The organism is Providencia sp. PROV200 (assembly GCF_049901995.1).
Classification (GTDB): Bacteria; Pseudomonadota; Gammaproteobacteria; order Enterobacterales; family Enterobacteriaceae; genus Providencia; species Providencia rettgeri_E.
Genome location: NZ_CP096307.1, coordinates 403700 through 634385 on the forward strand (window position 1 = coordinate 403700; position 230686 = coordinate 634385).

At 41.3% G+C, this 230686-nt stretch carries 174 protein-coding genes, 1 tRNA gene, 3 rRNA genes and 1 riboswitch (1 of these 179 only partly in view); of the genes, 113 read left to right on the plus strand and 65 right to left on the minus strand.

Features of this window, described 5'->3' with window-relative positions:
* From rpoB to M1E86_RS01830, 3 genes are all read left to right on the plus strand, one after another.
* Positions 1 to 2194 carry the 3' portion of a DNA-directed RNA polymerase subunit beta gene (gene rpoB / locus M1E86_RS01820; RefSeq protein ID WP_125895087.1) on the plus strand. Its footprint begins 1835 nt before the window's first position, so only the last 2194 of its 4029 coding nucleotides appear in the window; the start codon falls outside the window, past its left edge; it ends in the stop codon at positions 2192 to 2194.
* Between the two features lie 108 nt (positions 2195 to 2302).
* Positions 2303 to 6526 (plus strand): DNA-directed RNA polymerase subunit beta', encoded by a 4224-nt coding sequence (gene rpoC, locus M1E86_RS01825; RefSeq protein ID WP_125895089.1) that lies wholly within the window; start codon positions 2303 to 2305, stop codon positions 6524 to 6526.
* Positions 6527 to 6916: 390 nt separating this feature from the next.
* Positions 6917 to 7777, plus strand: coding sequence for a VWA domain-containing protein (locus M1E86_RS01830; RefSeq protein ID WP_248467458.1), 861 nt, complete (start codon positions 6917 to 6919; stop codon positions 7775 to 7777).
* 72 nt (positions 7778 to 7849) lie between these two features.
* Here the strand turns inward: M1E86_RS01830 and dcuC (M1E86_RS01835) are convergent, their stop codons facing one another.
* Both dcuC (M1E86_RS01835) and pepT read right to left on the minus strand, forming a co-directional pair.
* The gene (gene dcuC, locus M1E86_RS01835) at positions 7850 to 9223 is read right to left on the minus strand and encodes a C4-dicarboxylate transporter DcuC (protein WP_102140200.1); all 1374 of its coding nucleotides are present in this window, start codon (positions 9221 to 9223) and stop codon (positions 7850 to 7852) included.
* Positions 9220 to 10473, minus strand: a complete 1254-nt coding sequence (gene pepT, locus M1E86_RS01840; RefSeq protein WP_125895093.1) for a peptidase T — start codon at positions 10471 to 10473, stop codon at positions 9220 to 9222. Before pepT ends, dcuC (M1E86_RS01835) begins: the two co-directional genes overlap by 4 nt.
* 727 nt (positions 10474 to 11200) lie before the next feature.
* Here pepT and M1E86_RS01845 point away from each other — a divergent pair.
* The 3 genes from M1E86_RS01845 (at position 11201) to M1E86_RS01855 (ending at position 13130) form a co-directional block, all read left to right on the plus strand.
* Entirely contained in the window at positions 11201 to 12502 is a 1302-nt protein-coding gene (locus M1E86_RS01845; protein ID WP_213914520.1) for a uracil/xanthine transporter, read from the plus strand.
* 105 nt (positions 12503 to 12607) lie between these two features.
* A complete protein-coding gene (locus M1E86_RS01850; protein ID WP_213914521.1) occupies positions 12608 to 12859 on the plus strand; it encodes a type II toxin-antitoxin system Phd/YefM family antitoxin in 252 nt (83 codons plus the stop codon).
* Positions 12849 to 13130, plus strand: a complete 282-nt coding sequence (locus M1E86_RS01855) for a type II toxin-antitoxin system RelE family toxin (protein WP_213914522.1) — start codon at positions 12849 to 12851, stop codon at positions 13128 to 13130. Before M1E86_RS01850 ends, M1E86_RS01855 begins: the two co-directional genes overlap by 11 nt.
* Positions 13131 to 13194: 64 nt before the next feature.
* Here the strand turns inward: M1E86_RS01855 and thiH are convergent, their stop codons facing one another.
* From thiH to M1E86_RS01915, 12 genes are all read right to left on the minus strand, one after another.
* Positions 13195 to 14316 carry a 2-iminoacetate synthase ThiH gene (gene thiH, locus M1E86_RS01860; protein WP_426099236.1) on the minus strand — a complete coding sequence of 374 codons (1122 nt, stop codon included), beginning with the start codon at positions 14314 to 14316 and terminating at the stop codon, positions 13195 to 13197.
* Complete coding sequence (locus tag M1E86_RS01865; protein WP_213914524.1) at positions 14313 to 15083, minus strand: thiazole synthase; 771 nt, start codon at positions 15081 to 15083, stop codon at positions 14313 to 14315. Before M1E86_RS01865 ends, thiH begins: the two co-directional genes overlap by 4 nt.
* A gap of 2 nt (positions 15084 to 15085) precedes the next feature.
* A complete protein-coding gene (gene thiS / locus M1E86_RS01870) occupies positions 15086 to 15286 on the minus strand; it encodes a sulfur carrier protein ThiS (RefSeq protein ID WP_004264499.1) in 201 nt (66 codons plus the stop codon).
* Positions 15274 to 16032 carry a HesA/MoeB/ThiF family protein gene (locus M1E86_RS01875; RefSeq protein ID WP_125895107.1) on the minus strand — a complete coding sequence of 253 codons (759 nt, stop codon included), beginning with the start codon at positions 16030 to 16032 and terminating at the stop codon, positions 15274 to 15276. Before M1E86_RS01875 ends, thiS begins: the two co-directional genes overlap by 13 nt.
* 76 nt (positions 16033 to 16108) lie before the next feature.
* The gene (thiE, locus tag M1E86_RS01880) at positions 16109 to 16774 is read right to left on the minus strand and encodes a thiamine phosphate synthase (RefSeq protein ID WP_213914525.1); all 666 of its coding nucleotides are present in this window, start codon (positions 16772 to 16774) and stop codon (positions 16109 to 16111) included.
* Entirely contained in the window at positions 16758 to 18731 is a 1974-nt protein-coding gene (gene thiC, locus M1E86_RS01885; RefSeq protein WP_213914526.1) for a phosphomethylpyrimidine synthase ThiC, read from the minus strand. Before thiC ends, thiE begins: the two co-directional genes overlap by 17 nt.
* A 143-nt stretch (positions 18732 to 18874) precedes the next feature.
* Positions 18875 to 18986: riboswitch (TPP riboswitch) on the minus strand.
* A gap of 507 nt (positions 18987 to 19493) precedes the next feature.
* Entirely contained in the window at positions 19494 to 20156 is a 663-nt protein-coding gene (locus tag M1E86_RS01890; protein ID WP_213914527.1) for an HAD family hydrolase, read from the minus strand.
* Positions 20157 to 20174: 18 nt separating this feature from the next.
* A complete protein-coding gene (locus M1E86_RS01895) occupies positions 20175 to 21191 on the minus strand; it encodes an ABC transporter ATP-binding protein (protein ID WP_125895135.1) in 1017 nt (338 codons plus the stop codon).
* Entirely contained in the window at positions 21191 to 22021 is an 831-nt protein-coding gene (locus tag M1E86_RS01900; RefSeq protein WP_125895114.1) for an ABC transporter permease, read from the minus strand. The genes M1E86_RS01895 and M1E86_RS01900 overlap by 1 nt, the downstream gene beginning before the upstream one ends.
* A complete protein-coding gene (locus M1E86_RS01905) occupies positions 22011 to 22913 on the minus strand; it encodes an ABC transporter permease (RefSeq protein WP_125895116.1) in 903 nt (300 codons plus the stop codon). The genes M1E86_RS01900 and M1E86_RS01905 overlap by 11 nt, the downstream gene beginning before the upstream one ends.
* Positions 22913 to 23728: an alkaline phosphatase family protein gene (locus M1E86_RS01910; protein WP_125895119.1), complete on the minus strand. Its 816-nt coding sequence runs from the start codon at positions 23726 to 23728 to the stop codon at positions 22913 to 22915. The genes M1E86_RS01905 and M1E86_RS01910 overlap by 1 nt, the downstream gene beginning before the upstream one ends.
* A gap of 28 nt (positions 23729 to 23756) precedes the next feature.
* On the minus strand, positions 23757 to 24809 hold the full coding sequence (locus tag M1E86_RS01915) for an ABC transporter substrate-binding protein (protein WP_125895121.1): 1053 nt from the start codon (positions 24807 to 24809) through the stop codon (positions 23757 to 23759).
* Between the two features lie 249 nt (positions 24810 to 25058).
* Here M1E86_RS01915 and nudC point away from each other — a divergent pair, with 249 nt between their 5' ends.
* The 6 genes from nudC to M1E86_RS01945 all read left to right on the plus strand — a co-directional run bounded on the left by nudC (position 25059) and on the right by M1E86_RS01945 (position 29638).
* Positions 25059 to 25850: an NAD(+) diphosphatase gene (nudC, locus tag M1E86_RS01920; RefSeq protein ID WP_213914528.1), complete on the plus strand. Its 792-nt coding sequence runs from the start codon at positions 25059 to 25061 to the stop codon at positions 25848 to 25850.
* Positions 25851 to 25942: 92 nt separating this feature from the next.
* On the plus strand, positions 25943 to 27007 hold the full coding sequence (gene hemE / locus M1E86_RS01925; RefSeq protein WP_125895123.1) for a uroporphyrinogen decarboxylase: 1065 nt from the start codon (positions 25943 to 25945) through the stop codon (positions 27005 to 27007).
* Positions 27008 to 27116: 109 nt separating this feature from the next.
* Positions 27117 to 27788: a deoxyribonuclease V gene (gene nfi, locus M1E86_RS01930; RefSeq protein WP_125895137.1), complete on the plus strand. Its 672-nt coding sequence runs from the start codon at positions 27117 to 27119 to the stop codon at positions 27786 to 27788.
* A 74-nt stretch (positions 27789 to 27862) separates the two neighbouring features.
* On the plus strand, positions 27863 to 28450 hold the full coding sequence (locus tag M1E86_RS01935) for a YjaG family protein (protein WP_102140164.1): 588 nt from the start codon (positions 27863 to 27865) through the stop codon (positions 28448 to 28450).
* A gap of 199 nt (positions 28451 to 28649) precedes the next feature.
* Positions 28650 to 28922 (plus strand): HU family DNA-binding protein, encoded by a 273-nt coding sequence (locus M1E86_RS01940; protein WP_004264522.1) that lies wholly within the window; start codon positions 28650 to 28652, stop codon positions 28920 to 28922.
* Positions 28923 to 29011: 89 nt separating this feature from the next.
* Positions 29012 to 29638, plus strand: coding sequence for a DUF1481 domain-containing protein (locus tag M1E86_RS01945; RefSeq protein WP_213914529.1), 627 nt, complete (start codon positions 29012 to 29014; stop codon positions 29636 to 29638).
* 235 nt (positions 29639 to 29873) lie between these two features.
* Here M1E86_RS01945 and purD read toward each other — a convergent pair whose 3' ends face one another.
* Both purD and purH read right to left on the minus strand, forming a co-directional pair.
* Positions 29874 to 31157: a phosphoribosylamine--glycine ligase gene (purD, locus tag M1E86_RS01950; protein ID WP_213914530.1), complete on the minus strand. Its 1284-nt coding sequence runs from the start codon at positions 31155 to 31157 to the stop codon at positions 29874 to 29876.
* A 17-nt stretch (positions 31158 to 31174) separates the two neighbouring features.
* Positions 31175 to 32764, minus strand: a complete 1590-nt coding sequence (gene purH / locus M1E86_RS01955; protein ID WP_213914531.1) for a bifunctional phosphoribosylaminoimidazolecarboxamide formyltransferase/IMP cyclohydrolase — start codon at positions 32762 to 32764, stop codon at positions 31175 to 31177.
* Positions 32765 to 33065: 301 nt separating this feature from the next.
* Between purH and M1E86_RS01960 the strand changes: the two genes are divergently transcribed.
* From M1E86_RS01960 to aceK, 9 genes are all read left to right on the plus strand, one after another.
* On the plus strand, positions 33066 to 33224 hold the full coding sequence (locus M1E86_RS01960) for a hypothetical protein (protein WP_426099237.1): 159 nt from the start codon (positions 33066 to 33068) through the stop codon (positions 33222 to 33224).
* 258 nt (positions 33225 to 33482) lie between these two features.
* A 16S ribosomal RNA gene (locus M1E86_RS01965) occupies positions 33483 to 35022 on the plus strand.
* Positions 35023 to 35154: 132 nt separating this feature from the next.
* Positions 35155 to 35230: transfer RNA gene (locus M1E86_RS01970), tRNA-Glu, on the plus strand.
* 337 nt (positions 35231 to 35567) lie between these two features.
* Positions 35568 to 38476 (plus strand): 23S ribosomal RNA (locus M1E86_RS01975).
* Between the two features lie 144 nt (positions 38477 to 38620).
* Positions 38621 to 38736 (plus strand): 5S ribosomal RNA (gene rrf / locus M1E86_RS01980).
* The 16S, 23S and 5S rRNA genes sit together here with 1 tRNA gene alongside, the layout of an rRNA operon.
* A 916-nt stretch (positions 38737 to 39652) precedes the next feature.
* Positions 39653 to 40582: a homoserine O-acetyltransferase MetA gene (metA, locus tag M1E86_RS01985; protein WP_125894990.1), complete on the plus strand. Its 930-nt coding sequence runs from the start codon at positions 39653 to 39655 to the stop codon at positions 40580 to 40582.
* A gap of 365 nt (positions 40583 to 40947) precedes the next feature.
* Complete coding sequence (gene aceB / locus M1E86_RS01990) at positions 40948 to 42546, plus strand: malate synthase A (RefSeq protein ID WP_426099238.1); 1599 nt, start codon at positions 40948 to 40950, stop codon at positions 42544 to 42546.
* 55 nt (positions 42547 to 42601) lie between these two features.
* The gene (aceA, locus tag M1E86_RS01995; protein ID WP_213914515.1) at positions 42602 to 43909 is read left to right on the plus strand and encodes an isocitrate lyase; all 1308 of its coding nucleotides are present in this window, start codon (positions 42602 to 42604) and stop codon (positions 43907 to 43909) included.
* Between the two features lie 127 nt (positions 43910 to 44036).
* Positions 44037 to 45770, plus strand: coding sequence for a bifunctional isocitrate dehydrogenase kinase/phosphatase (aceK, locus tag M1E86_RS02000; protein WP_213914514.1), 1734 nt, complete (start codon positions 44037 to 44039; stop codon positions 45768 to 45770).
* 66 nt (positions 45771 to 45836) lie between these two features.
* Here aceK and M1E86_RS02005 read toward each other — a convergent pair whose 3' ends face one another.
* Positions 45837 to 46478, minus strand: coding sequence for a bifunctional 4-hydroxy-2-oxoglutarate aldolase/2-dehydro-3-deoxy-phosphogluconate aldolase (locus M1E86_RS02005; RefSeq protein ID WP_125894925.1), 642 nt, complete (start codon positions 46476 to 46478; stop codon positions 45837 to 45839).
* A gap of 27 nt (positions 46479 to 46505) precedes the next feature.
* Positions 46506 to 48350: a phosphogluconate dehydratase gene (edd, locus tag M1E86_RS02010; protein ID WP_416367474.1), complete on the minus strand. Its 1845-nt coding sequence runs from the start codon at positions 48348 to 48350 to the stop codon at positions 46506 to 46508.
* A 318-nt stretch (positions 48351 to 48668) separates the two neighbouring features.
* Here edd and M1E86_RS02015 point away from each other — a divergent pair, with 318 nt between their 5' ends.
* The 3 genes from M1E86_RS02015 to M1E86_RS02025 all read left to right on the plus strand — a co-directional run bounded on the left by M1E86_RS02015 (position 48669) and on the right by M1E86_RS02025 (position 51534).
* On the plus strand, positions 48669 to 49460 hold the full coding sequence (locus M1E86_RS02015) for an N-acetylmuramoyl-L-alanine amidase-like domain-containing protein (protein WP_213914513.1): 792 nt from the start codon (positions 48669 to 48671) through the stop codon (positions 49458 to 49460).
* A 399-nt stretch (positions 49461 to 49859) separates the two neighbouring features.
* Complete coding sequence (locus M1E86_RS02020; protein WP_248467483.1) at positions 49860 to 50117, plus strand: helix-turn-helix domain-containing protein; 258 nt, start codon at positions 49860 to 49862, stop codon at positions 50115 to 50117.
* A gap of 529 nt (positions 50118 to 50646) precedes the next feature.
* Positions 50647 to 51534 (plus strand): N-acetylmuramoyl-L-alanine amidase, encoded by an 888-nt coding sequence (locus tag M1E86_RS02025; protein WP_125894929.1) that lies wholly within the window; start codon positions 50647 to 50649, stop codon positions 51532 to 51534.
* 68 nt (positions 51535 to 51602) lie between these two features.
* Here M1E86_RS02025 and iclR read toward each other — a convergent pair whose 3' ends face one another.
* Positions 51603 to 52433, minus strand: a complete 831-nt coding sequence (gene iclR, locus M1E86_RS02030; protein WP_036958355.1) for a glyoxylate bypass operon transcriptional repressor IclR — start codon at positions 52431 to 52433, stop codon at positions 51603 to 51605.
* Positions 52434 to 52636: 203 nt separating this feature from the next.
* Between iclR and metH the strand changes: the two genes are divergently transcribed.
* The 3 genes from metH (at position 52637) to M1E86_RS02045 (ending at position 58618) form a co-directional block, all read left to right on the plus strand.
* Complete coding sequence (metH, locus tag M1E86_RS02035; RefSeq protein WP_213914512.1) at positions 52637 to 56320, plus strand: methionine synthase; 3684 nt, start codon at positions 52637 to 52639, stop codon at positions 56318 to 56320.
* Positions 56321 to 56389: 69 nt separating this feature from the next.
* The gene (locus M1E86_RS02040) at positions 56390 to 56980 is read left to right on the plus strand and encodes a hypothetical protein (RefSeq protein WP_185746961.1); all 591 of its coding nucleotides are present in this window, start codon (positions 56390 to 56392) and stop codon (positions 56978 to 56980) included.
* Positions 56981 to 57142: 162 nt separating this feature from the next.
* On the plus strand, positions 57143 to 58618 hold the full coding sequence (locus M1E86_RS02045) for an SEL1-like repeat protein (protein WP_248467485.1): 1476 nt from the start codon (positions 57143 to 57145) through the stop codon (positions 58616 to 58618).
* A gap of 61 nt (positions 58619 to 58679) precedes the next feature.
* On the opposite strand, the gene lysC is transcribed toward M1E86_RS02045, so the two are convergent.
* Positions 58680 to 60056 (minus strand): lysine-sensitive aspartokinase 3, encoded by a 1377-nt coding sequence (gene lysC, locus M1E86_RS02050; protein WP_213914510.1) that lies wholly within the window; start codon positions 60054 to 60056, stop codon positions 58680 to 58682.
* A gap of 384 nt (positions 60057 to 60440) precedes the next feature.
* Here lysC and pgi point away from each other — a divergent pair, with 384 nt between their 5' ends.
* The 3 genes from pgi to ubiA all read left to right on the plus strand — a co-directional run bounded on the left by pgi (position 60441) and on the right by ubiA (position 63924).
* Positions 60441 to 62087, plus strand: coding sequence for a glucose-6-phosphate isomerase (gene pgi, locus M1E86_RS02055; protein WP_125894937.1), 1647 nt, complete (start codon positions 60441 to 60443; stop codon positions 62085 to 62087).
* A 318-nt stretch (positions 62088 to 62405) separates the two neighbouring features.
* A complete protein-coding gene (gene ubiC / locus M1E86_RS02060) occupies positions 62406 to 62918 on the plus strand; it encodes a chorismate lyase (RefSeq protein WP_213914509.1) in 513 nt (170 codons plus the stop codon).
* Between the two features lie 151 nt (positions 62919 to 63069).
* Positions 63070 to 63924: a 4-hydroxybenzoate octaprenyltransferase gene (gene ubiA, locus M1E86_RS02065; RefSeq protein ID WP_213914508.1), complete on the plus strand. Its 855-nt coding sequence runs from the start codon at positions 63070 to 63072 to the stop codon at positions 63922 to 63924.
* Between the two features lie 81 nt (positions 63925 to 64005).
* Here the strand turns inward: ubiA and plsB are convergent, their stop codons facing one another.
* Positions 64006 to 66495, minus strand: coding sequence for a glycerol-3-phosphate 1-O-acyltransferase PlsB (plsB, locus tag M1E86_RS02070; RefSeq protein ID WP_125894941.1), 2490 nt, complete (start codon positions 66493 to 66495; stop codon positions 64006 to 64008).
* A gap of 126 nt (positions 66496 to 66621) precedes the next feature.
* Between plsB and M1E86_RS02075 the strand changes: the two genes are divergently transcribed.
* Positions 66622 to 66996: a diacylglycerol kinase gene (locus M1E86_RS02075; RefSeq protein WP_125894943.1), complete on the plus strand. Its 375-nt coding sequence runs from the start codon at positions 66622 to 66624 to the stop codon at positions 66994 to 66996.
* Between the two features lie 135 nt (positions 66997 to 67131).
* Positions 67132 to 67749, plus strand: coding sequence for a transcriptional repressor LexA (gene lexA, locus M1E86_RS02080; protein WP_004915217.1), 618 nt, complete (start codon positions 67132 to 67134; stop codon positions 67747 to 67749).
* A 157-nt stretch (positions 67750 to 67906) separates the two neighbouring features.
* On the opposite strand, the gene zur is transcribed toward lexA, so the two are convergent.
* Positions 67907 to 68422, minus strand: a complete 516-nt coding sequence (gene zur, locus M1E86_RS02085; protein WP_125894945.1) for a zinc uptake transcriptional repressor Zur — start codon at positions 68420 to 68422, stop codon at positions 67907 to 67909.
* A 951-nt stretch (positions 68423 to 69373) separates the two neighbouring features.
* Here zur and M1E86_RS02090 point away from each other — a divergent pair.
* From M1E86_RS02090 to M1E86_RS02120, 7 genes are all read left to right on the plus strand, one after another.
* Entirely contained in the window at positions 69374 to 69967 is a 594-nt protein-coding gene (locus tag M1E86_RS02090; protein ID WP_125894947.1) for a fimbrial protein, read from the plus strand.
* Positions 69968 to 70064: 97 nt separating this feature from the next.
* Entirely contained in the window at positions 70065 to 72554 is a 2490-nt protein-coding gene (locus M1E86_RS02095; protein ID WP_213914507.1) for a fimbria/pilus outer membrane usher protein, read from the plus strand.
* A 33-nt stretch (positions 72555 to 72587) separates the two neighbouring features.
* Complete coding sequence (locus M1E86_RS02100; RefSeq protein WP_213914506.1) at positions 72588 to 73325, plus strand: fimbria/pilus periplasmic chaperone; 738 nt, start codon at positions 72588 to 72590, stop codon at positions 73323 to 73325.
* A gap of 11 nt (positions 73326 to 73336) precedes the next feature.
* Entirely contained in the window at positions 73337 to 73828 is a 492-nt protein-coding gene (locus tag M1E86_RS02105) for a fimbrial protein (protein ID WP_213914505.1), read from the plus strand.
* A gap of 11 nt (positions 73829 to 73839) precedes the next feature.
* Positions 73840 to 74334, plus strand: coding sequence for a fimbrial protein (locus M1E86_RS02110; protein ID WP_125894954.1), 495 nt, complete (start codon positions 73840 to 73842; stop codon positions 74332 to 74334).
* On the plus strand, positions 74334 to 74888 hold the full coding sequence (locus M1E86_RS02115) for a fimbrial protein (protein WP_213914504.1): 555 nt from the start codon (positions 74334 to 74336) through the stop codon (positions 74886 to 74888). The genes M1E86_RS02110 and M1E86_RS02115 overlap by 1 nt, the downstream gene beginning before the upstream one ends.
* Positions 74889 to 74954: 66 nt before the next feature.
* Positions 74955 to 75818 carry a hypothetical protein gene (locus tag M1E86_RS02120; RefSeq protein ID WP_125894956.1) on the plus strand — a complete coding sequence of 288 codons (864 nt, stop codon included), beginning with the start codon at positions 74955 to 74957 and terminating at the stop codon, positions 75816 to 75818.
* 81 nt (positions 75819 to 75899) lie between these two features.
* Here M1E86_RS02120 and M1E86_RS02125 read toward each other — a convergent pair whose 3' ends face one another.
* The 8 genes from M1E86_RS02125 to M1E86_RS02160 form a co-directional block, all read right to left on the minus strand.
* Positions 75900 to 76376 carry a FidL-like protein gene (locus M1E86_RS02125; protein ID WP_213914503.1) on the minus strand — a complete coding sequence of 159 codons (477 nt, stop codon included), beginning with the start codon at positions 76374 to 76376 and terminating at the stop codon, positions 75900 to 75902.
* Entirely contained in the window at positions 76377 to 77345 is a 969-nt protein-coding gene (locus M1E86_RS02130) for a winged helix-turn-helix domain-containing protein (protein WP_213914502.1), read from the minus strand.
* Between the two features lie 423 nt (positions 77346 to 77768).
* On the minus strand, positions 77769 to 79763 hold the full coding sequence (locus M1E86_RS02135) for a TonB-dependent receptor plug domain-containing protein (RefSeq protein WP_213914501.1): 1995 nt from the start codon (positions 79761 to 79763) through the stop codon (positions 77769 to 77771).
* Positions 79764 to 79895: 132 nt separating this feature from the next.
* Positions 79896 to 80741 (minus strand): ModD protein, encoded by an 846-nt coding sequence (modD, locus tag M1E86_RS02140; protein WP_248467487.1) that lies wholly within the window; start codon positions 80739 to 80741, stop codon positions 79896 to 79898.
* The gene (locus M1E86_RS02145; RefSeq protein WP_333987855.1) at positions 80738 to 81556 is read right to left on the minus strand and encodes a class I SAM-dependent methyltransferase; all 819 of its coding nucleotides are present in this window, start codon (positions 81554 to 81556) and stop codon (positions 80738 to 80740) included. The genes modD and M1E86_RS02145 overlap by 4 nt, the downstream gene beginning before the upstream one ends.
* An 11-nt stretch (positions 81557 to 81567) precedes the next feature.
* Positions 81568 to 82335, minus strand: a complete 768-nt coding sequence (locus M1E86_RS02150; RefSeq protein ID WP_213914425.1) for an ABC transporter ATP-binding protein — start codon at positions 82333 to 82335, stop codon at positions 81568 to 81570.
* Positions 82332 to 83300 (minus strand): FecCD family ABC transporter permease, encoded by a 969-nt coding sequence (locus M1E86_RS02155; RefSeq protein WP_416367475.1) that lies wholly within the window; start codon positions 83298 to 83300, stop codon positions 82332 to 82334. The genes M1E86_RS02150 and M1E86_RS02155 overlap by 4 nt, the downstream gene beginning before the upstream one ends.
* 44 nt (positions 83301 to 83344) lie before the next feature.
* The gene (locus tag M1E86_RS02160) at positions 83345 to 84382 is read right to left on the minus strand and encodes an ABC transporter substrate-binding protein (RefSeq protein WP_213914424.1); all 1038 of its coding nucleotides are present in this window, start codon (positions 84380 to 84382) and stop codon (positions 83345 to 83347) included.
* A 200-nt stretch (positions 84383 to 84582) separates the two neighbouring features.
* Here M1E86_RS02160 and gntR point away from each other — a divergent pair, with 200 nt between their 5' ends.
* The 3 genes from gntR to gntU all read left to right on the plus strand — a co-directional run bounded on the left by gntR (position 84583) and on the right by gntU (position 87868).
* Positions 84583 to 85578 (plus strand): gluconate operon transcriptional repressor GntR, encoded by a 996-nt coding sequence (gntR, locus tag M1E86_RS02165; RefSeq protein ID WP_213914423.1) that lies wholly within the window; start codon positions 84583 to 84585, stop codon positions 85576 to 85578.
* Positions 85579 to 85973: 395 nt separating this feature from the next.
* Complete coding sequence (gene gntK, locus M1E86_RS02170; RefSeq protein WP_125894974.1) at positions 85974 to 86513, plus strand: gluconokinase; 540 nt, start codon at positions 85974 to 85976, stop codon at positions 86511 to 86513.
* Entirely contained in the window at positions 86513 to 87868 is a 1356-nt protein-coding gene (gene gntU, locus M1E86_RS02175; protein WP_125894976.1) for a gluconate transporter, read from the plus strand. Before gntK ends, gntU begins: the two co-directional genes overlap by 1 nt.
* Positions 87869 to 87924: 56 nt before the next feature.
* Here gntU and M1E86_RS02180 read toward each other — a convergent pair whose 3' ends face one another.
* From M1E86_RS02180 to M1E86_RS02205, 6 genes are all read right to left on the minus strand, one after another.
* Complete coding sequence (locus tag M1E86_RS02180; RefSeq protein ID WP_254879819.1) at positions 87925 to 89256, minus strand: ATP-binding cassette domain-containing protein; 1332 nt, start codon at positions 89254 to 89256, stop codon at positions 87925 to 87927.
* A gap of 640 nt (positions 89257 to 89896) precedes the next feature.
* Positions 89897 to 90343 carry a hypothetical protein gene (locus M1E86_RS02185; protein WP_213914421.1) on the minus strand — a complete coding sequence of 149 codons (447 nt, stop codon included), beginning with the start codon at positions 90341 to 90343 and terminating at the stop codon, positions 89897 to 89899.
* 3 nt (positions 90344 to 90346) lie between these two features.
* The gene (locus tag M1E86_RS02190; protein WP_213914420.1) at positions 90347 to 91597 is read right to left on the minus strand and encodes an HlyD family efflux transporter periplasmic adaptor subunit; all 1251 of its coding nucleotides are present in this window, start codon (positions 91595 to 91597) and stop codon (positions 90347 to 90349) included.
* Entirely contained in the window at positions 91578 to 92804 is a 1227-nt protein-coding gene (locus M1E86_RS02195; protein ID WP_213914419.1) for a TolC family protein, read from the minus strand. The genes M1E86_RS02190 and M1E86_RS02195 overlap by 20 nt, the downstream gene beginning before the upstream one ends.
* Before the next feature lie 4 nt (positions 92805 to 92808).
* A complete protein-coding gene (locus M1E86_RS02200; RefSeq protein WP_213914418.1) occupies positions 92809 to 93678 on the minus strand; it encodes a hypothetical protein in 870 nt (289 codons plus the stop codon).
* Between the two features lies 1 nt (position 93679).
* A complete protein-coding gene (locus tag M1E86_RS02205) occupies positions 93680 to 94135 on the minus strand; it encodes a hypothetical protein (protein WP_125894988.1) in 456 nt (151 codons plus the stop codon).
* Between the two features lie 223 nt (positions 94136 to 94358).
* Here M1E86_RS02205 and M1E86_RS02210 point away from each other — a divergent pair, with 223 nt between their 5' ends.
* Entirely contained in the window at positions 94359 to 101861 is a 7503-nt protein-coding gene (locus tag M1E86_RS02210) for an Ig-like domain-containing protein (RefSeq protein ID WP_213914417.1), read from the plus strand.
* 72 nt (positions 101862 to 101933) lie between these two features.
* Here M1E86_RS02210 and M1E86_RS02215 read toward each other — a convergent pair whose 3' ends face one another.
* From M1E86_RS02215 to M1E86_RS02255, 9 genes are all read right to left on the minus strand, one after another.
* Positions 101934 to 102752, minus strand: coding sequence for a helix-turn-helix domain-containing protein (locus tag M1E86_RS02215; protein WP_213914416.1), 819 nt, complete (start codon positions 102750 to 102752; stop codon positions 101934 to 101936).
* A gap of 497 nt (positions 102753 to 103249) precedes the next feature.
* Positions 103250 to 104476, minus strand: coding sequence for an SGNH/GDSL hydrolase family protein (locus M1E86_RS02220; RefSeq protein WP_125895237.1), 1227 nt, complete (start codon positions 104474 to 104476; stop codon positions 103250 to 103252).
* Complete coding sequence (locus M1E86_RS02225; RefSeq protein WP_213914415.1) at positions 104448 to 105617, minus strand: SGNH/GDSL hydrolase family protein; 1170 nt, start codon at positions 105615 to 105617, stop codon at positions 104448 to 104450. The genes M1E86_RS02220 and M1E86_RS02225 overlap by 29 nt, the downstream gene beginning before the upstream one ends.
* The gene (locus M1E86_RS02230; RefSeq protein WP_213914414.1) at positions 105604 to 107022 is read right to left on the minus strand and encodes an MBOAT family O-acyltransferase; all 1419 of its coding nucleotides are present in this window, start codon (positions 107020 to 107022) and stop codon (positions 105604 to 105606) included. Before M1E86_RS02230 ends, M1E86_RS02225 begins: the two co-directional genes overlap by 14 nt.
* A 341-nt stretch (positions 107023 to 107363) precedes the next feature.
* Entirely contained in the window at positions 107364 to 108173 is an 810-nt protein-coding gene (locus tag M1E86_RS02235) for a protein bax (RefSeq protein ID WP_125895244.1), read from the minus strand.
* Positions 108174 to 108665: 492 nt separating this feature from the next.
* Complete coding sequence (locus M1E86_RS02240; protein WP_213914413.1) at positions 108666 to 109811, minus strand: DUF4056 domain-containing protein; 1146 nt, start codon at positions 109809 to 109811, stop codon at positions 108666 to 108668.
* Positions 109811 to 110956: a BamA/TamA family outer membrane protein gene (locus tag M1E86_RS02245; RefSeq protein WP_213914412.1), complete on the minus strand. Its 1146-nt coding sequence runs from the start codon at positions 110954 to 110956 to the stop codon at positions 109811 to 109813. Before M1E86_RS02245 ends, M1E86_RS02240 begins: the two co-directional genes overlap by 1 nt.
* Positions 110956 to 111957 carry a hypothetical protein gene (locus tag M1E86_RS02250; RefSeq protein ID WP_213914411.1) on the minus strand — a complete coding sequence of 334 codons (1002 nt, stop codon included), beginning with the start codon at positions 111955 to 111957 and terminating at the stop codon, positions 110956 to 110958. Before M1E86_RS02250 ends, M1E86_RS02245 begins: the two co-directional genes overlap by 1 nt.
* Before the next feature lie 236 nt (positions 111958 to 112193).
* Positions 112194 to 112376 carry a hypothetical protein gene (locus M1E86_RS02255; RefSeq protein ID WP_102139173.1) on the minus strand — a complete coding sequence of 61 codons (183 nt, stop codon included), beginning with the start codon at positions 112374 to 112376 and terminating at the stop codon, positions 112194 to 112196.
* A gap of 253 nt (positions 112377 to 112629) precedes the next feature.
* Here M1E86_RS02255 and M1E86_RS02260 point away from each other — a divergent pair, with 253 nt between their 5' ends.
* The 6 genes from M1E86_RS02260 (at position 112630) to arnT (ending at position 121779) form a co-directional block, all read left to right on the plus strand.
* Positions 112630 to 114087 carry a DUF4026 domain-containing protein gene (locus tag M1E86_RS02260; protein ID WP_213914410.1) on the plus strand — a complete coding sequence of 486 codons (1458 nt, stop codon included), beginning with the start codon at positions 112630 to 112632 and terminating at the stop codon, positions 114085 to 114087.
* Between the two features lie 520 nt (positions 114088 to 114607).
* Positions 114608 to 115063, plus strand: coding sequence for a regulatory protein RecX (locus M1E86_RS02265; protein ID WP_125895254.1), 456 nt, complete (start codon positions 114608 to 114610; stop codon positions 115061 to 115063).
* Positions 115064 to 115314: 251 nt separating this feature from the next.
* Positions 115315 to 116673 carry an anaerobic C4-dicarboxylate transporter DcuC gene (gene dcuC / locus M1E86_RS02270; protein ID WP_102139170.1) on the plus strand — a complete coding sequence of 453 codons (1359 nt, stop codon included), beginning with the start codon at positions 115315 to 115317 and terminating at the stop codon, positions 116671 to 116673.
* 276 nt (positions 116674 to 116949) lie between these two features.
* Positions 116950 to 118209 (plus strand): aromatic amino acid transport family protein, encoded by a 1260-nt coding sequence (locus M1E86_RS02275; RefSeq protein ID WP_125892970.1) that lies wholly within the window; start codon positions 116950 to 116952, stop codon positions 118207 to 118209.
* Positions 118210 to 118495: 286 nt separating this feature from the next.
* On the plus strand, positions 118496 to 119770 hold the full coding sequence (locus M1E86_RS02280) for a bifunctional O-acetylhomoserine aminocarboxypropyltransferase/cysteine synthase (protein WP_140172597.1): 1275 nt from the start codon (positions 118496 to 118498) through the stop codon (positions 119768 to 119770).
* 362 nt (positions 119771 to 120132) lie between these two features.
* Positions 120133 to 121779 (plus strand): lipid IV(A) 4-amino-4-deoxy-L-arabinosyltransferase, encoded by a 1647-nt coding sequence (gene arnT, locus M1E86_RS02285; RefSeq protein ID WP_213914407.1) that lies wholly within the window; start codon positions 120133 to 120135, stop codon positions 121777 to 121779.
* Between the two features lie 66 nt (positions 121780 to 121845).
* On the opposite strand, the gene M1E86_RS02290 is transcribed toward arnT, so the two are convergent.
* From M1E86_RS02290 to M1E86_RS02305, 4 genes are read right to left on the minus strand one after another with little or no spacing between them, the layout of a single operon-like run.
* Positions 121846 to 122022: a hypothetical protein gene (locus M1E86_RS02290; protein ID WP_213914406.1), complete on the minus strand. Its 177-nt coding sequence runs from the start codon at positions 122020 to 122022 to the stop codon at positions 121846 to 121848.
* The gene (locus M1E86_RS02295) at positions 122019 to 125123 is read right to left on the minus strand and encodes a MexW/MexI family multidrug efflux RND transporter permease subunit (RefSeq protein ID WP_213914405.1); all 3105 of its coding nucleotides are present in this window, start codon (positions 125121 to 125123) and stop codon (positions 122019 to 122021) included. Before M1E86_RS02295 ends, M1E86_RS02290 begins: the two co-directional genes overlap by 4 nt.
* A gap of 10 nt (positions 125124 to 125133) precedes the next feature.
* Positions 125134 to 126243: an efflux RND transporter periplasmic adaptor subunit gene (locus M1E86_RS02300; RefSeq protein WP_125892964.1), complete on the minus strand. Its 1110-nt coding sequence runs from the start codon at positions 126241 to 126243 to the stop codon at positions 125134 to 125136.
* Between the two features lie 12 nt (positions 126244 to 126255).
* Positions 126256 to 126684: a DoxX family protein gene (locus tag M1E86_RS02305; protein WP_213914404.1), complete on the minus strand. Its 429-nt coding sequence runs from the start codon at positions 126682 to 126684 to the stop codon at positions 126256 to 126258.
* Between the two features lie 99 nt (positions 126685 to 126783).
* Here M1E86_RS02305 and soxR point away from each other — a divergent pair, with 99 nt between their 5' ends.
* The 11 genes from soxR (at position 126784) to M1E86_RS02360 (ending at position 138925) form a co-directional block, all read left to right on the plus strand.
* Positions 126784 to 127281 (plus strand): redox-sensitive transcriptional activator SoxR, encoded by a 498-nt coding sequence (soxR, locus tag M1E86_RS02310; protein WP_125892960.1) that lies wholly within the window; start codon positions 126784 to 126786, stop codon positions 127279 to 127281.
* A gap of 232 nt (positions 127282 to 127513) precedes the next feature.
* The gene (locus M1E86_RS02315; protein WP_125892958.1) at positions 127514 to 128299 is read left to right on the plus strand and encodes an SDR family oxidoreductase; all 786 of its coding nucleotides are present in this window, start codon (positions 127514 to 127516) and stop codon (positions 128297 to 128299) included.
* Positions 128300 to 128334: 35 nt separating this feature from the next.
* Positions 128335 to 129579 carry a styrene monooxygenase/indole monooxygenase family protein gene (locus M1E86_RS02320; RefSeq protein WP_333987918.1) on the plus strand — a complete coding sequence of 415 codons (1245 nt, stop codon included), beginning with the start codon at positions 128335 to 128337 and terminating at the stop codon, positions 129577 to 129579.
* A 14-nt stretch (positions 129580 to 129593) separates the two neighbouring features.
* Positions 129594 to 130130, plus strand: a complete 537-nt coding sequence (locus M1E86_RS02325; protein ID WP_227528888.1) for a flavin reductase family protein — start codon at positions 129594 to 129596, stop codon at positions 130128 to 130130.
* Between the two features lie 14 nt (positions 130131 to 130144).
* Positions 130145 to 130927, plus strand: coding sequence for a cyclase family protein (locus M1E86_RS02330; RefSeq protein WP_213914402.1), 783 nt, complete (start codon positions 130145 to 130147; stop codon positions 130925 to 130927).
* A 3-nt stretch (positions 130928 to 130930) separates the two neighbouring features.
* Entirely contained in the window at positions 130931 to 132544 is a 1614-nt protein-coding gene (locus M1E86_RS02335) for a phytoene desaturase family protein (protein WP_213914401.1), read from the plus strand.
* A gap of 74 nt (positions 132545 to 132618) precedes the next feature.
* The gene (locus M1E86_RS02340; protein ID WP_333987925.1) at positions 132619 to 133512 is read left to right on the plus strand and encodes a SphA family protein; all 894 of its coding nucleotides are present in this window, start codon (positions 132619 to 132621) and stop codon (positions 133510 to 133512) included.
* A gap of 534 nt (positions 133513 to 134046) precedes the next feature.
* Positions 134047 to 134673, plus strand: coding sequence for a fimbrial protein (locus tag M1E86_RS02345; RefSeq protein WP_125892948.1), 627 nt, complete (start codon positions 134047 to 134049; stop codon positions 134671 to 134673).
* A 59-nt stretch (positions 134674 to 134732) separates the two neighbouring features.
* Positions 134733 to 135437 (plus strand): fimbrial biogenesis chaperone, encoded by a 705-nt coding sequence (locus M1E86_RS02350; RefSeq protein ID WP_213914399.1) that lies wholly within the window; start codon positions 134733 to 134735, stop codon positions 135435 to 135437.
* Positions 135438 to 135455: 18 nt separating this feature from the next.
* Positions 135456 to 137939: a fimbria/pilus outer membrane usher protein gene (locus M1E86_RS02355; protein ID WP_333987929.1), complete on the plus strand. Its 2484-nt coding sequence runs from the start codon at positions 135456 to 135458 to the stop codon at positions 137937 to 137939.
* On the plus strand, positions 137930 to 138925 hold the full coding sequence (locus tag M1E86_RS02360) for a fimbrial protein (RefSeq protein WP_213914397.1): 996 nt from the start codon (positions 137930 to 137932) through the stop codon (positions 138923 to 138925). The genes M1E86_RS02355 and M1E86_RS02360 overlap by 10 nt, the downstream gene beginning before the upstream one ends.
* A gap of 903 nt (positions 138926 to 139828) precedes the next feature.
* On the opposite strand, the gene M1E86_RS02365 is transcribed toward M1E86_RS02360, so the two are convergent.
* Entirely contained in the window at positions 139829 to 140836 is a 1008-nt protein-coding gene (locus M1E86_RS02365; RefSeq protein ID WP_125892939.1) for an AraC family transcriptional regulator, read from the minus strand.
* 748 nt (positions 140837 to 141584) lie between these two features.
* On the opposite strand from M1E86_RS02365, the gene M1E86_RS02370 reads away from it, so the two are divergent.
* From M1E86_RS02370 to M1E86_RS02420, 11 genes are all read left to right on the plus strand, one after another.
* Positions 141585 to 143783, plus strand: coding sequence for an indolepyruvate ferredoxin oxidoreductase subunit alpha (locus M1E86_RS02370; RefSeq protein ID WP_213914066.1), 2199 nt, complete (start codon positions 141585 to 141587; stop codon positions 143781 to 143783).
* 9 nt (positions 143784 to 143792) lie between these two features.
* Entirely contained in the window at positions 143793 to 145322 is a 1530-nt protein-coding gene (locus M1E86_RS02375) for an indolepyruvate oxidoreductase subunit beta family protein (RefSeq protein WP_213914065.1), read from the plus strand.
* Positions 145323 to 145332: 10 nt separating this feature from the next.
* Positions 145333 to 145755 carry an acyl-CoA thioesterase gene (locus M1E86_RS02380; RefSeq protein WP_213914064.1) on the plus strand — a complete coding sequence of 141 codons (423 nt, stop codon included), beginning with the start codon at positions 145333 to 145335 and terminating at the stop codon, positions 145753 to 145755.
* 16 nt (positions 145756 to 145771) lie between these two features.
* Positions 145772 to 148069 carry a bifunctional salicylyl-CoA 5-hydroxylase/oxidoreductase gene (locus tag M1E86_RS02385; protein WP_213914063.1) on the plus strand — a complete coding sequence of 766 codons (2298 nt, stop codon included), beginning with the start codon at positions 145772 to 145774 and terminating at the stop codon, positions 148067 to 148069.
* A 29-nt stretch (positions 148070 to 148098) separates the two neighbouring features.
* Positions 148099 to 149226, plus strand: a complete 1128-nt coding sequence (locus M1E86_RS02390; RefSeq protein WP_213914062.1) for a cupin domain-containing protein — start codon at positions 148099 to 148101, stop codon at positions 149224 to 149226.
* A 99-nt stretch (positions 149227 to 149325) separates the two neighbouring features.
* Complete coding sequence (locus M1E86_RS02395) at positions 149326 to 150237, plus strand: fumarylacetoacetate hydrolase family protein (protein ID WP_213914061.1); 912 nt, start codon at positions 149326 to 149328, stop codon at positions 150235 to 150237.
* A 9-nt stretch (positions 150238 to 150246) separates the two neighbouring features.
* Positions 150247 to 151278 carry a carbon-nitrogen hydrolase family protein gene (locus M1E86_RS02400; protein WP_213914060.1) on the plus strand — a complete coding sequence of 344 codons (1032 nt, stop codon included), beginning with the start codon at positions 150247 to 150249 and terminating at the stop codon, positions 151276 to 151278.
* Positions 151275 to 152030, plus strand: a complete 756-nt coding sequence (locus tag M1E86_RS02405) for a maleate cis-trans isomerase family protein (RefSeq protein ID WP_285316300.1) — start codon at positions 151275 to 151277, stop codon at positions 152028 to 152030. Before M1E86_RS02400 ends, M1E86_RS02405 begins: the two co-directional genes overlap by 4 nt.
* 79 nt (positions 152031 to 152109) lie before the next feature.
* A complete protein-coding gene (locus M1E86_RS02410) occupies positions 152110 to 152658 on the plus strand; it encodes a MarR family winged helix-turn-helix transcriptional regulator (protein ID WP_213914059.1) in 549 nt (182 codons plus the stop codon).
* 267 nt (positions 152659 to 152925) lie between these two features.
* Complete coding sequence (locus M1E86_RS02415) at positions 152926 to 154572, plus strand: Na+/H+ antiporter (RefSeq protein ID WP_125892919.1); 1647 nt, start codon at positions 152926 to 152928, stop codon at positions 154570 to 154572.
* 251 nt (positions 154573 to 154823) lie between these two features.
* On the plus strand, positions 154824 to 155336 hold the full coding sequence (locus M1E86_RS02420; protein WP_213914058.1) for an AAA family ATPase: 513 nt from the start codon (positions 154824 to 154826) through the stop codon (positions 155334 to 155336).
* 56 nt (positions 155337 to 155392) lie between these two features.
* Here the strand turns inward: M1E86_RS02420 and M1E86_RS02425 are convergent, their stop codons facing one another.
* Entirely contained in the window at positions 155393 to 156013 is a 621-nt protein-coding gene (locus M1E86_RS02425) for a flavin reductase family protein (protein WP_125892915.1), read from the minus strand.
* A gap of 625 nt (positions 156014 to 156638) precedes the next feature.
* Here M1E86_RS02425 and M1E86_RS02430 point away from each other — a divergent pair.
* The 9 genes from M1E86_RS02430 (at position 156639) to M1E86_RS02470 (ending at position 164417) form a co-directional block, all read left to right on the plus strand.
* On the plus strand, positions 156639 to 156968 hold the full coding sequence (locus M1E86_RS02430; protein WP_248467529.1) for a helix-turn-helix domain-containing protein: 330 nt from the start codon (positions 156639 to 156641) through the stop codon (positions 156966 to 156968).
* A 230-nt stretch (positions 156969 to 157198) separates the two neighbouring features.
* Positions 157199 to 157714, plus strand: coding sequence for a fimbrial protein (locus M1E86_RS02435; protein WP_125892978.1), 516 nt, complete (start codon positions 157199 to 157201; stop codon positions 157712 to 157714).
* A gap of 37 nt (positions 157715 to 157751) precedes the next feature.
* Positions 157752 to 158354 carry a fimbrial protein gene (locus M1E86_RS02440; protein ID WP_254879812.1) on the plus strand — a complete coding sequence of 201 codons (603 nt, stop codon included), beginning with the start codon at positions 157752 to 157754 and terminating at the stop codon, positions 158352 to 158354.
* 88 nt (positions 158355 to 158442) lie between these two features.
* Positions 158443 to 160995, plus strand: coding sequence for a fimbria/pilus outer membrane usher protein (locus M1E86_RS02445; protein WP_213914057.1), 2553 nt, complete (start codon positions 158443 to 158445; stop codon positions 160993 to 160995).
* Between the two features lie 47 nt (positions 160996 to 161042).
* A complete protein-coding gene (locus tag M1E86_RS02450) occupies positions 161043 to 161747 on the plus strand; it encodes a molecular chaperone (RefSeq protein ID WP_333987524.1) in 705 nt (234 codons plus the stop codon).
* Positions 161748 to 161794: 47 nt separating this feature from the next.
* On the plus strand, positions 161795 to 162205 hold the full coding sequence (locus M1E86_RS02455) for a fimbrial protein (protein WP_125892908.1): 411 nt from the start codon (positions 161795 to 161797) through the stop codon (positions 162203 to 162205).
* Positions 162198 to 162713 carry a fimbrial protein gene (locus M1E86_RS02460; RefSeq protein ID WP_125892906.1) on the plus strand — a complete coding sequence of 172 codons (516 nt, stop codon included), beginning with the start codon at positions 162198 to 162200 and terminating at the stop codon, positions 162711 to 162713. The genes M1E86_RS02455 and M1E86_RS02460 overlap by 8 nt, the downstream gene beginning before the upstream one ends.
* Positions 162713 to 163246, plus strand: a complete 534-nt coding sequence (locus M1E86_RS02465; RefSeq protein WP_213914053.1) for a fimbrial protein — start codon at positions 162713 to 162715, stop codon at positions 163244 to 163246. Before M1E86_RS02460 ends, M1E86_RS02465 begins: the two co-directional genes overlap by 1 nt.
* 160 nt (positions 163247 to 163406) lie before the next feature.
* Positions 163407 to 164417, plus strand: coding sequence for an adhesin (locus M1E86_RS02470; protein WP_285316305.1), 1011 nt, complete (start codon positions 163407 to 163409; stop codon positions 164415 to 164417).
* 24 nt (positions 164418 to 164441) lie between these two features.
* On the opposite strand, the gene M1E86_RS02475 is transcribed toward M1E86_RS02470, so the two are convergent.
* Positions 164442 to 165215 (minus strand): AraC family transcriptional regulator, encoded by a 774-nt coding sequence (locus tag M1E86_RS02475; RefSeq protein WP_213914050.1) that lies wholly within the window; start codon positions 165213 to 165215, stop codon positions 164442 to 164444.
* 191 nt (positions 165216 to 165406) lie between these two features.
* Between M1E86_RS02475 and M1E86_RS02480 the strand changes: the two genes are divergently transcribed.
* The 7 genes from M1E86_RS02480 (at position 165407) to M1E86_RS02510 (ending at position 171334) form a co-directional block, all read left to right on the plus strand.
* Positions 165407 to 167824: a DMSO/selenate family reductase complex A subunit gene (locus tag M1E86_RS02480; RefSeq protein ID WP_213914048.1), complete on the plus strand. Its 2418-nt coding sequence runs from the start codon at positions 165407 to 165409 to the stop codon at positions 167822 to 167824.
* Positions 167821 to 168459 (plus strand): DMSO/selenate family reductase complex B subunit, encoded by a 639-nt coding sequence (locus M1E86_RS02485; RefSeq protein WP_213914046.1) that lies wholly within the window; start codon positions 167821 to 167823, stop codon positions 168457 to 168459. The genes M1E86_RS02480 and M1E86_RS02485 overlap by 4 nt, the downstream gene beginning before the upstream one ends.
* Positions 168456 to 169352 carry a dimethyl sulfoxide reductase anchor subunit family protein gene (locus M1E86_RS02490; RefSeq protein WP_213914045.1) on the plus strand — a complete coding sequence of 299 codons (897 nt, stop codon included), beginning with the start codon at positions 168456 to 168458 and terminating at the stop codon, positions 169350 to 169352. Before M1E86_RS02485 ends, M1E86_RS02490 begins: the two co-directional genes overlap by 4 nt.
* 37 nt (positions 169353 to 169389) lie before the next feature.
* Complete coding sequence (locus M1E86_RS02495; protein WP_125892892.1) at positions 169390 to 169962, plus strand: molecular chaperone TorD family protein; 573 nt, start codon at positions 169390 to 169392, stop codon at positions 169960 to 169962.
* Between the two features lie 203 nt (positions 169963 to 170165).
* Positions 170166 to 170588, plus strand: coding sequence for a DoxX family protein (locus M1E86_RS02500; protein ID WP_125892890.1), 423 nt, complete (start codon positions 170166 to 170168; stop codon positions 170586 to 170588).
* Positions 170589 to 170768: 180 nt separating this feature from the next.
* Positions 170769 to 171038: a type II toxin-antitoxin system Phd/YefM family antitoxin gene (locus M1E86_RS02505; RefSeq protein WP_125892888.1), complete on the plus strand. Its 270-nt coding sequence runs from the start codon at positions 170769 to 170771 to the stop codon at positions 171036 to 171038.
* Between the two features lie 2 nt (positions 171039 to 171040).
* Complete coding sequence (locus tag M1E86_RS02510; RefSeq protein WP_213914038.1) at positions 171041 to 171334, plus strand: type II toxin-antitoxin system RelE/ParE family toxin; 294 nt, start codon at positions 171041 to 171043, stop codon at positions 171332 to 171334.
* Between the two features lie 101 nt (positions 171335 to 171435).
* Here M1E86_RS02510 and M1E86_RS02515 read toward each other — a convergent pair whose 3' ends face one another.
* Genes M1E86_RS02515 through M1E86_RS02525 form a run of 3 tightly spaced genes read right to left on the minus strand, consistent with a single transcriptional unit; the run spans position 171436 to position 174603 of the window.
* Entirely contained in the window at positions 171436 to 172230 is a 795-nt protein-coding gene (locus tag M1E86_RS02515; protein ID WP_125892884.1) for a nucleotidyltransferase domain-containing protein, read from the minus strand.
* 24 nt (positions 172231 to 172254) lie between these two features.
* Entirely contained in the window at positions 172255 to 173481 is a 1227-nt protein-coding gene (locus M1E86_RS02520; RefSeq protein ID WP_213914037.1) for an RtcB family protein, read from the minus strand.
* 3 nt (positions 173482 to 173484) lie between these two features.
* Positions 173485 to 174603, minus strand: a complete 1119-nt coding sequence (locus tag M1E86_RS02525; protein ID WP_213914035.1) for a slipin family protein — start codon at positions 174601 to 174603, stop codon at positions 173485 to 173487.
* Between the two features lie 497 nt (positions 174604 to 175100).
* Here M1E86_RS02525 and rtcR point away from each other — a divergent pair, with 497 nt between their 5' ends.
* On the plus strand, positions 175101 to 176690 hold the full coding sequence (gene rtcR / locus M1E86_RS02530; protein ID WP_426099239.1) for an RNA repair transcriptional activator RtcR: 1590 nt from the start codon (positions 175101 to 175103) through the stop codon (positions 176688 to 176690).
* 66 nt (positions 176691 to 176756) lie between these two features.
* Here rtcR and M1E86_RS02535 read toward each other — a convergent pair whose 3' ends face one another.
* Together M1E86_RS02535 and M1E86_RS02540 are read right to left on the minus strand one after the other, a co-directional pair.
* Positions 176757 to 190712, minus strand: a complete 13956-nt coding sequence (locus M1E86_RS02535; protein ID WP_213914031.1) for an invasin domain 3-containing protein — start codon at positions 190710 to 190712, stop codon at positions 176757 to 176759.
* Between the two features lie 281 nt (positions 190713 to 190993).
* The gene (locus M1E86_RS02540) at positions 190994 to 193174 is read right to left on the minus strand and encodes an inverse autotransporter beta domain-containing protein (RefSeq protein ID WP_426099240.1); all 2181 of its coding nucleotides are present in this window, start codon (positions 193172 to 193174) and stop codon (positions 190994 to 190996) included.
* A gap of 234 nt (positions 193175 to 193408) precedes the next feature.
* Between M1E86_RS02540 and rnz the strand changes: the two genes are divergently transcribed.
* Positions 193409 to 194323 carry a ribonuclease Z gene (rnz, locus tag M1E86_RS02545; RefSeq protein WP_213914028.1) on the plus strand — a complete coding sequence of 305 codons (915 nt, stop codon included), beginning with the start codon at positions 193409 to 193411 and terminating at the stop codon, positions 194321 to 194323.
* 42 nt (positions 194324 to 194365) lie between these two features.
* Here the strand turns inward: rnz and deoR are convergent, their stop codons facing one another.
* The gene (deoR, locus tag M1E86_RS02550; RefSeq protein WP_125892869.1) at positions 194366 to 195145 is read right to left on the minus strand and encodes a DNA-binding transcriptional repressor DeoR; all 780 of its coding nucleotides are present in this window, start codon (positions 195143 to 195145) and stop codon (positions 194366 to 194368) included.
* Positions 195146 to 195200: 55 nt separating this feature from the next.
* Entirely contained in the window at positions 195201 to 195869 is a 669-nt protein-coding gene (gene deoC / locus M1E86_RS02555) for a deoxyribose-phosphate aldolase (RefSeq protein WP_140172627.1), read from the minus strand.
* Between the two features lie 168 nt (positions 195870 to 196037).
* Between deoC and rbsK the strand changes: the two genes are divergently transcribed.
* From rbsK to M1E86_RS02570, 3 genes are all read left to right on the plus strand, one after another.
* Entirely contained in the window at positions 196038 to 196967 is a 930-nt protein-coding gene (gene rbsK, locus M1E86_RS02560) for a ribokinase (protein WP_102139120.1), read from the plus strand.
* Positions 196968 to 197075: 108 nt separating this feature from the next.
* Entirely contained in the window at positions 197076 to 198383 is a 1308-nt protein-coding gene (gene fucP / locus M1E86_RS02565) for an L-fucose:H+ symporter permease (RefSeq protein WP_213914026.1), read from the plus strand.
* A gap of 63 nt (positions 198384 to 198446) precedes the next feature.
* A complete protein-coding gene (locus M1E86_RS02570; RefSeq protein ID WP_213914025.1) occupies positions 198447 to 199463 on the plus strand; it encodes a DUF4432 family protein in 1017 nt (338 codons plus the stop codon).
* Positions 199464 to 199495: 32 nt separating this feature from the next.
* On the opposite strand, the gene M1E86_RS02575 is transcribed toward M1E86_RS02570, so the two are convergent.
* Positions 199496 to 199903 (minus strand): DUF2750 domain-containing protein, encoded by a 408-nt coding sequence (locus M1E86_RS02575; protein ID WP_213914024.1) that lies wholly within the window; start codon positions 199901 to 199903, stop codon positions 199496 to 199498.
* A 143-nt stretch (positions 199904 to 200046) separates the two neighbouring features.
* Here M1E86_RS02575 and M1E86_RS02580 point away from each other — a divergent pair, with 143 nt between their 5' ends.
* The 5 genes from M1E86_RS02580 to M1E86_RS02600 all read left to right on the plus strand — a co-directional run bounded on the left by M1E86_RS02580 (position 200047) and on the right by M1E86_RS02600 (position 205900).
* Positions 200047 to 201066 carry a mechanosensitive ion channel family protein gene (locus tag M1E86_RS02580; protein ID WP_426099241.1) on the plus strand — a complete coding sequence of 340 codons (1020 nt, stop codon included), beginning with the start codon at positions 200047 to 200049 and terminating at the stop codon, positions 201064 to 201066.
* Positions 201067 to 201338: 272 nt separating this feature from the next.
* A complete protein-coding gene (locus M1E86_RS02585) occupies positions 201339 to 203498 on the plus strand; it encodes an ornithine decarboxylase (protein ID WP_213914022.1) in 2160 nt (719 codons plus the stop codon).
* A 97-nt stretch (positions 203499 to 203595) separates the two neighbouring features.
* Complete coding sequence (locus M1E86_RS02590) at positions 203596 to 204531, plus strand: nucleoside hydrolase (protein WP_213914021.1); 936 nt, start codon at positions 203596 to 203598, stop codon at positions 204529 to 204531.
* Positions 204532 to 204534: 3 nt separating this feature from the next.
* The gene (locus tag M1E86_RS02595; protein ID WP_213914019.1) at positions 204535 to 205008 is read left to right on the plus strand and encodes a DUF6882 domain-containing protein; all 474 of its coding nucleotides are present in this window, start codon (positions 204535 to 204537) and stop codon (positions 205006 to 205008) included.
* A 97-nt stretch (positions 205009 to 205105) separates the two neighbouring features.
* The gene (locus M1E86_RS02600; RefSeq protein WP_213914017.1) at positions 205106 to 205900 is read left to right on the plus strand and encodes an inositol monophosphatase family protein; all 795 of its coding nucleotides are present in this window, start codon (positions 205106 to 205108) and stop codon (positions 205898 to 205900) included.
* Between the two features lie 49 nt (positions 205901 to 205949).
* Here M1E86_RS02600 and cbrC read toward each other — a convergent pair whose 3' ends face one another.
* A complete protein-coding gene (gene cbrC, locus M1E86_RS02605; RefSeq protein ID WP_213914015.1) occupies positions 205950 to 206537 on the minus strand; it encodes a PF03691 family colicin E2 tolerance protein CbrC in 588 nt (195 codons plus the stop codon).
* A gap of 243 nt (positions 206538 to 206780) precedes the next feature.
* Here cbrC and M1E86_RS02610 point away from each other — a divergent pair, with 243 nt between their 5' ends.
* From M1E86_RS02610 to M1E86_RS02630, 5 genes are all read left to right on the plus strand, one after another.
* Positions 206781 to 206990, plus strand: coding sequence for a YdgH/BhsA/McbA-like domain containing protein (locus M1E86_RS02610; protein WP_125892847.1), 210 nt, complete (start codon positions 206781 to 206783; stop codon positions 206988 to 206990).
* 264 nt (positions 206991 to 207254) lie between these two features.
* Positions 207255 to 208256 carry a tRNA dihydrouridine(20/20a) synthase DusA gene (gene dusA, locus M1E86_RS02615; RefSeq protein WP_213914013.1) on the plus strand — a complete coding sequence of 334 codons (1002 nt, stop codon included), beginning with the start codon at positions 207255 to 207257 and terminating at the stop codon, positions 208254 to 208256.
* A gap of 629 nt (positions 208257 to 208885) precedes the next feature.
* Positions 208886 to 209149 (plus strand): hypothetical protein, encoded by a 264-nt coding sequence (locus M1E86_RS02620; RefSeq protein ID WP_004260915.1) that lies wholly within the window; start codon positions 208886 to 208888, stop codon positions 209147 to 209149.
* A gap of 50 nt (positions 209150 to 209199) precedes the next feature.
* Positions 209200 to 210492 (plus strand): dTDP-4-dehydrorhamnose 3,5-epimerase family protein, encoded by a 1293-nt coding sequence (locus tag M1E86_RS02625; RefSeq protein ID WP_248467557.1) that lies wholly within the window; start codon positions 209200 to 209202, stop codon positions 210490 to 210492.
* Between the two features lie 11 nt (positions 210493 to 210503).
* The gene (locus M1E86_RS02630; protein ID WP_213914009.1) at positions 210504 to 211685 is read left to right on the plus strand and encodes an MFS transporter; all 1182 of its coding nucleotides are present in this window, start codon (positions 210504 to 210506) and stop codon (positions 211683 to 211685) included.
* Between the two features lie 77 nt (positions 211686 to 211762).
* Here the strand turns inward: M1E86_RS02630 and M1E86_RS02635 are convergent, their stop codons facing one another.
* The gene (locus tag M1E86_RS02635; RefSeq protein ID WP_213914007.1) at positions 211763 to 212746 is read right to left on the minus strand and encodes a quinone oxidoreductase; all 984 of its coding nucleotides are present in this window, start codon (positions 212744 to 212746) and stop codon (positions 211763 to 211765) included.
* Between the two features lie 212 nt (positions 212747 to 212958).
* Between M1E86_RS02635 and dnaB the strand changes: the two genes are divergently transcribed.
* From dnaB to M1E86_RS02685, 10 genes are all read left to right on the plus strand, one after another.
* Positions 212959 to 214371 carry a replicative DNA helicase gene (gene dnaB, locus M1E86_RS02640; RefSeq protein ID WP_004260904.1) on the plus strand — a complete coding sequence of 471 codons (1413 nt, stop codon included), beginning with the start codon at positions 212959 to 212961 and terminating at the stop codon, positions 214369 to 214371.
* Between the two features lie 549 nt (positions 214372 to 214920).
* On the plus strand, positions 214921 to 216003 hold the full coding sequence (alr, locus tag M1E86_RS02645; protein ID WP_213914005.1) for an alanine racemase: 1083 nt from the start codon (positions 214921 to 214923) through the stop codon (positions 216001 to 216003).
* Positions 216004 to 216105: 102 nt separating this feature from the next.
* Complete coding sequence (locus M1E86_RS02650; protein ID WP_213914004.1) at positions 216106 to 217302, plus strand: aromatic amino acid transaminase; 1197 nt, start codon at positions 216106 to 216108, stop codon at positions 217300 to 217302.
* A gap of 426 nt (positions 217303 to 217728) precedes the next feature.
* Positions 217729 to 218289 (plus strand): fimbrial protein, encoded by a 561-nt coding sequence (locus M1E86_RS02655; protein WP_213914002.1) that lies wholly within the window; start codon positions 217729 to 217731, stop codon positions 218287 to 218289.
* 94 nt (positions 218290 to 218383) lie between these two features.
* Positions 218384 to 219094, plus strand: a complete 711-nt coding sequence (locus M1E86_RS02660) for a fimbrial biogenesis chaperone (protein WP_213914000.1) — start codon at positions 218384 to 218386, stop codon at positions 219092 to 219094.
* Positions 219069 to 219647 (plus strand): fimbrial protein, encoded by a 579-nt coding sequence (locus tag M1E86_RS02665; RefSeq protein WP_213913999.1) that lies wholly within the window; start codon positions 219069 to 219071, stop codon positions 219645 to 219647. Before M1E86_RS02660 ends, M1E86_RS02665 begins: the two co-directional genes overlap by 26 nt.
* 8 nt (positions 219648 to 219655) lie before the next feature.
* On the plus strand, positions 219656 to 220189 hold the full coding sequence (locus M1E86_RS02670; RefSeq protein WP_213913997.1) for a fimbrial protein: 534 nt from the start codon (positions 219656 to 219658) through the stop codon (positions 220187 to 220189).
* 10 nt (positions 220190 to 220199) lie between these two features.
* Positions 220200 to 220910, plus strand: a complete 711-nt coding sequence (locus tag M1E86_RS02675) for a fimbrial biogenesis chaperone (RefSeq protein ID WP_213913995.1) — start codon at positions 220200 to 220202, stop codon at positions 220908 to 220910.
* A 1-nt stretch (position 220911) separates the two neighbouring features.
* Positions 220912 to 221676, plus strand: a complete 765-nt coding sequence (locus M1E86_RS02680) for a fimbrial biogenesis chaperone (protein WP_282561414.1) — start codon at positions 220912 to 220914, stop codon at positions 221674 to 221676.
* Between the two features lie 57 nt (positions 221677 to 221733).
* The gene (locus tag M1E86_RS02685) at positions 221734 to 224295 is read left to right on the plus strand and encodes a fimbria/pilus outer membrane usher protein (RefSeq protein WP_213913992.1); all 2562 of its coding nucleotides are present in this window, start codon (positions 221734 to 221736) and stop codon (positions 224293 to 224295) included.
* Positions 224296 to 224383: 88 nt separating this feature from the next.
* Here the strand turns inward: M1E86_RS02685 and M1E86_RS02690 are convergent, their stop codons facing one another.
* Positions 224384 to 225565: a hypothetical protein gene (locus tag M1E86_RS02690; RefSeq protein ID WP_213913990.1), complete on the minus strand. Its 1182-nt coding sequence runs from the start codon at positions 225563 to 225565 to the stop codon at positions 224384 to 224386.
* A gap of 333 nt (positions 225566 to 225898) precedes the next feature.
* On the minus strand, positions 225899 to 228733 hold the full coding sequence (gene uvrA, locus M1E86_RS02695) for an excinuclease ABC subunit UvrA (RefSeq protein WP_213913988.1): 2835 nt from the start codon (positions 228731 to 228733) through the stop codon (positions 225899 to 225901).
* Positions 228734 to 229309: 576 nt separating this feature from the next.
* On the opposite strand from uvrA, the gene M1E86_RS02700 reads away from it, so the two are divergent.
* Positions 229310 to 229831: a single-stranded DNA-binding protein gene (locus M1E86_RS02700; protein WP_125892829.1), complete on the plus strand. Its 522-nt coding sequence runs from the start codon at positions 229310 to 229312 to the stop codon at positions 229829 to 229831.
* A 284-nt stretch (positions 229832 to 230115) separates the two neighbouring features.
* On the opposite strand, the gene M1E86_RS02705 is transcribed toward M1E86_RS02700, so the two are convergent.
* A complete protein-coding gene (locus M1E86_RS02705) occupies positions 230116 to 230523 on the minus strand; it encodes a helix-turn-helix domain-containing protein (RefSeq protein ID WP_102139104.1) in 408 nt (135 codons plus the stop codon).
* Between the last annotated feature and the right edge of the window lie 163 nt (positions 230524 to 230686).

Here is a 230686-nt window from a genome sequence, read left to right on the forward strand (position 1 = left end):
TAACTTCATAATTGCTCAGGCAAACACCGTTTTAGGTGATGATGGTAGCTTCGTTGAAGAACTGATTACTTGCCGTAACAAAGGTGAATCAAGCTTATTCAGCCGTGAACAGGTTGAATATATGGACGTTTCGACTCAACAGGTTGTTTCTGTTGGTGCGTCTCTGATCCCATTCCTTGAACACGATGACGCCAACCGTGCATTGATGGGTGCGAACATGCAACGTCAAGCGGTTCCTACTTTACGTGCTGACAAACCATTAGTGGGTACAGGTATGGAACGTGCAGTAGCGGTTGACTCCGGTGTTACTGCTGTTGCAAGACGTGGTGGTTCAGTTCAGTACGTTGATGCGTCTCGTATCGTTATCAAAGTTAACGAAGATGAGATGTACCCAGGCGAAGCTGGAATCGATATTTATAACCTGACTAAATATACCCGTTCTAACCAGAACACCTGTATTAGCCAGATGCCTTGCGTATCTTTAGGTGAACCTGTTGAACGTGGTGACGTGTTAGCAGATGGTCCGTCAACAGACCTCGGTGAATTGGCACTTGGCCAAAACATGCGTGTGGCATTCATGCCATGGAATGGTTATAACTTCGAAGACTCCATCTTAGTTTCTGAGCGTGTTGTTCAAGAAGACCGTTTCACAACTATTCACATTCAAGAGCTCTCTTGTGTGTCTCGTGACACTAAATTAGGGCCTGAAGAAATCACTGCAGATATTCCAAACGTCGGTGAAGCTGCTCTGTCTAAACTTGACGAATCCGGTATCGTGTATATTGGTGCGGAAGTGAAAGGCGGCGACATTCTGGTTGGTAAAGTAACACCTAAAGGTGAAACTCAGCTGACGCCAGAAGAGAAACTGTTACGTGCTATCTTCGGTGAAAAAGCATCGGACGTTAAAGACTCTTCTTTACGTGTTCCTAACGGTGTATCTGGTACGGTTATTGACGTACAAGTATTTACCCGTGACGGTGTAGAGAAAGACAAACGTGCATTGGAGATCGAAGAAACTCAGTTACGCGATGCGAAGAAAGACTTAACAGAAGAGCTGCGTATTTTCGAAGCTGGCCTGTTTGCTCGTATCCGTTCTGTACTGGTTAACGGCGGAATTGAAGCTGAAAAACTGGACAAACTGCCTCGCGATCGTTGGTTAGAGTTATCTTTAGCAGACGAAGAGAAGCAAAACCAGTTAGAGCAATTAGCCGAACAGTATGACGAACTGAAATCTGAGTTCGAGAAAAAACTCGATGCAAAACGTCGTAAAATTACTCAAGGTGATGACTTAGCACCGGGTGTACTGAAAATTGTTAAGGTTTATCTGGCGGTTAAACGTCAAATTCAACCGGGTGATAAAATGGCGGGTCGCCATGGTAACAAAGGTGTTATCTCAAAAATCAACCCAGTCGAAGACATGCCTTACGATGAAAACGGTAACCCAGTTGACATCGTTCTGAACCCGCTGGGCGTACCATCACGTATGAACATCGGTCAGATTTTGGAAACCCACTTAGGGATGGCAGCGAAAGGTATTGGTGAGAAAATCAATGCTATGCTTAAACAGCAAGAAGAAGTTGCCAAACTGCGTGAGTTTATCCAAAAAGCGTACGATTTAGGTGATGATCCACGCCAGAAAGTTGACTTGAATACTTTCTCTGACGAAGAAGTTATGCGTTTGGCTGAGAACCTGAAAAAAGGTATGCCAATTGCAACACCAGTATTCGATGGTGCGAAAGAGAAAGAAATCAAAGAACTGCTGAAATTGGGTGGTCTGCCAACTTCAGGTCAGATTACATTATTCGATGGTCGTACTGGCGAGAAATTTGAGCGTCAAGTTACCGTTGGTTATATGTACATGCTGAAACTGAACCACTTGGTTGACGATAAGATGCATGCCCGTTCAACAGGTTCTTATAGCTTGGTTACTCAGCAACCGCTGGGTGGTAAAGCGCAGTTCGGTGGTCAGCGTTTCGGGGAGATGGAAGTGTGGGCACTGGAAGCATACGGTGCAGCCTATACTCTTCAAGAAATGCTTACAGTTAAATCGGATGACGTTAACGGCCGTACGAAGATGTATAAAAACATCGTCGATGGCAGCCATCAGATGGAACCTGGTATGCCGGAATCTTTCAACGTATTGCTGAAAGAGATCCGTTCACTGGGTATCAACATCGAGCTGGAAGACGAGTAATTCGTTTTATGCCGGAAGGTTCGCCTTCCGGCACATGTAAGCACTGGGATTTGGGGAGAGTGTCTTTGAACACTCACCTGACAGGTCTAACTCCGACAGGAGCATTTTGTGAAAGACTTAATAAAGTTTCTGAAAGCGCAAACCAAGACCGAAGAGTTTGATGCTATCAAGATTGCTCTGGCATCACCTGATATGATCCGTTCATGGTCATTCGGTGAAGTTAAAAAGCCAGAAACCATTAACTACCGTACGTTCAAGCCTGAGCGTGACGGTCTTTTCTGTGCGCGTATTTTCGGGCCAGTAAAAGACTACGAATGTCTGTGCGGTAAGTACAAGCGTTTAAAACACCGTGGTGTGATTTGTGAGAAGTGTGGCGTTGAAGTTACACAGACCAAAGTCCGTCGTGAGCGCATGGGTCACATTGAACTTGCCTCTCCGACTGCACACATTTGGTTCTTAAAATCACTGCCATCCCGTATCGGTTTGCTGCTTGATATGCCACTGCGTGATATCGAACGCGTTCTGTACTTTGAATCATATGTGGTTGTTGAAGGCGGTATGACTAGCCTTGAGCGTGCACAGATTCTGACAGAAGAGCAATACTTAGATGCGCTGGAAGAGTTCGGTGACGAATTTGATGCGAAAATGGGTGCGGAAGCAATCCAAGGCCTGCTGAAAAACCTCGATCTTGAGAACGAGTGTGAAACGCTGCGCGAAGAGTTAAACGAAACTAACTCTGAAACTAAGCGTAAGAAGCTGACCAAGCGTATCAAACTGCTGGAAGCCTTCATTCAATCTGGTAACAAACCAGAGTGGATGATCTTAAACGTGCTGCCAGTATTACCACCGGATCTGCGTCCATTAGTTCCACTCGATGGTGGTCGTTTCGCAACATCGGATCTGAACGATCTGTATCGTCGCGTAATCAACCGTAATAACCGTCTGAAACGTCTTCTGGATCTGGCTGCGCCAGACATCATCGTACGTAACGAAAAACGTATGTTGCAAGAAGCGGTTGACGCCCTGTTAGATAACGGTCGTCGTGGTCGCGCAATCACAGGTTCTAACAAACGCCCTCTGAAATCTTTGGCAGATATGATCAAAGGTAAACAAGGTCGTTTCCGTCAGAACTTACTTGGTAAGCGTGTTGACTACTCAGGTCGTTCTGTTATCACTGTAGGTCCATACCTGCGTCTGCATCAGTGCGGTCTGCCGAAGAAAATGGCTCTTGAATTATTCAAACCATTCATCTACGGCAAATTAGAATTACGTGGTCTGGCAACAACCATTAAAGCTGCGAAGAAAATGGTTGAGCGCGAAGAAGCGGTTGTTTGGGATATCTTGGATGAAGTTATCCGTGAACACCCAGTCATGCTGAACCGTGCACCAACACTTCACCGTCTGGGTATCCAAGCTTTCGAACCTATTCTGATCGAAGGTAAAGCTATCCAATTGCACCCACTCGTTTGTGCGGCATATAACGCCGACTTCGATGGAGACCAAATGGCGGTACACGTTCCTCTGACTTTGGAAGCTCAGTTAGAAGCACGTGCGTTGATGATGTCAACCAACAACATCCTGTCACCTGCAAGTGGTGAGCCTATTATCGTTCCTTCACAGGACGTTGTATTAGGTCTTTACTACATGACACGTGACTGCGTAAACGCGAAAGGCGAGGGCATGGTATTAGCCGGTCCTAAAGAAGCTGAGCGTGTTTACCGTTCAGGTCATGCTTCATTGCATGCCCGCGTTAAAGTCCGTATCACTGAAGAAGTGAAAGATTCGGAAGGTAACATCACTATCAATACTGGTTTAGTTGACACCACTGTTGGTCGTGCAATTTTATGGATGATCGTACCAAAAGGTCTGCCGTTTGCGCTAGTTAACCAAGCGTTAGGTAAGAAAGCGATCTCCAAAATGCTGAACACTTGTTACCGTGTTCTGGGCCTGAAGCCTACGGTTATTTTTGCTGACCAAATCATGTATACCGGTTTTGCCTATGCAGCACGCTCTGGTGCATCAGTTGGTATCGACGATATGGTTATTCCAGAGAAAAAAGCTGGGATCATCGCCGAAGCAGAAGCGGAAGTCGCAGAAATTCAGGAACAGTTCCAGTCTGGTCTGGTTACAGCAGGCGAACGTTACAACAAAGTTATCGATATCTGGGCAGCGGCAAACGAACGTGTTGCTAAAGCGATGATGGAAAACTTGTCGACTGAAGCGGTTATTAACCGTGATGGTGTTGAAGAGCAACAAGTTTCTTTCAACAGTATCTTTATGATGGCCGACTCCGGTGCTCGTGGTTCCGCCGCTCAGATCCGTCAGTTAGCGGGTATGCGTGGTCTGATGGCTAAGCCAGATGGCTCCATTATCGAAACACCAATCACGGCAAACTTCCGTGAAGGTCTGAACGTTCTCCAGTACTTTATTTCTACGCATGGTGCGCGTAAAGGTCTTGCCGATACCGCATTAAAAACAGCAAACTCTGGTTATCTGACTCGTCGTTTAGTTGACGTTGCACAGGACTTGGTTGTGACTGAAGACGACTGTGGAACTCACGAAGGTATCCTGATGACTCCGGTTATCGAGGGTGGTGACGTTAAAGAACCACTGCGTGAGCGTGTACTGGGTCGTGTGACTGCAGAAGATATCCTGATCCCAGGAACGGCAGACATTCTGGTTCCACGTAATACATTACTGCACGAAAAACTGTGTGACCTGTTAGAAGCTAACTCAGTCGACAGCGTTAAAGTTCGTTCAGTTGTAAGTTGTGAAACTGACTTCGGTGTGTGTGCTCACTGTTATGGTCGTGACCTTGCTCGTGGTCATATCATCAACAAAGGTGAAGCTATCGGGGTTATCGCGGCACAGTCAATCGGTGAGCCGGGTACACAGTTAACGATGCGTACGTTCCACATCGGGGGTGCGGCATCTCGTGCGGCGGCAGAATCTAGTATTCAAGTCCGTAACACAGGTACTCTGAAACTGGTTAACGCGAAATACGTAACGAACTCAGAAGGCAAACTGGTTATTACTTCACGTAATACAGAATTGCGTCTGATTGATGAATTCGGTCGTACGAAAGAAAGCTATAAAGTCCCTTACGGTGCGCACTTGACGAAAGGCGATGGCGATGCAGTAACGGGCGGTGAAACTGTTGCGAACTGGGATCCACATACCATGCCAGTCGTCAGTGAAGTATCGGGTATTATCAGCTTCTCTGACATGCTTGATGGTCAAACAATGACGCGTCAGACCGACGAATTAACCGGTCTGTCTTCAATCGTTGTTCTGGATACTGCGGAACGTACCAGTGGTGGTAAAGACCTGCGTCCTGCTCTGCGTGTTATTGACGCAAATGGTAACGATGTTCTTATCCCTAACACAGACATGCCTGCTCAGTACTTCTTACCGGGTAAAGCAATTGTTCAGTTAGATGATGGCATCGCTATTAACGTCGGTGATACCTTAGCACGTATTCCACAAGAATCTGTGGGTACTAAAGATATCACGGGTGGTCTACCACGCGTAGCTGACTTGTTCGAAGCGCGTCGTCCGAAAGAGCCTGCAATCTTGGCTGAAATCAGCGGTATTATCTCGTTTGGTAAAGAAACCAAAGGGAAGCGTCGTCTGGTTATTACGCCATTAGATGGCAGCGATCCTTACGAAGAGATGATCCCTAAATGGCGTCAGCTCAACGTGTTCGAAGGTGAGATTGTTGAACGCGGTGACGTAGTTTCCGATGGTCCAGAATCTCCACACGATATTCTGCGTCTGCGTGGTGTCCATGCTGTTACGCGTTATATCACGAACGAGGTTCAGGAAGTTTACCGCTTACAAGGCGTTAAGATTAACGATAAACACATCGAAGTTATCGTTCGTCAGATGCTGCGTAAAGTGACTATCGCGGATGCAGGAAGCTCTGAATTCCTCGAAGGTGAACAAGTCGAGTACTCACGTGTTAAAGTTTCGAATCGTAAACTGGAAACTGAAGGTAAAATTCCAGCTAACTTTGCTCGTGATCTGTTGGGTATTACTAAGGCATCTCTGGCAACAGAATCCTTTATCTCAGCAGCATCGTTCCAAGAAACAACACGCGTACTGACTGAAGCTGCCGTTGCTGGTAAACGTGATGAATTACGTGGTCTGAAAGAAAACGTTATTGTTGGACGTCTGATCCCAGCAGGTACTGGTTTTGCGTATCACCAAGACCGTATCCGTCGCCGTCATCTGAACGATGTTGTGGAAGCTCCACAAGTGAGTGCAGATGAAGCAACAGCGAATTTAGCTGAGCTATTAAACGCAGGTTTTAGCAGCGACAATCAGAACTAATTTCTGATTTCACTGTAAAATTTCTGATTGAAGCCAGTGCCGAAAAGGTACTGGCTTTTTTTATATCTAATAATTTTATAAATTTAATTTTTTCCAGTTAGCACCAGCCAACTCACCCATAAAGTCTTTTTATGTCGCACATTTATCTGAATATGTAATACGTATTTCTACTTTTGAAATATATCGAACACTAAAAAGAAGTAATAATAAATTAGTTCGACTAAAGATAAATAGTAATAAAAACAATGATAAAAATTTATTTTTAAACTATTTAATTGAAATAAATAAAAGGAATATGCGATGGATAAAAAAAAGACAAATGAACAGACTGATACAAATCAAACCAACCTTTCGGATTATTATGGATTACTATCAAATTCAGTAGGAGTAATGAATACATCTCAGATCGTTACAGGGAGTGGGCAAATTGCATTAGATTTAGTTGTGGTTATCGATACGAGTGGCTCAATGTCTGATGAAGCAGGGGATTTGAGCAAACAGATTGATGCGACGATTGAAGCTGCATCAGCAAAGTGTCCATCCCACCTTCGGGCGACATTTTTAGGTATCGAAGGGACTTGGGCAAACACAAAGTTTGACCAATCTGCCAGTGAATATTTAATCAAAATAGGTGCGAACGAAAGGGACCTACAAGCTAGATTACCGTTTAAAGAATCCGATGGGCGAGATCATGCTGGAAATAAAGAGGATTTATGTCGGGCAGTTATTGATATTAGTAAGCATTTTGACTGGCGAGATGATGCGCGTAGGGCTATTTTTGTCTTGGGTGATGAAGGAATGGAGGGGGGCGGTGGAATTCTCACGCGTGCTGCCATCGCAAAAAATAATGAAGCGATATCCGTTGCTCAAGAAAGAGGTATTAAGGTGTATACCTACCAAGGCACACCGGATGATAACCCAAGCAATCTAGATCGCTTTCCGACCTTGGTGGATAGAGATAACGTGACGCGAGAATATGAACGCCTAGCTAAAGAAACTGACGGTCGAGCGTATATTTATACCACTGGGATTGCAAACTTCTCGTTGGTTTTACAGGAAATACTGTGTGATAGTTTAACACCGCCAGTAAAACCGGATAGAAGACTTTCAGAATGCGACTCTGTTTGTGAAAACTTGCCACTCATTATAAATACCGTGAATACGTTGTCTGATATTATAAAAAAGACAATAGATTCTTGCTGCCCGGATCCCAAACATGATGACCCCTCAGACTGCCAGTGTAAACATTAGAATTGGTTAGCTAGAAAAAGTAAAAAGCGGGAATATGTCCCGCTTTAATTATGTGAATGGTAAATATAGTAATTAGTAAAAAATACCAATAATCGCACAGTGAGCCACAAAACCTACCATCAACGGCACGGCGGTTCGTTTTACTACGTCAAACGGCTGCAGTTTTGCGCCACTGGATACGGCAATAATAACCCCCGCAACAGGCGACATACCTCGACCCATGTGTGAGGCTTGTTGCATAGGTAAAATCATCGCGATCGGGTTAACGCCCATACTATGTGCAATTTGTGGAATTAACTCCACAAATGCCAAGAACGGTGCATTACCTGACCCCATGATGATTGCTGCAGCTAAAGTGACTAAGGCGAACACAATCGCCATGGCAAATGGTGGTAAGCCGACGGATTCAGCACCTAAAATCAGTTGGTCAATTGCTCCACTGACTTTAATACCATGAGCGAACACTCCAGCGGCAACCAATAAGCCAACCACATTACTAAATGCATGACCCATACCATTTAGAAATGTTTGGAACCCATTACAAACCAGTTTGAAGTTACGTACACGAAGAGTTTCAATCACCATACAGATTGCCATTGCAATCAGTACGATAGTCACGACATCTAAGTGAATACCTGAAAAAAATAAATTGGATGTTCCGACCGCCATAATAATGGGTAACATAGGAAGAAGTGCATAATACCCAGGAACTGACTTGGTCACTTTTTCTTTTTCATGAGACTGGATGGCTTTACCTATCTCAGGTACAAAGCCTTGCTTACGGTCACAGTGACGTTGCCAGAAAATATGGGTAATACCGACCACTAATACCGTCGCTAACGCTGCAGGCCCTTGGTAGTAAAGTACGTATTCAACGACAGACATATCGACCGCTTTCGCACCACGGATAGCATCAATCGCAGTTGGTGTGTAGGCTACCCCAAGAGATGTTGCGATAACCCCAGCAGCCGAAGCGGGCGATAGACCCAAACCTATCATAATTGGGAACATGGTTCCCATTAACAGTACGGCTAAGCCTGTCGCTGATGGAATGGCTAATTGCAAGATACTCGCCAGCAAGAAAGAGAAAAATAGCAATACATAAGGTGAACGCATATTTTTCAGGGGTTTTGTTGCGACACGTACCACTGCTTCATTGGCACCGATATGGTCCATATAGTGCGCAAAGCCCATCAATGCCATGATCATTAAACCGAGATCCGCTGCACGGCTACTGAATAAATCTCTCATGACTTCAAAGGGGTCGAGCCAAGTGATACCGGTGGTGGCGACATTTTTAGGGAGGATAGGTCCCCAGCCAAGGGCTAGGGTGAATATCATCAATACTAAGCCAGCGATTAATAATACTGGTTCAGCTTTGTATCCCTTCAAAATAAACCGCGCAACCAAAACAACGATAATCAGAACCGTTAGAATTGGGATCATGCTTTAGCTCCTGGTTTGAAGCGTTCTGCGGTGATTTGTACCACTTGTTTTAGTACATCGCTGGCGGCGTAAAGGGATTTCACTGGCAGGTATTCATAGATTGAATGGAAATTATGCGCTCCGGTGAAGATGTTAGGGCAAGGTAAACCATTTTGCGATAATGCAGCTCCGTCATAGCCACCACGCATTGGGATGACTTTTGGCGTAATGCCACAAGCTTGATAGGCATCAACAGCGATATCGATTGGATAACGATTGTCACCTTGTAAGCTGTTATAAACGTTAGAGTAGCGATCGGATAATTTACAAACGACACTCTCTTTACCCCATAAGCCTTCACAACTTTCAGCTAGTTGCTTCAGGAAAGCCATACGTTTGCGATAGCCGTCTTCGGTAAAATCACGCACATCCATTTTTAAAACAGTACGGGCGCTGTTACCTGACATTTGTTTCACCCAATAATAACCTTCACGGCCTTCAGTATATTCAGGCGCTTCTCCGCCCGGAAGCATGGCAATGAATTTCTGGGCCATTAGTAACGAGTTGATCAGCTTACCTTTTGCGGACATTGGGTGTGCGGATTTACCCGTAAAGATGATTTCGGCATCACCTGCGTTCCAGTTTTCATAAACTAATTCACCAATACCACAGCAGTCGAGGGTATAGGCAAAATCAGCACCGAATTCTTTAACATCGAAAACTTTAGCGCCACGTAGCCCTTGCTCTTCATCCGGCACAAAACCAATTTTAATTGTGCCGTGTTTAATCTCTGGGTTCTGCTTAAAGTATTGCAGCATATCCATGATAGAAGCAATAGCGGCTTTATCGTCAGCACCTAATAAGCTGGTTCCATCAGTGACAATGATGTCATCACCGATATAATTCACCAGTTCAGGGAACTCACTCTTGCGTAGATAAATATTAAGCTCTTTATTCATACACAAATCTTCACCGGTATATGGCAAGATTTGTGCTTTAGTGTCATTGGTTTGTTCTGCACTGGTGTCTAAGTGGCCAAAGAAAGCAACCGTCGGCACATCATAATCAAGGTTAGATGGCAACGTTGCGGTGACAATGGCTGTGTCACGCAGCTTAATATCTTCAACGCCGAGAGCTTCTAGCTCTTGAACCAGCTGCTTTGCAAGGACGCGTTGTCCTTCTGAGGAAGGCATAATTCCAGCCGCGCCCTTTTCCCTATCAGTGGTGGTGTTAATTTTGGTGTAAGAAATAAACCGCTCAACAATATTCATTCTTTTATTCCCCAGCATCTTATAGAATGCGTTTTACATTAGTTATATCTGTGGTTGTAATTTCATTTCACAGTATTATTCTTTTATCACAATTAAATATATTCTGAATATCAGACCTGAGCCATTTTTCTAAGAAATGCTAGTGAGAATATAAAATTGATAATTAATAGTGGCATTATTTGAATAATGGATTAGAATGAACGTTGTTGTTCTCTTCAGTTTTTTTGTTGTTAATTTATTGATATTAAAGATGAAAAATGTTTTATTTTAGTTAGAAACATTTTTCCCTCCTTATCTTAGATCTATTTATAAATACATGGTTTATAGCTCAGTGATATTATTTTAAATAATATTTTCATTCTTTATATTTTTTATTTTATCAATATATATAAAATTCAGAATGGTGTTTAATAGTGCATATTGTTGTTTTTATAAGGTAAGTGACCATTCACTGGTGTTTTTATTATCAAATATGAGAGGTTTTTGTTGTTTTGGTTTTGAAGTATGTTGTTGTTTTTATGGGAGTTTAACTATAGATATATAAATTGGATTAATGAATGAAAAATATCGTAAATTTCATATTTGTAAAATAAGCGGTGTTTTAATGGTATACAAGTGATTTTTTTGTCATGATAAAATTAACAATACCATTTATTTTGCATAGTTTGATAAAAAATCAAATTTAAAACATGCAAATGTATACATAAATATGAAGCAAGGAACCAATATGCCTAATTTTACGATAAGTAAAAATAACATTATCTCAGGTTTTCAATGGTTCTTTTTTATCTTTTGTAATACGGTTGTTATTCCTCCGACGTTACAGTCCGCTTTTCATTTATCACCACAAACCACATTTGTTATTACCCAATATGCTTTCTTATTAACAGCTCTGGCTTGTTTATTGCAAGCATTCTTAGGGCACAAGCGCTCAGTAATGGAAGGGCCGACAGGGTTGTGGTGGGCAACAATTTTGACTGTCACATTATCAGAATCGATGCAAGGAACTTCTCTTGGCACTATCGGCTGGAGTTTAGCTATTGGTATTTTCTTGTCTGGGGTCGTGACTATTCTTATTGGTTTGAGTGGATTGGGCGGTTGGTTGGCGCGTTTGTTTAAACCGGGTGTTTTAGTCGTATTCATGTTTTTGCTTGGCGCCCAGTTAGTAACTATTTTCTTAAAAGGAATGCTAGGACTACCATTTGGTGTTGGCAGTGAAAATATTACAGTCAATTACCCTGTCTTCTTTTTAGCGCTCGCAATACTGATATTTGTCATCGGGATGATCATTTATTTACCTATGAGTATCAGTAAATATGCATTATTGATTGGAACAATTACCGGATGGCTTGCTTATAGTGGGTTATTTGGTAGCACAATATCATCAGTTTCATCAGGGGAATGGGTGCTATTTCCATTAGGTCGCTCCGATGAAGTCAATATGAGTATTGTATTGACGGCTATTTTGGCGGGGATATTAAACACATCCAATACGTTTGGAGCGATGCGAGGAACTGATGTGTTTTACCCCAATTCATTGCCGACGAAGTCTCTATATCGACGCAGTTTTATGATGTCAGGGTTCGTCACAATATTAGCCGCGCCAATAGGGGTGGTGCCTTTTTCACCGTTTGTTTCATCCATTGGCTTAATTACTCAAACAAAAGATAGTTCACGTATCTCTTTTAGTATTGGTAGCCTTATTTTCTTATGTGTGGGGGGCGTTGCGGTATTAACTCAATTTTTTCGCTCTTTACCGTTAGCCATTGGTAGTGCAGTCATGTTGGCGACTTATCTGCCCCTGTTATTTTCTTCATTTTCATTTCTGGCAGATATGAAGCTGAATGCACGTAATATTTATCGTCTCGCATTACCTATTTTTATTGGCATCTTTTTGATGTCAGCACCTGCTGCGGTATTAAATTCTTTGCCAACAATGTTTAGTTCTTTATTGGGCAATGGGTTACTCATGGGCATTATCTTGGCACTTATTTTAGAAAATACGATCAAGTGGGACAGAATTGCTTAGATAAGTAGTATTGCATGTCAACATTTTAAGTTGAATTAAAAGCACCTTTAAAGGTGCTTTTAATGGTGTTATTATGAGTGTGAGATTTTTGTTAGAGGATAAAATATGACTTATCAAATTTTGAGTGATACCGCTGCAAGCATCACTGATTTGAAAAAAAATCCAATGGGTATTATTGCTGAAGGTGAAGGCAACCCTGTTGCTATTCTTAATCGAAATGAACCTGCTTTTTATTGTGTGCCGCCTGAGTTATTCGCGTGGTTTATGGAACTTGCGGAAGATGCTGAGCTCAATAAAATTGCAGATGAGCGTGTACAATCACTCGATACCGTTAGTGTCAATCTCGATGACTTATAAACTCGAATTTGATAAACGTGCATTAAAGGAATGGCAGAAATTAGCGCCTCCAATTAAGAATCAATTTAAAAAAAAATTAGCGGAACGCCTTGAAAATCCTTTTGTACCATCAGCTCAACTTAGTGGTAAACATAATCGTTATAAAATAAAGTTACGTTCATTAGGTTACCGTTTAGTTTATGAAGTGATTGATGACAAAATTGTTTTACTGGTTATTGCTATTGGAAAAAGAGAGGGAAATGTCGTTTACTTTTCTTCTAATGAACGGTAACACAAAAAGTTTTTTAAAGTACTGGCAATAATTAGAGGGCTAACATCGCGTTAGCCCGTAAAATTTAACGGCCTAAATAGCTATCCCAATCTTTCCAAACGGGCTGTAAACCAGCTTGCGCAAGGGCATGTGCGACTTGTGTAGCACTGCGGTTATCATTTGGGGAAAACTGTTCTAACTCTTCTTTGGTATCTGCATATCCACCCGGCTGGGTTTTTGAGCCGGCACTGACGTTGTTAATTGCCAATGGTACCACGTGATCACGGAAATAAGGTGATTCGCGGGTTGAGAGGGAAAGCTCAACATTCGGCGCCAGTAGGCGAAAAGCACAAATCAATTGCACTAATTCGGCTTCATTCATCAGTGATGCTGGTTCAACGCCACCCGCACAAGGGCGCAAGCGAGGGAATGAGATAGAATAACGACTTTGCCAGTAGTATTGCTGTAGGTACAACAAATGTTCTGCAACCATATAGCAATCGGTACGCCAACTGTTTGATAAACCAATTAACGCACCAAGGCCGATTTTATCTATACCTGCTTCCCCTAAACGCTCTGGAGTGGCTAGGCGCCAGTGAAAATCCTGCTTTTTGCCTTTGAGATGATGTAGCTGATAGGTGGGCTCATGGTAGGTTTCTTGATAGACCATCACACCGTCTAACCCCAACGTTTTCAACTCTTTATATTCCTCTGTGCTTAATGGCTGCACTTCCATCATTAAGGAACTGAAATAAGGGCGAATGATGGGGAGTGTGTGGCGAAAGTAGTCCATACCCACTTTACTTTGGTGTTCTCCGGTGACCAGCAATAAGCTATCAAAACCAATTTTGCGAATGGTTTCGCACTCATTAATGATTTCGTCGTCATTTAGGGTTTTACGTTTGATTTTATTACTCATCGAAAAACCGCAATAAGTACAATCATTTGCGCATAAGTTCGATAAATAAAGTGGCACGTAAAATCCAACGGCATGGCCAAAGCGCTGGCGGGTGAGCTTCTGAGCCTTTTGTGCCATTAGTTCAATATAGGGACGGGCAGCAGGGGAAAGCAGTGCCATAAAATCATCGAGTGTGAGTATGTCTGCCGCCAAAGCGTGTTCCACATCGACAGCGGTTTTACTGTTTATCCGCAGTGTCGTATCGTCCCAATCCAGCGATTGTAAGCGTTCTTGGAAACTTGGGATCATGATAAGGCCCCTAAGAAACTGGTTAACGGACTGGATGCTTGCGCCTGTTGCTTCGGTGCAGCTAACCCACTTTGATAGGCCAATTCAGCTGCTTCGACAGCCAATTTAAACGCTTTTGCCATAAGTACAGGTTGCTTCGCTACCGCGATTGCAGTATTAACTAAAACGGCATCCGCCCCCATTTCAATCGCTTCTGCCGCATGGCTTGGAGCACCGATTCCCGCATCGACGACGACTGGCACAGAAGCTTGTTCAATAATGATACGAAGCATTTCTTTAGTTGCTAAGCCTTTGTTTGTGCCAATCGGTGCGCCTAATGGCATAACAGCAGCACAGCCAACCTCTTCTAAACGACGGCATAACACCGGGTCTGCGCTGCAATAAGGCAATACAACAAATCCCTCTTTAACGAGCTGCTCTGCGGCGAGTAATGTCTCAATGGGATCCGGTAGCAAATAACGCATATCTGGATGAATTTCGAGTTTGACCCAATGAGTACCGAGGGCTTCTCGAGCTAGGCGCGCAGCAAACACCGCCTCTTGGGCATTTTTCGCCCCTGACGTATTCGGTAATAGTTTCACACCCAGTTCTTGCAGAGGTTGTAGAATGCCATCATCTTGCCCACGCAAGTCAATACGTTTCATTGCCATTGTCACCAATTGACTGCCTGAGGCCTCAATGGCGTCTTGCATTAAGTTGGCACTGGCAAATTTACCTGTTCCAGTAAACAGGCGTGAGTGAAAAGTTAAATCTGCGATCTTTAACATCATTAGCCCCCAGCGATAGCTTGAAATAACAAGATATTGTCTTGGTCATTAATGAGATGTGAATCCCACTGACTTTTAGGAATGATCACTTGGTTGATAGCAAGTGCGGTTCCCACTATAGGGCGGTTGAGAGTGGAAAATAATTGATTAACCGTCAGTGGGGCGTCGAATTCCATGGGTTGGTCGTTAATTATGATATGCATGTTTCTTCCCGACAGATTGGACATTGCAATGATGGCGTTAATTGCAATGTATTCCATTGTTGCTGCTTACCATCGAATAAACGCAGTTTACCGCTCAGTGAAGAGGGAAGGCCGACGAGTAATTTGATGGCTTCCAGTGATTGTAAAGTCCCGATCACCCCGACGACGGGGCCAAGTACACCAGCCGTTCGGCAATTGCGTTCGGGTTCATTTTGGTCGGGGTATAAGCAGGCGTAGCAACCCGTACTAAATGGCGGCTCTAACACCATTAATTGGCCACCAAACCCAACCGCACTACCGCTAACTAAGGGGGTATTGGTCATGACACAAGCGGCATTGACCGCGTGACGGGTGGCCATGTTATCGCAGCAATCAAGGACTAAATCGACTTGTTCAGCTAAGGGAATTAACGTCTCAACATCCAACTTCTGTGCGACAACATGGGTTTTTACCAACGGATTGAGTTGATGCAGTCTATCTGCGGCAAGCTGTGCTTTAGATTGGGAAATGTTGTCTGTATCGTAAAGAACTTGTCGTTGTAAATTAGAAACATGTAAATCATCGTGGTCAGCTAACCACAATTCGCCGACACCAGCACCAGTTAAATAAAGGGAAGCGGGTGAGCCTAAACCCCCTAAGCCGACAATGAGGACTTTGCTATTTTTCAGTTTTTGTTGCCCCTCGGGGCTGATGTCTTCAAGTAATAGCTGGCGGCTGTAACGCATGAATTCTTGGTCACTTAACATGATTGAATTCCTCAAATCATCACTAACCCTGTTTTTATGATGATAAAACAGGGCTAATTTTGTGATTAAAAATCGACTAGTTGGCGTAATTTTGCTCAATTAAATTCAGCAAGGTTTCTGTTGCAGCGCGCCAATCATCGGCTTTGGTGATCGCACTGACCAGCGCGACGCTGCCCACTCCAGTTGCTAGCACTGCGGGGACTTTCTCAATGGAAATCCCCCCAATGGCGACCGTTGGGTAATCAGGCGTGGCTTCCACCATGGCTTTAAGTGTTTCCAAGCCCTGAGGTGAAGATGGCATCTCTTTGGTTTGTGTTGGAAAGATATGCCCCATCGCAATGTAAGAAGGACGCACAGATTTTGCGATAGCCAGTTCATGCTCATCGTGCGTTGATATTCCTAACCGTAGCCCAGCTTGGTGTATTGCCAGTAAGTCGGTCGTTTCTAAATCTTCTTGGCCTAAATGTACGCCATAGGCGCCGAACTCAACGGCTAAGCGCCAGTAGTCATTGATAAATAACCGCGCGTTATGCTTTTTACCCAAAGCGATGGCTTTTTGAATATCATCACGCACATCGGCATCTGCTTTGTCTTTGATGCGCAATTGGATTGTGGAAACACCTGCATTAAGCAGGCGTTCAATCCATTCAACGGAATCAACGACAGGGTAAAGCCCAAGGCGTTGTTCGGTCTCTGGAAAAGGTGACGTTGGCGTGATAATAGCGTTAGGCGATTTTTTCATTATCAGTGACCTCTGTATTCACAATCTCTGCGCCATGGTACAGTTCGCTGCCGTGAGCACGAAAGGCCTCTGACATCTGTTCCATACCCGCTTCTTTTTGGGCCGCGTAATCACGGACTTCTTGGGAAATCTTCATCGAACAGAATTTCGGTCCGCACATTGAGCAGAAATGGGCAATTTTTCCAGAAGCTTGTGGCAAGGTTTCATCGTGATATTTGCGAGCAGTTTCAGGGTCTAATGCCAAGTTAAATTGGTCTTCCCAACGGAACTCAAAACGTGCCTTGGACATGGCATTATCACGAATTTGCGCACCAGGATGGCCTTTGGCAAGGTCAGCGGCGTGGGCTGCGATCTTATAAGTGATTAGCCCTTGTTTAACATCGTCTTTGTTTGGTAAACCCAAATGCTCTTTCGGGGTGACGTAGCACAGCATTGCACAACCAAACCAGCCGATCATGGCCGCACCAATCCCAGAGGTAAAATGGTCATAACCCGGTGCGATGTCTGTCGTTAGAGGCCCTAAGGTATAGAATGGCGCTTCGTGGCAGTGCTCCAACTCTTCCGTCATATTACGGCGGATCATCTGCATTGGCACGTGACCAGGGCCTTCGATCATCACTTGAACATCATATTCCCACGCAATTTTGGTTAACTCACCAAGGGTATGTAATTCGGCAAATTGTGCTTCATCGTTGGCGTCTTGGATTGAACCTGGGCGCAGGCCATCCCCTAATGATAAGGAAACGTCGTAAGCGGCACAAATTTCACAAATTTCGCGGAAGTTTTCATATAAAAAGTTTTCTTGGTGATGAGATAAACACCATTTAGCCATGATAGAACCACCACGAGAAACAATCCCCGTTAGGCGTTTAGCGGTCATTGGCACATAGCGTAGCAATACGCCAGCATGGATAGTGAAGTAATCGACCCCTTGCTCGGCTTGCTCTAATAATGTGTCACGGAACATTTCCCATGTGAGATTTTCGGCGACACCGTTCACTTTTTCGAGTGCTTGGTAGATAGGTACTGTACCAATCGGCACAGGGCTATTACGTAAAATCCATTCGCGAGTTTCGTGAATATAACGGCCAGTGGATAAATCCATGACCGTATCTGCGCCCCAACGCGTCGACCAAATCAGTTTTTCCACTTCCTCTTCAATGGAGGAAGTGACCGAGGAGTTACCAATGTTGGCATTCACTTTAACCAAGAAATTACGGCCAATGATCATCGGTTCTGATTCGGGATGGTTAATATTAGCAGGGATGATGGCGCGGCCGGCTGCCACTTCTTGGCGAACAAATTCAGGGGTAATATTTTCCGGTAAATTTGCGCCAAAGCTTTGGCCTGGGTGTTGTTGTAATAAAACTTCGCCACGAATGCGTTCACGGCCCATATTTTCACGGATGGCAATAAACTCCATTTCAGGGGTTACGATACCTTTTCGTGCATAGTGTAATTGGGTAACACATTTGTTAGGTTGGGCTTTTAATGGGTGGGGGCGGTTGTTAAAGCGCAGATGGTCAAGGCCTGCATCAGCAAGACGTTGTTGGGTAAAATCGGAGCTTAAATTTTCGACAGGTACGGTATCAGCACGTTCACTTATCCATGGCGCACGAATTTTTTTAAGGCCTTTATGGACATTTAATTCAGAGACTGGGTCGCCGTAAGGGCCAGATGTATCATAGATAGGAACAGGTTCGTTATCTTCAAATTGTGGGTTGTCTTTATCGCCCCCGATCAAGGTTTGAGAGAGTTGGATTTCTCGCATCGGGACTTGGATATCGTCTCTAGAACCTTGTAAATAAATGCGCTGTGAATTAGGAAACGAAACGCCAGAAACGGTATTAATAAAATTTTCAGCGGCATCACGTTGAGCTTTACGGGTGCGAGCGGGTGCAGCTTGTGGCGATAAATCAGCAGTAGGGATGATATTTTGTTCTGTATTATTGGACATAGCAATTTCCTGACATTGTCACGGCTATCACAGTTTAGTGTGTAGCGGGTTTATCGAAAGAAAGTTGCTTGTCAGGAGTTCGGAGGAGTAATAAAAAGGCTTGCGCTGAATTTTTCACCAAATCTAATGGGGTGAAATGACGCTGAGTGATTACTCTTGTTCCCTTCGCGGGTATTAACCCGATCAGGTTCCGCGGATCCCGAATTAACGGTCTCAGCCTGATGCATTGCATACTAGGCACTCCGACAAGAGGTTTCAGTATAAGCTTTCCTCGTTATTCTTCAAGCGATAAGTGCGTTGGCTGCACTCGGCTCCCCAAGTCACATACTTATGTATGCTCCTTGGGATATCCTTGTTTGCCGCCTTCTTCTCACTTGAATAATTTAGAGGAAAGAGGAAATCAAAGTGGAATAAGACTATTTCCTCGTCATGTTTCGCGCGATAAGTGCGTTGGCTGCACTCGGCTCCCCAAGTCACAGACTTATGTATGCTCCTTGGGATATCCTTGTTTGCCGCCTTCTTCTCACTTGAATAATTTAGAGGAAAGAGGAAATCAAAGTGGAATAAGACTATTTCCTCGTCATGCTTCGCGCGATAAGTGCGTTGGCTGTACTCGGCTTCCCAAGTCACAGACTTATGTATGCTTATCGGGATAATTCTATTCATCTCCTTCCTCTAGCACGAATAATTTAGAGGAACCTTTGAAAGGCAAGTTAGTTAAAACCTAAAAAATTGAAATCAAGGCTGAGATAAAAATAAGATTTATAAATTCCACTGATATTGCGGCCAGTTGTTTTCATTGGCGGCTTGGAGGAGGCGAGGGTCACCGTTGACGATAAAGGTTTCGTCAGCAAATTGACACATAGGTAAGTCATTAGCAGAGTCAGTATAAAAATAAACATAGGCATCAGTGATTGGCTGGTAGCGTATCCAGCCTAATAGGCGTTTGACTTTGCCTTCTTTAAAGGTTGGTATACCGTCGATTTCTGTGGTGTAGCAGCCATCTTGTTGCTTGATATCGATCCCCATGGCGACGTCTGCACCCAGTTGATCCGCAATCTTTTTCACAATAAATGAAACCGTTGCGGAGATCACAATAATGGGGATCCCTTTGGCTCGATAATGTGCGATCGTTCTAATCGCTTCAGGGTAGACTCGCGGTAAAATCACACTTTGTACAAAATCATCCAACCAGATATCCACTTGATCAGCTTTCACATTGGCGAGAGTCTGCAGGTTAAAACGTAAGTAAGTCGGCATATCTAATGTGCCTGCATTATATTGCGCCATCATGGCTTTATCCGCTTCCACAAACTGTGGGTCACTGATAATTTGCCTGTCCCACAGATATTGTGTCCACAATACGCTACTATCACCTTGAATTAACGTATCATCTAAATCAAAAATGGCCAGTTGGTTTTGCATTATATTCCTATTCACTGATTAACTAAGTGTGCGAATTTCATTTTTATTAAACATAAGTTCAAGGTGAGTTCCTGGTTCAAATAAACGCTCAGATGAGCGGTTAAGTAAATCCACGGTCATGTCACCTGCGGGGGTATTCACACTATAACGAATGATATTGCCGAGCAACTGATGATCCAATATCACGGCATCAACAGGGTGAGAAATATGGCTACCATACTGTCGGCCAGCTTCTTTGACATATATAGACTCAGGACGGATAGCCAATGTGCCTTGCAAATCAAGGCCTAGCATTGTATTGGCTTTTTCTGAATCAACAAGGTTGTAATGCCCCATAAACCGAGCAACAAACTCTGTTGCTGGTTGGGTATAAATATTCTCAGCTGTACCACTTTGTACTATCTGGCCTTTATTCATAAGAAAAATACGATCAGACATAATCATCGCTTCATCTTGATCATGAGTAACAAAAATTGTGGTTAAGCCTAACTCACGTTGAATTTGGCGGATTTGCTGGCGCAAGTGCTTGCGAATGCGTGCATCAAGAGCGGAAAGCGGCTCATCAAGTAACAAAATTTGCGGTTTCATCACCAATGCTCTTGCTAGCGCAACGCGTTGGCGCTGCCCCCCTGACAGTTGATGGGGAAATTGTTGTTCTTTGCCTTGCAATTCAACTAATTCAATCACTTCAGCGACTGCTTTAGATCTCGCTTGGCTATCAATTTTACGCATTTTTAAACCAAACGCGATATTGTCAACCACAGTCATATTGGGAAATAAAGCATAACTTTGGAACACCATACCCACTCCGCGTTGTTGCGCGGCTTGGTGGGTTACATTCTGGCGATTAATATAAAGTTCACCATGATTAAGTTGTTCAAGCCCTGCAATACAGCGTAATAAGGTAGACTTTCCGCAACCACTTGGCCCTAGTAGGGTAATAAATTCACCTTTTTCGATAGTAAATTGAATATCAGCAAATACCTGATTAGTGCCAAAAGATTTGGCTAAATTTTCTGCAATAACATAACTCATCATTCATCTCCTGAACGATTTAATCGCATTGCTAACCACGTCAGCAATAAGGTAAATAGAAAATAAGACATCACCAGGGCAGAAGTGAAGTGTCCGCTGGTTTGTCGCATATTGAAAAGATAGATTTGCAAAGTTTCATAACGTGTTCCCACAAGGATATTGGCAAACACAAATTCACCCATTAAAAATGAAAATGAAATTAATAATGAAACCAACATACCTTTGCGAATATTCGGTAACACAATCATCATGAAGGCTTGGAATGTACTGGCACCGAGTAAATGTGCAGCATCCATTAAGTCTTGCAAATTAATGCCTTGGAAGCTATTCGCAAGCGCACGATACATAAAAGGTAACGTGATGGTGAAATAGGTACCAATCAGGATCCAAGGTGTGCCAACTAACATGAATGGTTCATCAGCAAATATTTGCAACAAACCTACCGATGAGACCACCGGTGGGATCGCAAAGGGTAAAATAATCAGTAAATCCATTATCCCTTTGAGTTTGGGGAACCGATAAAATACGGCAAACGTCATCGGTAAAATAATTAATGTGCTAACCAGTAATGTACCAAAGCAAATAATCAATGAACGACCAAACGCCATAAGAAAACGCGGGTCTTGCCATAATTGTAGATACCATTTGATGGACAAGGCGTCAGGTAGCACTGTGGCCCCCCAAGAGCTTGCGATGGAATACAAAAATGTGGCGATAATCGGTAGCGCTAATAAGCTAGCAACACAGATTAGTACTAATTTATGAAGCCATAACCCAGAGGATTTATTGCCATTGGTTATGGCTGGGCTAATCGCATTATTATTTTGCATGGTAGCTCCGCTTGATTAACCAATGATGGATGGCAGTTATAAAAGCTAAGATAGCGATAAGTAGCATTGATAACGCAGCAGCCATATTCGGCTCGAGAAATAAATCACCGGAAACTAAACTGGCAATTCGGATAGTCACAAGGTTGTAATTACCACTCGTTAACGCATAAGTACTGGCGTATGCGCCCATTGCATTCGCAATTAGGATAATAAAAGTGCCAAGTAAAGCAGGAGAAAGCACTGGAATAGCGACTTTCAACCAATAGGTTAGCTTACTTGCACCCATCGTTTTCGCTGCGTCTTCCCACTCCGGTTTTAGTGCGTCAAAGGCGGGGTAGAGCAACAACACACCTAATGGGATCTGAAAATACACATACAACAGCATCAAGCCACTTGCGCTGTATATATTAAAATCTTCGATAATTCCCCATGATTTGAGTTGTAAGGTAATCGCCCCATTGAAGCCCAAAATAATAATGAATGCGAAAGCAAGGGGAACCCCGCTGAAATTGCTGGCCATGGTGGTGAAGGAAATCATTATTCGGCGAATTTTCCCTTGCATTTTATAAATGGAAAATGCCGTGATACTGGAAATCAATAAGCCAATCACACTACAAATAACGGAAAGCCATAACGTGTTTTCAAACGCTTGCAAGTAAAAATCATTATTGAATACTTCAAGATAGTTACCGAATGACCATGTTTCTTCGTAGATAAAGCTATTAATGAGCACCCAAATCATTGGGGCGATTTGGAATAGACTAAACAACACAAAGAATGGCAAAAGTAGCAGTGCGGCTCGCCAGTGAAAACGAGCAAAACATTTTTTCAACATGGCAGTTTTTCCCTGTTGTTGGTATGTCTGTTCACAGGGAGCAGGGATATCAGCCATTACAAATCTCCTCGTAACAGCGCATCACAAACTGGTTTATCGAGAGAGTTGGCACCAAGTAAGTGACAAATGGTTCCGCAAATTGCAGTTTGCTCAATATTGCAGGGTTGATGAGAAAACTGCGAGCCGATCACAAACAATGGTACTAAGCACTCTTCGGGGAGCGTTCCACCATGGCTACGATCATTGTTCATCCCATGGTCACTCGTGATCAGAATTTGATAACCTTGCTCAACCCATGTAGGAATATAATTCGACAGGATAATATCTGCATGGCGTGCTGCATTACGGTATTGTGGGGAATCAAAGCCAAACTTATGCCCTGTATCATCTATGTTCATAGGGTGGATCAATAAAAAATCAGGGTTAAATTGAGTCCGTAAATATTCCGCATCGACAAATAAATGGTCATCAGGGTAATGGTCTGCTTGATAAAAGCAGCCGTGTTGGATAGCGAGTGAATCATCGTGGGTGAAACGGTCTCGTAAGGCAACAAAAGGTGCCCGGTTATACAGTTCACTCACCCAATAATAAGCAGCGGCAGCGGTCGTTTTGCCGGCAAGGCGCGCGAGAGAAAATATGCTGTCAAAATGGGATAAACGGACAATTTGGTTATTCACAATACCGCTTTTGACCGGAGGAACGCCTGTTAGTATGCATTCATATAAAGGACGAGACATCGAAGGAAGCTCACACTCTAATTGGTAACATGTTGCGCTGTCGGCTTTGACTAAGCCGTTGAGATAGCCCATACAATGATGGGCTACTGAATAACTTAAACCGTCTAGGACAACAAGTATGACTTTTTCAGACATTAATTTTTCCTAAAATAAATTCATTAAATTACTGCTGGTGGATCAAAACTTGCTGTTGCCACATTTTAGGGAGATTACGAGACGACTTTTCCCAACCTTCAGCATTTTTAATTGGCTGAACATTTTTATACTGTTCTTCAGGTAATAATTTGGCTTTAATATCATCAGGTAACGTTAAATATTGTGCACGAATTGGTCGTGCATAACCTTCAGCAAGGTTAATTTGCCCTTTATCACTGAAAATAAACTCACGAGCTAGCTTCGCTGCGTTAGGGTTTTTGGCAAATTTATTGATGATCGTGGTGTAACCTGAAATTACAGAGCCATCAGATGGGATCACAACCGTAAAGCGATCGCGATTGATCTGATCACGGTAATTCAGTGCGTTAAAGTCCCATAAGATACCAACTTCCACTTCACCTTTTTCGATATTTGCGACAGTTGGGTCATTAACGGATAGGCGTTTTTGTTTAGCGAGTTCAGCAAAAAATTCAATGGCAGGCTTTAGGTTGTTTTCATCCCCACCACGCGCAAATGCAGCAGCCAGTACAGCGTTATTCGCTTGTGCAGCGATGCCAACATCCCCAACGGTGACTTTATATTTCCCTTTGAGTAGGTCATCCCAGCTTTTCGGTGCATCTTTTACTAAATCATTATTGATCATAAAAGCGATAGACCCCGTATAGGCTAAAGCCCAATGACCGTCTTTATCTTTTGCCCAATCAGGAATTTGTGACCAAGTTGTTGGTTTATAAGGCTGAGTTACTCCTTTTAGCACGGCAACAGGCCCAAAAGAAGCACCGACATCACCAATATCTGCTGTCGCATTATTTTTTTCAGCAGCAAATTTGGCAATTTCTTGGGCGGAACTCATATCGGTATCTTGATGCTTCAAGCCATATTGTGTTGCTAAGTCTTGCCAAGTTCCTTTCCAGTTCGCCCAAGTATCAGGCATCCCAACGCTGTAAACTTGTCCTTCTTTTTTCGCTGCATTGATTAATTCTGTTAAATTAGTCTCGGCAGCTAATGTCACACTGGATGCGGTCAATGATAGTAAAATCGCAGGAACGATAGTTTTCATTATTTTCTCACTTTTGAAGAACGGTGAACCGTATTGGTTACTTAGCATCCTAATTTTAAGACGTGACAGTTAGTTGATCCTTTTATGACAGTTTTTAGACATTTTATGGAATGGAACGTCTAAAAAGTGTCAAAATTGCTAAAGAAAAACAATGAAACAAACGTTTGAATGACTTTGTGTCAAAAAAGTATATTGTGTCATTAATAGATTTATTTTACCGACAATAAAAACTGACAAAAGACGTGAAAAATGAATAAGTTAAAATTATCAGGAACAGAAAGTGGTTGGTGGTTTATCTGTTTTTCCGGGCGTTTGTGGTTACCTCATGGAGACATTCCTCGAGGTATGGCAAAGGACTATTTGTTAGAAGGAAAAACAGCAACACCCATTGGTGAGTGGCAAGGGGAAATCGTCTGGTTGATAGCCGACAAAATGCCATCAGATATGGCTTCTCCCCGTATTGTTGCTGCGCAAGATGAAGGCTTATTTCGCCTCGCTGGGCGAGGTGTGCAATTAGCAGAATTCTATCGCTCTCACCGCTATTGTGGCTATTGCGGTACCGCAATGCGCCATAGTGAAACAGAGTGGGCATGTTTGTGTGATCATTGTCATGAGCGTTATTACCCGCAGATCGCCCCTTGCATTATCGTGGGGATCCGCCGTGATGACCATATTCTATTAGCTCAGCACCGACGCCATTCGCAAAACCCGTTATTTACGGTTCTTGCTGGTTTTGTCGAGGTTGGCGAAACGTTAGAAGAAGCAGTCATGCGCGAAGTCATGGAAGAGAGCCATATTAAAGTAAAAAATATCCGCTATGTTTCTTCACAGCCTTGGCCTTTTCCTCATTCCTTAATGATGGGGTTTCTTGCGGACTATGAGAGTGGTGATATTAAAGTCGACCCGAAGGAACTGGTGAGTGCAAATTGGTATCATTACGATGATTTACCGTTGATCCCACCGGCAGATACAATAGCTAGGCGTTTGATTGAAGATACGGTCGCATTGTGTCGTCAAAGTGAGTATGAAACGAGGGAATAGCACAGCGCTGATATTGTTATCATTAACATGATACAATAATAAACCTCGCTCTTAGCCATTTGCGGCGGCCACTTATAATAATGGAGTAAATAATGACTGAGTTAAAAAATGACCGCTATCTACGTGCTTTGCTACGTCAGCCTGTAGATGTGACCCCTGTATGGATGATGCGTCAAGCAGGGCGTTACCTGCCTGAATATAAAGCAACACGCGCGGAAGCTGGTGATTTTATTGCTCTGTGCAAAAACACCGAATTGGCTTGTGAAGTAACATTGCAGCCATTACGTCGTTTTCCATTAGACGCTGCAATTTTATTTTCTGATATTCTTACCATCCCTGATGCAATGGGGCTTGGGCTATATTTTGAAACGGGAGAAGGCCCGCGTTTCCATAAACCGATTATGAGCGCAACGGATGTAAAAAATATCCCTATCCCTGATCCTGAAATGGAACTTGGTTATGTGATGGACGCCGTTCGTGCCATACGCAAAGCCCTTAACGGTAATGTGCCACTCATTGGTTTCTCTGGTAGTCCGTGGACTCTGGCGACTTATATGGTGGAAGGCGGTAGCAGCAAAGCCTTCACTAAAATCAAAAAGATGATGTACGAAGATCCGAATTCATTGCATTTGTTATTGGATAAACTGGCAGATAGCGTCATTTTATACTTGAATGCGCAAATTCGTGCTGGTGCACAGTCTGTGATGATTTTTGATACATGGGGTGGCGTATTAACTAAGCGTGATTATTTACAGTTTTCACTGAATTATATGCATAAAATTATTGATGGCTTAATTCGTGAAAATGATGGTCGCCGTGTGCCTGTGACCTTATTCACTAAAGGTGGCGGTCAGTGGTTAGAAGAAATGGCAGCAACGGGTTGTGATGCATTAGGCCTTGATTGGACGACTGAAATTGCCGATGCTCGTCGTCGTGTTGGTGATAAAGTTGCCCTGCAAGGAAATATGGACCCATCCATGTTGTACGCACCACCTGCGCGTATAGAAGAAGAAGTACAAAATATTCTGTCGGGCTTCGGTCAAGGTGAAGGGCATGTATTCAATTTAGGCCATGGTATCCATCAGGATGTTCCACCTGAGCATGCAGGTGCATTTGTGGATGCTGTTCACCGTTTATCCCGCCAATATCATCAATAATTATCATTTATTGATGTTCTTGATTTATGGTGTATTTATAGGATCTTGTAAGTACACCATTATCATCTATGATTAAGAATAATTAAATCTCATAAGCAATGGACGCATGATGGTTTTAGATACCCAACGGTTACGAACAGAACAAACTAGCCAAGCCTCAAAAATCATTTTGCATGATGAATTTCCTCCCCTCAAACTGATTGGTGGGGCGGATGTGGGCTTTGAGCAGCAAGGTGCGATTACGCGTGCTGTGGTGGCTGTACTCTCTTGGCCACAGCTAGAACTTGTTGAGTATCAAATAGCAAGAATACCGACGCAATTGCCTTATATACCGGGGTTACTTTCTTTTCGCGAAGTACCTGGCCTAATGGCCGCGTGGGAAAAAATACAAAATAAACCTGAATTAGTGCTTGTGGATGGACAAGGGATTGCACACCCTCGACGGTTTGGTGTTGCCTGCCATTTTGGGTTACAAGCGAACATTGCCACAATTGGTGTAGCAAAAAGCCGTTTATGTGGTGATGCCGATGAGTTAAATGAAGACCCCGAAAGTGTTCAGCCGTTAATGGCAGGTGAAAATCAACTTGGTTGGGTGCTGCGGAGCAAAAAACGCTGCAAACCATTATATGTTTCTCCGGGACATAAAGTCGGTTTTTCGTCTTCCTTAGAATGGGTTAGGCAGTGTCTAAAAGGGTATAGGTTGCCTGAGCCAACACGTTTTGCTGACGGAATTGCATCAAATCGAACGTTTTTTAAGCGAATGAATGAGAAAATCAGCTAATTATCAGCAAAATATGTGGCATTGACAGATTTTCAGGTAAACTGCGAAGTATTAAGATTGATGAGTCAGAAATTATGTTAAGAAATCCCATTCATTTGAGGTTGGAAAAATTAGAAAGCTGGCAACACACGACTTTCATGGCAAGCTTATGTGAAAGAATGTATCCCAACTTTCAGATGTTTTGTCTGCAAACTGAATTTGCCGATGCAAAAGTTTATCGTTCCATCCTTGATTTAGTTTGGGAAACTTTGGTCATTAAAGATAGCAAAGTCAATTTCGACAGTCAGTTAGAAAAATTAGAAGAAATTATCCCATCAGCGGATGATTTCGATATGTATGGTGTGTATCCAGCTATTGATGCCTGTATTGCATTGGGTGAAATTATTCATTCGAAATTGAGTGGTGAAACCCTCGAACACGCAATATTGGTTAGCGAAGCATCCATTCGTACAGTTGCCATGCTCGAAATGACTCAAGCAGGGCGGGAAATGACAGAAGAAGAACTCAAAGAAATCCCGGCCGTTGAAGAAGAGTGGGATATCCAGTGGGACATTTTCCGTTTACTGGCAGCTTGTGAAGAGCGCGACTTAGAGTTAATTAAAGGATTAAAATCTGACCTCCGCGAAGCGGGGGTGAGCAACATAGGTATTACTTTAAGCTGATTTTTGCATTTTCATTATCGAAAACGTGACTTGACGCAGTAATGCTGAGTACTAAGACTTCACATTTGCCCCTACTCTGGTCTACATTTAGGGGCGAGAAGAAGTGGCTATCGGGGGCGTGTATCAGGGGCTGTCAATTTGGCATATCCGACGCACTCGATGCTTTGCAAACGATAAACACACTGTGTAAGGATAATTTATGAATAAGACTGAATTAGTTGATGCTATCGCAGAATCAGCGGACCTGACCAAAGTTCAGGCAAAAGCAGCATTAGAATCTACTCTGAATGCTATTTCTGAAACGCTGAAAAAAGGCGAGCAAGTCCAACTGGTCGGTTTCGGTACTTTTAAAGTTAGCCATCGTGCTGCACGTACTGGTCGTAACCCACAAACTAAAGCAGAAATCCAAATTCCTGCTACAACAGTACCTGCTTTCTCTGCCGGTAAAGCACTGAAAGAAGCTGTAAAATAAGAACATTGTACAGACGAATTACCAGAGGGGGTAAAAAACTCCCCCTTTTGTTTATTCAAAAAGGGTTGCTGGTATTGGGAGTCATCTCAATGCTAAGCGCCTGTTCTTCTAATACACCAAAGCTGCCTGAGTTTAGTGCAAGTGGTTTTATTGCTGATGATGGCGTCATTCGTATGTGGCGGCTGAATAATGCACAAAGCCAACCACTCGTCTTAATGGTGGTTTATAGCCCCTATAAAGGCACAGACACTTCCGTTAATTTCTTCGAATACCGCTCCGGTAAACTCTGGCAAATTCGCAGCCAAATCTTGAACCAAAAAAATGGTGATATCACCGAACAATTACGCTTCGATAAAAACAATGACGTTGTTTTTATGCAGCGCGCCCAAGATGGCCATAAAACATCGCTTTCAACAGATGACATCACGCGTTGGCGCTTTGAAGCTGAACGAGTACTTGAGACAAACACTGCGCTTATTGTTGGTGGCGTCAAACTCTATCAAGGTCGCTGGCAACAAGGTAAAGTGACCACCTGTGAAGGTGATGTGCGAGAAATAACCTTCGAGCCCTATGCTGAAAATTGGTTACAGAGCCGTGCGAAAGTGTGGCATTCGCAGTTAAATTTAGCGTGGTTGGAGTCTTCAGAGGGAAATCAGCTTTTGATGGTAGCTGATACCGATTTTTGCCGCTGGCAACCTTCTAAAGATAGCTTATAAATAATCGCTCGTCGTCTTTCGAACCACAGCTATATTGCTACGTTCGCTCACTCTAGTCACATACTTATGTATGCTCCTAGAGATTCTCTCTCTTGCAGTTTTGCTGTGATTCGAAATACTTAGAGCCATTGTCTGTGTGAATGGTCAAAGGCAAAAACAAATTCAAAAAATAGAAAATAAAAAAGCTGATAAAAGTTTCCTCTTATCAGCTCAGGGAATGGTTTAGTACTTTGTATTATTTTATACGAGCGATAGCACGGTAGCCGATATCGTTGCGGTAGAAGCTATCATCCCAGTGAATGGTTTTTGCCACTTCATAAGCTTTTGCTTGGGCTTTAGCGATATCATTACCTAATGCTGTTACGCATAGGACGCGACCACCGGCAGTCACGACTTCTCCATCTTTCATGCGAGTACCCGCATGGAAAACTTTACTATCAGCCGCTTCAGTAGTTGGTAAACCCGAAATTATATCGCCATTGTGGTAGTCGCCTGGGTAACCACCTGCAGCAATTACTACCCCTAAAGCAGGGCGCTCATCCCATAATGAATCTTTACCTGCCAGCTCACCTTTTGCCCCCGCTAAACATAAAGCGACTAAGTCCGATTGCAAACGCATCATAATAGGTTGAGTTTCAGGGTCGCCAAAACGGCAGTTGAATTCGATAACTTTTGGGTTACCTGCTTTATCAATCATTAATCCAGCGTATAAGAAGCCTTGATAGCGGTTTCCTTCCTGATCCATACCTTTAACCGTTGGATAAATAACTTGTTCCATCACGCGTTGGTGTATTTCATCTGTGACAACAGGAGCTGGGGAGTAAGCGCCCATTCCACCTGTATTTAAACCTGTATCACCATCACCGACACGTTTATGATCTTGGCTAGTTGCCATTGGAATGACATTTTCACCATCTACCATAACGATGAAACTCGCTTCTTCACCATCAAGAAACTCTTCGATAACAATACGATGCCCTGCATCACCAAAGGCATTTCCCGCTAACATATCGTGAACAGCTTCTTTTGCTTCTTGTAGGGTCATGGCAACGATAACGCCTTTCCCCGCGGCAAGGCCGTCAGCCTTAATTACAATAGGCGCACCGACTTTATCTAAGTAAGCCAAAGCGGGCTCTATTTCAGTAAAATTTTCATAAGCGGCAGTTGGAATATTGTGACGAGCTAAAAAATCTTTGGTAAATGCTTTTGAACCCTCAAGCTGTGCAGCACCTTGGGTTGGGCCAAAAATAGTTAAACCAGCGGCTTTAAATGCATCTACAACACCAATAACTAATGGTGCTTCAGGGCCGACAATCGTTAAATCAATTTGTTTTTCTTTAGCGAATTGGAGCAGCCCATCAATATCTGTTGCCGAAATATTCACGTTTTCGAGTGTAGGTTCTAATGCTGTTCCTGCATTACCTGGGGCAACATAGACTTTTTCCGCTAAAGGTGATTGCGCAGCTTTCCATGCCAATGCATGTTCACGACCACCACCACCAATAATTAAAATATTCATGACTAGGCTCCTAATAATTAGTGACGGAAATGACGCATATTAGTGAAAAGCATGGCAATACCATGTTCATTTGCGGCTGCAATCACTTCATCATCGCGAATAGAACCGCCAGGTTGGATAACACAAGTTACGCCAACAGCTGCCGCGGCATCAATACCATCACGGAATGGGAAAAAGGCATCTGAGGCCATCGCACAGCCAGCGACTTCTAGACCTTCATCTGCGGCTTTAATACCTGCGATTTTTGCAGAATACACACGGCTCATTTGCCCTGCGCCAATACCGATAGTCATATCATTTTTGGCATAAACGATTGCATTGGATTTTACAAATTTCGCGACTTTCCAACAGAATAACGCATCTTTTAGCTCGCGTTCAGTGGGTTGGCGCTTAGTTACAACGCGAAGTTCTTCTTTTTCAACCATTCCTAAGTCACGGTCTTGCACTAATAAACCGCCATTTACGCGTTTAAAGTCTAAACCTGCAACGGGTTTGCTCCATTCGCCACATTCAAGTACGCGGACGTTTTGTTTAGTTTCAAGAATAGGCAATGCATCTTTAGCAACAGAAGGCGCAATAATGACTTCCACAAACTGACGTTCAATAATCGCTTGAGTGGTTTCTTTATCTAATTGACGGTTAAAAGCAATAATGCCACCAAAAGCCGAAGTTGGGTCAGTTTTGAATGCATTATCATAAGCTGTATGAATAGAATCTCCGATAGCAACACCACAAGGGTTTGCATGTTTGACAATTACACAAGCAGGTTCTTTGAATGATTTAACACATTCAAGAGCTGCATCGGTATCAGCGATATTATTATAAGACAGGGCTTTACCTTGGATCTGCTGCGCAGTTGCAATAGACGCTTCTTTTGGATTTTCTTCTATATAGAAAGCCGCATCTTGATGGCTGTTTTCTCCATAACGCATATCTTGTTTTTTTATAAAGTTTAAATTCAAAGTGCGAGGGAAGCGGCCGGAAGGCTGAGTCGTATCACCGTAATAAGGGGCAACTAATTCACCAAAGTAATTCGCAATCATGCTGTCATAAGCTGCAGTGTGTTCAAAAGCTTTAATTGCGAGGTCAAACCGAGTCGACCAATTTAGTGAGTTCTCGTGGTTATCCATCTCATCAATGATGGTTTGATAGTCATTACTATTTACCACAATTGCGACATCTTTATGATTTTTAGCCGCGGAGCGCACCATGGTTGGGCCGCCAATGTCAATATTCTCTACAGCATCTTCAAGGGTGCAATTTGGTTTTGCCACGGTTTGGGCAAATGGGTATAGATTAACAACGACCATATCGATAGGCGCGATGTCATGTTGTTGCATGATGGCATCATCTGTACCGCGACGCCCTAAAATTCCGCCATGCACTTTTGGGTGCAATGTTTTCACTCGGCCATCCATCATTTCAGGAAACCCTGTGTAATCTGAAACTTCAGTTACGTTTAATCCTGACTCAGCGAGTAACTTTGCAGTACCGCCAGTAGATAGAAGCTCAACACCACGTTGAGATAACGCCTTAGCGAATTCAACAACCCCTGTTTTATCAGACACACTAAGCAGGGCACGACGAATAGGACGAAGCAGTTGCATGAGATAGATCCCTTGGATTTGAATAAATAAGGCAATAACGAATATCAGTCAGTAAAAACTCAAAGAGCTTTTCTTATATACCTATTATATCTATTGATGAAAGCCAAGCGGAATTAGCCCGCTTTCCCTATAACAATATATAAGTCACTAACAATTTCAGAACATAAAAACAAAATCAATGCTGAAATTTCGAGCCAATTGTAACGCAAACGTTTGCGTAATGCGCGGTAATTTTTAAATTATTTTCATGTTGTGGATAACTTGGTGTATAAGTCGGTATAAGTGGGGGTTTTGCTGTGGAATGCAGCAGTTGAACAAAATAATGCAAAAAAGGGGTTGCCAGATTTTTCTGACTCCCTATAATGCGCATCAACTGACCGGGAACAAGACAACGCAAAGCGCGATGAACACTGAAACGGCAGCGAGAGATTCTGAAAAGAAAAAGCAAAAAATTGCTTGACTCTCACGGAGGAAAACGTAATATACGCCTCCTCGCGACAACGACCTCGAAGTCGAAAATCGAAAGATTAGTCGCAACGCTCTTTAACAATTTATCAGACAATCTGTGTGGGCACTCACAGGACACTATCAAAAAAATATTTGATTTTAAGTCTTGAAGAGTGACTAACACGTTAATTCATATATATGAACTAATAGGTAATTTGGTTTCTTCGGAAATCAAACGACAGTAAACATTCTTTGAGCATCAGACTACTTTTAATTGAAGAGTTTGATCATGGCTCAGATTGAACGCTGGCGGCAGGCCTAACACATGCAAGTCGAGCGGTAACAGGGGAAGCTTGCTTCTCGCTGACGAGCGGCGGACGGGTGAGTAATGTATGGGGATCTGCCCGATAGAGGGGGATAACCACTGGAAACGGTGGCTAATACCGCATAATCTCTTAGGAGCAAAGCAGGGGAACTTCGGTCCTTGCGCTATCGGATGAACCCATATGGGATTAGCTAGTAGGTGGGGTAATGGCTCACCTAGGCGACGATCCCTAGCTGGTCTGAGAGGATGATCAGCCACACTGGGACTGAGACACGGCCCAGACTCCTACGGGAGGCAGCAGTGGGGAATATTGCACAATGGGCGCAAGCCTGATGCAGCCATGCCGCGTGTATGAAGAAGGCCCTAGGGTTGTAAAGTACTTTCAGTCGGGAGGAAGGCGTTGTTGCTAATATCAACAACGATTGACGTTACCGACAGAAGAAGCACCGGCTAACTCCGTGCCAGCAGCCGCGGTAATACGGAGGGTGCAAGCGTTAATCGGAATTACTGGGCGTAAAGCGCACGCAGGCGGTTGATTAAGTTAGATGTGAAATCCCCGGGCTTAACCTGGGAATGGCATCTAAGACTGGTCAGCTAGAGTCTTGTAGAGGGGGGTAGAATTCCATGTGTAGCGGTGAAATGCGTAGAGATGTGGAGGAATACCGGTGGCGAAGGCGGCCCCCTGGACAAAGACTGACGCTCAGGTGCGAAAGCGTGGGGAGCAAACAGGATTAGATACCCTGGTAGTCCACGCTGTAAACGATGTCGATTTGAAGGTTGTTCCCTTGAGGAGTGGCTTTCGGAGCTAACGCGTTAAATCGACCGCCTGGGGAGTACGGCCGCAAGGTTAAAACTCAAATGAATTGACGGGGGCCCGCACAAGCGGTGGAGCATGTGGTTTAATTCGATGCAACGCGAAGAACCTTACCTACTCTTGACATCCAGAGAACTTAGCAGAGATGCTTTGGTGCCTTCGGGAACTCTGAGACAGGTGCTGCATGGCTGTCGTCAGCTCGTGTTGTGAAATGTTGGGTTAAGTCCCGCAACGAGCGCAACCCTTATCCTTTGTTGCCAGCGATTCGGTCGGGAACTCAAAGGAGACTGCCGGTGATAAACCGGAGGAAGGTGGGGATGACGTCAAGTCATCATGGCCCTTACGAGTAGGGCTACACACGTGCTACAATGGCGTATACAAAGAGAAGCGACCTCGCGAGAGCAAGCGGAACTCATAAAGTACGTCGTAGTCCGGATTGGAGTCTGCAACTCGACTCCATGAAGTCGGAATCGCTAGTAATCGTAGATCAGAATGCTACGGTGAATACGTTCCCGGGCCTTGTACACACCGCCCGTCACACCATGGGAGTGGGTTGCAAAAGAAGTAGGTAGCTTAACCTTCGGGAGGGCGCTTACCACTTTGTGATTCATGACTGGGGTGAAGTCGTAACAAGGTAACCGTAGGGGAACCTGCGGTTGGATCACCTCCTTACCATTGAAGTGTTTTTGTGAAGTGCTCACACAGATTGTCTGATAGAAAGTAGAGCAATAGGCTATACGTGGGAGACTTATTCGAAAGAATAGGGCTTACATGAGATACCGCGCAGTAAGTGCAATATCTTGTGTCCCCTTCGTCTAGAGGCCTAGGACACCGCCCTTTCACGGCGGTAACAGGGGTTCGAATCCCCTAGGGGACGCCAATTGCGCCGATATCGAGTGAAAGACGATGTCCCCAATAATGATTAAGCCAATTATTTTAATAGTTGGTTTAACAATTATGCTCTTTAACAATCTGGAACAAGCTGAAAATTGAAAACAACGCACATTGTTTATCGCTTAAACAATGTGAGAGTCTCTCAAAAATCTCAACTTGAATAGTGTACTTTGAACTATCGAGTCGACGAGCGAAATGAGTTCAAGGCAGCCCGCGCACAGCAAGCGCAGCGTACTTAAAGTACGTGAGCATTGCGCGCACGGACTAACGCCGAAATCATGAAGCACAGTCACTCGTTGTAAGAAGACACCTTCGGGTTGTGAGGTTAAGCGACTAAGCGTACACGGTGGATGCCTAGGCAATCAGAGGCGATGAAGGACGTGCTAATCTGCGATAAGCGTCGGTAAGGTGATATGAACCGTTACAACCGACGATTTCCGAATGGGGAAACCCAGTGCAATTCGTTGCACTATCGTTTGATGAATACATAGTCAAACGAAGCGAACCGGGGGAACTGAAACATCTCAGTACCCCGAGGAAAAGAAATCAACCGAGATTCCCCTAGTAGCGGCGAGCGAACGGGGAGCAGCCCAGAGTCTTAATCAGCATTAGCATCAGGAGAACGGTCTGGAAAGGCCGGCAGTAAAGGGTGATAGCCCCGTATCCGAAGGTGTTAGTGTTGTGAACTCGACGAGTAGGGCGGGACACGTGTTATCCTGTCTGAATATGGGGGGACCATCCTCCAAGGCTAAATACTCCTGATTGACCGATAGTGAACCAGTACCGTGAGGGAAAGGCGAAAAGAACCCCGGCGAGGGGAGTGAAATAGAACCTGAAACCGTGTACGTACAAGCAGTGGGAGCCTTGATTTATCAGGGTGACTGCGTACCTTTTGTATAATGGGTCAGCGACTTATATTCTGTAGCAAGGTTAACCGTATAGGGGAGCCGTAGGGAAACCGAGTCTTAACTGGGCGAATGAGTTGCAGGGTATAGACCCGAAACCCGGTGATCTAGCCATGGGCAGGTTGAAGGTTGGGTAACACTAACTGGAGGACCGAACCGACTAATGTTGAAAAATTAGCGGATGACTTGTGGCTGGGGGTGAAAGGCCAATCAAACCGGGAGATAGCTGGTTCTCCCCGAAAGCTATTTAGGTAGCGCCTCGTGAACTCATCTTCGGGGGTAGAGCACTGTTTCGACTAGGGGGTCATCCCGACTTACCAACTCGATGCAAACTACGAATACCGAAGAATGTTATCACGGGAGACACACGGCGGGTGCTAACGTTCGTCGTGAAGAGGGAAACAACCCAGACCGCCAGCTAAGGTCCCAAAGTCATAGTTAAGTGGGAAACGAAGTGGGAAGGCTCAGACAGCCAGGATGTTGGCTTAGAAGCAGCCATCATTTAAAGAAAGCGTAATAGCTCACTGGTCGAGTCGGCCTGCGCGGAAGATGTAACGGGGCTAAACTATGCACCGAAGCTGCGGCAGCGATATGTAAATATTGTTGGGTAGGGGAGCGTTCTGTAAGCCTGTGAAGGTGTACTGTGAGGTATGCTGGAGGTATCAGAAGTGCGAATGCTGACATAAGTAACGATAATGCGGGTGAAAAACCCGCACGCCGGAAGACCAAGGGTTCCTGTCCAACGTTAATCGGGGCAGGGTGAGTCGACCCCTAAGGCGAGGCAGAAATGCGTAGTCGATGGGAAACGGGTTAATATTCCCGTACTGGTGATAATTGCGATGGGGGGACGGAGAAGGCTAGGCTATCCGGGCGACGGTTGTCCCGGTTTAAGAATGTAGGCAGGTGAATTAGGCAAATCCGGTTCACTATATGCTGAGGTTCGATGACGAGTCACTACGGTGATGAAGTAGCTCATGCCCCGCTTCCAGGAAAAGCCTCTAAGCTCTAGATTATCATTAATCGTACCCCAAACCGACACAGGTGGTCAGGTAGAGAATACTCAGGCGCTTGAGAGAACTCGGGTGAAGGAACTAGGCAAAATGGTGCCGTAACTTCGGGAGAAGGCACGCTGGCGCTAGGTGAAGTCCCTTGCGGATGGAGCTGAAGCCAGTCGCAGATACCAGCTGGCTGCAACTGTTTATTAAAAACACAGCACTGTGCAAACACGAAAGTGGACGTATACGGTGTGACGCCTGCCCGGTGCTGGAAGGTTAATTGATGGGGTTATCCGTAAGGAGAAGCTCTTGATCGAAGCCCCAGTAAACGGCGGCCGTAACTATAACGGTCCTAAGGTAGCGAAATTCCTTGTCGGGTAAGTTCCGACCTGCACGAATGGCGTAATGATGGCCAGGCTGTCTCCACCCGAGACTCAGTGAAATTGAACTCGCTGTGAAGATGCAGTGTACCCGCGGCAAGACGGAAAGACCCCGTGAACCTTTACTATAGCTTGACACTGAACATTGAGCCTTGATGTGTAGGATAGGTGGGAGGCTTTGAAGCGTGGACGCCAGTCTGCGTGGAGCCAACCTTGAAATACCACCCTTTAATGTTTGATGTTCTAACGTTGCCCCATTATCTGGGGTGCGGACAGTGTCTGGTGGGTAGTTTGACTGGGGCGGTCTCCTCCCAAAGAGTAACGGAGGAGCACGAAGGTTGGCTAAGCATGGTCGGACATCATGCGGTTAGTGCAAAGGCATAAGCCAGCTTGACTGCGAGAGTGACGGCTCGAGCAGGTACGAAAGTAGGTCTTAGTGATCCGGTGGTTCTGAATGGAAGGGCCATCGCTCAACGGATAAAAGGTACTCCGGGGATAACAGGCTGATACCGCCCAAGAGTTCATATCGACGGCGGTGTTTGGCACCTCGATGTCGGCTCATCACATCCTGGGGCTGAAGTAGGTCCCAAGGGTACGGCTGTTCGCCGTTTAAAGTGGTACGCGAGCTGGGTTTAGAACGTCGTGAGACAGTTCGGTCCCTATCTGCCGTGGGCGTTGGAAGATTGAAAGGGGCTGCTCCTAGTACGAGAGGACCGGAGTGGACGCACCACTGGTGTTCGGGTTGTCATGCCAATGGCATTGCCCGGTAGCTAAGTGCGGAAGAGATAACCGCTGAAAGCATCTAAGCGGGAAACTTGCCTTGAGATGAGTCTTCCCTGACCCTTTAAGGGTCCTAAAGGAACGTTTAAGACTAAGACGTTGATAGGTTGGGTGTGTAAGCATAGCGATATGTTGAGCTAACCAATACTAATGAACCGTGAGGCTTAACCTGACAACACCGAAGGTGTTTTAGAGAGATTGGGTTGTTTTTGATAGCGAGTGAGAAGCCGAGAGGTGAAGGACACACAGCTTGTTTGAGATTGATGTTTTGGTTTAGTGCATAAAAGTGACATTAAACGGGAACAAACAGAATTTGTCTGGCGGCAATAGCGCGGTGGTCCCACCTGACCCCATGCCGAACTCAGCAGTGAAACGCCGTAGCGCCGATGGTAGTGTGGGGTCTCCCCATGTGAGAGTAGGGAACTGCCAGACATTAAATTAGTGAAGAAGCCACCCATTGGGTGGCTTTTTTGCGTTTAGGGGTAACGAACTAATTGTTGATGTTAGAAGTGAAGTTCCTTAATATCCCAACTCCCAACTCCCAACTCCCACTTCTTTCTTTTAACGGCTCACTTAATTTAATCCTTCTACGCAGGGCGATTAGTCATGAATATAACCATCGTAATCATGAATATAACAGTCGCAAATGGAAGTTCATGATACAAAGTAGTGAGTAACAGCTCACTTGTTTCTTAATTAGTCGAGTGCAATAAAATTAACTATATCACTACAATATGGTGTGGTAGTGATTATCTACTAGCGCCATGAATGGAAGGTCTGGAACTAAAGTAGTGAGTAACAGCTCACTTATTATTTAATTAGTCATTTTTAATTTTAATAAAACCAACTGGATATGGTGTGGTGGTTATCTATTACTACTGTGAATGGAAGGTCTGGAACCAAAGTAGTGAGTAACAGCTCACGTATTATTGATTTAATCGTAGTTAATTCCAGTAAAATTAACTGGATATAATTATCTGGTGATTATCTATTATTGAAGCCGATATAAGGGTTTGTACCAAAGTTGTGAGTAACAACTTACTGGTATTACAGAATGAGTTAACTAATTGAGATAGTGGAGATTGTGGATTTTAAAGCTAATTATTGAGTATAAATTATGTAAAAGCCTTCTTATTATTTGTAGATAATAAAAATGAGTCACTCTCAATATAAAATATGGGAAATCAATAAGTTGATTGTCGGATATACTGGTTGAGAATGAGTAATAAGTTCTAGTGCTTGAAATTATTTCATTTAACCTTGAAACACTCGACAAGACGAATAACATTAGTTAGATTATTTGGCATTCTAGAAGTCTAAACGTATAAACGGAAGAGGGAGATGAATGATGCCTATTCGTTTACCAGATGAACTACCGGCAGTTAATTTCTTGAGAGAAGAAAATGTTTTTGTTATGACAACAACAAGAGCTAGTCATCAAGAGATCCGTCCCTTGAAAGTATTGATACTCAATTTGATGCCGAAAAAGATAGAAACTGAAAATCAGTTTCTTCGTTTACTGTCAAACACACCATTACAGGTTGATATTCAACTATTACGAATTGATCAACGAGAGTCAAAAAATACTCCAACAGAGCACTTAAATACCTTTTATTGTGATTTTGAAGACATACAGGATCAGAATTTTGATGGCTTAATTGTAACGGGTGCTCCACTAGGACTGGTAGAGTTTAATGACGTGCTATACTGGCAGCAAATAGAAAAGGTAATAGCTTGGGCGAAGGAACATGTCACATCAACCCTTTTTGTTTGTTGGGCTGTGCAAGCGGCTTTAAAGGTGTTGTATGACTTACCTAAATGGACCAGAGAAGAAAAACTATCAGGTATATACCAACATGATACGTTAGAGCCATATGCTTTACTGACAAGAGGGTTTGATGGGTCATTTTATGCGCCTCACTCTCGTTATGCCGATTTTCCTGAAGATCTTATTCGTCAGCATACTGATCTGGAGATTTTAGCAAGCTCACAGGAGGCAGGTGCTTATTTGTTTGGGTCAAAAGACAAACGGTTAGCATTTGTGACAGGTCATCCCGAATATGATGGAGATACGCTAGCACAAGAATATTGGCGTGATATAGATGCTGGAATTTCGCCTCAGATCCCATGCAATTATTTCAAAAATGATGATCCCAATAACCCTCCAATGGTGAATTGGCGTAGCCATGGGCATTTATTGTTTTCAAATTGGTTGAATTATTATGTGTATCAGATCACACCTTTTGATCTTACTAATATGGAACCAACACTAGATTAAAAAAAGAAATATAAATTTAGTAATGACAATAAAATAAGTGTTTTTGCTGGTTGTACCAGTTTAAATTAGGCTTATATCGTAAAAACAGGTGTCAAAGCTAGTCTGAAAGCAGCTATTTATTAGCTGCTTTTTTTATTTCCAACGAAAAATTTCAAAAGTACAGCTTCTTATAATTAGTTGATTTAACGGCTATTTAACATTTTATTTAAAGCAAAGGAATGGGTAGTCAATTTATTTATTATTCAAAAGCACATTATTATCAATGGCTTATTTGTTTATTAAAATAAAATGGAAATCGTTTTTGATTTATTTTTGTTTTGATCTTATGCTTAATTCATAGTCAACGATGAATGAGGGTTTGGTCGATGGAGCAGCAACTACCTATATCGGAATTAACATTCACAAAGAATATTGAACAGCTAGAAAATCAAGTTTTATCTATTGATTCTATTGTGTTTCTTTCTAAATTAGTTGAAGAGTTTCTTCCTCGTAGAGAGAAATTATTAAAAGATAGGGTGCTCAGGCAGCAAAAGATCGATGCTGGCTCTTTGCCTGATTTTATTTCGGAATTTGATTCCATAAAAAAATCAAATTGGAAGATTCAAGGTATCCCAGCAGATTTGCAAGATCGCCGTGTCGAAATTACTGGGCCGGTCGAACGTAAAATGGTTATTAATGCTTTAAATGCTAACGTAAAAGTATTTATGGCGGACTTTGAGGATTCTCTGTCTCCTTCATGGGAAAGATTGATCGATGGTCAAGTCAACTTAAGGGATGCGATTCGTGGTGATATTTCTTATACCAATGAAAGTGGAAAGGTCTACCAATTAAAATCTAATCCTGCTGTTTTGATTGCTCGTGTTCGTGGCCTTCATTTAGATGAAAAACACGTTTTATCAGGAGAGAAGCCGATCCCTGGTGGCCTATTTGATTTCGCTATTTACTTCTTTAATAACTATGAAGCGTTATTAAAAAAAGGAAGTGGCCCTTATTTTTACATCCCAAAACTTGAATCTTGGGAGGAAGCAAAATGGTGGAGCGATGTCTTTAGTATGGCTGAAGATTTGGTGGGGATACCTCGGGGTACGATTAAAGCAACCGTACTAATTGAAACATTACCCGCAGTATTTCAAATGGATGAAATCTTATACCACATGCGCCACCACATCGTGGGGCTGAATTGTGGGCGCTGGGACTACATATTCAGTTATATCAAAACACTGAAAGAGCATGCAGACCGAGTATTACCTGACCGCCAAGTTGTCACAATGACACAACCATTTTTAAGTGCTTATTCGCGCTTATTAATTAAAACGTGCCATCGCCGTGGCGCATTTGCGATGGGAGGAATGTCTGCTTTTATACCGAGCAAAGATCCTCAAGAAAATGAAACTATTTTAGCGAAAGTAAAAGCGGACAAAGAATTAGAAGCGAAAAATGGGCACGATGGCTCTTGGGTTGCACATCCGGGCTTAGCGGATACTGTTATGAGCGTGTTTAATCAAGCTCTTGGTGATCAGCAAAACCAGCTACATGTATCCCGTGATTTTGACGAAGAAATCACGGCTGGCCAGCTATTAGAGCCTTGTGCCGGTGAGCGAACAGAAGCAGGCATGCGAGCTAACATTCGTGTTGCGGTTCAATATATCGAAGCATGGATCTCAGGGAATGGTTGTGTACCCATCTATGGTTTGATGGAAGATGCTGCGACAGCAGAAATTTCACGGACTTCAATTTGGCAGTGGATCCGTCACGGTAAAACACTGTCCACCGGTGAGAAAGTGACTAAGACCTTATTTGAAGAAATGCTGGATGAGGAATTACAAGTTATTCAAAAAGAACTTGGTGACCAGCGTTTTCAAAGTGGTCGTTTTCGTGAAGCTGCGGAACTGATGAGGCGGATTACAACACAGGATGAACTTATTGAGTTCTTAACTATCCCCGGATACCAATTATTAGACTAGCTATAGCAAAGAAAAAATTCGATAACCCTACATATTCTTATAAAGGAAGTGGATCATGACAACATCGCGCTTAGAACAAATTGCCCAATTAGAAAATGAATGGAAAAAACCACGTTGGAAAGGTATTACTCGCCCATATACAGCCGAAGAAGTGGTGAAATTACGTGGTTCTGTGAATATTGAACACTCTTTAGCACGCAAAGGTGCAGAGCGTTTTTGGGATCAATTACATGGTGGTTCAAAGAAAGGTTATGTAAATGCACTGGGCGCTTTAACGGGTGGGCAAGCGCTACAGCAAGCGAAAGCAGGTATTGAAGCTATTTATTTATCAGGTTGGCAGGTTGCTGCGGATGCAAATACGTCATCGAGTATGTATCCAGACCAATCACTTTACCCTGTTGATTCAGTGCCATCAGTAGTTAAGAAAATTAATAATACATTTCGTCGTGCAGACCAAATTCAGTGGGCGAATGGTATTGGCCCTGACAATAAAGAGTATATTGATTATTTTTTACCGATTATCGCGGATGCGGAAGCGGGCTTTGGTGGCGTATTAAATGCCTTCGAACTAATGAAAAATATGATAGAAGCGGGGGCTGCAGCCGTCCATTTTGAAGACCAATTAGCCGCAGTTAAAAAATGTGGCCATATGGGGGGGAAAGTTCTTGTGCCTACCCAGGAAGCAATTCAAAAACTGGTTGCAGCTCGTTTAGCTGCGGATGTTTCAGGTGTACCAACTATCTTGGTTGCTAGAACGGATGCGGATGCTGCGGATCTTCTCACATCTGACTGCGATGCTTATGATGCAGAATTTGTTACAGGAGAACGCACCTCTGAAGGCTTTTTCCGTACCAAAGCAGGAATTGAGCAAGCGATTAGCCGCGGGCTAGCTTATGCACCTTATGCAGACCTAGTTTGGTGTGAAACGTCGAAGCCTGACCTTGAGGCAGCAAGACAGTTCGCTGAGGCTATTCATGCTAAATATCCAGGTAAGTTATTGGCTTATAACTGTTCTCCATCATTCAATTGGAAAAAGAATTTAGATGACAGCACAATCGCCCGCTTCCAAGACGAACTTTCAGCGATGGGTTATCGTTTCCAATTCATTACGTTAGCCGGTATTCACAGCATGTGGTTCAACATGTTTGATTTGGCTCATTCCTACGCACAAGGTGAGGGCATGAAACATTATGTTGAAAAAGTTCAAGAGTGTGAGTTTGCAGCAATGAATAAAGGCTATACCTTCTCTTCACATCAGCAAGAGGTAGGAACCGGCTATTTTGATAAAGTGACAACCGTTATTCAAGGAGGGGCTTCATCAGTGACGGCTTTAACTGGCTCAACTGAAGAAGAGCAATTCTAGTTAGATTATTTTCCTTTCAATCGGTGTTTCTGGTGTCTTTATTGGTTAGCTATATCTGTTAATTTTTCAGGCACGTTTAGTGCCTGTTTTTTATTCAATGCGAGTCTGTATTCCTATAGGAGTGGTTATGATATTGACGACAGAACAGATAATAGCGCAGACCATTTTACAGGGTTTTGATGCGCAATATGGTCGCTTCCTTGAAATAACCTCAGGTGCACAAGAAAGGTTTGAACAGGCAGATTGGCATGCTATTCAGCATGCGATGAAAAGACGAATTCAATTGTATGATCATCATGTTGGCTTAGTCGTCGCTCAGCTACAGTTTATGGGCTTAGTACAATCATTAACACCCGATAAACTGGCACAGATAAAAAATATTTATAAAACTTTACTACCAGATTACCCAAGGTTTGAAATAGCAGAAAGCTTTTTTAATTCCGTTTATTGTCGGCTATTTCAGCATCGAGAGCTGACACAAGATAACCTATTTATTTTTACGTCTCAGCCTGCGAGGCGCTTTTCTATTTCGCCTAGGCCGTTATCTCGCGAATATGTTGTTAATAATAATTTAGAGGGATTATTGTTTACAATGTTAAGTGGATTACCTCTCAGGCTAAAGTGGCGGAATCTGGATTTCGATATTCATTGCATTATCAATGTATTGAAAACAAGATTTCCCGATATTGAAAACCAAAAAGTCAGCTTCCATATCGCAAATGAGCTATTTTATCGTAATAAGGCAGCTTGGTTGGTTGGTAAAATTTATATTAATGATGAGGTTTACCCATTCTTACTCCCTATCCATCATGATGATGGTCAGTATATTTATATCGATACCTGTTTAACTGAGTTTGATGAAGCCAGTATTGTGTTTGGTTTTGCTCGGTCCTATTTTATGGTGTATGCCCCTTTTCCAGCAGCTCTGGTTTTTTGGTTGAGGGAGATTTTACCGAGCAAGTCAATTGCGGAATTATATATGGCAATTGGCTGTCAAAAGCATGGAAAAACAGAGTACTACAGAGAGTATCTCGCCTATATTAATTTTTCACGAGAGCAATTTACTGTCGCTCCAGGTGTGAAAGGAATGGTGATGTTAGTCTTTACATCGCCTTCATTTGACCGTGTTTTTAAAATTATTAAAGACCAATTTGCACCACAAAAGCAGGTAACACGAGAACGGGTTTTAGAATGCTATCGTTTGGTTAAAGAGCACGATAGAGTTGGCCGGATGGCTGATACCCAAGAGTTTGAAAATTTTGTGATTAGCAAATCTTCTATCAGCGATGAATTGATGGCGGAGTTACTGAAAGAGGCTCCATCTCAAATTGAAGATCTAGGTGATAACATATTGATTCGTCATCTGTACATGGAAAGAAAGATGATCCCATTGAATATCTATATGGATAATGCTACTGACGCACAATTACATAATGCATTAAATGAATATGGCTGGGCGATTAAGCAATTAGCGGCCGCAAATATTTTCCCCGGGGATATGTTGTTTAAAAATTTTGGCGTAACGCGTCATGGCCGTGTTGTTTTTTATGATTATGATGAAATCTGTTATATGACAGAGGTGAATTTTCGTAAAATTCCTGAGCCATTATACCCTGAGCAAGAGTTATCGAGTGAGCCATGGTATAGCATTGGTGAACAAGATGTTTTTCCTGAAGAGTTTGCTTCTTTTATTTGCCAAAATGAGAAAATTCGTCATTATTTGCAGCAAGATCATGCAGATTTATTTGCAGCGGATTATTGGAAAAAACTACAAAATAGGATTTTAGCCGGGCACGTAGAAGATGTTTATGCCTACCGTGAAGAATTACGTTTTTGTCAGAAACCCAATGAGGTTGCATAATTACAATAGTATTAATTAAAGGGAGTTAAAAACGACCCAGTAAGTGACTGAGCCGTTTTTTGGCCGCTATTTTTTTGCGCCTTGTACCGCTTCTTGTGCAAGTTGGGTAATTTTTTCGTAATTACCTGAATTCAGTGCATCTTCAGGAACGAGCCAAGAACCACCAATGCACAGAACGCTATCTAATTCTAAATAACTGAGGTAATTAGCTAGCGATATTCCACCCGTTGGGCAAAATTTGACTTGTGAGAAAGGGCCGGCAATGGCTTTTAACGCTTTAACCCCACCGTTGGCTTCTGCTGGAAAAAATTTAAACGCTTTTAAGCCATATTGCATACCAAGCATAAGTTCAGAAACGGTTGAAATACCTGGAATTAAAGGAATATTCCCTTTAGTGGCGGCATTGAGCAACTCATCCGTTAAGCCGGGGCTGATTGCAAACTGTGCTCCAGCTTCAGTGACTTCAGTAAGTTGTTTTGCATTGATAACAGTGCCTGCGCCAATAATCGCTTCAGGTACTTCTTTTGCAATAAGACGAATAGCATCAATAGCACATTCAGTGCGTAACGTGACTTCTAAAACGTTAACACCACCTTTGACTAATGCTTTTGCAAGAGGAACCGCTTGTTCTAATTTTTTAATAACAATAACAGGGACGACAGGGCCTTGTTTTAATACGCTTTCAGCGGTCATTTTCCAATTATTCATTTTCTATTCCTATTCAATGAAAATAGATTAAAAATCAATGCTACAAGCGCCTTCTTCGGCACCTGATAAGTGTCTTCTTAATGCCCCGAAAAGCTCTCTGCCACAGCCACTACGCTCAGCGGTTAAATCAGCCTCAAAGGGTTGGCGTTTATTGAGTTCTTCTTCATCAACCCGTAATTGCAATTCTCCCGTCAATGCATTTACCCTAATAATATCGCCATTTTTTACTTTTGCTAACAGTCCACCATTGTAAGCCTCAGGCGTGACATGAATTGCGGATGGCACTTTGCCAGATGCTCCAGATAACCGACCATCAGTAACGAGCGCGACTTTGTAGCCTTTATCCATAAGAACACCTAGTGGCGGCATTAACTTATGCAGTTCTGGCATGCCATTTGCGGATGGCCCTTGGAAGCGAACAACGATGATGCAATCTTTATTGAGTTCACCGGCTTCAAAGTGTGCAGCAATCTCATTTTGATTGTTAAATACGACCGCAGGCGCTTCGATAATCTGATTCTCTTCAGGAACCGCTGATGTTTTCATCACAGCGCGACCTAAATTACCAGACAGTAATTTTGTGCCTCCATGAGGAGAGAAAGGGCGGTCTATATCAGCAATAACATCCAGATTGAATGAGGACTCTGGTCCTTCTCGCCATGCAAGTTGGCCATTGTTTAACCAAGGTTCCAAGGTGTAATTTGTTAGTCCAAATCCTGCGACAGTATGGACATCGTTATGCAATAAACCTTTTTGTAATAGCTGGCGGATAAGCAAAGCTACGCCACCCGCAGCTTGGAATTGGTTGATATCTGCTTGGCCATTAGGATAGATACGGCAAATAAGTGGAACAATGGCAGAAATATCAGAAAAATCATCCCAATTGATAATGATCCCTGCGGCTCTTGCTATAGCCACAAGATGCATGGTTAAGTTAGTTGAGCCTCCCGTCGCGAGTAATGCGACGATACCGTTAACAATCACTTTTTCGTCAACCAATTGACCAATAGGTAAATACTGACCTGACTGCTCAGTTAAACGTGTAATTTGTCGTGCGGCGGCTTCTGTTAATGCATCTCGTAGTGGTGAATCGGGGGATACAAATGATGCACCGGGTAGATGCAACCCCATCACTTCCATCATCATTTGATTCGAGTTAGCCGTACCATAGAAAGTACAGGTGCCTATCCCATGGTAAGACGCTGCCTCAGCCTCTAATAAAGCGAGTCTATCAACCTTGCCTTCAGCATACAGCTGCCGAATGCGCACTTTTTCTTTATTTGGTAAACCCGTAGCCATTGGGCCTGCAGGAACAAATATTGCAGGAAGGTGGCCGAATGAAAGCGCACCAAGCATTAAACCAGGAACAATTTTGTCGCAAATGCCTAAATAGAGTGCGCCATCAAACATATTGTGGGATAGGCCAATAGCGGTTGACATGGCAATGACATCTCGACTTAACATCGATAACTCCATCCCATCTTGACCTTGGGTTACACCATCGCACATTGCGGGAACACCCGCAGCGACTTGGCCAATAGAACCTGCTTCTAATAATGCTTTTTTGAGTTGTTCTGGATACTTATCGTATGGGCGGTGCGCTGAAAGCATATCATTGTAGGAATTGATGATAGCAATATCAGAGCGGGTCATGCTTTTAAGAATTTGTTTTTCTTCACTTTGACAGGCTGCAAAACCATGGGCAAGGTTACCACAAGCTAATGATGCTCGATGGACAGTCATACTACGAGCCTGCTCTATTTTCTTGAGATAAGCGGCTCGAGTTTTCACGGAACGAGAAATGATACGTTGAGTGATGCGATCAAGTTCTTTATTGATCACCGAAGGATTTGTCACTTTAGAGGTGGTCATGCTCATGATAATTGCTCCATAGCGCAGTAAAAAGATGAATCAAACTGCAAGTCGATTTGGATCGTGTCTATCGTTATTTGCTCGAGTACTATAGCATCAATGTTACCGGTAACATTGTTCAATGAAAATGGAGGCGTTGCAATATGGAAAATGAATATTCGAAGCTATCTGTGATCTGAATCAAATTTATATTATGGTATGGATAGTGTGGAAAATAGACAAACAAGCATGCTATAGTGTTTTTTTTGATGGTTTTATCATCAAATTCAATTAGATAATTGTACAAAGTTAGGTTGTACCAATGAAAAGAGCGCAGGAATGTTAAGGTTAGCTATAGCTGCATTTGTATTGCTATTGGCCAGTTTTGTAAGAGCTGAAGTAGTTTTAACTTCGGGGTCATATAAAATTTTAGCTGGCGTTTTTAATGAGCAAGCAGCGATGCAATCACATAATGCATCACAAGCAGACAAAATTGATGCATTGACTCAATTTTTTTTAACGACGCCTTATAATAATCAAACATTGAATATGAGTCCGCTATCAGCTGAAAAATTAGTCATTAATTTGAAAGAAATGGACTGTATGACATTTATAGAGTACACCGAAGCTTTTAAGCGTTCTAAAAGCTATGACCAGTTCGTTTTGAACTTAATCAATATTCGTTATGTCAACCAAAATATTGCATTTAAATATCGTCGGCATTTTTTTTCTGATTGGGTGCAAGGGCCTGAAGCGATTGCGGTCGATATTACCAATGAAATAAGTTTACAGGCAGTTAAGGTAAATAAACGACTTAATTTAAAAAATCACAATGAGAGGTATATATCTGGATTGCCCATTAAAAATAGATTAATAAGCTACATTCCAGTAAAATATGTCGATGATGATTTGCTGATGAAGTTAAAAACAGGTGATTACATTGGGATTTACTCAAGGGGTAATGGATTAGATGTCAGCCATGTGGGGGTTGTAATACGTAGGGGGAATAAGACGATATTTAGAAATGCTTCTTCACACCGTGGAAATCTTCAGGTTATTGATATTGAATTGAGTGATTATTTAAAAGGAAAGTCTGGGATTGTTGTTTTTAGACCCAGATCAGATTATTAACCTATTTTTTTGATATAAAGAAATAAGTAAATTCAAAGTTTATGTATGTATAAAATCAATACATAGAAAATAGTTTAATAATGAAAATCATACAAGTATTTTTATTGGTTACCAATTATTGCTAGTAACATTTAAAATGTAAAAATATATTAAATTATCGATTTGATCAAAAAAAAATATATAAATATTATTTTATACTAAAAATGGAAAAACTTTTATAAAGCAATAGATTGCTTTATAAATACGACTGGAGTCTCTTTTTTTTGTATATAAAAATGATGCTTGCCTATTAATCTTGCCACCTTTGATTGTTCATAACTATTTTAAATGGTGATAATTAATTTTATAATGAGTAATACTAGCTAAATTATTTTTCTTATTTAAATTTAGGAGATGGTTATGCATATCGCTAAAAATAAAAATGTTTATGCATTATTAGGTAATCATTTACGGAAAGCTAGAGTGAGTAAAGGGTTATCAGGAAATGAGCTAGGCTCAATTATTCATTTGAGTCAACAGCAAGTATCACGATATGAGTTAGGTATTAATAAGTTGAGTTTAGATAAACTGATTGAAATCGTGATTTTTTTAGATATCGATATTAATGAAATTACTAAAATTATTGTTAAGCAGGTTGAGTATGAAAAAATGAGTTAGAAGTAACCAAAATAAGTTTTTTTATTGTACCTTTATGAAATTATTCTAACTAATTTATTTTTTAAATATTCAGTATAAGAATGGGTTGTGACTTATACATATAGGGAACTAGGCGATTAAATTGTTAGAACGGTCGAAAAATAAATTTTATAGTAAATACTTAAAATTGAAAATAATTTGAAACTAAATTCTAGAAATAAAAATAATCAATTCAATGTCCTTTATTTTTAAGGCGGAACTTATTCGTGCTCATCATGATAAGTTCTCTGGAGTTTATCTCTGTTTCTTCCAATGTTTCTTGTCATTTTAGATAAAGAGATCGTTCTAGTAAATATTAAAGCCTTTTGTTTGTTATTTGAACTAAAAGGTTTTAACTCAATGTATTTAAAAGTTTATTTCATTATCTTGTATCTGTATTCTTCTGAATAAAAGGCATTGCAGCGTTGTCGATGCATGAAAATTGATAGTATTGCTGATGACACAATGCTTAAATAAAGCTTAATGAATAATAGATTAAGGTTATGGCTCGATGTTCAAGTATATAGGGATATTATTTACCTTTTTGCTAATAGGCTGTTCGGCCTCGAATAAAGGTTACTACCTTGATAACCGTTATCCATCAAAAAATAGTAGTCAACGTATTCAATATGTCGTTATTCACTACACAGTCTCTGATGATGTGCGTTCTATAGCTACATTAACACAGGGTAAAGTGAGCTCTCACTATCTTATTCCAAGTGTACCTGAAACTAAAAATGGCCAGCCTGTTGTATTACAACTTGTTCCTGAATCGTTAAAATCATGGCATGCAGGAGAAAGTTATTGGCGACAGCATAATGGTCTGAATGATACTTCTATTGGAATTGAAATCGTCAATGCAGGATTGCAAAAGGATGTAAAAGGAAAACTGCATTGGGCCCCTTATAATGAAGCGCAAATTGTTGCCTTGATCCCACTCATCCAAGATATTATGCGGCGGTATAACATTCCCCCGGAGAATATTATTGGTCACAGTGATATTGCTCCACTGCGCAAGCAAGATCCAGGTAAGGCATTTCCATGGCAACGCCTTGCTCAACATGGAATAGGCGCTTGGCCAGACCCTAAAATAGTGACTAAATTTCTAGCGGGACGTAATGTGAATGAACCTGCTAATGTGTTACGCGTTCAAAAAGCGCTTAATTATTATGGTTATTCAACCATGCCGTTATCAGGTAAGTTAGATCCACAGACGAAAAAAATATTGCGAGCTTTCCAATTGCATTTTCGGCCTCGAGATATTGAAGGACAAGCGGATGCTGAAACAGAGGCTATCGCGTTGGCACTCATTGAAAAGTACCGTGATATGCAAAAATTTAAGTTATTTGAAAAGGCCCAGAAGTTGCCTACTATTTCAACAAATCAGCAAGGTGACTAGAGGGCAGTAAAAAGCTTTGTGAGGTTAAGTGAAATACAGGCTGCTAGTATTTCACTTTCACTGTTTATCTAGCGGTTTGCACCATATTCATGACTGATTTCTTTTGCCGCCTTAATAACCATAGCACCCAACTCAGTAATACGATCATCCGTGATTCGAGATAATGGGCCTGAAATAGAAATGGCTGCAAACGCTTCTTTGTGCTCATCATAAATACAAGCCCCAATACAACGTAACCCTAAAGCATGTTCTTCGTCATCATAAGAAAAACCTTGTTTTTTTGCCTGTTGTAAATTCTCTTTTAAGGCTGATGGGTTAGTTAATGTATAAGGCGTATAAGCATGTAAACCTTTACGGCTTAAAAGTGGAACTAGTTTATCTTCCGGTAAGTTAGCAATGAATGCTTTACCTGCCCCCGAGGCGTGTAATGGCAGTTTTCCACCAATCGGAGCTGACATTCTCATTAGCGCATTGCATTGTACTTGGTCAACAATAACGGCATCGTACTCGGTATGGTCTAGGATCGCTAAGTTGACGGTTTCCCCTGATTCATCCATTAAGCGGCGCAGTATCGGGTGAACAAGGGCTAATAAATTGCGACTTTCTAAGAAGCTACTACCAATGATAAAAGCATGAGAAGCAATAACCCATAGGCCTAAATCACCCGTTTGACGAACAAAACCATGTTGTTCTAATGTCATTAATAGGCGGTGTGTTGTTGAGTTTGGTAAGCCAGCTTGCATCGCAAGGTCTGTGAGGGCGATCCCCCCTGTTGATTCGGAAATATATTCCAACAGTGTTAAGCCACGACTTAATGATTGTACTTGTCCTGCTGCAGCTGCGCCACTCGCCGGCCCTTTTGCTTTTTTAAGTTTCTTAGTAATTGGTGCCGTTGCCATTAAGTCTCTCCTGACTGTCATTTAGCTTCTATTATGAACTATTTCACCTGAAAATACTCATCGGATCAGTGAAAAGTGTGCTCTTGTGCAACCTTGAAAAACTCTCATCATAACAGCGAATTTTCGCATGAGAAGTTATGATAGGATGTTAAAAGTAAAAATTTGACTTATTTCTCAGTGTTCCATTTTAGGAGGGCAGTGCAGTGTCCGCAAAAGTTAATCAATTAGAACAAGAATTAAAAAAACGTATATTGGTATTAGATGGTGCAATGGGAACAATGATCCAACAACATAAGTTGTCGGAAGCCCAGTTTCGCGGTGAACGATTTGCGGATTGGCCGAGTGATCTAAAGGGAAATAACGACCTATTAGTCTTAACTCAACCAGATATCATTCGAGATATTCATTCTCAATATTTTGAAGCTGGGGCGGATATTGTTGAAACCAATACTTTTAACTCAACATCCATTGCGATGGCTGATTATAAAATGGAATCCCTTTCCGCTGAAATTAACGAAGTTGCTGCGCGCCTTGCCCGTGAATGTGCTGACGAGTGGACACGTAAAACCCCTGACCAACCGCGCTATGTCGCTGGCGTATTAGGCCCGACAAACCGTACCGCGTCTATTTCTCCTGATGTAAATGATCCGGCTTATCGCAATATCACTTTTGATCAGCTCGTTGAAGCTTATCGCGAATCGACACGATCCTTAGTGAAAGGCGGTGTGGATCTGATCATGATCGAAACCATTTTCGACACATTAAATGCAAAAGCCGCGATCTTTGCAGTTGAAACCGAGCTGGAGGCTTTAGGCATTGCTTTGCCAATTATGATCTCGGGGACGATTACGGATGCTTCTGGTCGTACATTATCAGGGCAAACAACGGAAGCTTTTTATAACTCATTGCGCCATGCACAGCCGATATCATTTGGCTTGAACTGTGCGCTAGGCCCTGATGAGCTTCGTCAATATGTTTCTGAATTATCAAGGATTGCTGAATGTTATGTCAGTGCGCATCCCAACGCAGGCCTACCAAATGCGTTCGGAGAGTATGACCTTGATGCACAAAATATGGCTGAACAAATTCATGAGTGGGCCACTGCAGGGTTTTTGAATATTGTTGGTGGATGCTGTGGAACGACGCCATTACATATCAAAAAAATGGCAGAAGCAGTAAAAGGCATCGAACCACGTCAATTACCGTCACTCCCTGTTGAATGTCGTTTATCTGGTTTAGAACCGCTAAATATTGGCGAAAAATCATTGTTTGTGAACGTTGGGGAAAGAACCAACGTGACTGGTTCGGCAAAATTCAAACGATTGATTAAAGAAGAAAATTACCAAGAAGCCTTAGATGTGGCGCGTCAGCAAGTAGAAAATGGTGCGCAAATTATTGACATCAATATGGATGAAGGGATGCTGGACTCCCACGCAGCGATGGTACGTTTCTTGAATCTGATTGCTGGTGAGCCAGATATTGCTCGTGTGCCTATCATGATTGACTCCTCAAAATGGGAAGTGATTGAGGCCGGGCTTAAGTGTATACAAGGTAAGGGGATAGTTAACTCAATCTCAATGAAAGAGGGGATTGAGGCATTTATTGAGCACGCTAAATTATTGCGTAAATATGGTGCTGCCGTGGTCGTCATGGCATTTGACGAAGTTGGTCAAGCAGATACACGTGAGCGGAAAATTGAAATTTGCCGCCGGGCTTATCAAATCCTTACCGAAGAGGTGGGCTTCCCACCTGAAGATATTATTTTTGACCCGAATATTTTTGCCGTAGCTACCGGAATCGAAGAACATAATAATTATGCAGTTGATTTTATTGAAGTCTGTAAGGATATCAAGGCTCAATTACCGCATGCGATGATTTCTGGTGGGGTTTCCAACGTCTCCTTTTCATTTAGAGGGAATGACCCTGTCCGTGAAGCAATTCATGCTGTTTTCTTGTATTACGCCATTCGTAATGGAATGGATATGGGGATCGTTAATGCAGGGCAGCTTGCCATCTATGATGATTTACCCGAGGAATTAAAAGACGCTGTTGAAGATGTGATTTTAAACCGCCGTGATGACAGTACAGAACGTTTGCTTGAGCTGGCGGAAAAATACCGTGGAGCAGGGGCCGGAGAGCAACAAATTCAACAAGCAGAATGGCGTAGTTGGGAAGTAGAAAAGCGCCTTGAGTACGCATTAGTGAAAGGGATTACCGAATTTATCATTGAAGATACAGAGGAAGCTCGTCAGCGTGCTTCGAGCCCAATTGAAGTGATTGAAGGCCCTTTAATGAACGGTATGAATGTGGTTGGTGACCTATTTGGGGAGGGCAAAATGTTCTTACCTCAAGTGGTGAAATCTGCCCGTGTGATGAAACAAGCAGTTGCCTATTTAGAGCCTTATATTCAAGAACTTAAGCAATCAGGTAGTAGTGCAGGAAAAGTTTTGCTCGCGACTGTAAAAGGCGATGTTCATGATATTGGTAAAAATATCGTTGGGGTTGTATTGCAATGTAATAACTATGAAATCATTGACTTAGGTGTAATGGTTCCGTGTGAAACTATTCTAAAAACAGCACGCGAAGAGAACGTTGATATCATTGGTTTGTCTGGGTTGATCACGCCATCGCTTGATGAAATGGTGCATGTGGCAAAAGAGATGGAAAGACAAGGATTTACCTTGCCATTATTGATAGGTGGAGCAACAACATCAAAAGCACATACCGCTGTAAAAATTGAGCAGAACTATAGTGGGCCAACGACTTACGTGCAAAATGCTTCACGCACCGTGGGAGTGGTGGCTGCATTATTATCAGAAACACAAAAAGCAGATTTTGTGGCGCGTACTCGCCGTGAATATGAAACTGTTCGTCAGCAACATGGCCGTAGAAGGCCAAAAACACCGCCTGTGTCACTGGATGTGGCGCGAGCGAATGCCGTTAAGATTGATTGGCAAAGTTACGAACCACCAGTACCAAAATTCCTTGGTATTCAAGAAGTCACAGCGCCTATTTCAACCTTAAGAAGCTATATAGACTGGACGCCATTTTTTATGACATGGTCTCTAGCGGGGAAATACCCACGGATTTTAGAAGATGAAGTGGTGGGTTCTGAAGCTCGTAAACTATTGAAAGATGCAAATAATATATTAGATAAGCTAGATAAAGACGGCTTATTAACACCAAAAGGTATTTTTGGCCTGTTTCCTGCGAACCGTGTCGGGGATGATGTGGAAATTTATACCGATGAGTCGCGAAATCAGGTGCAAGTGATGGGGCTGAATTTACGCCAACAAACCTTAAAAACGGAATTTCCAAACTATTGTCTATCAGACTTTGTTGCGCCAAAAGATAGCGGTAAAGCCGACTATATTGGTGCTTTCGCTGTGACTGGGGGCTTAGAAGAAGATGCGCTTGCTGATGCATATGAACAACAGCATGATGATTATAATAAAATCATGGTGAAAGCGCTGGCGGATAGGCTAGCGGAAGCGTTTGCCGAATATTTACACCAACAAGTTCGTGTGCGTTACTGGGGTTACGCAGCTGATGAAAACTTGAGTAATGAAGAACTTATTCGTGAAAATTACCAAGGAACCCGTCCTGCACCGGGGTACCCAGCTTGCCCTGAGCATACAGAAAAGGCAAAAATTTGGCAGTTACTTGATGTGGAAGCTAAAATTGGTATGCAGCTCACCAGTTCTTATGCGATGTGGCCGGGTGCCTCAGTATCTGGCTGGTATTTTAGTCATCCAGAAAGTAAGTATTTTGCGGTAGCTCAGCTACAAAAAGACCAAATTGAGGATTATGCAAAACGCAAAGGGATGTCGGTGACAGAGTTAGAGCGTTGGCTAGCACCAAACTTAGCTTATGATCCTGAAGATTAAAACCAAATCAATATATTGATTTTTCATGTATCCGGCACCATCTTATAGGTAATACATTAGAGGGGTCCAATGATGAGCTATGAATTTATTATTGAAGAAGAGCTGCCACGCTCGGCGGTTTTTCCTTATCAGATCCAAAACAGCGCGGCACCTGAAACGTTTATGATGAGTGAGGATGCGGTGAGTGCCATGATGAGTGTGTTACAGATCATGGACAAGCTTGATACCGATGATTCATTGGGTGAGCACTGTTTTAATCAGATTTGGTTAAGAAGTGAGCTAACACCTGCGAGAGCAGAAGAAATCTATCTGTTTTTAGAAGAAAATTTAGCGGTAGAACCTGTCCCTTCAGAGGAAGAGATTACGGCTTTTCATCAAGCCCAATTCGATGAAAATAAGCTGTTATCTCAAGAAAGCCCTAAAGACGGTATGGTACCCGTGCATAAATTCTCGACCAATGATGGTTGGCTGGTGACTACAAAAGAGTGTGAATGGATTGCCGAAGTATTTTCACCAGAGCTGGTGAGCGAAAACCACTTTGTCGTTTCTCAGATCTCTGAACTGTGTAAGATTAGCCACCGCACATTGGAAGCCCTGCTAATTGAGTGGGGTAAATTTAATTTATTTGCCAGCAAACACGGTGGCTACCGCGTTAATTAAGTACTGTGGCTTATTAAGGAGACTATAGTTTCAGTTAGAAGCTGGCGTCTCCTCCGTTTTTTATAATTCCGTTGTAATTCTATTTTTTCAGCCTATATCCCTTATGAATTTTTTATTGGAATGATATGTTAATGACATAACGCCAATAAATAGGTCATGGTGATGAAATTACGTTCTTTTCTGTTAGTTCTCTATGTTAGCGCTATTTCCCTTGCACAAGCTGGCAATGCGATTGAAGCGCCTTCGACGAAAAATAAACCGGATACACTACAGGCACAGTCTAAAAGTACGCCTATGTCTGATGAATTCAAAGCCAAATTAAAGCGAGCGCATGCTGGTGATGAAGAGGCGATGGTAGATGTTGGGCTTGCTTATATGGATGGGACTGAGTTTTTAGCCGTCAATGAGAAAGAGGCTTATCGCTGGTTTAAAAAGGTGGCTGACCGAGATAATACGGATGGGGACTATTATTTAGGAATGTTGCTGCAAAACCAGGAAAAATACCAACAAGCGGAAAAATGGTATCGCCGAGGTGCCGAAAAAGGCGATGCTTATTGCCAATATGCGATGGGTTACTTATATGAACATGGTATTGGGGTTGAGCAAAATTTAAAACAAGCAAAAGCATGGTATGCAGAAGCCGCAGAGCAAGAACACGCTAACGCACAGTTTGCCATGGGGCTATTTTATCATGATGGGCTAGGTGGTGGTATTGACTACCAAAAGGCGCGTGAATGGTATGAAAGAAGTGCGGGCAATAATATTGCCGCCGCAGTGAATAATTTAGCGGTGATGTATGAAAATGGTGAAGGCGTAGAACTGGATGATGAAATGGCGATTTACTTATATCGCCAAGCCGCCAATATGGGCTCTGCAACAGCGCAACTGAATATGGGGGATTTTTATCAAGAGGGTCATAGCGCAATAGAAAAGAATAGCTACCAGGCGATGTACTGGTATAAACGCGCGGCGCAACAGAACAATATTGCGGCTCAATTGGCTATTGCGAAAGCTTATGAACAAGGCAATGGCGTTGGTAAAGACCTTGCTGAAGCCTTTATCTGGTATGAACGTGCTGCACAAAATAAATCCCAAGATGCAGGAATGAAAGTGGCTGAATTCTATGAAAAAGGGTTGGGTGGCGTTAAAAAAGACCCAGAAAAGGCTATTGAGTGGTATGTATCACTTGCCAACAGTGATAGTAAAGCGGCTCAAATTAAGTTGGCGGAACTGTATGTGTCTGGTGAGCTGAAAAATGTTGATGTGAATGACATTTTGAGTTGGTTGCTGATTGCTCAAGAAAATAACATCGAAGCGCAAAACCAGTTAGCTATCTTTTATTTAACAGGAACGGGTGTGGCGAAGGACACACACACAGCACGGCAATTACTGGAAAAAGCGGCATTTAAAAAGAATAGCGATGCTCAAAATAACCTTGCGGTGATGTATGCACGAGGCGAGGGCGGTGAAAAAAATATTTTCCGCTCGGTAATGTGGTTTGAACGAGCGGTAGAACTCGGTAATGAAACGGCAAAAGGAAATTTGGCGCTTTTAAAACAGAATAAAGGCGTGACGGGAAAAATGTTGCAATACACTGGTAGTGTTGCGCAACCCAGCAAAAATGCTAGAGAGGATTAGTTGTATAATATAGAAGGCGATCGAAATGATCGCCTTCTGGTATTTTGATCAAGTTTCCACACTATTCGAATAAGTTACTGTGCAAGGTACGAACGATCTCTTCAGCATCATTTCCAGGTACTAATAAACAAATATTGTGGCTACTTGCGCCATAGCTGATCATGCGAATATTGAATGACTCAAGTGCGCCAAAAATTTGTCTTCCGAGACCATTCACTTGCGACAGTTCATTACCTATGATTGCGACGAGCGCTAAATCCTCTTCCACTTCAACACGACATAATGCGGATAGCTCGGTCATTAGCGCATTGGTGAGTAAACTGCCGTTAGTTCCCGTTGAACCCGTTGTGTCTAAGGTTAGGGCGACACTGACCTCTGAAGTCGTAATTAAATCCACTGAAATATTGTGGCGCAGTAAAATGGTGAAAATTTCTGCTAAGAAACCGCGCGCGTGCAGCATTTTTAGGCTATGCAAGGTGAGTAGCGTTTGTTTGCGGCGCAGTGCTAATGCCCTAAATTGCGGTGGATTTGTGGTTTTATCACACACAATGGTGCCGCCAGCTTCAGGGGCTTTACTTGAACCAACAAAAACAGGGATCCCTGCGCGTACAGCAGGAAGTAATGTTGCTGGATGCAAAATTTTTGCACCAAAAGTTGCCATTTCAGCCGCTTCATCGAAGGCAATTTCATCAATTCGCTGTGCACTCGGTACAACGCGAGGGTCAGTGGTGTAAATTCCGGGAACATCAGTCCAAATATCGACACGTGATAAATTAAGTACCTCGGCTAATAGCGCCGCGGTGTAGTCACTTCCACCACGACCAAGCGTTGTTGTACGCCCTTTTTCATCACGGCCAATAAACCCTTGAGTGATCACCACGGACTCCGCGAGGCGTGGCATAAGTTGCTGTTCTGACAAGGTTTGTAGCTGAGCAACGTCAGGTTCAGCACGGCCAAAACTGTCATTGGTTCTCATTACTTTGCGTACATCGAACCATTGGGAGTTGGCGTTGCGTTGGCGCAGTACTTCAACAAATAGTAAGGTTGACATTAATTCGCCATGGCTCACCATTTCATCTGTTAATGCATCAGAGGTAGCTAAAGCTGCCGAATCAGCTAAATGTGCAATATTATCGAGTAAGCGATTGATTTCTTCACGAATAACATCAGCAGTTTGTAGGTTATCAATAATTGCGTATTGAATATCCTTCACTTTTTTCAGCAGTTCATTGCGTTTATCTGCATCGCAGCCTTCGGCCAGCTCGATTAATAAATTGGTAATGCCAGCAGAAGCTGAAAGTACCACAACGCGTACATTTGGGTTGGAAAGTACAATATTGGCGCTGTTGTTCATCGCGTCAAAGTTAGCGACGCTGGTGCCGCCAAATTTGGCGATAACATACTGGTGGTTGTCTGCTGAAGATGCTGTGATATTCATGGTGTCAATCCCTGTGGTTAAATCTTATCTTTATATAGATTTATCGGGTAAATAGGATTGCGTCAATCAAGAATCGAAGGAAATCAGTAATTCTAATGATGGGGTATTTATTATCGGTTTTCTCAATATACCCGCCATACTCGTCATACTTCAAGCTGCATGGGTGTTGACTGCGTTCAGCTAGCCGAATCACATACTTTTGTATGCTCATCGTTTTCAAGCTGCATGACATTGAAAGTGCGTATTTCAATAAAAGGGGCAATTAAGTCTGGAAAAGTTGGGTAGAATTGGGGAATATCAATATAACGCAGAAAACCGATAAGTCTCGTTTTTGTGACGGGGTACAATCTATTTCTATTTAAAATTATTTGGAGAGTGTTATCCATGAGAAGTATTAATCCAAGCCAAACGGCGGCATGGCGGGCGCTAGAGCAACATTTTGCGCAAATGAAAAATGTTCATATGCGCGATTTGTTTGCACAGGATCAAGACCGCTTTACTCATTTTTCGGCGACGTTCGATGGTCAAATCTTAGTGGATTTCTCCAAAAATAGAATTACCCAAGAAACATTGGAACATTTATTGGCCCTGGCAAAAGAAACAGAGTTAGAAAATGCCATTAATAGCATGTTCCAAGGTGAGAAAATTAACCGTACTGAAGACCGTGCAGTGCTACATACTGCTTTGCGTAACCGCGATAATACTCCGGTTTATGTTGATGGCAAAGATGTCATGCCTGAAGTAAATGCGGTATTGGATAAAATGCAGCAATTTAGTCAGCGTATTATCAGCGGTGATTGGAAGGGTTACACCGGTAAAGCAATTACTGATGTGGTGAATATCGGTATTGGTGGTTCAGACCTTGGCCCATTTATGGTCACAGAAGCATTGCGTCCATATAAAAACCACCTAAACATGCATTTTGTATCGAATGTGGATGGTACGCAAATTGCAGAAACGTTGAAAAAATTAAATCCAGAAACGACACTGTTTTTAATTGCATCAAAAACGTTTACAACGCAAGAAACCATGACGAATGCGCATTCTGCTCGTGATTGGTTCTTGGCAGCAGCAAAAGATGAAAGCCAAGTGGCGAAGCATTTTGTGGCACTTTCAACGAATGGCGAAGAAGTCGCGAAGTTTGGTATTGATACCAACAATATGTTTGAATTTTGGGATTGGGTTGGTGGCCGCTATTCATTATGGTCAGCGATTGGTTTATCGATTATTTTATCAGTTGGCTTTGATAATTTCGTTCAATTATTGGACGGTGCTCATGCCATGGATAAACATTTCACTCAAACACCATTCGAAAAGAACATCCCTGTATTGTTAGGTTTGATTGGCATTTGGTATAACAATTTTTTTGAAGCAGAAACTGAAGCGATTCTGCCATACGACCAATACATGCATCGTTTTGCCGCTTACTTCCAACAAGGCAATATGGAATCGAACGGTAAATATATTGACCGTGATGGAAAACCTGTTACTTATCAAACAGGCCCGATTATTTGGGGTGAGCCGGGTACCAATGGCCAACATGCGTTTTATCAGTTGATCCACCAAGGAACGAAGATGATCCCGTGTGATTTTATCGCGCCAGCGGTAACACATAATCCATTAGGGGATCACCATGAAAAATTATTATCGAATTTCTTTGCACAAACCGAAGCATTAGCGTTTGGTAAAACGCGTGAGGTGGTCGATGCCGAGTTTGCTGCGCAAGGTAAAAATGTCGCGGATATGGAATATGTTGCGCCTTATAAGGTGTTTGAAGGTAACCGTCCAACTAACTCCATCTTATTGAAATCAATTACACCTTATTCGTTAGGTGCATTGATTGCGATGTATGAGCACAAAATTTTCACCCAAGGGGCGATTTTAAACATTTTCACTTTCGACCAATGGGGTGTGGAATTAGGTAAACAGCTCGCAAGCCGTATCCTGCCTGAATTAGAAAATAGTGATACGGTGAGTAGCCATGATAGCTCGACCAATGGTCTGATTAACAGCTATAAAGCTTGGCGATAAGTTAACAACGTATTATTTAAATACGTCAATATAAGGCAGGGAGTTCCTGCCTTATATTGTTCAACTGACCATTGTTAAATAGGTCGTTTTTCAATCAATAAAATGTAATTTGTTATGATATTAATAAATTTTATTATTATCGGTAACTTGCGAGTAGTTAAAATATTTTTCACTATATTTTTACATTTTGTGTTGAAAATGTGACTTTTTATATAAATTGTTAGCTAACTTTAACCTTGTCGTAAAACAACGTGATATCCTATTGCGTAAGAAATACAGTAAATCATAACCATGTTATTCATGGTGGAATTTTAAGTAATGGATGAAACGCTTTTTACTTCTCAGCCGATTCATTGGCTGGCGGAGAACGATAAAAACGATAAAATAGTGCCTGCTAATATATTAGATTGGCTATTAGAACATGGCTCAATGACAAAGCGTTTTGAGCTGCATAGCCAGCAAGTGGCTGTGATACCTTATTTAGAGTGCTATGTATCGCAAGATAAGCTAAGTGAGAATGAAGTACAGTCTTTACCTAAAAGCCAGCGCTATTGGGTCAGAGAAGTTGTCATGTATGGGGATGGCATCCCTTGGTTACTGGGCCGAACTATCATCCCTGAAGAAACCCTGACCGATGATGACCAGCAATTGGTGGATATTGGAAGGGTGCCATTAGGGCGCTATTTATTTAGCAGCGATCGTTTAACTCGAGATTATATCCATATTGGTTCTTGCGCGAATCGTTGGGTGCGTTGTTCTCGGTTAAGGCTATCGGATAAACCTTTATTATTAACAGAAATATTTTTACCTGAATCACCTGCATATCGTTAACTATCCTAAGTATTTTGAATTTTCAGGTCTCTGCAATGACACTATGCCAACAAATATAAATCAGTAAGTTGCAGAGGTTAGTGGTATTAAAATATACCCAATTTGAAGTATGATGGAATTCGAAAAGGAGCACGACAAAGTGGAGGGAAGTATGACGCTAAGTAAATGGCATGCATACAGCCGTTTAATGCGTATTGATAGACCCATTGGTTCACTGTTGCTATTGTGGCCGACGTATTGGGCATTATGGATTGCGGCTCAAGGTACGCCAAGTTTACATCTTTTAATCGTCTTTACTGCTGGTGTATTTTTTATGCGTGCCGCTGGCTGCGTCATTAATGACTTTGCTGATCGCCATTTTGATGGCCACGTAGAGCGGACTAAACATCGCCCTCTCCCGAGTGGTGATGTGACTGAAAAAGAAGCAAAAATATTGTTTGCAAGCCTTGTTGGTCTTTCTTTCCTGCTGGTTTTAACACTCAATTCAATGACGATTTGGTTGTCAGTTGCCGGTTTGGCTCTGGCATGGGTTTATCCTTTCGTTAAGAGAGTCAGTAACTTACCTCAAGTGGTATTAGGGGCGGCTTTTGGTTGGTCAATCCCAATGTCTTTCTCTGCTGTTGGTGAAACGTTGCCTGCTGTTTGTTGGTTACTGTTTTTAGTGAATATTATCTGGTCTGTGATCTACGATACTCAGTACGCGATGGTAGACCGTGATGATGATTTAAAAATTGGTGTGAAATCAACCGCGATTTTATTCGGGCAATATGACAAACTGATTATTGGCGCACTACAATTCCTGATGGTTGCCTTATTATTGGTAATAGGCTCACTGGCAGGCTTAGGAACCCTTTATTATATTTCATTAGTGTTAGTTGCGGGGTTATTTATCTATCAGCAGCAATTAATGGCTAATCGTGAACGTGCGCCTTGCTTTAAAGCTTTTATGAATAATAACTTTGTTGGTTTAATTTTGTTTATTGGTATTTTTATCAGTTATTTTTGAATTACATCCATTGAGCCAAAGTAAAAAGGTCATGTTATTTCTAACATGACCTTTTTGTTTTATTAACCTGAGAAAACGTGATTAGCTTTTCTTTTGCTCCAGAGATTGCGTGCTTTCACTTGGCTTTTTTTCCGAAAACTCATCGTCCTGGCTAACACTTTCAATGGTCAAGCGGATCTCCGGTGACATCAAACGGGCCAGAACGGCATACAGTTTCTGTGCATTGGTAACAAAAATATCATTTTCATTATTGTCAATGTAGCCTTCTTCTCTGAGGGTATCGACTAACGTCGAGAATACCGCTTTATCAAAGAACTCAGGTGCATTAATACCATGCAAAACAGAAAGGCGCTGCGCAAGGATACGACTTTGTTTTTCCAGTGTACTACGGCTGATTTCTGGGCTCGCATTGAGTAATGACAATGTGATTGCATAACGTTGCAAAGTTTCACGTACACCAGCAGCTAAAAGCTGTAATGGACGAATACGGCGAGGGTTTAACACCACAATATCGTCTTCTTTTAAGCAAATTAACTTTTGGTTATTCAGTTCATCGATCAGCGTATCTACCGCTTCATGTAGCTCATCACTGTTATAACGCATAAACAGTTCTGCTTTTAAGAATGGGTAAATTTGACCGACTTGATAGTGAATATCTTGGCGACTAATGCGCTCATGGTGTAGCACAATGCTAGTTATGAGTGATGGTAATACCAATAAATGATGGATATTGTTACGATAATAGGTCATTAAGACGGCATTTTCGCGAGGAAGAATAATAATATCCCCCATACTGTCTTTTTCGACTTCGAATTTATCCATTTGCAAAGCATGTTCTAACAATTGCTCGGCTGTTTTATTTGGGGTTGTTGCATCTGCGGTGTATGGCACGTTGCGTAATAATTGCAGGTAACATTCGACTTGTTCAACCAGTTGCTCACGAGTGAGCGAGCGTTGACGAGATGCCAGCAATGCGGTTGCACAGAGGTTAATCGCATTGGCTGCGGCTGCATTATTAATATTAACCATAATGTTATCGGCTAACGAACTGACCGTTGGGTTTAACCAGGTTGGCCTTTGTGGTTCGATAGGGTCGATAGAGTCGCGCCAATCAGGTACGCGCTGATTGAGGTAATGAGGTAAAGAAATAGGTTGACCGAAGTTAACATACCCTTGACCTAAGTTGCGTAATTTACGTAACCCGCGAACCATGGAGAAAAAGCCTTCTTTCTCTTTTTCTGCACCACGAAGTTCTTTGGCGTAAGTTCCCACTTCCATGACATGTTCATACCCAATATAGATAGGAACAATGGTAATAGGGCGTGAGTCACCGCGCAACATCGCTTGTAACGTCATTGAAAGGGTGCCCGTCTTCGGTTGTAATAAACGTCCGGTACGTGAGCGCCCACCTTCCACAAAGTATTCGATGGAGTAACCACGTGCAAACAGTTCACTTAAATATTCGCGGAAAACAGTCGAATACAGTTTGTTTCCTTTAAACGTTCTGCGAATAAAAAAGGCCCCTAAGCGACGGAAAATTGGCCCTGCTGGCCAGAAATTAAGATTGATCCCCGCTGCGATATGAGGCGGTACTAGCCCTTGATGGTATAGCACATATGAGAGCAGTAAGTAGTCCATATGGCTGCGGTGAGAGGGAACATAAACGATTTCATGGCCGTCTTGTGCGAGTTGGCGAACCCGTTCAGCGTGCTGAACATTGATACCTTGATAAAGGCGGTTCCAAGTCCAACTAAGAACTCTATCGGTTAAACGAACTGCCTCATAAGAGAAATTGGCCGCAATTTCTTCCATCATCCCAACGGCATTTTGCTGAGCTTTTTTAAGTGGGATTTTTTTACTGCGCGCTTCGTCTTCAACGGCTTTTTCAATCGCTTTTGACGTTAATAGCTTATTAAACAGCTCATAACGGGCGGGTAGTTTTGGCCCAACTGCAGCTAAGCGTTGGCGCGAATAGTGAATACGCGCGACACGAGCGAGTTTGTTGGCAATGATGGTATCTGTACCGTGGTCTTGCGCCATTTTCCCAATTGAGACAATCGGAGATAAACGCACGAAGCTGTCACGCCCTAACCATAAAACGGCAAAGAATTTTTGGATACCGTTTAACAGCTTCAGTGGCGGTGCTGGAGTATGGCCTTCACGCCCAGGTGAACGCCCAAACATCACGGATGCAGGTAGCATTTGAATATCTAGATTTGGATTGTTTTTGTGCAAATCTAAATAAGCATGGAATGTTTTTACTGAATCTTTACGTGGATTCGGTGAATAATAGCGAAAAACACGTGGACCATCATCGATAAAAACGTAAGCCGGAAGCTTCGTTCCATTGATATCATTGTCGACTAGCGGGTCTGGCAGACCGATAGCTAAGCATTGATGCCGTAGCGTGAGGAGGTCAGACTTCGAATGATAAGGTAATACGTACAGAGTTGGCCTGTTGACATCAAGCTGCAACTCAGTGACGGGATCCGAAGGAATTAGTTTACTTTTTACCAATAATTTAAGTGGCAAATTCAACGTGTTGTAATATATTTTACGCCATAGTGACATAAATGATTATAGCCTCTTGTTAACAATGCTGCGCAATCATACCAGAAATACCTGGTTAGATCTGTTACTGACAATTCACTTTGACCGTAAAAATCGATTATTGTTTGTATTTTTTAAGGAATAAATATGGCGAGTCAAGTTAAGGGCTTCACGCGAGTGATTAAAGCTGCGGGGTATTCCCTTAAAGGTTTGAAGGCAGCTTGGGTTAATGAGGCCGCATTTAGGCAGGAATCCGTTGCGGCAATTATCGCAATTTTTATCGCATTTTATTTAGATATCAGTTACATAGATAGAATCCTGTTAGTAAGCTCAGTTGTGCTGGTGGCAATAGTCGAATTATTGAATAGCGCGGTAGAGGCTGTGGTTGATCGTATTGGTAGTGAATATCATGAGCTTTCAGGGAGAGCTAAAGATATTGGTTCTGCTGCGGTATTTGTGAGTATCGGTTTAGCTTTGTTCATTTGGGCGCTGGTATTATGGCAACGCTATTTCACTGGTTAAGGTGTTTGGTTACTTCATCGGGAAAAAGAGAGTAAATCGATAACAAATGCTTAAATTGAGCGATTTAACTGTTCCAAATCTTCATTTACCTGTATATACTCACAGCTTGACTGTATAAACAAACAGGGGAACGGAATGAAAGCACTGACGGCTCGACAACAGCAGGTTTACGATCTGGTGCGAGATCACATTTCGCAGACAGGTATGCCACCTACACGTGCTGAGATAGCAGCAAGCCTTGGTTTTCGTTCGCCTAATGCGGCAGAAGAACATTTAAAGGCCTTAGCACGCAAAGGGGTTATTGAAATTGTTTCAGGCGCATCCCGAGGTATTCGTCTGCTTCTTGAAGAAGAAACCGAAGATCAGGGGTTACCTCTGATTGGGCGTGTTGCCGCTGGCGAACCATTATTAGCGCAGGAACATATTGAGAGCCACTATCAAGTTGACCCTGAGCTGTTTAAACCACATGCAGATTTTTTATTGCGTGTGAACGGGATGTCCATGAAAGATATTGGTATTATGGATGGCGATTTATTAGCTGTGCATAAAACGCAAAATGTACACAACGGGCAAGTGGTTGTCGCTCGTATCGAAGATGAAGTTACGGTTAAACGTTTTAAGCAACAGGGTAACCGCGTTGAGTTAATAGCAGAAAACCCAGAATTCGAACCTATTGTTGTTGATTTACGCCAGCAAAACTTCACTATTGAAGGTTTAGCTGTTGGGGTTATCCGTAACAGTGATTGGTATTAATTTCCGTGAGTAGCCAAGCGTCATGGTAGGTTACACTCAGGAATGACTACGGCAGGCAGATTTCATTACTTTATTTTGAGGTCTGCCTGTTTTATTTCCTGTCTTATATTTTTTCTCTTCTCTCTGTATTCATCAAACTCTTTAGCAATACAGCAATTTATTTCTTTTTTGCTGTTATAGGTTGTTCGTGGTTATGATGACAATGCTCGTGATCTTGGCAGCTATTCACTTCGTCACAACTCTTACACAAGCCATGGTTTTCCACCACGGTATGTCTTAAGCGGAATTGGTGTTCGTCGGCTAAATTAATAATGGCAGCTTCTATTGTTGTACAGTCACTTTCCGTTACGCTTCCACAATGGTCGCAAATCAACATAACAGAAATATGGCTTGGGTTATCAAAATGATGGCAGACGACATAGCTGTTTGTTGATTCAATTTTATGGATAAAACCTTGCTCCATTAAAAACTCAAGGCCACGATAAACCGTAGGGGGTTTAGCTTGAGGTTCAATTTCACGTAGCAGGTCGAGTAAATCATAAGCGCTGATTGCACCATGTTGCTGTGCTATCAGGCGCAATACCGTTTCTCTTTGTGGTGTCAATCTGACGCCTCTTGACTGGCAAATATGTTCAGCCATCGCAAGAACTTTTTTTTCACTCATCTTTTCCATTTTACTGACCCACCCGTTGAAAAATGCAAATGTTTACTGTTCACAAGTTTATCACAGTTTCTTGAACTATAGAGAATCAAGAAATGAAAGCATTGCCATCAAAAAATTTTAACCTTGCTAAGTATTTTTTTGATTAATAAAGAAAGCAAATGAGGGTAATGAAAAATATAAAAAAGGATATTTAAAATTAAATAGGGAAATAGAAACAAATATTAAACAAATACATGATAAAAGCGTAACGCATTGCGAACAATTAATTGAAATATTATGTTTCAATTTGATGTAATTTCAATTAAGACTTATCTTAACCTTAATTTTTAATATTCTTTTTGTTGCTATTTTTCCTGTCTTTTTAGATGCTTGCTGTGATTTTTTCGTAACATTTAGTTTTAAATTCCGTTTTTGTATTTATTTATAGATTTAAATTTCGATATAAAACTATCTGTAATTTGACGTATTTTGAGATATTTGTAAGTGAGGAATGAGGTTTTTATATAAGTTTTTCTAAGTAATATATTTGAAATGTATATTTTGATGCTATTTTAATTTTATATTTTTCGCCTTATAGCTTTGATGTTATTTTATTCTGCATTAACTCTAATTATGTGTTCGTTTTGACAATAAATATCGAATATGTAGAATTGATATCAGAAAGTATCGGAAGGCATGTGTAAAAAGTCATTTTCTATTTCTATATCAATTTTGGCAAATTACCCCTTATGGGAATAATTAATATTGAATAGAAAATAAAGAATTAAAAATTTTAGGTATTTTAAAAATTATAGATGAAAAGGATCTTATTTATATATTCACCTCTAATCTGAATGAAATTAATGATGTTGGATGACGGAAAAATTTCACTGTTAAGTAATCAAAAAAATAAAATTGACTCCTTATCAATAAAAATCAGAAAAGAGGTAGCTACTTCCTACTCATTTAAAGGAAATGTTTATGAAACTGAATAAATTAGCGTTAACTCTGGCTTTAGGTTTAGGTGTTGGTATTTCTGGTGTTGCAGTGGCTGAAGATCCAGTAACTCCACCAACAGTTGAAAGTTCACAAGGTGAAGTTCGCTTCACTGGTTTTATTAATGATGTTCCATGTTCAATTGATGCAAACAACTTAAAACAATTAGTTGAGTTTGGTGAAATTGCATTACATGAACTGACATCTAACCAATACCGTTCAGATAACAGAGATTTCGATATCGTATTGAAGAACTGTTCAACTGAAACGTATAAAAACGCCAAAATCACCTTTACTGGCCCAACTATTTCCGGTTTCCAAGGTTTTACCGGTGATCTACTTGGCTTAGGTGGAAAAGTTAAAAATGCCGGTATTGTAATCACTAATGGTGCTGACAAAGTTGTTGAATTTGGTAAAGCATTCCCAGGTACTGGTGATGGATATGCATTAAATGCGGGTGATGGTAAAGAAACGACACTGCACTTCTCTGCGTATGTTAAAGGTAATGAAGCAGCGGACGCGAAAGCAACAACAGGTAGTTTTAACACTGTTGCTAACTTCAAAATTATTTACCAATAAGTTCAAGCTTAGTTAAGTAAAAACATGTGGCGTATTAATGACGCCATATGTTTCTACCTTCTTTTTTCATTTTTAGTCTGATAGGCGGCATAGTTGAATGAAAAGCATGAAACTCAATTTAATTACAAAATTAATGCTTTTAATATTAACGCCGATGGTTGCATTTTCTGAAGAGGCAGTTGATTTTAATACTGATTTTTTAGAAGCAGACAGCACTGAAAATGTCGATTTTAGTAAGTTTTCTCATGCCAATTATATTCCACCTGGAAATTATTCTTTAGCTATTTCGGTAAATAAAGTCAAAATCTCCATGGAGCAATCCATTATATTCTTTACACCTAATTATGATGAGAAAATATCATTAGCTTGTATTACACCTGAATTATATGAGCAACTCGGATTAAAACCTGAATGGAGTAATAAAGTAACTTGGTTACTTGATGGAAAATGTTTAGATATTCGGTCTGTACCAGAAATGCGGACTCAAGGTGATCTTGCAAAAAATATTGTCGAAATTAGCATCCCTCAAGCTTATATGGAATATGAAGACCCGAATTGGGATCCTCCGTCACGTTGGGATGATGGCATTCTAGGTGCATTTATCGACTACAATGCGACAGGTCGGGTGGTTAAAAAAGAAACGGGTGACAAAGGAACAGATTCAGGTATCACAGCGACAGGAACAATGGGAACAAATATTGGCGCTTGGCGTTTTAGAGGTGATTGGCAAACGCAAAAAGGCCAATTAAATAAAGGCGGCCAATCATGGTCATGGAACCAATTATATGCGTATCGAGCCATACGTTCCTTAAATTCAAGGTTAACATTTGGTGAACAATACCTGTCTTCAACGCTGTTTGACAGTATTCGTTATATTGGTGCTAGTTTAGAAACCAATGAATCTATGTTACCACCGCGTTTGCAAGGCTATGCACCTGAAATTGCGGGGGTTGCCAAAACTAATGCGACCGTCATTGTGAAGCAGGATGATCGTATTATTTATCAAAAAGATGTAAGTCCTGGGCCATTTCGTATTCAGGATGTGAACTCTTTTGGTGGTGGTACGTTAGATGTTTCTATTCAAGAACAAGATGGTAGTGTGACTCACTATAAGGTAGAAACATCTCGTTTAGGGACTTTGACTCGGCCCGGTCAGCTTATTTACCAGTTTGTCGTTGGTAAACCGACTAAAAATGAACATGATACTCAAGGTCCTGCATTTAGTTTGGGGTCCTTATCATGGGGTGTAACTAACAATACAACTATTTACGGTGGTGTTCTTGGTTCATCAGAATATCAAAATATTGCGATTGGTTTAGGGCGTGATTTAGCACCATTTGGCGTATTGTCAGGGAACTTAAGTATCTCTCGTGCTGAAATGGGTAGAACCGAAAATAACCAAACCTTGACGGGTAATTCATATAACGTCACTTATTCTAAACAATTTGATGATATTAACAGCCAAATTACATTCGCAGGCTATCGTTTTTCTGAAAAAAATTATATGAGCATGAGCCAATTTATTGACCGTCGCTATAATGAAAGTACGGTTGATAGTGGTAAAGAGCTTTATACTATTATATTTGGTACTGCATTCCCTGAATATAATACTAATATGTATTTAAATTACTCACATCAAACTTATTGGAATAGGTCATCATCGGATCAATATAATCTAACAGTTTCTAATTATTTTGATTTGGGGAAAATAAAAAATTTAAGTCTTAGCTTAACAGCTTACAAAACAAAATCAGATCAAAATGATGATGACGGAGTTTATCTGAATTTAAATGTACCGTTGGATAATAATCAAGCGAGTATTAGTTACTCGGGGTCTTATTCAAGAAATACAAGCAGCCATAACGTTAACTATTATGACCGTATAAATGAACGTAGTACTTATTCTATTTCAGCGGGTACATGGGATAAAGACAAGGTCACAACATCTGGTATGTATAACTACGATGGTGATACCGCACAACTTAATTTGAGTGGAACTTATATTCAAGATAATCAATCTACTCTTTCGATGCAGTTGAAAGGGGGACTGACCATGACCCAAGAAGGTGGTGCTTTACACCGTAATACTTCAATCAATGGTGGGTCAAGGATACTGTTGGATACGAATGGCGTAGCTGATATTCCTGTGCAAACAGGGGTAACACCAATACGCACGAATCGATACGGTAAAGCCGTTATTACCAGTGTTATGGATTATAACCGCAATAATATTCGAATAGATTTAAATAGTGTGCCAGATAATGCAGAAGCAGTTCAATCGACACAGCACGCGACATTAACGGAAGGGGCTATTGGATACCGGAAGTTTAATGTCATTCAAGGTGAAAAAATATTGGGAACAATTCATCTTGCAAATAATAGTTATCCACCATTTGGTGCATCCGTTAAAAATGAAAAGAGTGTTGAAGTTGGTATCGTTTCAGATAATGGATTTATTTACTTAGCGGGTATTAACCCATCAGATGTTCTTGAAGTGACTTGGGGAAATAATTCATCTTGTCAAATTCAATTACCTGAAAAAATAGAAAGTGGCATGGAAAATACAATGTTATTACCATGCAAATAATTATAAATATGTTTTAACGTCAACGGTGAAAATATGAAACTTATAAATAAAGTTCAAATTGTAACAGCGATAAGTCTTTCTTTATTAGCACAATCGGCTTATTCAGCGATTGCACTAGATAGAACGCGAATTATTTATAATGAACAAGACAAAACAGTCGGTATGGGACTGACTAACGAACATTTAACTAGCCCGTATTTAGCTCAGGCATGGATAGAAAATGACAAAGATGAAAAAGTAAATTCACCTTTTATTGTGACACCTCCTGTGCATCGTATTGAAGCTAATTCTAAAAGCCAAATTAAAATACAGGCAATCCCTGCAGTAGCGCAGTTACCTAAAGATAGGGAAAGTGTTTACTACTTAAATGTGAGAGAGATCCCACCACGTAGTGAGAAAGTGAATGTATTGCAAATTGCGTTACAGACAAAAATTAAGCTTTTTTACCGCCCAGCAGCAATTGCAATTAAAGATAGAATGGAAGTGATCCCTCAAGAAAATGAGATAAAAATTCTTAAGCAGGGGGCGAGTTATATTGTGAAAAATCCATCACCTTACTTTTTATCTATTACGAAACTGAAAAAAGGTAATACTGAAGTTCAAAATTTTGAACCTGTAATGGTTGCGCCTTTTAGTGAGGCGGGTTTAGGCAAAGTTGCTGGGGATTTAGGTTCATCTCCAACTTTGGTTTATCTCAATGACTTCGGCGGAACAATGGATTTGAAATTTAGCTGTCAGTCAGCTGAATGCTCAGTGCTGCCAAGAAAATAAGGTTTGACGCCATGATGTCTATTAAAACATTAACAAAGGTATTTGTGTTCTTGCTCACTTTACAGATATCGAGTGTATTTGGTTTTTCTGGATTCCTATACATTGATATTAAAGGAGAAGTACTATCAAAGCCTTGTTCAATTAATAATGGGCAAACAATAGAAATTGATTTTGGCGATGTATTAACAACACGTGTTCAAGATGAGGTTTATAAAGCACCTATTGATTACACTGTGATGTGTAAAGATGGTGTTCAACCTAAATTGAACATTTTTATTGAGGGAATATCAGCAAGTTTTGATCAGCGCCTATTAAAAACGGATATTGATAACCTTGCGGTATTATTTAAAGCAGACACCAGCGATTTCCCACTGAAAAAGAAAAGGGCTTTTAACTTTGCAAATCCATTGAAATTGTATGCTGTATTAGTGAAAAAAAACGGTACAGATTTACCCGCAAAAAGTTTTACGGCAAATGCAACGTTGAAAGTCGAGTATCAATAAGGGGCTGAGATATGAAGATTGCTAATAATATAATTGGGTTAGTGTTACTCAGTGCCATCTTATCTTTTACATCAGCCGCGAAGGACTATGAAACAAAAATTAGTATTAAAGGTAATTTGATTACACCGCCACCTTGTCATATTGATGATGGTAAAGATATTGAAGTTGATTTTGGTAATGTATCAATAAAATCAATCCAAGGTAATGACCAAAAAAGGCAAGTTAATTACCAGATCCAATGTGGTGAAAATAAAAATAACTGGTCTATGTATCTGATGTTAGATGGAATAAAAAGTGATTTTGATATAAATGGGTTAAATACTGGCATTAATAATCTTGCAGTAAAATTCCAGCTTTCGGATACCGAATTGGAATTAGGTAAGAAATACCTCATTAATCCTAGTTCTCCTGGTGTACTTTGGGCCGTATTAGTCAGAAATGGTAATAACGAACTAAAGACTGGTGATTTTATTGCTAATGGCACTATGGTTGTGGAGTATCAATAATGAAAAAAACGACCTCACTATTAATCGGGATATTGTTTGCTTCGATAAGTACGGCATTTTTAAGTAGCAATGTTGTCTTTGCAGCTAAAAATAATGTCAAAGTGAAAGGGACACTGGTGAATTCACCTTGTGTTGTTTTGCCGGAAAATAAAATGATGGAAGTCGATTTTGGCGATATTCGGTTATTAGATATTTACGACCCGACTTATCAATTGCCTCGCAGAGAGTTAACGTTGGTATTATCTAATTGCGACTTAACTATTGCGAAAAAAATGAAAGTGAAGTTTACCGGAGCGGAACATAGGCAAATGTCAGGATATTTGGCATTAACAGATACGGAACACAACCCTGGATTAGGGATTGGCATTGAGCTAGCTAGCGGTGAAGAAATTAAAGTGAATAAGTTTTCTTCGCTAGTACCAATTATTCAGGCTGGGAAAAATGAACTGAAATTTAATACTTTTCTCAAGGCAACCCCTGAAGCAATCAATAATAAACAAATTAAAACAGGGCGGATTGCCGCAATAGCCACTTTCTTATTTGAGTACGAGTAATTTCATTCTCAGAACCTTATCTGGTGCTGATATCAAAACGTTAAAATGAATATAAAGAGATCTGAAATGGGAAAACGAATTCAACAATTATTATTAGCCATACCATTTTTGTTCTTTGGTTTGGGAAGTTACGGTTCGACATATTTTTCTTATGTGGAAGAAGTTGAATCATTATCTAAGTATGAAAATATTTACCATTTTGTAATGGAATACTGGAAGGAAAGTTCCCCTTATGAAGGTAACCCATGTCAATCGGTACTTGGTTCTACTGGTGCTAAAAGGTGTTATTTTACGATTAACCACTTACATTCAGGGAAAGAGGCCGGTGGTATCGCTTCTCGTGCAGATTGGTCGTGTGATGTGAATTTTGCAACTTATACGACAATGGCGGCAATTATCAGAGATGCTAATGCGATTTGTGGTCTTTCTTTTCCGAGAACAGGGAAGAGCCAACATAGTGGGGCAATTACGACGGATGAATGTGTAGGGATATTTTTAGCTACATCAAAAGGGAGTCAAGGTAAAATATTACCAGGAGGGATTTGCGGAATAGCACCTCCTCCAGCAGGAAAATGCTATTTTACTTCTCCGACGGGTAATGCGAATACTCTTGAATTAGATCACGGCCCTTTAAATGCGGATGAGTTAAACGGCGATGTTGAAACTGGGCTATTTTATATCCAATGTAACCAGGATATGAGTGTGAAAGTTTCATCCAATTTGCAGCAAGATAATGTTTATTTACGTTCGAATGGTGAGTTGCAATCTCATGTTACCTTAAATAACCAGTCAGCAGCAAAAGGGTTGGTTCAGTCAGTCAGAGCGAATCAAGTTTGGCCAGTACGTGTAGAGTCAACATTAAAAACAAATGGTACTGTTGCGCCAGGAAAATTTAGTGGTCGTATTACTCTTGTTTTAACTATTCCATGATTTAGACAGATATTTAGATTCGTCATTTCCCATGTTGACGGTTTTGCCTACTTAAACGTAATTGTTGGTAGGCTTTTTTTTTTATTGAACTTGGCAAGTAAAAGCGGAATAGGATTCATCTTTGATGATATAAATATTGTCTTCCATTTTAGTAATGTTGACATAATATTTTATTTTATCTTTTTCTAATTGAATAAAGTTAGAAAATAATTTCTCTGGGATATTATCTGAGTTGGTTACTGATGATGACGTAAACGTGACAGCATAGTTACCTTTATGGTCAACATTTTGATAATCAAAGTAAAGAGCTCTATCTAAACGGTAAATTTGGCTATTATCTTTTAAATAACCATACATATTCATTCGTCCTTGCTGACCAGGGGAAAGTTGGACATTAACTTTTGATTTTAAACTTAAGCCATCTTGGGTATTATTATCTTTAATCCATAATATTTCGGAGTGGCAAATTTGGATATCATGACTGCTTTTCTTGATCATGAGTGATGCAGTTGATGCTGTTGCAATTAAAAATAACGAAGCAAAAATATATTTTTTCATTTAAATCCTCTGATCATTGATTGAGATACAATCAAATTTTTTATTGATTTCTTTGCAAATACTAATAGATATGTTTTTGTCGATAGAGTAGGACTTATTTAAGTCTGATAAAAGAATAATTCTCTTTGGTTCATTACATGGTATGTTGTATTTATTCAGTTTTTTATTTACGATAGCAATATTATCGCTGGAAATATTACCGACCATATCAATCGGCATTTGTATGACACAGTTTTCATTTGTGCTTACAGTAAGATAATTATTGGCTGGATCTGTTTTATCCATTGGGTGTTGAGTAAATAAATAGATTAAATAACATATTGCAAGCGTTGAAATAACTAGGAGTAATATTTTTAAAGGTTTTTTAGCACTTTTTTTTATTATTTCATCCTTACCGTATTGAAGAGGTAAGGTTTCATTAATATCCATTGTTTGTGTATGGTTATTTTCTATGTTATCAATAGCGGTTAATGGTTTATCAATAGTAGTGATGAGCGAAGTTTGAGTCGCTAATGGGTTATCAATTGGTTGAGGGGAATATTCTGGGTTTTCAATATAATCATATTTATCATTGAGATAAATAGTATTTTCCGTGACATTTTTATTATCAGTCTCTACATTTTCATGTATGAATATATGATTATCGAGACGAAAGCCTTTTTTAGGTACAGTAACGATCGACTTAGGGTCGATACCAACTTGTTCAAGTTTTTTTCTTATCTCACTAATATAAGTATTTAAATTATTATTAGAGCCAACCAGCCCATATTCTTCCCATACACTTGTTAAGAGCTCATCACGCGTTGCAATTCCTTTTTTTAAATTTAATAGAATGATTTGATTTAATAATCTTGCCGCAGGCTTAGATAATTCAATATTTTGATTTCGATCATCTTTTAGGTATATTAAACTTGTTTTCTGTTCGAAAATATATTTTTCATCAATAGTATAATCATGTGTTTCGATCATAAATACTGTTTGCTCTCTCTAATTAAAATGATTAATAGAAAATTTAAATTAAGGGAGTTAATTTTAGATAAAGTATATGGTTTTAACTTTTATTATTATACTTATAGTCTAAATACGGAATCAATTAACCGCAAGTATTGTGAGGTGAGCTTTTTTGTAATGAATTAGCAAATTTATTGAATTGACAGTCTATTTGTTACTTAAAACTGTATAATGTTATATTTTAAGATATAAAATTTAGGTGTTAATCATATTTGTAGTTAAAAAGATAGAATAATCCATATAAATCAACCGATATAGGAATGTATTTTTTATGGGAAATATCCTAGGTATTTTTACTTAATCATTTCAATGTTAACTAATTTAAGACTCTATAATAAATATTAGGCAAAGAACTTAATTCTCTGCCTAATATATTAATGATTAATATTTGTATTCAATACCTAACCAATAGTTACGGCCTTCTTCAATATAGCCATTAGTATATTCATATGATTTATCGAATAAGTTGTTCACTGAGGTGTTAACAGAAATACCTTGGCCAAAATCATAATCTAAGCGCAGGTCAGTTTTAGCATAGCCGCGAACTTTGCTTTCGGCATCAACATAGTTAAACGCCCAGCTTCTGGCTTCTTCGGTAATGGTGATGCTAAATGGGGCGTATGGCGTGAATTTCACCCAAGCAAAGGCTTTGTGGGTAGGTAACTCGGCAACGTGTTTTACACTGTAGTGTTTAGGATCAGCGTGAATATAGCCGTAGCTTAAACCGGCTTCCATCCAATCCGTAATTTGACCTGTAGTACCGAAATCAATACCAAAGTAATCGACTTTCCCGCTATTACGATTTTCGAGTATATAGCCACCATTCTGATTCGTACCAACACGATGCGCCATTATGGCATCAGAGACATGGTTATAATAGAGACTTGAAGTATATGACCAAGTGGGTGAGATATGTCCCTTGTAAGTCAAATCATAGGTAAGTGCACGTTCTGTATCGATATGTGGATTAATGACGAAAGTATCGTCACTTTTCATTTTTTCTTTGGTATAACGCTCTTTTTGTGTTGGGAAACGACTTCTCTCTGATATCGAGAATTGTACTGTATCTTCATTTTCTAAGTGGTAGCGAGCCATTACTTCCCAGTTGAAGGCATGCTGGCTGTTACCATCGTATTTCTCAAAATCTCCTGATTTATAGTCATAGCGTTTGCCGTCCGCACTCTTGCGCCAGTCATAGCCAATGCCTCCGATAATATCGAGATTGTTCATAGCAACCCACTGGTACTCGGTAGCGATTGAATAGGTATTGTCTTTATAGCGGTCGAATGGAATATCTCTTTTTGACCGAGCTCTGTGTACATCTTCTTTCCAGTGGGCAGCAAATGACAGCATATCTAATTCACGCACGGTGAAGTCAACACGCATATCAGCCCCGTTGCTGTAGTCGTCATAACGGCTGTAGTTATAGATACCGTCTTTATAGTCTTTAACAGACCTATATTGATGGAGTGTATTCTTAAATGTGTCGTGGTACAGGCGGCTCTGTAAGGCGATATCATTGGTTATTTGGGTTGTGCCATTGAAGTAAAAACTTTCTTTGTCATAAGCAGGCCATTGCCATATTTGAGGCTTGGTATTTGTCACACTCGGGGGGCTATTTTTATCTCCATCTTGTTTGAGATAGGTAATGACATATTCGTCGGCTTCACGAGGTGTCCATCCCACTTTCACCATCATGCGCTTGTCGTCAGTAGCTGAATTTGGGCGACGGCCATTATTTCCTGCTAATGGATTGTTATTTTCAGACCCCGGTATTCCCATAAAACGTTGTTTATATTGGCTGCCACTCACTTGGATAAAGCCTAGATCATTGCGTCCACCTAGGCGGGCACTGATATTGTGCGCATTATCAGCACCTCGGGTAAAGCCTTGGTTCAAGTTGATATTAGCTTCAAAGGGTTTTTTAGGGGTAGCGGTGGTTAGGTTTATTGCTCCGCCCATTAGGTTCGGGCCTTGTAATAGAGAGGTATAGCCGGTGGATAGCTCAACACTGGCCAGCTCGCTAGTCATAAAGCGACCTAGGTCAAGGGTGCCATCATAAGGGACATAAGTAGGTATACCATCAAAGAAAATAGGCACTTGGCGGCTGTCAAAGCCACGTACATTGACTTGGGTTTCATTGCGGTTACCTGACTTTTGAATGGAAACACCTGGCATTGTGCTCAGCGCCTGTGCGACGTTAGTTTTATTCAACTGTTTCATTTGATTTTCTGTGATGATGTTTGCATCAGCCGCAAGCGGGGTACTCCAAACGGACATCACATCGGTATTTTTTTCGGTGTTAGGTGAGGCGGCGTATCCTTGTGCTGTGAATAAAGCCATCCCGACTAAATAGGTAATTTGTTTTATTTTCATTATCTCTTTCCAGTTTCATAAATAGCGATATATTATTTTTTATATAACGATTTGCGTCATTAGCCATAAGTGGATGCAGCCTACGGGGTAGGCTGTTTTTGCAAACGGTCTCTTTGACGCTAACTTCTTTGGTTACTGCTTAAAAATCTTCACTTTGATATCTCGTGGTGCTGCGTAGTAAGGGGCTGATGTAACTAATAATGGCACCCCGGTTTGTGCGAATGTTTCTATTGTTTTTAAATTAATTCCACCTGCAATGGATAGTCGACAAGGGCGACTTTGTTGCTTGGCGAGTTCTTGTAGTCGCTGAATTTGTTCGATGGGCAATTTATCCAGCTGAATAATATCGGCTTGAGCATTGATTGCGAGAATGGCTTGCTCGTAGTCATCAGCCTCAACAATAATCATTTTTTCAGGGGCGGCTTGGCGTAGTGTTTTAATATGACCTGCCCAATCATCTGGTCTTTCAAGACATTGGCGATGATTGGTGAACAGTAAGACACTTTCAGCACTACCTGCACGATGAATAATAGCGCCCCCAGCCAAAATCGCAGTTAAGGCAAGGGGCTTTGTCTGTGGAATGGTTTTTCGGGTGCAAGCAAGCTGCCCATCTGGTTGATATTGACGCAAAATACTGACCATTTGCTGGGTGTAGTGACTTACACCTCCACACCATTCAAGCACGTTTTGCACTGCTTTCCAGCCTTGATGTAAGGCTTCAATAGGCCCAGTCGCACGAATTAAAACACTTTGCGGTTCAACCTGTTGGCCATCTTGAAAGTGACAGTCACAAATGAGACCGAGTTTTTCTAACATACGCTTGGCGATAATCATCCCACTGATGCAGCCGCCAAATTTGGAGGTAAAGGTCATCACACCCAGTTGGGATTGAAGGCCGAGTGCCCGTGTGGTGAGGTCACCATATTGGATGTCATCTAGCAGCAGTTGGTCGATCAATGCATCGGGTACGTAAATCATAATGTCAGTTCCGATTCATCGACTACATCCCAAGATACCATCGCCCAATCTCTAGATGGATAAGGGATTGTTTTGCCTAGAGCGGTTTGTTCATCATAATATTGACGTAGGATCGCGGTTTCTTCTGGCGTGATATTTTTAAGGGACCAATTGACACTTTCAGCGAAAGCTTCAAAGTTATCAAATCCACCTTTATTGGGGGTTTTAATGAAATCTACGCGCGCATTAATCCCCAGTTGATGCAAGATATTCACTGCATAAATGTAGGTGGGTAAACGAATAACTTCACGACCAATGGTACGAATAATATTCTCATCGATAAACGTTGGATTAATGGTATGGGTGGTATAAACCCGCAGCTTGGTTTGGCGATTGAGCTTGAGCAATGCGGCTTTTAAATCATCAACCAGCGTTGAACGCGATGCCACTGAAATATCCACTAAAGGCAGGGCATCCCAACTATCTTCCCATGCGAGTTGTGCAAAGCGTGCATGTGGGATAGCGAGCTCTTTAGCTCGTAGTTCAGCCATTTCGAGCATGCCACGGCTATAATCAATTCCAATCACATCTTTAAATTCATTTGCGAGGCGAAGGCTTATGGAACCGGGGCCGCAACCGACATCAAGTAAGGTTTCAGCACTAGTTAAATCCATGAGTTCACGAAACCGTACTAAGTATGGGTCATGGGGATTAGCACAGTTTTGTGCCATTTGTTGTGCTTTTTTATCCCAATGCTCTGGCTCTTTGCGGCTACGTTGTGTCTGTTGCATGTGTTGTTGGTACATTTTTGAAAAATCGATTTGATTAATTAACATGATCCCTGACCTTAATAAGAAAACGTTGATGGAAGCTGGAAGTGAGCTTGAATGCTGCGCTCATCCACATTGTAAAGTGCTGCCAAGTTAGTAAGTGTTAACATACTATTTGATAACCCTTGCCTCGCTTTGTTGCGCTTATCAAGCAAAATGACGTTGTCAGCGATAGCTGCGGCATGCTGTGGATGATGGGTTGACATCAATATTGTCATGCCATGGGATTTAAGCTTTTCGATTTGTTCAAGTAAGCGAATTTGGTTACCAAAATCAAGGCTAGCGGCAGGCTCATCCATAATTAGAAGTAATGGTTTTTGTATTAAGGCTCTTGCTATCAATACTAATTGTTTTTCTCCGCCACTGAGTGTGCTGTATAGACGGGGTGCTAAGTGTGCAATGCCCAGATGCTTTAGTTGTTGATATGCTAAGTTTTTTTCGGCCTCTTTAGGAACTGAAAATATTGAAATATGGGGTGTTAAACCCATCATCACCATATCAAGTACAGTAAAAGTAAAGGGGGTATCATGGGCTTGGGGAACATAGGCGACAGTTTTGGCTATTTCGCGGGGTCTAAGGGCTTGAATGCTTTGCCCATTGAGTCGGATTTCACCTTTAATGGCGGGTAATAGCCCCAGTAACGTTTTCATTAAGGTGGTTTTACCGCAGCCATTTGCGCCTAACAAGCAGCTAATCTCCCCCTTCGGTAATGAAAGGTTAATACCATCAATGATAGCAGTGCCATGATAACCAATTGCGACCTTTTTCAAAGACAGAATGTTCATTTCACCCGCCTTGCCTGTAATAAAATAGCCAAAAAGAAGGGGGCGCCAATTGCGGAGGTTAAAATGCCTATGGGTAATTCAATCGCAGCAATAGTCCGTGCTAAGGTGTCAGTAACTAGCAATAAGATGGCACCAATGGCCAGTGATGCCGGGAGTTGATAGCGAAAGTTAGCACCCACTATCATTCTAGTGATGTGTGGAACAATTAACCCAATCCAACCAATAATTCCTGCGATCGACACCGCGCTTGCTGTCAGTAATGTGGCACAAATAATGAAAATAGTGCGGGTTAAACTGACATTGATCCCAAGGCTTTTGGCTTCTTCATCCGATAAACTGAGTAAATTCATACGCCAGCGCAATAATAATAGTGGAATGATGCCGATAATCATCAGCGGTAATACTGACACTAAATCTGCTTGGGTAATCGATGACAAGCCACCTAATAACCAAAAAGTGATGGAAGGCAACTGGGTGTAGGGGTCTGCGAGGATTTTCATTAAGGAGATGGCGGAACCACACAACGCACTGATAGCAACACCGACCAGAACCAAAGATAAAATAGGGTCATGTTGCCGCGCTAGGCGGGCAATAAAGCACACTATAGTCACAGTGATAAGCCCGCCAATAAATGCACTTAATTGAATATAAAACAAAGATTGGCCGAAGAAAATACCAATGACGGCTCCCACGCCAGCACCCGCGGAAACACCTAGAATATCAGGAGAAACCAGTGGGTTACGAAACATTCCTTGGTAAGCCGCCCCTGCAATCGCTAGCCCTCCACCAATAATAATAGCGGCTAATGTGCGTGGAAAACGTATTTGCCAAAAAACGGTTTCATGGCGTGGGTTACTCAATTCACTGTGAGATGATAATTGGCTGGCAAATAGGCGATAAAGCTCACTGAGTGTAAGTGAGTACTTACCACTTGTTAACGCGATAACAAAGCTAATTAGTAACATGATGACCAATAAAAGGAATTTCCCCTTTTTGTTCAAAACATTATTCATGATTTTTCCATGAGCAAATCAACTTGCTGCGCCGTTAATGATGAATGGTAGAAGCGAGTAAAAAACTCAGCAATATCCTGTTTAATATTCTTGGCAATGTTTTTATCAAAATGGCTTTGTAGCCGCCTCATCCCCAATAAGCGGTTAACGCCTGGAGGCCCATCTAACCAACCAAATGGCATACCACTAAATACAAGTAATTTGCGATTGGCAATAGCATCAAGCCCTTGCCATAATGCAGAACTTGTCATCAGTTCAATGGCTTCGTCATATTGCGTTATAATGATGTCAGGGTTCCATTGGTAGAGCTGCTCCATAGAAACCGTAGTAAGGCCATGAAAATTAGGGATATCCACCACATTGCGTAAGCCTAGCATTTCAATCGCTTCAGTATGAATTGAGCCTTTAGCGCCGGTTTCTAAACCTTTTGACCCTCTCGCAAGGTAAAAACTCAGTGATTTCTGTTGGTTTTGATGAGCAAATAAGGCAGCATCATCAATATAGCGTTGAGCAAGTTGGCTCAATGGTTGTGCTTGTGGTAAAACGCCTAAAATTTCACCCAATTGCATTAGTTGCTGTGGTGAGTCTTTTAGGCCACCTGCGATTAACAAATAAGGCACATGGGTTTGTTTGGCGACCTTTTCCGCTTGAGAGCGATAAGTTTCGTCAATGTTTCCAGTGTCAATAATTAAGTCGGGGTTATAGGACAGCAGCTGTTCAAGGGAAAGGGTACTTCCACGTCCCGCTAAACGGCCATAAACTGGTAATTCAAGCCATTGTGGTGCAAAAAGGCCCGTTTGCCCTTTTTTCAATGAAATAGAGGCGAAACCCACCATTTTTTCTGGCGCTAAGGCAAACATCAGTAAATCAGAAGGGGGCCCCGAGCTGATGACGCGATGAATATCCTTGGGGGTTGGGAGTTTACCGAATATCGCAGCTTCAACTTCTGGGCGAGTTTGTGTGAAGCTTGGTAAGCAGTAAAAAGCCGTGAGGATAGCACTGGATTTAAGAAAATGTCTACGATTGATCGCCATAGTCTAATTTCATCTACTCGTTATAATAATAATTATATAGCGCGAAAATTAGCGGAGTCATGATAGAGAGTCAACTATAAAAATCGCATTGTTCGGAAAATTCGACATTTATGTGATGTAAATCAGTAACAAAGATTGCTATCGATTAATAGATAGCAGAACATGTTTATCGTTAACGAATTGGATATCGCTTTGAACTTATGAAGAAAAAAAGACCTTCTCTACAGGATGTTGCCGACCAAGTTGGCGTCACGAAAATGACGGTGAGCCGTTTTTTACGAAACCCAGAGCAGGTTTCAGAGGCTTTGCGTGATAAAATTGCTCAGGCGGTGGAGGCTTCCGGGTATATCCCGAATAAAGCCCCTGATATTTTATCGAACGCAACCAGCCACGCCATCGGGGTGTTGCTTCCTTCATTAACCAACCAAGTCTTTGCCGAAGTGATCCGTGGAATTGAAGCGGTAACAGACCGTCATGGCTACCAGACAATGTTGGCTCACTATGGCTATCTACCCGAAAAAGAAGAAGAGCGGCTGACTTCGTTACTTTCTTATAATATTGATGGCGTGATTTTAGCTGAACGAACCCACACAGAACGCACACTACGCATGCTTAAAACTGCGGGGATCCCCGTGGTTGAGATTATGGATAGCATTTCTCCTTGCCTAGATATTGCGGTGGGTATCGATAACTTTGAAGCTTCTCGCCAAATGACTCAGGCGATGATTGATCGCGGCTGCCGTAAGGTTGTGTATTTAGGCGCAAGGCATGATGAACGTACTTTTATCCGCTTGAAAGGTTATGAGCAGGCCATGCTCGATGCCAATCTTGAACCACGAAATGTGATGACACAGGCTAGCTCATCGTATTCGTTAGGCGCTCAATTACTACACGATTGCCGTGCTAAGTACCCAGATACCGATGGTTTATTTTGTACCAATGATGACTTGGCAATAGGGGCTATTTTTGAGTGTCAGCGTTTGGGGATTCAGATCCCACAAGATCTCGCGATTTCGGGCTTCCACGGCCATGATGTTGGCCAAGTTATGACGCCAAAACTGGCGAGTATTTTGACACCAAGGGACCAAATGGGACGTAAGGCGGCAGAAGTCTTGTTGGCGAGAATGTCTGGTAAGAAGCTAACGGGGACGCATTTTGATGTGGGTTTTTCTGTCCTTACTGGCGAAAGTATCTAATTATTCCTCGTCATCCTTCGCGCTGTCGCGTTGTTGCCTGTACTCGCCAACCCTAGTCACATACTTATGTATGCTCCTAGGGCTTGACTCGCTTGGCGCCTAGCGACAACACGAATTATTTAGAGGAATGTTTTAAGACGAGCAATAAAGTTTAAATATATTTTTTTGTTTTTTGCTATTGCTGTTTGTTTTTTATTTGCGAGTTTTGCTTTGTTCTTCACCTGCCTCTTCTGAAGTCAGATTGAGAGTATCATCACAGATCTGTTCTCTTCTTCACCAATTTGATTGCCAAATAAATCCGCACTGATGATAATGTTACCCGTAACTTGTTACCGGTAACAAATGCCGGTTTTTAACTAAAGCCAGGACAATAGTGAATATCTGAGGAGTTTCCTATGAATGATACCCAAAAACAAAACTATACATTTGTACTAATGGGGGTATCGGGTAGTGGTAAATCTGCTGTTGCTGCCGGTGTTGCACAGCAATTACAGGCTGCCTTCCTTGATGGTGACTTCCTTCACCCTAAATCAAATATTTTAAAAATGGCATCGGGTCACGCATTAAATGATGAGGACCGTAAACCTTGGTTAGTCGCATTAAATAATGCCATTTTTGCAATGCAAAGAACCAATAAGGTATCGCTGGTGGTTAGCTCCGCACTGAAAAAAAGCTATCGCGATATCTTAAGAGAGGGGAATCATAACCTCTATTTTATTTACCTAAAAGGTGATGCGGTTGTTATTGAAGAGAGATTGAAAGCACGTAAAGGGCATTTCTTTAAGCCTGAAATGCTGAAATCGCAATTTGATGCTTTACAAGAACCTGGTGCGGATGAACCTGATGTGCAGGCTGTTGATATTCGCCCATCCTTAGAGAACGTGATTGAAAATACGTGTTCTACTATTCGTAAGATTGTCGCTGGAGATAACTAATGAATACCCCAGAAACATTAAGCACACTAACGCTCGTGCTAACGGCTGTTGGCTCTGTCGTTTTACTGCTCTTTTTAGTGATGTATGCTCGTTTACACGCTTTTGTCGCGCTCATGATCGTTTCTATTGGGGCGGGTTTATTCTCCGGCATGCCAGTACAGCAGATCACTGAAACCATGCAAAAAGGCATGGCGGGGACCTTAGGTTTCCTTGCTATCGTAGTCGCTCTCGGGGCAATGTTCGGTAAAATTTTACATGAAACAGGGGCATTAGATCAGATTGCGAATAAGCTACTTAACCTGTTCGGTGAAAAGAATGCGCATTATGCCGTGGGTGTCGCAGGGCTGGTTTGTGCGCTACCGCTCTTCTTTGATGTAGCTATTGTGTTGTTAATCGGTGTGGTGTTTGCAGTAGCGAACCGTACAGGTCATAACGTTGTTCGCCTGGCTATCCCTCTATTTGCGGGTGTTGCAGCCGCCGCAGCGTTTTTATTACCGGGGCCTACACCCATGTTAGTAGCATCACAAATGGGTGCAGATTATGGCTGGATGATCTTAATTGGTCTGTGTGCCGCTATCCCTGGCATGATTTTAGCAGGGCCGTTATATGGTAAATTTATCAGTAATTATGTTCATATTGATATCCCTGCTGATTATCAAGCACCAAATACAGAACATGGCAAAATGCCAAGCTTTGGTTTCAGTCTGTGCTTAGTGCTTTTCCCATTGGTATTAGTGGGCTTAAAAACCATCGGTACGCATGTCGTTGAAAAAGGTTCTACATTAGAGCACTGGTTAGAATTTATTGGCCACCCTTTCACAGCCTTACTGTTAGCGTGTTTACTGGCAATTTATGGCTTAGGTTTCCGCTATGGTATGGATAAAGAAAAAGTCATGGCGATTTGTTCTGCCGCTATCCAACCTGCTGGGATCATTCTACTTGTGACTGGTGCGGGTGGCGTATTCAAACAAATTTTAGTGGACTCCGGTGTGGGACCTGCATTAGGTGACTCTTTAATTGGTGCTGGCTTGCCGATAGCGGTTGCTTGCTTCGTATTAGCAGGTGCTGTACGTGTTATTCAAGGTTCTGCAACCGTTGCATGTTTAACTGCGGTAGGTTTAGTGTTACCTGTTATCAGTGAGTTAGGCTACTCAGGTGCACAATTGGCAGCGTTAGCCGTTTGTATCTCAGGGGGGTCTTTGATCCTAAGCCATGTTAATGACTCTGGTTTCTGGCTGTATGGGAAATTTACTGGCGCGACAGAAGCTCAAACCCTCAAAACTTGGACTGTCATGGAAACTATCCTTGGTACGACAGGGGCAATTGTCGGTATGGTGTTCTTTATGTTCTTGTAATATGTGACATAAAAATATAATCAAGGCGCCCACTATCAAGTGGGCGTTTTTGTTTATTAGCTTAAACTAATTTTAGGAATGATAATTTCATTGTGGGGTTGTGGGGCATTAATATGTTTAACATGGCTCGGTGATAACGCAATGTGCTTCGTAAAAAATGAGGTCAGCCCTAAGTCATGAGTAGAAAAGAAAATAATTGATTTATCTAATTCAAACTCTTGTTTCACTAATTGTAGAAATGCGAGGGCATCAGAGGTCGCCATAAAGGATGTCGATTCGTCTAGAAATATCATTTCAGGTTGTTTTATCAATGCAAGAACGAGCTGTAACTTTTGTTTTTCCCCTGTAGAGGCAGCAATGTCAGTGACGAGTGTATCATCTAACGTTTCTTTGCTAATCAGTAAAGTTGGGCAACATAATTTGGTAAGGCGGACAATGATGTTGTTATCGAATACACCGTAGAAGTTAAAATTGTCACGAATACTGCCATGAATGAATGTTGAAATACCATTATGGTAGGCAATTTTTTCTGTTAAAAAGGATTGGGAAATCTCATCGATACCAATGCCATTGATTGCTATATCCCCTGATGAGTATTCTGAAGTCCCACATAATGCTTTCATTAGTGATGTCTTTCCTACTCCTGAAATACCTGTAATACCGATAACATCCCCAGATTTGGCTTCAATATTGAGCTGGTTAATGATGGTTTTACCGTGAATATTAACGCTAAGATTTTTTGCACTAAAATGCGTTATCGAATTCATTGTTATGCCATCAGTTTTGAAATGGATGAGTGGATTGTTTTTTAGCTGCTCAATACTGGATTTGATATGAAATAGATGTGTTTTCACCATGAATAAGCGATTAATTGCACTTGTAATTGCACCTGAAAGTCGACCATTAATGATCATGACCGCGATAACGGAAGCCAAACTTAAACTCCCTTCACCAATAGCTAAATAGCTAGCCACGTACATTACAATCATGGATAAAAACGTATTTACTTTGATGATTTCCATCCAATGGTGGTTGGCCTCATTCAGTTTTAATTTTATTTTTTCATCTTCATTGGTTTTTATACTGATGTACTGCTTAAAGTGGTTATCTCTGGCGAAATACAGCTCATGTTTTTTCTGTTCTAAGGAGTAGTACATGGCTGATTTTTCATAGTTTAAGGTATTTGCTCGAAGCATATTTTTGTAGGAAAGAAAGCGGACATGTAGGCATAGAAAGATAAGTCCAGCGTAATAGCTTAATAGCAATAATGAATAAAAACCTAGCATGCCAAAAATGCAGAATGAAAATAAAATGGCTAATCCGATATCATAAATGATTTGTGGTTTGATTTCCCATACCTGCAAGATCGACGCTTCGGCGGTCCTCACCTTAATGGAGGCACTTTTACAACTCGATTGTTTTAATAAATTAACGAAATAACGGTTAAAAGTGCTGATGTTAAGCTTTATTTTTTTTGTGTTCTGTTCATGAATAATATGTTTAATAAAAAACTCTAAGCCAATAACAACAATGAAAATAAAACTAATATACAAAAGTGAGCTTATTGACTCACTGTAAACTAATCGTGAGTTAAAAAGATTTGAGTATAAAGGTAATAACAGCGCAAATACGATTAAAGGTAATGAAAATAAATTTGATTTTGGCGTTAATTTAATCAGTGATGTGTATATGCTCTCTTCATTTAATGTGTTTTCACTCGCTTGGAATGAAAATAAGTGTTTACTTTCAATTAGTTGTTTTGTTATTGCGGTGTCGGTTGTTAGATTGGTTAGCTGGCCCCTATGATTCTTAATAATAATGTATTTTCCATTTTCTATCTCCATAATAAAAAGGGCTGGTAGGTTCTTGTCACTAAAATCAGAAAGAGAAACATATTGATAAGTGAAAAAATCATTATTAATAAACTCATTAATATTATTTAATATATATTTATTATCATACGATAGAGCTGGAGAAGTAAATGGCTCTCCTAATATCTTAAAGTATTGGTTAATGGCATCATGGAAACTACTTTCTTTCATTTTCTTCACTCTTCAGGAAGCAAGCGTTAACACCTTGATTATCTTCAATAGGTTTCAAGGCTTTAATGTGTACATTAGGCGTGCTTTTTTTAATTAATACTGTGTTATAAATGGTGTAGGTCATTGCTATATCAAAAGAGATGTTATTTCCATAACTGCAATAAATATCGATAGATTTAACTTTTTTACTATCAACGAATTTGATGGTGTCATGGCTAAATATTAACGACTTCATGATGTCATTACCTTTGTGACTTTCATTATTTATAGACGAAGACGTCTCTGTATTATTATCATCAATTCCGACAAATGCCGCTTTGCCTTTGTTTTTTTCAGCAGCCATCGTACTTGACAACACATTTGCTAAAAGTACGGCCATCAATAATGTCATAGTTGCTACGGCAGCGGATAATGCAGAAATAAAACCTAACATAAGTCACCAAACGTTAAATGTAATGTTATCGCTAATTAATGCGGTTAAATAATGAAGCACTGAAATCTCTTTACTCGAGATATAGAGCATCACTGGTAGGCCATCATGTTCTGGAAGGAGCACAGTATTTTGTTCCGGTGTAATTTGTACGGAATAATAGCGTTCTTGGTTAGCTCGTTCCCTGTCACTAAAGGAGTCAGCACTGATTTTTGTGACTTTACCGTTAATGATTTTTTTAAATCCAGGGGAGTTCACCACAATTTTTGCAGGCAACTGTTGTGTTATAAAAGGACGATATTTCGCTAATACTTTTCCTTCAATGACCCGTGTATCTTGTTGTTTTTTTATTACCATGACTAAATTTGAGGCTTCAACGTAAGAGCCTTTTTCTAAATCTTTTTCGATACTTAATACAACGCCATCCGCTGGCGATAACACACTGTTCGCTCTTATTTTATTGCGAAGTAGTTCCATCTGTCCGCTGTTTTCCAATCTCTCTTTTTTTAGCCGATTAAGTAGCGTTTCATTTTCTTGTATTTCACCGATAAGCCGCGCGGTATATTTCTTTTCTAACAGTGAAATTTCTCGTAATAGCCCTTGAGCATTTAATTCACCAGATGTTATCAGCGCAGTGGTGCGGCTGATTTCAGCATTATTATTGAGTTTTTCAATTTCAGGTGCTCTTGCATTTTTCAACAGTGAGGCCTTCTTTTTTAAAATATTAATCTGATTATCTAATTCACTGGATTCTTTTATTTGTGAGATATATTTGTCCTTTAAATTGCTTATCTCCATGTGTAAGAGAATGTGGCCATAGAGCTCTCTATAAGCACTTAACGTTTTGCTTTGCAGGCCCTTTGCAAAGAAAAAATATTCGGATTCTGTATTTATACTTCCATCGAGGATCTTATTTAATAGTTTTTTATTTTCTTCTAGTTCATTAATGCGTTCATTAGCAAAAGTAACAAGATTGGTTAAGGTTTTTTCTTGATGAAATGCATCTAAATTCGTATAGGAAAATAAAATTTGGTCTTTTTCTACCTTATCACCGGTTTTAATAGCAAATTGATTAATAAACCCAGATGCAGGACTCACTATTTCTAGCCGGTTGGAGACTCCTGAAATAATCCCCTCACCTGGAGAGGATATTTCTATCTTGGCTAATATAATGTACCCGACAAATAGGGATGTGATACCTAGGAATATTTTTAGTTTTTTAGGGATTTTGTTCAGTTTATTTAGATAACGTTTCAATTTCAGTGAGTTTCCCTGTTAATTGGATGTATTCCATCTTGTTTTTCATATCAGCAATCATTAATTCAGCTATGCGTCTTTCCATTGTTAACATATCAAATAGCGTGTTCACCATTTCATAGAAAGAGGACTGTGATATTTCATATTCCCTTTGTTGGCTCTTAATTATCGAACGCATTGTCTTACGTTGTTCATGTAGCCCTATAAGTTCAGTCATATTTGAGTTGGCAATTAATTTTAAATTTTTAATTTTTGCTGTTGATTCTTTGTATTTATAATCAGCCTTTCCTTTTGTTGCTTCATACAGTTTTAATTGCGATTTTTCATTCAGTATTTTATCGAGGTCAAAGACATTTAGTTTTACCTCCATTCCCATGTAAGATTCGTTACGACTTCTCACGTGGTCAACAAATCTTTCTTCAGCGATAACATTGACATTCAAGAAAGGATTTTGTTGATATGCATTTTCCTTCATTGCGTCAGCTTGCATGCGTAGCAAGTTATATTCGCTATTTTGTTGCGCATCCTCACTATCAATAATGGTTGTTTGTAATCTTTTCAGTAAATTTTCTGGTACCTGTACGCCTTTAGACGGAAAGGTAATCCCTGATAAAAGCTCAATATTTGACTTGTATTGTTCAATCTCTTTTTCTATATTTTGCAGTTCTGTTTCAATTCGTTGCATCAATAAAGAGGCTTGTTCAACATCACTGTATTTCGCTATGCCACTTTTATATCGGTGAGTAATGAGTTTAAAGATGTTTTTCGCATTATTATTTAAATCAGTGGTTGTTTTTGTTAGCTCATTGAGATAATAAATACCAATTAAGTTATTAGTTGTTGAAGTGTAGAGTTCTTCTTTTTCTTTATTCAGTGAAAGTGCTGATATTTTTAACTTTAAATTTTTTTCATTAAATCTATGGGTTAACGTTGTATCATAGATTAATGAGCTGGCGGTAATATTACTGCTAGTACTGCCATCATGGCTTTTTACTTTTCCTGAGGCTGAGACCTTAGGAAGGTAATAGTAATCGGTTTGCTTTGCTCTGAGGTTTTCAGCATCTAACTCTAATGACTTTATTTGAATTGGATTAGAGTTTTTTAATACTCGGCTAATAAAACTTTGAAAATTTTCTACATCTTGATTTGCTAAACCATAAGATGGTGATAATAAAGTTAATAAAAAACCTAAGGTGATAAGGCGCATTTTTTTACTCCATTGATAATACGGTTAATAGTTTTTTTCTGCTCTCAATGGTATTTTCTTTTAGCCATTGTGTTGTTTGATCTATCTTTAATATTTCTTCTGATATTTTTTCATTGTCATTTCTTTTGTTTATTTTTTCTTCTAGTAAGTAGATGGCTAATTTTCTTTTCCAATCGTCGTCAGCTTCTTTTATTGACTGTAGAACGGCTAAGTGATCTTGTGTTGTGATGGATAAAGCTGAGAGGTGTGAAGAAATATCTGCCGCAAGTTCATTATTATCGGTCACAGAAATCATTTTTTGCGCCATACCGATGTTCACACTCTGTAATGTGTTCAGTGTTTCTTGAATGCGATTAAGCTCTTCAGAGTAGTTTGCAGAGGCGTGCTGCTTCGTTTTTTTAGTTTCTTTTTGGTAAAAGAAATGAAAAAAATTCAAACTAACTAACAGTAGAACAGAAATAGAAACCCCAAGAATGGACGTTAAGAATGCAAAAGACATTGAATTAAGTGCCAATGAGATAGATGAAATCATGGCATTCATTTTTTCTGAGATATCCCCATCTCCTCCAAGGGAGGCCGAAATCGCAGTGATCATCCCTGTTAACCCAATGAATGTTCCAATTAATCCTAATGATACAGTGACGGATGCGGATAATTTAGTTTGGTTCGAAAGTAATATATAGTGACTTTGTTTATTCCTATTGAATAACCGATGAAATAAAAAAATAATTAAAGGATAAATATAAATCCCAATCATGGTGTAACTGATTTCAGGAGCAAGCAATAGGCATTGCTGAACCATTTCACGTACCGATTGCAGTAAAAAGCAAGCGACAAATGTTGCTGCATAAAAAAATAATCCAAGATAATACATGTTATTTGTAATCCCAATAAATGCATGAGTTCCAACCGGGGCAATATTCACTTGTTCCTTTTTTTAGAACAATTTCTTTATCAATACCCAGATTTTTAATTATTGATGCCATATAAAGAAGGTTATAGGTGTTTTTTTCTTTGCTGTGACTGACTTTATCGTTGATGTAGCCACTGATAATTATTTTATTGCTTTTGTTTTTGGATATTTCGTTTTTTATTAAAGAAATATCATTGTTTGATAAATGAATTCCACCTTTAAAATAAAGGCGTTTATTCGGTATGTCTATTTGTATTTTTTCAAAGTTTAACTCTCCATAATTAATATAGGTTTCTGCAGTTTTCATTCCGCTAAAAATAAAAACCATAGAAACTAAAATGATTATGCACAATGTCCCACTTAACCCGTCAACCATCGGGGCTAGTTCTTCATCAGAGTTCTCATTATCATCTTCCATTGTTTGACTCTTTCAATTTAAAAACGACTTTGCTAATTCATGCTTTTATTATAATCGCAATTTAAATGAACTCACTGGAATTTGAGCTCAAAAAAAAAGAATGTCAGACCACTTTATATTAAATGACATTTTATTTTTAATTAAATGGATATAATTGGTTTCATTAACGGCAGCGTGTGATTGTTAGCTGATAACTCCATTTATGAATATAATGATATAGAACATGACAGATAAAACTATTACCGATAAATTAAAAAACATAGAAATCCAAAAGTTTAAAGTCCAAGGGCTTGATTTAATTGTAACTAAGCCTGATGGTTCTATTGAGAACATTAAAAATGGGTTGTCTGAAGTTATTTTAGGAAATATGACACTATTGACTGAGCAAGGAGCGATTCTTTCACAAGATGAGATTCTATCATCAATAACCTTAAACGTGGGGGCCGATGCTGTTTATATCAAAGAGCAATTAACGAGTGATGTTGTCGAATATACGGACAATCAAGACTCAAAAAATATGAGTGAACAAGTAGACAGTGAGGAGCAGCCAGATAATGACCGACAAGACGAGGAGCAAAGATTTAGTCAAAAACTGGCAGAGTTAAATCAAAAAAATCAACAATTAGAAAAGACACTTCAGGCCTTGTCTTCGGAGAATGACGAAAAAGAGATATTACTTAGTTCATCTTTAACAAAGCTGACAGAAGCGAAAAAACAGCTAAATAAAAAAAACAAAGCAGAAAAAGCACAGGGAGAAGACAACGACTTAAGCTTTTCTCCGCCACCCGCCCCCGTGGCTACGCCAATAAGTACTTCGTCATCATCCTCTCAGTCTGCAAATAAGCCTGCAACAGCCCCTTTAATATCTAAACCGATTACACCGGTTTTTATTCAGGGGAAACTCAGTGAAGAGTCTGACTCAGGGAGAAAGGGCGATAATATTACCCATATTAATACTCCGACATTGACAGGGGTTGTCTCTCCCGATAGTCAGGCTTATCTCACAATTAATAATAAGAAATATCCGGTCACTGCAGATAAAGACGGGAAGTGGTCATTAAAAATTACAGAACCGTTAGAAGATAAGATATATGAATATTCATTAGTGGCTTCCTCCGGTGGCGGTAAGACTGTGACGGTGAACAGCCAATTTGAAGTGGACACGCAGCTTGATAACCTCTCTGTTAGTCTTGATGGGCATCCGAATATCGAAATGTTAGGGGGGAGACAAACGAATAATCAGGTTCCTACTTTTGCTGGGAAAACCGAAGCTGGCAGTTCAGTAACACTAGCGATTGCAGGACAAACATTATCGACAGTCGCTGATGATAAGGGCGGGTGGCGAATTACGGTCGAGAAACCATTGGCTGATGGGGTATCAACCTATCAGGTTACCGCAGTGGATGTAGCGGGTAACCAAAAAACTATCACCGAGGCTGTGACCATCAAAACCTCCCTGCCCGATGCAAGTGCACTACTTGATAACTCAGCGGTTTTCTTGACCAATAAAGTGACTCCAATGTTGTCGGGAAAAACAGATCCTAACGCCAATATCATCGTTCAGGTCGCTGGAAAAGAGTATTTCGCCAAAGCCAATGAGCAAGGTGATTGGTCACTCACCATCAATAATAATCTAGCGGATGGTTCACATGTATTGAAGGTTAAGGTAACAGACAGCGTAGGAAATCAGGGCATATCTATTCAGAGCCTATTAGTCGACACCACTCCCCCCGCTGCACAAGCTAAACTGAGTGAGAGCAGCGATTCGGGTAGCAAAGGTGACTATATCACCCAACAAAAAGCCGTCATATTGGAAGGGGAAACCAAACCGCAATCGACAGTAGTTATCCAGTTTGCGGGGCAGGAGTACAGCGCCACTTCGGATAAAGACGGGCACTGGGAAGTGCCATTACCGGCAGTGAAGCAAGACGGTGTGTATGATTATCAGGTTAAAGTGACAGACACCCTCGGAAATACCGGAGCCTCTAAGGGGCAATTTACCGTAGATTCTCAGGTTGATAGCTTATCTGCTGACCTTGATGTGCAGTCTGATAGTGGCGATATTGGCGATAAAGTCACCAAAGAGACGCGCCCGCACTTTACGGGAAAAGCCGAAGCGGGTAGCCGTATTGAGTTGACGATTGATGGGCAACAGCTAAAAACATTTGCTGACAGCCATGGAGATTGGGCGGTGGCGGCTCAAGAAGTGTTAACAGACGGTACATATGATTATGTGGTGAAAGCCACGGATGTGGCAGGTAATGAGGTTGTGATCACGGAGTCTATACAGATAAAAACCACATTGCAGCCCACAATTTTACAACTCAATAATCAGTCTGATTTTATCACTAATCAATTGACCCCCATGCTGTCAGGGCAATCCGAGCCTTACGCCAAAATACAGGTTTCATTGAGTGGAAAAAGTTACTCAATGGTGGCAGATGCGCAGGGCGCTTGGTCGTTTATAGCGACGTCGTTAGTTACGTCGGGAGGTCACCCACTCAAAGTGCAAATCACCGATATTGCTGGAAATAGCGAAAAAATCAGCGAGACGGTATGGGTAGACACCACTCCCCCCGCTGCACAAGCTAAACTGAGTGAGAGCAGCGATTCGGGTAGCAAAGGTGACAATATCACCCAACAAAAAGCCGTCATATTGGAAGGGGAAACCAAACCGCAATCGACGGTCATGATCCACTTTGCGGGGCAGGAGTACAGCGCCACTTCGGATAAAGACGGGCACTGGGAAGTGCCATTACCGGCAGTGAAGCAAGACGGTGTGTATGATTATCAGGTTAAAGTGACAGACACCCTTGGAAATACCGGAGCCTCTAAGGGGCAATTCACCGTAGATTCTCAGGTTGATAGCTTATCTGCTGACCTTGATGTGCAGTCTGATAGTGGCGATATTGGCGATAAAGTCACCAAAGAGACGCGCCCGCACTTTACGGGAAAAGCCGAAGCGGGTAGCCGTATTGAGTTGACGATTGATGGGCAACAGCTAAAAACATTTGCTGACAGCCATGGAGATTGGGCGGTGGCGGCTCAAGAAGTGTTAACAGACGGTACATATGATTATGTGGTGAAAGCCACGGATGTCGCAGGTAATGAGGTTGTGATCACGGAGTCTGTACAGATAAAAACCACATTGCAGCCCACAATTTTACAACTCAATAATCAGTCTGATTTTATCACTAATCAATTGACCCCTATGCTGTCAGGGCAATCCGAGCCTTACGCCAAAATACAGGTTTCATTGAGTGGAAAAAGTTACTCAATGGTGGCAGATGCGCAGGGTGCTTGGTCGTTTATAGCGACGTCGTTAGTTACGTCGGGAGGTCACCCACTCAAAGTGCAAATCACCGATATTGCTGGAAATAGCGAAAAAATCAGCGAGACGGTATGGGTAGACACCACTCCCCCCGCTGCACAAGCTAAACTGAGTGAGAGCAGTGATTCGGGTAGCAAAGGTGATTATATCACCCAACAAAAAGCCGTCATATTGGAAGGGGAAACCAAACCGCAATCGACGGTCATGATCCACTTTGCGGGGCAGGAGTACAGCGCCACTTCGGATAAAGACGGGCACTGGGAAGTGCCATTACCGGCAGTGAAGCAAGACGGTGTGTATGATTATCAGGTTAAAGTGACAGATACCCTTGGAAATACCGGAACCTCTAAGGGGCAATTTACCGTAGATAGCCACGTCGCCCTGAACGCAGGCTTAGATCTGGCAAGCCAAGAGAATTCGAATGCTTTGATAACTAACCTAAAACGTCCTCAAATTAGTGGTACCTCCGACCCTGAAAGTAAAATTACTGCTGAGTTTAAAGGGAAAATTAAAACGGTTTATGCAGATAACCAAGGAAAATGGTCTCTGACTTTTGATGTCGATGCGGATGTCGGTAAGGATAACCACTACAAGGTTGTCGCAGAAGATGCCGCAGGTAACCAAAATACAATTAATCAGAGCTTTACGTACCTACCTCCCTCATTAGAGGGGGGGAATGCGGAGCTTCCGACGCTTATCGCTACATTAGGTGCGGCGTATGATAGTGGAAAGAAAGGTGACTATATCACCAATATCAAAGCGCCTAAGTTTACCGGAGTTGCTACTGCAGGGGCTAACATTACACTGGTGATCGGGAATGAAAGTTTTCCGGCTGTGGCTGATAAAGTGACTGGTAACTGGGAAATTCAAGTCAAAGAGCTAGCGGAAGGAAATAGCCAGTACCTTGTAACGGCTGAACACCCAGTAAATGGACAAACAACAGATATCTCTGGAAATATATTTATTGATACCACTGCTCCGGTGTCCACGATTGAATTAAGTACAGAAACGGATACTGGAACGAAAGGAAACTTTATTACTGCACATCGCAACCCTGTATTTACGGGAAAAGGAGAGCCGGGGTGTAAAGTCATATTGGAATTAAATAATGAGTCGATTCCAACGACTATCGATAATAATGGCAAATGGAGCTTAAAGCTTTCCAATGAATTACCAAAAAACTTTACGGGTGATTATAAAATTACCGTTACGGATGCGGCAGATAACCAATTTGAAAGAATAGGTACACTGATAATTAATGCAAATCCACCAGAGATAACGGATGCAGCTCTGGCTTCACCTTGGACGAAAGGTAAATTCTATGGTGAGAAATCGACGAATGACTTAGAAGCAACATTCACAGGAAAGGTAACCCCGGGTGCAAGTTTAAAATTTAAATTTAGATTAAGTAAGAAAGATGAGCATATTTTTTCCATCACCGATATTGATAAAGATGGAAATTGGTCTTTTCGCTTACCTTCAGGTTTCCTTAAAGAAGATCGCCGTTATGACCTTGATCATATGTCATTAATCGCTACGTCTCCAGCTGGGTTGACGGTAGAAAAGGCGATTGAGGAAAAAGGCATTCAAATAAAGGACAGTGTTTTAAAGGTGGGTTTTCAAGTGGCTGCAGAGTCGAGTAGCACAGGAGAAGTTGATAATTTACTGAGTTCAAGTCGTTCACCGAAGTTACAAGGGGGGATCTCAGGATCGTCTGATAGGGATGAACTTAAAGGAACCATTTTTATTGGCGGGAAAAACTACTCAGTAGATTTTGGTAAAAGCAGAACTTCATGGAGTTTTAAGGTCCCCGATGATGTTCAACTTCCACTAGGAGAAGTTCCCTATACGCTTAAATTTAAAGATGTTTATGGTTCGGTAAGGGAGTTTTCTTCTTCTGTATTTATCAGTGACTTTAAGTTTTACCTTGACCCAGATACGGATTCTGGCCAAATCGGTAACCACTACACCAATCATAAGAAACCTGTTTATAAGGGTAAAATAACAGCCGGTGGCACGATCTCAGCGAAAGTAAATGGTCATAATTATCCTATTCAAGCAAATGAGAAAGGAGAGTGGCGTTTCGAAGTGCCTATTAAAGGGGATGGCGCATACCATATTACTTTTGTTCAAGATGATGGCACCGTTTCAGTAGGACAAACAACTCTCAATATACTCACGACAGAACCCGTATTTAATGGCTTCGAGATTGTTGATAAGCAGCTTCATGCAGGCACAAAAGTTGCGAATGTCGCGGATCCTAAATTGGTTTTCACTTATCATGGAAACATGGATTATTACCTGATCAGCGTGAATGGAAAAACAACGCGGCATAATAAGCTACAAAATAAATACAATGGTTCTAAAACGGTGTTTGCTAATGAATTAGCCTTACCTGACGGTGAGCATGTGGCAAAAATAACGGCTTTTGATATCGCCGGTAATAAAACTGAACATGAGGTGATAATTAAAGTGCTCAGTGATGAGTCTGGTAATGTCTCTCCAAGTATTGAATTTGGCGTGAATGGTAAGCAACTCGTTTCTGAAAAAGACGGCAAACTACTTTTCAACCAAAATGACTTAACACTGATGGGGACAACAAGTGTTGCCAGTCTGGTTACCATCAAAGATACAAATGGAAAAATACTGGGTACGGCAAAAGCCAATAATCAGGGGATTTGGCAAATACAATTACCCAATGATATTGTCCCTGTCGGTATTCAGGATGGTGAAAATATTAAACTATCGGTTACGGCAAAGGATTTAGTTAATCGTGAAACGCAGTTTGAGTTTGATTTGGTGTATGACATTACGCCTCCAGAATTAACTGGGGAAGTGAATGAGATGCTGAATGGGACTAATGTCTTGAATAGTAGCCAACCCACGTTTAGCGGAGAAACTAAAGCCAATGCAGACGTCAGTTTGACGATCAATGGAAATATTTACCATACGACTGCTGATCATGAAGGGAACTGGCAGTTTACATTACCTGCAGAAAAGTCACTTGCTGATGGCACATACTTTTATGAAATAGAAGCTAAAGATGTGCTTGGACAAATAAACCAGCACAAAGTATCCGATAACTTTGTTGTAAAAACAGTTGCCTCAGTGACTGGGGAGCTCGAACCTGATTTAGACTCCGGTGCTAAGGGCGATAACTGTACCAATATCAATAAGCCCATATTTAGTGGAATTACTGAACCAAATGCAGAAATTCGATTGGTTTTCGATAACAAAGTTTCTTTAACGTTTGTCGCTACTGCCAATGAGAAAGGCGAATGGACGCTCCCTGTTGATATTGAATTGAGTGATGGTCTTCATGAGTATGTTATTTTTGCAAATGATAAGATTCAGGGGATTAAAGGCCAAGTTTCAGGGCAATTGGTGATTGATACATTAGCGCCTGACTACCTGATTGGCGGTGTTGTAAACCCTGTTAGCTTGACGACTCAACAGGATATTTTAACCGATGTCTCTAACCTGACTTTTGCAGGAATTGCAGAGCCTGAAACTCATGTACGGTTAACGATTGGTCAACGGGTTTATACCGATATTAAGATGAACGAACGCGGTGAGTGGGCGTTTACTTTACCTGATGCACTAAAAGATGATGATTATCATTATCTAATTGAGGTAACGGATATTGCGGGTAACATTGGTACACAACGTTTAACCGGAACAGTGACCGTTGACACGACACCCCCTGAGATAACGGAATACGGCCTAGATCCAATGACTGACTCAGGTTTATTAAATGATGGCGTAACTAACCATAATCAGCCAAAATTCAGTGGAATAACAGAACCTAATGCATTGGTTGAGATCACTATCAACCAAAAAACATACCAAGAGAGCGCCAATGAAAAAGGGGTATGGACAATTCCTGTAACAGAGGCTCTGAGTGATGGCGCTTATGATTACCTTATTAAGGTGAAGGATAAAGTCGGTCATAGCGCGGTAAAAACAGGGCAAGTCATCATAGATACTAAATCACCTGAATTGAGTGGGAATTTAGATGACTCAACGAATACAGCGGATAAACAGGATGAAATTACCAGTATCAATACGCCAAAGTTCAGTGGTGTAACAGAGGCAGATACCATGGTATTTCTGACGATTGATAATCAAACCTATCAGCAAAAATCAAATGAAGTGGGCCGATGGGAAATCTCGATGGATAGCCCATTAAAGGATGGCATTTATGATTATGAAGTCAATGTATATGATCAGGCTGGAAATCAGGCACAGGTTAAAGGGAGTATTACGATTTATTCTGATTTACCAGATGCAACCGTAACTCCAGGGCCAACCGATAATAGTGATGTTACTCATGTTGATATTCCTCCGATAGATACCACATTGGTACCACTAGATATTGATAATCACTATTTTTAGTCAAACGGAGCCTTACCCTGAAATGGTGAGGCTCAAGTTTCGATAGGAGATGATGTGAAGAGATATCGGGTATTAAAGCAGAGGGTAATTAAGGTTTGGTTGGGAATGAAAACTTTTAAATGCCAGTAAGAAATAAGGGACATCATCATAGCCGACTTCTCGGGCGATACGTGTCATCGGCATATTTTCCGTTCTCGATAATATCATCGCTTTATTCATTCGGGACATTAAGCTAATCTTGGAAAAATTCGTATATTCACTGGCGAGCCTTCGTTTAAGGGTTGAAGAGCTCATATGGAGTTTTTTCGCGATAGTATCTAGGGTATGACACTGTTTTCCAGCGCTATGAAAAATTAAGTCATACACTTTGTCTTTTATCGAAATATTTATTGATGCATACAATGTAGAGGTAAATTCATTCACTAATAAAAAAAATGACAGAATAAAATTTAAATGAATATGAATCACATTATGGTTGCTAGGGGCGCTAATTTCTTTAATCGCAGAGTGAAATACATCTTCAATAATCGGGTTTTCATGCAAGCCAGTGCAACAAATTTGGCTTGTTGAGACGTTTTTTTTCTTATTAATAAACAATTCGGCATGCTGTTGATAAAAGGATTTCAACATATCTGTGGTCATTGGAAGGACATCGATAGCCAGTCGATTGTGATTATCACGATTGATTATTTCAATTGAAGATCCTTTGGGGAGAAAACAGATATCTGAGACTGTCAGCGTTTGCCATGGGCCTTCTTCTATCCGCATTTCAATTTCACCTGAACTCACTTTAAATAGTAGTGAGTGCGTTAGATAAAAGCTATTTTTTATTTTATTGGATAGGGTTTCAATATAAGAATGAAACGATTTCACACAGAAATTAGTCGACATTTTTGAACCTAAATAAATATTGTCTACGATTGCTACCGTAAAGTTATTCTGGTTGTGTCAAAGAATTGTTCACGGCTTCCATATTGTTAATAACAAACCATTAGCTTGTATAAGCTAAAATACGATTTGCTATTACCTCCTGATTTAATAAGCATCAACGTTAGCGGTGGTTTATTAAAAGGAACGTAGGGATACTAATTTTATGTAGGGGATATTGATTTAATTAATGGTCACGATTTTTTATGTTTTTTAGAGGGAACAATGAATTCGCAATTAGTCAGTAGTATTCCGAGAACTGTGTTTTTAACATATTGTTTTTATTTAAAATAGTCATTCCAAATTTAATGTCGGAATTGAATTTTTAGGATAATAAGAAGATAAGTAAGAAAAAAGCCAAAGGGAAATGACAACGATCAGGCGATAAATATAAAAAAAGTGCAAATAAAAAGGCAGGGGCATTGAAGATACCGCTGCCTTATTGTGTGTTAAACCAATAATTAATTTAATAGTTGGCTTAACTGGCTATATAGCCCTTGCGCACTCTTCTTATAACCTTCGGCAGAGAGATGCACATTGTCTGGTCGGGCTAAATCTTGTGCTGCCCATGTGCGAATTGAGCAAGGGCCACCCATAAAGGCTTGCCAGTCCCAAAATAACGTATTTTCTTGAGCGGCCACCGCCTTTTGAATTTGAATCACGCTCGTTAAATTCACTGGCATTTGAGCTTGGCAACTCGCTGCATCATTAAATTTAAGTGAATCATTCGGGCCGACAAGTAAAATAACGCTATTTGGCATTTGTTGGCGAATTAAGCGAATTTTAGCGCGCAAATTTTGCTCGTAAGCGGCTAAATCTAACGTATCGTTAAAAGCCTCATTGGTTCCATAGGCTAAAATCACCATGTCAGGGGACATTTGTGCTAAGGTTTCGCTCCACTGTGGCTGCCATTTATCTGCCATACTCAATGTTGCACCATTGAGCCCCAGCGCGGAAAGCATAACTCCTGGCTTTTGTGAACGCACTAACCATCCACCGATTTTTAGCCCATTTCCTTTATTAACGGTAACTTGAGCTGGAAGCTGGGTATTGACAGGCGACGAAAATACCCATTGATTTCCTGTAGCGGGCAATGCCACGTTAGGGGAAACCGCAGGAGCAACACGCATTTGTGAATCACCTGTGCTTTGGTATAGAGTTTGTAGCTGATAAGCCCCTAACGCAGGCTGTAAAGGCTTGAGCACCACTTTGCTATTAGCGGCTTGTGGCTCGGCGATTAGCCCACCGAGTGGGTAATCAAAGCGTTCATCTTTACGGCTTGAAGCCAGTGACCACTCTTTCTTTTCGCTCATACGGTTAATGGTTGCTGTTCGTTGTCCTGGTACTGAAATTGGCGGAATAAAACCTGGGCCTGCATCACCATAACGTTGCTGAAGCAATGTTCTTAAATTGCCACTGAAAAAGTCAGCAGCAGTGTGTGAATCACCAATTTGGACGATGTGTACTTGCTGGTTACCTTGGCGCAACTTATTCGCCAACTGTGGCAAATTAGGCTCTGCGTTATTGACCAACTGTCCTTGTGTAACCGCTGGCTGACTTTTAGGCAAGCTAGTTTTGCGAGTTTTGTCTGATGTGTTCTGGCAAGACAATAAGCCCAGCGACAAAAGCGCAATCACGCCACCCGCCAATATTTTGGACTTAGCTTGACACAGTTTGTTCAGTTTCATGAGGTTCCTTTTCTTCCTCTTCTTCGAAATGAATGAGTGAGAATACTTTTTCAGCGATCAATTTTTGACCTTTTCCGCTGAAATGGATCCCGTCACCACTTCGCAATTTAATTGTACTGCTTGCATCACCGATATAGTCAGAATAGGTGTCGCCTTGGTATTTAAAGACATCATTGACTGAAAAGTAAATTTCACCGTTATTCTCAACTTCAGATTGGTAGAGGCTACTTAAGAATTTCATACCATCGGAGAGCGCATTTTTACGCATATTAGGTGGACCAACCCAAATAACATCAACATTGTGCTGGCGAGCGGTTGATACTATATCATTAATCCGCTCACGGTACACTTTTTCCCAATTTTCACTTTTAAATTTGACGTATTTAGAACCCGTTTGTGGGGGCATATCCCAAGGGTCGTTAGGCCCTAAAAAAACCACTAAAACCTTAATGTTGGGGTTATCATTCAATGCCTTGGCAATGGTTTGGGGCCAATTAAAAAAGCGTGGATATGCCAGCCCTGTACTTTGTTTGCTTAGATTAATGCTATCGATATTATATTTTTTCAAGAGCATGTTTTTAACATGTGGAGCGACGCCTTGCATCATGGAGTCCCCCGTAAACAGAACTTGTTGGCCTTTTTCGATATTGGCAATATGTTTTGCCACTATTGGCTGTTCTTTCTTGATTGTAAAACCACCAAAGCTAATTTTCTGGTTTTTCTCCCAAGCTTGTGGTCGTTTCAGCCGTTCAGGGAAGGTAACCGATAAGCTTTCAGCCGGATAAATATAGCCATTTACGAAGTGAAGACCAATTTGAAACTCTTTGGGGAAATTGAGTTTTTTATCTTTATTGGCGAGTGCGAGCGCCGCGGCTTGTTTGTCTTCCTGCGCTTTTTGTCCTGATGCGTAGTAAGTGAATAGGCTTCCTGCCTCAAGCGCGCCATCATGTAAGTAAGCGCCATAATCCCAGATAGGATTACCTGCCATTTTCGCCCATGGGGTATCTTGGTGATATTTTTGTTGCCAAAATCGCTCTAGCGAGCTTTGATTCAACCAAACTAATAATAGGCCAGCAATTAGGACAATAAATAAAATCTGGCCAACCTTGATTAGGGTATTTTTAAACTCAGAAGTTAGCATAAATAAACCCCGGCATACCTGAAGGAGAAAGCATAAACATAATGGTTAGAATGATCGCGAGTGGAATAGGGTAATAATACCAAGGAACGGTTTGGTATTTTTTTGCCACATAATGGTAGCCTTGTACAAAATAAGGGTAGGCAATCAGCAGTAGCCAAAATGCGACTAATAACCCTAAGCTTGCATTAATAGAAGCGATAAAACCAGGGGCAATGATTTGATTGACCATTAACAGTGCATCATCAAATGAGGCGCTACGGAAAAAAATCCACGCAAAACAAACGAAATGGAAAGTTATAATTCGTGATACCCAAACTGATAATGTCTTATTCGGGATCACTTGGGTCCATCCTAGTTTTTCCATGCATAAATTCTTGAGATTAAGTAACACAATCCCTAATCCATGAATGGCTCCCCAAACTACAAATGTCATTGCTGCGCCGTGCCATAATCCTGAAATGACCATCGCAAGGAATACATTGGTGTTCATACGGCTAAAACCTTTACGGTTACCGCCAAGAGGAATATAAACATAGTCGCGAATAAAGGTCGATAAGCTGATATGCCAACGGGCCCAAAACTCTTTTAAATTTGCAGCTAAATAAGGGGCGTTAAAGTTAACAGGGACCCTGAACCCTAATAATAACGCGATACCTGTCACCAGATTGGTATAACCGGAAAAGTTAAAGTAAATATTCCAAGCATACGCATAGGTTGCTACTAGGATCTCCCCCGCACTGTAACCCACGGGAGCGTCAAAGACTGGGTTGACAAAGTTTTCAGACAAGTACGAGCTAAATAAAAACAATTTCACTAGCGCTAATGAGATAAGCAATATGGCTTTTCGAGGATCTAAAACCTCACGGCTTTCCGCTTGTATTTGGGGAAGAAAGTTCTTCGCGCGGTTGATTGGCCCAGCGACAATACTCGGAAAAAATGCAAGATACAATGTCACGTCAAAGAAATCGGCTTTAGGAATTTCTTTTCGACAAACCGATACGGTATAGCTGACTGAGTGGAATACATAAAAGGACAGCCCAAGTGGTGCAAGTATTTCCAATATAGGAAGACCAACACTAAAACCAAATTTGTCGAGAGTCTGCTGAATAGTCTCTTGGAAGAATGAGTAATATTTAAAGGTGGTAAAGAAGCCAACAATGACCGCGGTAAGAATACCGTATATCCATCTACTCGAAAGCCAATTAGTTGCCACATTGGTAAGCAAATAAATAATCAGTGTGTAGCTAAATAAAATATAAGCAAAGTCAGGGCTAAATGAATAAACAAAAAAATAGCTAGCAGTGATTAATAAGCCATTCTGTAGTTTTGCACTGGGCTGACAACCCCAATAAATAAGAAAAAAAATCAAGAAAGAGCCAAGAAACTCAAAAGAGAAGAAATTCATATTAGACTCAAAGATGTTAATTATTTTGTTAGAAGGTTAGGGTATATGATATTTGATCTCTTTTTCTATGCAATCAGAATATTGCTTGTCATATTGCTCGTCATATTTCGAGCAGTGACTTTGTTGGCTACGTTCAGCTACCCTAGTCACATACTTATGTATGCTCCTAGGGATATCCTCTCTTGCCACCTCGCCATCACTCGAACTATTTAGAGCAATAGAGTAAATCTAAAAATTAAATTGGTTGAATGAGTAAAGTAAGTTCAATGCGGTTTGTGAGGGATAAAAAAAATCCACTTAACGAAGTGGATTTTTTATGTCTTGTACCTGGTGATACAACATTAAATGCGAGTGGCTGCTCTTTGTTGAGCTTGTGTAATCAATTCTTCATTACTCGCGTACATCTCTTGTAAATAGCGGTTATAGGTTGAACCTAACTCTGAGTACCCTTTCATATCATTAATTAGCTTTTTCGTATCCAGCTCATCTTTTGATAAACGCTGTTTTGCTCGTGAAGTTCGTAGAGATTCATAAGCGTTATGGGTATTCATGTTTTTCATATAAGCAGTCACGGTATCTTCTACAGAAGAATATGTAGAATAGCCTTTAATCTTTCCTTTTTTGGTCTGGCAGCCACTACCGCAGCGCATACCAAATAAGTTACCGTTTTGCAGAGCGAGTTGTGATGTCCCCCAACCAGACTCTGTTGCTGCTTGTGTTGCAACTAAGTGTGTTGGCATGATGTCGACACGACTCAATAGTTTGTTCCAATTTAAACGTTTTGGATTACTACATTTCATACCATAGCTATTACAGATTTGTTCAAGACGGCGCAACTCTTGGGCGCTCCACTTCTTGTTAGCTCGTACTGATAATAACCAAGTACGTTCAGCCATAATCTGTTTATTCACTTTTTCAATAACAGGGACAACCGTTTTCAAAAATGCTTTCTTTCGAGGCGTACCAGAAGGGTATTTGCGTAAATCAGGAAGTGAGGTTTTAGCCTGACTTACATTCTGTTGCACAGTTTTATTAGTATACTCTTTATTGAGCATTGTGCTGGTACTGGTGGAGCCCATACTCAGGCTCGAAAATAAAAGTAAAAATAAGAAAGCGAAGACGGCGTTTGTCCTCATCGTTCGAGAGGGCATTTGCTTCTCCTAAGTATCTCTGAACAAAATTCGAGCGAATATTAGCAGATTAATTTTTCACGAGCTACATTTATCCGGGTGACATTAGGGAAACTTCTGTATTATTTTGTAGACTTTTTTGCATTATTATGAATCAATTGATTTTAAATGGTGTAAAGTTTCTATTGGTATATTTTCACATGAAGAATAATAAATTAAATTGTTTATTCCCGTAGTACTGGGGCTTTACTTAAGCTAAATTTGATTAAAAAGAGTACAATTCATGTAGTTATTGTAGGGTTATTTTGTCTGAAAAATAAGCAATCAGAAGGCTGTTTTTTAATCAAAATGAGGTCTTCATCGTTTTATTAAAGTCTATCGAGGCGGTAAAAGTGAAATAACATTATTATCTGCAAATGAGTAAAAAGTGACATTTAACTTAAAATTCTAAGTGCAGTAATGTTAGGACAAAGTCCGATAAAGCGATTTACATAGATATCACAAATCTGCTGATTAAGGTTTTAAAACTTGTTGCAGTAAATCTTGTTGCTTCGCATCTTCCGCCAACTGTGGAAAATCTGCCACCGTCCAATAAGAGATAGGCTTGGGAAGTTGCTTCATATTGTCAGTAGGGAGCAAGCGCAGTTGCGCGAGTAATGACAAATCATATTTGAGGTAGCGATCGGGCAAGGTTAAACGTAAACCTTCAGATGGCATAATTTGTGGGGGCATCAAAGGATAACGTTGGTCACTTGTATGGTAATCTCTTGTTAAAACAAGAAATTTCTCCGGTACCCTACGGTAACTGTTCCACCACAAACCATCAACGCTATCAAATGTTTTCCGCGTGGTTTTTCTATCTTTGCTACCGAGCTGGTGAAGTGCTAGCGGAAGAATATTTTCCATAGACTGAGAGTAAGTGGCTAAAGAGCTTGCTCGGCCTTGTAGGATCAAGGTTAAGGCCAGACGAGAACCGAGTAAATTTGAGTACAGGTCTTCAGGAGAAAATGCAGAGATCCCTTCAGAAAAGCCGGGTACAGATTGATAACCATACCACTGCGCAATTTCATGCCATACAGCAAGCTGGAAAGCTAGTTTTGCAGCTAAATAGGCACTTAGGGTATAACGCTGCTCAGCAGATTGTGGTGGTTCAAATGCACTGAAATGTATTTGCCTATCCGCTAGCTCTTCATTAAGAGACAGCGACCATTGTTGACCAAGGCGTGGATAAATTTGGCTAAATAAGTAAAAAGTATAATCTGCAGTATCTCTGACATGGGAAATATCAATAAACCCGCTTTTATCTGTATAGAGTAAGCCTATTTTTTCATTACTGAGCCCCATTAATGCAGCAGAGGCACCTAAAAAACTGTCATTATAATGGTGTTCACCAAGGCTATCCGCTTCAACGATATTATCGATAGTGTAAAACGGCACTGGGAGTCCCCATAGTTCAGCTTGCAAGTTGTAGCCAAAAGCGCAGCAAGCCCGTAAACCTTGTGGAGGGGCTAAGGAAGTAATAACAGGCCATGCTTGTGAGGCCTCCTCAACGGTATAAGGGGTAACGACTGGCTCAATAGTGGGCAATTCTAGTTTGTCGTGGCTTTGGCAGGCGGCTAATAAAAGTGCAATCCCTATTGGGGTAACCCATTTGAACATTAGAATGCCTCCCCAACCTGAAAGTAGATCCCAGTACTGTTACGACCGATACCTAAGTCTAAACGGACATTCATTCTTGGTTTAAATTCAAAACGATAGCCTACACCAACGGTGGGTAACCAATGCCCTTGGCCTAATTCGGACGCCGTATCACTCATGGTTCCTGTTCCTAACCAACCCACAATACCATGGCGCCAATCGAGTTTATGGCGAAGTTCAATTTGACTGGTGAATATATTGTTATCACGATAGCGGCCTTCGTAATACCCGCGCATACGGTTACCATTACCGAGTAATGATAGCTGGTTCCACGGTACATTTCCGCTTGAAAACCTTGCATAATTGTCGAACGCAATAACAGTCTCTTCGGCTAACTGATGATAGTACGCATATTGCAATTGGGTGGTTTGAAAACGAGTGTCACTCCCTAGATTTGGGGCAAAATAGGTATAAACTACTTCGAAAGCTTGTCCTTGGTAGGCATTAGGCAAAAAATCACGAGTATCATAACTGTAATATGCACTGATGCCTGAATTTAATACCGAGCGACCCCCAATTGAATTGGAGAAATAATGTTTGGCGCCATCATCAGGATCGCTGGCGTTGATTGACGAAAAGTTCCAACCGAGCCCAACATAAGTAGAATCAGCCAGTTGGTATAAGGCTCTTGGGGTTATTTGGAACTCTTGGGAATGGTACTTTTCTTTATTGTGATCGTTTTTCCCTGCAGAATATCCCTTACCCCAATAATAAGTGGGAATATTGTTAATGGTACCGGAAACAAATAACCGCCATTGGTCGTTATCAATAAAATTGTAATTGGTAAAATTTAAGCCAAATGCACCTGTAGACGATGCAAAACCGCTTAATCCAATAGAAGATGGCTGGGTTTGTTTATCTTCTTTATCTATTCGATATAAACCAACCAGAGCGGTGCCAATACCAATGCCCATTTCGGGGGTATAAAATGGCCCCGGTAATATGCCCCAATCAACAGTTTTACTTTCATCAAAGCTATTTTCCCCACCGAGATCGTTTAGCCAGCCGTCGATTTGCTGGCGCTCAGGAAGAAAATCAGCTTTAGCAGGAAAAATAATAAAAAGGCTGAGCAAGGCCAGCCTTTGAATAATTGCCGAATGCCACATTAAAAACGGAATTCCCCAGAAATAAAGAAGCTGTTACGGTTGTTAAAGCCGATTTCGGTTAATACATTAAAATTTCGAGTCAGTTCAACTCGAGCACCAACGGTATTATTCCATTTATGGGCAAGATGCTGTTTAACATCGAATTTAACATTGCCTACTATGGGTTTCATTGCAGGATCATTCATGAAGAAATCAAGTTCTTCGGGAAGGTTCAATTTACTAACGTCACCTTTAAAACGCTGAGTGATATCTTGGTACATGGCACCAGTCCAAATTTGAACTTTGGTATTCCCTTGACCACTAATCAATGGCTCGAACACAAATTCGTATCCAATACGGGGTGTCATAACAAAAGCGGTAATATCACCATCTAAGATATCAAGGTTTGTTTTAGTGTAGTTTAGGTCTAATGTTCCAAAAAATTGGTTATATCCACCAGCAAAGGTTACCCCACCTCCGTATGTTTTTCCTTTAAAATCCAATGAAAAAGGTAAGTTCTCCCACATTGGGTTAGGTTGCCCTTTCATATATATACCAGAGATATTAGTTTTAGATGAACCTTTTGTTTTTCCATAAACACCGTAAATATTCATGAATGGTAGAACCCAAGCATCCAGCTTTAGCATATGTGATTCATTTTTTTCTCGGGTATGACCTGTTTCAACTAAAATGTTAGAAAGAAGGCCTTGTCCTAATCGTGTATCAGAGTTAAAGCCAATCTTATCGACGATAATGTCTTGGCGGAGATTCATATAACCATAACTTGCCCCAAAAGGTTCCGGTACATCATACCCTCGAGCACGGGCTTCATCGCCCCAAATCGGCAGTACTCGTGACTCTGAGGTAGAAGAACGAGTAATGCCGCCTTCGCTGTTATTTTGGGGTACTCCAGATTCACTTACAGAGACTGAAAATAATGGGCGATCGCTATCAGCAAAACTCACAGACATGCTCATGATAGAAGAAAGGATCAGTGCAGTACTGAATTGAATGCGTTTCATAAAATTGGCTCAATATTTGGACAAAAGAGAAGTGTAATAGATAAATTGTTATTAGTCGTACAGTGATAAATAGAATTCTATCATTAGAGGTCCATTTTTAGATGGCGCTTAATGCTTTTTTGTTGATATTTAAACCTAAATAAATGTGTGTTTATTGTTTATTTAAGAATTACCGCCCGAAAGGGGTAAAACAGGTGCCGATATCATAAACAGCATCGGCACTGAGCTGGTAAAGGCTATTTTTTAGTTTGCTGATGAAATTTAACTCGCTCATGAAAATAGGCTTTCAAATGGTCTTCCATTTGGTGAATTTTTTGTTCTAAGGCGTTGACCAACACTTCATCGCTGTTCATATCGAAAACGCGTTGCATTGCGAGGTCATCGACATATTCTTTTTGTGCTTTGGTTAAATCAGCCATATTTGAATTACCTTTATTGAAATAGAACTTTTTGCTTTATCAATTTAAAGCAAACTAAAGAAAGAGCATTATTGTGCCTCAGTCAATACAGTATGAAAAGTAGAATAACTGATTGTCGAATAATGATTATTTATTAACTTAGTTACAATATGGAGGATCAAATCACAATCTCTATTTGTTAAGAATAATCACAATATTCTTAATGAATATAAGCTGATATCCTCGCCAGAGTCACTTATTAATAGGTCTGAAAATGAATAACAAACAATATTACCTTGATACAGCAGTGGGTGAGGGTGAGAAAGAAGCATCCATGATGGTTGCTATCCCAGGTTCTGAGTTGACGTCTTTATTGCTTGAGCAACGCTTAGAAGAGCAAACGTATTTTACTGATGGTGAAATAGATTATATTCCAGAGGACGGCGGCTTTTTCTTTAGCTGTAAAAAAGGTGAGGAAGAATTACGTTTTTATATCGCTTTAGTGGATAGCGATCCTGAATATACTATCAACCCTTATTTTGCCACTGACCCAATCAGCCCTGAACTGTACGCAGAGGCAAGCGCAGCCCCTCAAGCGGTGATTGTTGAGTGCTTATTTCAAGGGCAACCATTAGTCAATTATCTGCAGCAGTTAAAGGTCATTCAAATCTTGGTACCCGATTTATTACTGGGTCTGGATATTTCTGCCGCAGGGAAAGTATTTACCCGTGAGTGGCTTAATTTCCAACTCATTGATGATTTAATGCCAAGTATTGATTCTTTGTATGTTGTTCATGCCATTTATGACCAAGAAGACAACGAAGACAAGCCAGAAGAAGAGCGGGCGCCGACCATGTATTGGTTCCACACGCATGGTTTAGCTCGCTGTGGTTTATCTGAAGCGGAAATTATTATACCTCACCCGATCGCTTCTTATTATGGTATTCCCGAACTGTTTTGGAGCTTCGTAAATAACAGTATTACTCACGGAAAAATCGTGTTTAATGAACCCATTTTTATTGGGCAAACCCAAGCAGGCTATGAGTATTTAGTTGCCGTTCCGTTTGAAGAAGGTCTGTTGCACGTGGGTAAATCAACGCCAATTGATGACTTAAAGCCACTTGAAGAGATGAATTTCGAGTTTGGAGATGCGTCATCAGAGCGCTTTATGGGAGATTGGCATGATAGAGATGAATCTCATCAGCACCCATCCGCGATGTTGTTCCGTGTGACACAAGAAAACCCTGTATTAGAAAGTTTCTTTGAAGGCTTTGAAGACCAAAACGCGATGATGTTTATGCGTACCGATGAAGAAACTGCTGATATGTCCCGTAAAGCCAAATTACGGTGGGAATATTTCACGCATATGTTAGATAACTACGGGCCAAAACCAGTGGCTCAGAAGAAAGGTTTCTTTGCCAAATTCCTCGGTAAAAACGAGGAAGCTGAAGATTCAGAATGGCGCTTTTTAGTGAAATGCGGTATTGGCTATCATGACGCAGAAGAAGACTTCGATGGTCATGAACATATGTGGTTTGAACCTGTTTCTTGGAATGGTGACCAGTTTGAAGGGCGTTTAATTAATCATCCTTTTTATGTGAAAAATATGCAAGAAGGGGAAGTTTACCCATTAACGCGCGACGATATTACGGACTGGACAATTTATTTCCAAGACGGCAGTTATACCCCGGATACGATATATAAATTGTTGAGTGGTGCTCAAGTTCACTAACTTGTCATACTCGTCATACTTCAAGCTGCATGGGTGTTGACTGCACTCAGCCAGCCGAATCACATACTTATGTATGCTCATCGGTCTGTCTTCGTTTGTCGCCTACATGCAACTTGAATTATTTAGAGTACATACTCGTCATACTTCAAGCTGCATGGGTGTTGACTGCACTCAGCCAGCCGAATCACATACTTATGTATGCTCATCGGTCTGTCTTCGTTTGTCGCCTACATGCAACTTGAATTATTTAGAGTACATACTCGTCATACTTCAAGCTGCATGGGTGTTGACTGCACTCAGCCAGCCGAATCACATACTTATGTATGCTCATCGGTCTGTCTTCGTTTGTCGCCTACATGCAACTTGAATTATTTAGAGTACATACGCGTCACGATTCAAGCTGCATAGGGGTTGACTGCGTTCAGCCAGTCGAGTCACATGCTTATTCAAGCTAGAGTACAAAGGTTTATGTTAGACTGGGCGTGCAATGCGCCCAATTTAATGATGAAAGTTTAACGCCATGAATGAAACCGAGCTTTACCAATACGCCTTGTTTATGCTTTCCCGCCGTGATTATGGGAAAGCTGAGCTATTTGCACGTATGAAACGGCGTATGTATGAGAAAAATGACGGCATTATCGATGAGTCTTTAATTGAATTGGTGCTTGAAAGGCTAAGTGAGCAACATTTTCTTGATGATGACCGTGTTGCTGGGCTATTAATGCAAGGTTATCTGCGCAAGGGATATGGGCCATTGCGGATAAAACAAGAAATGCGACAGAAAGGTTTCACTGAAACGGTTGTGGAAAAACATTTTGCCACTATAGATGTAGATTGGTTTGAAAAGGCCGCACTGGTACGTAGTAAGAAATTTGGGGATAATATTCCTAAAGATTTTAAAGAAAAAAGTAAGCAAATTCGTTATTTACAATATCGCGGTTTTTTTGGTGATATGATTTATGAGTTATTTAGTTAATCAATTTCCCTCCTTAATGTGAAAAACATGGCATAGCTAAACTAAGCTGATCTTCCTATTCTTTATTAATATATGGAGATATCGGCTGTAAACTGCTGCCTAAAAGAGATTTTTTATTTATTCCTCTTGTGTTTTAACGTATTTCTATATTAAAAATCATCTGTTGATATGATCATAGTCAGTGAATTTTGCTTAATGATTAGGCAGAGTGATTTTTTATAATTACAAAATAAGACAGGCAGGAGAAATACATGATTGAGCTCTTAATCGGCGTTATTGTCGCCATTGGAGTTGGGCGTTATATCATAAAAGGATATTCCGCAACGGGTGTGCTAATGACAGGGGGTATTTTACTTCTGATCATTACTGCGATTATGGGTAAAAGTATTTTACCAGGTTCTGTTCCGACGACGGGGTGGCGCGTAACAGATATTCTGGAATACATAAAATTCCTATTAATGAGCCGAGGTGGCGACCTTGGCATGATGATCATGGTGTTATGTGGGTTTGCATCTTATATGACTCACATTGGGGCAAATGATGTTGTGGTGAAAATCGCTTCTAAGCCATTAAAAATGATCAACTCCCCCTATTTGTTGATGGTTGCCGCTTATATTGTGGCATGCTTGATGTCGTTAGCGGTTTCCTCTGCGACAGGCCTTGGTGTATTACTGATGGCGACGTTATTCCCTGTTATGGTGAATGTCGGGATCAGCCGCGGTGCAGCAGCGGCAATTTGTGCATCGCCAGCGGCAATTATTTTAGCGCCAACATCCGGTGACGTTATTTTGGCGGCAAAAGCGGCTGAAATGCCATTAATCGACTTCGCATTTAAAACGACCTTACCGATTTCTATTGCTGCCATTGTGGCAATGTCAATTGCGCACTTCTTCTGGCAACGTTATTTAGACAGAAAAGAGAACGTCAAAACAGAAATGTTAGACGTCAATGAAATCAAAACACACGCACCTGCTTTCTACGCTATCTTACCTTTTACGCCAATTATCGGTGTTTTAGTGTTTGATGGTAAATGGGCGCCTGAATTGCATATCGTTACGATTATTGTTGGCTGCATTATTTTAGCTGCAGTCATTGAGTTTTTACGCAGTTTTAGCGCGAAACACGTCTATGGTGGCTTAGAAGTTTGTTATAGAGGAATGGCTGATGCATTTGCAACGGTTGTGATGTTGTTAGTCGCCGCTGGGGTCTTTGCGCAGGGTTTAAGCACCATTGGTTTCATCAAAGGGCTAATTGACCTCGCACAATCATTTGGTTCAGGTGCAATTGTGATGATGATTGCGCTGGTCGTGATTACGATGTTAGCCGCGATGACAACGGGCTCGGGAAATGCACCGTTCTATGCGTTTGTTGAGCTAATCCCTCATTTAGCAAAACAAATGGGCGTCAATCCTGCTTATTTAGTGATCCCAATGTTGCAAGCCTCTAATTTAGGGCGGACTTTATCGCCTGTATCAGGGGTTGTCGTAGCTGTATCTGGTATGGCAAAAATCTCTCCTTTTGAAGTGGTGAAAAGAACGTCAATTCCAGTATTAGTTGGATTGGTTGTGGTGGTGATTGCGACAGAAATATTAGTTCCCGTCTACCTATAAAACTTCAGTTTTTCAGGTAAAAAAATGGCTGAGCAAATGGCTCAGCCATTTTTCAAATTAAAAATTAAATACTTTATATCTAAAATTTACTTTTTTAATTAATTGCAAAATTATTTATTCACAGAATAATTACGTGGTATTTATTTTTTTTACGTTATTAACGAGATCTACACCAAAAAGTTGAAAAAAATAGCGTGATTAAATTAGGCACTGTTGATTATTTAATGCAAAATCTGCACATCTTATTTTAATAACGTTAATGATGAAGAACACAAGATGAGCACAATTGAAAAAACAGTAGATACAGCAGATAAACCTGTTAGTAAGTGGACCTATAAGGATTTTACTTGGGTACTTTCTTTATTCGGTACCGCCGTAGGGGCAGGAGTTCTATTCCTGCCAATTAAAGCGGGTGCAGGGGGGTTTTGGCCATTAGTAATATTAGCAATAATTGCAACACCAATGATTTGGTTAGCCCATAAAGGGTTAGCACGCTTTGTTTTATCTTCAAAAAATCCAAATGCGGATATTACAGATACGGTAGAAGAGCACTTTGGTAAAGTAGGCGCAAATATTATAACGTTTGCTTATTTCTTTGCTATTTACCCTATCGTATTGATTTATGGTGTAGGTATCACAAATACCGTTGATTCATTCTTGGTAAATCAACTCGAAATAGAGCCGCTGCCACGATGGTTACTGTCTGGGGTGCTGATTGCAGCAATGACTGCAGGGGTGGTATTTGGTCGTGAGCTTATGCTAAGGCTTACTTCTCTAATGGTTTACCCTCTGGTATTCATTTTATTAGCTTTATCATTGTATTTAATTCCTGAATGGAATACGTCAATGCTAGAGGTGGCTCCTGATTGGAGTGCAATGCCTGTGATTGTTTGGATGGCGATCCCACTAATCGTATTCTCATTTAACCATAGCCCAATTATCAGCCAATTTACTAAAGACCAACGTCAGCAGTTTGGTAATAATGCGATTGTGAAAACAGATATGATTACGGGTGGTGCAGCATTAATGCTGACAGGCTTTGTGATGTTTTTCGTTTTCTCTGTGGTCTTATCACTAAGCCCTGCAGAGCTTGCCGTTGCGAAAGAACAGAATATTAGTGTGCTATCACATATCGCGAATATTAACCCATCGCCAATTTTGTCTTATTTAGGGCCGATAGTTGCTTTTGCTGCGATTGTATCGAGTTATTTTGGTCACTTCTTAGGGGCTCACGAAGGCTTAGTTGGGTTAATTAAGTCCCGTTCTTCTTTCTCTGTGAAGAAAATTCAAACAGCTTCCATGTTATTTATTGTGATTACAACGTGGATTGTGACTATTCGTAACCCGAGTATTTTAGGCATGATTGAAACGATGGGGGCACCAATGATTGCCGCTATTCTGTTTATTCTACCTGTCGTGTCGATGAATATTGTTCCTGCGATGAAGAAGTTCAGCACGTCAAAGCCTGCTCAAATCTTCACCTTTATTTGTGGGCTGGCCTCTATTACTTCAGTTATTTATGGTGCATTTTCATAAAAACAAATAAAACTTTATAAGCAGAAAAGCCATGGCCTGTAAGGGTTGTGGCTTTTTTTATATCAATATGAAATAGGTTATAAGGATAGACATTAATGTAACTAATTTTTAATCTGAATAGCGTGATAATCACCCTCACCACATCTATCAATGTGAAATAATTTCAAGTACAAGTAGTTGCTCGATGTAGCGGCTTAGGTAATATCTAAGGTTATCACAGCATCATAATAACGTAATCACTACCTCTGGCTGTATCTATTCCAGTGTGTCGTAACAAGGATAAAGAATGAAATTAGAAACATTATCGATTCACGCCGGTTACTCTCCTGACCCTACCACTAAGTCCGTTGCCGTGCCAATCTACCAAACCACCTCTTATGCTTTTGATGACACTCAGCACGGTGCCGACCTCTTCGATTTAAAAGTTGCGGGTAATATTTACACGCGAATTATGAACCCAACGAATGATGTTCTAGAGCAACGAGTAGCTGCGCTTGAAGGTGGTGTCGCTGGCTTGGCCGTTGCTTCTGGTATGGCAGCAATTACTTATGCGATCCAAACCATCGCACAAGCAGGGGACAACATTGTTTCTGTTGCTAAATTGTATGGTGGAACTTATAACTTATTAGCTCATGCTCTACCGCGCTTAGGCATTGAAACGCGTTTTGCGGAGCATGATGACTTAGCAGCACTTGAAGCGCTGATTGATAACAAGACTCGAGCCATATTCTGCGAGTCAATTTCAAACCCGGCTGGCTTTATTGTTGACATTGCGGCACTGGCTGAAGTTGCGCACCGCCATGGCGTGCCTTTGATTGTCGATAATACCGTGGCAACCCCTTATTTATGCCGTCCATTTGAACATGGGGCGGATATTGTGGTTCATTCATTGACCAAATATATCGGTGGGCATGGAACATCACTTGGCGGAATGGTTATTGATTCAGGTAAGTTCCCATGGACAGATTACCCAGATCGTTTTTCATTATTGATAGAACCAGATGTGGCTTATCATGGCGTAAGTTATACCGAACATTTTGGCGCAGCGGCCTTTATTGCGCGTTGCCGAGTTGCACCATTGCGCGGAACGGGGGCTGCATTATCACCGTTTAACGCATTCTTGATTTTACAAGGTTTAGAAACCCTCGCGCTAAGAATGGATAGACATACCGAAAATGCGCTAAAAGTGGCGAACTACCTCGAAAATCATCCACAAGTAGAGTGGGTGAAATATGCAGGTCTACCGAGTAACCCTGAACATGGTCTGGCGCAAAAGTATATGAATGGCAAGCCAGCAAGTATTATGTCGTTTGGTATTAAAGGTGGCCAAGAAGCTGGGGCGCGCTTTATTGATGCTTTGAAACTGATTGTGCGGTTGGTGAATATTGGTGATGCTAAATCTCTTGCCTGCCACCCTGCGTCAACGACACATCGTCAGCTTAATGATGCAGAGTTAGCGCAGGCAGGAGTTTCTCGGGATATGATCCGCTTATCAATTGGCATAGAACATATTGATGATATTCTAGCAGACCTTGAACAGGCGTTAGCTGCTGCCAAATAGTTTTACGTTGTATGAATAATAACCGGTTATGGTGAATGCCCTGACCGGTTTTTGTTTATAAACTGCCGTACACTTTTTTGTATTAATGATTAATATTAAGAACGAATTAAATTTTCACCTTATTTTTAAAGACTGAACTATTCTTTAAACACTCAGTCTTATCATTTGATTCTTATCTCTTTTTGTATATGAATTGTAGTATTCATTTATTGATTGTTTATAAACAGCGACCTTTCTATCAATTAACGTTCGATTTGTTTAAATGAGGTTTAATTGCCATAACGATAATAGCTAAATAAAAGAGCGTGTTTGTTCAAACGAAAAAATTATTAAATATCAATAACAAGAATGGTTGAGATGAAATGATTATGGCAAACAATAAAGTTGCCTACCTAAAATGGTGTCTGTTATTTGGTTTTGTTCTAGTAACCTATTTTTTACCGTTAAACGGTAGGTTATTGTGGCAACCGGATGAACTACGGTATGCAGAAATTAGTCGGGAATTGATTATTAGTTATAATTGGAGCGTTCCTGAGCTTTTAGATATCCGTTATTTTGAGAAACCTATTTTTGGTTATTGGGTCGGGGCTATTTTCCAAATGTTATTTGGTGAAAATAACATTTCGGTTCGCCTTGGCGTAGTATTTAGCACATTAATCAGTGGGCTATTTGTTTATCTCAGTGCCAAAATGGCTTGGAAAAACTCACGGCTCGCTTTCAATGCCGTGTTTATTTACCTTTCCATGTTGATGGTTTTTACTATCGGCACCTACAATATTCTTGACCCCATCGTGACAGCCTTTATCACTATGGTGATTTTCTTTTTCCAGTGGGGGTTAACGACAAAATACTTCTCTCATAAATTACTCGCTTTCATCATGATGGGAGTCGCCTGTGGGCTAGGGGTATTAACAAAAGGTTTTCTCGTTTTAGTGCTGCCAGTACTTGTTTGTTCCGTTGCCGCTATTTACTTTAAGCAATTCAAAGAAGTATTTGTTTTCTCGTTTGTTTCACTGTTCACTGCTTTTGTTGTGTGCTTACCTTGGGCTTTCGTTATTGCCAGTCGTGAACCTGATTTCTGGAATTATTTCTTCTGGGTTGAGCATATTCAACGTTTTATGGCAAATAATGCGCAAAATAAATCCCCATTTTGGTTTTATATTCCTATTTTGCTCGCCGCGGTATTACCTTGGCTAGGTTACCTTTTTGGTGCGCTGCGCCATGCATGGCAACAAAAAGGGTTACATATTTATTTTCTATTGTGGTTTATTGTGCCATTTGTTTTCTTCAGTATTACCAAAGGTAAATTACTGACCTATATTTTGCCTTGTATTGCACCTATTGCAGTTCTTATGGCCGCCTACATTGAAAAAATACTTGCTGAGAAAAAAACACGGCCTATCCGTTTGAATGCATTGATTAACACACTGATAGGTGGCGTTATTGCTGGGGGAATTATTGCTTCTGCTTATTACCCTAAACTGAGCGTGTTTCAGGCCGATGAAAGTGGAAAGTTATGGTTAGCCGCAGGCGCGTTTATTTTTTGGTTATTGGTTGCTTTAGTCTCTTTAAAACAACGGTTTTGGTATTTAGCTGCAATGTGTACGGTGGGTATTAGCTTAACTGTAGGTCATATTATCCCATCGCGTATTGCCAGTAATAATACGCCACAAGAGGTGATTGCGAAATATCATCACCAATTAGCGGATAAAACCGTATTGTTAACCAATAATGTCGGGTTAGGCACTACATTGGCATGGGTACTTAAACGCAGTGATATCACGATGCTTCACCAAACTGGGGAGCTAGGTTACGGGCTAAAATACCCAGATGCCGCTAATCGGTTTTATAGCTTAAAGCAGCTACCTGATTTATTAAAAAATTATCATTATAAAGATGTGGCGGTGGTCGTAGAAAATTCTCAGCGTGAATTGTTGGATGCATTACCGGGCAACCCAATTATTATTCGGGAAGGTAATCTTGTTTTAGCCTTTTATGAAGGCCAATAGGGACAGTACGTTAGGATATTCTTGATAATAGCCGCCAAACCTAAAATGGTTTGGCGGCTATTCACATTAGCGCGTAGGCTTATTTAAAGTGCTCGAGTTCGGCGCTGAATAGGATTTTCCCAGAGTTGCGGGGAGACCATGATAAATTAATAGCATGGCCATGCTATTGCTCATCGTATTCACTTCCACTTCGTTGACTGTACGGTTGTTACGTTGATGACGGCTAGTTAACGTACTTCTCATTGGGACGTCTCCTCAGTTTCTTTGATTAGGCGATTCGCTTCGGCAAGCTCATAGCGCCTTGGTGTTAGTGCGGTTGCACTATGATTACGGGCGAGTAAGGTATAAATGGTCGGCAAAACAAACAGAGTAAATAATGTGCCAACTAACATACCGGTGACTATCACTAAGCCTAAGCCAAAGCGGCTATTTGCTCCTGCTCCAGTGGCGAATAGCAGTGGAACTAAGCCAATCACCATTGCTGCGGTTGTCATTAATATTGGGCGTAAACGAATTTGTGCTGCTTTGAGAATAGCATGCCGCCTATCTAACCCTTCATTGGCTTGTAATTCATTGGCAAACTCAACCATCAATATTCCATGTTTACTGATTAAGCCAATCAATGTGACTAAGCCGATTTGGGTGTAAATATTCAATGTCGCATAGCCAAGCGCCAATGGAATTAATGCACCACAAATTGAAAGTGGAACAGTAATCAAGATAATCAATGGGTCGACTAAACTTTCATATTGCGCCGCTAAGACTAAGTAAATAATGATGAGCGCCGCCATAAAGGCAAAGGCGAGGGTGTTTCCTTCTTGTTTATATTGGCGCGAATCGGATTGCCAGTCATGGCTAAAGCCCGCGGGTAGCTCATTGGCTATTTCGTCTAAGTAGGCAACAGCTTGGCCTAATGTGACACCAGGAGCAGGTATTGCTTGGAAAATTGCCGCATTTTGCTGATTAAATTGCGTAAGTTTATTCGGTTCAACTTGGGTATTGATATCAACCACCGTTGACAGTGGGATCATAGTTCCCGCTTCCGATTTCACATAATGGCGTGAAAGGGCTTCCGGTGTTAAGCGTTGGCTACGAATACTTTGAGGGATCACATCATAAGAACGGCCATCCATCCCAAAGCGGTTAATATAGTTTTCACCCACTAATAAGGTCAGCGATTCACCGATATCTTGCATACGAATGCCTAAGCTATTTGCTTTTGAACGGTTAATGCGGATTTCTACCACTGGGTTGTTGTAGTCGAGGTCACTATCGACCACCATAAACAGACCGCTTTCACGTGCTTGTTGCTTGATCTCCTCCATGGTTTTGTAGAGTACCGAATAATCCTGCGGGCTTCTGAGCACCATTTGGATTGGTAAGCCGCCAGTTGAACCGGGTAATGCAGGCAATTGGAAAACGAAAATGCTGTTCCCTTCGACATCACCAACGCGCCCTTGTAAGTCGCCTTGGATCTCAGACGCGACGCGGTCGCGTTGCTCCCATGATGTCAAGTTGGTTCCCCCAAAGCTAGCGGAGGGGCCATCGGTTCCGTTAATAATCCAAGTACTCTCCGTTTCCGGTAATTCCATGAAAACATCATGTAATTTACGTGAAAAACGTTCTACGTACTCGAGGTTAGCGTGCTGCGGTGATTTGATAGCGGTTAATACGCTAGATTGGTCTTCTACCGGAGCTAATTCACGAGGAGCAGATTGATAAAGCAGCGGTAAACTAATGAATACGCCAACGGCAATAACCCCTGTTAACCAACGGTTTTTCAAGGAGAAATTCAATACAATGGTATAGTAATGGGCTAAGGTAGAGAAGAAGGTTTCTGCCATACGCGCCATACGCCCTTCATTCTGTTTTGAGTTCAACATGAAGGAACTCATAACAGGAGAGAGGGTTAAGGCTACGACACCAGAAACAATCACCGCACCGGCCAACGTGAGCGCAAATTCTTTAAATAAAGCCCCTGTTAACCCCGACATTAGTCCTATAGGGGCATATACTGCAGCCAAGGTGATTGTCATTGCGATAACTGGGCCCGCCACTTCACGAGCACCGATTAAAGCCGCTAAAACCGGTGATTTCCCTTCTTCAATATGGCGATGGACGTTTTCGACGACCACGATAGCATCATCGACGACGAGACCAATCGCTAATACCATTGCCAGTAACGTGAGTAAGTTAATACTAAATCCAAATGCCATCATCAATGCAGCTGCACCTAACATTGATAGTGGAATAGCTAAAATTGGGATGATCACGCTACGAATCGACCCTAAACATAGGTAAATAACAGCAATAACAATCAGTAACGCTTCAACTAAGGTGTTAGTAACTTGGTCAATAGACGCTTTAATAAAGCGCGAAGTTTCAAATGCCATTTCGACTTTAACACCGGGAGGTAATGTTTTGGTGATGTCTGGCATTAATTGATTCATACCATCAACGATTACCAGTGGGTTACCGGTTGGTGTGGCAAATAAACCAAGGTAAATCGCAGGCTCACCATTCATTAAACCACTGGTTTCTGTGGAAGCGGCCCCTAATTCAATGGTTCCTACATCTTTTAAACGTACTAACCCATTGCCATCGTTGCGGATCACTAAATCACGAAACTCATCGACATTAGTGAGGTCGGTATTGACATAGACATTAGAAATTACGAACTCGCCTTTGACTTTACCGGGTGCCGCTTGGTAGTTATTTTGACGAACTGCTTGCGCAACATCCGCAGCGGTTAGCCCTCGGCCGGCTAATTTATCGGCATCCAGCCATAAACGCATTGCCAACTGTTGCCCACCAAAGACTTGAACTTTAGCAACACCATCAATTGAGGAATACATTGGCTCAATAACGCGAGAAATGTAGTCTGTCAGGGCGGGAATGGATAAATTGGTACTGGAAAAACCGATATAAGCAACCGCAGTGGATTCCCCAGAGGAAAGCTCAATCACTGGGTCATAAGCTTCTTTCGGTAATTTATAACGAACTTGGTTCACCTTCGCCATGACTTGTGCAAGGGCTTGAGTCGAGTCTCGGTTAAGTTCCATTCGAACGGTGACAAGGCTGCTTCCTTGCACAGATGAAGAGGACAGATAGTCGACACCTTCCACTGAGGAAACCGCTTGTGCGATGGGTTGCGTCACAAACCCTTGCATTAATTTAGCCGACGCGCCAGGGTATTGCGTAGTAATGGTGATCGTCGAGCTTTCAAGTTGTGGATATTGGCGAATAGGCAACTTACTCAACGCAAATAAACCTATTAACACAATTAGCGCACTGACCACGAGAGCCAGAACAGGTCGGCGAACAAAAACATCAGTAAATTTCATTGCGCCTTCCTTATGAACCTTGAGCCGTGTTAGCGATTGGTTCAGACAATGTATCTTGAGCGACAGGGGTGACAGCAGAGCCGTCGTTTAAGCGTAATTGCCCAGAGGTGACGACTTTATCGTTAGCACTTAAGCCGTGTTCTATTTCTATTTTGCCATCCCAACGTTGCCCTGTTTTCACGGACACGCGCTTGACGGTCATCGCATCCCCTTCACCTTGTGTAATAAACACGGTATCGCCATAGGCGGTATATGTAACGGCGGTTTCTGGGATCGTAATGACTTCATTACTGGCTTGGCGAACCACATTCACATTGGCGTACATCCCGGCTTTTAATGTGCCATCACTATTTTCTAGTGTAGCTTGCAGGGCGATAGTGCGTGATTTGCCGATGAGTGGGTCAATGGCCGTAATACGGGCTGGAAATGTTTTATTGGGATAAGCATCCACCGTAATATCAACAATTTGTCCTTGATGCAGTTCCGGTGAGGCCTGTTCATCTAAAGAGAAATTGAGCTTTAAGGTTTGGGTATCCACCAAACTGGCAATGGCTTCACCAGGGTTTAAATATTGCCCTTCATGGACTTGGCGAATACCGATTGTCCCGTCGAATGGCGCTCGGATTGTTTTTTGCGCAATTAATGCTTGGGTTTGGCGGATCAGGCCTTGAGCAATATCACGTTCAGCACGGGTGCTATCTACTTGAGCCTCCGCCACTAAATGTTGCGCAGATAATGAACGGGTTCTTTCGTATAAGCGAGCCGCATTACGCAACTGTGCTTGGTAGCGTGATAAGTCCGCTTGTTCAACAGCATCGTTGAGTTGTACTAATAATTGACCTTTTTTGACTTGCTGGCCAGATTCAAATGCAATTTTCGTAATACGGCCATTGGTTTCTGCCGCGACTAGGACTTGGCTGCCAGCTTCTAATTCACCCACACCGTAAAAAGTGCGAGGCGCGGTATCTAAGCTAACAGGAGCCAATGCCACTTTTACGGGTGGATATTGGTAGGCTGCTTGTTCGTCTTCTTCATTTTGGGCGTAGGTTGAATAAATCGCGCTACCCGCCCCAACAGCAATTAAAACGGAACAAAGTGTCATTATTGTTTTTTTATTCATTAAATTTTCCTTCTATTTCTGCGTTTTTAACGCGAAATAAAGACCTCTAAAATGCCCTGCAATGGCGATAGCGATTAAGCCCCCAATAACAGCAATATGTTCAATTGCCCAAAACATCGCGATTTGAGCTTGTTCTCCCGTGTAGTTCCAAAAGGTGTGGACAACCACAATCGTGAGGAACAAAAACACGGCTAATGCTCCAGTACCAAGCCATAAAAGACGGTTAAATAGCACAAGCGCGGAGCCAACTAACATGACAGCAGCAGAAGCAATATTGAAAAACCAATCTGGGTGAAGACCTGCAGCACGCATTTCAGCCAGACTATTTTCATAATCAAAAACTTTGGCTAAACCAGATGAAATAAATAAAACCAAGACTAGTAAGCGAGCAATAATCCATAAGCTATTGCTTTCTAACATTTTGGTAATCACCGATGGCATAAACCTATCCCCTTTAAAAAAATAACCTCAATTGACAAACTAGCAGGGTGGCACTATAAAACTTTAAGTTAAGTTGAGGTCAAGCACAGGTGAGCTAAAATGGTAGACAAAGACACAAAAACGATAAAACCGCAGAGAAATGAGGGGAAAAAAATTGATTTTACGCGGGCATTAACGGTTGGCGAAGTGGCAAAACGCTCGGGAGTGCCTGTTTCTACAGTCCATTTTTATGAATCAAAGGGGCTAATTCAAAGTACGCGCACTCAAGGGAATCAGCGGCGATTTCATTCCGTTGTCCTTCGCTATATTGCCATTATTAAAGTTGCACAAAGTACGGGGATCCCATTACATGAAATTCAAGAGGCATTAGGGCGTTTTCCTGCAAATAGTGCACTCACTTCCGAGCAATGGAAGGAGATGTCGACACAATGGCGTAAATCTTTAGATAAGCGCATTCGGCAACTGACTCGTTTACGTAATGAGTTGGATAACTGCATTGGTTGCGGTTGTTTATCATTAAGTGATTGCCCGCTGCGTAACCCTGATGATGTACTGGGCAAGAGAGGCCCTGGCGCCCGTATTTTAGAACGTCCATAATCTATTTTATTTATTTTTGCGATTAATCATACTTTTCATTATTTGGATAGCCACTGCCGAGAGTGGCTATTTGTCTAGTTATATCATCATCTTATTATTTAAATTGCGGCACAAAATGGATATTTTTTGCGTCCATCGGCTACCCCTTTCCCGCATATTTGCGTAACTATCCGTTATGTTAATTTTTTGTGAATTCATTGTAACCAGATGAAGGTGAAAGAGGGTGACAACGATGAAAGGTTTGAATAATAAGATTGCCATTGTGACTGGCGGAGCGACCAAAATTGGTGCAACCGTCGCGAAAGTATTGAGTGATTACGGTGTAAAAGTCACGATTTTTGATATTGATGCCGTGAATGGTGAAAAAGTCGCTCAAAGTGAGCCCAATATTGACTTTATTCCTGTTGATATCACAGATGACCAACAGCTTAAACAAGGTATTGACCGTGTTGCGCAGAAATATGGCCAACTCGATTTTTTAGTTAATCTGGCAGCCACTTATCTTGATGAAGGCCAGTTATCGACAAGGCAGGATTGGCTCACTGCGTTGAATATTAATGTAGTGAGTGCGGTGATGGCAGCGCAGTTTGCCAAAGCGCATTTCGTCAAGTCGGGCAAAGGTGCCATCGTCAACTTTACCAGCATTTCTTCTTCTGTCGCCCAAACAGGTCGTTGGCTCTACCCTGCATCTAAAGCCACTATGTTAGAGGTAACTCGCAGCCAAGCAATGGATTATGCGGCTGAAGGAATTCGTGTAAATTCCGTTTCCCCAGGATGGACCTGGTCCCGAGTTATGGATGAAATCACGGGGGGGGATCGTCAAAAAACAGACCGTGTTGCCGCTGATTACCACTTATTAAAACGCGTTGGTGACCCAGAAGAAGTCGCTCAAGTTGTCGCGTTCTTACTGTCTGATTTGGCCAGTTTTGTTACTGGTGCAGATTACGCTGTCGATGGCGGCTATTCCGCTATGGGGCCTGAACAGGCTAAACCCGCAATTCCCCGTCTTGCTGAATAAGACACCACTTTAACTATTTTGTAGAGGAAAATACTATGCGTCGAATTGCTATTGTAGGTGGTGGTCAAGCGGGTATGCCATTAGCTTTGGGTCTACTCAATAAAGGTTATGAAGTCACGGTTGCAACAAACCGGACTCCAGAAGATGTTAAAAATGGCCGAGTGATGTCGAGCCAGTGCATGTTCGATATTTCACTGCAATTTGAACGTGATTTAGGGATTAATTTTTGGGAAGAGCAATGTCCGCCAGTTGAAGGCATTGGTTTTACCGTGCCTAATCCCGAAAAAGCAGGCGAAAAAGTGATTTCTTGGCGTTCGCGCCTCGATAATTATGCCCAAGCCGTCGACCAACGTATCAAAATGCCTTACTGGATGGAATTATTTGCTGCTCGTGGCGGTAATTTACGGATTGAAGATGTTGGCGTCGCAGAGCTGGAGCACTTAGCGCAAACGCACGATTTAGTTGTGTTAGCGGGTGGGAAAGGGGAAATTGTTAAATTGCTTGAGCGCGATGCCACCCGTTCACCTTATGACAAACCACAGCGCGCCTTGGCACTGACTTATGTGCATGGCATGTTACCAACACCGGAATTCTCTCAAGTTTCTTTCAATTTGATCCCCGGTGTTGGCGAGTATTTTGTATTCCCATCACTGACGAATAGCGGTGATTGCCACATCATGGTGTTTGAAGGGATCCCCGGTGGGCCGATGGATCAGTGGAATGAAGCGCGTACTCCACAGGAACATTTGGCTTACAGTAAAAAAATTCTTAATACCTATTTACCTTGGGAAGCAGAGCGTTGCCATCACGTTGAGTTAACTGATGATAATGGCATTCTAGCCGGAAGATTTGCACCAACAGTGAGAAAACCGGTGTTAACTCTACCATCAGGCAATATTGTATTTGGTCTTGGCGATGCGTTAGTCACCAATGACCCACTAACGGGGCAAGGTTCAAATAATGCCACCAAGGCTTGTAAAGTCTATTATGACGCTATTTTAGCCCATGGTGACAAGCCTTACACTGCCGAGTGGATGAATGACACATTTGAGCAGTTCTGGAAGTATGGCCGCCATGTTGTGGAATGGACCAATTCCTTACTCGCCCCTCCTGAGCCCCATATTTTACACTTATTGGATGCAGCCCAGCAGTTGCCATCCTTAGCACACACCATCGCCAATGCCTTTAATTACCCGCCCGTATTATTCCCTTGGTGGAAAGATGGGGCTGCCTGTGAGACCTATATTCAATCGCAAATGATGGAAGAAGCGCGAGCTTAATGGGGGATATCAGTATGTCTATGATTGCAGAGGATACACTCATGTGTGATAGGGAATGGGGCGATACCGAGTTTGAATCAAAAATATTGCGTAATCTGCTGGGCTGCTATCCAACAGGGGTTGCGATTGTTACCACTCGAACTGCAGATGGCCGTGATGTTGGGTTGACTATCAACTCGTTTGCATCGCTATCACTTGACCCACCGCTAGTGCTATGGAGCTTAGTGAACCATTCACCAAACTTATCCGTATTTCGTGATTGTGCTCATTTCACTATCAATATATTAGGTCACGGGCACCAAGAACTTGCAATGCGTTTTGCGAACCCGCGTATCGAAAATAAATTTGAAGATGTAGCAATTCACCTTACACCAGAAGGGATCCCTGCATTGCATGGAGCGATAGCGACATTGGTATGTGAAAACCATAAACAAGACACGATTGGCGACCACTTATTGATGGTGGGGCATGTTCGCCGTATCGGCAGTGAAGCGGGGAAACCGTTAGTGTTTCATGGCGGTAGTTTTACTGCATTACATGAAGCACCTTAAGTGAGGAAGAGACGATGAACCAGCAAACATTAATGGCATTTTCAGCACAGTTGCAGCAAGGAAATATTCAAGTTATCGACCTGACACAAACTTTATCGCCTTCATTTCCAGCCCTGCAATTGCCTGAGCAATTCGGGCAAGTCTGGTCATTTAGCATGGAACAGATTTCTCGTTATGATGATAACGGCCCTGCATGGTATTGGAATAATTTTAGTTGCGGAGAACATACCGGAACGCATTTTGATGCACCAATTCATTGGATTAGCGGTAAAGACCAAATCAATAATACGGTGGATACCATTCCAGTGGAAAACTTTGTAGCGCCAGCCGTTGTAGTAGATGCCAGTGCGGAAGTGGCTCAAAACCCTGACTGGGTGTTAACTGTCGAGTTTCTACAAAAGTGGGAAGAAAAGCACGGCACAATTCCTAAAGCTGCTTGGGTGCTTTTTAGAACTGATTGGTCGAAAAAGGCGAATGACCCGGTTGCCTATGTCAGTATGCGTGAAGATGGTGCACACACACCGGGGCCATCCCAAGAAGCGGTAGAGTGGCTTATTCACCAGCGTGATGTTAAAGGGTTTGGTGTTGAAACTATCAATACGGATGCAGGGCAGTCATATAGTTGGCCGGTACCTTACCCTTGCCATACTTTAATGCATGGTCACAATAAATATGGCCTGCAATGTTTGACGAACCTCGACAAACTGCCTGCGACAGGTGTCGTGGTTGTTGCTGCGCCACTTAAAATTGAAGGTGGCTCAGGCAGCCCATTACGTGTACTTGCACTTGTGGGGTGAGGTATGACAACAAACTCAACCCCTCAGGTAATTGTGGTGGGCAGTGGGATGAACTCCTTAATGTGTGCCGCCTTGTTGGCGGTACGTGGGAAATCAGTCCTTGTTCTTGAGCGAAATGACCGCTTAGGGGGCTGCATTCGCACTGAAAATTTATTTGAGGGCTATACCCACGATCTCCTTTCTTGTTGGTACTCCTTATTTGTTGGTAGCCCTGGCTACCAAGAGCTCGAACCCTATTTAAAGCCGTATGGATTAGAGTTTGCTCAATGTGATTATTCAACGGGGTTAGTGCAACCGGATGGTCAATCGATTGCATTAAAACGGGATATTTCTGAAGCGGCTAAGCAGCTCGACCAGTTGGCTCCGGGTGATGGTCTTGCATTTCGTAAGATGGCAGACCAGCTATTTACACAAGATGCAGCGCTCACCTTTGGCCTATTAGGGCAAAACCCATACAGCGCTAATATGTTGAAATTATTGTTCTCTGAATGGCGCAAACGCGGGGTCGATGGCTTGCTTGATTTTGCAAAAGCCGGAATAGAAAGCTTTCGCCGTTGGTCAGAACGTGAATTACAGCACGACTTTAGCCGAGCTTTGATGGCGCCGTGGGTATTACATACCGGACTTGGGCCGGATGAAGCCAGTTCTGCATTAATTGGCAAATTGACTTTTGCAGCGGTGGTGGCTGGTGGTATGCCAGTGGTGAGAGGTGGCAGTTCTCGTATCGTGGAAGCGTTTGCAAAGGTTATTGAAGCGAACGGCGGCAAACTAAAAACGGGTATGCATGTTGAAAAAATCATCACCCAAGGTGAGGGGAAAAATCAACGGGCAACCGGTGTGAAGGTGAATGGGCAAATCATTGCTGCGTCGGAAAGCGTGGTTTGTAACGTTACCCCAACACAGTTGTATGGTTCGTTACTCGAAAATATTTCGCCACAAGTGAGGGAAAAAGCGAGAGGTTACCGCTATGGGCGTGCAGGTATGCAAATTCATTTTGCTTTAAGCGCCCCTCCTCCTTGGTGCAATCCTGAGTTGTTAAATGTACCACTGGTGCATTTCACTGAAAGCATGGAGCAGGTGTGTTTGTCGGTGACACAGGCAAATAATGGTTATTTACCCGATAAACCGACATTTGGTATTGGCCAACCGACTGCACTTGATCCCAGTCGAGCCCCCGATGGTGGGTGGATCTTATGGATCCAGATGCAAGAGTTACCTCGAGTTTTAAAAGGGGATTCTGCTGGTGAAATTTTAATACCCGATGATGGACGTTGGAATGAACAAGTCAGAGAAGCAGTTGCCGACCGAATTCAACAGCGTTTAGAGCTCGTAATGCCTGGCTTTTCTCATTTGATCGTGGGACGCAAGGCAATCTCTCCCGCTGACCTAGAAAGCTACAACTGTAACCTTGTGGGTGGCGACCCTTATTCAGGAACCTGCTCCCCCGATCAGTTTTTCTGGTTGCGCCCTTTCGCAGCGACTGGCCAGACAAAGACGCATCAAACCGCAGTCAAAAACCTCTTTCATATCGGCGCTTCAACACACCCAGGTCCCGGTTTGGGGGGCGGTTCAGGTTACCTTGTTGCCCAGAAATTAGCAGTCAAACGCAGGACATAATAAATCCGCAAAGGATTTGCGACATAACAGGTAAAGCACACACAGTAAGACAACCCACTATGGCAGGAAACATGATGAAAAAAATAACAATCAGTAAGCTTGTAGCAGGTTCGTGTCTCAGCGTACTTTCGTTTGGTGCGATTGCCACTGAAGGTGGCGGTTTAGGGGTATATCCCGATGGGTTAGAAAACTTTATGTCAGGGGCGCTGCCACCGCAAGGGGTACATGTACTGATGTATGGGGGAAATGCCCATTATGACAGCGTTCGTGATAATAAAGGGGATAAAATACCGGTTCCAGGCTTTAGTGTGAATGTTAACGTATTGGCACCGCGTTTTATTTGGGTGACTGATCAAAAAGTTTTTGGCGGTGATCTAGCTTTCCATACCATTTTGCCGTTGCTAGATGTGACCGCAAAAGCGGCAGGCCAAAAAGAGACCAGTCGGGGTCTCGGTGATGTGACTTTTGGTCCTGCTTTAGGTTTTCATCCTTCAGCTGATTTGCATTATGTTGTGGGATTAGATGCCTATGCACCGACAGGTAAATACAGCAAAACGGATCCATCTAGCCTTGGAAGAAATTATTGGGCATTACAGCCAGTTTGGGCAATTAGTTATATACCGCCTGTTGGTATAAATGCAGATTTGAAAATGATGTATGACTTTAACTTTCGTAATAACGACACAAAAACCCGGTCAGGGCAAGCATTTCACGCTGATTATGCACTAGGTTGGGGGTTCGGCAATGGTTGGGTGGCAGGTATTGGGGGCTATGCATTTTGGCAAACGACAGATGATAGCGGACCAAATTCAGCTCAAGGAAAAGCTCGAGCCTATTCTATTGGGCCTTCAATTCGCTATGCTAACCCGCAAGGGTGGCTATTTACTGCTAAATGGGAAAAAGATTTTGAAGTTAGAAACCGGCCTGAAGGTTCACAAATTTATTTGAAAGCATCAATTCCATTTTAACTCATTATAGACACGTCTTTTCTCTATAACGCCATATAGTTTTAATACTATATGGCGTTACTCTTATTAATACTTAAATTTATAGTAATTATACGCATTTTAAATTTTCTTTATTATTTTTAATTTAAAGTATATACACGTATTTTCTATGTATAAAAACTTAAGTAATATATTAAAGCTATATCCATTTTAGTGTATTTTCTTATCCCGAATTTTCTCCTGCATTTAATTCTTTTAAATAATTAAGTTTCTATCTTTATGTTTAATTTGATTATTTCCATAACACCCTTAAATAAACATTAAATGTCAAATAAAACATTTAATTTAGTTTAATTTTATGTATTATGATTAATGTCATCCAGAGTACGGTTGTTTTAAATCTGGTTTTTTATCATGAAGTAATATCTAGTATTAGTTTTCAAAATATTAATAAAGAAACATCTGCTAACATTCATTAATAATTAAGCGCTCTACTTTGGGTTTGTTTAATTAAAATCTAATGTAAATACTGCTCTTTAATTAGAGGGACATATCATGAAAAAACTATTATTAACTGCGATGATTACAACAAGCTGTTTTTCATTAAATTCATTTGCCGCAACCGATACTGTTGGTGGTGGTCAGGTGAATTTTTTTGGTAAAGTTACTGATATTTCTTGTACTATTTCAGTTGATGGTCAAGGAAGTAACGCTAGCGTATATTTAGCGCCAGTTTCAATTAAAGAAGTGAAAGCCGCCGCTGCTTTTACATATTTAAAACCGAAATCATTTGTTATTGATGTAACAAACTGTACTCAAACAGCAACATCAACACGTGCAGACGTTGATGTTAAATTAGATATGAAACGAATTGGTGTATATTGGAATGGCGGTAATATACTACAGAATCCACCTACAGGAGCAGAGGGATATTTAGCAAATACAGAGTCAACAGGAGCTAAAAATATCCAGCTTGTGTTAGCAACAAAAGGTGATTCTTCTTTATCCGGCACTAAAATTATCCCTGGTGATCCAAATCAAGCAAAAGTTGTTACAGACTTAACATCGATTAAAGATGGTGCTCGATTTACTTATTTTATTGGCTATTCAGCACCAAGCCCTTCTATTGTGACAACGGGTTTAGTTAATAGCTATGCAACCTATGAAATAACGTATAAGTAATTTTTGCATTTTTGTTATAATAGGCGGTAGTTTTACTACCGCCTCTAAAAGAGGTGAAAATGAAAATACTGAGTTTATTAAATATTTCTTTGTTGTTTATTTGTCATTTTTCTTTTGCCAATAATATCATTGTTAATGGTACTCGGTTTATTTACTCTGAAAATGACAAAGAAATTACGGTCCAACTAAATAATACAGCAAACAGACCTGCGGTTGCTCAAGTTTGGCTTGACGAAGGTGACCCGAAGGCCCTTCCAGAAACAATTAAAACGCCTTTTCAAATAACACCACCAATATCCAAAATTTCTGCAAATGGCGGGCAAACAATTCGGATAAAATTGGTTGATAGAACATTATTGTCCACAGATAAAGAAACGTTATATTGGTTAAATTTATTGGATATTCCACCAATTACAAAATCAGAAAGAAACGCTGAGCAAAATATGCTACAACTCGCAATTCGCTCTCGCTTTAAATTTATGTATCGTCCGAAAAAATTGGGTAGTAGAGAGTTAGCCCCTGAACAGTTACAGATTTTTTCTGGTAAACAAAATATCCAAGTTAAGAACCCCACTCCCTTTTTTATTACAATCACTGCGATTAATGACGAGAAGAAAACACTTAATACCGAAGCATTTATGTTAGCGCCGGGGGAATCTCAAACGATCAAAATTAATGGCGTCGTGAATTCAGGAGATAATATAACAATCAATAATATTAATGATTATGGTGCAGAGGTTCCAGCAAAAATAAAAGTAAAATGATCGGATGCAAGGATGAATATGCGATTTAAAAAAAATAAAGCTATTTTTTTCACATTATCGATTGTTCCCATATTGGTTGTAACCAGTGAAGTTCACGCTGAAGAACAAAGCTCAGATGAAATATATGAGTTTAATAGTGGTTTTATTGTCGGCAGCCAGGAAAGTATCGATCTTACCCATTTTAATGAAAATGAATTAAAGGAAGGGCTTTACTCAATTGATTTTTATGTTAATGGCTATTGGAAAGGTCGACATGAAATTCAATTAAGCAAAAGAGATAAGCAAAATATAGCAGCCTGTTATTCAAATACTCTATTAATGAGTTTATCAATTAATACTACCGCATTGAATCCAACTCTCAGTCGTAGTGAACAACCGTGTGGTTTTCTGAAGGAATGGAACAACGATAGTAATATTAAGGAAACTTTCGACCCGACAAGCCTCAGGTTAGATTTAACGCTACCTCAACTTTATATCATACAGTCACAAGCTGGCTATGTGCCACCTGAATTCTGGGACAAAGGAATTCCTGCATTAAATACAGCGTATCAAGCTAACTTTTACAGTAATAACCTTTCAGACTCATCCATTGAACGCTATTCCACGATGTATCTTGGCATTAATTCGGGTTTTTCATATAACGGTTGGCAATTAAAACACATCGGTAATGCAGCATGGCAGGAAGGTGACAGTTTTCGATGGGATAGCAATCAAACTTATCTTCAAGCGCCATTAGTGTCTATGAAATCAACCATGACGATGGGGCAATTTTATACCGAAGGTAACTTATTTGATAGTGTGAGTTTACGGGGTGTGAAAATAGCAACGGATGACAGTATGTACCTTGATGGTGTTACAAATTATACACCGGAAATCCGTGGGATAGCCCAAAGTAATGCATTAGTTACTGTTCGACAAAATAACACCGTTATCTATCAAACGACTGTTCCTCCGGGGCCATTTAATTTACAAGATGTAACGCCGTCAGGTTATGGTAATGACCTTGAAGTGATTATCAAAGAAGCGGATGGAAGTGAAAGCTCTTTTTTTGTTCCGTATTCTTCATTACCCCAGCTCTTAAGACCTAAGTTTACCCGCTACCAAATAGCAACAGGTAAGTTAGATCAAAATAGTTATCATCACCGCCCTTATATTATTCAAGGGACATTACAGCATGGCTACAATAATTATTTCACATTCTATACGGGTATTAATGCGTATGATGATTATCAAGCGTACATGCTGGGTACTGCTATTAATACGCAAGTCGGGGCGTTGGCTTACGACATTACGAGTGCAAGAATGAAAACACAAAACCATCGAGAAAATGGTTTTAATCATCAGTTAACATTAAATAAATTATTTTCAGATACAAAAACGAACTTTATTGTTAGCGGTAATGTTCGTTCAAATGAGTCTTACTATAATTTGAATGAATCACTTTATCTTATTGATAATGAAAAGCGCCAAACAACTAGCCAACTACGGCATGAAAAGAAAAGTCTCAATTACACCATTAACCAAGAACTCCCCGAAAGCTATGGTGGTTTTTATTTTACTGGGCGGATAGTTGATTATTGGGATGATAGGGACACTGAAAAACAATACCAATTTAACTATTATAATCATTTTGATAAGTTATCTTACTCCATTTCTTTTATACGGCTTTATTCCGACAATTATAATAATAGTAAAGACGACAGGATAAGTATTAACCTTAGTTATCCATTATATTTTGGTGATAACCAACATATCTCATTGACATCAAATACTATTTTCAATAACTCATCATTTGATGCAACCCAACTAGGGATTAATGGTTCTCTCGATGAAGATAACAATTGGGTTTATGGCATAAACTCTTCTTTCTCAAATAATAGTAATAATAACATCGCATTAAATACTGCTTATCGAACGCCTTATTCTGCTTTAAATGCAAGTTATAGCCATGGAAAACGTTATCGTCAGTATGCTCTAGGCGCTAATGGTTCAATGGTGTTTCATGCCGATGGCGTCACTTTTTCGCCAAATATATCCCAAACGATGGCTTTGATAGAAGCGAAAGATGCTCAGGGAGCTTCAATTGTAGGATCTCCGGGGACTCATATTGATAGTCAAGGCTATGCACTTGCATCTTATATGCGCCCATATCGCGTCAATACTATTGAACTCGACCCTAAAGGAAGCTCAGAAGATATTGTTTTTCAAAATACACTTAAAAACGTAGTCCCTTATGAAGGGAGTATCGTTAAAGTCAGCTTTGGTACGAAAGTTGAAAAGAGTAAAGTATTTGAAGTTAAACGCATTAACAATCAACCACTTCCATTTGGCGCTGAAATTAAAGGGGACTCAGGAGCATCGATAGGCAGTGTCGGGCAGGGGAGTAATATATTTGTTAATGATGAATATGAAGGTAAGGCAACGGTTGTTTGGCATGAGGGGGAGTGCTCATTCTTGCTTAACAAACAAATTGAATTGAATAGGAACATAATATGCGAATAGTTTATTTATATTATTTTTCTGCTATTTTTTGCGTTAGCACTCCTGTGATGGCTGACTGTGTTCGCTCCTCAGTGCCCCCCGTCGACATTAACATGGAATTAGGTCGCGTGGTCGTGAGCCCTGAATTACCCGTTGGTACTATAATTCGGGAACGAACATGGAATATGGATATGGCAACATCTGTATGGGCTGAATGTAGCGGCGGTACGGTATTAGATGCAAAAGTTGTCGCTAGTAAGCCTATGTCTGGGGATAATATTATCGAAACGAATGTGCCTGGAATTGGCTTGCGGTTTATTCGTGATGCTGATGGCGGGAAGATAAAAATCACTTATCCCGGCCATTATACCGTGCCTGGAGAAGGTACAAAAAATGTTGTACTCGCGGGATCTACGTTTACCATTCAAGTGATTAAAATTGCAGATGTCACTGGTTCGGGGTCAATCCACCAAGGAGAGTACACCCGTTATGGTTATTTACCTGACTCGATATCTCCTGCATTGATAACACGTTTGAATGCTGATGCTATTACGATTGTTTCTCCTTCCTGCAAAATAACCTCTGGCGTAAACCAAAATGTCATAATGAAATCAGTGAAAAAAAGTGAGTTTACAGGTTTAGGATCAACTGCAGGTTTAACACCCTTTGCGATTACTATGTTATGTAGCGGCGGTGTTAATGCGTCCAATACATCTAATATTTATATGTCGTTTAATGGTGAACTTGCACCAGATACAAATAAAACTCAAGGTGTACTTGAAAATAGTTCAACAGAGCTTCAAGCGGCGGATGGGGTAGGGGTACAGGTTCTGACCAAAGAAGATAAACCATTGGAATGGGATAAAAATTATTTGGTAGGAAGTGTGGGAATACTTCAAGAAAAATCAATAAATCTTAATTACATAGCTAAATATTATCAATATAAAAAAGAAATAACACCAGGAAAAATACAAGCTAAGATGATTTTTAATATTTCTTACGATTAGTAAAAACATCTATAGTAAATATATCTATATTAATTAAATTGAAATGGTTCCCTAGTGTTTTATTAGGGGATCATTTTTTTTGTTATTTTTATAGCGGTTTTTTTTATCTAGTAATTTGAATGTAAATGTATTTTTTACTTCTAAGATATAAATCAAATCGACAAAGTGTAATTATTTATTAGAAAGTGTGTTGACATAAAAATTTAACTTAGTATCATTCCGCTCGACTTAACTAAGGTCAAATATAATCTATTTTAAAACGTATTATTACTTATTTTTTAAATACGTTTATGGTTGTTAATTAATTTAATTTCACAGCAATGTTTTTTTCAACTCATTGAATTTTATTTTTAATTTGATATGTGATTGTATTCGGCCTCTACAAACCAATCTTTAAAATTAATTCAATGAATAGAGTGAGTTACAATGAAATTTATCGTTATATTATTCTCTTTTTTGTTTTCTTTTTTTACATACAGCATGGAAAATAGTGGAGGGAAGGTTTATTTTGGTGGGTATGTATTTGAAGAACCTTGTAATTATAAAACAACAGTTAACCATATAGTATTAACTTGTGATGAGAGGGATAATAATAAAAACCATTATTATCAAATTTCCTCATTAAATGAAAGTGAAACTAAGATTGATTCGATCAAAATTTCGGATATTAATTTGTCTAAGATATCAATCAATTCTGCGATTACGACTATTTCATATAGGTAGTAATACCAGTAAATAAAGAATATACGTTGTCCTTTTCTACTTTCAGTTCTCATTTATATCACCCCCCTCAATCTATAATTTAGAAAGGGGGGCTATTTTTAAAAGTAATACTATAAATAGAAAATAATATATAACATTATTGATATTAATTTTATATTGTTAAATGACTGTTATAGATAATTAGGCTTTTTTCATACTCTGACTTGGCGTTTCACCATAACGTTTTTTATACTCTGCGCTAAAGCGGCCCATATGGGCAAATCCCCAACGTAAAGCTACCCCAGTGACATTAGTTGCTTCTCCTGAAAGAAGTTCAGCTCGAACACGTTCCATCCGTAAGTCACGTAAATATTGCATCGGGCTGATATCTAAGAACTCTTTAAAACCCGCATATAAACTGCGTAAGCTGACGCCTGCAATATGAGCAAGCTGCTCAACAGTGATAGGTTCATGTGCATGAGCTTCTAAATACTCTTGCACTCTGCGTACGTGACGAGGACGGATTGTTGACCTGCGCATTCCTGAGTCTTCGATATAATTATGGCCTTGAGTAGAAAGTAAAGTGACAGAAACTAATTGTTCAACCTGAGTTGTGATCAATTTATGTTGTAAGAGATCGGGGGTGCGTGTCGCACATTCAATCAGGTAATTCATCAGAGTGCGCCATGCAAAACAGGATTGCCAAGCAAAGCCTAACTCAAAAACTAAGGGTTTATCTAAAGTATGACCAAGTTGGCCCACTAACGATCTTTCAAGTAAAGAACGGGAAATACGCAACATAAACTGATCGTTATCGCTATTCCAGCGCATTATTGTTGATTCTTCAGGACTAAGAAGTGAGGCCATTTGAGGGGTTGACTCAAGACACTTTCCACCACTTTCGATGACCGCTGTACCTGATAGAGGCATTTGAACTAAAAAAAAGTCCTGTAGTTGCCCTGGAATAATGGATACATCGGCACCGTAGCGTAAGCGGCTTAAAGAAATATCCCCCATTGGAATATAGTGCATACGAGCATCAAGGCGCTGATGCGGGTTAAGCAAGTTAAATTGATGGGGTTTCATGACTCGACCAACCATCGATTTAATCTCTTCAGGATCTGCTGAGGTAAATAATAAACGCTCTGAAGAACAGAGCTGATTTTCAATCTGAGGTGCAGATGAATGGGACCACGAGTTGCTCAACATCGAAGGTACCTCCAAAATAGTTTATCAACCCTGCTCGATAGAATAATCAAAAGTGGGTCTGACTAATATTGCTTATTATGTTTTTTTCTCAATGAATTCAATTAATTATTATATTTTACGGTGATTTTTTATATTTGGAAGGAGTGACTTTAACTTAAGCTAAATAGAATCTTCCTTCCTTAAATTGTTAACATTTTATTAATTATTTTTTAACCAGGTGTGGGTTGAACATAGCATAAACATATTTCCTTACCTAGATAAAAGAATGCAGATGCTATCCGAAAACTGCAAAAAAATAGTAACTATGTGGTTATTGTGATAATGATAACAATATAAAAAATAAAGTTATTTCTATTTTAAAATAGCAAGTTATGCATGATTTTTCATATTATATTTTATGTTTGACTGGTTATTTTTTGTTTGGTTGAATTAATGCTCTAATTAATCGTTTTGTATTGATTTATTTCTCTGCTTGATGTGTTTTTGTGTGTGGTTTCTCTATTAAGCCAAGTTTTTCAATCTTTTTTGTTTATTTTATTGGTTTGTTTTTTCTACGTTATTTTATTGGAAAACTAATTTCCTAGCTGTTTTAACTCACTATTTGTCCCTTATCTGCAAGCCTTATCCACTCTCTGCATAAATCTAATTTACATGATTAATCATGGATTGACCTGTTATTAACAAAAGATATACAAGTAAGAAACACAATAAAGATAAAAACGTTCTGATGTTGATTGGTGAGGTTAAAATGGCTGAGCGATCGTTTGTACAAGAAGTTCAAAAATTACGGCAAGGGCAAGGTGAAACTTTCAGCGGTGAAGGGATCCTTGCTGTCACAAAAGCGCTGTTAGAGTCGGGTGTATCTTACGTTGCGGGATATCAAGGTGCTCCTATCTCCCATTTGATGGATGTCCTTGCTGATGCACAAGATATTTTATCCGAATATGGTATTCGTTTTGAAAATAGCGCAAGTGAAGCAACTGCAGCGGCAACTTTGGCAGCCTCAGTTAATTATCCACTACGTGGCGCTGTGACGTTTAAAGCAACCGTGGGAACGAATGTCGCGTCTGATGCCTTAGCTAACTTAGCTTCTGGTGGCGTATTAGGGGGGGCTTTAATTATTGTTGGTGAAGATTATGGCGAAGGTTCTTCTATTATGCAGGAGCGCAGCCATGCTTTCGCAATGAAATCGCAGATGTGGTTACTCGACCCTAGACCCAACTTGCCGTCCATTGTTCAAGCTGTGAAAGACGGCTTTGAGCTCTCTGAAGCCAGCAATACACCTGTTATGTTACAAATGCGGATTCGTTCTTGTCATGTTCACGGGCAATTTGTTTGCGCAGATAATCAACCCCCTAAATTTACAGTGAAAGATGCACTCGAGAACCCAACTCGAGATGTTAGTCGCATAGTATTACCCCCCGCTAGTTTCTTACATGAAAAAGAAAAAATTGAAGCTCGCTGGCCCGCTGCAATTAAATTTATTCAACAGCATAAGTTAAATGAATTTTTTGCAGAAGACTCGGATGATGTTGGAATTGCGCTACAAGGGGGTTGTTATAACACGTTGATCCGCGCATTAAATCAGCTAGGGCTAGCGGATGTTTTTGGTAATAGCCAAATTCCTTTATATGTGATGAATGTGGCTTATCCATTGATTGATGATGAATTTGAACGTTTTTGTCGTGATAAAAAAGCCATTCTAGTCTTGGAAGAAGGCCAGCCAAATTTTGTTGAGCAAAATGTGGCGAATATTTTACGTCAACGCAAGATTGATATCGCCCTACATGGCAAGGATATGCTGCCAATGGCGGGGGAATATAATACGGCAACAGTACTTGCGGGGCTACGTTCGTTTTTTGAATGCTATGGAAAGATAGCTCCACAAGTCAAAGCGGCTGCAAAACAGATCCGTATCCCAACGATCAATATTGCCACTCAAAAATCTGAAGACTCTTTACCTGAATATGTTAATGCGGCGGAGCCAACATTAGATGAGTCTGTCCATGCGCGCCCACCAGGGTTTTGCACAGGTTGCCCCGAAAGGCCTATTTTCACTGCGATGAAATTGGTGGAACGTGAACTAGGCGAACACCATGTCAGTGCAGATATCGGCTGTCATTTATTTTCTATTCTACCGCCCTTTAATTTGGGGAATACCACCATGGGTTATGGGCTAGGAGGCGCAGCGGCTGCAGCTTTGAATGCAAAGGCTGGGAAACGTGCGATTTCAGTGATGGGAGATGGTGGTTTCTGGCATAACGGTTTAACCAGTGGCATTGCCAATAGTGTTTTTAATCGCAGTGATAACTTAACTATTGTGGTTGATAACAGCTATACCTCTGCGACAGGTGGGCAAGATATTCTCTCGTCGACAGCGTTGAATCCAACCCGTAGTACTGGTCATGAAATTGAAAAAGCGGTGAAAGGCGTGGGTGTTAATTGGGTGAAAACCATTAAACACACTTATGACTTAAAAACCATGACAAATACGTTACGTGAAGCTTTAACAACCGATGAGCAAGGGCCCAAGGTTCTGATTGCACAAAGCGAATGCATGTTGAACAAACAACGCCGCGAAAAGAAAAAGGTGCGTAGTGATGTTGCCGCAGGCAAACGAGTGGTACGTGAGCGTTTTGGTGTCGACCCTGACACCTGTACGGGCGATCACTCTTGTATTCGTTTATCTGGTTGCCCGTCTTTATCAATTAAACCTAGCCAAGACCCACTAAGAACAGACCCGGTTGCAACAGTGATGGATAGCTGCGTGGGGTGTGGGCTATGCGGTGAAGTTTCTCATGCTGCTGTTTTGTGCCCTTCTTTTTTTAAGGCCCAAATTATTACGAACCCTAATGGTTGGGACAAATTGCGCCATCGTGTACGCGGTTGGTTTATTGGCTATTTACAGCGTCGTGACGCACGTCGTCGTGAACAATTTAGTTTCTAAGGGGGATGCATGAATTCTTTATCAACTGCATTACCATCAACAAAAGTCGCATTACAGCCGATTAAAATTGCCATTTTAGCCATGGGCGGCGAAGGTGGTGGAGTACTTGCCGACTGGGTTGTCAACCTAGGTGAAGAAAACGGTTATTTTGCTCAAACAACTTCAGTGCCTGGCGTGGCACAGCGCACAGGGGCCACAATTTATTATGTGGAATTATTCCCAGGTGCTGATAACCCACAAACGCCTTCTCCTGTATTAGCGCTGATGCCGATGCCTGGTGATGTTGATGTCGTTTTGGCTTCTGAGTTAATGGAAGCGGGTAGAGCCGTGCAGCGCGGCTTTGTTACCCCAGAGCGCACAACATTAATTAGTTCAACACACCGCGTTTACTCTATCGCGGAAAAATCCGCCATGGGCGATGGGCGAGTCGATAGCCAAGCATTAATTCGCCATACTGCGGCATCTGCGCGTCAGTTTATTCACTTTGATATGGCACAAGCAGCACAAGAAAGTGGCAGTGTGATTAGTGCTGTTTTATTTGGTGCGTTGTTTGGTTCCGGTGTTTTACCCTTTAGCCGAGCACAGTTTGAAGAAACGATTGTACGTGGAGGCGTTGGCGTAAAACCAAGTTTGCGGGCTTTCACATTAGGCGCAGAAAAAGCGGCTAAACCCGAAGACGCATATCAGCCGGAATCCACAAATAACATCGTATATTCACCAAAAAATAAACAGGTATCACAACTATTAGCTCGTATCCAACATGAATTCTCTCCTCATGTGCAGTATCTCGTGACGGAAGGAGCTCGCAGACTTATCGATTACCAAGACCTTGCTTATGCCACTTTGTATTTGGAGCGCCTCAATAATCTCTTTGCCCAAAAAGGTGGACAAGATGAGCGTTTGCAACGTGCGCTCGCGCGCCACTTAGCTCTTTGGATGTCCTATGAAGACACCATCCGAGTGGCTGACCTCAAAATTCGTGATAGCCGTTTTGCTCGCGTTCGTAATGAAGTACAGGCAAAAGATAACCAATTATTGGAGATCAATGAATTCATGCATCCAAGAATTGAAGAAATTTGCGAAACGCTTCCCAAAAATTTAGGTCGTTGGTTAATGCGTCCACATTGGTTACACAAAGCGCTTCGCAAAATGACTGAAAAAGGACGGACGATCACTACCAGTTCTTTATTTGGTTTTTTACAGTTGTATCTATTAGCCACATGGCGAAAAGGTCGGCGTTCGACATTACGTTATCAACTAGAAACGCAGCGTATCGAAAAGTGGCTAGCGGTTGTAATTGAAGCAGCGAAAGCTAACCCTGCACTTGCAACCGAAATTACCGAATGCCAACGCGTGGTTAAAGGGTATAGCGATACTCATGCGAGAGGGTTGCGTAATTTTAAAATCCTAATGGACATCGTTGCGCAGCAAGGGAACAAATTAACTCCCATCAATTTGCGCGAACTGCGTGAAGCTGCATTGGCCGATGAACATGGGAAAGAATTGGAAAAATGCCGTCAACGTTTAGCGATGAATTAAGGATAACATCATGAGTTTACTGACATTTACTAAGCCACACAAAATTCACTTCTCGGAGTGTGACCCTGCAGGGATTGTGTTTTACCCCCAGTATTTCGTGATGTTTAACAATTTACTTGAACGCTGGGTTGATGAATTAGTCCCTCAAGGTTTTGCAGGTTACATCATGGAACAACGCTTTGGTTTGCCGACGGTACACCTAGAGGCGGAGTTCAAAGCTATTAGCAAAATGGGGGATAACGTGAAGCTAGAGCTGCATGTACAGCGTATTGGTCGCAAGTCTCTGACGTTACATCAACGCTGTGTCGGTGTTGATGGAGTACTGCGCATGCAAGTGACGCAAACTTATGTCACGACGTCATTAGAAACGCATCAAGCCATCCCGATTCCAGACGCCTTGTATCAGGCATTAACCGCTCAGCAACCCGTGTAAGTAAAGGAGAAATTCCATGAATATTGTGTGTATTGGCGGTGGTCCCGCAGGGCTTTATTTTGGGTTGCTGATGAAACTACAGAACCCAAAGAACCGTGTAGTGGTGGTGGAACGTAATCGTCCTTATGACACTTTCGGCTGGGGGGTGGTATTTTCTGATGCCACGCTCAGTAATTTGCGCCGAGCGGACCCGGTTTCTGCCAAAACGATTTCCGCGGAATTTAGCCACTGGGATGATATCGATGTGCACTTTAAAGGTGTATGTAACCGCAGTGGTGGCCATGGGTTTATCGGTATTGGGCGTAAAAAATTACTCAATATATTACAAGACCGTTGTGTGGAGTTGGGGGTGGAGCTGGTATTCGAAACTCAAGTAACGGATGACCAAGCGATTGCTCAAGAGTACCAAGCGGATTTGCTTATTGCCTCTGATGGCATAAATAGTGCGGTACGTACACGTTATGAAAACGTATTTAAACCGGATATTGACCCCCGTCGTTGCCGTTTTGTTTGGCTAGGTACAAAGAAGATTTTTGACGCCTTTACCTTCTTATTCGCTGAAAATGAGCATGGCTGGTTTCAAGTTCATGCCTATCAATTTCAAGAAGGGTTATCGACCTTTATTGTTGAGACGACGGAAGAAACTTGGCTTAAAGCCGGTATTGACCAAATGTCTCAAGAGGATGGTATCGCTTATTGTGAAAAATTGTTTGCGCCGTGGCTTGATGGCGAAAAGCTGATTGCTAACGCAGCGCATCTACGTGGTGCCGCGATTTGGATCCGCTTCCCTCGAGTCATCTGTGAAAATTGGGTGCATTGGACGCAGCCCGCACAAGGCAAAGACGTTCCTGTGGTTCTAATGGGAGATGCCGCTCATACCGCCCATTTTTCTATTGGTTCGGGAACCAAGCTTGCATTAGAAGATGCGATTGAGTTGTGTGAAAGTTTAAAAACAGCAGAAGGTGATTTACGTAAAGGGTTGGCGCATTACCAGAAGGTACGCAGTGTCGAAGTACTGAAAATTCAGAATGCGGCACGCAATTCGACAGAATGGTTCGAAAATGTTTGTCGTTATGAAAACTTGGCACCAGAGCAATTCGCTTATTCCCTCTTAACACGCTCACAGCGTATATCCCATGAAAACTTGCGAGTGCGGGATGCAGCTTGGTTAGATAACTACGAGCAGTGGTTTGCGGCACAAACTGGTGTCACTTCAACGGCAAAAATGCCGCCTATGCTGACGCCTTATCACGTACGAGGTGTCACTCTTAACAATCGTGTGGTTGCATCACCGACACTATTGTATTGCGCTAATCAGGGCGTACCCGATGATTTTCATTTGGTACATTTGGGTAGCCGTGCATTAGGCGGTGTGGGCCTAGTGATGACTGAAATGACGGCTATAGCCCCCGATGCTCGTGTGACAAAAGGCTGTGTCGGTATTTGGAATGACGAGCAAGTCATTGCTTGGCAACGTGTGACTGATTTTGTTCATCAAAAAACGGATGCCAAAATTGGTATTCAACTAGGCCATGCGGGGCGTCGTGGTTCAACTCAGCGAGGGTGGGAAAACGAAAATCACCCAATGGATGCAGATAACTGGCCGTTAGTTTCGGCTTCAGCGTTGCCTTATTTACCGAATATTTCACAAACTCCAGTAGCGCTATCCGAAGCGCAAATGACGACAGTGATTGGCCAATTTGTTGCTGCAGCAAAACGAGCGGAAACGGCAGGCTTTGACTGGCTTGAACTGCAAGCAGGGCATGGTTATTTACTGTCGAGCTTTATTTCACCATTAACTAATCAGCGTACAGATAACTACGGTGGAACGTTGGAAAACCGCTTACGTTTTCCGTTAGCCGTCATTAGTGCAGTGCGTCAAGTGTGGTCAAAACCTTTGACTGTTCGTATTTCATCGACGGACTGGGTGGATGGTGGGACGACAGTTGATGAAGCGGTGGAAATTGGCCGAGCAATGAAGCAAGCGGGAGCCGATATGATTGATTGCTCTTCTGGTGAAGTGTCACCGCAACAGCAACCAGTCTACGGTCGGATGTACCAAACCCCCATGGCAGACCGTATTCGTAATGAAGCAGGAATACCCGTTATTGCGGTAGGGGCTATTACTGATGCAGACCAAGTCAACAGCATTATTGCCGCTGGACGGGCAGATTTATGCGCTTTATCTCGACCATTACTTTCAGACCCTGCATGGGTCTTACATGAATGTGCGCGTTATGGGTGGGAAACTCGTTGGCCGGCATCGTATGAATATGGGCGTCAGCAACTCGTTCAAACCTTGAAATCGCGTTAAAGGCTTTGGCAAACAAAGAGGAAAACAGCATGAGTACACACTCCCATGACCAATATCGAGAAAATGTGGCAGGGCGTGCCGATGTGGCAGACACCCCTGAGCTAGTGGCCTATTACCAAGAACTAGATGCATTGAAGACAGGTGCATTATGGACGGTTGCAAACAAGATTGAACCGTGGCAACCGAAATCAAGCTCAGTGCCTGTGTTATGGCGCTACCGTGACTTACGCGAACATGTGTTGCGCTCAGTTGAACTAGTGACACCCGAAAAAGCGGGGCGTCGCGTGATTTATCTAAATAACCCAGGCCGCCAAGATGTCGCTGCTGCAGTCGGTTGGTTATATTCAGGTCTACAAGTCATGCACCCGGGAGAGGCCGCTTCGGCTCATGCCCATTCGTCCTCTGCATTGCGGTTTATTATGGAAGGGCGTGGGGCATACACTATTGTCGAAGGGCAAAAAATGATGCTAGAAGCCAACGACTTTGTACTGACGCCGAATGGGACATGGCATGAACACGGTGTCGCGGAGGATGGCTTACCTTGTATCTGGCAAGACGGGTTAGATATCCCCTTAGTCAACGCCATGGAAGCTGGGTTTTACAAAGTGCATCCTGACTTACATCAAGTGCAAGCACGACCTATCGATTACCCCGTGGGTATGTGGGGGGGAACTGCATTACGCCCTCACGATATTGGGTGGAATAAACCTTACTCACCATTATTTAAATACCAATGGGGGCCAACCTACGAGGCATTATGTCGTGCGGCGAAAGTAGCGGATGGCTCAGTATTTGATGATATTTTGATGCACTACACTAACCCTCTTACGGGTGGTCCGGTAATGCCAACTATTGGGGCAAGCATGCAATTGCTACGTCCAGGATTTGTGGGTAAAGCTCATCGCCATACGGGGAGTTTTATTTATCAAGTGGCGAAAGGGCAAGGGTACTCCGTGATTAATGGACAACGTTTTGAGTGGCAAGAGCGTGACATTTTCTGCGTGCCATCGTGGATGTTCCATGAACATGTGAATACTTCACAAACCGAAGATGCATGTCTGTTTTGCTTTAATGACTTACCCGTAATGCACTCTTTGGGACTCTATTATGAAGAGGCTCTAGTAGAAAATGATGGTCACCAGAAAGTCATTATCTAGGTGAATACTATGTTTCTTATTGATTAGTTTAATTATTTTACTATTCCAATTTACGTGAAGAAGTGAGTGAGGCAGCCACCTCATTCAAGGAGAAAGAGAATGCGCTTAATAACTTATCGTTCTGATGTGACCGCGGCAGCTCGTTTAGGAGCAGTTGTTAATCAACAAGTAGTGGATTTAGCCCTTTTGGCACAAGAGCAAGGGTTGTACTTGCCTGACAACATGTTGGATTTTATCGATTTAGGTCCACAAGGTGTGCGTGTTGGTACAGAACTCCTGAATACATATCAAGGGCAATTCCCCGCAGGGACTGCGTGGCCGGTACAAAATGTGAAAATTTTGGCGCCGATCCCTCGCCCGCGTAAAAATATTTTTGGTATTGGCTTGAACTATGTTGAACATGTGGCGGAATCCAGCCGCACATTAGACACTTCAAAAGAGCTACCAAAACAACCTGTTATTTTTTCTAAGCCGCCAACCACAGTGATTGGACCGGGAGATGCCATTGAACATAACGCTAAAATTACCCAACAATTAGACTGGGAAGTTGAGTTGGCAGTGATTATCGGTACGCGTGCGAAAAGTGTTGCGGCAAAAGATGCACTTAACTATGTGTTTGGTTACAGCCTGATGATTGATATGAGTGCGCGTGATTGCCGTCGTGCAGGGCAATGGATTTACTCAAAAGGGCAAGATACCTATGCGCCATTTGGACCTTGCATTGTGACGGCTGATGAGATCCCAGATCCTCATATTTTAGATTTAAGCTTGAAGGTGAATGGTGTAACCAAACAATCCTCAAATACACGTCATATGCTATTTAATGTGAATACATTGATTGAAGATATTAGCCAAGGGATCACATTAGAACCCGGTGACATTATTGCCACAGGTACTCCTGAAGGGGTCGGAGCGGGGAGAACACCACAAGAATGGGTATGGCCGGGAGATGTGATTGAAGCATATGTTGAGAATATTGGTGAACTGCGCCATCCAGTTGTCGCCGTTTAAGGGGGAAATATGCTTAATTTGCAGACATTTAAAGCCGCTGCGGTACAAGCAGCTCCGGTGTTTCTCGATACCAATGCGACGGTAGATAAAGTTTGTCATTTAATTGAGGAAGCGGCTGATAACGGGGCGAAATTGGTCGCATTTCCAGAGGTTTTTATTTCTGGTTACCCTTATTGGAGTTGGGTGATGAACCCGATAGATGGCAGCCCATGGTTTGAAAAACTGTGCAAATCTGCCATTGAAGTTCCAGGACCTGAAATACAAAAAATTGCTCAAGCTGCCGCACGCCATCACATCAATGTTGTGATTGGTGTGAATGAGCGAAATCCTAATGGCATTGCTACGTTATATAATACGTTAGTGACAATTTCTGATGAAGGAAGAATTCTGGGGCGTCATCGTAAATTAGTCCCAACATGGGCAGAAAAATTAACGTGGGCAAATGGAGATGCCTCTTCATTAAAAGTGCACCAGACCAGTATTGGGCCACTTGGGGCGTTAGCGTGTGGGGAAAATACCAATACATTGGCCCGTTTTGCTTTATTGGCGCAAGGCGAACTAGTCCATATTGCGAGCTATATCGCCTTACCCGTTGCACCAAAAGATTACGACATGGCCGAGGCGATCCGTTTACGTGCTTCAGCCCACTGTTTCGAAGGTAAAGTTTTTACGGTTGTTTCGTGTTCGACCGTGTCAGAAGAAATTATTGATGCAATGTCTGTAACCCATCCAGAAGCCCGTGAGTTACTGGCTCGACCAAATAGTGCTTTCTCAGGGATCATCGGGCCTGATGGGCGGGTTGTAGGCCAACCTTTGATTGACAAAGAAGGCATTGTTTATGGTGAAATTGATTTGCATCGCTGTATTCAGCCACGACAAATGCATGATATTACAGGCCATTATAACCGTTTTGATATCTTCGATTTACAAGTAAACCGCCGGCCATTAACGGCAGCACGTTTTCACGGTAATGGACAAGACAGTGAAGCCTTAAACGCATTTCCAGAATCAAGTGAGTCATTTGGGGAGAATGAGGTATGAATTTAGCACGTACATATCGTATTGGGCAGATTGTCCCATCATCAAATACCACGATGGAAACAGAAATTCCGGCCATATTACGCGCTAGAGAAGCGCTGTTTGCGGAGCGCTTTACTTTTCATTCAAGCCGTATGCGCATGCAAAAAGTGACCAAAGAGGAGTTGGCAAAAATGGACTCCGATAGTGACCGCTGTGCTATTGAGCTGTCAGATGCTGCGGTTGATGTACTGGGGTATGCCTGTTTAGTTGCGATTATGAGCATGGGGAAAGGTTACCATCGCATTTCGGAAAAACGTTTATTTCAACGTACGGTAGATAATGGCCATCCAGCACCTGTCGTGACGAGTGCTGGAGCATTAGTTGATGGCCTACATGCGATGGGTGCTAAAAAAGTGTCTATTCTAACGCCGTATATGAAGCCGTTGACGCAGTTAGTGATTGATTATATTGAAAGTGAAGGCATTGAAGTGGTAGATAGTATTTCATTGGAAATTCCCGATAATTTAGACGTGGGTCGGCAAAACCCATTAGCCCCAGTGGAAATTACGAAAAAACTAAACACCCAAGTAGATGCAATTGTGGCTTCTGCATGTGTACAAATGCCTTCACTACCTTCAATACAATTAATTGAAGACAGAATAGGTTTACCGGTACTGTCTTCTTCGGTGGCAACGACTTATATGATGCTAAAAAAGCTGGGTTTAGAAACGCGTGTTGATGGGTTTGGTTCCCTGTTGAGTGGAAAGTTTTAGCTGAATTATCGCCGACTTCTGCTACTCTTGAGCGGTTGTAACCAAATGCAATAATTCAAGAGTTTATCAAGGGGAGCGAATGAGAAACTCAAAGGTTTTTGTTGATAATTACTTGCCTGCCCTGTTGGGGCAGGCTTGGATGTTAGTATCATCGGAATTTCATGCTATTGTTGAAAAAAAAGGGTTGTCAGTCTTAGAGTGGCGAGTGTTATCCACCCTAGCAGGCAATGGCTCGATGGGGATCACTGAGCTCTCACAAAAAACGGTCAGTAAACAACCGACAATTACTCGCGTACTGCAACGGTTAGAGCAGCAGGGGCACGTGGTTCGCCACAGTAACCATAATGGAAGTGATAAGCGCATAACACTTGTTAGTGTGACATCAAGTGGAATGTCACTGGTCGATGGTTTACTTGTTGCAGCTCAGCAACACGAAGAAGCAGTTTTAGCCCCTTTGGGGGTGCGTAAAAGTAAGCTACTTAAGCAAGTACTACAAGAACTTGTTGAGCGGTACAGTATTGAAAACACCAATACAGCTGATAAAAGCACGTCGGATAAAAATAATGCAAAAACGGTAAAAAGGAAAAAATTAGGCAGTCAAAATTTATCCAAAGAAACAACAAAGTAGTCGATTAATGATGGTTTAGTCCTATTTTTGATGGCAATACACAGCTTATTATTGATATTGCGTTTAACTATTTATTTATCAAATAGATAAATAAGTTTTTTATGGGTATTTAAGTCAGTGATGATTTTTCGCAACCTGATGATAGATAAGCTATTTCTTAATTTTATTATTTTTGTATCGATTGATTAATTGCCACTTTACATTGATTCAATTTATCTATTTACTGCATAACTGATAATTAATGATTAGCTAAACATGGAGCAATCAATGTCAGTAGTGACACTTGTACTCGTTTTTTTATTAGCCGTTATTGTGAGCGTTTTTATATCACGATTGCTCAAAGATATTATTCCATTACCCTTGATACAGATAGCATTGGGGGCAGGATTATCTTTATACGGTTTTACGGTTGAGTTTGAACCTCACCTATTTTTGTTTTTATTTATTCCTCCTTTATTGTTTCTTGATGGCTGGCGTATTCCTAAAGAAGCCTTATTTCAAGAAATTAAGCCGATCATGTCGTTAGCTATCGGTCTCGTGGTGGTCACGGTTATTGGTATGGGCTTCTTTATACATTGGCTCATTCCAGCCATTTCTTTGGCCGTCGCTTTTGCGCTGGCGGCTATTTTGTCGCCTACAGATCCTGTTTCCGTGTCTGCCATGACCGTCAATTCCCCATTGCCATCGCGGATGGCGCATATTCTAGAGGGGGAATCATTGCTGAATGATGCAACGGGTTTGGTGTGTTTCAGTTTTGCGGTGGTCGCTGCGTTAACAGGCACATTTTCCCTTGTCTCAGCGGCTGGGCAATTTGTATTTGTGGCATTTGGCGGAATTTTAATTGGTCTGCTGGTCGCTTGGGCAATTGGTTGGTTAAATCAATTATTGGTTAAGCGTACAGGGGAAGAACCTGCTATTCAGATTATGATCAGCTTATTGATGCCATTTACGGCTTATTTGTTAGCTGAACATCTACATGTCTCTGGTATTTTAGCGGCGGTGGTTGCTGGTATTGCCATGCACTATGAAAAAATTGCAGGGCGCATGCAAGCCGCTACACGTATGCAAAGTAAAGCGGTGTGGGATACGGTACAAACTGCGTTGAACGGGATGATTTTTATCCTGTTAGGCGAGCAGTTACCGGGTATGTGGACAAATATGCCTGAAGTTGCCGAATCCGCAGGTGCTAGCCACCCTTGGATGTTATTTGTTTATGTGGTGGTGATTACGGTCGCATTGGCTATTTTGCGCTTTAGTTGGGTGTGGATCTCAATGACGCTAACGGTATTCCATAATCGCCGTCGCGGTAAAGAAGCGGATGTCATGCATATTCGTATGATGGCGGTAATGGCGACAGCGGGTGTGCGCGGAGCGATTACATTAGCGGGTATTCTCACGTTACCTTTATTGATGCCTGATGGTTCATTATTTCCGAATCGAGATTTAGCCATTTTCTTGGCGATGGGCGTGATTTTGTGTTCATTACTGATTGCCAGTATTGCACTGCCTATTTTAACGAAAGGGCTGGTACAAGACTTACCTTATGATAATGACGAAATCCGAGCGCGATTGGCTTTAAATGAAGCGGCGATGGCGCATTTACGTGACCTGATGAACCACCCATCGGATGATATGGATGAAATTGCCATGCGTACTGAGGTTGGGGCTCAATTGTTAGAAATTTATGGTAGACGACTCGATAATTCAGATGAAACTGAATCAGATGTTTATGATTTACATAGAATGATTGAGATGGAACGAAACATGTCGAAGTCAGCGCTGAAAGCTAAACGCGATGCACTTTACTTGATGCGCAAAAACAAAAACATTAATGAGCGAGTTTATCACCGCTTGCGTGATGAACTTGATTTAAAAGAAGAAACGCTTAATCACCATAAAAACGGCAAACATTAGTTAGAGAAAAATGACCTGAATTTATTTAGGTCATTTTTTTATGAATGTCATTCAAGTAGGTTTGACGGTTTGTATAGATTGCAGGTAAGTTAGTAATAATTCTATTTAGGAAATTTATATGTTACAAGGCACTGTTAGCTTAAGCATTATTATTACCATCACTTAGTGGTGGGGATAAGCTACATCCTAAACCCGCCAGATAAGGCGGGTTTTTTGTCCTTATCTGGTTAACTTTCAGTAAGGAGCTATTTATGAATTTAACAGAAGCCTCACCATTATTAAAAAACCCGCCTCGTTTGCATTTTCTTTGTGGCAAAATTGCTTCAGGGAAATCGACATTAGCAAAACAACTGGCTAACTCCCTCAGTACTATTTTGCTCTGTGAAGATGAGTGGCTTGCTGCCCTTTACCCTAATGAAATTACTGAACTGGCTCACTATGTTGAAAAAAGTACTTTAGTGAAGCAAGTATTAGAAGGCCATATTAAGCAATTAATACAGGCTGGGAATAACATTGTGATGGATTTTCCTGCGAATACACCAATGCAGCGGCAATGGTTAGCGTCACTAGCACAGTCATCTGATGTCCCTTATGTATTTCATGTATTGCAGGTAAGTAATGACGAATGTAAAGCAAGACTTTCAGCGCGTAATTTAGCAAGGGAAAACCCCTTTCAAACCTCTGAAACGCAGTTTGATTTAATTACGGCACATTTTTCTTATCCAAAAAGTAGCGAGCAGTTAATCTGCAAATTTTACCCATAAAAATAACAGGTCTGAGTAATAAACCTCTGGAGGATAATTATTACTCAGATTTATAGTCATTTAGGGCGATACATTTTTAAATTTTGCTGCTGTTCTATCCAATAATAATCGGCGGGTCCTCCAGCACGTAATAATGGCTTCTGGCCAGCACAATCATATAACCCATCATTCAATGCGGACTCATCAATATGCACCATAACAACTTCTCCCATCACCATCCAAGTATCCAATAACTGGCCATCAGCACGTTTCAGTTGTTGGTATTGTGTGACAACACATTCCATTGAAACGGGGGTTTGAGCAACGCGAGGGGGAGAAACTAATGTAGAAGGTAGAGTCGACAGCCCTGTTAATGCAAATTCGCTTTCACCATGTGCCAGTGTGGCACTACTCATATTTACGTGCTCGCCAAGTGCAAGGGTTGCGAGGTTATACACAAATTCCCCTGTTTCAATGGCATTAGTTACTGAATCTTTTTTTCCAACGCTAGAAAAGGCCAATATAGGTGGTGAGTAATTGAAAATATTGAAAAAACTATAGGGAGCTAGATTGGTTCTGCCTTTGCTATCTTGGGTTGATATCCAACCAATCGGCCTAGGGCCAATAAGTGATGGGATAGGATCATGGGGTAGCCCGTGACCTTGTTGTGGCCGGTAACTGTAAAATTTCGTTATCATTTTTGGAGTCCTTTTTAACGTTACTCTAGCGGATATTTTAACTAGATGTTAGGTGTTTAGATAAAAAATGCGATTAATGTATAAAGAATGCAGTAAGTGGATACGTTATTTTTATTTAGCACTAAGATAGATAACTTAAGATAATAATAATAATTTAAATAGTAATTGATGATTACTTTATTTTAATTGTGGTTGTTTATGTTGAATTTATCATTTAACCCTATTTTTGTGTAAAAGTAGTGGATTTATTTGTTTTAATTGTTTGCGTTGTTTTATTCTTTTGAATTTATTTTATCCAGCACGTTAATATTTTGAGTTTAATTTATTCATCTTGCTACTATCTCAGTTGTTATGTTATTTAATATTTTGATTTATTTGGTTTTTTTATTTATTTTATAAATTATATAATAGACGCTATATAATTTAATAGAAAATAACTATCAAATTATATATGTTCGATCGATATAAACGTGTTTACAGAATTAATTAATAAACCTATATTTAAATTCAATTGCTTCTATCTGTGATTGGATATATCCACTTTTTTACATTAAAACAATTATGGTTTAAATTCAGATTTTGTTTTTTAATTTATTATATGAAGGTGTTGTTTGTTGGAATTAATATGATAAAAACAAATGCATTATTACGTCGAGATGTTGGGTTATTTTTAAGGCAAGCTAGAATTGATAAGTCACTAACAGGATACCAATTAGCGAAAATATTAAAAATAAGTCAACAGCAAGTTTCTCGTTATGAAAGAGGAGAAACAGGTATTAATATTGAAATATTAAATGTCTTTTTGAATGTATTAGAAAAAAATTGGTTAGAGTTTTTTTTCAAAGTATTAGTTAACCATTCAAGTGAAATTGCAGATATAAGAACACAAGATGAAATTTTTTATCTCATCGAAAGATCATTTTTCTACTATTATGGAAAAATGAAAATTAGATGATTTTCAATGGTTTTTATTGAAATAGTAATTTACATATATTACAGCTCTTAGTTTTGTGTCTTCTTTAATTGGATTAAATATGGAAATTAGACTTACGCTATTAATTTTTTAATGGTGTATTTTTTGTAATTTAATTTTTTAATTGAAAGGAAAAATATATGCGATTACCCAAATTAAATATTTCCCCCCAGTTATCAAAATCATCTCGGTTATTTATTTTCACTGCATTGATGACAACTTTTTTATCAACAAATTCTGCGGCAGACAATACAGGCACAGTTGATTTCGAAGGTGTCGTTGTGAGTACACCTTGTAATATAGCGCAATCTTCTCTCAAGCAACTTATTGATTTTGGGCAGTTATCTCGTAGAGCGTTGGAAAATGGTCGTGTAGCTGAAGTGAAATTTAATATTGAATTTACGGGATGTGATTTCGCTGATTTTGATACCGATGCAGCAGGAAAACCCATTGCTGTTAAATCAATGGAGTTAGTGTTTACAGGCCAAAGTTATGCGGATGCAACGAATACTTTGCTTTCTACTTCTGCAGGCAATACCAACAATGTGGGAATTGGTATTGATGGATTTGAATTTGGAAAAGCGAAAGATGTGTTCTCACGCATTATTAATAAGAAGGGAGATAACGTGCTGTCTTTCAAAGCGTTAGCAAAGGCTGTTGATACGACGAAAAGTGTATCGGAAGGTAAGTTCAGTGCGGTAACAAACTTTCGTATTACTTATCAATAACTAAACAGTTTAACCGCCAGTATTGGCTGGTGGTTAAATGAGAGCCAGTAGAGGGGGTGTCGTGGTCAGTTATCAAAGGGCTATGGATATAACAGTACTGTTGGCCATGCTTATTTTTAGTATTCATTCATATGCAGACAGCAAAAGTATTAAACCCTACAACGTCAGTGCAATAACGTTACTTAAAGGTAGCGTCATTGATGCGCCGTGTTCAATATCATTGCAAAACCGCTATCAAACTATTGATTTTTCTTCTTTGGCTCTCGCTTCTGTGTCGAATAACGTGCAACGAGAAATGCATGATCAACCTTTTATTATTGAGCTACAAGACTGTGGTAGTGTTTATTCAACCATTGATCTAAAAACATGGAAGATACGCTTTGTTGGCCAAAGTGCGCAATACATTGATGCTTTTATATTGCAAGGTGCTTCTGAAGGGGTGGGTATTTCGGTATTAGATAATTCAAAAAGACGATTACAGCCTAATAAGGATTATTTATTATCTGACAATGTATTGCATCAAGATAAATCTGGCTACAGCCTTTTCCTTCGTTATTTCCTACGTCTGGAATTAACTGGACAACCTATCCAAGCAGGTCGTTATTACGGACTGATCCGCTTTTTCATCGATTACCAATAACACGCACGAAGAATACGTTTTTATGCGCTTCATTTTGAAGATGCACTCTTATTGCATTTAATCTGGTATAGCGAGGATGGTATAGAGCATGGTGTTCAAAATTAACGCGAAATTGAAGCAGGCTTGGCGTATTGTTTTTCTGTTATCGAGTCTTATGGGATGCAAAGTATTTGCCTCTGAATTTAATACAGATGTTTTAGATGCGGATGATATTCAGAATATTGATATGAGCCAGTTTTCAGTAGCTGGGTATACGCTACCAGGAAATTATGTCTTTACTCTCTTTGTTAATGGGCAACGTTTAGGGGCACCCCGTGATATCTCCGTTTATGAAAATAAGCCAATCGCAGGTGAATCAACTCAAGTCACACAAACCATCTGTATTCCACCAGATGTCCTTGAATTAATAGGTTTAAAGCGTTCGTCGATGGAAAAAGTGACACTTTCCCATAATGGAAAATGTCTTGATTTTTCTGCGTTAGCAGGGGTTCAAACAACCATCGAGCTCAGTACATTGTCGCTGAAAATGACGGTTCCACAAATATGGATGGAATATCGCGACCCTTACTGGGTACCCGCTAATTTATGGGAGGAAGGAATAGGTGGTGTATTTATTGATTACAATGCGAACATTTCTGCAACCAAAGAAACGGATAGTCATCGGCAAATCTATTTATCAAGTAATGGGGTCACTGGGGTAAATTGGGGGGCTTGGCGCCTACGGGGTGATTACAGTACATCTTATCAGAAGCAGCGGGGCGATTACCCTCAAGAGAAACATAACTTTGATTTTACTCGCCTTTATGCGTTTACCTCCTTGAAAGAGAGTGCCTCAATCTTTACGTTGGGGGAAAATTATTTTTATTCGGATATTTTTGAATCTTGGCAATATACCGGTTTTTCTTTAGAAAGCGATGACCGCATGCTGCCGCCTAAATTAGTTGGGTATGCACCGGAAATTATTGGTGTTGCAAATACGAATGCAATTGTGATTGTTCGCAGCCAAGAACGCATTATTTCTGAAACGGCAGTTCCTCCCGGCCCATTTCGTATTCAAACTCTTGATAGCGGCATTCGTGGTGTCTTAGATGTGACCGTCCGCGAAGAAAATGGGGAAGAGAGTAAGTTTAGTATCAGTACGGCCTCGTTGCCTTATTTAACACGTCCCGGACGCGTTATCTATAAGGCTGCTATGGGAAAGACGCGTTATGACAATCGGCATTTAACAGGGGAGCCTGTTGTAAGTGGTGAATTATCATATGGTGTTTCAAATGCATGGTCATTATATGGAGGCACCCAGCTTAATGGTTATTACCAAAGTGCAGCGCTAGGAATAGGGCGAGATCTTTTTTCAATCGGTGCGGTTTCTTTTGATATCACACAATCTTTTGCCGATTTTTCAGATAAAAGACGCCAAGGACGTTCTTATCGCGTTAATTATGCAAAATCTTTCGATGATTTACGTACTGACATTACCTTTGCAGGTTACCGATTTGCTGACAAAGAATACCGAACATTGACGCAGTTTATGGATGAAGACAGAGTTGGTTATAGTGTTCAGGCGGCAAAAGAAAATTATCAATTATATTTAAATAAATATTTCGATGATTTCAATATTTCTCTTAATTATCAATATAGTACATATTGGCAACATGACTCACAAACACAATACGGTTTATACGTTAATGCGCCTTTAAACTTCCCTCTTTTGTCCCAAAATGCGGCAAATTTATCATTATCAGCGAGCCGTACAGAGCGAGACAATGGTAATGAAGATGATGCCATTAATCTGTATCTCAATGTACCGTTATTTCGTGGACATAGTGTCACATTCTCTGAACTCTACTCACGCTCAGCGGGGAATAACCAATTTAATCATCAGGTTGGATATAGCGGTTATGGGGAGCAGGATAATTTTAATATCAACGTTGGTTATAACCATGGGCAAAATATAGATAACCAAGTCAGTTTGAGTGGTTTCTATTCACGAGATATCTCTCAAGCAAGTACATCTCTAAATGCGAGCTATGTACCTGATCAGTACCACAGTATTGGTGGATCAATAAATGGTGGGCTCACATTAACCTCTAAAGGGGCGGCCTTACACCGCTCCGCGCACGGTGATACACGACTTATGATTGAAACACCGGGGGTGAGCGGGGTTCCTCTCGAAAATGGTGTAACTAAAACCAATGCATTTGGATTGGCCGTTATTCCCAATGTGAATAGTTATCGAAAATCTACCGCTTCAATCAATACCAGCCAGTTACCCGATGATATAGAAAGCCTCGATCCCTCAACGGATATTACGTTAACCAAAGGTGCCATCGGTTATCGCAGTTTATCGGTGATGAAAGGCGAAAAGTTATTCGCTGTCTTTGTTCAGTCGGATGGGAAGCACCCGCCTTTTGGCGCCAGTGTACGTAATAAAAATAATCAAGAATTGGGGCTTGTGGGTGAAGGTGGTGTGACGTGGTTAGTGGGGGTTTCACCTCAAGAAAAGTTGGCGTTGTATTGGAATAACCAGCCACAGTGTGAGTTATCTCTACCTGAAAAATTAAATGGGCTTACGGATTTGTTATTGCTGCCATGCTCTTCAGTCAAAGCGCTCCGTTCAGTTAATTCATCATCAAGTAAATGATTATGAGGCTAATTATGTGGAAGTTAGATATCTATTATCAATGGATTATGAGAGTTCTGTTTGTCATACCAATATTGTCTTTTAATACTGATGCCGCAGTGACTTTGGATCGCACTCGGATCATTTTCCCTGGGGATGCGAAATCGATCAATATCAAGATAACCAATGATAATCCAGAAGAAGCATATCTCGCGCAAAGTTGGATTGAAGACCCGCAAGGTAACAAGTTAATAAAAGGAGCGTTATTAGCCACGCCACCTCTACAGCGTGTCGAGCCGAGGAGTCAAAGCTTAGTTCGTTTGAGTTTGACGCCTTTGCTTAGTCAGTTACCGCAAGATAGGGAATCCGTATTTTATTTTAATTTACGAGAAGTCCCGCCTAAATCTCATGATGCGAATACCTTACAAATTGCTTTGCAATCGCGGGTGAAGCTTTTTTATCGGCCCCCGTCCATTTTAGCCGAGTCAGAAACAAATTGGACACATAAGCTCACACTAATGAAGACCAATAAAGGGTATCAACTCAATAATTCAACACCTTTCAATTTGACGGTTATTGGCTTGGGTAATAACCAAAAGCAGTCTGAACAAAGTCAATTTGAGGTGGTGATGGTGCCGCCGAAATCCACCCAAGAATTTGTTTCCCAGCCGCTGACAAAGCCACATTTAACCTATATCAACGACTATGGCGGAAAACCGACTTTGGCTTTTCGTTGTCAGCAAAAGGTTTGCACTGTGGTTGATGAACGTTAATTAAGTCGGGAAATATGCCTAGCATTAATAATAGAAGGAGTAATGCATTGATAAAACATATGCTTATCGGTCTATTTTTCATCAGCGGCATGGTCATCAGTGGCGTGATAGGCGGGATGGCTTCGGCGAGCGAGTTTTTAAATCATACTGCAGTGAATGAATCGCATTATGAAGATTCAAATAGTGGATGGTTAGAAGTGAGCGCTCGGTTATTCAATTCGCCTTGCCACTTAAAAATATCAACTTCAACGGTGATATTGACTCAATGTGGCGCAGGCGGTGCATTTTCTGCGGATAAAACGCAAACAACGCCCGCACAAATACGCTTCTATGATGTGCAGAATGGAAATGTGACGACCATAGAAAAAATGAATTTATTCAACGGTAATAATTTTATTCATCCACCTGCTTCAATGCATAAATCGAATTTATTACGGTTGGAGGTGGTTTATGAGTAAGGCAATTTTACTTTTAAGCCTTGTATTTCCTATCTTTGGTTGGTGTAAGGATAGCCTAGATGTGGAATTTAGCGGAATTTTAGTCAACAAAACCTGTCAGTTAGCGGCTGATTCCATCAATAAGCAGGTGAAAATTGAAAATATACGGTTGAAGTCGATTAATAATAACATTACCAGTGATATCACCCCCTTTTTTATCACGATTGAAAAATGTAGTCAGTCTGACCTCAATAAGATGATAAAGATTACTTGGAAGAGCCCAAAACGCGTTAGTGTCGAGGGGCAAAGTTACCTTGGAACAGATGGAGATAGTGGTGTACTGCTGGGGGTGGTTGATAAGCAAAGAACACTTGTGGTTTGGGAACAATCAATTGAGGTCGAGCCTGTTACGGTTGCCGATGGGACTCAACAATTGGAATTTGGGGTGTTTGCCCGTAAAAACCCGTTGAATGAGGCAAAACAAGGCTTTTTTTCAAGCTCAGCGACTTTTTCATTGGAGTATGAGTGATGAATACAATCAATTGGTTATCTAAATTTATTTTGTGTTTTTTATGCTTCTCTTTTATAGCTAAATCAGATGTTTTAATTGATGTTAGTGCGACGCTAGTCGACCCTGCCTGTCATCTTCGTAGTGAAGACAACAGCACGCCGTTAAAAATCCATTTTGGGGTGATTAATATACCGCATAATTCTGATGATATTTTCCAATCCCATACATTTCCTTTGTATTTAACTGGCTGTAATTGGAATAAAGCGCTCGGTATTATGATTAACCCCAAAAACAGTAACACGATGGTCTATCAAGGAAAAAACATTTTATCAACGGATACTGATGGCCTTGGTATTAATATCAACAATATAACTGGTGGTGTGGCTCATCCACTTGAAGTTAATCAAATTCAGCAAATATTCCCAGAGCAAATAGATGCCACTTTGCAGCGAATTATTTTACAAGCTGACCTCGTTAGTACCCTACCAGCGAGCCAACTCCGTGCTGGAAAATTTAGTGCTATTGCCATGATTTCGGTCACTTACTATTAAGGCGGTAATATCGGTTATGTCTAATTTTCAAATCCTATTTCAGGTGGTTTCTTGCTCTATGGTGAAAATACCATTTCCCTTATTTTTGAGGAGAGAGTTCTTTAAACAACCATCTAGCTTATTAATGTATTTTTTGGTAGTCATTCTTAGTTTGTATGGAATGAAAGCTCATGCAGACTATGCACCCCGAATACAAAATTCCAATTCAGGTTATTCAATTCGGATCGATAGCAATAGTGTTATTGAACCCATTGCACGAGTTGGCTCTGATGGCAAAAATTATTATCGTGTAGGAAACCCTATTGTTATTGACGGTACTAGTGCTCAAGTGAGCGTGTCTGGCTTAGTTGACTGTGTTGGGAGACGATGGGGAAGCAGTAATACAAGAATTCATTCGTCACAGGCATTTCATCGTTTGTTTATGTATGTGGCTTCTGCGGGAGTCACGATTGACGGAAAAACGACCTACCGGATCAATAACAATTTAGTGATGACGGTGGAAACTCCGATAATAAATTGGATAAATATTGATGCAGGAATGTGCTCATATGCTTATGTGGGGCTTGTTAGGTCTGCTCAAGAGTTTACCAGTCAATTTCCGGTTACTATTACATTTTTTATTAATGAGCAAATTATTGATGGAAAACTGGTTATTCCTGCAATGGATTTAGCAGGCTATGTTCGCGCTTTTACTGAACCTAAAACAGCGCCTTCCTTTGAGAGCTGGCCTTTATCTGAATCAACAGTGCCAATGCGTCTTGCCGCTTCCCAGTTAAATGTGAAAGCAATGTGCTCCACGCAAACGAGCTCAGGGCAGGCTAGCACAGTCAATTTGCGACACGGACAATTAAGTAGTATTCATTACGATAGCTTGGTGACGGAAAGTATCAGATACACGTGCAAATTTGCTGCCTTAACGAAGGTAAGGTTACGGTTAGACTATGCCACAGATGGTGATCCACAAAAACGTTTGCCGATGAAAGATGCTTCAAATAGAACAATTTACAGTCAATTAGACATTGTGGATGAGCAAACTGGGGCGACAGGCACAGACATTCGTGTGGGGATTCAGTCAGATCGTACTATTCAGATACGTAGTCGTATTCAAGGCAGCAATGCAGACGCAGGAAGCTATCAAGGGTCTGCATGGTTAATCGCCACATTTGATTAAATGGAGTTTTTGAATGGTTAGATATTATCCACCAATTCTCTGAATAAAGCTGGATGGACTTTGCCCTAACCATTTTTTAAACATGGTCGAAAAAGACCCAACGCTATTGTAGCCTAAATCGAATGCGACCTCGGTAATGGATTTACCCGCAGAAATGTGGGTAATCGCACTTAATAAACAAGCTTGCTGGCGCCAGTCAGAGAAAGATAACCCTGTTTGAGCACCAAAAAAACGGCTAAATGAACGCTCACTTTTGTGCAGTTTTGCCGCCCATTCCTGTGGTAATGAGGTGATTTGTGGGGCTTTTAGGAATTCCCGGCACAATTGGGCTAAATGTTCATCCCGTGGGATTGGGGCGTAGAAAGGCAGGGGTTCTGCTTGTGCAATTTCATGCAAAATCAACTGGTACATCACACCATCACGGCCATTTAAATCATATTCAATTGGGGTATCAACCGCTTCAAGCAATAGCTGACGAAGTAAGGGTGAAACCCTGAGCACTTCACATTTGCTTCCCCTACGTGGAGCGGCTTTGGGCTCAATGTATAAGCTACGCGTACTGACATTCAACATGCGTGTTTCATGAGGCGTATTACAGGGGATCCAAACACCACTATCAGGTGGTATGACCCATTCGCCATCTGCTGTACTCACTTCAATCAAGCCTGTCGCACCATATAGAAACTGGGCGCGGCGGTGAACGTGAGAATCAAGCAGCACGTTTGGTAGGTAATCAGTGCCGATAGCTAAAACATCACGCGGAATTGTATCGACCGTTTTTAGAGGAATATTTCGCATAGTAATTTTCTTGGCTGATATTCAAAAGTTATTGTCTATTTTCTGAATATAGGCAATTTTTATTGATATAACCACATGTTTTTCATGGTTGGCTGAAATTCCAATGTGTTTGGCGGTTTTTCGAAAGTTGGCAAGCAGGGAAATGATTACTCTAGCGCGGCAACCTAATGTATGCCAGAGGTAGAGTTATCATGGAAAATTATCACGATCAGGCGGATAGCAAGAGTTTGATTGACCCCCTAACCCGTCGTCGGTTTATTCAAGGCAGCTCTGCACTCATGGCTGTCCCATTTATTGCCACAAACACGGTCGCATCGACACCAGAAAACCCGAATATTATCCCAACCACAATGCTGCAAAATAACGGTGAGCGTGTGGTCTCGACCTGCAGTAGTTTTGACTGTGGTGGAAAATGTGATATTCGAGCGCATGTTAAAGAAGGCGTGGTAACACGAATTAGTACCCGTCCAGATGCCGATTTAGACGAAGAGATGCCAATCATGCGCGCTTGCGTGCGTGGCCGCAGTTATCGCAAATTCGTTTATCACCCGAATCGATTGAAATACCCAATGAAACGCGTGGGTAAGCGTGGTGAAGGGCGCTTTGAACGCATTAGCTGGGAAGAGGCGACAACACTGATTGCCGACAACATGCAGCGAATTAACGAACAATATGGCCCTGCATCACGCTTTGTTAGCCTTAGTACTGGGGTAACGGGGGGAATTTTTTCCGGTGCCAATATGCTACGCCGGCTATTTAATATCACAGGTGGCTTTCTGGAAAATTACCATTCAGTGAGCAACGGCAATACCATGGCGGTCACGCCTTATACTTATGGCACGTCGGCCAGCGGTAGCACGCTAGACACACTCGAAGATACGCCATTGGTGATCTTGTGGGGACATAACCCGAACGAAACCATTTTTGGCCATACTAATCATTATTTCCAAAAAATGAAAAAAAATGGCACCAAATTCATTGTGGTTGACCCACGTTATTCGGATACCGCATCGTCATTAGCCGACCAGTGGATCCCTATTTTGCCGACCACAGATAACGCGATGATGGATGCCATGATGTATGTGATCATCAGCGAAGGGCTTCATGATCAGGCCTTTATCGATAAATACACCTTGGGGTTTGATGAGCACCAGATGCCTGAAGGCATCCCTGAAAATGAGTCATTGATGGCTTATTTAATGGGAAAAAAAGATGGGGTCGTGAAAACCCCTGAATGGGCGGAACCCATCACGAAAGTGCCCGCGGATACCATTCGTCAACTGGCTCGTGAGTACGCCAATACAAAACCTGCAGCGTTAATGCAAGGTTGGGGCCCTCAGCGCCATATTTGTGGTGAACGCTCTGCAAGAGGTGCCACGCTGTTAGCTACCATCACCGGAAATGTAGGCGTGAAAGGGGGTTGGGCTGCGGGCTATGGGGTGGCTGTCACCCCTGATTTACGTAAAACGTTAGCGGGGCCTAGCTTATTTGAAAACCCAGTCAAAGCAAAAATCAATATCACCAATTGGGTACAAGCTTGTGAAAACAAAGACCTTGTGACGCCAAATAATGGTTTAAAAAACGCAGAAAAACTCGATACCGAAATCAAAATGATTTTTTCGTTAGCGGGTAACTATATGACTAACCAGAACCCCGATATTTTGCATGCGGCTAATGTTCTGGAAGATGAAAGTAAAGTCGAGTTTATCGTTTATAGCGACTTATACATGACTCCCAGCGCCAAGTATGCAGATATTTTACTGCCTGAAACCAGTTTCTTAGAGCGTTGGAATGTGGGGGGCACATGGGGAACCGGTGATTATATTATTTTATCTGAAAAAGTCGTTGAGCCTGAATTTGAGCGCCGTAGTGACTATGAATGGTTACGAGAGGTTGCGGATAAACTTGGGGTTGGTGAGACATTCAGTGAAGGTCGAACAGAGAAAGAGTGGATTGAGCATTTAGTTAACGATGCCCACCAAAAGCGCCCAGAAGACGGCATTCCAACGTTTGATGAGTTGCTGGTTAAACGTCGCCATTTGTTAAAACATAAACCCCATGTTGGCCATGTCGCTTTTGAGAAAAATATTAACGATATCGATAATAACCCGTTTGAAACGCCATCTGGAAAAATTGAGATTTTTTCTCAGCGCCTCTATGAGCGTAATGATGTGGAGATCCCTGCGCTATCTCATTATGTACCCGCCATTGAAGGGCCAGAAGACGAGCTAGTTTCACGCTATCCATTGCAATTAATTACTTGGAAAGGCCGTAATCGTGCCAATTCAACACAATTTGCGAACCCGTGGCTACAAGAAGTGCAGCGCCAAGAGTTGTGGATCAACCCCATCGATGCCAAGCGACGAAATATTACAGATGGAGAGCGAGTCAAAGTGAATAACGACCGCGGTATCACCATGGTACCCGTCAAAATCACCCAGCGGATTATGCCTGGCGTGGTGGCTTTACAGGCCGGAGCATGGTGGCAACCTGACGAAAATGGCGTTGACCAAGGCGGTTGCGCTAACGTTTTAACATCAGCCCGTAGCACAGCAATGGCACACGGAAATGCCCATCAAACCTTATTGGTGGAGGTAAGCAAAGCATGAGTGAATTTCACGTTTATCCCGCGGTAAGCAGCAAACAGCTTGGTTTTTATATCGACTCTGCACGGTGCTCAGGTTGTAAAGCCTGCCAAGTGGCGTGCAAAGATAAAAATAACCTCGATGTGGGTCGCAAGTATCGTCGTGTATATGAAGTCGCAGGCGGTGAGTTTATCGAAAACGGCACTGGAGGGCTGGTGAATAACGTCTTTGCCTATACGTTATCCATTTCATGCAACCACTGTGCCGACCCAATGTGTGTGAAAAACTGTCCAACGACAGCCATGCACAAACGTGAAGGGGACGGTATCGTGATGGTCAACACAGATAAATGTGTGGGGTGTGGAACTTGCGCGTGGTCTTGTCCCTATGGTGCACCGCAAATGAACCCTGAAACCAAACAAATGTCGAAATGTGATTTTTGTATCGACCTACAACTCAAAGGTGAGCAACCCGTCTGCGTCGCCACGTGTCCATTAGGGGCCATTCAGTTTGGCCCGATAGATGAATTAAGAGAACGTTATGGCGAGCTGGCGGATGTTCGTGGGTTACCGGACTCATCGATTACGCATCCAAATTTAGTGATCCACCCGCACCAAGGGGCCGGCCGCACTCAAAACTCTCAAGGAGAAGTCAAATGAATGAATGGCCACTATTGTTATTCACATTTTTAATGCAAACATCCATTGGGTTGAGTGTGATGTTAGCGCTTTTCGCAAAAAAATTATCAGCGGCGTTGGGCAGTAAAGTTAATGCACAATTTTTGTTGCGGTATGTGTTTGTCGCCTGTGTTTTCGCGGGTATTGGTTTGTTGTCTTCAATTACCCACTTAGGGGTTCCTTTGAATGCGCCTAATTCCTTGTTGAATATTTTTTCATCATGGTTAAGTCGTGAAGTGGTTTTCACTGCGACCTATTTTGCTTTTCTTGGGCTGACCTTTCTATGGCTCTGGTTCAAAAAGGAGCTGTCATATTTGTTACTTGGTTTAGCGATTATCGCTGGGCTGTGTGATGTATATGCCATGGCTTCAATTTATCGTTATACATCAATGTTAACGTGGATGAATGATAATACCTATTTGATGTTCTACGGCACGATGTTAACTGCGGGAGCCGCTGGGTATTATTTATTAATCAATTTGTTATTACGTTTTCATGCAGGTTCGCCAGCGGCGCAAGTTTCAACTCGCGGGTTATGGATACTGTGGGCCGTGATTGGTATTAGCTTGTTAGTCCGTTTAGCTTATCAACCAGCCTATGAAAGCTACTTAGTTAGCACGAGCTATAATAATGAATCGATTACATTTCCTATCGACTCTATCGGTGCTTACCAAGGGATTTGGTCGCTGCGTATTACAAGCTGGGTTGTTGGAATATTGTCGGTGATTGTATTGGGGTATGGATTATTTCGCCATATGCGACAGAGTGCGAGTGGGGTTATGTCTTCGAGCAGCAAAGGATATTTAGTGGTGGGGTGTGCGGCTGCCATGATTGCTGAATTTATGCTGCGCTACTGTTTTTATACGATCCATTGATAAATAACCGCATATTGCTTAGGAAATTATCTTTTTCATGATCCATTTTTCACACTACGCAGCGGCGTTTAATATCTTAGGCACGTGCTATTTATTTTCACCAAATGACGATGCAAGCCGTTATGCGATAAGCTTTTTCAAGTTAAATGACTTTGCATCGCAATGGCCTTGTAAGATCAGTGCGCAGCTTAGTGAGCGTATCTCGGCGTCGCTAAACATCGATGCTGCGTCACTCCACACTCAATGGACAGATTTGTTTATTGGTCCCGAAGCATTACCGGCCCCGCCATGGGGCTCGGTATATCTCGACCCTGAAGGGGTATTGCAGGGCTCCTCCACGGTGGCCTTGAGTGAGTTTTTAAAACGAGAGCGTTTAAAAATTCAGACGCGTTATCCAGAACCCTCTGACCATGTTGGTTTAATGTTATTCCAAGCAGCAGTTTTGGCTTCACAAGTCAGGGAGGCTGCATTAAAAGAGCTGTTGAATGATCACTTGGGGAATTGGTTACCGCAATTTTACCAGCAATTAAATCGAACAACATGTAGCCCATTTTATAACGCATTAACGGAATTAACACTGGTTACTGTGAGGTCATGTTTATCATATTAATTCAGTATTTTTGATGGTTAAATGGTTAATTAAACGTAATATTTGAATGGGTGAAAAGTTAACAAATTTTAATTAAATGAAAATTGATTTAGTTATAATAAATGCAAATTAAAATGATTCTTACTTTACCTTTATGAGCCATAATGCATTTTTAAGCCATACTACTTGATGATGCTTTTGGATATCCATAGAGGGGGTATAAAGTGGTCAATTTATTAAATCGTTTGTTGTCCCATGAAGATGCTGGCAGGTTGTTATTACGGCTTGCAGTGGGTGGGCTCATGCTGTTTCATGGCATGAGCAAATTAATGACAGGGGCGAGTGGCATTAAAGCGCTATTAGCTTCTTATGGGTTACCTGAGTTTATCGCTTATGGAACCATTTTAGGCGAAGTGGTTGCCCCTATTTTGATTATTTTAGGGATTTTAACTCGGCCATCGGCATTATTAGTTGCCTTCACTATGGTGGTTGCATGGCTGATGATTGGGCTAGATAAAACATTCTTGCTCGATAAAACTGGCGCATGGGCGATTGAAAGTATTGTGTATTTCTTCTTAGGTGGCATTGCATTAGCATTTTTAGGTGCGGGTAAATATTCCATTATCAAAAACCCGAACTGGCGATAAATTAGTTTTTCTTTCGTGTTTGACATTGCCTTTGAAAAAAGACCATCAAAAATATTCTGATGGTCTATTTTTTTGCCCAAACTACGGGAAGTTCAAGACACGTGATTTTTTGGATTGCTGGTTATTTAAGCTATTTTAGCTATAATGGCTAATCAAGCCATTTTATATTGTAGGTGATGTATGGAAACGATCCCCGCACAAGTTGCTAAAAATCAATTTGGTGATTTGTTGATGAAAGTTCAGCGTGCACCTGTTGAAATAAGTAAGCATGGGAAGCGCGTTGCTGTTGTTATCTCTCCAGATGAATATGATCAGCTAATGCAGTTAAAATTACAGGCTTTAAAAGCGGTTTTGGCTGAATCTATTGCGCAAGCAGAACGCGGTGAACTTCATAGCATTGATGATGTATTTGCCCCGTTAGCTATGGACGAACTTGAAAATAAGGCTTAAGGATGAGCGTTAAGTTTACTCATAAAGCGAAAGGACATATCCGCTCAATTCAGCTGTATTCTCTGCGCAGGTGGGGAGCTAATGTTGCTGAGGCTTATGCGAATACATTACGTGTGACAATGACGGATATACTCGCGAACCAGCCATCTCTTGGCCGTGACCGTAGTGAAGATTTATATTTGGGCGTTTTTAGCTTCCCTGTTGAAAGTCACATCATTTATTATCGAAAAGCGCTTGAAGGCATTGAAGTGCTAGCGGTATTGCATCATACACAGGATCCAAACTCTCATTTATAAAAAGCCGGGTGGCAATAAGTTTTATTGTTAATTATTTAATATTATTAAAGAAATAGACCGTCAAAATTTTTCTGATGGTCTATTTTTTTGAAAAATATTAGTTAATTATTTTCTAACACCGTTTTACGGAAAAAGTCATCCAATAATCGGCTGTCACGGCAAGCTGGCTCCGGAAATTGCATTCGCTCTGCATTGGCGATAGCTTCCAGAACGAGCCTATCAATAGCTGCTCGCCTCGCGCCATAATCGGTTTCAACCGCATGATGCTTAATAACCAGCAATTCATCTATCTCTGCGAGTACTTTGCTATCAGTGACTGTGGCCGCGACTAATTCAGAAAATGCCATTGGTGGCATACTCTTGCTTGCTTCTATCCAACGTAAAGCTAATACCGCCCGTAATAAATAAAGATATTTTTTTAATTTAACGCGCTCACCTTTAAAATCAGTATGTAAATTGCGCTTACTTATTGATAAATAGTGATAACGTGACTTTAATGGCGAATAAAATTGTGCTGCCAGTTGCTCCAGTTGAGCAAAAAATGCCTCATCTTTATAATACACAATTGGCGAGTGCAACCACTCGATTAATGCAGGGTTTGAGTTTCGCATTAATTTCAGTGCCTTAGATAGCTCCCAACCTGATACATCTAACTCATCATCAATTGGCTTTTCTATCACATCGCGTTTTTTATCCAGTGTTAGGTACCAATCAAGTTTGTGAACATAGATAAATCGAACATCATAGTCGCTGTCGCGGGAGGCAAAGCCCCAACCGCGACTTCCGGACTCACACGCAAACAGTATTTTAACGTGATGAGTTTCTTCTATTTCTTTGAGTGTTTTTCCTATCCGTTCTCTCATTAGCACGGATACACTTTCATGGTCAGTTTCCATGCTTTCTCCTGTTATTTTTTATATTTACCCCTTCACGCACACCACTTGGCGCAGGGTATGAACAATTTCTACCAGTGATGATTGCGCAGCCATAACCGCGTCGATGTCTTTGTACGCCATCGGTATTTCGTCAATCACATCACTGTCTTTTCGGCATTCCACATGAGCGGTAGCCATCTTTTGGTCGCTGACTGAGAAACGCTTTTTGGCTTCAGTTCGGCTCATTACACGTCCTGCGCCGTGGCTACAGGAGCAAAAACTCTCTTCGTCACCTAAACCGCGCACGATAAAACTTTTGGCACCCATAGATCCCGGTATGATCCCCATTTGGCCTTTTCGAGCGGATACTGCGCCTTTTCGGGTTACCAGTACTTCTTCACCAAAGTGCTGCTCTTTTTGCACATAGTTATGGTGACAATTTACGGCCTCTTGTTGGGTCGTAAATGGTTTTGGAATTTCCCGTGACAGCGCCTCTAATACGCGGTGCATCATCACTTCACGGTTATGGCGGGCAAAGTCCTGCGCCCAACCGACCGCTTCCATATAGTCATTAAAATGCACGCTACCTTCTTCAAAGTAAGCCAGATCTCTATCGGGCAAATTAGCGATATGCTGTTGCATGTCTTTTTGCGCTAACGTGATAAACAAGTTACCAATTGCATTCCCCACTCCGCGTGAGCCGCTATGTAACATTACCCACACACGGTCTTGCTCATCCAAACATAATTCAATGAAATGATTTCCGGTTCCCAATGTCCCTAAGTGGTTGTAATGGTTCGTCTGACGCAGTTTTGGGTATTTATCACAAATACGTTTAAATTCTTCATCCAAGTGCGCCCAGTGGGTATCGACAATATCCGGTGTACGATGCCAAGCCCCTTTATCACGTCCATGTCGATGTGTGGTTCGACCGTGCGGGACAGCCGCTTCAATAGCAAAACGGATGTTTTGCAAGCTATCTGGCAAATCCGATGCTGTTAAGGACGTTCGCACGGCAATCATTCCACAACCAATATCCACGCCTACGGCCGCAGGGATAATCGCCCCTTTGGTTGGGATCACGCTCCCAATGGTTGAACCTTTCCCGACATGTACGTCAGGCATCACAGCAAGGTGTTTAAAAATGAATGGCATTTTGGCCGTATTTTGCAACTGGGTTACTGCTTTAGGGTCAACGGGTACACCGTTAGTCCACATTTTTACTGATACGCCATTTTCTTGAATTAATTCGTTGAATTTATTATTTATCATTTTTTATTCCTTAATTTTTACTAATCCGTTTAATACTTGGTCTAGACCGCCGTAAACAGAAATTTGGTCGATTCGATGTGCGATGCTTTCTAAGGTCTCAAGTTCTTTTAAACGCAGCGCGACAGGGTTGTTTTCCATCACTTTTGCGGTATTTAGCAGTGAGCGAGTCGCGGCGGTTTCTTCGCGACGGCGGATCACGTTCGCTTGTGCCGATTTTTCGGCTTCGACAACTTGGGATAAAATGGTACGCATATCCCCCGGTAAAATGATGTCTTTTACACCGATACTATCGATTTCTAAGCCAAATTCAGCCACACATTGCGCGACTTGAGCTAACATCATCTCATCAACTAATTGTTTGTTTTCTAATAGTTCATCTAAGGTTCGAGTCCCTACGATTTCTCGTATGGAAAACTGTAATTCACGGTATAAATGTTCTATAGGCTGACTCAATTTTGAGAACGCCAGCAAAACATCGTGATAGCGCCAGTTAGCGCACAGATTGATCCGCAGTGTAACTTTGTCTTTGGTTAAAATCTCTTGTCCGCTGATTTCTAATGACTGTAAACGCGTGTCTATTATCTCAACTTCCGGTTTGTGGTTGATTTTCCAATAACCGTAAGTGCCCGGTTGTAATAAATCTTGGATCTCACCATCAATTTTTAGCATTCCGACATGCCATGCAGGCACTTGGCTAATCAGTACCCATTCACTACCTTTGATACGTTTTTTACCCATCAAACGTGGCATGAATGCAGAGTCAATCACACTATTTTCTAGCGATTGCAGTTCTACCTTTAAGTTATTGCCATTTTTCCAAGACAACCGACGGGTTGCTGGTGGTAATATTTCGGTCAAACTATTATGTAAATAAACAAATCCAATCTCATCATCAGCTAAAGCAATGTCAATACAGTGCTCATCAACCCAAACAGGGTGAAATTGGCGTAAATGCTCAGCCAGTTTTTCATCAATGGGCTCATTATCGAGCGTGAACAATGTCACAGTTAATTGATTAAACCAATCGTTTAAACGGTGCTCACCCGCGGTCAGTAATTGTTTAAAATCCCCATTTTTAGAGATCAATGCGATTTGTCCTTGAGCGATATTTATTTTTTTCATTATTTTATCCTTGTTATTTTCGTTATCCGCCAGCGAAGAACATGATGAAGTGGCGAGGGGAAAAGTAGAGCGCTTTATCGAGCTGTCTAAATTTCTGCTCGCTACCCAATTAAGTTCTCGGGTGGCGGTGTGCCGCTTAACTGCTACGGCTTTTTATTTATGTTTGGAGACATAAGGTTGAGTGATGGCAGGAATCGAACCTGCATGAACCAGTTATCACGGAACATCTTCCTGACGGCGGCATACAGACCATGCAGTGGCTAAGCCACCATGTCTGTACCGGTTGAACGCGAAGTTCAGACAATTTCCGGCAGTGGATGAGTATAGTATTGCGAGAAGCGTGCCAACTCTTTTAACAATGAAATAAATATTTTTTATCTATTTGATAAATAATTAAAAAATAACTTTAAGAGAAAAGTGGGTAACATTAGCGTGGTAAATGAACTATGCTATTTGTTATCTTTTTATATCGTAGTTTATAAATATATATAAATAATATGAGCAAAAAAAATAAGGTTGTGATTGGCGTATTAGGTACTGTACTTGATAGGCGAGGTAAAAAAGCGAATCGCTGGACAAAATGGCGGCCAACGGTTGGGCTTTGCCAACAGCCTGGTTTGGATATTGGTCGTTTTGAACTGCTGCATCAGGTGAATGACTATGCCATGGCGCACCGGGTGAAAGAGGATATTGAACAAGCTTCTCCCAATACCGAAGTGGTGTTTCATGAAGTGGATATTGCAGACCCGTGGGATTTCGAAGAGGTGTATACCGCATTGTTGGATTTTTCTTCGCATTATCAATTTGATACTGATAACGAAGAGTATCTGGTACACATCACTACGGGTACCCATGTGGTACAAATTTGTTGGTTTTTATTAACGGAAGCCCATTATTTACCTGCCAAATTAATTCAAACGTCACCGAGCCAGAAAGGGCGAGAAAAAGACCCTATTGGCATTCATACTGTGATTGACCTTGATTTAAGCCGTTATACTCACATCACCAGCCGTTTTCAAAAAGAGCAGCAACAGCAGGTTTCGTTTTTAAAGTCAGGCATTGCTACACGAAACACTGCTTTTAACACTATGATCGAGCAAATTGAGCGAGTCGCATTACGTTCAAAAGCCCCGATTTTACTCAATGGCCCGACAGGGGCAGGGAAATCGTTCTTGGCACGACGTATTTATCAATTGCGTGAAAGCCGCCATCAAGTCAAAGGGCGATTTGTTGAGGTCAACTGTGCCACCTTGCGCGGTGATAATGCGATGTCGACGCTATTTGGCCATGTAAAAGGGGCGTTTACTGGGGCGTTAAATGCACGAGGTGGTTTATTAAAAGAAGCGGATGGCGGTATTTTATTTCTCGATGAAATTGCGGAGCTAGGCCTTGATGAGCAAGCGATGCTACTGAAAGCTATCGAAGAAAAACGCTTTTTTCCTTTTGGTGCAGATAATGAAATCCACAGTGATTTTCAACTGATCGCAGGGACGCATCGTAACCTCGCAGAGCAAGTCGAGGAAGGCAAGTTTCGCGAAGATTTATACGCCCGTATCAATATGTGGACATTTACCTTACCGGGGTTAAAAGAACGGCGTGAAGATATCGAACCGAATATCGATTATGAATTAGCTAAGTTTTGCCAAGATCAGCAAAGCCAAATCCGCTTTGATAGCGAAGCCCGCAGTGTGTATGTGAAGTTTGCTTGTTCCCCGCGGGCCCTGTGGCGTGGTAATTTCCGCGAACTGGGCGCCTCGATTAGCCGAATGGCGACCTTCGCCGAACGAGGGCGTATCACCAAAGCGGTGGCCGAAGAGGAAATTAGCCGCTTGCAAGCCCAATGGCAAACAAAATCAACCAATACATTACCACAGCAAATTGGTGAAATTGATTTATTCGATAAGCAACAGTTGGCAACGGTACTTGAAGTGTGTCGCCGTTCAGCTTCCCTTTCCGAAGCGGGGCGCGAGCTATTTGCCGTTTCGCGGCAACATAAAAAACAGCCCAATGATGCGGATAGGCTGCGAAAATATCTCGCCAAGTTTGGGTTGGATTGGGATGGCGTGAAGGGGAGGAAAGGGAATTGATAATAAAAAGCCCCCATGAGGGGGCTGATAGGATAAAAAATAACAATAATCTAAACCTAATTACAATTAATACTCCTTAACACACACCATACCACGCTCACCGGCATTAAAAGGACTGTCTAGGTAGGTATGCGATTGTAAATTGTATAAGGTTATGTGCTTGGTCATTACCCAAATCCAGTTTTGTGTTGCTATTTGGTTTAGTTTTATGTTGTCGTTAATGGTTTTCTCTGGCCACTGGGTGAATAACGAGATCTTGCTATGTTTTAGATCTTCTGCTGTGGCCATTCTTTGAGAATTAGTACAATATCCTCTCGCAGCATTAAAGGCCAATTTTGGTCCAGCGCTGTACCACTTATTCATGTTAAAGGTATATACCATATTCTTGCTATTCGTTGTTTTAGGTCTTCCTGTGATGGTGACTTTTGCAGTGTTGCTGCCTTCCGGGTGTTTATTCAGTGTTACAACACCTTTGCTATCAATAGATAACCAATTTTGGTCAACCTCCCAGTTATAGTTAGAAGCACTGCCTAGTGAAGGGGTGATGGCAAATTGTGCTCCAGTAAATCCGGTAGAAGGGAATTGCTTATCAACCGCATAGGTTTCCTTAGTACCTAACGGTGTAATTGATATTTTGCTGTAATTGACAATCTGAATAATTTGACTATTGCCCTTATAATCAATTGAGTCACTGAATAATTTGATGTCAATAATCTCTGAATGAGGCGTGTTTTTGTACTCAACAGTATATGTTCCTGCCGATGTTTCTAGCATATCTGCCGGTATCCACCCAGACCTTACGTTTGATGTGATTACTATTTTTGGTTTTTTCCCTGTAATCAAATGACCATTATCATCTTTAAGCGTTAGCTGTATCGTAGTAGTTTTGATATCAGTTGTGCTTGTTTCATAGGTACTCGCAGTGAGTGAGCTTTTCCCTGGGGCAAATACAGGTGCGCCAGCTTCAATAGTGATCACTTCAGGGCGACTATTGGCATTGCCTGCACCTGCTGAAATTATATACTCTCCAGGTTTTGTAAAACTGAGCGTTCCTTTATATTGGCGAGTGAAAGTATCGCTTGTTATATCCCACTTTTCTTTAATAGATGATGATTTTTGATTTTTATTATGTATTGCAATATCGCTGTCATTAACAAATACGTCATTACCATACTTATCCTTGGCTTTTAACTCAAATCTAACATTTTCACCGATGTTGATATTTGTTTGAGCAAGTTTCAATTCAACGGATGCAACGTAATCAGGGTGACTGAATGGGGTAACTGATATCTGTGTGGTATCAGAAACGGCATTCACTTTTGCTGTCAGAGCATGTTGTGCTGTTTGAGTCAGTGATACAGTGGCACTATATTCCCCTTTCTTCTGTGTATTTTCTTGCCATGCCGTTATTAGCACTGAACTTGGTTTTTGAACATTAGTTAAGTTGATATCTGTTTCTTTTAATCCAGTGACGCCATTGTAATATTGGTCAGTTAATGTGAATGTTAACTTGAACTCTTGCCCTGGCTGAGTAGTTAATTTCCCTGAACTATCAGCGGTTATTGAAGATGTCATACTGATCTTAGCCACATGTTTAACACCTTTCGGGCTGTCAACCGTGATAGTGGTATCTGAAGAGTGTCCATTAACCTTGGCGGTTAGTGGATGTGCTTTGGCCTTAGTTAGCGCTAAGCTGGATGTGTACTTACCCTCATTGCCTTCAACCCAAGCTATTGGTATTAATGTATTTAAATGTTCCAGTGTGATATCAGAAATATTAACCGCAACAACGCCATTACCGAATTTATCTTTTAAGCTGAGTTGAAGCTCGGCGTCAGCATTAATTGCCACTGTTTTTGGTGCATTTAACTCTACTTTCGCGACATTTTTGGCACCTTCTTGCGGTTTTACATCAATTTCGATATTTTTTACCTGTTTATTTACCTCAACCGATAATGTGTGCTTTTTAACTTTCTCTAACGTGACCTGAGCCGTATAGAAACTACCGTGTGAAGATGCTTTCACCCATGGTGCTTTAGTGTAAATCGTGCTGTCGGTATTTTTGAATATAATATCTTTTGTCGTGATATCTGCCACTTCATTACCGTAACTATCGAGCATGATTAGGGTTAATGTGGTGTTTTCGCCTGCACTCATTGAAGCTGCGGCAGTGGTTAATTTAATTTCGCTAACATTGCTAGCCCCTTTCAATGCTTTCACCATGATTTCCTTGGTATCGGCATCTTGCTTATTCACCGTCGCCGTTAAGGTATGTTTACCGACTTTGGTTAATGGCAAGGTGGCTTTATACACGCCAGCTGATCCCATATTCCAAGCAATATTGTTGCTATCGATAGTTTCTGCGGTATGGCTATCTTTTAATGCAATATCAGCCCCATTGATGCCAGTAACCAAATTGCCATATTGGTCTTTCAGTTCTAACGTTAATTCAACTTTTTTACCTGCATCAAATGTATTGAGGTTTGTGGTCATTTTTGCGGATTTCACCACATCTTTTCCACTTGGATAGGTTGCTTCCACGGTTTGTATACGGCTTGGGCGGTTATTTATGGTGGCTTTAAACTGATAATCACCAACAGTGCTTAATTGCTGCTTGGTAGTATATACGCCATCTTGTGGATTAGCCCATGTAACGTTGGCTAGTTTTCCATTATTGGTGAGCTGAATAGCCCCTGTATCGATATTAATAACACCGTTATCAACGATATCCGTTAAGGCTAACGTTAATTGCACTTCTTTACCTGCTTCAATAGTACCTTCATGGGTTTCAAGGGTGGCTTTATGGACATGCTTTACGCCTTTAGCTGGAGCAACGGTTAGCTCAAGTTTATCGCTGAGTAGTTTATCTACTACGACTTGAATAGACTGCTTATGTAGCTTATTCATGGTGAGTTCTTGAGTATATAGTCCACCATTTAGCTCTTTCCATGCAGAGCCTGAATGTAAATCAGTTAATAATTTCAATGAACTCGCAGCACCAGTCAGCTTGTTATCAAACTTATCTTTTAGCCCTACAGTGAGAGTGACTTTATCTCCAGAATTGACTGTGGACGTTTTCGCGCTGTGGGTAATCGAAATAGCCTCTAATGAGCCTCGTAAACGGTCTTTATCATAAGATGTGATTGGGATTTCTATTGGTGGATTGACGACCCATTCAGCCGTTTCTGACTGTCCGTTAATGTCTACTTTGATTTTGTAACGGCCTGCTTTGGTTGCAGGGAGTTGAGCGGTATATTTATTTAATACATTTTTTTCCATAAATATAATGTTTTGCTTTTGTCCATTAATTGTCACTGTAATATCGCTACTGTTGATATTCTTAACAGGATTTTTATATTGGTCAGTTAAGCCAATAGATAGTGATGATGGTTGCCCTGCATCACTGTTGATTATTGGTGAAATAGTGATGGTTTTCACGGCATCTTTGCCTGATGGCGAATTGACCGTGATATTTGTTGTATCTGTGAACTGACCAATACCCGCTATCAGACGATATGTTTTCACGTCACTAAGTATGATGCTGGTGGTATAGATACCTAAGTCATGGTTATCTTCATCCCAAATAGCGGGTATTTTATTATTATTGGCGGTCAGTGTGATCGTGTTATTATTGAGGTGAATAACTGGATTGTTATTCATATCAGTTACTTTTAGCGATAATGTGGCTTTGTTGCCCGCAGTAATATCACTTAAGTTTGTTGTCAGTTGAACTTTATTTATCTGGTTTTGGTTGGTTGATGGTAATGCGTTAATCAGTACATTATTACTTTGTGTTAGGTTAACAGTTGCTTTTAGGGAGTGAACTCCTGCAATTGCGACCGTTATTGATGCAGTATAGGTACCATTCCCTTTTGATTGCCAATTTAAACCTGTAATGTTTTTCTTAATATGCGCATCATTTATGGTGATATCTTTCGCCATGACCCCTTCAACACCATTATTCCATTGGTCTGCTAATGTTAGTGTTAGCTCTGTGTTACTTCCCACCGCTAATTGGTTCGTACTGACTTTTAGCCCAACCGTTTTTACTTGTGCAGAGCCAGTTAGCGCGCTGACATGAATCGCCAGTGGGGTATTGGCATGTTGATTAACTCGGCTAACAAAAGTGTTTTTTCCTTGTTGATGTAATGGGAGTGTAGTGGTGTAAATACCTGCCCCTTTCTCTAACCAGGTCAGTTTAGGGACTGGTGTATGGTTATGCTCTAATTGAATGTCGTTGGTTTGTACCTTTTCAACACCATTGCCATGGCTATCAGTTAATGTTAATTGCAATTCGGCAGTTTCACCTACCCTAAACGTCCGGTTGGGCGCCTTTAATGCCACATGGTTTACGACAGATTTACCTAGTGGTGCTTCAACATCGATAACCTGTGATTGGCTAATGCCATTGGCTGTGGCTTTTAAAGTATCGGTGCCTAACTTACTCAATAATAAGTCAGCGGTATAAGTACCATCCGCATTGTCTTTCCATATGACAGAGCCTGACTGTTGATGAGCGATAGCGATACTGTTGCTGGAGACTTCTTTTAACCCATTACCAAAGGCATCTTTCAACGTGATGGTGAGTGTGACTTTATTGCCAGCTTTGAGGTTAGCGGTTGGGGCAACGATAAACTGCACCTCATTGACGACTTTGTGTTGGCCTTTTTTTCCACCACCATTGCTAGCCGCAGCCGCAATTGGTGCAGGGTTGCTAACATCAAATGGCTTTTTGTTTGATACGACATTCGTTGTAGGAATAGACACCACAATATTGTGTTGACCGCTTTGTTGGCCGGGTAATGTTCCAACATAATTACCACTAGGGGCTTGACCCACTGACATAGAAAACGGTTTTTGCTGATCGATAATAACGGACAAGTTGGTGATATTGGATACTGGGTGCCCATTTTTGTCAGTCAAAGAGACGATGACTGTATTATCAGCTCCTGCTCCTACCGGTAAAATGTGGATGACGTCTACGTTTTTGACCTCATTGGCCCCTTTACTGTTTATCACCTCAATATCGATAGTTTGGCTGCTAATATTGTTTACGGTGGCTATTAACGCATCTTTCCCGAGTGTTTTTAAAGCTAAATTAGCGGTATAGGTGCCATTATGGTGATCAACCCAAGTCACTTTACCGATTTGGTTATGTGCTAATGTGATGTTTTTAACATCAATACCGCTAAGCGCATTATCAAACGCATCTTTTAAGGTTAGTGTGAGTTTTACGGTATCACCGGATTTAAAGTTTGGTGCGTTTGTCGCAGCGAGCGCAACGGTATTCACCACACCAGCCTGGCCTTGAACACCTGAGCCATCAGTTTTTGTTGTTTGAAGCGTTTTGGCGGCAGTAACCGGCCAAGTTTGTTGAGCTTTCTGCTTATTGGCCGTCACTTTAACCAGATAGTTTCCTGTTTTTTGCGCAGGTAAAGTGGCGATATAAGTGCCTTTATCCGTTTGAGATTCAACAAATGTTAAGTTGAGTGGCTTATCATTGAGAGTGATTTTGATGTCATCCGCAATGTGTGTCACACCATGACGATTGCTATCAACGGCTTGTACGCTAATGGTTTGCTCTGAGCCAGCTGCCGATGGGGAGATAGCGGCAATAACCAGTTGATTAACTTGCTTGATATCAGTGGAATTTGTCACAATGATGTTTTCTGACAAACTATTGATACCGTTAACAGTGGCGATTAATGTATCGTTCCCCAATACCGTTAATGGCAAGGTCGCGGTGTATTGCCCATTGTTATGGTCAGCCCAAACGACATGACCTGCCTGCTTGTGCTTCAGTGCAATGTGGTTGCTGGAGACGCCTTTCAGTGGGTTATTAAAATGGTCTTTTAAGGTAACCATGAGTAGTAAGTTGTCGCCGGATACGAAACGGGTTGCTGCCGTGGTCAGTTCAACTTGGCTAACGACACCGCACTGGTCTTTTTTCCCACTCCCACTTAGGCTTACAGTGACCGTATCGGGTTTTGTCACGGTAAGCGTTTTGGTGGAGGATGTTTTTTTATTCGCGGTGATAGCAACCGAATAAGATCCACTTTGTTGACCCGGTAATTTCCCTGTGTAGCGGCCATCTGTTTGTTGAGTGACGGCAATATTTAGCGGCTGTTGTTTCTCAATATTCACCGTGACTTCAGTGATCCCCATGACTACGTTATTGTTGATATCGTTCAAAGATACTGTAAAGGTGCCTTCTGCACCGGCTTGCGGGCTGGCGATATTAACAATATCAATCTGATGGATATGGCTATTTCCAACTGTTTTTTCAACATTAATACCAACTGGCGCACTTTTTATCAGGTTAACCGTTGCCACTAAGCTATCTTTGCCCAATGTCGTTAACAGTAAATCAGCGGTGTAGGTGCCATTATGGTGATCAACCCAAGTCACTTTACCGGTTTGGTTATGCACTAAAGTGATGTTTTTAACATCAATATTGCTAAGCGCATTATCAAACGCATCTTTTAAGGTTAGCATGAGTTTTACTGTGTCAGCGGATTTAAAGTTTGGTGCGTTTGTCGCAGCGAGCGCAACGGTATTCACCACACCGGCTTGGCCTTGAACACCTGAGTCATCAGTTTTTGTTGCTTGGATCGTTTTGGCGGCAGTAACCTGCCAAGTTTGTTGAGTTTCCTGCTTATTGGCACTGATCTTGACGGTATAGTTACCGGTTTTTTGGGCTGGTAAGGTTGCAGTGTAAGTGCCCTTAATGGTTTTAGATTCAACAAATTTTAAATTAAGTGGTTTGTCATTGAGGGTAACGTTGATGTTATTCTCAATTTGAGTCACACCATGGTTATTAGCATCAACGGCTTGTACGGTAATTTGCTGTTTTGTTCCTGCTGCGGATGGTGTAATCGTTGTAACGATGAGTTTGCTCACCTGTTTAATATCAGCAGTATTTTCCACGGTAATATTTGCTACCGAACTATTGATGCCGTTAACGGTGGCGGTTAATACATCGCTCCCCAGTACCTTTAATGGCAAGGTCGCGGTGTATTGGCCATTGTTATGGTCAGTCCAAACCACATGACCTGCCTGCTTGTGCGCTAGTGCAATGTGGTTGCTGGAGACGCCTTTCAGTGGGTTATTAAAGCTATCTTTTAGCTCGACAGCTAACTGTAAATGATGACCCGATACCGAACTTACTGATGCAGTTTTCAGTTCAACATGGCTAACGACGCCGCGCTGCTCTTTTTTGCCACTTCCATTTGCGGTCGCAGTAACTGTATCAGGTTTTGTCACGACGAATGTTTTTTTAGCCGAATTTTGTTGATTGGCGCTAATAACCACGTCATAAGACCCACTTTGTTGCCCAGATAATACCCCTATGTAGCGGCCATCTGCTTGTTGAGTGACATTAATGTTTTCTGGTTTTTGCTTACCGATGGTGGCTTCAACACTTTGGATACCGTCGATTACGTTACCTTGAGCATCGGCCAATACCACCGTGAAGGTGCTTTCTGCACCAGCGGCTGCGCTGGTGATATCGTTAATATTGATTTTATGGATCGCGTTATTACCTAACTGTGGTTTGACATCAATAACAAGGGTTGGGCTTTGTACATTATTTACAGTGATAAATAAGTGATCTTGCCCTAATTGCGTTAGAACTAAGTTAGCCGTATAGCTTCCATCTTTTTGGGCTATCCAAGTGGCTTTACCCGCTTGTTTATGGGTGAGAGATTGCGCTAAATCAACGCCAGTTAATGGGTTACCAAAGGCATCTTCCAATGTCGCGCTTAGCTTTAACGCACCGCCAGATTTTAGGTTGTTATTTGGGGAAATGGCGAATATTGCACGATTAACGACGCCGCGATAATGTGGTTTACCACCATGATTGATAGCAATGGGGGAAGGAGCGCTAACGGTTAAGGTTGATTCTGTGGATTTAACACCACCAACAGTGGCAATAATTTTATGAACGCCTGATTGTTGGCCAGAAAGCATGCCAATATAGGTTCCTTTGTTATTGGTTACTTCAGTGATCTTAAACAGTTCTTCAGCGCCATCGATAGAGATGACTGCGTTACTCTCTATCCCTGTAATGGGTTGGTCATTGGTATCAGTGATTGATAGTGTGATGGAACTCGTCTCACCCGCAGCGGGTTTAGCGATATCTTTGATTTTAACTTGCTTGATTTGCGAGGTTCCAATAGCACTTCCCACGTTAATATTCAGTGGGGAAGTGGTTATTTTGTTCACTTTCACGGTTAAAGTATCTTGGCCAATTTTGGTGAGAGGCAAAAGAGCCGTGTAATCGCCGTTGCGGAGGTCTATCCAAGTCACAGAGCGATTGCTAGGTTGTCGATGATTTAACTGAATACTCGCGCCACTGAGCCCTTCAAGGGGGTTACCAAATGCATCTTTAAGTGTCACGGTTAATTGTAATGACTGCCCTGATTTTAGGTCGTTAACCGCTGATGAGGCCAATGTAACAGTTTGAATGACGCCACGCTGATTTCCTATACCACTTCCATGTTTGTCTTTCACGGCGATGGTTGCAGGGGTCTTAACTGTCCAAAGTTTTGATGCAGTTTTATTATTCGCCGTCACTTTAACGGTATATTTACCTGTATTTTGTGCAGATAACGTTCCTGTATAAATACCTTCTTGAGTGAGTGACTCTGTTAAAACAATCGGTGTTGACTGGCCGTCGATATTTGCCGTTATCATGCTACTAATCATGGTGACGGGGTGCTGATATTTATCAGTGACTTTCACTGTGATAGTTTGGTTTTCACCTGCTTCACTCGGGGAAATAGGCTCCAGCTCGATATTTGCAATTTTATTGATATCAGTCGTATTACTTACTGTAATGGAAATCGATTGTGACTTATAACCGTTAATAGAGGCGAATAAGTCATTAGAGCCAGTTTGTGTTAACAGTAACGAAGTCGTGTAAGCACCATCACCTTTATCTAACCATTTCAGCGAGCTTGCCTTATATCCATCCAAAATGATATTACTGGTGTCGAGAGCCGTTAACGGGTTATTAAATGCATCAAAGATGGCGACAGTGATATCCAGTTTGTCACCTGATTGCAGACGTGAGATATCACCTGTTGTCATGGTAATGTTATTGATAACGCCTCGTTCACCTCGATTACCCGTTCCACTTGAGTTGTTCGAGCGAATTGGGGTCGGTTTTTTCACCTCCAAAGTATCTTTAGCGGAGCTTTGGCCGTTCACCGTGGCAGTAATTTTATGAACACCCGCTTGCAGCGCTGGTAGTGTGATTTCATAAATACCCGGTTTCCCTTCTTTTGCGGGCAGGGTGTGCTGGAAGCCATCAATCTCAATAACCATTTCCTGTTCACCGGCCACCGGGTTGCCGTTGCTATCGGTTAATTGAACGGTCAATATGCTGGTTGAACCTGCGGCAGGTTTTTCTGTTTGAATGATGCCAACGTTACTGACTTTGTCTTTCCCTTTGGCAGGGTTAACTTGGACCGATTTGACGGGGGTTTTATGGCCGTTAATTGATGCGGCGAAGTCTTTCGAACCCATTTCAGTTAATGTGAGAGTGGCGGTATAAGAACCATCGCCATTGTCTGTCCAGACTGGATTGTCGCTATATCCATCAAGGGTAATGTTGTTGGTATTGAGCTCAATTAAACCGTTATTAAAGGCATCGGTGATGGTCACGGTGATTTCAAGTTGATCGCCAGACTGTAAGTTACTGGTATTGCCTGTTGTCATCGCAATACTATTGACTACACCTTTTTCCCCTTTGGTACCTGTTCCGTCTGGTTTTTTTGACTTAATTGGAATTGGTTTTTTTACCACTAAGATAGCGTCAGTTGAACTTTGACTATTCACATTTGCGCTAATGTTGTGATTACCCGCTTGCAGTGCTGGTAAGGTGACCTCATAAATACCCGGTTTTCCTTCTTTTGCCGGAAGCTTATGGGCTTGTCCATCAATATTGACGGTAATTTCAGTTTCACCGACAACTGGGTTGCTATGTTTATCACTTAATTCGATTGTCACAATGCTATTTGTGCCTGCCGCTGGTATCTCTGTTTTGGTGATTTTTACCTTATCAACATGGGACGTCCCTACGGCATTATTGACCTGTACTTCTGCATGTGGGCTGTGGATACCATTGATGGAGGCCGTTAAATCATTGCTACCAACGTCGGTTAAGGTCAAGGTCGTGGTATAAGAGCCATCGCCATTATCTACCCAATTTAAGGTATTTCCTTTGTGTTTACCGATATCGATGTTACTGGTATTTAAGCCAGCTAAGCCGTTACCAAAGGCATCAGTTACCGCTACCGTGATTTCAAGAGGATTACCGGATTCAAAACGGTGAGTGTGATCAAGTGTGATTGCGACTTTGTCGATAACGCCTTTTTCACCTTGTTGACCTGTACCATTCGAATTATTCGGGCTAATTGGGGTCGGTTTTTGCACTTCTAAAGTATCTTTAGGGGAGCTTTGGCCATTTATCACGGCAGTAATTTGATGATTACCTGCTTGCTGTGCTGGCAGTGTGACCTCATAAATACCGGGCTTCCCTTCTTTTGCTGGCAAGGTGTGTGGGGTGCCATCAATCTCAATAACCATTTCCTGTTCACCGACTACTGGATTGCCATTTTTATCGGCTAATTGAACGGTCAGGGTGCTGGTTGAACCTGCGGCGGGTTTTTCTGTTTGAATAATTTCAACTTTACTGACTTTGTCTTTTCCTTTGGCATTGCTAACTTGGACTTGTTTTTGCGGGCTCTTAGTACCATTGATGGAAACGGTGAGGTCATTATTGCCGACGCTGGTTAGTGGCAAGGTGGTGGTATAAGAGCCATCACCGTTATCAGCCCATACCAATGTATCGCCTTTGTGTTTACCAATATTGATATTATTGGTGTCTAAGCCTGACAAGCCGTTGTTAAAGGCATCGGTAACGGACACGACGACCTCAAGTTTATCGCCAGATTGCAGATGGCTAGTATCGCCTGTCGTGATAAAAATATTATCGACAACACCTAGTTCGCCTTTTTGCCCTGTACCGCTTGGGTTTTTAGGTTTAACAGGCCGTGGTTTATCAACAATAAGTGGTTCTTTTGGTGATCCTTTCCCGTTAACGATTACAGAAACAATATGGTTGCCTGCGAGTTGACCCTGAATAATGACGTCATAAATACCTGGAGATGTTTCTGTCACAGGTAAAGTATGTGGTTGGCCATCAATATTGACAATCACGTCTGTTTCACCAACAACGGGGTTGCTATGTTTATCTGTTAACTCGAAGGTTATAGTGCTATCTATACCTGCCGCAGGCTTTTCTACTTTAATGATTTTGACTTTATCAACATGGATAGTTCCAGTGGCATTACCGACCTGAATATCAGTTTTCAAGCTAGTGGTGCCATTAATAGAAGCGGTTAAATCATTGGTACCAATCTCCGTTAATGGCAACGTGGTGGTGTAAGACCCGTCGCCATTATCTGTCCATATCAGCTTATCGCCTTTATGTTGACCAATATCGATGTCATTGGTATTTAAACCCGTAAGTCCATTATTAAATGCATCAGTAATGGTGACAGTGACGTCAAGAGTATCTCCCGATTGTAAACCGTGGGTTCGGTTTGGCGTGACGACGATATTTTCAATAACGCCTTTCTCCCCTTTTTGGCCTGTGCCGTTTGAGTTGTTTGGGGAAATTGGTTTTGGCGGCTCAACAATTAACGTTTCTGGAGAGGAGGTTTGCCCATCAATGGTGACGGTGATACTTGGCGTACCAGTATGTTGTCCCGGTAATTTTCCGGTGTAGATACCACTACCAGGATGGCTTTCAGTGATCGTAATTGGTGTTGGTTTGCCATCGATGTTCACGATGACAGAACCATCAGCGCCAGAAATAGGGTTGTTGTTTGTATCAGTCAGTGAAATGGTGATAGTGCTGTCTGTGCCAGCAGCGGCTTGCGCAAGGTCGACAATCGTGACATGGGCTAATTGGCCAAATACAAAATGGGTTTCTACCGTGACACTTTGCTCATTCAGTGTTGCTGTTATTTTGGCAGGCCCTGCGACTTGGCTTTTTACCTCGACTTCAGTGTTACCCTGTTCATCGGTTGGGCTTAGCTGCTTGGCTGTTGCATTTCTTGCCTCAAGTTGCAGTACAGCGTCTTTAATGGGGTGTGCATTATTATCAGTAACATGGAATTGAATCTTGTTATTGGATGTCCCATCGGCGATCGCATTATTATTGAGGATATTAAAATGCTTAATATGCGCTTGATGCGTATCGGCAATAAAGAAAAAGGCGGTTTCAATGGGGACGCCACCATTTGGCACTACCTGAATTCGGTGTTCACCCGTAGCTAAAGTGGTGAATTGAATCGAAGCTTCCCCTTTTATATTGGTGACAATTTTATATTTTTGTTTGTCAGTTGATTTTGCCGCCTGCATTTTTTTGAATAAATTGCTAAATGCCATTCTTGAAGAGGTGGCTTTTTGTGTGACGAATTTAAGTCCCGCAGGGAGAATAAATGTCACTGTTGAGTCTGGCGCGATATTATTAAAACTATCTCTGGCCGTAATCGTTAATGTATTAATATCTTGGCCGTTAGCAATCGCATTTCCTTGCTTGATAACCTCACTTGGGTTAATTGATAATATGCCTGAGTTTGTAACTTCAACCAAAGTTGTGGCTTGTGGTGAAACATTTCCTTTACTGTCAAAGGCTGTTACCGTGAATCGGTAAAGGTTGATTTTCTTCCTTTCTTGTTCGGTCATTGCCACTTTATAAGATGGCAATTTGACTCTTGTAGACGTACCGTCGAGGATTATTTCGCCCCCAGCAGCTAAAAATTCAGGCGCTTGTACAGCCAATTGATCTAACGGATATTTGGTATTGAGGGTATTAATTAAAGGTAATAATTCCCCTGTTTTTCCTTGGATTATTGAGGGTAAGGATAGGGTTATCAGGGTTTTCTTTTGGTATTCCAGTACGATATTGTTATTACGATTCACAAAATCATAGCGACTGCCCATTAAACGACGAGCATCGCCCACTTTACTTGGGTCAAGCTGTTCTGCGAGGCTCTTACCCAGTGCCCAAGTAAACTGGACTTTGGCATTAGTTTCACTTAATCCACCACTGATTTTTTGTTCTGCGCTTAAAGTTACCAGTGAGAATGGAGTCCAGTTTATGCCAACCGTTGTGGCAAGAGGGTCTTTCTGGCGCTTATCTTTGCCAAATAGGGCGACATCGTCGCCAAAATACTGCTCAAATTTAAGGTTTCCGCCAATATTTGGGTAAGAGGGCAACCAGCCCTCAGCGTGTAAATCCCATCCATTAGCCGGGCGGGCATTGTAGTCATTCTTTAATTCAGGAGCACTACGCCATGCTGATGTACGCAAATAAGTATTGGCACTCAGTTTTAAGAAGTCTTGTGCGTACTCGGCCCCAAACCCTAGGCGAGAGTGGTAGCGAGATAAATCATGGTCAAAAAAGGCATTGATGCCCATCATGCTCTCTGGGGTAAAGCGACGAACCCCAATACCATTATTGGTCTGTAAGCGGCCATCAGTACGATGAAGATTATGTTGGGTAAACAATAATAAATCTGTACTGTCATACCAAGGAATTAACCAATCTAATTGGGTATTTTTAATGGTTAATTTTTTATCTACGTCAACACTGAATTTGGCATTACCGGTTTTGGATAACCAACGATTTATCTCATCTGTTGCCGCATTTGTGGCTTTACTACGAGCGAAGTCTTGTGCCATATCAGCAAGATCTGCCGCCTTTTTCTTACCAGAGACAAAACGCGCAGCGCTTTGGCTATATTCAGCAATCAGCTTCTCTGTTTTATCATCATCGGTTAGTACGGAGGCACTTCCCAGAGTAGGTAGGTCATCAGGCGTGAGCATTTTTGCATAGCTTGGCATAACTGGCACGATGGCCGAAGACCATATTGCAGTAAAGAGCACAAAACCATTTGAGATTTTATGTCTCATTGTTGGCTTTGTGGTTGACGTAGCGGGGTTCATTCAATTTATTCCTAGTTTCAATATTAACTGGGTTATTGTTGAATGCTTATAGTGGTAAGAGCTTGTGAATTAGTTTGACTTAAACAGAAGCGGAATTTGCAAGGTGGAAAAACGCGGAATGGACGGCTTTTATTGGTAATGCTAAAAAATAGTCTCCTCGCCTACATTAAAGTATTTTTATCGATTGGGAATAAACCTTAGTTGAATTTAAAAAGCCCCATAAGGGGCAATTTTAATACTGTAAAAACAACTAAATTAAGTCTATTTTATTGTTAGTAGTATTATCCCATTTTTTGAAATAGCTGCCTTAGCAAACCTAGTGGGGTGCGTGGATGGCTGTTTTGTTCATTTACTGGCGATTTGAAAAGAGTCCCTGTGCTTGGCTGAATATTTATCGCAGATGCATTCCTTAGAAAATTAACTTGTATTGTTCGACTATCGCCATTTAAGGTAGCAATGATATCCATGGAACCTTCGGCTAAGCTGCTGATTTCTAATTCTGTATTTCCATATTCATCAGTCAATTTAGTTGGTGAGATAACGCCATTTGGTGCTTCAAAATGAACCCGTGCCCCAGCGATGCTTTGTCGGCTATTATTCACAATATGCAGTTTAATTTTGTTTTTACTGATCCCATCTGCGACTGCATTATCTTGGATGATATCAATGCTACCAATAAATGACTGGCTAATATCGGGTTTAAAGTTATATATTTCATTAATTTCTACACCATGGTCCGTATTTGCCTTTATGGCATAGCTTCCTGATACTAAACTAGTAAATTGAATAGTGGCTTCACCTTTACTATTGGCAACGATGCTATAGGGTTGTTCAGAAACAGATTTTGTCGCTTGGGCTTTCCACATAAAGTGATTAAGTAATGAATAATACCCCATATTTTTTTGATCAATAGAATTAAGACTTGCAGGCAATGTGAAATTGACTTTTGCATTGGGTACTAGGTTGCCAAGAGTATCTTTAATTACTACGGTGAATGTATTTGCGTCTTTACCGTTAGCGACAGCATTATTTCTTTTTGCGGTATTCTTATGGGTGATAGTGAGAGCGCCTGTGTTGGTAACTTCAATTAACGTTTCTGCTTGTGGGGAAACATTTCCGTTAATGTCATAAGCCGTCACGGTTAAGCGATAAAGATTGAGTTGTGAGTTTTTAAATGAATGATTGGCAATTTTATAAGACGGTAGTTTTACTGAACTTTCTCTGCCATTAAGGTGTATTTCCCCCCCAGCGGCGATCAATTCAGGGGCTTCTATCACTATTTTTTCTAGCGGGTATTTCGTGGTTAAATTGCGGATAATAGAAAGTTCTTCTCCTGTCATACCCTGAATAACTTTCGGTAATGAGAGTGAAATTAACGTTTTTTTTCGGTACTCCAACACAATATTGTTATTACGGTTAACAAAATCATAGCGGTTACTGGAAATATGGCGAGTAGCTTCTATCGCGGAAGCATCAAGATGTTGGGCTAAGCTTCTTCCTAGTAACCAATTAAACGCCACTTTTGCACTTGTTTCATTTGTCCCACTATTACCTATTTTATGCTCCGCATTTATCGCGAGCAGGGGAAATGGAGTCCAATTGACGCCGACGGTAGCCGCCATTGGGTCTTTCTGGCGCTCATTTTTGCCAAATAAAGCGACGTCATCACCGTAATATTGTTCTAGTTTTAGGTTCGCACCTAAATTCGCATACGTGGGTAGCCAGCCTTCAAGTTGAATATCCCAACCGTTAGCGGGTCGCGCGTTATAATCATAGGCTAATTCGGATGCACTACGCCAAGTCGATAGCCCCAAATAGCTATTTGCATTTATTCGAACATAATCTTGTGCATATTCCACACCAAACCCTAAGCGCGAATGGTAATGGGATAAATCATGATCAAAGAAAGCATTTACCCCCATCATGCTACTTTTTTGGAAATAACGTAAACCGATACCGTTGTTGGTTTGTAGCCGGCCATCAGTACGGTGAATACTGTGCTGAGAAAATAACAACAAATTTTGCTGTTCATACCAAGGGACTAACCAATCTAATTGAGAGGTCTTAATTGACAATTTTTTATCTAGGTTAATATTGAGTCTGGCATTACCGGCTTTGGATAACCAATGTGTTATTTCATCCGTCGCCATATTTGCGGCTTTATGGCGAGCGTAATCTTGTGCCATATCCGCCAGATTTTGGGTGTTTTTTTCTTCAGAAGCAAAGTTTGCGGCATTTTGTCCATATTCCGCTAAAAAACGTTCAGTACTATCTTCAGGTTGGGCTTTGGGTTGGGTTCCTTCAAATTGAATGGCCTGACTACCGAGTGTAGGTAAATCGTCTAAATGGACGATTTGGGCGTAGCTTGGCATCATTGGCACTATTGCCGTAGACCAAATTGCCATTGAGAGTAGCAAACAGTTCGGTTGTTTAGGTTTCAATTTTGACGAAGGGGGATTCATCGAACATATTCCTGATATCAATATTAACATGGCTATTTTCAGGGCAGGCAGTGGTCAGTGCTTGTGAATTGATTGGATGAATACGGAAGTGAGATTTATATATTGGAAATATTTGGAATAACGGGCTTTGGTTGATAATCAAAAAATACAGAATACTATACAGATTAAAATAAATGATTTTTTTATTGGAAAAAATCTTACCATAATAAAAACAACAAATTAGATGAGGAAGTTATGGAGTTAACATTTTTAGGAACCAGTGCTGGCGTGCCGACAAAAGAGCGCAATGTCACCAGTATGATATTAAATTTAGTCGGTATTCGTAAAAGCTATTGGTTATTTGATTGTGGAGAAGGAACACAGCATCGCATTTTAAATAGCCCATTTAAAACGCCAAAAATTGAGAAAATATTTATTACCCATTTACACGGCGACCATATTTTTGGCCTGCCCGGTTTGTTATGTAGCCGTTCAATGGGCGGTGCGACAGACCCATTGACGGTTTATGGTCCAAAAGGGTTAAAGCAATATATTGAAACGGTATTAGCGGTGAGTATGTCTTATATGACCTACCCGTTGGAAATAGTGGAAATTGAAGCTGGGCAGTTATTTGATGATGGGGAGTTAATTGTGACGGCTTATGCCCTTGACCACCGTGTTGAGTGCTATGGCTATCGTATTGAGGAGTACCCGAAGAGCGGTGCATTAGATGCAGTTAAATTAGCTAATGACAATATTCCTCGAGGCCCTTGGATGCAAGCGCTTAAAGCGGGGAAAGCCATCGTTCTTGATGATGGGCGAACAATCAATGGCGCTGATTACTTAGGTGAGCCGGTTCCCGGCAAGGTTATTGCGATTTTTGGCGATACGCAACCGACAGAGCAAGCGCTGGCGCTCGCGAGAAATGCCGATGTAATGATCCATGAAACGACACTAGAGGCTGAATTCGCCGAAAAAGCCAATGAGCGTGGGCACTCGACTACGGTACAAGCCGCGGAGTTAGCACGTGAAGCGGGAGTAAAACGATTTATTGCCACTCATTTGAGTGGTCGCTACGTGAGCGAGGATATACCAAGATTGCTTGCAGAGTGCCAATCGGTGTTCCCTGCAACAGAAATCGCAGAAGACTATTTAACCGTGAAGATTTAATGTTAGCGGGCAAGATATTGTCCGCTAAATCTATCGGCGATTTTAATAAATCACTTTCACAAAGCCATTACGGCAATATGTTTCATATTCATCAGAAAGCTGCCGATTTGTGACAATCACATCAAATTGTGATAATTCCCCCATATTGGCGGTAGCGACTTCATCAAATAGGTTATAGGGTGCTAATAAAATCTTACGGATAGATTTTTCCATCGCTTTTTTCTTCATGGGCAAATCATCAAGATTATAGCAAGTTACGCCAAAATTCCCATGTACACCGGCCGCTGAAATAAAGGCTTTTTTCGGGTTGATTGAATCCAGTAATGAAGGGAGTGAAGGGTTGTAAAAAGAGTCACTTTTAGGGCGATACTCCCCGCCACACAGTAGCGCGGTCGCATTTTTTTTCTGGCTAAGGGCGAGAAAAACGTTATGAGAGTAACAAATACCAGTGAAATTAATCTCTTCGGGGATGAGTGAAATCAAGGTGGCCATTTCAATGCCATTATCAAAGAAGATGACATCATCTTCAGTTACCATGCTTGCTGCAAGATTAGGAATATATAATTCTTCAGTTTGATCTGGCGTAAAAACATCCGCATGCGGCTCTTGGGTAACTAAATTGGCAGGTTGGGTAACAGAAACAATATAGCCGCCAAGGAGCGACATTGGGATGGGGCCTTCGGTGTCAGCGCTTAGGTCTCGTCGAATAGTCATTTCTGAGACTTCGAGTATTCTAGCTGCTTCTTTTAAATGAATGCGTCCTGAGCGTTTTAAACATTCACTTAAACGGCGAAGGCGTTCTTTTTGTTTAGTTTCTATCACCCTACAATCCTTTTATGAGATACAAAATTGGCGCGGTTAGACCGCGCCCATTGACTTAATAGTCACTTGGTTTGGTGTTATTGCCTGTGACAATGGCAACACTCGCACTTGCACCTACACGGTTTGCACCCGCTTCAATCATTTTAATTGCTGTTTCGCGGTCACGTACACCACCGGAGGCTTTTACACCGACTTCATCGCCAACGACTTTACGCATCAGGGCGACATGGTGTTCAGTTGCCCCCATTGTACTGAAACCTGTTGAAGTTTTCACAAAACCGACTTTAATTGTGCGGCAAATTTCACAAACTTGGGTAATTTCTTCATCAGTTAACAGGCAATTTTCTAAAATAACTTTTAATGTTGCTTTACCGCAGGCGGCAAATACAGCTTCGATATCACGACGGACAAAGTCTAAGTCGCCACTTTTGAGCATGCCAATGTTGATCACCATATCGACTTCATCAGCACCACGGCGTACAGCTTCTGCGGCTTCAAATGCTTTGGCTTCTGTTAAGCATGCCCCTAGTGGAAAGCCTACCACACAGCAAACTTTAACGTCGCTGTTTTTTAAAAGTTCGCTGGCTAAAGGAACATAACCTGTGTTCACACAGACAGATGCAAAATGGTGCTCTGCAGCTTCTGTACACAGTTTAGTAATATCGCTGACAGTCGCATTCGCAGCAAGTAAAGTGTGATCAATATATTTTGCTAAGTCTTGCATTTTCAACTTTCCTATATAAATGTGGGATAGACAACAAAGAATGAGGAAATGTGGTAGATATAACACTTGATCATTCGTTATTCGAGATCCTAATCACAAATGATATTTTTGCAACATGATAATGTTACTATCATATCATTATGTGATTTATTTAACACGAGGGACATTATGGATATAGCAGTTATTGGTTCAAACATGGTTGATTTGATCACTTACATCGATCAAATGCCAAAAGAAGGCGAAACGTTAGAAGCGCCAGCTTTCAAAATTGGTTGCGGTGGTAAAGGTGCGAACCAAGCGGTTGCTGCTGCTAAGTTAAATTCAAAAGTGATCATGCTAACCAAAGTCGGTGATGATATTTTTGCAGATAATACGATCCGCAATCTAGAGTCTTATGGCATTAACACCCGTTATGTGGAAAAAGTACCTTGTACCTCCAGTGGTGTTGCGCCAATTTTTGTTAATCAAAATTCATCAAATAGTATTTTGATCGTCAAAGGGGCGAATAAGTTTTTATCCCCTGAAGATATCGATCGCGCAGCGGAAGATCTGAAAAAATGTAAATTGATCGTTCTGCAATTAGAAGTCCAACTTGAAACAGTTTATCACGCGATTTCATTCGGTAATAAACATGGGATCCCTGTGTTGCTTAACCCAGCGCCTGCACAGCGCACGCTCGATCTCGATTTTGCCTGCCGATGTGATTTCTTTGTCCCTAATGAAACTGAACTCGAAATTTTAACCAATATGCCAGTCGACACGATGGATAACATTCGTCGTGCTGCGCAGTCTTTACTGGATAAAGGGTTAAAAAACGTCATCGTGACATTAGGGGAAAAAGGGGCGTTATGGATGACCCGCGACAGCGAGTTACATATACCCGCAATTAAAGTGAATGCGATTGACACCAGTGGTGCAGGGGATGCCTTTATCGGCTGTTTCTCTCATTACTATGTCCATACGGGGAATATTGAAGAAGCACTGAAAAAAGCTGTGATGTTTTCGGCTTTCAGTGTAACAGGGAAAGGCACTCAATCTTCTTATCCAAGTGTTGAGCAATTTAATGAATTTGTACAAATCAACACAGCTAATGAATAGCTAAATAATAATAGTCCAACGTAGCTATATACCCTTTGAAAAATTAAGTGGTCATCAGAGCCACATAGCCACTCATCGGGTATAAATTATAAAAATATAAGGGTTACTATGAACATTAAGAACATCACTCAGTTACCGGATGGCTACCTGAGTAAGACACCTCTATTCCAATTTATCCTATTATCGTGCCTGTTCCCATTGTGGGGATGCGCAGCAGCATTAAATGATATTTTAATCACACAGTTTAAAAGTGTCTTTGAACTCAGCAACTTCGCCTCTGCTTTGGTACAAAGCGCATTCTATGGAGGTTATTTCTTAATCGCTATTCCAGCGTCGTTAGTGATTAAAAAAACCAGTTATAAATATGCCATTATGGTCGGGCTGATCCTATACATCGCGGGTTGCAGTATGTTCTTCCCGGCATCTCATATGGCGACTTACACCATGTTCTTGGCTGCTATTTTCGCCATTGCGATTGGTTTAAGCTTCCTTGAAACCGCAGCGAATACTTACAGCTCAATGATAGGCCCTAAACAGTACGCCACATTGCGTTTAAATATTAGCCAAACTTTCTACCCAATTGGCGCAGCGGGTGGGATCTTACTGGGTAAATATCTGGTATTTTCCGAAGGAGAGAGTTTACAAAACCAAATGGCGGGAATGAATGCGGAACAAATCCATGAATTCCGTTTAGCCATGTTGGAAAATACCCTCGAACCTTACCGTTACATGATTATGGTATTGGTGGTGGTAATGATTTTATTCCTTATTACCAAGTTTCCTAAATGTAAAGTGGCAGAAACGCAAGATCATAAGCGTCCTACGGCGTTAGAAACCTTAAAATATTTAGCGAAAAATAGCCGCTTTAGAAAAGGAATTATCGCCCAGTTCTTATATGTCGGAATGCAAGTGGCTGTGTGGTCATTTACCATTCGCCTCGCGCTAGAGATGGGGGATATTAACGAGCGTGATGCCTCGAATTTCATGGTGTACAGCTTTGCCTGTTTCTTTATTGGTAAGTTTATCGCCAATATTCTAATGACCCGATTTAATGCAGAGAAAGTCCTAATTATCTATTCGGTGATTGGTGCACTGTTCCTGATGTATGTTGCATTTATTCCGAATTTCACCGCGGTCTATGCAGCGGTCATGGTGAGTATTTTGTTTGGACCTTGCTGGGCAACCATTTATGCAGGTACTTTGGATACTGTTGATAATGAGCACACTGAAATGGCTGGAGCGGTCATTGTCATGGCGATTGTCGGTGCTGCGGTTGTTCCTGCGGTTCAAGGCTATGTTGCAGATATGCTTCACTCATTACAACTTTCATTCCTTGTTTCCATGTTGTGCTTCGTGTATGTCGGTATTTACTTTATTGGTGAACGCCGTTTTAAAGCGAAACAAGCCGCGAAATAGTGCCTAAATTGGGTAGTGTGAGCTACCCAATTCCATTTACCTCATTAAACCGTGAGTATGAAAATGAATACATTGATACCTCTTCACAAAAGCTTATTTACGGAAACCCCGACGCTTATTTTAAAAAATAACCAATTTACGGCCACTGCATTTCGTTACCAAACTGGCGTGGAAGGGCTACGAATTGAAAATCAACACGGGTATTTAACGATTTTACCTTTTTTAGGGCAAATGATTTGGGATGCAGAATTTTGTGGCCAAAATCTGAAAATGGAAAACATGTTTTCAGCGCCAAAACGTGTTCCAACGGTCGTTGAAACCTATGGTTGTTTTGCTTTTCACTCAGGCTTAATCAGCAATGGCTGTCCTTCCCCAGAAGATTCTCACCCATTACATGGAGAAATGCCTTGTGCAGCAATGGATAGCGCTTGGATTGAACTGACAGGCGAAAGTTTAAAAGTTGTCGGTGAATATGAGTATGTGATGGGTTTTGGTCATCATTATCGTGCGACACCGTCAGTGCAATTAAACTCAGATAGCGCATTATTTGATATTCATATGTCAGTCACCAATTTAGCCTCGGTGCCTATGCCTCTCCAATATATGTGCCATATGAATTATGCTTACGTGGAGAATGCAACACTGACGCAAAATATCCCTGAAAATGCGATTAAATTGCGTGAATCAATACCAGGGCATGTTCAGCCAACTGAAAAATGGCTCGAATTTAATGAAGCGCTGAAATCCGGTAAAGTCACATTAAATCAGCTTAATCAGCCACAAATGTGTGACCCTGAAATTGTCTTTTTTATGGATGATCTTAGCCAATATACCGCAACGCCTGAGTTTAGAATGGTTTCACCCTCAGGGGATACGTTTGTCACTCGTTTTAAATCTAATGAGCTAAATTATGCGACCCGTTGGATTTTGTATAATGGTGACCAAAAAGTTGGCGCATTTGTCCTCCCTGCAACGTGTCGTCCAGAAGGTTTCTTAGCGGCAAAAAATAGCCAAACACTGATTTGGTTGGAGGCGGGGCAAACCCGTGAATTTACTGTTACTACCGGTGTTGAAAAGTAGTTTTTATCTCAAAAAGGCAGCATTGCTGCCTTTTACTCATATTGCTGACATTCTTCTTCCAAATCAGCGAGAAGCGCCGCAGCATCATAAATCAGTGTTTTTTTCCCATCAGATTGCATCATCAAAGCAACCTTAATATTTGCGTCATGCATATCAGGTAGCATTTCTGTCATCAGGTGTTCAAGTGTAAATGGCATTGGCGTAAAATTCGCCCATTCACCCGTTAAACATAACTCAACATACGCTCTGGCCGGCCATAGGGGCAGAAAGAGGCAGTTTTCATCATTCCATGCGGTAACGAGGTTTTGTCCATCGCCGAGGCTCCATACCTGCTCCCAGTCAGCGATTTTACTGACAAAATAGCCATACTGCTGGTGCGACCTAAGCGCATAAACATTGTGTATTTCTTTGTCGTTTGGGGAAAATAGCTTTTTATTCATTATTGGATAATCTAAAAAGTAACTGATAATTATTGGGAAAATTATCTTTATAATTGTTATCTTAATAATAAGATAACGAGAAATAATACACAGTAAAACAAATAAAAATAAAGCCTATCAGGTAAATTTTAGGGCGGTTAGAAATGATAGAAGCACTACTTGAAAAATATGCGATTGGCATGACACTGATTGCCGCTTTTCTCGCAATCTATTTAGCTTTTGAGATTGTACATAAACGACGTAAACATAAACATAAGCGCAAAAGTATTTTGATCCATGTGGTTCAAACCCTAGTGCTGTGTGGCGTAGTTATTGTTATTGCTCAATATGTCGATATGGCAGCAACGGATTTTGATTTAACTTTTATTTCAACCTCTTTGGTTAATTTTGTCACTATCTCATTGATTACATTGATTTTAATGAGGAAACTGTTCCAGTTGGCGAACCGACTAGAAAAAACACAGATTAAAAAAGGCAGCGACCCCACTTCGGCTCGTATTGTCGCCCGCGTATTTAAAACCGCAATATTTGTCATTATGGTGCTGCTGTTTGGTGAGCATTTTGGGATGAGCTTGTCTGGTTTGATGGCATTTGGTGGGATTGGCGGTATTGCTATCGGTATGGCCGGCAAAGATATCTTAAGTAACTTTTTCTCAGGGTTAATGCTCTATTTTGACCGGCCCTTTAATATTGGTGATTGGGTCAGTTCACCGGATAGAAATATTGAAGGCACGGTGGTTGAAATTGGCTGGCGGATCACCAAGATTATTACGTTTGATCACCGCCCGTTATACATTCCTAACTCGGTTTTTTCTTCTATTAGTGTGGAAAACCCGGGGCGCATGACTAACCGACGCATCAAAACTGAAATTGGTTTACGTTATGAAGATTCAGACAAAATTGGTGCGATTGTCGACGATATCCGCACGATGTTGCAACAAGATGCCAATATCGATACCAGCCAAACTTTATTAGTTTATTTCGATACGTTTGCCGATTCTTCGTTAAATATTATGGTGTATTGCTTTACCAAAACAACAGTTTGGGCTGAATGGTTAGCCGCTCAGCAAGCGGTGTATTTGAAGATCATTGAGATAGTTAAACGCCACGATGCCGACTTTGCATTCCCATCACAGACTTTGTATGTAGAAAAAAACAACTAACGTCCCATTACGGATAAATTGACCGATTAATTGGTGGTGATCACTAGGTTAATTGGTTAATTTATCTTTTTATTATCTTTATGATGGCCTGAAATATGGAGGGGTGGGTTGTGATGAGATAGAATTTTTATGCTATTAACCAGTGGCTTATAAAATATATTCGACTTTCCAAATCTTGCCCTCTTTTCTTACCATGCTAATCATTTCAATTCCCTGATCTATCAAGTATATTGTCCGCCTCTTTTCCTCAGCTAACTAAGAGCCAGACTGCTATGAACAAAATCAATGTGGCATGTAGCCAGGGGGTCGCAATCTATTTCACTAATCAATTTCAGTGGGTAGATATTCGCGATGCACAGTTAAACAATATTGCTGCTGTTGTGCTATCTGAACAAGATGCCAACCAAGGCCTGTGGGAAAGAGTCGTTGAGAGCCAGCTGAGTATTCCGCTGTTTATCATCAGTGATAAACAGCTGCCAACCGATGAAAACTTACCACCTTATTTAACAGCGTTATTACCACCAGCGCCCGCTGCTCGTGAAGAAAATAGCCGTCAATTACTCGATGCTGCGGATCAGTATCTTAAACAGTTATTACCGCCATTTTTTGCTCGAATGATGGATTATGCTGCGGGTCATAATGTGACTTTTGCCTGTCCGGGGCATCAAGGCGGCCAATTTTTCCGTCGCCACCCGACAGGGGAACAATTTTATCAATTTTATGGCGAAAACCTGTTCCGTACCGATTTATGCAATGCCGATGTGGCAATGGGCGATTTATTGATCCATGAAGGTGCCGCGAAAGAGGCACAAAAATTCGCCGCGAAAGTGTTCAATGCGGACAAAACGTATTTTGTGTTAAATGGCACCTCATCATCCAACAAAGTGGTGCTAAATGCGCTATTAACACCGGGTGATTTGGTTTTGTTCGATCGTAATAATCATAAATCAAACCACCATGGGGCGTTGATACAGGCGGGAGCCACACCAGTTTACCTTGAAACGGCACGTAATCCTTTTGGCTTTATCGGAGGAATTGATGCGCACTGTTTTGATGATAATTATTTACGTGGGCTTATCCAAGAAGTGATGCCGGAAAAAGCTCAGGCCAAGCGGCCATTCCGCTTAGCGGTGATCCAGCTAGGGACTTATGACGGTACAGTGTATAACGCAAGGCAAGTCGTTGATAAAATAGGTCATTTATGTGATTACATTTTATTTGATTCTGCGTGGGTGGGATATGAACAATTTATTCCAATGATGCGCCAGTGCTCGCCATTGCTACTTGAATTAAATGAAAACGACCCTGGGATTATGGTGACTCAGTCGGTTCATAAGCAATTGGCTGGTTTTTCTCAAGCCTCACAAATCCATAAAAAAGATAACCACATCAAAGGACAAGAGCGTTTTGTTTCACACAAAAAACTCAACAATGCTTTTATGATGCACGCCTCTACAAGCCCATTTTATCCCTTATTTGCCTCTTTAGATGTGAATGCACGTATTCACCAAGGTGATGCAGGTAAAATGATGTGGATGGACTGCGTGAAAGTGGGGATTGAGGTAAGAAAATCGATATTTCAGCACTGCCGTTATTTTAAGCCTTTTGTCCCTGAAATGGTGGATGGCAAGGCATGGCATGAATACCCAACGGAACAAATCGCTGCGCAGCAGCGCTTCTTTAATTTCATACCGCAAGAGCGTTGGCATGCGTTTGAGGGGTATTCACAGGACCAATACTTCGTTGACCCTTGCAAATTGATGCTAACAACCCCGGGTATTGATGTCGAAAGTGGCGAATATGACGCTTTTGGCGTTCCTGCGACGATTTTGGCGCATTTTTTACGTGAACACGGTGTGATCCCTGAGAAGTGCGACTTAAATTCAATTTTGTTTTTGTTAACTCCCGCAGAAACCCGTGAAAAACTGGAGCTGTTGGTCTCTCATTTAGTCCGTTTCGAACAGTTACTGGATGAAGACGCACTATTGGAAGAGGTTTTGCCATCGGTTTATCAACGTTATCAGGCACATTACCAAGGCTACACATTACGTCGTCTGTGCCAAGAAATGCATCAGCTCAGCGTTAATGACAACATTAAACAGCTGCAAAAAGAGATGTTCCGTAAAAATCACTTCCCTGAAGTGAAAATGGCGCCTCAGCAAGCGCATTTAGAATTTATTCGTGGTAACTGTGAATTATTGCCATTGGATGAATTAGAAGGGCGTATTGCCGTTGAAGGGGCGCTACCGTACCCACCGGGTGTATTGTGTGTGGTGCCAGGGGAAGTGTGGTCAGGCCCAGTATTGCGCTATTTCAAGGCACTAGAAACGGGGATTAATGCATTACCGGGCTTTGCGCCTGAGCTACAAGGTGTGTATATTTCGAAAAATGAAGGTGAGAAAAAACGTGTCTATGCGCATGTTTTGAAATAAATTTCCAAGTATTCAGATATTAAGCATAGATTTTGCCTTGCTAGCTCGCTAAATTGGGGTCAGTGCCATTTCTGACTCCAATTTAAGAAGGTAAGGTATGAGCAAAAAAATAATCCTCGATTGTGATCCCGGCCATGACGATGCTATCGCGTTATTACTGGCCTATGGTAACCCTGACATTGAATTATTGGCGGTAACAACGGTTGCCGGCAACCAAACCCTCAAAAAAGTCACTCATAATGCATTGGCTATCGCTGAAATGGCGAAGATCACCGGTGTTCCATTTGCCGCGGGTTCGGTTCGCCCCTTAGTTCGGGAAATTGAAGTCGCACCTGATATTCATGGGGAATCAGGGCTTGATGGGCCTGTATTACCAACACCCACATTGACGCTTGATGAACGGCATGCGGTTTCGCTGATTATCGAAACGATTATGTCTCATCCTCCTAAAACAGTGACTTTAGTGCCTACCGGTGCATTAACCAATATTGCGCTTGCTGCTCGTCTTGAACCGCGCATTGTCGAACGAGTTAAAGAAGTGGTGCTGATGGGCGGGGGCTACCATGTTGGAAATTGGAGTGCAGTGGCTGAATTTAACATCAAAATTGACCCAGAAGCGGCTCATATTGTTTTCAATGAAAAGTGGCCACTAACCATGGTGGGGTTAGATCTCACCCATCAAGCGCTGGCTACCCCTGATGTTGTGAAAGAAATTGCTGAGATTGGCAGTGATTGTTCGCAATTTGTCGTCGAATTACTGGATTTCTTTGGGAAAATGTACAAACAAGCTCAAGGCTTTGATGCTCCGCCAGTACACGACCCTTGTGCGGTTGCCTATGTCATTGATCCGACAGTAATGACTACGCAAAAAGTGCCTGTGAATATTGAGCTGACAGGAACGCACACGCTAGGCATGACAGTGGCTGATTTCCGTCATCCGGCGCCTGAAAATTGCCATACTCAAGTCGCGGTTAAGTTAGACCATCATAAATTTTGGCAGTTAATTATCAATGCATTAAAAAATATTGGGTAATAAATGGATAATGAAATAGAACAGATGCCTTATGAGGCATTAATTGAACGCAGTATGAATGCGTTACAGGCCAAAAACCAATTTCATTGTGATACATGGAAATTAGATGAAGCAGATTGGTCCGTGAACCAAGACGAAGGAACCATTATTTTTCATGCGCCTGACAATATAATGGCAACAGCGCCAGTGCAAATTGTTGGTACTTATGACCAAAACCAAGGCAGTTGGATGTGGAGTTGGGCAAACAGTTCTATCGACAGCGCTTTAACCCAAGATGCAATCGCAGTGAAAGCTTATGGTGAGCGGAGAGATAACGCATTATTGACCGCTCGAATTAGTCACATCGAAGAATATGATGCATGGCAATTAACGGCATTGGCTTGCGAACTCAATAGTCAGCAAGGGGTATACCGTGGAATTGCGGGGCATACTTTGATATTTATGACATTTGGTGAAGTGTCTCTTCAACAAATTTAGGTCATATGGGGGCTCTATGGTCGATAAGGCATTTTAGCGCCTTTATTCTATAACTAGTCCGTTATACTCAATTTCTTTTTCAATGAGGAGCTTGCTCATGTTAGATATTGCACTTGAAGCCGCTGAATTAGTCAAAACCATGACGGTAGACGCTTTTGAAGGGGCTGGAAAGTTTGATTATAAACCTGATCGTTCCGTAGTTACGGAAACGGATACCCGAGTTGAAGAAGAAATTAGGTCATTCTTTGCACAAAAAACACCGAATATCGCTGTTTTAGGTGAGGAGTTTGGCTTTATTGGTGAGCAGCAATTCAGTTCTGGCTGGGTAATTGACCCGATTGATGGTACGCGTGCATTTATTTATGGAGTACCGTTATTTAGTACGTTAATTGCTTATGTGGAAAATGGGGAACCGTTACTCAGTGTGATTAGCTTTCCTGCGATATCCACACTCTACTTTGCTTCGCAAGGGGAAGGCTGCTGGGTTCAAACCGCAAGGCAGGCGCCAAGGCCGCTTAAATTAGGCAGCCAATCTCCGAAATTATTATCGGAAGCCGTGGTAAGCGCATCAGGTATTCATAGTAGTAATTATAATTGCCGAGAAGGGTCGCAAATTTATCATTTGGATGCAGTTGTGGGTCAAGCAAGGGATTTTATTTTTGCTAATGATGCATATCAGCATGCCATGGTTGCTAGTGGTCGTATTCATGGTGCGATTGATACCATAATGAAACCCTGGGATAGTGCAGCGCTTATTCCGTGCATCCGAGAAGCGGGGGGAGAAGTCTGTGCACTAAATGGGCAACGTCAGCAAGCCATGTTTGCAGGAAGCTTACTATCAGCCGCGACGCCAGAATTAGCTGAGCAAATTATTGAACTGATGAATAGTTGAAGATGAAAGCCTGAAGACAGGCTTCTTCACGCGATTTAGTTGGTATAAATTAGCTAAAATCAAAATGCAAACGTAGTTTTTTGCAATGTAAACAACGAAATAAATAACCTTGAGCAGCGCTATCTTGATGGAGAATATTCGCGAGCTCTGAAATTGAAAAACCGTAATCAGCGATATCATTTTCAAGGGAAACAAATTCACCCAGTCTATCTTTGATGTCATCCCAATAAACATAGCCTATAAATTCACAAGGCTCTTGGCAGTGTGCGAGCCAAATTTCTTGTTGCCACCCTTGATAGCCCGGTGTTCGTTTAATTAGTTCATCAAAAATTTCAGTAGGATAGGGGGTTATGGTATGTGAAAACTCACCGTCTTCGTCATATTCGCAATCAATACCTTCAACACTGGCAGGGTCTTGAAACTCACCATCAAATTTTGCACTGGCAGAACCATCGGCAATACACCAAGGACACAAAGTATCAATGTCCTCAATAGAATAAAACGGGCTTTCATAATAAATATCAGTAGGTTGCTTACAGCAATCACAGGTTACTGTTTTATCCGTCAGAAAAGCTTCAGTTTCAATAGGATTCGGATGGTACCTAAATGTAGGGAGTGTTCGGTTATTGAGTGGCATATACAGTTCTTATTAAAGGTTGCGCGAGGAGTAAACCAACTTTGGGAAAGCATAGCACAAGGCTGCTTGATTATATCTTTCGGTTTTATTCCATGGTGAGTTTCAGATAAAGTAAGTTGTTCAATTAATTTGAATAAATTGAGCGATATTATTAGCTTTAACCTAAATAACGTTGTCGATAAGATACCTTCATCGCAGACAACAAGGGTTGTCTCATCGAATAATAAGTGAAGGAATTAGATTATGAACATGTTAAAAACATTGATGGCAGCTTCTGTATTATCTATGGTCGCATTTGGTGCATCAGCAGCAACAATCACTGCAACAGGTGATACACTGGCTTCAACAGAAGCAAAAATTGCAGCTAAAGCTAAAGCCGCGGGTGCAGATAGCTATACCATTACCAGTGCTCGTATGGGAAATTTTGTCACAATGAGCGCAGAAACTAACTAATTAATGAGTCTGAATTGTTGTTGAAGTTTTTTATCTGAAAATGGCGTTTTAAGTTGGATTTAAACGTTGTTTTTAGGTTGATACATTGCGATATAGTAAAACAAGTATTTGTAATTTTAAAACCCTCGGTGTGGATTTGCATATCGGGGGCTGTCTGTTGTAATCAATCGCGCTCAGCGCTCGATATGCTATAATCCCTTTCTTTCATTGCCGCAGCTCGCTATTTTCGGGGCTAGATAACCGATACCAATACACAAGACCAACATGCATCAAAATACCTCAAAACAAGGCTACACCAACTTAAACCGATTTTCCGTTGCGCCGATGCTCGATTGGACAGATCGCCATTGCCGTTATTTTCATCGTTTATTAAGCAAAAATACCTTGCTGTATACCGAAATGGTCACAACAGGGGCGATTATTTACGGAAAAGGGGACTATCTTGCCTTTAGTGAGGAAGAGCATCCTGTTGCATTACAGCTAGGTGGTAGTGACCCAGCCGCATTGGCGCAATGTGCTAAGTTGGCGCAAGAACGTGGTTATGATGAAATCAACCTAAATGTCGGGTGCCCATCAGATCGCGTACAAAATGGGCGTTTTGGTGCTTGTTTAATGGGGGACGCCCAATTGGTGGCCGATTGCGTGAAAGCCATGCAAGACATGGTTTCTATCCCAGTAACCGTAAAAACCCGTATTGGAATTGATGAGCAAGACAGTTACGCGTTTTTATGTGATTTCATTGAAACCGTTTCAGATAAAGGCGGTTGCGAAATGTTTATTATCCATGCGCGTAAAGCATGGCTATCTGGCCTTAGCCCAAAAGAAAATCGCGAAATCCCACCATTAGACTATCCACGAGTTTATCAATTAAAACGTGATTTTCCTCATTTGACCATGGCGATTAATGGTGGAGTCAAAACGCTGGAAGAAGCAAGAGAGCATCTTCAACACCTAGATGGCGTCATGGTGGGGCGCGAAGCCTATCAAAACCCGTCTATTTTAACGGCGGTTGATAACCAATTGTTTGGGGAGCACTTTCCTGTCACCAATGGTGTTGATGCAGTTAGAGCGATGTATCCCTATATCGAAAAAGAGTTATCGAAAGGCGCTTATTTAGGCCATATGACCCGCCATATGTTAGGGATTTTCCAAGGTATCCCCGGTGCACGTCAGTGGCGCCGTCATTTAAGTGAAAATGCGCATAAAAAAGGGGCTGACTTAGCCGTTGTTGAGCAAGCTCTCGAATTTGTGACGCGTGGTGAGTGAGTATAAATTACTCGTAAAGGCAAAACTCTAGCTCAATTACAGTTACTTTATGTAACTTTATGGGTTGTATAATATTTGTTCAGTTTGAGTGCGATCTTAATTGAACAAGTATAGGAATGTTTAAATGCATACGGTTATGTAATTCATTGAAATACTAATATCTTATTGATTTCGCACGTTGCCAACACCTAAGCCAGCTTTCGCTGGCTTAGGTCTTTGAAAAGGGGTGACATATGCAGCGATCCTCTCTATTTTCTTTACTCATTTCATTCTTTATTTGATGGGCTTCCTTGGCGAAAATTCCATCGAGAGAATCGATTATGTAAAAGCCAATTATCGTCAATCGCAGACTGCAATGACATTTCTTGAATATAAAAGATTTAGTGAATGGTAAGTTCTATTTCTTGAATGGATATTTGTTACTATTTTTATTATATAACTTTATATTAAATATATGTGAATATTAATATCGAAATTTTGGTGTTTTTTGGATTAAAAAACTAATTGGTTATTGACAGAATAAAAATGTCGATGCTATAAGTGTTAATGAAATGTTTTTTTAATGTTTCATTTCACCTTCATGACATAAACATACCCATATACTTTTTAATCTAAAGTAAGGAGCTCATATGAGCGAAATTCAAAATATAGCCCGCCTATACAAATCTCCAAAAAGTGTTGAAGTAATAAATGCAGAAGGAAATAGTTTTACTGACATGATCCTACAGACAAAATCTGTGGCAACTGTTGCTTTAGATAAGCTTGCTTATCTGGCTGGAATCAAAAATGCACCAGCAGATGATAAATATTATCAACTTAATACAAGTAGCCTAAGCGAACTAATAAAAAGTGCAGAAAGTGCAGGTTATGACATAGAAGTGGTCAATATTTAATTATCTTGGCGGCCTGTAGGTTAGGGCTGCCACCTTAAATGAGGTTTTATATGGATGAAATTAATGATCTCAACCAAAAAATAACTATTACAGGGTTACATTGGATCTCACGATGGAGAGTTAATAATGGAAAGTCAGACTCATATGTTATTCCTTTCGTTACTACCTACCCTATAAATATTATCTATCATGGTGAGCATGAATTTAAATACGGTCAGTATGGGATTCATTTAGGCCAGCAAGATATGCTGACTTTCATCGGAAATACAGAGCAAATCATAACTGCAAAATTCATCGATTGCCGTGCAAATTCCCCCACATTCAGAGTATCATTGGAATTTAATATTACTCCATCTTCGGCAAAAACACTTGTAATTCCACCTGGCATTGCTCATACATTTCATAATCTGGAAAATATATTCACAATTAATTCCTATGCACTTTTTCTTCCTGATATTGAAACATTATCGCGACCTGACCTTACTTGGTTTCCTGACAATGATGTTATAAATATACCAGAAAATGTTCATCCTTTAGAGGTATCTGGCTACTTTCCAATGACAGAAGAAGCAGCTGATATTGTTTATCATCGTATTGCTGAATATCAGCATAAAAATTTAATGAAACACAAATTTCAACATTCTGAAACTCGAGAGCTTAACTTAGATGATGGAAGCAAAATAAATGTACGTATCAGAGAGAAAATTAATGATGATGAGGTTTTGGTTCTACCTAATTCAATAATTATTGGTGTTGAATTTAAAGAAATTCCATCAGTCAAAACAGGGAAATACAGTGGAATTGTCCCACTGACAAGAATGTCACCGATGTATATTGTAGAACATGGTTATGAACATTACGATTTTGATTCTTATGGATTACATTTGGGCCAAGAAGACCATTTAACTTTTCTGGGCAAAGCCGAACATCAAATTACACTAAAGCTAGTTGATATGAGGGAAGGTTCGGATACTATTTTCGTTGAAGATGAAATAACATTTACTCCTTTGCCTAATGTGGAATTAGTTATTCCATGTGGTGTAGCGCATGCCCTGATGAATATGGCTGGCGTGGTTACTGTTAATAGACCGATTATTTATATCAGTGAGGATAAAGAATATATTCCTGGTCATGATGTAATAGACTGGCCAATAAAAAATCTAAATTATATGAGTTATAAGACAAATAATATCAAAGCAGATAAAAAATACTATGAGTTTCTGATTGAGAAGCAGAAGGAAATAGTCAGAGAGGCACCCACGCACAACACACCTAAATCAGTAGTGGTATTTGATGATAAGTTAGGTCGATATGTTAAAGTGTTATTGAAGGAGAAGGTATAAAAATATAAGTTATGAGCAACCTATTCTTTTTAATGCTTTTTTTCGTACTTACTGCGGATGGCCTTATGGTCTTTCTCACGCCAGTTCTAGTTTACCAGTTAACAGGTAGTATTGAATATTCAGGTTTATCCTATGCTCTATGGTGGTTACCAAGAATATTAATTATTCCACTTATTGGTAAATACATTGATAGACTTGGAGTACGCCCACTTTCTATTTTATCTGATGTTATCAAATCAATAGGATGTCTATTTTTAGCTTTCAATGATTTTTCTTCAGACCTAATAATTGCAGTCGCATTTGGTATTGTGGGTAGCCTAATATCAATAGGAAATTCTCAAACTATTATTTCTTATGAGAAAATTATCTCATTAATAAGTTACAAAAAGGAATATCATGTTAATTTAATATCAAGAATGGACTTTTCTGGAATGATAGTAGGTCCATTGATTGGCATGATAATTATCGACTATGGGATTCGTACAGTACTTATCATTCCACTTTTACTTTATATTATTAATGCTCTTTTTTTTATTTTAAAGAAAAAAGAATTGAGCAATATGAAGCATGAAGATAATCAGAATGTTTCAGGTCAGGAAAATGGGCTGTTCAAACACCATTTTATCTATATTTTTTCTATACCAATATTGTTTTTAACCGTATTACTCGCCATTGGTAATAATATGTTTGATAGCATTATTGAATCGAGTGGTACGGCATTGATTGACAAAGAAATGGGGCTTCCTGCGAAGTATTTCGGTTTTATTGATGTTGCGGCTGGCCTTTGTGGTGTCACTGGAACCTATCTCTATAGTTCATTAACTCACTTTATTCAGCGGAAAAAACTTCTACTTAGCGCGGTTCTGATTATTACGGGGAGTTCGATTTTTTTAATATCATATCCTTCATCATTTATAATATTCGTTTGTTTCTACGCAATTTCTATTATTGGTAAAGTCTTTACAGGAAATATTTGTCGAATGGTACGTATAGAATGTATTCCGTCAAATTATTTTGCTGGAGTCTCATCTATTATTGTATTGCTTAATCAGTCTGTGCTCCCTTTTATTGGAATGGTTATATACTTTTTTGGCGATTCAACAACTGTTATTTATTATTTTATGTCAGTAGCAGTAATGATTTCTTTTATATCTGGCGTCTATGTTTATCGGCACATAGCTTCCTCTGTTTAAGCTCTAGAATTAAATCTTAAAAATAGATAAAGCCCCTTAACTAGCAAAAATGACTGGCTAATTAAGGGGGCTATTTATCACGGAATAAGCAAACTCGAACCTTGGGTTTTTCTTGATTCGATAGTGAGGTGGGCTTTTTGTGCATCTTTTAAAGCAAAAATTTGTGATTGCGGCACATCTACATTCACTTTGCCGCTTAAAATCATATCAAATAAGGCATTACTCGCTTGGTCTAGCTCAGCACGGTTAGTCACATAAACGCCTAATGATGGGCGAGTAACGTATAACCCGCCTTTTTGGTTTAAGATCCCCAAATTCACGCCAGTGACAGGGCCTGAGGCGTTACCAAAGCTAACCATCAAGCCACGACGTTTAAGTGAATCTAACGAGGCAAGCCATGTGGATTGACCTACAGAGTCATACGCTACATTCACTTTTTCGCCATGAGTGATTTCTTTCACGCGAGCTGCAATGTCTTCTGTTTGGTAATTGATCACTTCCCATGCTCCTGCATCTTTGGCTCTTAACGCTTTATCTGCAGAACCCACCGTGCCTATCATTTTAGCGCCTAGTGCGTTTGCCCACTGGCACGCTATCAGCCCAACACCGCCTGCAGCGGCATGGAATAGAAAAATTTCGTCACGGCTCAGTTGATAGGTTTGATGGAATAAGTAATAAACTGTCATGCCTTTTAATGAGCTGGCAGCAGCTTGCTCAAACGTAATGCCATCAGGGAGATGAGCGACCGCATTTTCAGGAACATTGTGGACTTCGCTATACGCACCTAGTGGGCCTTGCGCATAAACGACACGATCACCGGGCTTGAAACCTGTGACATGAGCACCGGTTTTTACAACAACACCCGCTGCTTCTGTACCAAGACCACTTGGCAGCTTAGCAACAGGGTATAAACCACTGCGCACATAGGTGTCGATAAAGTTAATCCCAATAGCACGGTTTTCAATTTGAATTTCGTTATCTGCTGGATTTACTGGGGAATAATCTACTAAGTTAAGTACATCAGCGCCGCCATGTTGCGCGAATTCAATACGTTTTGCCATGACAATCTCCAATAAGGACTATTCATTTTAATTACAATAACAATCGTTTTATCATAACGCCATGTTTCAATCAGAAGAATTATAGGTTTGTGCTTTCACTGATGTATTTTATCTTGTGATTACTTTGCGCAAAGACGCAAAGAAAACCACAAAAAAATAAGATTGGCGTATACTAAGCGCAGATCGTTAATTATAGACTTGGATATTAATGTATGGCTAAAAAACCCTCATCAAATTTTAAAACGGATGCCCCACGAGACCACCAAATGGAAGGGTTAAAACTTCCACCACATTCTCTCGAAGCGGAGCAGTCTGTTTTAGGGGGGTTAATGTTAGATAACGAGCGTTGGGATACCGTTTCTGAACGTGTGACTCATGCTGATTTCTTTAGCCGACCCCACCGCACCATTTTCTCGCAAATGCAATTTTTGCTTGAGCAAGGCAAGCCCATTGACCTTATCACCTTATCGGAATCACTAGAACAACAGGGTGAGTTGGATAGCGTCGGTGGTTTTGCTTATTTGGCTGAGCTATCTAAAAATACGCCAAGTGCAGCGAATATTAATGCTTATGCAGACATTGTCCGCGAACGTGCGATTGTTCGCGATATGATTTCTGTTGCTAATGAAATTGCGGATGCAGGTTATGATCCACAAGGGCGAAGCAGTGAAGACCTCCTCGATTTAGCCGAAACCAAAGTTTTCCAAATTGCCGAATCAAGAGCGAATAAAGACGAAGGGCCGAAAGGCATCGAAGCCATTTTGTCAGAAACCGTTGAAAAAATTGAGCAACTTTACCAGCAGCCTCACGACGGTGTTACTGGGGTTTCAACAGGTTACCAAGACCTCGATAAAAAAACGGCCGGCTTGCAAGGGTCGGATTTAATTATTGTTGCCGCGCGTCCATCCATGGGGAAAACCACCTTTGCGATGAACTTGTGTGAAAATGCGGCAATGACAGAAGAAAAACCGGTACTTATCTTCAGTTTGGAGATGCCAGGTAACCAAATTATGATGCGTATGTTGGCGTCACTATCTCGTGTCGACCAAACTCGCATTCGTACTGGGCAACTTGATGATGAAGATTGGGCGCGAATTTCAAGCACGATGGGTATTTTGATGGAAAAGCGCAACATGTACATCGATGACTCTTCGGGCCTGACTCCTACAGAGGTACGTTCACGTGCGCGCCGTATTTATCGTGAGCATGGTGGTTTAAGTTTGATTATGATTGACTACCTCCAATTGATGCGAGTTCCTGCTCTTTCTGATAATAGAACATTAGAAATTGCTGAAATTTCACGCTCACTCAAAGCGTTAGCAAAAGAGCTTAATGTTCCAGTGGTGGCACTGTCTCAGTTGAACCGAAGCCTGGAGCAACGTGCCGATAAACGCCCAGTTAACTCGGATTTACGTGAATCAGGGTCTATCGAGCAAGATGCGGACTTGATTATGTTTATCTACCGCGATGAAGTTTATCACGATAACAGTGAGCTCAAAGGCGTTGCTGAGATTATATTAGGTAAGCAGCGTAACGGACCAATTGGTACCGTGCGCTTGACGTTTAATGGGCAGTGGTCGCGTTTCGATAACTATGCGGGGCCGGCTTATAACGACGAAGACTAAATCCTCGTCATAAATACTCGTCATATTTCGCGCTGTCGCGGTGTTGGCTTCATTCCCTAATCCTAGTCACATACTTTTGTATGCTCCTAGGATTAGCTCAATCGCCGCCTAGCGACAACGCAAACTATTTAGAGTATTGAATTAGAGTATTGGGATCGTCATATTTCGCGCTGTCGCGGTGTTGGCTTCATTCCCTAATCCTAGTCACATACTTTTGTATGCTCCTAGGATTAGCTCAATCGCCGCCTAGCGACAACGCAAACTATTTAGAGTATTGGAATCGTCATATTTCGCGCTGTCGCGGTGTTGGCTTCATTCCCTAATCCTAGTCACATACTTTTGTATGCTCCTAGGATTAGCTCAATTGCCGGCTAGCGACAACGCAAACTATTTAGAGTATTGGAACTAGCGTATTAAAATTAAATGATCCATAAAAATAATATCGAATGGAAATTGATATTTTTTAGCGTATAACAAATAGAGAACATATTGGGCTGCCAAAGGGCAGCTTAATTTTTAGCGGGTTTAGAGAAAAAGAACGAGGAAACAATGAAAGCGGCAACCGCATTGATAAACCGCCGCGCTCTGCGACACAACTTGCAACGGGTGAAAGAGATTGCGCCAAATAGCCGAATGATTGCAGTTGTCAAAGCAAACGCTTATGGTCATGGGTTAGTAGGGGTTGGTCAGGCAGTAGAAGAGCTAGTGGATGGCTTTGGGGTGGCAAGGCTCAATGAAGCCCTACTATTACGGCAGCACGGTGTGGTAAAACCGATCGTGTTATTGGAAGGTTTTTTTGAACATTCTGACTTGCTGTTGATGGCAGAGCATCAGATTGACACGGTGATCCATTGTATTGAACAGCTTGAAATGCTTGAAGCTACCAAATTGCCTTATCCTCTGAAAGTTTGGATGAAATTGGATACCGGTATGCACCGCCTTGGTGTTCTTCCTAAAGATGCTGAAGACTTTTATCAACGCTTACAACGCTGCCAACAAGTTCAACTTCCTATCAATATTGTTAGCCATTTTTGCCAAGCGGACGCGCCTCATTTGCCGACAACTGAAAAACAAATTGCCTGTTTTAAACAGTTTATTGCTGGTAAAGAGGGGGATAAATCCATTGCGGCCTCCGCGGGGATCTTGCTCTGGCCAGAAGCACATTATGATTGGGTACGCCCAGGGATCATGATGTACGGAGCATCTCCACAAGAAGGTAAAAGCGCAAAAGACTTCGGTTTACTTCCTGCGATGACTCTAAAATCAACATTAATTGCGGTTAGGAAACATGCAGCAGGGCAATGCGTAGGTTACGGTGAAACATGGTGCAGTGATAAAGATACGCTGCTTGGGGTTGTTGCAATCGGCTATGGTGATGGTTATCCACGTAACGTACCTTCAGGTACACCCGTGTTAATTAATGGACGAAAAGTGCCTATTGTTGGGCGAATTTCCATGGATATGACAGTGGTGGATTTAGGGCTAAATGCCAATGATAAAGTGGGTGATGACGTTATTTTGTGGGGAAATCAACTGCCAGTTGAAGAAATTGCCACACAAACGGGCATTATCAACTATGAGTTGCTGACAAAGTTAACCTCTCGAGTTGCAATGGAATATGTAGACGAATAGCCAGCAAAGGGTTATTTTCAGGTAACAACGTAAAAATGACGTTAAATATGGTAAATCATCGCTTGGTTTATTTAGCGTAAAATAATGATTAGGAGATGTCCTGTGTTTGAACATGTAGATGCTTATCCGGGCGACCCAATTCTGTCGTTAATGGATGAATTTAATAAAGACACTCGTGAAAATAAAATTAATTTGAGTATTGGTCTTTACTACGATGGTGAAGGTAAAACCCCTGAGCTGGGTACTGTTGGAACGGCAAAAGCGACGTTAAGCCAATTGCCTGCGAGTGCATCCTTGTACTTACCTATGGAAGGTTTAAAAGATTATCGTACTGAATTACAAAAACTGGTATTCGGGGAAGATTGCCCGCTAATAGCACAGGAGCGTATTGCGACTGTCCAAACGATTGGTGGCTCTGGTGCATTGAAAATTGGTGCAGATTTTTTACATCAGTATTATCCAGACTCAGAAGTGTGGTGCAGTGACCCAACTTGGGAAAACCATGCCTCTATTTTTTCAGGTGCGGGTACAAAAGTGCATTATTACCCCTACTTTGATGAAAAAACCAAAGGCGTTAAATTTGATGAAATGTTGGCAACATTCAAAAAATTGCCAGCAAATAGCATCATTTTAATGCACCCATGCTGCCATAACCCAACAGGCTCCGACCTGACTCCTTCACAATGGGATGAAGTCACTAAAGTGGCATTAGAGTACAAACTGATCCCATTCTTAGATATTGCTTATCAAGGTTTTGCAGAAGGCATCAATGAAGATGCCTATGCGATTAGAACAATGGTTAAAGCTGGCTTGCCTGTGTTTGTTAGCAATTCATTCTCTAAAATCTTTGGTATCTACGGTGAGCGTGCCGGTGGACTATCCGTTATTTGCGAAAACCCAGATGAGCGCGACCGGGTATTAGGCCAGTTAAAAGCAGGTGTTCGCCGCTTATACTCAAGCCCGCCATCAAATGGGGCAAAAATTGTTGCAGCGGTATTAACCAATAGTGCAGAAAAAGCCAAATGGTTAGCAGAAGTGGAAGAGATGCGTTTGCGCATTTTAGACATGCGTACGGTACTGGTTGATGAGCTGAAAAAAGCATTACCAAACCACAATTTCGACCACTTATTAAAGCAACGCGGTATGTTCAGCTACACCGGTTTTTCTAAAGAGCAAGTTACTCGTCTGAAAGATGAGTTTGCCGTTTACTTGGTTGGAACTGGCCGTGTTTGTATGGCAGGCGTCAATCGCCATAATGTTAAACGCATTGTGGAAGCATTTGCGGCCGTTAGCGAATAATCATTTACTCTCCATCCGAGTTAACAAAAAGCGTAGGTCTGACCTACGTTTTTTTTGTCTCTTATATTTAGCGAGGAAGGCTATTTTTCATATAAAAATAAAAAATAGCCTTGTCATCGATAAATTGAATTTAAGTATCCCCCCTCCAAATGTGAATAAATGTTTCGGATCGTTTTTTTTAACTTACTGATAAATAGTCTTTATTTAACTTTCGTTATTTGTTTTTTTTAAAGTTTATTCACACTTAATCCGAGTTTTCTTACACCTTTCACGTTTATTTCAGAAAATAACATTCGTATCATAATCGCATCAAACAAAGAGGTATTAACTAGATTATTAGATATTACTGACATTTACCGTTGGGTAGGTGGAAAGAATAAACATTTAAAACTTTTAAAATTAAACTTTACTCTGAGAGACACACACATGACTTTATTAAATAAAATTGCACCTGCACTTATCATTGCATCAACATTCGTTACTCCTGCGGTATTTGCTGAAAACCAAGCAGCGACAATTACTTTTGAAGCTTTAGTTCGCGCTGCAAGCTGTAATGTGTCATCAACAACAGAAGGTTCAATGGTGAACTGGGGCGTATTTACAACTCAAGATTTAGCAAGTGCGACAAAAGGAAATGCGATTGGTGAAACGAAAAATTTCCATTTAACATTAACAGAGTGTTCAGCAGCAAAAGAAGGTGATTCAACGGTCTTTGTTCATGCATCAGGCTCAGCATCACCCTTTAATCCATCGTTATTTGCGAACTCTTCGGCAAAATCGCTCGCGGTTGAATTAAAAGCACTTGATGCAGATAATCTCGCTCAAGATATTTTACCTAATAAAGAAACGCAAATGACGGTTACCGATACTATTGTTAAAGATGGTTTTGCGAATATTCCAATGCAAGCACGACTCATTATGGTGAATCAAGCGACCGTCGGCGATAGCTTGAAAGTTCCGGTGACTTTTACGGTATCGTATAACTAAAAGTACCGCTTAAAAATGCGTAATATTGTGTTACATTACCAATAGTGTTATTCACAGAGTCCCTTTTAGGGACTTTGCTTATTAAGGTAACAACATGGTACTAAAAATACGCTATTTCTCGCTCTTATCTCACTTTAGTTTATTATTGTTAGCTTCATCATTTTCTTGGGCTGATGGCGTCAGCTTAGATGCAACACGTATTGTTTATCCTCAAGGGGATAAAAGCGTCTCTATCGCGATAAAAAATAGTCATTCACACGTTTCATATTTGACACGGACTTTCATGACGTCAGAAAGTCAGGATAGTAACGTGCCATTTGAAACAACCCCGCCTGTATTTAAAATCGCGCCCAATTCTCGACAAGAAGTTAGAGTATTAGAAAAAAGTAATAATTTACCGAAAGATAGAGAGTCACTGTTCTTTTTTCATGCCACTATGGTGGCGGGCCAAAGTCAAAAAGTGGACGGTGACGGTTTAAATATTGCTTATGATCACGTGATTAAAGTCTTTTACAGACCTAAAAATTTACCCTTAACTTCAGATGAAGCCCAAAAGAAATTGGTATTTCAAAGCCAAGGTAACCAATTAAAGGTGACCAATAATTCGCCTTATTATATTAATCTTGCACAAATCAGTATTAATAAACAAAAAATTAATATGAGTATGGAAAAAGGAAACACGACCATCGCACCGTATTCATCATTACAGTACCCCATCACTTCCAATATGCACAAAGGGACCGTTATTTGGCGTGCGATTACTGACTTAGGCGGGACCAATGAGTTTAAAGCACAGCTTCCTTAAGCGAGTAGTTTGCAGTATTTGTACTTTTTCTTTGGGGGGCGTTTATCCCCTGGCTTACTCAATAACAGAACAAGATATGAATATTGACCTTATCGTGAAAGGTTATGTTTCAAAAGGGACATGTGCATTTGCTTTTAGCCATAAAACGGTTAATTTTTCGCGTATCTTAACCGCAAAAGAGATTAATCATGTCGCCCCATCTGCGCCTACCGAGCCTTTTTCAGTCGAGTATCAATGCCAAGATTATAATACGGAAATACTCCCTGACTTGCAGGTAACCCTGACGGCAGATAACCAGTCGCAGATTATTGATGGTAAGCTCTCACCGAAAGATAATAAGACAAACGCGGCATTTACCTTTTTGCAATGTGATAGTTTAAAAAGAAACTGTACAGCCATTAATTTTATTAATCATGAAAGTGTGATTGATTTCCCTATTCAAAATGGAGATAACGAAAAACATTTTGAAGCTCAGGTTGTTAAATTAAATGATTCGGCGATACAGCCAGGAAAACTCAGCGCGGCGATTGTTTTTACATTTTTGCAGCCATAAGGGGAATGATGAGAATATTATCTAGCTTTATTCTATTTATTCTATCGTTTATTTCATTTTCTGCGTTATCAAATAATAATGCGGAATTTGATTTTAATGTGAAAATAATTTCTCAGATGTGTAAAATATCAGTGATTGGCACATCAACGAATGAAGTTGACTTCGGTAACTTAACATTTTCAGATATTCAAACAAATAAAGTGCAACCCATCCCAATTAAAATATCGTTGTCTGATTGCATAAGTAAAAATTTTACGCAATCTTATGTAAAAATATCGCCAAAAAACTATTTGGATACAGTGACCTTTATTGATGATCCAACAAAAGGATTTGGGATTAGTTTTTCTGAAAGTGACAATGTTGCAAGCTCAATGAATGTGAGTGATTTTTTAGAAAAAGACGCCAATGTCTGGACGCAAATTGATGCAAATAAACTCGATAAAACACTCTATACCTACGTGAGATGTGCATCAGGGAGTTCTTGCGAACCGCAAGTGGGTAATTTCCAATCCACTGTGACCTTTTCTTTTATTGTGGATTAATTGAGGTGATATGAAGCGATTAATAACATGGTTATCTCTGACTTTCTCATTATGTTTCAGTTTGCATGCTCTGGGAGCCGGTATTCGCTTGGATCAAACAAGGGTTATTATCAACAGTGATAATATTAGCCAAGTTTTTAGTATCACTAACGATGATAACTCGCCATATTTAATTCAAACGGCAGTTACCGATAAACTCGAAGGAAAAAAATCGCCTTTTTTCATCGTCACTCCCCCTTTGTTCCGGTTAGATGCCAACAGCAAGTTTACGGCTAAAATATTGGTGAACAATAAAAAAGCACTCCCCACAGAGAAAGAGTCATTATTTTATCTTTATACCCGAGCGATCCCTTCGACACAGCAGGTCAGTGGCCAAGAAAATAATGCCAAACTGACTTTTGTGACGAATATCGTCATCAAAGTATTATATCGGCCGAACCATTTAACCGTACCAAATACGGAAATATTCCAGCAAGTAACACTGTCTCAAAAAGGTAATCAATGGCAATTTAATAACCCAACGCCTTATTACCTGACCGTTGTGAATATACAATTAAACCAAAAAAAATATCCTCAGAATATGGTATTACCCCCGTTTGAGCAGGTTGTTATTAGCGATGTTGACGGTAAAATCACTCAAGCCAGTTGGCAAATGATTAATGATTTTGGTGGGCTATCGAATATTTTTTCTTACCCTTTAGTCTCCGCATCGGTAAAATAATATGAATTTACAGAATAAATATAATTTGAGTCCATTAAGATTTTTATGTGGTTTGGTGTTATTTATCGGGGCTATAACTCATTTTTCGGTCAATGCGGATCCTGATAATCTCAAATTTTCATTGCAAAGACTCACTTATATGGTGGGAGAGAAAAGTGTTTCAGTGAGTTTACGTAATACCAGTACTTCTGCTTATTTAATCCAAGCAAATATGCAGTGGCTTGATGAAAATACGGGGATTAATATTCTCAATAAAAAAGAGAAAATTCCATTTACGGTGACACCGCCTTTATATAAATTAAAGGGCGATGAATACTACAGTTGGCGAATTTTATTTACAGGGCAAACTCAGAATTTACCTTCCGATAGGGAAAGTGTTTTTTTAGTCCAATTAAAAGCAATTCCCTCAACCGAGCGTCAAAGTCAATCATCTCTGCAGTTTACCGTTACCCGCTCTTTGTTATTTAAAGTGTATTATCGGCCCGCAGATTTAAAAGATATAACATTAGAACAGGTCGCGGAAAAGCTCTCATTTCGACGTGAAAATAATGCGTTAATTGTTATGAATAACAGCCCTATTTATGCCACTTTTGATAATCTTTCTATCAATGGACATGCTTTTAGTGACGAGGCGCTTTTTTTATCTGTTCCGCCTTTTTCGGAACAACGGTTCCATTTTGAAAGTTTACCGTCGGGCTCAGTGTCCTGGGCGATTTTAGATGAGTACCTATTACCAACAAAACAAAAAACACGCTTAATACAATAATCATTAGCATTTATTTTTGCCTTTGGCTTGATGGCAATATACAGCGGTGGATTTATCATGACGTTATCTGATTTTAAAAAAGGTTTGCTACCCTCGTTAATCTTATTGCCTTTTATCAGTCAAGGTGACGAGTATTTCGATCCAAATTTACTCAATGAGCAGCTTGGCATCGATGCTAGCGACATTAATCTTAGTCAATTTTCAAAAGATAACAGCACCCCGACAGGGGAATATACGTTGCAGGTTTTTGTTAACCAACAGCCTAAAGGTGAGTTTCCCCTTAACTTTGTTTTAAATCAGCATGATGAGGTTGTGCCGGAATTAACCCTCAGAACATTAGCCTCCTTCGGAGTGAAAATTGATGCGATCCCTAAATTAAGGGGATTGCCTCAAGATTATGTTATTACTGCACTTTCTGATTATATTGAGGGTGCCAGTGTCAGCACGCAATTATCCACACTGAGTGTGAATATTAGCGTTCCACAAGTCGCGATGGACACTGCCGTAGAGGGTTATATCCCCCAAGAATTATTGGATGATGGGATCACCGCGTTAAAAACGAACTATGTGATCACGGGGAATCATTCGACAAATAACCAATCGTCATCAGGAAAACAAAAAAGCGATAATGTCTTCATTAACCTTAATAGTGGCTTTAACGTAGGGGCCTGGCGTCTTCGTTCAAGTTTATCTCATACGGATAATCATCAATATAATAACGGGACGAGTAGAAATGAAACGAAAACGCATTTCTCAAATACGGCTGTCTCCCGCAGCGTGTATAGCATGCGTTCCGAATTATTAGTCGGTGAAAGCAGTACTCGCAGTGAACTGTTTAATTCGATCCCATTTAGAGGAATTCAATTAAGTTCTAATGACCAAATGTTGCCCAGTAGCTTGCGTGGATTTGCTCCTGATATCAAAGGAATAGCCCAGTCGAATGCACAAATTACGATCCGTCAAAATGGGTATGTGGTTTATCAAACCTATGTACCTCCTGGGCCGTTTAATATTCAAGACCTCGCAACGGGAAGTAATTCTGGCGCATTAGATGTGACAATAAAAGAAGAGGATGGCTCTGAGCGGACATTTACTGTGGCTTTTTCTTCCTTGCCCATTATGCAACGGCCAGGAGGTTGGCAATATGAACTCACAACCGGTCGCTATGATGGCGGTGTGACGGTGGGGTCAAAAGAGTCTGATTTTCTTCTCGCCAGTGGTATTTATGGTTTGCCAAATGACATCACTATTTATGGGGGGGTTATTGCCGCGCAAGATTATTGGTCAGGCGTTTCTGGGGTTGGTTTTTCAATGGGGGACATCGGGGCGATTTCGGCCGATGTGACTCATGCACGGGCAACATTAGATACGCAAACACATCAAGCGCAGGCTTACCGTTTGCGTTATGCCAAAAATATTGTGGCCACAAACACGTCGATTGATTTGTCAGGGACGCATTACACCTCGAAGGATTATTACACTTTTAATAATTTCAATAACCATAATTATCGTTATATCGATGAGGTTGCTCCGTGGACGGGAATACAAGAACGGCGACAATATTCAGCGTCAATTTCGCAACCATTAGGAAACTATGGCAACCTTTATTTTTCGGGGAGTCGCAATGAATATTGGGATGACGCTCAAAATGTGACTCAGGTTTCAGCTGGCTATAATACGAGTATTAAAGGTGTTTCATACGGCATTAATTACAGTATTGATAGAACCAAAGACAGCGGACAATGGCCAGAAAACCGCCAGATAAGCTTTAATCTTAGCGTTCCGTTTAGTTTATTTTCGAATTCACCGACTGCACGTAACATCAGCAGTACTTATTCTATTAGCCATGATAATAACGGTAAAACAATCCAGCAAGCAGGGCTCAGCGGAAGTTTGTTAGATTCCAAACTGACTTATGGGGTTTCGCAAAGCTGGGGAAATCAAAACCAAAGAAGTTCAGGCAGCATTTATACTAACTACACTGGGTCGAAAGGGACACTCTCCGGGGGGTACAGCTACTCAAGCAACTATCATTCTGTGAATGCCGGTATTAATGGCGGTGTGGCCATTTATTCAGGTGGTTTATTGTTTGGGCGTAGCATGAGCGATAGCTTTGCTATTGTGGAAGCGGAAGGGGCGGAAGGAACGCGATTAACGGTCGGTAATACTCAAATTAATGGCCGAGGCCAAGCGATTTACCCCTATCTCTCCGAATACTCGAAAAACAGTGTGGGGTTAGATGTAAATTCATTACCCGATGACGTGACATTAGCACAGACATCAAAAACGATTTATCCCACCGCTGGTGCGATTGTGAAGGTAAAATTTGATACTCGTATAGGGTACCAAGTTATCATTCAATTAAATGATGATAACGGGGTTATCCCGTTTGGCGCTGTTGCCACGTTAGTTGAAGCCTCGGCAATAGAGGAAAACACCGGGCTGGTGGGCGATGATGGGCAGCTGTATATGAGTGGATTACCCGACTCTGGATTGTTACGCATTCAGTGGGGAGCCCAGAATAAGCAATCGTGTGATGTGCCGTTTAGTGACCTGCAGAATATGACACCCACCGCAGATAACCCGATTAGGGTACTTTCACTCGATTGCGTACATTAATGCGTGGAACAAAATAAACAGTATAGAGAAAAGATGTGCGGTAGTTACCACGTCTTTCTCTTTGAGACTTTGGCTGACCTTATGGTGATTAGCTTTTAATAAAAAACTCTAAATCTGCTTTTCCTTGATATTCACCACTTTCGACCTCAGGTGTTCGACACAATGCCCAAGATATATCAAATAACATTGATTTTTGGGTGTTTTTTACACCAAGATCGACTTCCTCTCCGTTGAAACTCATTAGCTGTGAGTGAGTAGAGTCATTGCAGCTTAACGTTACGGATTTACCTGCCTCATAAATACGACCAATAACCCAAGGTAAAGCATCTGATTTGGCGGTTGTATCAACAGGCTTCAACAGTAATTTTTTGGGGTTTGAGGCGTCATAATCTGTGTCTTTAGCTTTTGCTATCATTCTTATGCTGTCTTGCTTGCTCCCATTACACGTTACTGTTAATGACGATTTATGTAATGATTGCATTTCATCTAAAAAAGAGTGTTTAATCTGGCTGTTGGTGACATTACTCACTTCACAATAACGTAAAATCGTAATATCTGCATCGATATTTAAGCGAATGGCACTTCTTGCCGCGGTACTGTGTCCGCTGGTTATAAAATACAATGGCGTTTGGTTACTGTATTGCATCTTGCCAGAAGGCAAATCACTATCAACATACAATAATTGAGGGCGAGAAACAGATAAAGTCAGGCTCTTATGGCCCCCTTTAGGGACTTGCTTGAAACTATCTCTCGGGTAAAGACAGGCGTCGCTCACGCCAGGTAGTGGAATATTAGAAAGTTTATCACTATTATCTGCTGTGAAAAACGTACCATGATAAGCGGGTTCTAAACGGTTACCAAATTGACTAATAACCAAATCATAGTCTAGCTGTGGAATAACATAGGCGTTAATACCGCCTTCTTGATTAACTAATGGAGCTGCATGGGTATTTGCAACGACATAAGGAACCCGAGAAAAGCCAGATAGCTTACATTGTGACTGGCTATTACTGATACCTAATAATGGCAATGTTTCCAACCAGTAATCTCGTTTTACCGTCGCATAAACGGGTTCGACATTCATGACGGTATCTCCACTCAAGGTGCCTTGAATTTCCCTGACAATACGCTCTGACGATGTGAGGTCGACAACACCATGTAATTTTAATGTAGCGGTCCCGACGACAGCAGATTCACCGATAAAAGAGGCCCCCAGTAGACTAAGCAATAAAAGAGAAGTGAGGCTCGATTTATGTGTTTTTGTGTTCATCGTCTTATTCCGCCACAGAGAAGAAAAGCTACTCAGTATAATATACGTTGTTTTAATTCATTCGTCATATAAATGGCAGAAATCAATAGGGTATTTGCATCTCAGGTAAAATTTCTAAAAATAAAGAGGATAATGTTTTAATCACCAGAGATAAGTGAATAGATATATCTATATTCTATAAAATGAGGGGGTTATTGATTGAAACTAAAGGGATTATTCTAATCTTCACCTAAAGGGAATTGGATAAATCTAACGGCTAAGAATTATTTGGTTTAGTTTAGTAGATAGAAAAAAGGGAAAACGGATAACGTTTTCCCTATGAGTGTTTTATGCTTAATACCCGCGTTCTAAAATCGTTTTTAAGAACCTAGCGGTATGGGACTTTTTACATTCAGCCACTTCTTCTGGCGTGCCGGCAATTAAAATTTCACCGCCACCGCTACCGCCTTCAGGGCCTAAATCAACAATCCAGTCTGCCGTTTTAATCACATCAAGGTTATGTTCAATGACCACGATAGTATTGCCTTGGTCACGTAGCTGATGCAGAACCACTAACAGCTGTTGAATATCCGCAAAGTGTAGGCCAGTTGTTGGTTCATCCAAAATATAGATAGTTTGTCCTGTTCCGCGTTTAGATAATTCTTTAGCTAATTTCACACGCTGTGCTTCACCACCAGAGAGCGTCGTCGCTGATTGGCCGAGGCGGATATAGGATAAACCAACGTCCATCAGCGTTTGTAACTTACGGGCAAGGGCGGGGACGGCATCAAAAAATTCACGAGACTCTTCAATGGTCATATCCAGCACTTCATGGATATTTTTACCTTTATATTTAATTTCTAGTGTTTCGCGGTTATAGCGTTTGCCTTTACATTGGTCACAAGGGACATACACATCAGGTAAGAAGTGCATTTCAACTTTGATAACGCCATCACCTTGGCAAGCTTCACATCGGCCGCCTTTAACGTTAAAGCTAAAGCGCCCTGGGTTATAACCACGAGTTCGAGACTCAGGCACACCGGCAAATAATTCACGAACAGGTGTAAACACACCGGTATAGGTAGCAGGGTTGGAACGTGGTGTACGGCCTATTGGGCTCTGGTCAATATCAATGACTTTGTCAAAGTGCTCTAAGCCTTCTACATCCAAATAAGGGGCAGGGGTGATGGTGGTCGCCCCATTTAATTGGCGTTGAGCAATAGGGAATAGAGTGTCATTGATGAGCGTTGATTTACCGGAACCTGATACACCAGTAATACAAGTAAATAAACCCACAGGAACTTTTAGCGTCACATTTTTTAGATTGTTGCCTTTGGCTCCAAATACCGTCAGCATTTTATCTTTATTAATTGGAACGCGTTTTTGCGGGATATCAATTCTGCGCTCACCGCTTAAAAATTTACCGGTGAGTGAATCTGGGTTTGCGACAATATCTTCCAGTGTTCCTTGGGCAACAATCTGCCCGCCATGCACCCCAGCACCGGGTCCGATATCAATCACATGGTCTGCGGCGCGGATCGCGTCTTCGTCATGTTCAACGACGATCACGGTATTTCCTAGATCACGAAGATGGATTAATGTTTCAAGTAAGCGGTCATTATCCCGTTGGTGTAAGCCAATTGAAGGTTCGTCAAGAACATACATCACTCCCACTAAACCCGCCCCAATTTGGCTGGCTAAACGAATGCGTTGTGCTTCACCACCAGACAAGGTGTCAGCAGAACGTGAAAGTGTCAGATAATTAAGCCCAACATTGACGAGAAATTTCAGGCGATCGCCAATTTCTTTTAAAACTTTTTCTGCGATTTGAGCGCGCTGACCTGTGAGTTTTAGGTTCTGGAAAAATTCCATTGCGTGGCCAATGCTGTAATCTGCGATTTCAGGCAATGTCGTATTTTCAACAAATACAAAGCGCGCTTCTTTACGTAAGCGAGTCCCATGGCAAGAAACACATGGGCGGTTGCTGATATATTTCGCTAATTCTTCACGGACAGCCGTTGATTCTGTTTCTTTATAACGGCGTTCCATATTATTGAGCACGCCTTCAAAAGGGTGTCGGCGCACGGTGATGTCACCACGATCATTACGGTATTTAAACTCAATCGCTTCTTTGCCTGAGCCGTATAAAATAATTTTTTGAATAGCAGGGCTTAAGGTGTCGTAAGGCGCTTCCACATCAAATTTATAATGCTCAGCTAATGACATCAGCATCTGAAAATAGTAAAAATTACGGCGATCCCAACCCCGAATTGCACCACCCGCGAGTGAGATTTCAGTATTTTGAATGACTCTTTCGGGGTCAAAAAACTGCTGAACACCTAAGCCATCACAGCTCGGACAGGCGCCTGCAGGGTTGTTAAAAGAAAATAGGCGAGGTTCAAGTTCCACCATACTGTAGCCGCAAACGGAACAGGCAAAATTAGCAGAAAAAACCAGTTCTTCTGAATTGGCGTCATCCATATCTGCAACAATTGCGGTACCGCCAGACAGTTCTAATGCAGTTTCAAAGGATTCAGCTAAACGCTGAGCGATATCCTCACGAATTTTAAAACGATCGACAATCACTTCAATGGTATGTTTTTTCTGTAATTCGAGCTTTGGCGGGTCGGATAGATCGCAAACTTCCCCATCAATTCGGGCACGGATATAGCCTTGGCTGGCTAAGTTATCGAGTAACTTAACGTGCTCCCCTTTACGTTCTTTAACGACAGGCGCAAGTAGCATCATTCGGCGATCGGTGGGCTGAGCCAGAACATTATCGACCATCTGGCTAACAGTTTGAGCCGCAAGAGGTATGTCGTGATCAGGGCAGCGAGGTTCACCAACACGTGCAAATAATAACCGCAGATAGTCATGAATTTCTGTGATGGTTCCGACTGTCGAACGTGGGTTATGTGAAGTGGATTTTTGTTCAATCGAAATCGCAGGGGATAACCCTTCAATATGATCGACATCCGGTTTCTCCATTAAAGAAAGAAACTGGCGAGCATAAGCAGATAAAGATTCAACATAACGGCGCTGACCCTCTGCATACAGGGTATCAAAAGCTAAAGATGACTTCCCTGAACCAGATAACCCAGTAATAACAATGAGTTTGTCGCGAGGGATGATGAGATTGATGTTTTTCAGATTATGCGTGCGTGCGCCGCGGACTTCGATATTATCCATTTACCACTTCCCGGATGATTTGATATTGAACAATCGCAAGGGACTATTATCACATATTTATGGCTGAATGGATATACAGTATTTCCTATTCGTCATATTTCAAACCGTGGCGTTGTTGGCTGCTCTCAGTTACGCAGGTCACATACTTTTGTATGCTCCCTACGATATCTTCGCTTGCCGCCTAGCCACAATTTGAACTATTTAGAATAGGTTCTGCTTGTCATATTTCAAACCGTGGCGGTGTTGGCTGCTCTCAGTTACGCAAGTCACATACTTTTGTATGCTCCCTACGATATCTTCGCTTGCCGCCTAGCCACTGTTTGAACTATTTAGAGTAAGATTTTAATGGTGAAACAAAAAAACAGAAAAACAGCGATCTGAATTTATCGAAAAGATAGATGCGGTGTGCATTATTTTGTGTCTATACTGATAAAAGCACTATGAAATTTCACTAAAAGCTGGAAAGCGTTTCGCAAATTAACAAGCTCAATTTCAATTATTGGTGCAAATCAGCTCTGTCGTGGTAAACTTCACGGCTAATCCAGAGATTAAAATTCAATGCATCAGGAGTAATAAATGGCCAGCAGAGGCGTAAATAAAGTAATTCTTATCGGTAACCTAGGACAAGATCCAGAAATCCGTTATATGCCTAACGGCGGAGCTGTGGCAAACCTGACTCTGGCAACTTCTGAAAGTTGGCGTGACAAGCAAACCGGTGAGATGCGTGAAAAAACCGAATGGCACCGCGTGGTTATTTTTGGCAAACTTGCTGAAGTCGCTGGTGAATACCTGAAGAAAGGTTCACAAGTCTATATCGAAGGTTCTCTGCAAACACGTAAATGGCAAGACCAAAGTGGTCAAGACCGTTATACGACAGAAGTTGTTGTGAATATCGGTGGCTCAATGCAAATGTTAGGTGGCCGTGGTGGTGATGCATCTTCACAAGGTCAGGGTGGCCAAGGTGGTTGGGGTCAACCTCAGCAGCCACAAGCAGCACAGCAATTTAGTGGCGGCGGAGCCCCTGCAGCACGTTCATCAGCGCCTGCTCCACAAACCAATGAACCACCAATGGACTTCGATGACGATATTCCGTTCTAATTGATTTACTAATTAGAATACATAAATAAAATAAAGGCTTCTTTGTGGAGCCTTTATTGTTTAATAAACAATAAAATTAAAATTATATATCCAGAAAATTATTTTTTTTATTAATATGGTAAACTAAATATAAAACTAAAACCTTAAGGGTTTATTAATTTTAAATTAAGAGTTTCTTAAATGAATGGAAAATAAAAAAAGCCCCAGTAATTAACTTACATAGGGCTTTGTACTGGTCGCGTTATTAAAAAAGGAAATATAAATTTTATTTTCATATTAGCGTATCAAGCTACTTTAGGTTCCAGTAGTAATGGGTCATTTTGACTTTCACCGGACAGTCGGTAGATTGACGGTGACGTACCTAAATAAGCTCTAAATCGCTTCGCAAAAGATTGCTGGGAGTCAAATTGGTATTTTAATGCAATATCAATAACCTGGAGTTCAGTGGAGCATAGGTCTTTTGCGGCTTCACAGATCCTCCTTCGGCGAATATATTCACCTAAAGGCATACCAACGACTTTTCTAAATACTCTTTGTAAATGCCATTTTGTATATCCTGATTTTAGTGCGATATCATCAAGTAATAGACGACTGGTTAAGTTCATTTCAATCCAAACTAATATTTCATTAACAACTGTAGATTGAAATTCTGTGTATTTCCCATTGCAGGGAACAGGGATTTCTTTATACATAATATCTTCCTATTAGTTACTTTTTAATCTTATCCCTCATTCAGTCAATAGCCAATAAATAAATAGTAAACAAAGTTGAATACAGTTTGTTAATTGGCAAAATAGACAAAATACCGATTTTTAATTAGTTTATAGCCAGTGGAGTTTATCTTAAGAAAATATA

Excerpts from the sequence above, each read along its gene's own strand:
- M1E86_RS01830 (WP_248467458.1), top strand. The coding sequence starts at position 6,917 with ATGAATACATCTCAGATCGTTACAGGGAGTGGGCAAATTGCATTAGAT.
- dcuC (WP_102140200.1), bottom strand. The coding sequence starts at position 9,223 with ATGATCCCAATTCTAACGGTTCTGATTATCGTTGTTTTGGTTGCGCGG.
- pepT (WP_125895093.1), bottom strand. The coding sequence starts at position 10,473 with ATGAATATTGTTGAGCGGTTTATTTCTTACACCAAAATTAACACCACC.
- M1E86_RS01845 (WP_213914520.1), top strand. The coding sequence starts at position 11,201 with ATGCCTAATTTTACGATAAGTAAAAATAACATTATCTCAGGTTTTCAA.
- M1E86_RS01850 (WP_213914521.1), top strand. The coding sequence starts at position 12,608 with ATGACTTATCAAATTTTGAGTGATACCGCTGCAAGCATCACTGATTTG.
- M1E86_RS01855 (WP_213914522.1), top strand. The coding sequence starts at position 12,849 with ATGACTTATAAACTCGAATTTGATAAACGTGCATTAAAGGAATGGCAG.
- thiH (WP_426099236.1), bottom strand. The coding sequence starts at position 14,316 with ATGATCCCAAGTTTCCAAGAACGCTTACAATCGCTGGATTGGGACGAT.
- M1E86_RS01865 (WP_213914524.1), bottom strand. The coding sequence starts at position 15,083 with ATGTTAAAGATCGCAGATTTAACTTTTCACTCACGCCTGTTTACTGGA.
- thiS (WP_004264499.1), bottom strand. The coding sequence starts at position 15,286 with ATGCATATCATAATTAACGACCAACCCATGGAATTCGACGCCCCACTG.
- M1E86_RS01875 (WP_125895107.1), bottom strand. The coding sequence starts at position 16,032 with ATGTTAAGTGACCAAGAATTCATGCGTTACAGCCGCCAGCTATTACTT.
- thiE (WP_213914525.1), bottom strand. The coding sequence starts at position 16,774 with ATGAAAAAATCGCCTAACGCTATTATCACGCCAACGTCACCTTTTCCA.
- thiC (WP_213914526.1), bottom strand. The coding sequence starts at position 18,731 with ATGTCCAATAATACAGAACAAAATATCATCCCTACTGCTGATTTATCG.
- M1E86_RS01890 (WP_213914527.1), bottom strand. The coding sequence starts at position 20,156 with ATGCAAAACCAACTGGCCATTTTTGATTTAGATGATACGTTAATTCAA.
- M1E86_RS01895 (WP_125895135.1), bottom strand. The coding sequence starts at position 21,191 with ATGAGTTATGTTATTGCAGAAAATTTAGCCAAATCTTTTGGCACTAAT.
- M1E86_RS01900 (WP_125895114.1), bottom strand. The coding sequence starts at position 22,021 with ATGCAAAATAATAATGCGATTAGCCCAGCCATAACCAATGGCAATAAA.
- M1E86_RS01905 (WP_125895116.1), bottom strand. The coding sequence starts at position 22,913 with ATGGCTGATATCCCTGCTCCCTGTGAACAGACATACCAACAACAGGGA.
- M1E86_RS01910 (WP_125895119.1), bottom strand. The coding sequence starts at position 23,728 with ATGTCTGAAAAAGTCATACTTGTTGTCCTAGACGGTTTAAGTTATTCA.
- M1E86_RS01915 (WP_125895121.1), bottom strand. The coding sequence starts at position 24,809 with ATGAAAACTATCGTTCCTGCGATTTTACTATCATTGACCGCATCCAGT.
- nudC (WP_213914528.1), top strand. The coding sequence starts at position 25,059 with ATGAATAAGTTAAAATTATCAGGAACAGAAAGTGGTTGGTGGTTTATC.
- hemE (WP_125895123.1), top strand. The coding sequence starts at position 25,943 with ATGACTGAGTTAAAAAATGACCGCTATCTACGTGCTTTGCTACGTCAG.
- nfi (WP_125895137.1), top strand. The coding sequence starts at position 27,117 with ATGGTTTTAGATACCCAACGGTTACGAACAGAACAAACTAGCCAAGCC.
- M1E86_RS01935 (WP_102140164.1), top strand. The coding sequence starts at position 27,863 with ATGTTAAGAAATCCCATTCATTTGAGGTTGGAAAAATTAGAAAGCTGG.
- M1E86_RS01940 (WP_004264522.1), top strand. The coding sequence starts at position 28,650 with ATGAATAAGACTGAATTAGTTGATGCTATCGCAGAATCAGCGGACCTG.
- M1E86_RS01945 (WP_213914529.1), top strand. The coding sequence starts at position 29,012 with ATGCTAAGCGCCTGTTCTTCTAATACACCAAAGCTGCCTGAGTTTAGT.
- purD (WP_213914530.1), bottom strand. The coding sequence starts at position 31,157 with ATGAATATTTTAATTATTGGTGGTGGTGGTCGTGAACATGCATTGGCA.
- purH (WP_213914531.1), bottom strand. The coding sequence starts at position 32,764 with ATGCAACTGCTTCGTCCTATTCGTCGTGCCCTGCTTAGTGTGTCTGAT.
- M1E86_RS01960 (WP_426099237.1), top strand. The coding sequence starts at position 33,066 with ATGCAGCAGTTGAACAAAATAATGCAAAAAAGGGGTTGCCAGATTTTT.
- metA (WP_125894990.1), top strand. The coding sequence starts at position 39,653 with ATGCCTATTCGTTTACCAGATGAACTACCGGCAGTTAATTTCTTGAGA.
- aceB (WP_426099238.1), top strand. The coding sequence starts at position 40,948 with ATGGAGCAGCAACTACCTATATCGGAATTAACATTCACAAAGAATATT.
- aceA (WP_213914515.1), top strand. The coding sequence starts at position 42,602 with ATGACAACATCGCGCTTAGAACAAATTGCCCAATTAGAAAATGAATGG.
- aceK (WP_213914514.1), top strand. The coding sequence starts at position 44,037 with ATGATATTGACGACAGAACAGATAATAGCGCAGACCATTTTACAGGGT.
- M1E86_RS02005 (WP_125894925.1), bottom strand. The coding sequence starts at position 46,478 with ATGAATAATTGGAAAATGACCGCTGAAAGCGTATTAAAACAAGGCCCT.
- edd (WP_416367474.1), bottom strand. The coding sequence starts at position 48,350 with ATGACCACCTCTAAAGTGACAAATCCTTCGGTGATCAATAAAGAACTT.
- M1E86_RS02015 (WP_213914513.1), top strand. The coding sequence starts at position 48,669 with ATGTTAAGGTTAGCTATAGCTGCATTTGTATTGCTATTGGCCAGTTTT.
- M1E86_RS02020 (WP_248467483.1), top strand. The coding sequence starts at position 49,860 with ATGCATATCGCTAAAAATAAAAATGTTTATGCATTATTAGGTAATCAT.
- M1E86_RS02025 (WP_125894929.1), top strand. The coding sequence starts at position 50,647 with ATGTTCAAGTATATAGGGATATTATTTACCTTTTTGCTAATAGGCTGT.
- iclR (WP_036958355.1), bottom strand. The coding sequence starts at position 52,433 with ATGGCAACGGCACCAATTACTAAGAAACTTAAAAAAGCAAAAGGGCCG.
- M1E86_RS02040 (WP_185746961.1), top strand. The coding sequence starts at position 56,390 with ATGATGAGCTATGAATTTATTATTGAAGAAGAGCTGCCACGCTCGGCG.
- M1E86_RS02045 (WP_248467485.1), top strand. The coding sequence starts at position 57,143 with ATGAAATTACGTTCTTTTCTGTTAGTTCTCTATGTTAGCGCTATTTCC.
- lysC (WP_213914510.1), bottom strand. The coding sequence starts at position 60,056 with ATGAATATCACAGCATCTTCAGCAGACAACCACCAGTATGTTATCGCC.
- pgi (WP_125894937.1), top strand. The coding sequence starts at position 60,441 with ATGAGAAGTATTAATCCAAGCCAAACGGCGGCATGGCGGGCGCTAGAG.
- ubiC (WP_213914509.1), top strand. The coding sequence starts at position 62,406 with ATGGATGAAACGCTTTTTACTTCTCAGCCGATTCATTGGCTGGCGGAG.
- ubiA (WP_213914508.1), top strand. The coding sequence starts at position 63,070 with ATGACGCTAAGTAAATGGCATGCATACAGCCGTTTAATGCGTATTGAT.
- plsB (WP_125894941.1), bottom strand. The coding sequence starts at position 66,495 with ATGTCACTATGGCGTAAAATATATTACAACACGTTGAATTTGCCACTT.
- M1E86_RS02075 (WP_125894943.1), top strand. The coding sequence starts at position 66,622 with ATGGCGAGTCAAGTTAAGGGCTTCACGCGAGTGATTAAAGCTGCGGGG.
- lexA (WP_004915217.1), top strand. The coding sequence starts at position 67,132 with ATGAAAGCACTGACGGCTCGACAACAGCAGGTTTACGATCTGGTGCGA.
- zur (WP_125894945.1), bottom strand. The coding sequence starts at position 68,422 with ATGGAAAAGATGAGTGAAAAAAAAGTTCTTGCGATGGCTGAACATATT.
- M1E86_RS02090 (WP_125894947.1), top strand. The coding sequence starts at position 69,374 with ATGAAACTGAATAAATTAGCGTTAACTCTGGCTTTAGGTTTAGGTGTT.
- M1E86_RS02095 (WP_213914507.1), top strand. The coding sequence starts at position 70,065 with ATGAAAAGCATGAAACTCAATTTAATTACAAAATTAATGCTTTTAATA.
- M1E86_RS02100 (WP_213914506.1), top strand. The coding sequence starts at position 72,588 with ATGAAACTTATAAATAAAGTTCAAATTGTAACAGCGATAAGTCTTTCT.
- M1E86_RS02105 (WP_213914505.1), top strand. The coding sequence starts at position 73,337 with ATGATGTCTATTAAAACATTAACAAAGGTATTTGTGTTCTTGCTCACT.
- M1E86_RS02110 (WP_125894954.1), top strand. The coding sequence starts at position 73,840 with ATGAAGATTGCTAATAATATAATTGGGTTAGTGTTACTCAGTGCCATC.
- M1E86_RS02115 (WP_213914504.1), top strand. The coding sequence starts at position 74,334 with ATGAAAAAAACGACCTCACTATTAATCGGGATATTGTTTGCTTCGATA.
- M1E86_RS02120 (WP_125894956.1), top strand. The coding sequence starts at position 74,955 with ATGGGAAAACGAATTCAACAATTATTATTAGCCATACCATTTTTGTTC.
- M1E86_RS02125 (WP_213914503.1), bottom strand. The coding sequence starts at position 76,376 with ATGAAAAAATATATTTTTGCTTCGTTATTTTTAATTGCAACAGCATCA.
- M1E86_RS02130 (WP_213914502.1), bottom strand. The coding sequence starts at position 77,345 with ATGATCGAAACACATGATTATACTATTGATGAAAAATATATTTTCGAA.
- M1E86_RS02135 (WP_213914501.1), bottom strand. The coding sequence starts at position 79,763 with ATGAAAATAAAACAAATTACCTATTTAGTCGGGATGGCTTTATTCACA.
- modD (WP_248467487.1), bottom strand. The coding sequence starts at position 80,741 with ATGATTTACGTACCCGATGCATTGATCGACCAACTGCTGCTAGATGAC.
- M1E86_RS02145 (WP_333987855.1), bottom strand. The coding sequence starts at position 81,556 with ATGTTAATTAATCAAATCGATTTTTCAAAAATGTACCAACAACACATG.
- M1E86_RS02150 (WP_213914425.1), bottom strand. The coding sequence starts at position 82,335 with ATGAACATTCTGTCTTTGAAAAAGGTCGCAATTGGTTATCATGGCACT.
- M1E86_RS02155 (WP_416367475.1), bottom strand. The coding sequence starts at position 83,300 with ATGTTACTAATTAGCTTTGTTATCGCGTTAACAAGTGGTAAGTACTCA.
- M1E86_RS02160 (WP_213914424.1), bottom strand. The coding sequence starts at position 84,382 with ATGGCGATCAATCGTAGACATTTTCTTAAATCCAGTGCTATCCTCACG.
- gntR (WP_213914423.1), top strand. The coding sequence starts at position 84,583 with ATGAAGAAAAAAAGACCTTCTCTACAGGATGTTGCCGACCAAGTTGGC.
- gntK (WP_125894974.1), top strand. The coding sequence starts at position 85,974 with ATGAATGATACCCAAAAACAAAACTATACATTTGTACTAATGGGGGTA.
- gntU (WP_125894976.1), top strand. The coding sequence starts at position 86,513 with ATGAATACCCCAGAAACATTAAGCACACTAACGCTCGTGCTAACGGCT.
- M1E86_RS02185 (WP_213914421.1), bottom strand. The coding sequence starts at position 90,343 with ATGTTAGGTTTTATTTCTGCATTATCCGCTGCCGTAGCAACTATGACA.
- M1E86_RS02195 (WP_213914419.1), bottom strand. The coding sequence starts at position 92,804 with ATGCGCCTTATCACCTTAGGTTTTTTATTAACTTTATTATCACCATCT.
- M1E86_RS02200 (WP_213914418.1), bottom strand. The coding sequence starts at position 93,678 with ATGTATTATCTTGGATTATTTTTTTATGCAGCAACATTTGTCGCTTGC.
- M1E86_RS02205 (WP_125894988.1), bottom strand. The coding sequence starts at position 94,135 with ATGGAAGATGATAATGAGAACTCTGATGAAGAACTAGCCCCGATGGTT.
- M1E86_RS02210 (WP_213914417.1), top strand. The coding sequence starts at position 94,359 with ATGACAGATAAAACTATTACCGATAAATTAAAAAACATAGAAATCCAA.
- M1E86_RS02215 (WP_213914416.1), bottom strand. The coding sequence starts at position 102,752 with ATGTCGACTAATTTCTGTGTGAAATCGTTTCATTCTTATATTGAAACC.
- M1E86_RS02220 (WP_125895237.1), bottom strand. The coding sequence starts at position 104,476 with ATGAAACTGAACAAACTGTGTCAAGCTAAGTCCAAAATATTGGCGGGT.
- M1E86_RS02225 (WP_213914415.1), bottom strand. The coding sequence starts at position 105,617 with ATGCTAACTTCTGAGTTTAAAAATACCCTAATCAAGGTTGGCCAGATT.
- M1E86_RS02230 (WP_213914414.1), bottom strand. The coding sequence starts at position 107,022 with ATGAATTTCTTCTCTTTTGAGTTTCTTGGCTCTTTCTTGATTTTTTTT.
- M1E86_RS02235 (WP_125895244.1), bottom strand. The coding sequence starts at position 108,173 with ATGCCCTCTCGAACGATGAGGACAAACGCCGTCTTCGCTTTCTTATTT.
- M1E86_RS02240 (WP_213914413.1), bottom strand. The coding sequence starts at position 109,811 with ATGTTCAAATGGGTTACCCCAATAGGGATTGCACTTTTATTAGCCGCC.
- M1E86_RS02245 (WP_213914412.1), bottom strand. The coding sequence starts at position 110,956 with ATGTGGCATTCGGCAATTATTCAAAGGCTGGCCTTGCTCAGCCTTTTT.
- M1E86_RS02250 (WP_213914411.1), bottom strand. The coding sequence starts at position 111,957 with ATGAAACGCATTCAATTCAGTACTGCACTGATCCTTTCTTCTATCATG.
- M1E86_RS02255 (WP_102139173.1), bottom strand. The coding sequence starts at position 112,376 with ATGGCTGATTTAACCAAAGCACAAAAAGAATATGTCGATGACCTCGCA.
- M1E86_RS02260 (WP_213914410.1), top strand. The coding sequence starts at position 112,630 with ATGAATAACAAACAATATTACCTTGATACAGCAGTGGGTGAGGGTGAG.
- M1E86_RS02265 (WP_125895254.1), top strand. The coding sequence starts at position 114,608 with ATGAATGAAACCGAGCTTTACCAATACGCCTTGTTTATGCTTTCCCGC.
- dcuC (WP_102139170.1), top strand. The coding sequence starts at position 115,315 with ATGATTGAGCTCTTAATCGGCGTTATTGTCGCCATTGGAGTTGGGCGT.
- M1E86_RS02275 (WP_125892970.1), top strand. The coding sequence starts at position 116,950 with ATGAGCACAATTGAAAAAACAGTAGATACAGCAGATAAACCTGTTAGT.
- M1E86_RS02280 (WP_140172597.1), top strand. The coding sequence starts at position 118,496 with ATGAAATTAGAAACATTATCGATTCACGCCGGTTACTCTCCTGACCCT.
- arnT (WP_213914407.1), top strand. The coding sequence starts at position 120,133 with ATGATTATGGCAAACAATAAAGTTGCCTACCTAAAATGGTGTCTGTTA.
- M1E86_RS02290 (WP_213914406.1), bottom strand. The coding sequence starts at position 122,022 with ATGAGAAGTACGTTAACTAGCCGTCATCAACGTAACAACCGTACAGTC.
- M1E86_RS02295 (WP_213914405.1), bottom strand. The coding sequence starts at position 125,123 with ATGAAATTTACTGATGTTTTTGTTCGCCGACCTGTTCTGGCTCTCGTG.
- M1E86_RS02300 (WP_125892964.1), bottom strand. The coding sequence starts at position 126,243 with ATGAATAAAAAAACAATAATGACACTTTGTTCCGTTTTAATTGCTGTT.
- M1E86_RS02305 (WP_213914404.1), bottom strand. The coding sequence starts at position 126,684 with ATGCCATCGGTGATTACCAAAATGTTAGAAAGCAATAGCTTATGGATT.
- soxR (WP_125892960.1), top strand. The coding sequence starts at position 126,784 with ATGGTAGACAAAGACACAAAAACGATAAAACCGCAGAGAAATGAGGGG.
- M1E86_RS02315 (WP_125892958.1), top strand. The coding sequence starts at position 127,514 with ATGAAAGGTTTGAATAATAAGATTGCCATTGTGACTGGCGGAGCGACC.
- M1E86_RS02320 (WP_333987918.1), top strand. The coding sequence starts at position 128,335 with ATGCGTCGAATTGCTATTGTAGGTGGTGGTCAAGCGGGTATGCCATTA.
- M1E86_RS02325 (WP_227528888.1), top strand. The coding sequence starts at position 129,594 with ATGTCTATGATTGCAGAGGATACACTCATGTGTGATAGGGAATGGGGC.
- M1E86_RS02330 (WP_213914402.1), top strand. The coding sequence starts at position 130,145 with ATGAACCAGCAAACATTAATGGCATTTTCAGCACAGTTGCAGCAAGGA.
- M1E86_RS02335 (WP_213914401.1), top strand. The coding sequence starts at position 130,931 with ATGACAACAAACTCAACCCCTCAGGTAATTGTGGTGGGCAGTGGGATG.
- M1E86_RS02340 (WP_333987925.1), top strand. The coding sequence starts at position 132,619 with ATGAAAAAAATAACAATCAGTAAGCTTGTAGCAGGTTCGTGTCTCAGC.
- M1E86_RS02345 (WP_125892948.1), top strand. The coding sequence starts at position 134,047 with ATGAAAAAACTATTATTAACTGCGATGATTACAACAAGCTGTTTTTCA.
- M1E86_RS02350 (WP_213914399.1), top strand. The coding sequence starts at position 134,733 with ATGAAAATACTGAGTTTATTAAATATTTCTTTGTTGTTTATTTGTCAT.
- M1E86_RS02355 (WP_333987929.1), top strand. The coding sequence starts at position 135,456 with ATGCGATTTAAAAAAAATAAAGCTATTTTTTTCACATTATCGATTGTT.
- M1E86_RS02360 (WP_213914397.1), top strand. The coding sequence starts at position 137,930 with ATGCGAATAGTTTATTTATATTATTTTTCTGCTATTTTTTGCGTTAGC.
- M1E86_RS02365 (WP_125892939.1), bottom strand. The coding sequence starts at position 140,836 with ATGTTGAGCAACTCGTGGTCCCATTCATCTGCACCTCAGATTGAAAAT.
- M1E86_RS02370 (WP_213914066.1), top strand. The coding sequence starts at position 141,585 with ATGGCTGAGCGATCGTTTGTACAAGAAGTTCAAAAATTACGGCAAGGG.
- M1E86_RS02375 (WP_213914065.1), top strand. The coding sequence starts at position 143,793 with ATGAATTCTTTATCAACTGCATTACCATCAACAAAAGTCGCATTACAG.
- M1E86_RS02380 (WP_213914064.1), top strand. The coding sequence starts at position 145,333 with ATGAGTTTACTGACATTTACTAAGCCACACAAAATTCACTTCTCGGAG.
- M1E86_RS02385 (WP_213914063.1), top strand. The coding sequence starts at position 145,772 with ATGAATATTGTGTGTATTGGCGGTGGTCCCGCAGGGCTTTATTTTGGG.
- M1E86_RS02390 (WP_213914062.1), top strand. The coding sequence starts at position 148,099 with ATGAGTACACACTCCCATGACCAATATCGAGAAAATGTGGCAGGGCGT.
- M1E86_RS02395 (WP_213914061.1), top strand. The coding sequence starts at position 149,326 with ATGCGCTTAATAACTTATCGTTCTGATGTGACCGCGGCAGCTCGTTTA.
- M1E86_RS02400 (WP_213914060.1), top strand. The coding sequence starts at position 150,247 with ATGCTTAATTTGCAGACATTTAAAGCCGCTGCGGTACAAGCAGCTCCG.
- M1E86_RS02405 (WP_285316300.1), top strand. The coding sequence starts at position 151,275 with ATGAATTTAGCACGTACATATCGTATTGGGCAGATTGTCCCATCATCA.
- M1E86_RS02410 (WP_213914059.1), top strand. The coding sequence starts at position 152,110 with ATGAGAAACTCAAAGGTTTTTGTTGATAATTACTTGCCTGCCCTGTTG.
- M1E86_RS02415 (WP_125892919.1), top strand. The coding sequence starts at position 152,926 with ATGTCAGTAGTGACACTTGTACTCGTTTTTTTATTAGCCGTTATTGTG.
- M1E86_RS02420 (WP_213914058.1), top strand. The coding sequence starts at position 154,824 with ATGAATTTAACAGAAGCCTCACCATTATTAAAAAACCCGCCTCGTTTG.
- M1E86_RS02425 (WP_125892915.1), bottom strand. The coding sequence starts at position 156,013 with ATGATAACGAAATTTTACAGTTACCGGCCACAACAAGGTCACGGGCTA.
- M1E86_RS02430 (WP_248467529.1), top strand. The coding sequence starts at position 156,639 with ATGATAAAAACAAATGCATTATTACGTCGAGATGTTGGGTTATTTTTA.
- M1E86_RS02435 (WP_125892978.1), top strand. The coding sequence starts at position 157,199 with ATGACAACTTTTTTATCAACAAATTCTGCGGCAGACAATACAGGCACA.
- M1E86_RS02440 (WP_254879812.1), top strand. The coding sequence starts at position 157,752 with ATGAGAGCCAGTAGAGGGGGTGTCGTGGTCAGTTATCAAAGGGCTATG.
- M1E86_RS02445 (WP_213914057.1), top strand. The coding sequence starts at position 158,443 with ATGGTGTTCAAAATTAACGCGAAATTGAAGCAGGCTTGGCGTATTGTT.
- M1E86_RS02450 (WP_333987524.1), top strand. The coding sequence starts at position 161,043 with ATGAGAGTTCTGTTTGTCATACCAATATTGTCTTTTAATACTGATGCC.
- M1E86_RS02460 (WP_125892906.1), top strand. The coding sequence starts at position 162,198 with ATGAGTAAGGCAATTTTACTTTTAAGCCTTGTATTTCCTATCTTTGGT.
- M1E86_RS02465 (WP_213914053.1), top strand. The coding sequence starts at position 162,713 with ATGAATACAATCAATTGGTTATCTAAATTTATTTTGTGTTTTTTATGC.
- M1E86_RS02470 (WP_285316305.1), top strand. The coding sequence starts at position 163,407 with ATGAAAGCTCATGCAGACTATGCACCCCGAATACAAAATTCCAATTCA.
- M1E86_RS02475 (WP_213914050.1), bottom strand. The coding sequence starts at position 165,215 with ATGCGAAATATTCCTCTAAAAACGGTCGATACAATTCCGCGTGATGTT.
- M1E86_RS02480 (WP_213914048.1), top strand. The coding sequence starts at position 165,407 with ATGGAAAATTATCACGATCAGGCGGATAGCAAGAGTTTGATTGACCCC.
- M1E86_RS02485 (WP_213914046.1), top strand. The coding sequence starts at position 167,821 with ATGAGTGAATTTCACGTTTATCCCGCGGTAAGCAGCAAACAGCTTGGT.
- M1E86_RS02490 (WP_213914045.1), top strand. The coding sequence starts at position 168,456 with ATGAATGAATGGCCACTATTGTTATTCACATTTTTAATGCAAACATCC.
- M1E86_RS02495 (WP_125892892.1), top strand. The coding sequence starts at position 169,390 with ATGATCCATTTTTCACACTACGCAGCGGCGTTTAATATCTTAGGCACG.
- M1E86_RS02505 (WP_125892888.1), top strand. The coding sequence starts at position 170,769 with ATGGAAACGATCCCCGCACAAGTTGCTAAAAATCAATTTGGTGATTTG.
- M1E86_RS02510 (WP_213914038.1), top strand. The coding sequence starts at position 171,041 with ATGAGCGTTAAGTTTACTCATAAAGCGAAAGGACATATCCGCTCAATT.
- M1E86_RS02515 (WP_125892884.1), bottom strand. The coding sequence starts at position 172,230 with ATGGAAACTGACCATGAAAGTGTATCCGTGCTAATGAGAGAACGGATA.
- M1E86_RS02520 (WP_213914037.1), bottom strand. The coding sequence starts at position 173,481 with ATGATAAATAATAAATTCAACGAATTAATTCAAGAAAATGGCGTATCA.
- M1E86_RS02525 (WP_213914035.1), bottom strand. The coding sequence starts at position 174,603 with ATGAAAAAAATAAATATCGCTCAAGGACAAATCGCATTGATCTCTAAA.
- rtcR (WP_426099239.1), top strand. The coding sequence starts at position 175,101 with ATGAGCAAAAAAAATAAGGTTGTGATTGGCGTATTAGGTACTGTACTT.
- M1E86_RS02535 (WP_213914031.1), bottom strand. The coding sequence starts at position 190,712 with ATGAACCCCGCTACGTCAACCACAAAGCCAACAATGAGACATAAAATC.
- M1E86_RS02540 (WP_426099240.1), bottom strand. The coding sequence starts at position 193,174 with ATGAATCCCCCTTCGTCAAAATTGAAACCTAAACAACCGAACTGTTTG.
- rnz (WP_213914028.1), top strand. The coding sequence starts at position 193,409 with ATGGAGTTAACATTTTTAGGAACCAGTGCTGGCGTGCCGACAAAAGAG.
- deoC (WP_140172627.1), bottom strand. The coding sequence starts at position 195,869 with ATGCAAGACTTAGCAAAATATATTGATCACACTTTACTTGCTGCGAAT.
- rbsK (WP_102139120.1), top strand. The coding sequence starts at position 196,038 with ATGGATATAGCAGTTATTGGTTCAAACATGGTTGATTTGATCACTTAC.
- fucP (WP_213914026.1), top strand. The coding sequence starts at position 197,076 with ATGAACATTAAGAACATCACTCAGTTACCGGATGGCTACCTGAGTAAG.
- M1E86_RS02570 (WP_213914025.1), top strand. The coding sequence starts at position 198,447 with ATGAATACATTGATACCTCTTCACAAAAGCTTATTTACGGAAACCCCG.
- M1E86_RS02575 (WP_213914024.1), bottom strand. The coding sequence starts at position 199,903 with ATGAATAAAAAGCTATTTTCCCCAAACGACAAAGAAATACACAATGTT.
- M1E86_RS02580 (WP_426099241.1), top strand. The coding sequence starts at position 200,047 with ATGATAGAAGCACTACTTGAAAAATATGCGATTGGCATGACACTGATT.
- M1E86_RS02585 (WP_213914022.1), top strand. The coding sequence starts at position 201,339 with ATGAACAAAATCAATGTGGCATGTAGCCAGGGGGTCGCAATCTATTTC.
- M1E86_RS02590 (WP_213914021.1), top strand. The coding sequence starts at position 203,596 with ATGAGCAAAAAAATAATCCTCGATTGTGATCCCGGCCATGACGATGCT.
- M1E86_RS02595 (WP_213914019.1), top strand. The coding sequence starts at position 204,535 with ATGGATAATGAAATAGAACAGATGCCTTATGAGGCATTAATTGAACGC.
- M1E86_RS02600 (WP_213914017.1), top strand. The coding sequence starts at position 205,106 with ATGTTAGATATTGCACTTGAAGCCGCTGAATTAGTCAAAACCATGACG.
- cbrC (WP_213914015.1), bottom strand. The coding sequence starts at position 206,537 with ATGCCACTCAATAACCGAACACTCCCTACATTTAGGTACCATCCGAAT.
- M1E86_RS02610 (WP_125892847.1), top strand. The coding sequence starts at position 206,781 with ATGAACATGTTAAAAACATTGATGGCAGCTTCTGTATTATCTATGGTC.
- dusA (WP_213914013.1), top strand. The coding sequence starts at position 207,255 with ATGCATCAAAATACCTCAAAACAAGGCTACACCAACTTAAACCGATTT.
- M1E86_RS02620 (WP_004260915.1), top strand. The coding sequence starts at position 208,886 with ATGAGCGAAATTCAAAATATAGCCCGCCTATACAAATCTCCAAAAAGT.
- M1E86_RS02625 (WP_248467557.1), top strand. The coding sequence starts at position 209,200 with ATGGATGAAATTAATGATCTCAACCAAAAAATAACTATTACAGGGTTA.
- M1E86_RS02630 (WP_213914009.1), top strand. The coding sequence starts at position 210,504 with ATGAGCAACCTATTCTTTTTAATGCTTTTTTTCGTACTTACTGCGGAT.
- M1E86_RS02635 (WP_213914007.1), bottom strand. The coding sequence starts at position 212,746 with ATGGCAAAACGTATTGAATTCGCGCAACATGGCGGCGCTGATGTACTT.
- dnaB (WP_004260904.1), top strand. The coding sequence starts at position 212,959 with ATGGCTAAAAAACCCTCATCAAATTTTAAAACGGATGCCCCACGAGAC.
- alr (WP_213914005.1), top strand. The coding sequence starts at position 214,921 with ATGAAAGCGGCAACCGCATTGATAAACCGCCGCGCTCTGCGACACAAC.
- M1E86_RS02655 (WP_213914002.1), top strand. The coding sequence starts at position 217,729 with ATGACTTTATTAAATAAAATTGCACCTGCACTTATCATTGCATCAACA.
- M1E86_RS02660 (WP_213914000.1), top strand. The coding sequence starts at position 218,384 with ATGGTACTAAAAATACGCTATTTCTCGCTCTTATCTCACTTTAGTTTA.
- M1E86_RS02665 (WP_213913999.1), top strand. The coding sequence starts at position 219,069 with ATGAGTTTAAAGCACAGCTTCCTTAAGCGAGTAGTTTGCAGTATTTGT.
- M1E86_RS02670 (WP_213913997.1), top strand. The coding sequence starts at position 219,656 with ATGAGAATATTATCTAGCTTTATTCTATTTATTCTATCGTTTATTTCA.
- M1E86_RS02675 (WP_213913995.1), top strand. The coding sequence starts at position 220,200 with ATGAAGCGATTAATAACATGGTTATCTCTGACTTTCTCATTATGTTTC.
- M1E86_RS02680 (WP_282561414.1), top strand. The coding sequence starts at position 220,912 with ATGAATTTACAGAATAAATATAATTTGAGTCCATTAAGATTTTTATGT.
- M1E86_RS02685 (WP_213913992.1), top strand. The coding sequence starts at position 221,734 with ATGACGTTATCTGATTTTAAAAAAGGTTTGCTACCCTCGTTAATCTTA.
- M1E86_RS02690 (WP_213913990.1), bottom strand. The coding sequence starts at position 225,565 with ATGAACACAAAAACACATAAATCGAGCCTCACTTCTCTTTTATTGCTT.
- uvrA (WP_213913988.1), bottom strand. The coding sequence starts at position 228,733 with ATGGATAATATCGAAGTCCGCGGCGCACGCACGCATAATCTGAAAAAC.
- M1E86_RS02700 (WP_125892829.1), top strand. The coding sequence starts at position 229,310 with ATGGCCAGCAGAGGCGTAAATAAAGTAATTCTTATCGGTAACCTAGGA.
- M1E86_RS02705 (WP_102139104.1), bottom strand. The coding sequence starts at position 230,523 with ATGTATAAAGAAATCCCTGTTCCCTGCAATGGGAAATACACAGAATTT.